Origin of the sequence: Micromonospora sp. WMMD975 (genome assembly GCF_029581215.1) — a bacterium.
In the GTDB taxonomy this organism is placed as follows: Bacteria; Actinomycetota; Actinomycetes; order Mycobacteriales; family Micromonosporaceae; genus Micromonospora.
Map to the genome: position 1 here is coordinate 2,365,052 of NZ_CP120739.1, position 226,151 is coordinate 2,591,202.

The 226,151-nt window shown below is 73.9% G+C and carries 221 protein-coding genes, 1 tRNA gene, 2 pseudogenes and 2 riboswitches (2 of these 226 running past the window's edge); of the genes and pseudogenes, 95 read left to right on the forward strand and 129 right to left on the reverse strand.

Going from position 1 to position 226,151, the window contains the following annotated elements; translation table 11 throughout:
- From O7613_RS10095 to O7613_RS10105, 3 genes are all read right to left on the reverse strand, one after another.
- A protein-coding gene (locus O7613_RS10095) for a hypothetical protein (RefSeq protein WP_281589358.1) crosses the window boundary here: on the reverse strand, positions 1-279 show its start. Its footprint begins 411 nt before the window's first position; the window shows 279 of its 690 coding nt (coding positions 1-279); it begins with the start codon at positions 277-279; its stop codon lies off the left edge, out of view.
- A 64-nt stretch (positions 280-343) separates the two neighbouring features.
- Entirely contained in the window at positions 344-802 is a 459-nt protein-coding gene (locus tag O7613_RS10100; RefSeq protein ID WP_281589356.1) for a peroxiredoxin, read from the reverse strand.
- A 45-nt stretch (positions 803-847) separates the two neighbouring features.
- Positions 848-1,681 carry a patatin-like phospholipase family protein gene (locus tag O7613_RS10105; protein WP_281589354.1) on the reverse strand — a complete coding sequence of 278 codons (834 nt, stop codon included), beginning with the start codon at positions 1,679-1,681 and terminating at the stop codon, positions 848-850.
- Between the two features lie 75 nt (positions 1,682-1,756).
- Between O7613_RS10105 and O7613_RS10110 the strand changes: the two genes are divergently transcribed.
- Complete coding sequence (locus tag O7613_RS10110; protein WP_282293465.1) at positions 1,757-2,485, forward strand: SDR family oxidoreductase; 729 nt, start codon at positions 1,757-1,759, stop codon at positions 2,483-2,485.
- 52 nt (positions 2,486-2,537) lie between these two features.
- On the opposite strand, the gene O7613_RS10115 is transcribed toward O7613_RS10110, so the two are convergent.
- Positions 2,538-2,663: a hypothetical protein gene (locus O7613_RS10115; RefSeq protein WP_281589350.1), complete on the reverse strand. Its 126-nt coding sequence runs from the start codon at positions 2,661-2,663 to the stop codon at positions 2,538-2,540.
- Complete coding sequence (locus tag O7613_RS10120; protein ID WP_281589348.1) at positions 2,660-4,078, reverse strand: OFA family MFS transporter; 1,419 nt, start codon at positions 4,076-4,078, stop codon at positions 2,660-2,662. The genes O7613_RS10115 and O7613_RS10120 overlap by 4 nt, the downstream gene beginning before the upstream one ends.
- A 178-nt stretch (positions 4,079-4,256) precedes the next feature.
- On the opposite strand from O7613_RS10120, the gene pdxY reads away from it, so the two are divergent.
- From pdxY to O7613_RS10145, 5 genes are all read left to right on the forward strand, one after another.
- Positions 4,257-5,108: a pyridoxal kinase PdxY gene (pdxY, locus tag O7613_RS10125; protein ID WP_281589346.1), complete on the forward strand. Its 852-nt coding sequence runs from the start codon at positions 4,257-4,259 to the stop codon at positions 5,106-5,108.
- Positions 5,109-5,159: 51 nt separating this feature from the next.
- Positions 5,160-5,606, forward strand: a complete 447-nt coding sequence (locus tag O7613_RS10130; protein WP_281589344.1) for a helix-turn-helix transcriptional regulator — start codon at positions 5,160-5,162, stop codon at positions 5,604-5,606.
- A gap of 10 nt (positions 5,607-5,616) precedes the next feature.
- Positions 5,617-6,030, forward strand: a complete 414-nt coding sequence (locus O7613_RS10135) for a VOC family protein (protein ID WP_281589343.1) — start codon at positions 5,617-5,619, stop codon at positions 6,028-6,030.
- Between the two features lie 23 nt (positions 6,031-6,053).
- Positions 6,054-8,414, forward strand: coding sequence for an excinuclease ABC subunit UvrA (locus O7613_RS10140; protein ID WP_282293468.1), 2,361 nt, complete (start codon positions 6,054-6,056; stop codon positions 8,412-8,414).
- A 489-nt stretch (positions 8,415-8,903) separates the two neighbouring features.
- Positions 8,904-9,902, forward strand: coding sequence for a tyrosine-type recombinase/integrase (locus O7613_RS10145; RefSeq protein ID WP_282293470.1), 999 nt, complete (start codon positions 8,904-8,906; stop codon positions 9,900-9,902).
- 12 nt (positions 9,903-9,914) lie between these two features.
- Here the strand turns inward: O7613_RS10145 and O7613_RS10150 are convergent, their stop codons facing one another.
- Positions 9,915-11,033, reverse strand: a complete 1,119-nt coding sequence (locus O7613_RS10150) for an FAD-dependent monooxygenase (RefSeq protein WP_282293472.1) — start codon at positions 11,031-11,033, stop codon at positions 9,915-9,917.
- Between the two features lie 130 nt (positions 11,034-11,163).
- On the opposite strand from O7613_RS10150, the gene O7613_RS10155 reads away from it, so the two are divergent.
- The 4 genes from O7613_RS10155 to O7613_RS10170 all read left to right on the forward strand — a co-directional run bounded on the left by O7613_RS10155 (position 11,164) and on the right by O7613_RS10170 (position 14,976).
- On the forward strand, positions 11,164-12,138 hold the full coding sequence (locus O7613_RS10155) for a GntR family transcriptional regulator (protein WP_282293473.1): 975 nt from the start codon (positions 11,164-11,166) through the stop codon (positions 12,136-12,138).
- Between the two features lie 95 nt (positions 12,139-12,233).
- Complete coding sequence (locus O7613_RS10160) at positions 12,234-12,875, forward strand: HAD-IA family hydrolase (RefSeq protein WP_281589331.1); 642 nt, start codon at positions 12,234-12,236, stop codon at positions 12,873-12,875.
- A 69-nt stretch (positions 12,876-12,944) separates the two neighbouring features.
- Positions 12,945-13,976: a hypothetical protein gene (locus O7613_RS10165; RefSeq protein WP_282293476.1), complete on the forward strand. Its 1,032-nt coding sequence runs from the start codon at positions 12,945-12,947 to the stop codon at positions 13,974-13,976.
- Positions 13,977-14,064: 88 nt separating this feature from the next.
- On the forward strand, positions 14,065-14,976 hold the full coding sequence (locus O7613_RS10170; protein ID WP_282293478.1) for a tetrahydrofolate dehydrogenase/cyclohydrolase catalytic domain-containing protein: 912 nt from the start codon (positions 14,065-14,067) through the stop codon (positions 14,974-14,976).
- 6 nt (positions 14,977-14,982) lie between these two features.
- Here the strand turns inward: O7613_RS10170 and O7613_RS10175 are convergent, their stop codons facing one another.
- On the reverse strand, positions 14,983-15,762 hold the full coding sequence (locus O7613_RS10175; protein ID WP_281589325.1) for an endonuclease/exonuclease/phosphatase family protein: 780 nt from the start codon (positions 15,760-15,762) through the stop codon (positions 14,983-14,985).
- Between the two features lie 175 nt (positions 15,763-15,937).
- Here O7613_RS10175 and O7613_RS10180 point away from each other — a divergent pair, with 175 nt between their 5' ends.
- Both O7613_RS10180 and O7613_RS10185 read left to right on the forward strand, forming a co-directional pair.
- Positions 15,938-16,711, forward strand: a complete 774-nt coding sequence (locus O7613_RS10180) for a TSUP family transporter (RefSeq protein WP_282293479.1) — start codon at positions 15,938-15,940, stop codon at positions 16,709-16,711.
- Complete coding sequence (locus tag O7613_RS10185) at positions 16,689-17,507, forward strand: GNAT family N-acetyltransferase (protein ID WP_281589324.1); 819 nt, start codon at positions 16,689-16,691, stop codon at positions 17,505-17,507. The genes O7613_RS10180 and O7613_RS10185 overlap by 23 nt, the downstream gene beginning before the upstream one ends.
- Here O7613_RS10185 and O7613_RS10190 read toward each other — a convergent pair.
- Positions 17,487-17,996, reverse strand: coding sequence for a peptide deformylase (locus tag O7613_RS10190; RefSeq protein WP_281589323.1), 510 nt, complete (start codon positions 17,994-17,996; stop codon positions 17,487-17,489). The genes O7613_RS10185 and O7613_RS10190 overlap by 21 nt on opposite strands.
- Positions 17,997-18,070: 74 nt before the next feature.
- On the opposite strand from O7613_RS10190, the gene pip reads away from it, so the two are divergent.
- Together pip and O7613_RS10200 are read left to right on the forward strand one after the other, a co-directional pair.
- Positions 18,071-19,018, forward strand: coding sequence for a prolyl aminopeptidase (gene pip, locus O7613_RS10195; protein WP_281589322.1), 948 nt, complete (start codon positions 18,071-18,073; stop codon positions 19,016-19,018).
- Positions 19,019-19,236: 218 nt separating this feature from the next.
- Positions 19,237-19,437, forward strand: a complete 201-nt coding sequence (locus O7613_RS10200; protein ID WP_013286363.1) for a DUF5999 family protein — start codon at positions 19,237-19,239, stop codon at positions 19,435-19,437.
- 94 nt (positions 19,438-19,531) lie between these two features.
- Here O7613_RS10200 and gcvP read toward each other — a convergent pair whose 3' ends face one another.
- The 17 genes from gcvP to O7613_RS10285 all read right to left on the reverse strand — a co-directional run bounded on the left by gcvP (position 19,532) and on the right by O7613_RS10285 (position 35,234).
- The gene (gene gcvP / locus O7613_RS10205) at positions 19,532-22,357 is read right to left on the reverse strand and encodes an aminomethyl-transferring glycine dehydrogenase (protein WP_282293481.1); all 2,826 of its coding nucleotides are present in this window, start codon (positions 22,355-22,357) and stop codon (positions 19,532-19,534) included.
- A gap of 74 nt (positions 22,358-22,431) precedes the next feature.
- A riboswitch (glycine riboswitch) is annotated at positions 22,432-22,522 on the reverse strand.
- 57 nt (positions 22,523-22,579) lie between these two features.
- A complete protein-coding gene (locus O7613_RS10210) occupies positions 22,580-23,413 on the reverse strand; it encodes an NAD-dependent protein deacetylase (RefSeq protein ID WP_282294519.1) in 834 nt (277 codons plus the stop codon).
- A 210-nt stretch (positions 23,414-23,623) separates the two neighbouring features.
- Positions 23,624-24,304, reverse strand: coding sequence for a cell division protein DivIVA (locus O7613_RS10215; RefSeq protein ID WP_281589319.1), 681 nt, complete (start codon positions 24,302-24,304; stop codon positions 23,624-23,626).
- Positions 24,301-25,461: a globin domain-containing protein gene (locus O7613_RS10220; RefSeq protein WP_281589317.1), complete on the reverse strand. Its 1,161-nt coding sequence runs from the start codon at positions 25,459-25,461 to the stop codon at positions 24,301-24,303. Before O7613_RS10220 ends, O7613_RS10215 begins: the two co-directional genes overlap by 4 nt.
- 2 nt (positions 25,462-25,463) lie before the next feature.
- Positions 25,464-25,853, reverse strand: coding sequence for a group 1 truncated hemoglobin (locus O7613_RS10225; protein WP_281589315.1), 390 nt, complete (start codon positions 25,851-25,853; stop codon positions 25,464-25,466).
- A gap of 416 nt (positions 25,854-26,269) precedes the next feature.
- Positions 26,270-26,857, reverse strand: coding sequence for a MerR family transcriptional regulator (locus O7613_RS10230; RefSeq protein ID WP_282293482.1), 588 nt, complete (start codon positions 26,855-26,857; stop codon positions 26,270-26,272).
- 204 nt (positions 26,858-27,061) lie between these two features.
- The gene (locus tag O7613_RS10235) at positions 27,062-27,526 is read right to left on the reverse strand and encodes a bifunctional nuclease family protein (protein ID WP_088647333.1); all 465 of its coding nucleotides are present in this window, start codon (positions 27,524-27,526) and stop codon (positions 27,062-27,064) included.
- A gap of 214 nt (positions 27,527-27,740) precedes the next feature.
- Positions 27,741-28,442, reverse strand: coding sequence for a MerR family transcriptional regulator (locus O7613_RS10240; protein WP_281589311.1), 702 nt, complete (start codon positions 28,440-28,442; stop codon positions 27,741-27,743).
- A gap of 50 nt (positions 28,443-28,492) precedes the next feature.
- Positions 28,493-28,945 (reverse strand): FHA domain-containing protein, encoded by a 453-nt coding sequence (locus O7613_RS10245; protein WP_007071101.1) that lies wholly within the window; start codon positions 28,943-28,945, stop codon positions 28,493-28,495.
- A 218-nt stretch (positions 28,946-29,163) separates the two neighbouring features.
- Positions 29,164-29,544 (reverse strand): glycine cleavage system protein GcvH, encoded by a 381-nt coding sequence (gcvH, locus tag O7613_RS10250; RefSeq protein WP_281589309.1) that lies wholly within the window; start codon positions 29,542-29,544, stop codon positions 29,164-29,166.
- A 54-nt stretch (positions 29,545-29,598) separates the two neighbouring features.
- Positions 29,599-30,549 carry a DUF881 domain-containing protein gene (locus tag O7613_RS10255; protein ID WP_282293486.1) on the reverse strand — a complete coding sequence of 317 codons (951 nt, stop codon included), beginning with the start codon at positions 30,547-30,549 and terminating at the stop codon, positions 29,599-29,601.
- A gap of 10 nt (positions 30,550-30,559) precedes the next feature.
- Positions 30,560-30,892 carry a small basic family protein gene (locus tag O7613_RS10260; protein WP_007071104.1) on the reverse strand — a complete coding sequence of 111 codons (333 nt, stop codon included), beginning with the start codon at positions 30,890-30,892 and terminating at the stop codon, positions 30,560-30,562.
- Positions 30,889-31,833: a DUF881 domain-containing protein gene (locus O7613_RS10265; RefSeq protein ID WP_282293487.1), complete on the reverse strand. Its 945-nt coding sequence runs from the start codon at positions 31,831-31,833 to the stop codon at positions 30,889-30,891. The genes O7613_RS10260 and O7613_RS10265 overlap by 4 nt, the downstream gene beginning before the upstream one ends.
- Positions 31,830-32,465 carry a CDP-alcohol phosphatidyltransferase family protein gene (locus O7613_RS10270; protein WP_282293489.1) on the reverse strand — a complete coding sequence of 212 codons (636 nt, stop codon included), beginning with the start codon at positions 32,463-32,465 and terminating at the stop codon, positions 31,830-31,832. Before O7613_RS10270 ends, O7613_RS10265 begins: the two co-directional genes overlap by 4 nt.
- 242 nt (positions 32,466-32,707) lie before the next feature.
- Positions 32,708-33,178, reverse strand: coding sequence for a MarR family transcriptional regulator (locus O7613_RS10275; RefSeq protein ID WP_281589302.1), 471 nt, complete (start codon positions 33,176-33,178; stop codon positions 32,708-32,710).
- A 46-nt stretch (positions 33,179-33,224) separates the two neighbouring features.
- Positions 33,225-34,412 (reverse strand): PP2C family protein-serine/threonine phosphatase, encoded by a 1,188-nt coding sequence (locus O7613_RS10280; protein WP_281589300.1) that lies wholly within the window; start codon positions 34,410-34,412, stop codon positions 33,225-33,227.
- A 75-nt stretch (positions 34,413-34,487) separates the two neighbouring features.
- Positions 34,488-35,234, reverse strand: coding sequence for an SAM-dependent methyltransferase (locus O7613_RS10285; protein WP_281589298.1), 747 nt, complete (start codon positions 35,232-35,234; stop codon positions 34,488-34,490).
- A gap of 154 nt (positions 35,235-35,388) precedes the next feature.
- Here O7613_RS10285 and O7613_RS10290 point away from each other — a divergent pair, with 154 nt between their 5' ends.
- From O7613_RS10290 to O7613_RS10300, 3 genes are all read left to right on the forward strand, one after another.
- A complete protein-coding gene (locus tag O7613_RS10290) occupies positions 35,389-36,270 on the forward strand; it encodes a universal stress protein (protein ID WP_281589296.1) in 882 nt (293 codons plus the stop codon).
- Between the two features lie 150 nt (positions 36,271-36,420).
- Positions 36,421-36,630, forward strand: a complete 210-nt coding sequence (locus tag O7613_RS10295; protein ID WP_281589295.1) for a phosphatidylethanolamine-binding protein — start codon at positions 36,421-36,423, stop codon at positions 36,628-36,630.
- Positions 36,627-37,088: a hypothetical protein gene (locus tag O7613_RS10300; RefSeq protein WP_281589293.1), complete on the forward strand. Its 462-nt coding sequence runs from the start codon at positions 36,627-36,629 to the stop codon at positions 37,086-37,088. The genes O7613_RS10295 and O7613_RS10300 overlap by 4 nt, the downstream gene beginning before the upstream one ends.
- A gap of 15 nt (positions 37,089-37,103) precedes the next feature.
- Here O7613_RS10300 and O7613_RS10305 read toward each other — a convergent pair whose 3' ends face one another.
- Positions 37,104-37,310 carry a hypothetical protein gene (locus tag O7613_RS10305; RefSeq protein WP_281589291.1) on the reverse strand — a complete coding sequence of 69 codons (207 nt, stop codon included), beginning with the start codon at positions 37,308-37,310 and terminating at the stop codon, positions 37,104-37,106.
- 128 nt (positions 37,311-37,438) lie between these two features.
- Here O7613_RS10305 and O7613_RS10310 point away from each other — a divergent pair, with 128 nt between their 5' ends.
- A complete protein-coding gene (locus O7613_RS10310; RefSeq protein ID WP_281589289.1) occupies positions 37,439-38,095 on the forward strand; it encodes a hypothetical protein in 657 nt (218 codons plus the stop codon).
- 9 nt (positions 38,096-38,104) lie between these two features.
- Here the strand turns inward: O7613_RS10310 and O7613_RS10315 are convergent, their stop codons facing one another.
- From O7613_RS10315 to fdh, 9 genes are all read right to left on the reverse strand, one after another.
- Positions 38,105-38,290: a hypothetical protein gene (locus tag O7613_RS10315; RefSeq protein ID WP_281590655.1), complete on the reverse strand. Its 186-nt coding sequence runs from the start codon at positions 38,288-38,290 to the stop codon at positions 38,105-38,107.
- Positions 38,291-38,357: 67 nt separating this feature from the next.
- Positions 38,358-38,555 carry a hypothetical protein gene (locus O7613_RS10320; protein ID WP_281589287.1) on the reverse strand — a complete coding sequence of 66 codons (198 nt, stop codon included), beginning with the start codon at positions 38,553-38,555 and terminating at the stop codon, positions 38,358-38,360.
- A gap of 45 nt (positions 38,556-38,600) precedes the next feature.
- Positions 38,601-39,380, reverse strand: coding sequence for a hypothetical protein (locus tag O7613_RS10325; RefSeq protein ID WP_282293492.1), 780 nt, complete (start codon positions 39,378-39,380; stop codon positions 38,601-38,603).
- 30 nt (positions 39,381-39,410) lie between these two features.
- Positions 39,411-41,174, reverse strand: coding sequence for a selenocysteine-specific translation elongation factor (gene selB, locus O7613_RS10330; RefSeq protein WP_282293493.1), 1,764 nt, complete (start codon positions 41,172-41,174; stop codon positions 39,411-39,413).
- A gap of 4 nt (positions 41,175-41,178) precedes the next feature.
- Positions 41,179-42,471 (reverse strand): L-seryl-tRNA(Sec) selenium transferase, encoded by a 1,293-nt coding sequence (selA, locus tag O7613_RS10335; protein WP_282293495.1) that lies wholly within the window; start codon positions 42,469-42,471, stop codon positions 41,179-41,181.
- Between the two features lie 23 nt (positions 42,472-42,494).
- A tRNA-Sec gene (locus tag O7613_RS10340) sits at positions 42,495-42,590 on the reverse strand.
- Between the two features lie 46 nt (positions 42,591-42,636).
- The gene (gene nrfD / locus O7613_RS10345) at positions 42,637-43,776 is read right to left on the reverse strand and encodes an NrfD/PsrC family molybdoenzyme membrane anchor subunit (protein WP_282293498.1); all 1,140 of its coding nucleotides are present in this window, start codon (positions 43,774-43,776) and stop codon (positions 42,637-42,639) included.
- Complete coding sequence (locus tag O7613_RS10350) at positions 43,773-44,819, reverse strand: 4Fe-4S dicluster domain-containing protein (protein ID WP_282293500.1); 1,047 nt, start codon at positions 44,817-44,819, stop codon at positions 43,773-43,775. Before O7613_RS10350 ends, nrfD begins: the two co-directional genes overlap by 4 nt.
- Complete coding sequence (fdh, locus tag O7613_RS10355) at positions 44,812-48,138, reverse strand: formate dehydrogenase (RefSeq protein ID WP_281589275.1); 3,327 nt, start codon at positions 48,136-48,138, stop codon at positions 44,812-44,814. Before fdh ends, O7613_RS10350 begins: the two co-directional genes overlap by 8 nt.
- 331 nt (positions 48,139-48,469) lie before the next feature.
- Between fdh and O7613_RS10360 the strand changes: the two genes are divergently transcribed.
- Together O7613_RS10360 and O7613_RS10365 are read left to right on the forward strand one after the other, a co-directional pair.
- Positions 48,470-48,796, forward strand: coding sequence for a hypothetical protein (locus tag O7613_RS10360; protein ID WP_281589274.1), 327 nt, complete (start codon positions 48,470-48,472; stop codon positions 48,794-48,796).
- Positions 48,793-49,443, forward strand: coding sequence for a nucleotidyl transferase AbiEii/AbiGii toxin family protein (locus tag O7613_RS10365; protein ID WP_281589272.1), 651 nt, complete (start codon positions 48,793-48,795; stop codon positions 49,441-49,443). The genes O7613_RS10360 and O7613_RS10365 overlap by 4 nt, the downstream gene beginning before the upstream one ends.
- A 10-nt stretch (positions 49,444-49,453) precedes the next feature.
- On the opposite strand, the gene O7613_RS10370 is transcribed toward O7613_RS10365, so the two are convergent.
- Positions 49,454-50,356, reverse strand: a complete 903-nt coding sequence (locus O7613_RS10370) for an SDR family oxidoreductase (protein ID WP_281589270.1) — start codon at positions 50,354-50,356, stop codon at positions 49,454-49,456.
- Between the two features lie 99 nt (positions 50,357-50,455).
- On the opposite strand from O7613_RS10370, the gene O7613_RS10375 reads away from it, so the two are divergent.
- Complete coding sequence (locus tag O7613_RS10375) at positions 50,456-52,255, forward strand: 5'-nucleotidase C-terminal domain-containing protein (protein WP_282293502.1); 1,800 nt, start codon at positions 50,456-50,458, stop codon at positions 52,253-52,255.
- A 212-nt stretch (positions 52,256-52,467) separates the two neighbouring features.
- On the opposite strand, the gene O7613_RS10380 is transcribed toward O7613_RS10375, so the two are convergent.
- A complete protein-coding gene (locus O7613_RS10380) occupies positions 52,468-52,653 on the reverse strand; it encodes a hypothetical protein (RefSeq protein ID WP_282293503.1) in 186 nt (61 codons plus the stop codon).
- A 185-nt stretch (positions 52,654-52,838) separates the two neighbouring features.
- On the opposite strand from O7613_RS10380, the gene O7613_RS10385 reads away from it, so the two are divergent.
- On the forward strand, positions 52,839-53,873 hold the full coding sequence (locus tag O7613_RS10385) for an NAD(P)-dependent alcohol dehydrogenase (RefSeq protein ID WP_281589266.1): 1,035 nt from the start codon (positions 52,839-52,841) through the stop codon (positions 53,871-53,873).
- Here O7613_RS10385 and O7613_RS10390 read toward each other — a convergent pair.
- Entirely contained in the window at positions 53,860-54,996 is a 1,137-nt protein-coding gene (locus tag O7613_RS10390; protein WP_282293505.1) for a geranylgeranyl reductase family protein, read from the reverse strand. The two genes, O7613_RS10385 and O7613_RS10390, sit on opposite strands and share 14 nt — an antisense overlap.
- A gap of 138 nt (positions 54,997-55,134) precedes the next feature.
- Here O7613_RS10390 and O7613_RS10395 point away from each other — a divergent pair, with 138 nt between their 5' ends.
- Together O7613_RS10395 and O7613_RS10400 are read left to right on the forward strand one after the other, a co-directional pair.
- Positions 55,135-55,371 carry a hypothetical protein gene (locus O7613_RS10395; protein WP_281589262.1) on the forward strand — a complete coding sequence of 79 codons (237 nt, stop codon included), beginning with the start codon at positions 55,135-55,137 and terminating at the stop codon, positions 55,369-55,371.
- Between the two features lie 71 nt (positions 55,372-55,442).
- Positions 55,443-56,924 carry an MFS transporter gene (locus O7613_RS10400; RefSeq protein WP_282293507.1) on the forward strand — a complete coding sequence of 494 codons (1,482 nt, stop codon included), beginning with the start codon at positions 55,443-55,445 and terminating at the stop codon, positions 56,922-56,924.
- Positions 56,925-56,981: 57 nt separating this feature from the next.
- On the opposite strand, the gene O7613_RS10405 is transcribed toward O7613_RS10400, so the two are convergent.
- From O7613_RS10405 to O7613_RS10425, 5 genes are all read right to left on the reverse strand, one after another.
- Positions 56,982-57,530: a hypothetical protein gene (locus tag O7613_RS10405; protein ID WP_282293509.1), complete on the reverse strand. Its 549-nt coding sequence runs from the start codon at positions 57,528-57,530 to the stop codon at positions 56,982-56,984.
- A 623-nt stretch (positions 57,531-58,153) separates the two neighbouring features.
- Positions 58,154-58,846, reverse strand: a complete 693-nt coding sequence (locus tag O7613_RS10410; RefSeq protein ID WP_281590281.1) for a hypothetical protein — start codon at positions 58,844-58,846, stop codon at positions 58,154-58,156.
- A gap of 242 nt (positions 58,847-59,088) precedes the next feature.
- Entirely contained in the window at positions 59,089-60,174 is a 1,086-nt protein-coding gene (locus tag O7613_RS10415; RefSeq protein WP_282293510.1) for a DUF3626 domain-containing protein, read from the reverse strand.
- Positions 60,175-60,404: 230 nt separating this feature from the next.
- Entirely contained in the window at positions 60,405-61,034 is a 630-nt protein-coding gene (locus O7613_RS10420) for an MBL fold metallo-hydrolase (RefSeq protein WP_282293511.1), read from the reverse strand.
- Complete coding sequence (locus O7613_RS10425) at positions 61,031-62,119, reverse strand: S-(hydroxymethyl)mycothiol dehydrogenase (RefSeq protein WP_282293512.1); 1,089 nt, start codon at positions 62,117-62,119, stop codon at positions 61,031-61,033. The genes O7613_RS10420 and O7613_RS10425 overlap by 4 nt, the downstream gene beginning before the upstream one ends.
- A gap of 307 nt (positions 62,120-62,426) precedes the next feature.
- Here O7613_RS10425 and O7613_RS10430 point away from each other — a divergent pair, with 307 nt between their 5' ends.
- A complete protein-coding gene (locus O7613_RS10430) occupies positions 62,427-62,843 on the forward strand; it encodes a hypothetical protein (RefSeq protein ID WP_281589251.1) in 417 nt (138 codons plus the stop codon).
- 13 nt (positions 62,844-62,856) lie between these two features.
- Here the strand turns inward: O7613_RS10430 and O7613_RS10435 are convergent, their stop codons facing one another.
- The 4 genes from O7613_RS10435 to O7613_RS10450 form a co-directional block, all read right to left on the reverse strand.
- Positions 62,857-64,200, reverse strand: a complete 1,344-nt coding sequence (locus tag O7613_RS10435; protein WP_282293515.1) for an MFS transporter — start codon at positions 64,198-64,200, stop codon at positions 62,857-62,859.
- 197 nt (positions 64,201-64,397) lie between these two features.
- Complete coding sequence (locus tag O7613_RS10440; protein ID WP_282293517.1) at positions 64,398-65,252, reverse strand: alpha/beta fold hydrolase; 855 nt, start codon at positions 65,250-65,252, stop codon at positions 64,398-64,400.
- Positions 65,249-66,121, reverse strand: a complete 873-nt coding sequence (locus O7613_RS10445) for an SDR family NAD(P)-dependent oxidoreductase (protein WP_282293518.1) — start codon at positions 66,119-66,121, stop codon at positions 65,249-65,251. The genes O7613_RS10440 and O7613_RS10445 overlap by 4 nt, the downstream gene beginning before the upstream one ends.
- A complete protein-coding gene (locus O7613_RS10450) occupies positions 66,114-67,607 on the reverse strand; it encodes an NAD(P)/FAD-dependent oxidoreductase (protein ID WP_282293521.1) in 1,494 nt (497 codons plus the stop codon). Before O7613_RS10450 ends, O7613_RS10445 begins: the two co-directional genes overlap by 8 nt.
- Before the next feature lie 114 nt (positions 67,608-67,721).
- Here O7613_RS10450 and O7613_RS10455 point away from each other — a divergent pair, with 114 nt between their 5' ends.
- Positions 67,722-68,435: a TetR/AcrR family transcriptional regulator gene (locus O7613_RS10455; protein ID WP_281589242.1), complete on the forward strand. Its 714-nt coding sequence runs from the start codon at positions 67,722-67,724 to the stop codon at positions 68,433-68,435.
- Here O7613_RS10455 and O7613_RS10460 read toward each other — a convergent pair.
- Positions 68,354-68,869 carry a hypothetical protein gene (locus O7613_RS10460; RefSeq protein ID WP_282293522.1) on the reverse strand — a complete coding sequence of 172 codons (516 nt, stop codon included), beginning with the start codon at positions 68,867-68,869 and terminating at the stop codon, positions 68,354-68,356. The genes O7613_RS10455 and O7613_RS10460 overlap by 82 nt on opposite strands.
- 44 nt (positions 68,870-68,913) lie before the next feature.
- Between O7613_RS10460 and O7613_RS10465 the strand changes: the two genes are divergently transcribed.
- The 4 genes from O7613_RS10465 to O7613_RS10480 all read left to right on the forward strand — a co-directional run bounded on the left by O7613_RS10465 (position 68,914) and on the right by O7613_RS10480 (position 71,653).
- Positions 68,914-69,894 (forward strand): WYL domain-containing protein, encoded by a 981-nt coding sequence (locus O7613_RS10465; protein ID WP_282293523.1) that lies wholly within the window; start codon positions 68,914-68,916, stop codon positions 69,892-69,894.
- Positions 69,895-70,009: 115 nt separating this feature from the next.
- Complete coding sequence (locus O7613_RS10470; protein ID WP_282293524.1) at positions 70,010-70,942, forward strand: pentapeptide repeat-containing protein; 933 nt, start codon at positions 70,010-70,012, stop codon at positions 70,940-70,942.
- A 177-nt stretch (positions 70,943-71,119) separates the two neighbouring features.
- Positions 71,120-71,356 (forward strand): preprotein translocase YidC, encoded by a 237-nt coding sequence (locus O7613_RS10475; RefSeq protein ID WP_282293526.1) that lies wholly within the window; start codon positions 71,120-71,122, stop codon positions 71,354-71,356.
- Between the two features lie 36 nt (positions 71,357-71,392).
- A complete protein-coding gene (locus tag O7613_RS10480) occupies positions 71,393-71,653 on the forward strand; it encodes a hypothetical protein (RefSeq protein WP_281589234.1) in 261 nt (86 codons plus the stop codon).
- Here O7613_RS10480 and rnhA read toward each other — a convergent pair.
- Positions 71,572-72,144, reverse strand: coding sequence for a ribonuclease HI (rnhA, locus tag O7613_RS10485; RefSeq protein ID WP_281589232.1), 573 nt, complete (start codon positions 72,142-72,144; stop codon positions 71,572-71,574). The two genes, O7613_RS10480 and rnhA, sit on opposite strands and share 82 nt — an antisense overlap.
- A 125-nt stretch (positions 72,145-72,269) precedes the next feature.
- Here rnhA and O7613_RS10490 point away from each other — a divergent pair, with 125 nt between their 5' ends.
- Positions 72,270-73,397 carry a serine hydrolase domain-containing protein gene (locus O7613_RS10490; RefSeq protein ID WP_282293529.1) on the forward strand — a complete coding sequence of 376 codons (1,128 nt, stop codon included), beginning with the start codon at positions 72,270-72,272 and terminating at the stop codon, positions 73,395-73,397.
- Here the strand turns inward: O7613_RS10490 and O7613_RS10495 are convergent.
- From O7613_RS10495 to O7613_RS10520, 7 genes are all read right to left on the reverse strand, one after another.
- Complete coding sequence (locus tag O7613_RS10495) at positions 73,371-74,576, reverse strand: lycopene cyclase family protein (protein WP_282293531.1); 1,206 nt, start codon at positions 74,574-74,576, stop codon at positions 73,371-73,373. The genes O7613_RS10490 and O7613_RS10495 overlap by 27 nt on opposite strands.
- Before the next feature lie 94 nt (positions 74,577-74,670).
- Positions 74,671-75,258, reverse strand: coding sequence for a hypothetical protein (locus tag O7613_RS30795; RefSeq protein ID WP_348775403.1), 588 nt, complete (start codon positions 75,256-75,258; stop codon positions 74,671-74,673).
- A gap of 15 nt (positions 75,259-75,273) precedes the next feature.
- Entirely contained in the window at positions 75,274-75,924 is a 651-nt protein-coding gene (locus tag O7613_RS30800; RefSeq protein ID WP_348775404.1) for an MFS transporter, read from the reverse strand.
- Positions 75,925-75,995: 71 nt separating this feature from the next.
- Positions 75,996-76,541, reverse strand: a complete 546-nt coding sequence (locus tag O7613_RS10505) for a hypothetical protein (RefSeq protein WP_281589225.1) — start codon at positions 76,539-76,541, stop codon at positions 75,996-75,998.
- Positions 76,542-76,642: 101 nt separating this feature from the next.
- A complete protein-coding gene (locus tag O7613_RS10510; RefSeq protein WP_282293534.1) occupies positions 76,643-77,779 on the reverse strand; it encodes a DUF6596 domain-containing protein in 1,137 nt (378 codons plus the stop codon).
- 9 nt (positions 77,780-77,788) lie between these two features.
- Positions 77,789-78,199, reverse strand: a complete 411-nt coding sequence (locus O7613_RS10515; RefSeq protein WP_281589222.1) for a YciI family protein — start codon at positions 78,197-78,199, stop codon at positions 77,789-77,791.
- 497 nt (positions 78,200-78,696) lie between these two features.
- A complete protein-coding gene (locus O7613_RS10520; RefSeq protein WP_281589220.1) occupies positions 78,697-79,113 on the reverse strand; it encodes a DUF6069 family protein in 417 nt (138 codons plus the stop codon).
- A gap of 175 nt (positions 79,114-79,288) precedes the next feature.
- Here O7613_RS10520 and O7613_RS10525 point away from each other — a divergent pair, with 175 nt between their 5' ends.
- The 5 genes from O7613_RS10525 (at position 79,289) to O7613_RS10545 (ending at position 82,998) form a co-directional block, all read left to right on the forward strand.
- Positions 79,289-80,386: a sensor histidine kinase gene (locus O7613_RS10525; RefSeq protein WP_282293537.1), complete on the forward strand. Its 1,098-nt coding sequence runs from the start codon at positions 79,289-79,291 to the stop codon at positions 80,384-80,386.
- Complete coding sequence (locus O7613_RS10530; protein WP_282293539.1) at positions 80,383-81,069, forward strand: response regulator transcription factor; 687 nt, start codon at positions 80,383-80,385, stop codon at positions 81,067-81,069. The genes O7613_RS10525 and O7613_RS10530 overlap by 4 nt, the downstream gene beginning before the upstream one ends.
- Positions 81,070-81,100: 31 nt before the next feature.
- Positions 81,101-81,580, forward strand: coding sequence for a hypothetical protein (locus O7613_RS10535; protein ID WP_282293540.1), 480 nt, complete (start codon positions 81,101-81,103; stop codon positions 81,578-81,580).
- A gap of 207 nt (positions 81,581-81,787) precedes the next feature.
- On the forward strand, positions 81,788-82,273 hold the full coding sequence (locus tag O7613_RS10540) for a hypothetical protein (protein ID WP_281589214.1): 486 nt from the start codon (positions 81,788-81,790) through the stop codon (positions 82,271-82,273).
- A 77-nt stretch (positions 82,274-82,350) separates the two neighbouring features.
- Positions 82,351-82,998, forward strand: coding sequence for a class F sortase (locus tag O7613_RS10545; RefSeq protein ID WP_281589212.1), 648 nt, complete (start codon positions 82,351-82,353; stop codon positions 82,996-82,998).
- Positions 82,999-83,084: 86 nt separating this feature from the next.
- Here O7613_RS10545 and O7613_RS10550 read toward each other — a convergent pair whose 3' ends face one another.
- Positions 83,085-84,086 (reverse strand): aminoglycoside phosphotransferase family protein, encoded by a 1,002-nt coding sequence (locus tag O7613_RS10550; RefSeq protein ID WP_282293541.1) that lies wholly within the window; start codon positions 84,084-84,086, stop codon positions 83,085-83,087.
- A gap of 134 nt (positions 84,087-84,220) precedes the next feature.
- Between O7613_RS10550 and O7613_RS10555 the strand changes: the two genes are divergently transcribed.
- Positions 84,221-84,610: a YchJ family metal-binding protein gene (locus O7613_RS10555; protein WP_281589208.1), complete on the forward strand. Its 390-nt coding sequence runs from the start codon at positions 84,221-84,223 to the stop codon at positions 84,608-84,610.
- A gap of 65 nt (positions 84,611-84,675) precedes the next feature.
- Here the strand turns inward: O7613_RS10555 and O7613_RS10560 are convergent, their stop codons facing one another.
- The 6 genes and pseudogenes from O7613_RS10560 to O7613_RS10585 form a co-directional block, all read right to left on the reverse strand.
- Complete coding sequence (locus tag O7613_RS10560; RefSeq protein ID WP_282293542.1) at positions 84,676-86,538, reverse strand: transketolase; 1,863 nt, start codon at positions 86,536-86,538, stop codon at positions 84,676-84,678.
- Positions 86,539-86,587: 49 nt separating this feature from the next.
- Positions 86,588-87,976 (reverse strand): MFS transporter, encoded by a 1,389-nt coding sequence (locus O7613_RS10565; protein ID WP_282293544.1) that lies wholly within the window; start codon positions 87,974-87,976, stop codon positions 86,588-86,590.
- Positions 87,977-88,804: 828 nt separating this feature from the next.
- Positions 88,805-89,527, reverse strand: a pseudogene (locus O7613_RS10570) (hypothetical protein); the annotation flags it as partial.
- 72 nt (positions 89,528-89,599) lie between these two features.
- Complete coding sequence (locus O7613_RS10575; protein WP_282293546.1) at positions 89,600-90,517, reverse strand: hypothetical protein; 918 nt, start codon at positions 90,515-90,517, stop codon at positions 89,600-89,602.
- Between the two features lie 53 nt (positions 90,518-90,570).
- The gene (locus tag O7613_RS10580; protein ID WP_282293548.1) at positions 90,571-92,199 is read right to left on the reverse strand and encodes a protein kinase; all 1,629 of its coding nucleotides are present in this window, start codon (positions 92,197-92,199) and stop codon (positions 90,571-90,573) included.
- Positions 92,200-92,533: 334 nt separating this feature from the next.
- A complete protein-coding gene (locus tag O7613_RS10585; protein ID WP_282293550.1) occupies positions 92,534-94,324 on the reverse strand; it encodes a hypothetical protein in 1,791 nt (596 codons plus the stop codon).
- Positions 94,325-94,489: 165 nt separating this feature from the next.
- Here O7613_RS10585 and O7613_RS10590 point away from each other — a divergent pair, with 165 nt between their 5' ends.
- From O7613_RS10590 to O7613_RS10615, 6 genes are all read left to right on the forward strand, one after another.
- Complete coding sequence (locus tag O7613_RS10590; protein WP_282293552.1) at positions 94,490-95,623, forward strand: N-acetylmuramoyl-L-alanine amidase; 1,134 nt, start codon at positions 94,490-94,492, stop codon at positions 95,621-95,623.
- Positions 95,624-95,867: 244 nt separating this feature from the next.
- Entirely contained in the window at positions 95,868-99,053 is a 3,186-nt protein-coding gene (locus O7613_RS10595; RefSeq protein WP_282293554.1) for a penicillin acylase family protein, read from the forward strand.
- Positions 99,054-99,218: 165 nt separating this feature from the next.
- Complete coding sequence (locus O7613_RS10600; protein ID WP_282293555.1) at positions 99,219-100,151, forward strand: hypothetical protein; 933 nt, start codon at positions 99,219-99,221, stop codon at positions 100,149-100,151.
- On the forward strand, positions 100,148-100,630 hold the full coding sequence (locus O7613_RS10605) for an ABA4-like family protein (RefSeq protein WP_282293556.1): 483 nt from the start codon (positions 100,148-100,150) through the stop codon (positions 100,628-100,630). The genes O7613_RS10600 and O7613_RS10605 overlap by 4 nt, the downstream gene beginning before the upstream one ends.
- Positions 100,631-100,639: 9 nt before the next feature.
- On the forward strand, positions 100,640-101,860 hold the full coding sequence (locus tag O7613_RS10610; RefSeq protein WP_281589186.1) for a histidine kinase: 1,221 nt from the start codon (positions 100,640-100,642) through the stop codon (positions 101,858-101,860).
- Positions 101,857-102,483 (forward strand): response regulator transcription factor, encoded by a 627-nt coding sequence (locus O7613_RS10615; RefSeq protein ID WP_281589185.1) that lies wholly within the window; start codon positions 101,857-101,859, stop codon positions 102,481-102,483. The genes O7613_RS10610 and O7613_RS10615 overlap by 4 nt, the downstream gene beginning before the upstream one ends.
- A gap of 16 nt (positions 102,484-102,499) precedes the next feature.
- On the opposite strand, the gene O7613_RS10620 is transcribed toward O7613_RS10615, so the two are convergent.
- Positions 102,500-103,252 (reverse strand): dienelactone hydrolase family protein, encoded by a 753-nt coding sequence (locus O7613_RS10620; protein WP_281589184.1) that lies wholly within the window; start codon positions 103,250-103,252, stop codon positions 102,500-102,502.
- Between the two features lie 252 nt (positions 103,253-103,504).
- On the opposite strand from O7613_RS10620, the gene O7613_RS10625 reads away from it, so the two are divergent.
- Both O7613_RS10625 and O7613_RS10630 read left to right on the forward strand, forming a co-directional pair.
- Complete coding sequence (locus O7613_RS10625) at positions 103,505-103,669, forward strand: hypothetical protein (protein ID WP_281589182.1); 165 nt, start codon at positions 103,505-103,507, stop codon at positions 103,667-103,669.
- Positions 103,666-103,926: a hypothetical protein gene (locus O7613_RS10630; RefSeq protein WP_281589180.1), complete on the forward strand. Its 261-nt coding sequence runs from the start codon at positions 103,666-103,668 to the stop codon at positions 103,924-103,926. The genes O7613_RS10625 and O7613_RS10630 overlap by 4 nt, the downstream gene beginning before the upstream one ends.
- 96 nt (positions 103,927-104,022) lie before the next feature.
- Here the strand turns inward: O7613_RS10630 and O7613_RS10635 are convergent, their stop codons facing one another.
- On the reverse strand, positions 104,023-104,616 hold the full coding sequence (locus tag O7613_RS10635) for a TetR family transcriptional regulator C-terminal domain-containing protein (RefSeq protein ID WP_281589178.1): 594 nt from the start codon (positions 104,614-104,616) through the stop codon (positions 104,023-104,025).
- A gap of 74 nt (positions 104,617-104,690) precedes the next feature.
- Between O7613_RS10635 and O7613_RS10640 the strand changes: the two genes are divergently transcribed.
- Positions 104,691-105,230 carry a hypothetical protein gene (locus tag O7613_RS10640; RefSeq protein WP_281589176.1) on the forward strand — a complete coding sequence of 180 codons (540 nt, stop codon included), beginning with the start codon at positions 104,691-104,693 and terminating at the stop codon, positions 105,228-105,230.
- A gap of 5 nt (positions 105,231-105,235) precedes the next feature.
- Here the strand turns inward: O7613_RS10640 and O7613_RS10645 are convergent.
- A pseudogene (locus O7613_RS10645) lies at positions 105,236-105,406 on the reverse strand (Sir2 family NAD-dependent protein deacetylase); the annotation flags it as partial.
- 43 nt (positions 105,407-105,449) lie between these two features.
- Positions 105,450-105,737 (reverse strand): DUF1905 domain-containing protein, encoded by a 288-nt coding sequence (locus O7613_RS10650; protein ID WP_281589174.1) that lies wholly within the window; start codon positions 105,735-105,737, stop codon positions 105,450-105,452.
- A 98-nt stretch (positions 105,738-105,835) separates the two neighbouring features.
- Here O7613_RS10650 and O7613_RS10655 point away from each other — a divergent pair, with 98 nt between their 5' ends.
- Entirely contained in the window at positions 105,836-107,119 is a 1,284-nt protein-coding gene (locus O7613_RS10655; RefSeq protein ID WP_282293557.1) for a histidine kinase, read from the forward strand.
- Entirely contained in the window at positions 107,107-107,775 is a 669-nt protein-coding gene (locus O7613_RS10660) for a response regulator transcription factor (protein ID WP_281589169.1), read from the forward strand. The genes O7613_RS10655 and O7613_RS10660 overlap by 13 nt, the downstream gene beginning before the upstream one ends.
- A gap of 4 nt (positions 107,776-107,779) precedes the next feature.
- Here O7613_RS10660 and O7613_RS10665 read toward each other — a convergent pair whose 3' ends face one another.
- Both O7613_RS10665 and O7613_RS10670 read right to left on the reverse strand, forming a co-directional pair.
- Positions 107,780-108,085: a DUF1330 domain-containing protein gene (locus O7613_RS10665; protein ID WP_281589168.1), complete on the reverse strand. Its 306-nt coding sequence runs from the start codon at positions 108,083-108,085 to the stop codon at positions 107,780-107,782.
- Between the two features lie 54 nt (positions 108,086-108,139).
- Positions 108,140-108,964 carry a S1 family peptidase gene (locus O7613_RS10670; RefSeq protein ID WP_282293558.1) on the reverse strand — a complete coding sequence of 275 codons (825 nt, stop codon included), beginning with the start codon at positions 108,962-108,964 and terminating at the stop codon, positions 108,140-108,142.
- Between the two features lie 428 nt (positions 108,965-109,392).
- On the opposite strand from O7613_RS10670, the gene O7613_RS10675 reads away from it, so the two are divergent.
- Positions 109,393-110,835 (forward strand): endo-1,4-beta-xylanase, encoded by a 1,443-nt coding sequence (locus O7613_RS10675; protein WP_282293559.1) that lies wholly within the window; start codon positions 109,393-109,395, stop codon positions 110,833-110,835.
- Positions 110,836-110,931: 96 nt separating this feature from the next.
- Here the strand turns inward: O7613_RS10675 and O7613_RS10680 are convergent, their stop codons facing one another.
- The gene (locus O7613_RS10680; protein WP_282293561.1) at positions 110,932-112,506 is read right to left on the reverse strand and encodes a Na+/H+ antiporter; all 1,575 of its coding nucleotides are present in this window, start codon (positions 112,504-112,506) and stop codon (positions 110,932-110,934) included.
- A 75-nt stretch (positions 112,507-112,581) separates the two neighbouring features.
- On the reverse strand, positions 112,582-113,202 hold the full coding sequence (locus tag O7613_RS10685; protein WP_281589161.1) for an L-threonylcarbamoyladenylate synthase: 621 nt from the start codon (positions 113,200-113,202) through the stop codon (positions 112,582-112,584).
- A 96-nt stretch (positions 113,203-113,298) separates the two neighbouring features.
- Here O7613_RS10685 and O7613_RS10690 point away from each other — a divergent pair, with 96 nt between their 5' ends.
- Both O7613_RS10690 and O7613_RS10695 read left to right on the forward strand, forming a co-directional pair.
- Complete coding sequence (locus O7613_RS10690) at positions 113,299-113,616, forward strand: hypothetical protein (RefSeq protein WP_282293563.1); 318 nt, start codon at positions 113,299-113,301, stop codon at positions 113,614-113,616.
- Positions 113,617-113,967: 351 nt separating this feature from the next.
- The gene (locus O7613_RS10695) at positions 113,968-116,961 is read left to right on the forward strand and encodes a glycosyl hydrolase (protein ID WP_282293565.1); all 2,994 of its coding nucleotides are present in this window, start codon (positions 113,968-113,970) and stop codon (positions 116,959-116,961) included.
- Positions 116,962-117,030: 69 nt separating this feature from the next.
- Here the strand turns inward: O7613_RS10695 and O7613_RS10700 are convergent, their stop codons facing one another.
- Complete coding sequence (locus tag O7613_RS10700; RefSeq protein WP_282293567.1) at positions 117,031-117,450, reverse strand: glutaredoxin domain-containing protein; 420 nt, start codon at positions 117,448-117,450, stop codon at positions 117,031-117,033.
- A 133-nt stretch (positions 117,451-117,583) separates the two neighbouring features.
- Positions 117,584-118,369: a nucleotidyltransferase domain-containing protein gene (locus tag O7613_RS10705; protein WP_282293569.1), complete on the reverse strand. Its 786-nt coding sequence runs from the start codon at positions 118,367-118,369 to the stop codon at positions 117,584-117,586.
- A gap of 132 nt (positions 118,370-118,501) precedes the next feature.
- Between O7613_RS10705 and O7613_RS10710 the strand changes: the two genes are divergently transcribed.
- Together O7613_RS10710 and O7613_RS10715 are read left to right on the forward strand one after the other, a co-directional pair.
- Entirely contained in the window at positions 118,502-120,808 is a 2,307-nt protein-coding gene (locus tag O7613_RS10710) for a transglycosylase domain-containing protein (protein WP_282293571.1), read from the forward strand.
- 355 nt (positions 120,809-121,163) lie between these two features.
- A complete protein-coding gene (locus O7613_RS10715; RefSeq protein WP_282293573.1) occupies positions 121,164-123,224 on the forward strand; it encodes a M4 family metallopeptidase in 2,061 nt (686 codons plus the stop codon).
- A 341-nt stretch (positions 123,225-123,565) separates the two neighbouring features.
- Here the strand turns inward: O7613_RS10715 and O7613_RS10720 are convergent, their stop codons facing one another.
- Complete coding sequence (locus tag O7613_RS10720; RefSeq protein WP_281589150.1) at positions 123,566-124,015, reverse strand: YbaB/EbfC family nucleoid-associated protein; 450 nt, start codon at positions 124,013-124,015, stop codon at positions 123,566-123,568.
- A gap of 234 nt (positions 124,016-124,249) precedes the next feature.
- Positions 124,250-124,915 carry a transglycosylase family protein gene (locus O7613_RS10725; protein ID WP_282293574.1) on the reverse strand — a complete coding sequence of 222 codons (666 nt, stop codon included), beginning with the start codon at positions 124,913-124,915 and terminating at the stop codon, positions 124,250-124,252.
- A riboswitch (cyclic di-AMP (ydaO/yuaA leader) is annotated at positions 124,914-125,058 on the reverse strand. Its footprint overlaps the gene before it by 2 nt.
- Positions 125,059-125,309: 251 nt before the next feature.
- Between O7613_RS10725 and O7613_RS10730 the strand changes: the two genes are divergently transcribed.
- A complete protein-coding gene (locus O7613_RS10730) occupies positions 125,310-126,872 on the forward strand; it encodes an LLM class flavin-dependent oxidoreductase (RefSeq protein WP_282293575.1) in 1,563 nt (520 codons plus the stop codon).
- Positions 126,873-127,017: 145 nt separating this feature from the next.
- Here the strand turns inward: O7613_RS10730 and htpG are convergent, their stop codons facing one another.
- Positions 127,018-128,910, reverse strand: a complete 1,893-nt coding sequence (htpG, locus tag O7613_RS10735; RefSeq protein ID WP_282293577.1) for a molecular chaperone HtpG — start codon at positions 128,908-128,910, stop codon at positions 127,018-127,020.
- A gap of 146 nt (positions 128,911-129,056) precedes the next feature.
- On the opposite strand from htpG, the gene O7613_RS10740 reads away from it, so the two are divergent.
- From O7613_RS10740 to O7613_RS10750, 3 genes are read left to right on the forward strand one after another with little or no spacing between them, the layout of a single operon-like run.
- Complete coding sequence (locus O7613_RS10740; protein ID WP_282293579.1) at positions 129,057-129,776, forward strand: GntR family transcriptional regulator; 720 nt, start codon at positions 129,057-129,059, stop codon at positions 129,774-129,776.
- Positions 129,773-130,600, forward strand: coding sequence for a sterol desaturase family protein (locus O7613_RS10745; RefSeq protein WP_281589145.1), 828 nt, complete (start codon positions 129,773-129,775; stop codon positions 130,598-130,600). Before O7613_RS10740 ends, O7613_RS10745 begins: the two co-directional genes overlap by 4 nt.
- Positions 130,597-131,232, forward strand: a complete 636-nt coding sequence (locus O7613_RS10750; protein WP_282293581.1) for a lysoplasmalogenase — start codon at positions 130,597-130,599, stop codon at positions 131,230-131,232. Before O7613_RS10745 ends, O7613_RS10750 begins: the two co-directional genes overlap by 4 nt.
- Positions 131,233-131,308: 76 nt before the next feature.
- Here the strand turns inward: O7613_RS10750 and O7613_RS10755 are convergent, their stop codons facing one another.
- Positions 131,309-132,394, reverse strand: a complete 1,086-nt coding sequence (locus tag O7613_RS10755; RefSeq protein WP_348775405.1) for an NAD(P)-dependent oxidoreductase — start codon at positions 132,392-132,394, stop codon at positions 131,309-131,311.
- On the opposite strand from O7613_RS10755, the gene smpB reads away from it, so the two are divergent.
- The 5 genes from smpB to O7613_RS10780 all read left to right on the forward strand — a co-directional run bounded on the left by smpB (position 132,346) and on the right by O7613_RS10780 (position 136,592).
- Positions 132,346-132,822 (forward strand): SsrA-binding protein SmpB, encoded by a 477-nt coding sequence (gene smpB, locus O7613_RS10760; RefSeq protein ID WP_282293583.1) that lies wholly within the window; start codon positions 132,346-132,348, stop codon positions 132,820-132,822. The genes O7613_RS10755 and smpB overlap by 49 nt on opposite strands.
- Positions 132,823-132,899: 77 nt before the next feature.
- Positions 132,900-133,337 carry a VOC family protein gene (locus tag O7613_RS10765; protein ID WP_282293584.1) on the forward strand — a complete coding sequence of 146 codons (438 nt, stop codon included), beginning with the start codon at positions 132,900-132,902 and terminating at the stop codon, positions 133,335-133,337.
- Between the two features lie 48 nt (positions 133,338-133,385).
- Entirely contained in the window at positions 133,386-133,961 is a 576-nt protein-coding gene (locus tag O7613_RS10770; RefSeq protein WP_282293586.1) for a helix-turn-helix domain-containing protein, read from the forward strand.
- Positions 133,958-135,238, forward strand: coding sequence for an MFS transporter (locus O7613_RS10775; RefSeq protein WP_282293588.1), 1,281 nt, complete (start codon positions 133,958-133,960; stop codon positions 135,236-135,238). Before O7613_RS10770 ends, O7613_RS10775 begins: the two co-directional genes overlap by 4 nt.
- Before the next feature lie 118 nt (positions 135,239-135,356).
- Positions 135,357-136,592 carry a family 16 glycosylhydrolase gene (locus O7613_RS10780; protein ID WP_282293590.1) on the forward strand — a complete coding sequence of 412 codons (1,236 nt, stop codon included), beginning with the start codon at positions 135,357-135,359 and terminating at the stop codon, positions 136,590-136,592.
- Between the two features lie 47 nt (positions 136,593-136,639).
- On the opposite strand, the gene O7613_RS10785 is transcribed toward O7613_RS10780, so the two are convergent.
- Entirely contained in the window at positions 136,640-136,867 is a 228-nt protein-coding gene (locus O7613_RS10785) for a flavin reductase (RefSeq protein WP_282293592.1), read from the reverse strand.
- Positions 136,864-137,211, reverse strand: a complete 348-nt coding sequence (locus O7613_RS10790; protein WP_282293594.1) for a hypothetical protein — start codon at positions 137,209-137,211, stop codon at positions 136,864-136,866. Before O7613_RS10790 ends, O7613_RS10785 begins: the two co-directional genes overlap by 4 nt.
- A gap of 123 nt (positions 137,212-137,334) precedes the next feature.
- Here O7613_RS10790 and O7613_RS10795 point away from each other — a divergent pair, with 123 nt between their 5' ends.
- Genes O7613_RS10795 through O7613_RS10805 form a run of 3 tightly spaced genes read left to right on the forward strand, consistent with a single transcriptional unit; the run spans position 137,335 to position 138,866 of the window.
- Positions 137,335-138,081: a helix-turn-helix transcriptional regulator gene (locus tag O7613_RS10795; protein ID WP_282294520.1), complete on the forward strand. Its 747-nt coding sequence runs from the start codon at positions 137,335-137,337 to the stop codon at positions 138,079-138,081.
- Positions 138,069-138,263: a DUF397 domain-containing protein gene (locus O7613_RS10800; protein ID WP_282293596.1), complete on the forward strand. Its 195-nt coding sequence runs from the start codon at positions 138,069-138,071 to the stop codon at positions 138,261-138,263. Before O7613_RS10795 ends, O7613_RS10800 begins: the two co-directional genes overlap by 13 nt.
- 6 nt (positions 138,264-138,269) lie before the next feature.
- On the forward strand, positions 138,270-138,866 hold the full coding sequence (locus tag O7613_RS10805; protein WP_281589122.1) for a GNAT family N-acetyltransferase: 597 nt from the start codon (positions 138,270-138,272) through the stop codon (positions 138,864-138,866).
- 254 nt (positions 138,867-139,120) lie between these two features.
- Here the strand turns inward: O7613_RS10805 and O7613_RS10810 are convergent, their stop codons facing one another.
- Positions 139,121-144,898: a TIR domain-containing protein gene (locus O7613_RS10810; RefSeq protein WP_282293598.1), complete on the reverse strand. Its 5,778-nt coding sequence runs from the start codon at positions 144,896-144,898 to the stop codon at positions 139,121-139,123.
- A gap of 108 nt (positions 144,899-145,006) precedes the next feature.
- On the opposite strand from O7613_RS10810, the gene O7613_RS10815 reads away from it, so the two are divergent.
- Positions 145,007-146,236 (forward strand): SLC13 family permease, encoded by a 1,230-nt coding sequence (locus O7613_RS10815; protein WP_282293599.1) that lies wholly within the window; start codon positions 145,007-145,009, stop codon positions 146,234-146,236.
- A gap of 37 nt (positions 146,237-146,273) precedes the next feature.
- On the opposite strand, the gene O7613_RS10820 is transcribed toward O7613_RS10815, so the two are convergent.
- Together O7613_RS10820 and O7613_RS10825 are read right to left on the reverse strand one after the other, a co-directional pair.
- Positions 146,274-146,702, reverse strand: a complete 429-nt coding sequence (locus O7613_RS10820; protein ID WP_281589116.1) for a hypothetical protein — start codon at positions 146,700-146,702, stop codon at positions 146,274-146,276.
- The gene (locus tag O7613_RS10825; RefSeq protein ID WP_282293600.1) at positions 146,695-148,017 is read right to left on the reverse strand and encodes a molybdopterin-dependent oxidoreductase; all 1,323 of its coding nucleotides are present in this window, start codon (positions 148,015-148,017) and stop codon (positions 146,695-146,697) included. Before O7613_RS10825 ends, O7613_RS10820 begins: the two co-directional genes overlap by 8 nt.
- Before the next feature lie 144 nt (positions 148,018-148,161).
- Between O7613_RS10825 and O7613_RS10830 the strand changes: the two genes are divergently transcribed.
- Entirely contained in the window at positions 148,162-149,232 is a 1,071-nt protein-coding gene (locus tag O7613_RS10830) for an NAD-dependent epimerase/dehydratase family protein (RefSeq protein WP_282293601.1), read from the forward strand.
- A 623-nt stretch (positions 149,233-149,855) separates the two neighbouring features.
- Here O7613_RS10830 and O7613_RS10835 read toward each other — a convergent pair.
- A complete protein-coding gene (locus O7613_RS10835) occupies positions 149,856-151,430 on the reverse strand; it encodes a hypothetical protein (protein ID WP_282293603.1) in 1,575 nt (524 codons plus the stop codon).
- 145 nt (positions 151,431-151,575) lie between these two features.
- On the opposite strand from O7613_RS10835, the gene O7613_RS10840 reads away from it, so the two are divergent.
- From O7613_RS10840 to O7613_RS10855, 4 genes are all read left to right on the forward strand, one after another.
- A complete protein-coding gene (locus tag O7613_RS10840; protein ID WP_282293604.1) occupies positions 151,576-152,250 on the forward strand; it encodes a glycosyltransferase family 2 protein in 675 nt (224 codons plus the stop codon).
- A complete protein-coding gene (locus O7613_RS10845; RefSeq protein WP_282293606.1) occupies positions 152,247-152,933 on the forward strand; it encodes a DUF2064 domain-containing protein in 687 nt (228 codons plus the stop codon). Before O7613_RS10840 ends, O7613_RS10845 begins: the two co-directional genes overlap by 4 nt.
- Positions 152,934-153,043: 110 nt before the next feature.
- On the forward strand, positions 153,044-153,643 hold the full coding sequence (locus O7613_RS10850; protein WP_348775414.1) for a methyltransferase domain-containing protein: 600 nt from the start codon (positions 153,044-153,046) through the stop codon (positions 153,641-153,643).
- 109 nt (positions 153,644-153,752) lie between these two features.
- Complete coding sequence (locus O7613_RS10855) at positions 153,753-154,646, forward strand: GNAT family N-acetyltransferase (RefSeq protein ID WP_282293610.1); 894 nt, start codon at positions 153,753-153,755, stop codon at positions 154,644-154,646.
- 31 nt (positions 154,647-154,677) lie between these two features.
- Here O7613_RS10855 and sigJ read toward each other — a convergent pair whose 3' ends face one another.
- Positions 154,678-155,556 (reverse strand): RNA polymerase sigma factor SigJ, encoded by an 879-nt coding sequence (gene sigJ / locus O7613_RS10860; RefSeq protein WP_282293612.1) that lies wholly within the window; start codon positions 155,554-155,556, stop codon positions 154,678-154,680.
- A 135-nt stretch (positions 155,557-155,691) separates the two neighbouring features.
- Between sigJ and O7613_RS10865 the strand changes: the two genes are divergently transcribed.
- Positions 155,692-156,492, forward strand: a complete 801-nt coding sequence (locus tag O7613_RS10865) for an NAD(P)H-binding protein (protein ID WP_282293613.1) — start codon at positions 155,692-155,694, stop codon at positions 156,490-156,492.
- Here O7613_RS10865 and O7613_RS10870 read toward each other — a convergent pair.
- The 5 genes from O7613_RS10870 to O7613_RS10890 form a co-directional block, all read right to left on the reverse strand.
- The gene (locus O7613_RS10870) at positions 156,467-157,369 is read right to left on the reverse strand and encodes an inositol monophosphatase family protein (protein ID WP_281589098.1); all 903 of its coding nucleotides are present in this window, start codon (positions 157,367-157,369) and stop codon (positions 156,467-156,469) included. The genes O7613_RS10865 and O7613_RS10870 overlap by 26 nt on opposite strands.
- A 15-nt stretch (positions 157,370-157,384) precedes the next feature.
- Positions 157,385-158,038: a hypothetical protein gene (locus O7613_RS10875; RefSeq protein ID WP_281589097.1), complete on the reverse strand. Its 654-nt coding sequence runs from the start codon at positions 158,036-158,038 to the stop codon at positions 157,385-157,387.
- Complete coding sequence (locus tag O7613_RS10880; RefSeq protein ID WP_281589096.1) at positions 158,035-159,045, reverse strand: hypothetical protein; 1,011 nt, start codon at positions 159,043-159,045, stop codon at positions 158,035-158,037. The genes O7613_RS10875 and O7613_RS10880 overlap by 4 nt, the downstream gene beginning before the upstream one ends.
- A gap of 54 nt (positions 159,046-159,099) precedes the next feature.
- Positions 159,100-159,876, reverse strand: coding sequence for a class I SAM-dependent methyltransferase (locus O7613_RS10885; protein ID WP_282293614.1), 777 nt, complete (start codon positions 159,874-159,876; stop codon positions 159,100-159,102).
- Between the two features lie 141 nt (positions 159,877-160,017).
- Positions 160,018-161,010 carry an LpqB family beta-propeller domain-containing protein gene (locus O7613_RS10890; protein WP_282293615.1) on the reverse strand — a complete coding sequence of 331 codons (993 nt, stop codon included), beginning with the start codon at positions 161,008-161,010 and terminating at the stop codon, positions 160,018-160,020.
- Between the two features lie 138 nt (positions 161,011-161,148).
- Here O7613_RS10890 and O7613_RS10895 point away from each other — a divergent pair, with 138 nt between their 5' ends.
- The 3 genes from O7613_RS10895 (at position 161,149) to O7613_RS10905 (ending at position 162,498) form a co-directional block, all read left to right on the forward strand.
- Positions 161,149-161,742 carry an HD domain-containing protein gene (locus O7613_RS10895; RefSeq protein ID WP_282293616.1) on the forward strand — a complete coding sequence of 198 codons (594 nt, stop codon included), beginning with the start codon at positions 161,149-161,151 and terminating at the stop codon, positions 161,740-161,742.
- 79 nt (positions 161,743-161,821) lie between these two features.
- Positions 161,822-162,277 (forward strand): DUF2975 domain-containing protein, encoded by a 456-nt coding sequence (locus O7613_RS10900; protein WP_282293617.1) that lies wholly within the window; start codon positions 161,822-161,824, stop codon positions 162,275-162,277.
- Positions 162,277-162,498 carry a helix-turn-helix transcriptional regulator gene (locus tag O7613_RS10905; RefSeq protein WP_282293619.1) on the forward strand — a complete coding sequence of 74 codons (222 nt, stop codon included), beginning with the start codon at positions 162,277-162,279 and terminating at the stop codon, positions 162,496-162,498. The genes O7613_RS10900 and O7613_RS10905 overlap by 1 nt, the downstream gene beginning before the upstream one ends.
- Positions 162,499-162,527: 29 nt before the next feature.
- Here the strand turns inward: O7613_RS10905 and O7613_RS10910 are convergent, their stop codons facing one another.
- Complete coding sequence (locus O7613_RS10910) at positions 162,528-163,727, reverse strand: RtcB family protein (RefSeq protein ID WP_282293621.1); 1,200 nt, start codon at positions 163,725-163,727, stop codon at positions 162,528-162,530.
- A gap of 87 nt (positions 163,728-163,814) precedes the next feature.
- Here O7613_RS10910 and O7613_RS10915 point away from each other — a divergent pair, with 87 nt between their 5' ends.
- The 4 genes from O7613_RS10915 (at position 163,815) to O7613_RS10930 (ending at position 167,155) form a co-directional block, all read left to right on the forward strand.
- Complete coding sequence (locus O7613_RS10915) at positions 163,815-164,102, forward strand: hypothetical protein (RefSeq protein WP_282293622.1); 288 nt, start codon at positions 163,815-163,817, stop codon at positions 164,100-164,102.
- A 416-nt stretch (positions 164,103-164,518) separates the two neighbouring features.
- Positions 164,519-165,634, forward strand: a complete 1,116-nt coding sequence (locus O7613_RS10920) for a helix-turn-helix transcriptional regulator (RefSeq protein ID WP_282293623.1) — start codon at positions 164,519-164,521, stop codon at positions 165,632-165,634.
- A 164-nt stretch (positions 165,635-165,798) separates the two neighbouring features.
- Entirely contained in the window at positions 165,799-165,966 is a 168-nt protein-coding gene (locus O7613_RS10925; protein ID WP_282293625.1) for a hypothetical protein, read from the forward strand.
- The gene (locus O7613_RS10930) at positions 165,953-167,155 is read left to right on the forward strand and encodes a helix-turn-helix transcriptional regulator (protein WP_282293627.1); all 1,203 of its coding nucleotides are present in this window, start codon (positions 165,953-165,955) and stop codon (positions 167,153-167,155) included. The genes O7613_RS10925 and O7613_RS10930 overlap by 14 nt, the downstream gene beginning before the upstream one ends.
- Positions 167,156-167,208: 53 nt before the next feature.
- Here the strand turns inward: O7613_RS10930 and O7613_RS10935 are convergent, their stop codons facing one another.
- On the reverse strand, positions 167,209-167,601 hold the full coding sequence (locus tag O7613_RS10935; protein ID WP_282293628.1) for a hypothetical protein: 393 nt from the start codon (positions 167,599-167,601) through the stop codon (positions 167,209-167,211).
- 154 nt (positions 167,602-167,755) lie between these two features.
- Here O7613_RS10935 and O7613_RS10940 point away from each other — a divergent pair, with 154 nt between their 5' ends.
- Entirely contained in the window at positions 167,756-168,526 is a 771-nt protein-coding gene (locus tag O7613_RS10940; RefSeq protein WP_282293630.1) for an alpha/beta hydrolase family protein, read from the forward strand.
- A 24-nt stretch (positions 168,527-168,550) separates the two neighbouring features.
- Here the strand turns inward: O7613_RS10940 and O7613_RS10945 are convergent, their stop codons facing one another.
- The 4 genes from O7613_RS10945 to O7613_RS10960 form a co-directional block, all read right to left on the reverse strand.
- Entirely contained in the window at positions 168,551-169,588 is a 1,038-nt protein-coding gene (locus O7613_RS10945) for a zinc-dependent alcohol dehydrogenase family protein (protein ID WP_282293632.1), read from the reverse strand.
- Positions 169,589-169,751: 163 nt separating this feature from the next.
- Positions 169,752-170,258, reverse strand: a complete 507-nt coding sequence (locus tag O7613_RS10950; RefSeq protein ID WP_282293634.1) for a DinB family protein — start codon at positions 170,256-170,258, stop codon at positions 169,752-169,754.
- Between the two features lie 101 nt (positions 170,259-170,359).
- The gene (locus O7613_RS10955; RefSeq protein ID WP_282293635.1) at positions 170,360-171,166 is read right to left on the reverse strand and encodes a M15 family metallopeptidase; all 807 of its coding nucleotides are present in this window, start codon (positions 171,164-171,166) and stop codon (positions 170,360-170,362) included.
- Positions 171,167-171,236: 70 nt separating this feature from the next.
- Positions 171,237-172,202, reverse strand: a complete 966-nt coding sequence (locus O7613_RS10960; protein WP_281590275.1) for an acetylxylan esterase — start codon at positions 172,200-172,202, stop codon at positions 171,237-171,239.
- Between the two features lie 192 nt (positions 172,203-172,394).
- Between O7613_RS10960 and O7613_RS10965 the strand changes: the two genes are divergently transcribed.
- Positions 172,395-173,420 carry a substrate-binding domain-containing protein gene (locus tag O7613_RS10965; protein WP_281589064.1) on the forward strand — a complete coding sequence of 342 codons (1,026 nt, stop codon included), beginning with the start codon at positions 172,395-172,397 and terminating at the stop codon, positions 173,418-173,420.
- 15 nt (positions 173,421-173,435) lie between these two features.
- Here the strand turns inward: O7613_RS10965 and O7613_RS10970 are convergent, their stop codons facing one another.
- From O7613_RS10970 to O7613_RS11005, 8 genes are all read right to left on the reverse strand, one after another.
- Positions 173,436-174,725 carry a serine hydrolase gene (locus tag O7613_RS10970; protein ID WP_282293638.1) on the reverse strand — a complete coding sequence of 430 codons (1,290 nt, stop codon included), beginning with the start codon at positions 174,723-174,725 and terminating at the stop codon, positions 173,436-173,438.
- A gap of 97 nt (positions 174,726-174,822) precedes the next feature.
- Entirely contained in the window at positions 174,823-175,545 is a 723-nt protein-coding gene (locus O7613_RS10975) for a polysaccharide deacetylase family protein (RefSeq protein ID WP_282293640.1), read from the reverse strand.
- Positions 175,542-176,891 carry a glycosyltransferase gene (locus O7613_RS10980; protein WP_282293641.1) on the reverse strand — a complete coding sequence of 450 codons (1,350 nt, stop codon included), beginning with the start codon at positions 176,889-176,891 and terminating at the stop codon, positions 175,542-175,544. Before O7613_RS10980 ends, O7613_RS10975 begins: the two co-directional genes overlap by 4 nt.
- Positions 176,892-177,018: 127 nt before the next feature.
- Complete coding sequence (locus O7613_RS10985) at positions 177,019-178,314, reverse strand: serine hydrolase (protein ID WP_282293644.1); 1,296 nt, start codon at positions 178,312-178,314, stop codon at positions 177,019-177,021.
- 103 nt (positions 178,315-178,417) lie between these two features.
- Entirely contained in the window at positions 178,418-178,837 is a 420-nt protein-coding gene (locus O7613_RS10990; protein ID WP_281589057.1) for a protein phosphatase, read from the reverse strand.
- Positions 178,838-178,938: 101 nt separating this feature from the next.
- The gene (locus tag O7613_RS10995) at positions 178,939-179,562 is read right to left on the reverse strand and encodes a hypothetical protein (protein WP_282293646.1); all 624 of its coding nucleotides are present in this window, start codon (positions 179,560-179,562) and stop codon (positions 178,939-178,941) included.
- Positions 179,563-179,575: 13 nt separating this feature from the next.
- Entirely contained in the window at positions 179,576-181,348 is a 1,773-nt protein-coding gene (locus O7613_RS11000; protein WP_282293648.1) for a DUF4012 domain-containing protein, read from the reverse strand.
- A 134-nt stretch (positions 181,349-181,482) separates the two neighbouring features.
- A complete protein-coding gene (locus O7613_RS11005; RefSeq protein ID WP_282293651.1) occupies positions 181,483-182,709 on the reverse strand; it encodes a glycosyltransferase family 4 protein in 1,227 nt (408 codons plus the stop codon).
- A 144-nt stretch (positions 182,710-182,853) separates the two neighbouring features.
- On the opposite strand from O7613_RS11005, the gene O7613_RS11010 reads away from it, so the two are divergent.
- A complete protein-coding gene (locus O7613_RS11010) occupies positions 182,854-183,399 on the forward strand; it encodes a low molecular weight phosphatase family protein (protein WP_282293652.1) in 546 nt (181 codons plus the stop codon).
- Here O7613_RS11010 and O7613_RS11015 read toward each other — a convergent pair.
- A complete protein-coding gene (locus tag O7613_RS11015) occupies positions 183,380-184,828 on the reverse strand; it encodes a polysaccharide biosynthesis tyrosine autokinase (protein ID WP_282293653.1) in 1,449 nt (482 codons plus the stop codon). The genes O7613_RS11010 and O7613_RS11015 overlap by 20 nt on opposite strands.
- A 186-nt stretch (positions 184,829-185,014) precedes the next feature.
- On the opposite strand from O7613_RS11015, the gene O7613_RS11020 reads away from it, so the two are divergent.
- Positions 185,015-186,868 (forward strand): polysaccharide biosynthesis protein, encoded by a 1,854-nt coding sequence (locus O7613_RS11020; protein WP_282293655.1) that lies wholly within the window; start codon positions 185,015-185,017, stop codon positions 186,866-186,868.
- A 155-nt stretch (positions 186,869-187,023) separates the two neighbouring features.
- The gene (nhaA, locus tag O7613_RS11025; protein ID WP_282293656.1) at positions 187,024-188,325 is read left to right on the forward strand and encodes a Na+/H+ antiporter NhaA; all 1,302 of its coding nucleotides are present in this window, start codon (positions 187,024-187,026) and stop codon (positions 188,323-188,325) included.
- Positions 188,326-188,388: 63 nt separating this feature from the next.
- Here nhaA and O7613_RS11030 read toward each other — a convergent pair whose 3' ends face one another.
- The 8 genes from O7613_RS11030 to O7613_RS11065 form a co-directional block, all read right to left on the reverse strand.
- Entirely contained in the window at positions 188,389-188,589 is a 201-nt protein-coding gene (locus O7613_RS11030) for a hypothetical protein (protein ID WP_281589044.1), read from the reverse strand.
- Positions 188,590-188,672: 83 nt separating this feature from the next.
- The gene (locus O7613_RS11035; RefSeq protein WP_281590273.1) at positions 188,673-189,260 is read right to left on the reverse strand and encodes a TMEM165/GDT1 family protein; all 588 of its coding nucleotides are present in this window, start codon (positions 189,258-189,260) and stop codon (positions 188,673-188,675) included.
- A 227-nt stretch (positions 189,261-189,487) separates the two neighbouring features.
- A complete protein-coding gene (egtD, locus tag O7613_RS11040) occupies positions 189,488-190,453 on the reverse strand; it encodes an L-histidine N(alpha)-methyltransferase (RefSeq protein WP_281589043.1) in 966 nt (321 codons plus the stop codon).
- Positions 190,453-191,235, reverse strand: coding sequence for an ergothioneine biosynthesis protein EgtC (gene egtC / locus O7613_RS11045; RefSeq protein ID WP_282293658.1), 783 nt, complete (start codon positions 191,233-191,235; stop codon positions 190,453-190,455). Before egtC ends, egtD begins: the two co-directional genes overlap by 1 nt.
- A 9-nt stretch (positions 191,236-191,244) precedes the next feature.
- A complete protein-coding gene (egtB, locus tag O7613_RS11050; protein WP_281589039.1) occupies positions 191,245-192,573 on the reverse strand; it encodes an ergothioneine biosynthesis protein EgtB in 1,329 nt (442 codons plus the stop codon).
- Complete coding sequence (egtA, locus tag O7613_RS11055) at positions 192,570-193,805, reverse strand: ergothioneine biosynthesis glutamate--cysteine ligase EgtA (RefSeq protein ID WP_282293659.1); 1,236 nt, start codon at positions 193,803-193,805, stop codon at positions 192,570-192,572. Before egtA ends, egtB begins: the two co-directional genes overlap by 4 nt.
- A gap of 130 nt (positions 193,806-193,935) precedes the next feature.
- On the reverse strand, positions 193,936-194,787 hold the full coding sequence (locus tag O7613_RS11060; RefSeq protein WP_282293660.1) for a hypothetical protein: 852 nt from the start codon (positions 194,785-194,787) through the stop codon (positions 193,936-193,938).
- Positions 194,788-194,803: 16 nt separating this feature from the next.
- The gene (locus O7613_RS11065) at positions 194,804-195,427 is read right to left on the reverse strand and encodes an RNA polymerase sigma factor (protein WP_281589034.1); all 624 of its coding nucleotides are present in this window, start codon (positions 195,425-195,427) and stop codon (positions 194,804-194,806) included.
- Positions 195,428-195,940: 513 nt separating this feature from the next.
- Here O7613_RS11065 and O7613_RS11070 point away from each other — a divergent pair.
- Positions 195,941-197,341, forward strand: a complete 1,401-nt coding sequence (locus tag O7613_RS11070) for a serine/threonine-protein kinase (protein ID WP_282293662.1) — start codon at positions 195,941-195,943, stop codon at positions 197,339-197,341.
- Between the two features lie 16 nt (positions 197,342-197,357).
- Here the strand turns inward: O7613_RS11070 and O7613_RS11075 are convergent, their stop codons facing one another.
- The 3 genes from O7613_RS11075 to O7613_RS11085 are packed head-to-tail and all read right to left on the reverse strand — an operon-like array spanning position 197,358 to position 199,966.
- Positions 197,358-198,023, reverse strand: a complete 666-nt coding sequence (locus O7613_RS11075) for a response regulator transcription factor (RefSeq protein ID WP_281589030.1) — start codon at positions 198,021-198,023, stop codon at positions 197,358-197,360.
- Positions 198,020-199,243 (reverse strand): sensor histidine kinase, encoded by a 1,224-nt coding sequence (locus O7613_RS11080; protein ID WP_282293664.1) that lies wholly within the window; start codon positions 199,241-199,243, stop codon positions 198,020-198,022. Before O7613_RS11080 ends, O7613_RS11075 begins: the two co-directional genes overlap by 4 nt.
- A gap of 18 nt (positions 199,244-199,261) precedes the next feature.
- Positions 199,262-199,966: a DUF305 domain-containing protein gene (locus O7613_RS11085; protein WP_282293665.1), complete on the reverse strand. Its 705-nt coding sequence runs from the start codon at positions 199,964-199,966 to the stop codon at positions 199,262-199,264.
- Between the two features lie 138 nt (positions 199,967-200,104).
- Here O7613_RS11085 and O7613_RS11090 point away from each other — a divergent pair, with 138 nt between their 5' ends.
- A complete protein-coding gene (locus O7613_RS11090) occupies positions 200,105-201,556 on the forward strand; it encodes a hypothetical protein (protein ID WP_282293666.1) in 1,452 nt (483 codons plus the stop codon).
- Positions 201,557-201,663: 107 nt separating this feature from the next.
- Positions 201,664-202,260: an HD domain-containing protein gene (locus O7613_RS11095; RefSeq protein ID WP_282293667.1), complete on the forward strand. Its 597-nt coding sequence runs from the start codon at positions 201,664-201,666 to the stop codon at positions 202,258-202,260.
- A gap of 34 nt (positions 202,261-202,294) precedes the next feature.
- Here the strand turns inward: O7613_RS11095 and O7613_RS11100 are convergent, their stop codons facing one another.
- The 4 genes from O7613_RS11100 to O7613_RS11115 all read right to left on the reverse strand — a co-directional run bounded on the left by O7613_RS11100 (position 202,295) and on the right by O7613_RS11115 (position 206,704).
- Positions 202,295-203,287, reverse strand: a complete 993-nt coding sequence (locus O7613_RS11100; RefSeq protein ID WP_282293668.1) for a linear amide C-N hydrolase — start codon at positions 203,285-203,287, stop codon at positions 202,295-202,297.
- Positions 203,288-203,443: 156 nt separating this feature from the next.
- Entirely contained in the window at positions 203,444-205,054 is a 1,611-nt protein-coding gene (locus tag O7613_RS11105; protein ID WP_282293669.1) for an asparagine synthase-related protein, read from the reverse strand.
- A 4-nt stretch (positions 205,055-205,058) separates the two neighbouring features.
- The gene (locus O7613_RS11110) at positions 205,059-206,018 is read right to left on the reverse strand and encodes a hypothetical protein (RefSeq protein WP_282293670.1); all 960 of its coding nucleotides are present in this window, start codon (positions 206,016-206,018) and stop codon (positions 205,059-205,061) included.
- Positions 206,019-206,170: 152 nt separating this feature from the next.
- Positions 206,171-206,704 carry a 2'-5' RNA ligase family protein gene (locus O7613_RS11115; RefSeq protein WP_281589018.1) on the reverse strand — a complete coding sequence of 178 codons (534 nt, stop codon included), beginning with the start codon at positions 206,702-206,704 and terminating at the stop codon, positions 206,171-206,173.
- A gap of 145 nt (positions 206,705-206,849) precedes the next feature.
- Between O7613_RS11115 and O7613_RS11120 the strand changes: the two genes are divergently transcribed.
- Positions 206,850-208,568 carry a DEAD/DEAH box helicase gene (locus O7613_RS11120; protein WP_281589016.1) on the forward strand — a complete coding sequence of 573 codons (1,719 nt, stop codon included), beginning with the start codon at positions 206,850-206,852 and terminating at the stop codon, positions 208,566-208,568.
- Positions 208,569-208,627: 59 nt separating this feature from the next.
- Here O7613_RS11120 and lon read toward each other — a convergent pair whose 3' ends face one another.
- On the reverse strand, positions 208,628-210,949 hold the full coding sequence (gene lon, locus O7613_RS11125; protein ID WP_281589014.1) for an endopeptidase La: 2,322 nt from the start codon (positions 210,947-210,949) through the stop codon (positions 208,628-208,630).
- A 241-nt stretch (positions 210,950-211,190) separates the two neighbouring features.
- On the opposite strand from lon, the gene O7613_RS11130 reads away from it, so the two are divergent.
- On the forward strand, positions 211,191-211,538 hold the full coding sequence (locus tag O7613_RS11130) for an Lsr2 family protein (protein ID WP_281589012.1): 348 nt from the start codon (positions 211,191-211,193) through the stop codon (positions 211,536-211,538).
- Between the two features lie 246 nt (positions 211,539-211,784).
- Here the strand turns inward: O7613_RS11130 and O7613_RS11135 are convergent, their stop codons facing one another.
- Together O7613_RS11135 and O7613_RS11140 are read right to left on the reverse strand one after the other, a co-directional pair.
- On the reverse strand, positions 211,785-213,047 hold the full coding sequence (locus O7613_RS11135) for a hypothetical protein (protein ID WP_282293674.1): 1,263 nt from the start codon (positions 213,045-213,047) through the stop codon (positions 211,785-211,787).
- Between the two features lie 245 nt (positions 213,048-213,292).
- Positions 213,293-214,159 carry a DUF2726 domain-containing protein gene (locus tag O7613_RS11140; protein ID WP_282293676.1) on the reverse strand — a complete coding sequence of 289 codons (867 nt, stop codon included), beginning with the start codon at positions 214,157-214,159 and terminating at the stop codon, positions 213,293-213,295.
- Positions 214,160-214,298: 139 nt separating this feature from the next.
- On the opposite strand from O7613_RS11140, the gene O7613_RS11145 reads away from it, so the two are divergent.
- The 4 genes from O7613_RS11145 to O7613_RS11160 all read left to right on the forward strand — a co-directional run bounded on the left by O7613_RS11145 (position 214,299) and on the right by O7613_RS11160 (position 217,349).
- A complete protein-coding gene (locus O7613_RS11145; RefSeq protein WP_282293678.1) occupies positions 214,299-215,381 on the forward strand; it encodes a DICT sensory domain-containing protein in 1,083 nt (360 codons plus the stop codon).
- A gap of 6 nt (positions 215,382-215,387) precedes the next feature.
- On the forward strand, positions 215,388-216,104 hold the full coding sequence (locus tag O7613_RS11150) for a helical backbone metal receptor (protein ID WP_282293679.1): 717 nt from the start codon (positions 215,388-215,390) through the stop codon (positions 216,102-216,104).
- Between the two features lie 163 nt (positions 216,105-216,267).
- On the forward strand, positions 216,268-216,825 hold the full coding sequence (locus tag O7613_RS11155) for a DoxX family protein (protein ID WP_281589001.1): 558 nt from the start codon (positions 216,268-216,270) through the stop codon (positions 216,823-216,825).
- A 155-nt stretch (positions 216,826-216,980) separates the two neighbouring features.
- Complete coding sequence (locus O7613_RS11160) at positions 216,981-217,349, forward strand: FKBP-type peptidyl-prolyl cis-trans isomerase (RefSeq protein WP_281589000.1); 369 nt, start codon at positions 216,981-216,983, stop codon at positions 217,347-217,349.
- 54 nt (positions 217,350-217,403) lie between these two features.
- Here the strand turns inward: O7613_RS11160 and O7613_RS11165 are convergent, their stop codons facing one another.
- The 5 genes from O7613_RS11165 to pdhA form a co-directional block, all read right to left on the reverse strand.
- A complete protein-coding gene (locus tag O7613_RS11165) occupies positions 217,404-217,763 on the reverse strand; it encodes an anti-sigma factor antagonist (RefSeq protein ID WP_282293683.1) in 360 nt (119 codons plus the stop codon).
- Between the two features lie 169 nt (positions 217,764-217,932).
- Entirely contained in the window at positions 217,933-219,204 is a 1,272-nt protein-coding gene (locus O7613_RS11170; protein WP_281588998.1) for an Ig-like domain-containing protein, read from the reverse strand.
- Between the two features lie 361 nt (positions 219,205-219,565).
- Positions 219,566-221,035 carry a dihydrolipoamide acetyltransferase family protein gene (locus O7613_RS11175; RefSeq protein ID WP_282294521.1) on the reverse strand — a complete coding sequence of 490 codons (1,470 nt, stop codon included), beginning with the start codon at positions 221,033-221,035 and terminating at the stop codon, positions 219,566-219,568.
- Between the two features lie 110 nt (positions 221,036-221,145).
- On the reverse strand, positions 221,146-222,150 hold the full coding sequence (locus tag O7613_RS11180; protein WP_281588996.1) for an alpha-ketoacid dehydrogenase subunit beta: 1,005 nt from the start codon (positions 222,148-222,150) through the stop codon (positions 221,146-221,148).
- The gene (gene pdhA, locus O7613_RS11185) at positions 222,150-223,322 is read right to left on the reverse strand and encodes a pyruvate dehydrogenase (acetyl-transferring) E1 component subunit alpha (RefSeq protein ID WP_282293685.1); all 1,173 of its coding nucleotides are present in this window, start codon (positions 223,320-223,322) and stop codon (positions 222,150-222,152) included. The genes O7613_RS11180 and pdhA overlap by 1 nt, the downstream gene beginning before the upstream one ends.
- Positions 223,323-223,428: 106 nt before the next feature.
- On the opposite strand from pdhA, the gene O7613_RS11190 reads away from it, so the two are divergent.
- Complete coding sequence (locus O7613_RS11190; protein ID WP_281588992.1) at positions 223,429-223,935, forward strand: Lrp/AsnC family transcriptional regulator; 507 nt, start codon at positions 223,429-223,431, stop codon at positions 223,933-223,935.
- A 4-nt stretch (positions 223,936-223,939) separates the two neighbouring features.
- On the opposite strand, the gene O7613_RS11195 is transcribed toward O7613_RS11190, so the two are convergent.
- Positions 223,940-224,923: a DNA primase small subunit domain-containing protein gene (locus O7613_RS11195; RefSeq protein ID WP_282293689.1), complete on the reverse strand. Its 984-nt coding sequence runs from the start codon at positions 224,921-224,923 to the stop codon at positions 223,940-223,942.
- Between the two features lie 35 nt (positions 224,924-224,958).
- Positions 224,959-225,288: a hypothetical protein gene (locus O7613_RS11200; protein ID WP_281588988.1), complete on the reverse strand. Its 330-nt coding sequence runs from the start codon at positions 225,286-225,288 to the stop codon at positions 224,959-224,961.
- A gap of 163 nt (positions 225,289-225,451) precedes the next feature.
- Between O7613_RS11200 and O7613_RS11205 the strand changes: the two genes are divergently transcribed.
- Positions 225,452-226,151, forward strand: the 5' portion of a protein-coding gene (locus O7613_RS11205) for a histidine phosphatase family protein (protein ID WP_281588987.1). Its footprint extends 32 nt past the window's final position; the window shows 700 of its 732 coding nt (coding positions 1-700); it begins with the start codon at positions 225,452-225,454; its stop codon lies beyond the right edge, outside the window.

Genomic DNA, 226,151 nt, shown 5'->3' on the forward strand with positions numbered 1-226,151 from the left:
CTGCTCCGGCTCCGGTTTCGCCTCGACGGCGGCGGGCCGCCGCCCGGCGCCCTTGGGCGCGACCGCCACGTCGGCGGGGGAGAAGGGCAACTCGTCGCGGCCGAACCGCACCACCACGAACTCCTCCGACACCGCCGGGTCGGTCAACTCCACCACCTGCCCGAGCTGCCCGGCCATCTGACCGGCCGCCTCGGTGAACACCACCCGTGGCTTGCGGCCCGCCGCCAACGACTCGCGGATCTGCTGTACCTCGTCAGTGGACAAACCCTGGACCGCCATCACGCCCTCTTCCGTACACCTGTGTGACGCACCTTGATACCAGCCGGCTGCGACAACACGAAGATCAGCCCCCGAGCGCGCGCAATGCCGCGTCGGCGTGCTCGTTCATGCTCATCTCGCTGTGCACCACGGCCAGCACCCGCCGGTCCGCGCCGATCACGAACGTCATCCGCCGGGTGCTCAACGCACCCAACGGCAACCGCCGCCGCACCCCGAACGCCGCCGCCACCGCCCCGTCGACGTCGGACAGCAGCGGATAGTCGAACCCGTGCCGGGCGGCGAACTCCGCCTGCCGATCCACCGGATCCCGGCTGATCCCGACCCGGGACGCGCCCAACGCCGCGAACTCCGCAGCCAGGTCCCGGAAGTGACAGCTCTCCGCCGTGCAGCCCCGGGTCATCGCCGCCGGGTAGAAGAACACCACCGCCGGCCCGGCGGCCAGGAACTCCGACAGCCGCCGCGGCGTGCCCGTCTGATCCGGCAGCGTGAAGTCCTCGACCAGGTCACCGACACTGACACCCACCGCGTACCTCCCACGCCTCGCCGCCGACCCGGTGAGCCTAGGCGATCACGCCCAGACCGCCGCCACCTCATCGGCCACGGTCGCGGCCTGCGCGAACCCGGCCCGCGCCGACGCCGCCCGCCGCGTCGGGTCCAGCACGTTACGACCGATCGCCGCGCGCGCCGCCCGGTCCGGCGCCACCACCGCCACCCGCGCCCCCGCCGACCGCAACGCCGACACCTGCGCCGCCAGCCGCGGCATCGGCCCGACCGCGGCGCTCGTCGGCGCCAACACCACCACCTGAGCAGCCCCGGCGGCCAGGTCCGCGTTCACCGGCGACCGCACCCCGCCGTCGACGTAACGCCGGCCGTCGACAGTCACCGGCGGCCACACCCCGGGCACCGCGCAACTCGCCCCGACCGCGTCGACGAGCGACACCCCGCTGTCGGCGTCGAAGACCACGAACCCACCCGAGGCCGCGTCGACGGCGGTGACCAGCAGCCGCCGCGCCGGCCACTCCCGCGCCGGCAGCCGCGCCGCGATCACCGCCCGCCGGGACTCCTCCGACGGGGTACGCGCCGCCAACGCCAACGCGCCCACCCGCGCCCGGGCCCGCGCCGCGTCCCGACCCCGCGCCCCGGCCCACGCCCACCGGGCCAGCACCCCCAGACCGAGCCGGGCCGGCACCTCGTCGCGCGGCGGACGCAGCTGCGCCGCGTACCACTCGGACAGCGGCACCCCGGAACAGACCTGCGCACCGACCACCGAACCGGCCGACGTGCCCACCACCAGGTCCGCCTCGTCCAGCGGCACCCCCCGCTCAGCCAGCCCGGCCAGCAACCCCAGCTCCCAGGCGACCCCGGTCACCCCGCCGCCGCCCAGCACCAACGCCCGCCCCATGTGACCGTCCTCTCCGTCCCCGGTGGTCCCGCCCACGGTAACGTCGCCCCCACCACCAGGGCAGAGGAGAACGCATTGACCTCCGTCACCATCATCACCGGGGGTGGGCGCGGCATCGGCGCGGCCACCGCGCGCCGACTCGCCGCCGACGGACACGACCTGATCATCGGCTACCGCGCCGACCACGACACCGCCGCGACGGTCGCCGCCGACGTGCGCGCCACCGGGCGCCGCGCCGTCACCGTCGCCGCCGACACCCGCGACCCCGACCAGGTACGCCGGCTGTTCGCCGCCGCCGACCAACTCGGCCCGCTCACCGGCCTGGTCAACAACGCCGGCGTCACCAGCCCGATCGGCCCCTTCACCGACCTGCGCGCCGACGACCTGCGCGAGGTCGTCGACGTCAACCTCGTCGGCTACATCCTCTGCGCCCAGCAGGCCGCCAGCCGGATGACAGGCGGCGGCGCGATCGTCAACGTCTCCTCCGCCGCGGCCACCCTCGGCAGCCCCGGCGAGTACATCCACTACGCCGCCGTGAAGGCCGCCACCGACACCCTCACCGTCGGCCTGGCCAAGGAACTCGCGCCGCGCGGCATCCGGGTCAACGCGGTCGCCCCCGGCATCATCCGCACCGACATCCACGCCCGCTCCGGCGCACCGGACCGCCCGGACACCGCCGCCGGCCGCATCCCGCTGGGCCGCGCCGGTGAGCCCGACGAGGTGGCCGGCGCGATCGCCCACCTGCTCGGCCCCGACGCCACCTACACGACAGGCGCGGTCCTGCGGGTCGCCGGCGGTCTGTAGCAACGACGCGGCGGCCCGGGGGAGACCCCGGACCGCCGCTGCCCGCCCACCGTCACCCGGTGAACAGCTTCGCCGCCGTCATCAGCGTCTGGATCACGCCGTAACCCAGCAACACGGCCACCAACAGCCACGACACCACCAGGCGGACCTGCTGCCCGCCACCGGTCCGCCCGTTCACGATCCGCTCCTCTCCGCCGCCACCGGCTGCCCAGGCGCCATCTCGTCCCGGCCCGACGCCGGCTCGTGGAACCGCTGCGGCACCGGCCGGATCAGCAGGTTCGCCACCAGCCCTACCGCCAGCACCCCGACCATCGTGAACAACGCCGGCCGGTACGCCGACGCGGTCAACGAACCCGGCTCGCCCTGCGCGTCGAGGAACGCGTTGACGATCAGCGGCCCGGCCACGCCCGCCGCCGACCACGCGGTCAGCAGCCGACCGTGGATCGCGCCCACCTCGAACGTGCCGAACAGGTCCCGCAGGTACGCCGGCGCGGTCGCGAACCCACCGCCGTAGAACGACAGGATCACGCAGGCCAACAGCACGAACAATGCCGTCGCCGTCTGCCCGACCAGCGCCAGCGCCAGGTACAGCGCCAAGCCCACACCCAGGTACACCACGTAGATCGGCTTCCGGCCGATCACATCCGACGTCGACGACCAGACGAACCGGCCCGCCATGTTGAACAACGACAGCAGCCCCACGAACCCGCCGGCCGCCGCCACCGACACCGAGGAGGTGCCACCGTCGCGGAAGAAGTCCTGGATCATCGGGCTGGCCTGCTCCAGGATGCCGATGCCCGCGGTCACGTTGCAGAACAGCACCACCCACAGCAGCCAGAACGACCGGGTCTTCACCGCGTTGGCCGCCGACACGTTCGCGGTGGTCACCATCGGCTTCTTCGCCACCGTCGACGGGTCGAACCCGGCCGGACGCCAGTCCGCCGCCGGCACCCGCACGTTGAAGACGCCGAACATCATGATCGCGAAGTAGCCGACACCGAGCGTGACGAACAACCACACCAGCGCCGAACCGGACGCCGTCGACCCGCTGACGGACGGGTCGTAGCCCGAGTCGAACAACGACAGCAACTGCCGGGACAGGGGAGAGGCCACCATCGCCCCACCACCGAACCCCATGATCGCCAAGCCGGTCGCCAGGCCCGGCCGGTCCGGGAACCACTTGATCAACGTGGAGACGGGGGAGATGTACCCGATTCCCAGGCCGATACCGCCCAGCACGCCGTACCCCAGATACAGCAGCCACAGCTGCGAGGTCGCGATGCCCAGCGCGCCGACCAGGAACCCGGCCGCCCAGAAACACGCCGAGACGAACATCGCCTTACGCGGCCCGTTCGCCTCCACCCACGTCCCGGCCACCGCCGCCGACAGACCCAACATCACGATCGCGATGCTGAAGATCACCCCGATCGCCGTCTGCCCGGTGTCGAAGTGCGCGATCAGGGAATTCTTGTACACGCTCGTCGCGTAGACCTGCCCGATGCAGAGATGGATCGCCAGCGCCGCCGGCGGGATCAGCCACCGGCTGTACCCGGCCGGCGCAATGGTGCGCCGACGATCAAAAGCGGAAAGCATCCTTGCTCCCTCCGTCCAGATGGCGAGAACCCCTCGCTTCATGCCCCCACCGCATGCGCAGCCCAAACCCACCCCGCGCCCGACGGTCGAAACCCTGAGCCGAGCGGCCGACGCTACCCCCGCCCGCCACCGGACGACCACCGAGCGTGACCATCGGCCGGGATGCGACGATGGGCCGGTGAAGATCCTGTCCATCCAGTCGTCCGTCGCCTACGGCCACGTCGGCAACTCCGCCGCCGTGTTCCCCCTGCAACGCCTGCGCCACGAGGTCTGGCCGGTCCTGACCGTGCACTTCTCCAACCACACCGGCTACGGCGCCTGGCGCGGCCCCCTGCTCGCCCCCACCGACGTCGCCGAGGTCATCGCCGGCATCGCCGACCGCGGCGTGCTCGGCACCGCCGACGCCGTGCTCTCCGGCTACCAGGGCGACCCCGCCGTCGGCGCGGTGATCCTCGACACCGTCGCCCAGGTCAAGGCCGCCAACCCGGCCGCGCTCTACTGCTGCGACCCGGTCATGGGCGACGTCGGCCGCGGCATGTTCGTCCGCCCCGGCATCCCCGAATACCTGCGCGACACCGTCGTCCCGCGCGCCGACATCGTCACCCCCAACCAGTTCGAGCTGGAATTCCTCGCCGGCCGCCGCACCGACACCCTCGACGACCTGCTCACCGCCGTCGACACCGTCCGCGCCACCGGCCCCGAACACGTCCTGGTCACCAGCGTCCTGCACGGCGACCTGCCCGCCGGCCACCTGGAGGTCGTCGCCGTCTGCGCCGACGGCGCCTGGGCCGTCACCACCCCGCTGCTGCCGATCAACCCCAACGGCGGCGGCGACGTGACCGCCGCCCTCTACCTGGCCCACCTCGCCACCACCGGCTCACCCGCGACCGCGCTGGAACACACCACCAACTCGATCTTCGCGGTGCTCGAGGCGACCCTCGCCGCCGGCACCCGCGAACTCCAACTCGTCGCCGCCCAGGACGCCATCGCCGACCCGCCCACCCGGTTCACCGCCCGCCGGCTGCGCTGACCCCACCCCGGCCCTCCGCGCCAGTCGCACCCCACCTGGGAAGATGTCCCCGTGCAGGACCACGACCCGGCGTTCGCCCAACGCCTGCGCGACCTCACCCGGCTGCGCCGCGTCCGCGACCGCATCGACCGCGAGTACGCGCAACCCCTCGACGTCGAAGCCCTCGCCCGCGGCGAACACATGTCCGCCGGCCACCTCAGCCGCCAGTTCCGCCAGACCTACGGCGAATCCCCGTACGCGTACCTCATGACCCGCCGCATCGAACGCGCCATGGCCCTGCTGCGCCGCGGCGACCTCACCGTCACCGAGGTCTGCTTCGCCGTCGGCTGCCAGTCCCTGGGCACCTTCAGCACCCGCTTCACCGAACTCGTCGGCGAACCACCCAGCGCCTACCGCGCCCGCCACGCACCCGCCACCGCCGAACCACCGGCGTGCCTCACCAAACAGGCCACCCGACCGATCAGGAATCGAGAAGCCCGGACCGACCGCCCCCACTAGCGTGACCACCATGACCATCACGATCCACTACGCCTTCCTCCCGCACACCGACGCCGACGCCGCCATCGCCTTCTACCGCGACACCCTCGGCTTCGACCTCCGCAACGACGTCGGCCACGGCGACACCATGCGCTGGCTCACCGTCGGCCCACCCGAACAACCCGAAACCGGCATCGTCCTGCACCCACCGGCCGTCGACCCCGGCATCACCGACGACGAACGCCGCACCATCCACGAACTCATCGCCAAGGGCAGCTACGGCGCGCTCACCCTCGCCACCGACGACCTCGACGCCCTGTTCGACCGCCTCCAGGCCGCCGGCGCCGACGTCGTCCAGGAACCCACCGAACAGCCCTACGGCGTCCGCGACTGCGCCTTCCGCGACCCCACCGGCAACCTCATCCGCATCAACCAGCGACGCTGAAGCCACCACCGGACGGAGACCCCATGACCACGGCCCACGCCGACAGCCACGACATGATCCGCGTCCACGGCGCCCGCGAGAACAACCTGCGCGACGTCGACGTCGAACTACCCAAACGCCGCCTCACCGTGTTCACCGGCGTCTCCGGCTCCGGCAAGAGCTCCCTGGTCTTCGGCACCATCGCCGCCGAGTCCCAACGACTCATCAACGAGACCTACAGCGCGTTCGTCCAGGGCTTCATGCCCACCCTGTCCCGACCCGACGTCGACCTCCTCGACGGCCTCACCACAGCGATCATCGTCGACCAGGAACGCATGGGCGCCGACCCCCGCTCCACCGTCGGCACCGCCACCGACGCCAACGCCATGCTCCGGATCCTGTTCAGCCGCCTCGGCCAACCCCACATCGGCCCACCCAACGCCTACTCGTTCAACGTCCCGTCCGTCCGCGCCACCGGCGCCATCACCGTCGAACGCGGCGCCGGCAGAACCCAGGCCAAGAAGGCCACCTTCACCCGCCTCGGCGGCATGTGCCCCCGCTGCGAGGGCCGCGGCGCCGTCAACGACATCGACCTCACCGTCCTCTACGACGCCGACCGCAGCATCAACGACGGCGCCATCACCATCCCCGGCTACAGCATGGACGGCTGGTACGGCCGCATCTTCCGCGGCAGCGGCATGTTCGACCCCGACAAGCCCATCCGCGACTACACGAAACGGGAACTGCACGACCTCCTGCACAAGGAACCCACCAAGATCAAGGTCGAGGGCATCAACGTCACCTACACCGGCCTGATCCCCGCCATGCAGAAGTCGATGCTCAGCAAGGACGTCGACGCCATGCAACCCCACATCCGCGCCTTCGTCGAACGCGCCGTCACGTTCACCACCTGCCCCGACTGCGACGGCACCCGCCTGAGCCCCGAAGCCCGCTCCTCGAAGATCAACGGCATCAGCATCGCCGACGCCTGCGCCATGCAGATCAGCGACCTCGCCACCTGGGTACGCGACCTGACCGAACCCTCCGTCGCCCCGCTGCTCACCGCGCTGGGGGACACCCTCGACTCCTTCGTCGAGATCGGCCTCGGCTACCTCAGCCTCGACCGCCCCGCCGGCACCCTCTCCGGCGGCGAGGCCCAACGCACCAAGATGATCCGCCACCTCGGCTCGTCCCTGACCGACGTCACCTACGTCTTCGACGAACCCACCATCGGGCTGCACCCGCACGACATCGCCCGGATGAACAACCTCCTGCTGCGCCTGCGCGACAAGGGCAACACGGTCCTGGTCGTCGAACACAAACCGGAAACCATCGCCATCGCCGACCACGTCGTCGACCTCGGCCCCGGCGCCGGCGCCGACGGCGGCGCCATCTGCTACGAGGGCACCGTCGCCGGCCTGCGCGCCAGCGACACCACCACCGGCCGCCACCTCGACGACCGCGCCACCCTCAAGGACACCCCGCGCACACCCACCGGCACCCTGCCCATCCGCGGCGCCCGCACCCACAACCTGCGCGACGTCGACGTCGACATCCCCCTCGGCGTCCTCGTCGTCGTCACCGGCGTCGCCGGCTCCGGCAAGAGCTCCCTCATCCACGGCTCCCTGGCCGGCCGCGACGACGTGGTAAGCGTCGACCAGACCCCCATCCGTGGCTCCCGACGCAGCAACCCCGCCACCTACACCGGCCTGCTCGACCCCATCCGCAAAGCCTTCGCCAAAGCCAACGGCGTCAAACCCGCCCTGTTCAGCGCCAACTCCGAGGGCGCCTGCCCCACCTGCAACGGCGCCGGCGTCATCTACACCGACCTGGCCATGATGGCCGGTGTCGCCAGCACCTGCGAGGACTGCGAGGGCAAACGCTTCCAAGCCGCCGTGCTCGACTACCACCTCGGCGGCCGCGACATCAGCGAGGTCCTCGCCATGTCGGTGAACGAGGCGGAGAAGTTCTTCGGCGCCGGCGACGCCCGCACCCCGGCCGCCCACACCGTCCTCGACCGGCTCGCCGACGTCGGCCTCGGCTACCTCACGCTCGGTCAACCCCTCACCACGCTCTCCGGAGGGGAGCGGCAGCGACTCAAGCTCGCCACCCGGATGGGGGACAAGGGCGGTGTCCACGTCCTCGACGAGCCCACCACCGGCCTGCACCTGGCCGACGTCGCCCACCTGCTCAGCCTGCTCGACCGGCTGGTCGACGCCGGCAAGTCCGTCATCGTCATCGAGCACCACCAGGCGGTCATGGCGCACGCCGACTGGATCATCGACCTCGGCCCGGGCGCGGGGCACGACGGCGGCCGGATCGTCTTCGAGGGCACCCCGGCCGACCTCGTGGCGGCCCGGTCCACGCTCACCGGCGAGCACCTCGCCGCCTACGTCGGGGCCTGACCCCGGCGGCGGACGCGGGACGGTGGTGTCCGGCACCTTCCACCGTTCCGCACCGGTTCGATAATCTACATTATGTCAAGTAAACCGGATGGGGGCCTCCCCGAACCTCACTCCCGCCACCGGATCGGCCAACCCCCGCGCCCGCTCCTCGTACAGTCCCCGTGCGAGTGTCACGAGCGCCTGCCGCCACGCGTCGACCGGGTCGCGGAACACCGCGCGCGCCACGCCGACGCACCACGTCCACGCCGGCACCAGATCGCACGTCGTCGTCGAGGCGAAACGTCCGGTTGTCCCACCCCTGCCGGGGCCACGGCGTCGACCGGCAGGTGCGCCCAGTGCGGGAACTGCGCGGCGACAAGGGTGCGGACGAGCGTTTCGCCGATCTCCACCCATGGGGCCCGGTCCGCGGTGTGCGGCTAGCGTTTTTCGGCCGCTCTCCCCCGGAGCGCCGGCCTGGCGGGAACGCGAAATTCATGCATAATATCCCTTATGCATGACAAACCGGACGAAACGGTAGGGGCGCTGATCGAGGAGTTCCTGACCGCTCGGGCCACCCGCAAGCCCTCCCCGCACACTTTGGCGGCGTACCGGCGGGACCTGAACGCGGTGGTGGCGCTGGTCGCGGCGGACGGTGACGACCGCACTCCCCTCCCCCTCGGCCGGCTGCCCGTCGGCGCCCTCTCCGCCCGGGTGATGCGCGCGGCGTTCGCCCGCTTCGCCGCTCCCCGCGCCGCCGCCTCCGTCCACCGCGCCTGGTCCACCTGGAACAGCTTCTTCACGTTCCTGGTGGCCGAGGGGGTCGTGCCCGGCAATCCGATGCCGGCGGTGGGGCGCCCGCGCACGCCGCTCCCCCGGCCCAAGCCGCTGCGCGGCGAGGACACCCCGGAGGAGCTGCTGGCGGCGGTGGCGCGCGCGGACGGCCGGCAGCGTGACCCGTGGCCGGAGCGGGACCTGGCGGTGCTGGCGCTGGCGCTGTGCGCCGGGTTGCGGCTGTCGGAGCTGCTGGCGCTGCGTGTGTCGTCGGTGGTCGGGCGCGGCGGCGAGCGACGCGTCGACGTGGCGGGCAAGGGCGGGCGGCCGCGGACGGTGCCGATCGAGGTGGGCGTGGACCGGGTGCTGGCCGGTTACCTGGAGAGCCGGCGGGTGCGTTTCGGTGGGCGCAGCGTGCGGCCGGACGGGCCGTTGCTGGTGGACCGGGCGGGTGAGCCGTTGCGTCGGGGCGGTCTGCAGTATCTGGTGGAGTCGTGTTACCGGCGGGCGGGCATCGGTGACCGGGTGCCCCGGGGGGCGCGGTTGCACGCGTTGCGGCACACGTTCGCGACGCGGTTGGCGGAGGACGGGGCGGGCGCGGCGGAGATCATGCGGTTGCTGGGACACGCGTCGTTGGCGTCGTCGCAGACGTACATCGAGGTGACGGCGGGTCAGCAGCGGGCGGCGGCGGCAGCGAACCGCACGAATCGGGTGTTTTTCGGGTTGCCGGGCTTCTGAGGTGTGGGCTCGTCATCGGGTCCGCGCGTCGAGGTCGATGGCCGACTTGGCCAGTTCGGTGGACTCCTCGGAGGGCGGACCGCCGGGATTCTCCGTGGCGAGTGCCTGGTTGAGCGTTACGAACCGGCGCATCCGTTGTTCGTAGCGATCGAGCGCGGCGCGGTGGTCGTCGGTGGCGTCGGCCAGGGAGTCGGCGAGCACGTACGCGCCCACCAGCGCCAGGCTGGTGCCTTGTCCCGACAGGGGCGAGGGGCAGTAGCCGGCGTCGCCGAGCAGCGTGACCCTGCCGGTGGACCAGCGGTCCATGTGGATCTGGGCCATGGCGTCGAAGTAGAAGTCAGGGGCCTGCCACATGGCGGCGAGTAGTCGTGGGGTTTCCCAGCCGACGCCGGCGAGTCTTTCCTCGATCAGTGCGCGTTGGGCGTTGACGTCGTGGCGGTCGTAGTCGAGCGGACCCGACTCGAAGCCGAGGTTGACTCGGATCTCGGTGTTGTCACGTGCCGAGTAGATGCCGTAGCCGACGTCCGGCGCGCGGAGCCAGACCTGCCAGCGGTCCAGGTCGAGGAAGTTGGGGGCGGTGAACACGCCGACGTATGCGTGGAGGTGGCGCACGTGGGGCTGCTCCGGCCCGAAGGCGAGCCGCCGCACCGTGGAGTGCAGACCGTCCGCGCCGACGACCAGGTCGAATGTTTCGGGCGGGGCGTGGTCGAAAGTCACTCGGATGCCGTCCCGGTGTTGTTCGAGTGCGGTCACGGAGTCACCGAACAGGTAGCGGGTGTGTGGTCGGGTCGCCTTGATGAGCATGTCGGTGAGGTCTTCCCGGAGCACCTCGATGTCGTCGCTGTCGAGTCGGCCGCTGCTGAGTGCCATCTCGGTTGAGCGCATGATCTCGGTGCCGTGGGCGTCGAGCATCGACATTCCGCGCATCTGGGTGCGGGCGCGGCGTAGTGGTTCGGTCAGTCCCATTCGGTTGATCACCTGGAGCGCCACCCCACGCACGTCCACCGCGTGGCCACCGGCTCGTGGCGCGGGCGCCTGCTCTACCACTGTCGGGGTGATGTCGTGGTGGCGCAGCCAGTACGCCAGGGCCGGTCCGGCGACGCCGGCGCCGGAGATCAGCACGGTCTTCACGGGGTCCTCCTTGTGCTTCGTACGCTGTACGCGTCATCAACGTACGATGTACATAGTTGAATTTAAAAGGGATGCGGGCGATGCTGCATTAGCGCAGGAGCGCTCGTGTATCAGCACAGAGGGTGCTCCAGTGACCGTTGAGCCGCCGTACCTGCATATCGCCGCGGAGCTACGCCGACGCATCGCCGCGCGGGAGCTGCGGCCCGGTGATCGACTTCCTTCGATTCGGGCGCTTGCCGCCGGGTGGGGAGTCGCGCCGGGCACTGCGGCGAAGGCGTTGAACGAGTTGCGTCAGGCTGGTCTGGTCCGCGCTCAACCGCGGGTGGGTTCGATCGTGGCGCCGCCGGCTGCCCGTGCAGGATCGCGCACGGCGCCGCGAGCGCGGCCGGCGTCGACGGGAACGGCCGCGATGCCGGAGGTCGAGTTGAGCCGCGACCGCGTCGTACGCGCCGCCATGGCGATAGCGGATGCCCAGGGGCTTGAGGCCGTGTCGATGCGGGCCGTCGCCGCGCGGTTGGGGGTGGCCACCATGTCGCTGTATCGGCACGTCGCGGGTAAGGACGAACTGGTGCTGCTGATGGCGGACGTGGCGTACGGGGAGGGTGAGTATCCGGCGGTGCCGCCTGACGGTTGGCGCGCCAGGCTGGAGTTCGGCGCTCGCCTGCTGTGGGGTCTGCACCGCCGCCATCCGTGGCTCGCTCACCTGGGTCCACTGGCCAGGCCCCTGCCACTACCCAACCTGTTGCGTCATGGCGAGTGGATCATCGGCGCGTTGGCCGATCTGGGCCTGTCCGCGGATCGTGTTCTTGACCTGCAGATTCTGTTGTTCAGCCACGGTCAGGGCCTCGCCGTTCACCTGGAGCGTGAGGCCCGTGCGCGAGCGGAGACCGGCTTGTCGGATGAGCAGTGGGGTGACGCGCAGGCTGCGGACATGCACGCGTTGGCCTACTCCGGACGGTATCCGAACCTCGCCCAGATGATGGACGGACTCGTCGGCGGCTACGACTTCGATCTCGACGCGCTGTTCGCCCTGGGTCTGCAGGCGTTGCTCGACGGGTTCGAGCGCCTCGTCGGGGCGCGGCAGGACGGGGGCGAGGCGGCCTGAGTCGGTGACCGGGTGCCGCGGGGCGCAGCGAACCGCACGAACCGGACGCTGTGGGGGTTGTCCGGCTCGTAGTCCGGTCGCCTAGCCTCGACACCGTGGTTCACGCGCGGATCCCGCTGGCCGGGTTGGTCTTCGACATGGACGGCACCCTGATCGAGTCGCACGCGGCGGTGCCGGCGGCGTACCGGGCGGCGGTTGTCGCCGGCGGTGGTCGCCCGCCCAGCGACGAGGAGGTCATCGCCGGTTATCCGCTGGGTGCTCCGGAGCACCTGCTCGCCGCGTTGCTCCGTCGTCCCGCCACCCGGGTGGATCTCGACCGCTACCACGACGAGTTGGCGAGGGCGGCGGACCGGGTCACGGTGTACGACGGGGTGGCGGATCTGTTGGCGGAGGTCGGGCGGCGGTTGCCGGTGGGGGTGTTCACCGGCGCCAGCGCGCGGGCGGCGCGGATCCTGCTGGATCGGACCGGCCTGGCCGCGCACGTGCGGGTGATCGTCGGGGGCGACCAGGTGGCTCGGCCGAAGCCGGATCCGGAGGGTGTCCTGCTGGCGTGCCGGCGTCTGGGTGTCGAGCCGGCGCGGGTGGCCTATGTGGGTGACTCGCCGCTGGATCTGGGGGCGGCCCGCGCGGCGGGTGCGTTGTCGGTCGCGGCGGCCTGGGGGCACCTGTACGACCCGGGTGTGGCGGCTGATCTGGTCGCGGGGCGGCCTGGTGACCTGGTGGCGCTCGTGCGGTGACCCGGTCGGTGGCGCGTGCGGCTCCGGCGTGTCGGCCCGGGTGGTGTGGGGGCTGGCAGGATCGGCCGGATGCGGGTGGGTGCGGCGCGGGCGGTGGCGGTCGGGTGGGTGCGGGAGCGGATGCGGGTTGACTCGTCGGTCGAGGGGGCGTTGTTCAGCGGGTCGACGGTGGGTCTGCCGGATGACGCGGTGGTGCCGCCGTGGTCGGACGTGGACGTGTTGCTGGTGCGGGACTCCCCCGGTGTGAAGGTGGGCAAGTTCGTCCATCGTGGGGTGTTGTTGGAAATCAGCACCGTGACGTGGGCGGAGGTGGGTGGCCCGGAGGACGTGTTGGGGTCGTGGGTGTTCGCGCCGATGTTCCGTACCGATTCGGTGATCGCGGATCCGTCGGGGCGGTTGGCGGCGGTGCGGCGGCGGGTGGCGGCCGGGTTCGCGGATCCGGTGTGGGTGCGACGGCGGTGCGCGGGCGTGCGGCGGCGGATCGAGGGCGGGCTGCGGGTGCTGGACGCCGGGGCGCCGTTGGCCGATCAGGTGTTGGCGTGGGTGTTCCCGACGTCGGTGCTGGCGGTGTGGCCGTTGGTGGCGGGGTTGGCGGATCCGACGGTGCGGCGGCGGTATGTGCGGGCGTCGGAGGTGTTGGCGGGTCACGGGTTCGGTGGGCGGTATCCGGAGTTGTTGGCGACGCTCGACGGCGGCGGGGTGGACGCGGGGCGGGTGCGGGCGCATCTGGCCGGGTTGGCGGTGGTGTTCGACGAGGTGGCGCGGCTGCCGCGGGACGGGTTCGCGTTCGGGGCCGATCTGGGCGCGGCGGGGCGGGCGGTGGTGTTCGACGGTGGCGCGGAGTTGGTGGCGGCGGGGCGGCACCGGGAGGCGATGTTCTGGGTGGTGGTGACGTACGCGCGGTGCCTGTCGGTGGTGTCGGCGGTGGCGCCGGAGCGGGAGGGGGTGGCGCGGCCGGGGTTGGAGGCGGTGTTGGCGGATCTGGGGGTGGCGTCGGCGGCGGATCGGCGGCGGCGGGCGGACGCGGTGTTGGCGTCGTTGCCGGCGTGGCAGTCGGTGATGGATGCGGTGGCGCGGCGGGCTGTGGCAGGCTGGGGGTGACGCGACTGGCGGCACGGGGATGGGTGGAAACCATCGGGGAGCTCGTCGTGGGGGTCGACCGCCTGGGCCTCCGCGGGCGAGGTGTCGCGTGCCTTCTTCTTCGGGTTCGGCGGTCCAGGGTTCGGCGGGTCAGGGTGCGACGGCGCGGCTGTTGCCGGGTGGGCCGGTGGCGGAGCGGGTGTTGACCGATGTTGCCGCGTCGGTGGCGCGGTTGCGCGCGGCCGGGGTGACGCCGGCGTTGGCGACGGTGTTGGTGGGTGACGACGACGCGAGCGCGGGTTACATCCGGATCAAGCAGCGTCAGGCGGCGGAGTTGGGGTTCGCGTCGCCGCACGTGCATCTGCCGGCGGCGGCGTCGCAGGCGGATCTGCACGCGGTGGTGGCGGATTTCAACGCCGACTCCGATGTGCACGGGGTGTTGGTGCAGCATCCGATTCCGGTGGGTCTGGACTACGACCGGGCTCTTGCCGAGGTGGATCCGGACAAGGACGTGGACGGGATGCATCCGGTGAACATGGGCCGGTTGGCGTTGGGGTTGCCGGGTCCGTTGCCGTGTACGCCAGCGGGGATCGAGGCGTTGTTGGCGTTCCATCAGGTGCCGGTGGCGGGCCGGGAGGTGGTGATCCTGGGTCGGGGCGCGACGTTGGGTCGGCCGTTGGCGTTGTTGTTGGCGCAGAAGCGGCCGACGGCGAACGCGGCGGTGACGGTGGTGCACACGGGGGTGGCGGACTGGCCGCGGTATACGCGCCGGGCGGAGATTCTGGTGGCGGCGGCGGGGGTGCCGGGGATCGTGCGGCCGGAGCATGTGCGGCCGGGTGCGGTGGTGGTCGGTGGTGGGGTGCGGTATGAGGGGCGGCGGTTGCTGCCGGACGTGGACGAGTCGTGCGCGCGGGTGGCGGGGGCGATCACGCCGCGGGTCGGTGGGGTGGGTCCGACGACGGTGGCGATGTTGTTCCGTAACGCGGTGGAGGCGGCGCGGCGGCAGTCCGGGGTGGGGTGAACGGTTTCAGCCGAGGTCGACCACGAGGGGTCGGTGGTCGGAGATGGTGGACAGTGGGGTGCCGACGGCGGTGACGGGTGGGAGCCGGTCGAGGTGGTGCCGGTCGGCGAGGGCGTGGTCGAGTTGGACGCGGGGTTGCCCGGCCGGGTAGGTGGGGCGTCGGGCGAGGGGTCGCCAGCGGGTGAGGGTGGCGGCGGGGCCGGCGGGGAGGTTGAGGTCGCCGAGCAGGATCCGGGGTGCGGGCAGGGCGCGCAGGGCGCGTACGACGCGGCGTAGTTGCCAGATGTTCCAGCCGGGGACGAAGGACAGGTGGGTGGCGGCGACGGTGATCCGGCCGTGGGGGGTGTCGAGGACGGCGGCGAGGACGACGCGGGGTTCGTCGCGGAGCAGGAGGAGTCCGCCGCCGGGTCCGGGCGCGTAGATGGGTGAGCGTACGGGTGCCGGTGGTAGGCGGGTGACGTGCCAGGTGCGGACGGGGTGGCGGCTGATGAGGCCGACGCCGTAGAGGGGTTCGCCGTGTCCGTCGTCGTCGTGGGTGAGGGGGCGGAACTGTTCGCCGGGGGTGCCGACGACGGCGGCGGCGAAGCGGTGGTGGTCGGCGTGCAGGGCGCGGGCGGCGATGGCGGTGAGGTCGTGGTTGCCGCTGCGGGTCTGGTCGCGGTCGACTTCCTGGAGGGCGAGGATGTCGGCGTCGAGGGCGGTGACGGCGGCGGTGAGCCGGTCGGGGTCGACGAGCCCGTCGGTGAGGGATCGGCCGTGCAGCAGGTTGAAGGTGGCCAGGCGCACCTGCACACCCTACGTCGGGGGTGGCAGGCTGGCCGGGTGCTGAAGCTGTTGTGCTGTTCGGTGGTGGTGTTTGTGGCGGTGGCGTCGGTGGGGGTGTGGTTGCGGCGGCGTCGGGGTCGGTGAGGCTGGCCACAGGGGTTCTCGCCGCTGGTGGCGGGGTGGGCAGAATCGCGGCGTGGATCCGTGGGCGTTGACGACGTTGCTGGCTGCGGCTGCCGTGGCGGGGTGGGTGGACGCGGTGGTGGGTGGCGGCGGGCTGTTGTTGTTGCCGGCGTTGTTGGTGGCGGCGCCGGGGGTGCCGGTGGCGACGGCGTTGGGGACGAACAAGTTGGCGGCGATCTTCGGGACGTCGACGGCGGCGGTGACGTATGCCCGGCGGACGACGGTGGACTGGGTGGTGGCGGGTCCGGCGGCGGGGTTGGCGGTGCTGTCGGCGGGGTTGGGTGCGGCGTTGGCGGGTGTGGTGCCGGCGGGGGCGTACCGGCCGGTGGTGTTGGTGGTGTTGGTGTCGGTGGCGGTGTTCGTGGTGCTGCGCCCGCGGCTGGGTGTGGTGGCGCAGCCGGCGCGGCGGACGCCGGCGCGGGTGGCGGTGGCGGTCGGGGTGGCCGGGGTGGCGGTGGCGTTGTACGACGGGTTGATCGGTCCGGGTACGGGGACGTTTCTGGTGGTGGGGTTCACGGCGGTGGTGGGCGCGGATTTCCTGCACGGTTCGGCGATGGCGAAGGTGGTCAACGCGGGGACGAACCTGGGCGCGTTGGTGGTGTTCGGGGTGACCGGGCACGTGTGGTGGCTGCTCGGGGCGGCGATGGCGGTGTGCAACGTCGCCGGGGCGGTGGTGGGGGCGCGGATGGCGGTGCGCCGCGGGTCGGGGTTCGTGCGCGTGGTGCTGTTGGTGGTGGTCGTGGCGTTGGTGGCGAAGGTGGGTCATGACCAGTGGGTGGCGGGTTGAGGTGGCGGTGCGCGCGGAGCACGACCGGGTGGTGCTGGCGGGTCTGTTGGGTGGGGATCCGGTGTTGCACGCCTACCAGTTGGGTGATCTGGACGACTTCTTCTGGCCGTACACGTCGTGGTTTCGTCGGGGTGAGCAGGTGGTGTTGCTGTATCACGGGGTGACGCCGCCGACGGTGTTGGCGTTCGCGGCGCCGGCGGGGCGCGCGGGGATGGCGGCGTTGTTGGCGGAGGTGGCGCCGGTGTTGCCGGCCCGGTCGTACGCGCACCTGTCCCCCGGGCTGGTGGGGGCCCTGTCCGGGTCGTTCCGGTGTGAGTCGGGTGGGCGGCATCTTCGGATGGCGTTGACGGATCCGGGCCGGTTGGCGGGGGTGGCGTCGGCGGGTGAGGTGTTGGGCGCGGCGGACCTGCCGGCGTTGCGCCGGTTGTACGGGCGGGCGTATCCGGGCAACTGGTTCGACGCGCGGATGGTGGAGACCGGCCAGTACGTGGGGGTGCGCGACGGCGGTGAGCTGGTCGCGGTGGCGGGGGTGCACGTGTGGTCGCCGGTGTACGGGGTGGCGGCGGTGGGCAACGTGGCGACGGATCCGCGGTGGCGGGGTCGGGGGTTGGGCGCGGCGGTGGTGGCGGCGGCGTGTGCGCGGCTGCGGGAGAGCGTCGCGCACGTGGTGTTGAACGTGAGCGCGGGTAACGCGGCGGCGGTGCGGTTGTACGAGCGGGTGGGGTTCACCCGGGTCGCCGACTATGAGGAGTTCACGTTGACGGCCCGGTCGGGGTTATCGGCTGCGGCTGGGTGAGTCGAACCGGCCGGCGCGGATGTCCCGCAGGGCGCGGCGGCGGGTGTCGCCGCGCAGGGTGTCGACGTAGAGCCGGCCGTGCAGGTGGTCGGTTTCGTGTTGCAGGATGCGGGCGAGGAAGCCGCTGCCGGTGATGGTGAGCGGTTCGCCGTGCTGGTCGTGGCCGTGGGCGGTGGCGTGCATGGCGCGGGGGGTCGGGAAGTAGAGCCCGGGGATGGACAGGCAGCCCTCGTCGTCGTCCTGGAGTTCGTCGGACAGCTCCAGGGTGGGGTTGACGAGGTGGCCGGTGTGGCCGTCGGCGTGCCAGGCGAACACCTGGGTGTTGACGCCGATCTGGGGTGCGGCGACGGCGGCGCGTCCGGGCGCGCCGAGAGTCGTGTCGATCAGGTCCTGCACGAGGGCGCGCAGTTCGGCGTCGAAGGTGGTGACCGGTTCGCTGGGGGTGCGCAGGACGGGGTCGCCGATGATCCGGATCGGGCGCATAGTCATGTCCGGAAGGCTAGTCGTTACTTACCGGCCGGTGGCGCCCACCCGCCGGTCCGATGTCGTGGGAGGGCCCGCCGATGTATCCACCGATCGAGCCGTACGCGGAGGGTTTCCTGGACGTCGGGGACGGTCAGCGGGTGCGGTGGGAAACCTGCGGCAACCCCGACGGCCGGCCGGCGCTCGTGGTGCATGGCGGGCCCGGTTCCGGGGCGGGGGCGTCGTGGCGGCAGTTGTTCGACCCGGCCGTCTACCGGATCGTGTTGTTCGACCAGCGTGGCTGCGGCGGCAGCACCCCGTCGGCGGCGGATCCGGCCACCGACCTGTCGGTGAACACCACGGCGCACCTGCTGGCGGACATGGAGGCGCTGCGCGCGCACCTGGGTGTGGACCGGTGGTTGTTGTGCGGCGCGTCGTGGGGGTCGACGCTGTCGTTGGCGTACGCCCAGGCCCACCCGCAGCGGGTGACCGCGCTGGTGCTGTTCAGCGTGGTCGCCACCACCGCCCGGGAGGTCGAGTGGGTGACCCGGGACATGGGTCGGGTGTTCCCCGAGCAGTGGGCGCGGTTCCGCGACGGGGTGCCGGTGGCCGACCGGGACGGTGACCTGGCCGCCGCGTACGCGCGGCTGGTCAACGACCCGGATCCGGTGGTGCGGGACCGGGCGGCGCGGGACTGGTGCGCGTGGGAGGACGTGCACGTGTCGCTCGCCGGTGGGGACGCGCCGAGCCTGCGCTACGCCGACCCGGTGTTCCGGTTCGGCTTCACCCGGCTGGTCACCCACTACTTCGCCCACGCCGGGTTCCTGCCCGACGGGCAGTTGCTGCGCGACGCGACCCGTCTCGCCGGGATCCCCGGGGTGCTGGTGCAGGGTCGGTTGGACGTCAGCGGTCCGCCCGACATCGCCTGGGAGTTGACCCGGCGGTGGCCCGACGCCCGGCTGGAGATCGTCGAGGCGGGGGGTCACGGCAGCGGTCACGGCATCGGCGAGCGGGTGGTCGCCGCCCTGGACGCGCTCGCCGCCGCCTGAACGCGTCGGCCCCGGAGGCGGCGCGGCGGCACGCCCGGCGCATCGACCGGTACCTGTGGGAGCGCTTCCACGACGTCTGGGCGGTTCCGGATCATCCGTTCAGCCGAATCTACGTGAACAAGCCGCAACCTTGCTCGATGCCGCGCGGTTTCACTTGGTACTGTGCGTCACTGGTCATGTGAACCATGACACAGTGCCCCCACAGTCCGGAGAACCCGATGTGTCAGCACCAGCCCACCTGCCCCTCCGCCGACGCGACCGACCGCGAAGCCGCCCGCGTCCTCGCCTGCTTCCCTGAGCAGGGCTGGAGCCTGCTCTGCAACGGCGTCATCGTCTTCGAGGACACCGGTGAGCTGCTCCCCGACGGGCGGACCATCGCCCCGCACCGGGGACCGGCCCGCCACGCCCTCGTCGCCTGAGCGATCACGCAGCGTCGCATTGCGTACGCGCCGGCGGTGACCGTCGGCGCGCCGGCCGGGGCGGAGATCCACCACCGCCCCGGCGTGACCCCGCTCAGCCCTCCTCGAACGCCTCCGGCGCCGGGCAGGAGCAGACCAGGTTCCGGTCGCCGTACGCGCCGTCGACCCGCCGCACCGGCGGCCAGTACTTCCCCGCCCGGTCCACGCCGCCCGGGTAGGCGCCCACCGACCGCGGGTACGGGTACGGCCACTGGTCGCCGGACACCATCGCCGCGGTGTGCGGCGCGTTCGCCAGGGGGTTGTCGCCGGCCGGCCACCGCCCCGACGCCACCTCGTCGATCTCCCCACGGATGGCGATCATCGCGTCGCAGAACCGGTCCAACTCGGCCAGGTCCTCACTCTCGGTGGGCTCCACCATCAGCGTCCCCGCCACCGGGAACGACATCGTCGGGGCGTGGAAACCGTAGTCGATCAGCCGCTTCGCCACGTCGTCGACGCTCACCCCGCTCGCCCGGGTCAGCGGACGCAGGTCCAGGATGCACTCGTGCGCCACCAGGCCCTTGTTCCCGGCGTACAGCACCGGGAAGTGCGGGCGCAGCCGCGCCGCCACGTAGTTCGCGGCCAGCACCGCCACCCCGGTGGCCCGCACCAGACCCGGCGCGCCCATCATCCGCAGGTACGCCCACGGGATCGGCAGGATCCCCGCCGACCCGTACCGGGACGCGGAGATCGCCGGCCGGCCGTCGGTGCGCGCGCCGAGCGGGTCGCCGGGCAGGAACGGCGCCAGGTGCGCGCGTACCGCCACCGGCCCCACACCCGGGCCGCCGCCGCCGTGCGGAATGCAGAACGTCTTGTGCAGGTTCAGGTGCGACACGTCCGCCCCGAACATCCCCGGCCTGGCGAACCCGACCAGGGCGTTGAGGTTCGCCCCGTCGACGTACACCTGACCGCCGGCGTCGTGGACCTTCGCGCACAGCTGCGCGATGCCCGTCTCGTACACCCCGTGCGTCGACGGGTACGTCACCATGATCGCCGCGAGGGCGTCCCGATGCTTGTCGATCTTCGCGTCGAGGTCGACCAGATCGACGTTGCCGTCGGCGTCGCAACCGACCACGACCACCCGCATCCCGGCCATCACCGCCGACGCGGCGTTGGTGCCGTGCGCCGACGACGGGATCAGGCACACGTCGCGGTCCCCGTCGCCGCGGTCCCGGTGGTAGGCGCGGATCGCCAGCAGCCCGGCCAGCTCACCCTGCGACCCGGCGTTGGGTTGCACGCTCACCGCGTCGTAGCCGGTCACCTCCGCCAGCCAACCCTCCAACTGGGCGATCAACTCCCGGTAGCCGGCGGTCTGCTCCTGCGGCGCGAACGGGTGCAGGTGCGCGAACTCCGCCCAGCTGATCGGTTCCATCTCGCTGGTGGCGTTGAGTTTCATCGTGCACGACCCCAACGGGATCATCCCGCGGTCCAGCGCGTAGTCGAAGTCGGCCAACCGGCGCAGGTACCGCAGCATCGCCGTCTCCGAGTGGTGGGCGCCGAACACCGGATGGGTGAGGAAATCCGACGTGCGCGCCAGGCCGTCCGGCAACGCCGCGTCCACGTCGCCGTCGACGCCGTCGACGCCGAACGCCGCCCACACCGCCGCCACGTGCGCCGCCGTGGTCGTCTCGTCGCAGGACACCCCGACCCGGTCGGCGTCGACCAGCCGCAGGTTCACGCCCCGGGCCGCCGCCGCGGCCACCACCCGCGCGGCCCGGCCCGGCACCGTCGCGGTGACCGTGTCGAAGAACGCCACGTCCGCCACCTCGACGCCACCGGCGCGCAGCCCGGCCGCGAGCCGCGCCGCCACCGCATGGGTACGCCGGGCGATCGCCCGCAGCCCGTCCGGCCCGTGGTACACCGCGTACATGCCGGCCATCACCGCCAGGAGCACCTGCGCGGTGCAGATGTTGCTCGTCGCCTTCTCCCGCCGGATGTGCTGCTCCCGGGTCTGCAACGCCAGCCGGTACGCGGGATCACCGGCGGCGTCGCGGGACACCCCGACCAGGCGGCCGGGCAGCATCCGCTCCAGGCCGGCGCGCACCGCCAGGTAGCCGGCGTGCGGCCCACCGAAGCCCATCGGCACCCCGAAACGCTGGGTGGTGCCGGCGGCGATGTCCGCGCCGATCTCACCGGGCGGACGCAGCAGCGTCAACGCCAACAGGTCCGCCGCGACCGTGACCAGCGCCCCGGCGGTGTGCGCGGCGGCGACCAGCGGCGCGTGGTCACGGACCGCGCCGGACGCCCCCGGGTACTGCAGGTGCAGGCCGAAGAACTCCGCCGGCAACCCGTCGACGTCCACGTCGACGACCCGCACCTCGATGCCGAGCGGCTCGGCGCGGCCGGCGAGCACGGCGATGGTCTGCGGCAGCGCGTCGGCGTCCACCACGTACACCGGGCTTGTGCTCTTCGACGCCCGCCGGGCGAGGGTCATCGCCTCCGCCGCGGCCGTGCCCTCGTCGAGCATCGACGCGTTCGCGGTGGCCAGTCCGGTCAGGTCGGTGACCATGGTCTGGAAGTTCAGCAGCGCCTCCAGCCGACCCTGGCTGATCTCCGGCTGGTACGGCGTGTACGCGGTGTACCAGGCCGGGTTCTCCAGCACGTTACGGCGGATCACCGCCGGGGTGTGCGTGCCGTGGTAACCCAGGCCGATCATGGACACGGCGACGGTGTTCCGCGCGGCCAGGGCGCGCAGCTCCGCGACCGCCTCCCGCTCGGTCGCTGGTTCCGGCAGGTCCAGGGCGCCGTGCCAGCGGATCACCTCGGGGATCGCGGCGTCCATCAACTCGTCGACGGAGCTGTAACCGACGGCCTCCAACATCCGGCGCTCCGCGGCCGGGTCGGGGCCGATGTGCCGGTCGGCGAACTGCTCAACGGTCATGCGCGGCGCTCCTTGCGAGGGGCGAGGTCGACGGGTCGGCCTCCCCCTGAGTCGCGCTGACGCGCTCCACAGCGCCTGCCCACGTGGTCCTTTTGCCTGAGAGGTTCCGGGGAGAATCTGCCCCTTCGGCGCCGCCTGATCGACGGTCTCTCCCACGTGGGTGGTACCGGCAACCCCCACGCTACCAGCGGCCGTGTTTCCCGCTCATGTCCCGGTGGTTGATCACACCGAGGCGCCCGCCGGCGCGGCCAGGGCGGCGGCGAGCCCGGTCAGGGTGGCGCCCAGCGGGGCGTCCAACCGCACCGTGGCGTACCCGTCGCCGCGGGTGGCGCCCTGGTTGACGATCCCCACCGGGATGCCGTGCTTCGCCGCCCGCACCACGAACCGCCGCCCCGACATGACCGTCAACGACGACCCGAGCACCAGCAGCGACAGGGACCCCTCGACGAGCGCGAAACAGTCCGCCACCCGCGGCGCCGGCACCGTCTCGCCGAAGAACACCACGTCCGGTTTCAGCATCCCGGAGCCGCACACCCCGCAGTCGACCGTGCGGAACCCGGACACCGCCTCGTCGGGCAGCTCCACGTCACCGTCGGGGTTGACGTGCGCCACCCGCGCGTCGAACCCCGGATTCGCCTCGGTCAGCCGCCGGTGCAGCTCGTCGCGGCCGGTCGCGTTGCCGCAGTCCAGGCACGTCACCTCGTCGAGGCGGCCGTGCAACTCGATAACGCCGGTGGCGCCGGCGGCGGTGTGCAGCCCGTCGACGTTCTGGGTGATGATCCCGCCGAGCAGCCCGGCGCGTTGCAGCCGGACCACCGCCCGGTGCCCCTCGTTCGGCGCGGCCCGGGCGATGGTGCGCCACCCCAGGTGACTGCGCGCCCAGTAACGCCGCCGGGCGTCCGGATCCCGGGTGAACGCCTGATACGTCATCGGGGTGTGCCGGCGGGCCGCGCCGCTCGGCCCCCGATAGTCCGGAATGCCCGACTCGGTGGACAGGCCGGCGCCGCTGAGCACCACCACACCCCCCGCCGCCACCAGCGACGTCAACGCCTCCATCGCATCACTCACCCACCCATGTTCCCTCGCCCCCGCGCCCACTGCCCCCACCCGCCCCCGCCACGCTTGCGGTGATCATGAGGTTGGCGGTGCGACACGCCGCGGCGGACCGCCGCCAACCTCATGATCGGCGTCGCCGACGCGCTCGCCACCTGACCGGCGAACAAGGAGGGACCCCTCGGCGACGCCGAGGGGTCCCTCCTCACCCGCTCAACGCTGGTGACGCGGCAACGCCGGCTGCGGCTCCGCGCCGACCGGCGGCACCTCCCGGGCGATACGCTCCATCGTCCGCGCCAACTGCTCACTGCCGTCGTCGAGATGCCGGGCCGCCGCCCGCATGTGCGACATCATCATCTCCCCGAAAATCCGCAACGCCTCCCGCGTGGCCACCGCGTCGTCGACGTTCCCCCCGGCGTTGCTGCGGTACTCCACCACCGCCCGCTCGGCCTCCCGCTTCGCCTCCTCCGCCGCCGCCCGCATGTAACTCTCGTACTGCGCCCGCGCGTACTCGGCGACCCGGCGGGCATAGTCGTGCGCCTGCGCGATGATCTGCTCCGCCTCCCGCTGCGCCGCCGACAACAGGTTCACCTCCTTCGCCGCCGGCATCACCGGCTTGTCGGCGCTCGGAATCACCCCGTGCCGATGCAACTCCAGATGGTCGTTGAGCCGCTCGTTCTCCGCCCGCAGATTCGCCACCTGCGCGGCCAACAAATCCAACTCGTCAGCCACCTGCATCCGGAACCGGTCCACATCGGTCTGCTCGTACCCGCGGCGCGTGAACGCCGCCGCCCCGAACTCCCACCGCCGCACCCGGTCCGACGTCAACCGCACCTGCACCGGACCCGACACGTGCTGCGCGTCGTCATAACTGCTGATCGGAGTCGCACTCACCGGATACCTCCGTCAGGGATGGTCGCCGTACGCCACGTCGGCCCGTACCAATGCTTGCCGTAACCCTCGTGATGCACCTGACCCGGCGCGTAACCCGCCCCGGTCAACGCCGCCACCGACTGGCTCACCATCTCGTCGGACCCACACACGTACACGTGCCTCGACCGCCAGTCCCCCTCGGCCAACACCCGGTCGACGACCGGCGTCACCTCACCCGGCCGCCGCGGATCCCCACCCGACACGTACGACACCCGCAACCACGGATGCTGCGCGGCCAACTTGTCGATCGCCTCGCTGTCGTAGAACTCCGTCCGCGACCGGGCCCCCACATACAGGTCCACCCGCCGCCCCGAACCCTCCGCCGCGACCTGCTCCACCAACGCCTTCACCGGCGCCCAACCCGTCCCACCGGCCAGCAGCAGCAGATCCGACGACCCCGCCGACCACAACGCCAACCCGTCCCCCACCGGCGCCGCCAGGTGAATCTGATCCCCCTCCGCGCACCCGTACACCAGCCGCGACGACACCGCCCCACCCGGCGCCGCCCGCACATGCAACTCCACCGTGCCGTCCGCCCGCGGCGCGTTCGCCGGCGAGTAGTACCGCCACGACCGCACCGCCGGATGCGACACCCCGATCGACTGACCCGCGGTGAACGGCAACAGATACTGCGGCCGCACCGTCAACACCGCCACGTCGAACGTGCGCCGCTCGTGGACCAGCACCTCCCCCACCCACCACGGCGGGGAATGCGCCTCCGCCGCCTGCGCCGCCTCCGTCATCACCCGCGCGACCAGCCCGTACGCCGCCACCCAGTCCGCGGCCAACTCGTCGGTCCACGCCGCGCCGCTGAAATGCCGCAACGTCGCCACCAGCGCCTCACCCACCGCCGGGTAGTGCTCCGCCCGCACCGCGTACTTACGGTGGTCCGCGCCGAGCTGCCGCAGGAACCCGACCAGCAGATCCACCTGGTCCACGTGCGACACGATGTGCCCCAACGCCGACACCAGACGGTCCCGCTGCCCGGCCATGTCCGTGCCGAACATCTGCCGGGTCTCCGGATGCGCCAGGAACAACGTCGAATAGAAGTAGAGCGGCACCTGGTCGCCGTGCCCGGCCACCAGCGCCCAGCTCTGCTTGAGCCGCGCCGCGTCCACGCTCAGGCGTTCCCCGCCGACACGACCTGATCGCGCACCTGACCGAGCACGCCCCGCACGTCGTCGATCACGTCACCCGGCACACCCAACTGCGCCAACGTCGCCGTCAGGTGCTCACCGACCTTCGCGTAGTGGTCCGCCGGAATGTGCAACGGCTGATGCGCCTCGGCCAACCCCCGACCCGCGTACTCGTTCGGACCGCCCAACACCACCGCCAGCATCAACGCCAGATGCCGCCGCTGCTCGACCATGTCCACCCCGGTGAAATAGCCGGCCAGGTCCGGGTCCGCCAACACCCGGTCGTAGAACACCTCCACCGCGGCCTTCACCGCCGCCGCGCCGCCGATGCGCTCGTAGTGGGACACCGGGGTCGTCTCGTCCGTCACCGTCATGCTCGGTCCTTCCGCGAGGGGCCCGCGGCAGCGCCGCGGCAGGGGACGTCGCCAGCGACACGACATCACGCGCCGTGACGTCGGCATGCCGGCGACCGTCAGGGACCATAGCGTGCCCGCCGCCACCCTTCACGCCCACCCGGTCGGAATCCCGACAACCGTCGACCACGGACAGTCAACGCTGTAACCCGATTCGCTCGATACGACCCAAACATGTCGCCCGGCCGGGATCCCGACCGTCTCTTTCGGACACCGCACCGACACCCACCGCGACCTGCACACACCGCCGACCACCCCACACCCGGCCGACCCCGGCCGCCGAACCCGCACCCCCGAACACACACCGTCACCAAACGACGAATCGCGCCGGACCGAAAAGGCCACGACGCGATCCCGTACACGAGACACCGAAACGATCACCCGGCCCGGCGCCGCGCCCGCCGCGCCGCCAACTCGTCCCCCACCGAATCGACCTCAGGCTCCGCCGCCACGACATCCCGCTCCGGCCCACCCGCCGGCTCCGCCGGCAGATGCGACAACGAACCCTGAATCTCCTTGAACGCGCCACCGATCGCGATGCCGAACACCCCCTGGCCGCCCTGCAACAGGTCGACCACCTCCTCCGGCGACCGGCACTCGTACACCGTCGTCCCATCGGAGATCAACGTGATGCCCGCCAGATCATCCACCCCACGCGACCGCAACGCCTCAATCGCCCGACGGATGTTCTGCAACGACACCCCGGCATCCAACAACCGCTTCACGACCTTCAACACCACCAGGTCGCGGAACGAATACAACCGGGACGTCCCCGAACCCGACGCATCCCGCACACTCGGCACCACCAACGCCGTCCGCGCCCAGTAGTCCAACTGCCGGTAACTGATGCCCACCGCCGAACACGCGGTCACACCCCGGTAGCCCACCTCACCGTCAGCGAACGACCCAGGCCCCACACCCGCCTGCTGCTCCGAACTCGGACCAGGATCTCGCGGCTCGTGCATCCGGACCAACCTCCCCGCCCGTGCGGCGCCACGTCCCCGTACGGGCACCCCTCGACACGGCAACCCTAACGCCGAGGAGACGACAACACCGGCAGGAGACACCCGACACGCCGCGCTACCAACCCACAACAGCACACACGGCGGCCAGCCGTCACCACCGTGACAACCACCGCCGCGCCACCCCGACCACCCGGCCGGACCCACTCAACCCGCGAAATCCTCCGGACGCACCTGCTCCAGGAACTCCCGGAACTTCTCCACCTCGTCCTCCTGCTCGTCCGGAATCACGATCCCTGCCTCGCTGAGGACCTGCTCCGCACAACGAATCGGCGCACCCACCCGCAACGCCAACGCGATCGAATCACTCGGCCGCGCCGACACCCGCACCCCGTCACCGAGCAACAGATCCGCGTAGAAGACGTTCTCCTTCAACTCGGTGATCTCCACCGCCCGCAACGGCGCCTGCAACGCCGCCAACACATCCCGCAGAAGATCATGCGTCAACGGCCGCGCCGGCTTGACCCCCTGCTGCTCATAGGCGATGGCCGTCGCCTCGACCGCGCCGATCCAGATCGGCAGATAGCGGTCCCCCTCGACCTCCCGCAGCAGGACGATCGGCTGGTTGCTGGGCAACTCCACCCGAACTCCGACCACGCTCAGCTCGCGCACCGCCGCCTCCGTGTCGTCGTCACCATCGCACCGCGCCTTCCCCTGCACGGTACACGGACACAGGACACGCAAGTCCCACGCGCTACGTGCACCACGCCTCGACAGACGGGCATACCCCGGCAAGCCTACGACACGCCCACGCCGCCCGAACGTCGCGCGCCCACCCACCACGAAGGGCCGGGCACCCCACGGCACCCGGCCCCCCACCAACACCTCACCGACCCAACGTCGACCGCAACCCCACCCGCACCAACGCCGCATGCAGCTGCTGCGACAACGCCATCAACTCCCGCGCCGTCTCCGCCGCCCGCGCCCGCGCCGCCGGATCACTCTGCCGCACCAACGGCGCCACCAACTGCGCGAACAAACCCACCTCACGATCCGCCGCCGACCGGTACGCCCGCAGATGCCGCGGCTGGAACCCGTACGCCGCCAACCCCGCCACCGCACCCGCGATGATCAACGCATCCGCGTCATACCACCCCGGCGGATCCGACACCACCACACCGAGCCGCTCCAACTCGACAAGCGTCGACTCGTCGAGCCCGCTGCGCGACAACAACTCCGACCGACCCAGCCGCACCTCAACCGACTCGACCGGCTCCACCGACTCCCGACCCGGCACCTCACCACCCGGACCGACCGCCACCAGATTCGGCCGCGCCCGACCCGACGGCGCCCCGTCGGCATCCCACTGCGCCAACTGCTCCCGGATCACCCGCAACGGCAGATACTGATCCCGCTGCGCGGTCAACACGAACCGCAACCGCGCCACGTCATCCCAGCCGTACTTCCGGTAACCCGACGGCGTCCGCTGCGGCTCCACCAGGCCCTCGGCCTCCAGGAACCGCAACTTCGAGATCGTCACGTCCGGAAACTCCGCCCGCAACCGCGCCAACACCTCGCCGATACTCATCAGCGCAGGCGCACGCCCCGCCCCGGACGGCGTCGAAGCCGCAGGCTCGTTCACCCCCGGCCGGCCTCCTCCTCCGGGCGCGGACCGGCGATGAACACCACCCGGAACTTGCCGATCTGCACCTCGTCACCATTGCTCAACGTGGCCGCCTCGACCCGCTCCCGGTTCACATACGTGCCGTTCAGGCTGCCCACGTCCCGCACCGTGAACGTGCCACCGTCCCGGTGGAACTCCGCGTGCCGCCGCGACACCGTCACGTCGTCGAGGAAAATGTCACTGTCCGGGTGCCGCCCACTCGTCGTCACATCGTGGTCCAACAGGAACCGGGCACCCGCATTCGGGCCCCGGCGAACCACGAGCAACGCCATTCCCGGCGGCAACGAACCGGACATGCGGCTCGGCACCACATCGGTGTCCGGCCCCTCCAGCACTTCGTCGAGCGAACCGAGATTGAGCGTCGAAGTGACGTCGAGCGGGGGGAACTCGTCGTCTGGGCGCGTCATGGGACCACCTCACGGATCTGTTCGGTCGGCGTCGAGGAAATGGCGGGTCTGGCCGCCGGGCAAACACACACCCGGCGGCTGGCTCCCCATGCCCGGGAAGGCGCATTCCGCAACGCTCAAACTATTGGTTCTCGGTCGACTGGGCGAGCCTAGCCAGCGCCGAAATGCAGGGCAACCGGACGCGCGGAACCAACCCCGCCGCCCGGCACGACACGACCTCAGCTCTCGGTGAGCCCGCGGTACGCGTCAGCGGTCAACAGACCATCGACCGCAGCCGGATCATCCGGAGTGATCTCCACCAACCAACCCGCACCGTACGGATCCGTGTTGATCACCTCCGGGGTGTCGGTCAACGCCTCGTTGCGCGCCGACACCGTGCCGCCCAACGGCGCGTAGATCTCCGACACACTCTTCGTCGACTCGATCTCCCCCAGCGACTCACCCGCCGCCACCACCGCACCGGAGTCCGGCAACTGCACGAACACGATGTCACCCAGGGCGTCCTGCGCGAAGTGCGTGATACCGACGCGGACGACACCACCGTCACCACCGACGACCCACTCGTGCTCGGCGGTGTACCGCAGATCCTCAGGAATCACCAACTGCGTCCTTCGTCATCGGCGCACCGGGCGAACCGGCGCGGCCGCGACCGGTCAGGAAACCGGCCGGGCGTGGTCCAGCTTGATCGGCGCGTGCAGCTGCGAAACCTCCACAACCTCACGATCCTCGGACGTCACGTTACCGCCGGCCTCCCGCACCGCGGAGACCACCCCGCCCGGAATGTTCAAGGCCGTACGCATCGTCGCCGGATCACCGATCACCAGGAGCGAGTACGGGCCACCCAACCGCCGCCCGTCCACCAGCAGGCCACCACCCGACGCTTCCACGAAATACGTCGACGCGATGATCCGCACCGCGGTGCCGTCCGCACCCTGGATCTGCATCGCCTCCGCGCCCGCACCCCGCAACTCCTGCACCGCGTCCAGGATCCGCGTCGACGACATCGCCTTGTCCGGCCCCGAGAACCGCACCTCCAGACCCGGCCCCACCGCCGGCAGGGTCCCCGCCAGAATGCCCAACTCGTCCGCCCGCCGCGTCGCCTCCTCCAGCGCCGCCTGCCGACCCTGCTCACCCGAACGCAACTGCCGCTGGCTCTCCTCCAACGCCTCGATGTCCTGCCGCAGCCGCCGCTCCCGCGCGTCCAGGTCCGACGAGATCCGGACCAGGTCCTCCTCCCGCGTCGCCGCGAGCGTCGGATCCGTCGACGTCGTCTTCAACTGCACCACCAGGGTGAAACCCAGCAACGCCAGCAGCACCGCGATCATCGCGCCCGCCGACGTCAACCGCCGCGCCCCGGACACCCGCTCCGGCCGCGCCCGCGCCCCCGGCTCCTCCGCCGGCGCCGGCACGTCCTCCCGTTCCGCCGGCTCGACCGGCGCCACCGGCTCGGCAGGTTCCACCGGCTCGACCGGCGCCAACGGGCTCAACTCGTCCGGATCCGGCGCATCCGGACGAGGATCCGGCTCACCAGCCGGACCCGACGGCCGCCCCGGCTCCGCCGGCTTCGGCCACCCCGTGCCCGTCTCCCTGTGCTCCTCGCTCATCGCCACCAACCTACGCCCGGAACAGGTGCCGACGGATCGCCGCCACATTTCCGAAGATGCGCACCCCGAGCACGACCACCACACCAGTGGACAACTGACCACCCACGCCCAACTGGTCACCCAGATACACGATCAGGCCCGCCACCAGCACATTCGAGATGAACGACACCACGAACTGCTTGTCGTCGAAGATCCGGTCCAGCTTCGCCCGCACCCCACCGAACACCGCGTCCAACGCGGCCACCACCGCGATCGGCAGATACGGCTGCAACGCCGCCGGCACCGTGGGGTCCAGATACACCCCGAGCACCACACCAGCGAGCAACGCCAGCACCGCGATCATCGGCCACCTCCCGAAGGGCTGGAAGAAACACCCGAGCCGGACGACCCAGGACTGGACGAACCCGCGACACCCGAACCCGACGGACGCGGACTCGCCGACGGCTCGGCGTAGCGTAGCTGTGGCTCCGGAGCCGCCGGGAGCGAGAGGTCGTCGACCTCCTTCACCCCGAACGACAACCCCGTCGTCCGCGCCACCTCCCGCATCAACCCCGCCGCCCGGCCGTCGTCGAACTTGCCCCGCATCGACCCCGGCCCGATCGCCTGCACCTCGTACGGACTCGTCACCGGCCGGTAGTCCACCAGGATCGCCTCACCGGCCTGCCGGATCGTCGACGTCGCGGTCAACCGCTGCCCGTTGATCGACACCGCCTCCGCGCCCGCCGCCCACAGACCGTTCGCCACCTTCTGCAGGTCGGAGTACAACACGTGCGACGGACCGGCCTCCGCCCCCGTCACCGCGTCGGTGTCCCGCGGCGCGTCGGCCAACCGCACCACCACACCGTCCCCACGCACCCGACCCAGGCCCGTGCCGGCCTCAAGCGTGCGCAACCGGGACGCCTGCGAACCGCTCAACGCCGCGTCCCGCTGCCGGCCGACCTCCTCGCGCAACTGCTCCGCCCGCGCGGTCAACCGGTCCGTCTCCGCCTCCCGCTGCTTGATCGCGGCGATCAGACCGGCCCGCGCGGTCGCCCGACTCGGCTCCTCCGCCACCGTCTCCCGGTAAGCCACCGCGAACAGGAACCCGATCACCGCCAGCACCACCAGGCTCACCGGACGGCCCAGCACCTCCCGCATCCGCGACACCGGACCCACCGCCCGGCGGGCCGACGCGTCGGCGTAACCCGGATCCAGCGGATTGCGGAACAGCTCGGTCAGGAAGTCCGGCGCGTACACCCGCGCCGACGGGTCCCGTTCCCCGTCCCGGGGCGACGCCGCCGTCACGCCGTGACCCCCGCGCGTCGTGCCCGCATCGCCAGGACCAGGCGGCGCGCCTGCACCACGTACATCGCGCCGGCCACCCAGTAGAGAACGAGGCCCCACCAGCCCAGACCCCAGCCGATCGCGCCGGCCGCGGTGGCCACGCCCGGCGCGGCGTCGGCCAACAGCAGGATCGGGAACGCCGCCAGCAGCAGGAACGTCGCCGTCTTGCCCATGTAGTGCACCGGGGGCGGGCCGTAGCCGTAGCGGCGCAGCACCCCCAACGAGCCGAGCAGCAGCAGCTCACGGGCCAGCAGCGCCGCGGTGAACTGCCACGGCACCACCTCACGGGCGGTGAACGCCAACAACGTGGCCAGGATGTACAGCCGGTCGGCCAGCGGGTCCAGCAGCTCGCCCAACCGGCTCACCTGCCGCAGGCGCCGTGCGATCCAGCCGTCGACCCAGTCGCTGGTGCCGCCCAGGGCCAGCACCACGACGGCGACCACGTCGGCCCGGGCCACGAGGAAGAGATAGAGGAACAGCGGCACGCCGAGGAGCCGGACGAAGCTGATCAGGTTGGGCAACGTGAGGACGCGGTCCGTCGAGACCGTCGCCGCATCCCCCGGTTGCTCCGCCGGAGCCGGCCGATGCGACACCCCAACCCCCCTCCGCAGCACGGTCCGGCAGCCGAACGAGCGGCCGCCGGAGGAACGTGCGCGTTGTCGGCCGGTCGGATGCCGGCGCCCTCCCCGATGCGGCCCACCATCGAACGGATCGTGGGCCGGCCAGTTGCGCTGCCACTATATCGGGCTGCCGGCTAGCTCTCAGTGTCGTGACGGTGTCGGCCGTCACCACCGCTAAGGCATCCTAGGACATTAGTGGAGGCGAGCGCGCCGGATCAGGCCGTGCGGGCGGTCGAGTCGGAGCCGGCCTGCGGCGTCGCCATCGCGGCCGCCTGGCCGAACGCCAACAGCGCCAGCAGCAGGTCGTGCTGCACCCGGTGGGGCATCCGGTCGAGCACCGCCTGCACCGCCCGGTGCCGCCGCTCCTGCAACTCCCGCAGCAGCGACTCGGCCGCGTTCGTGGGGATGAGCCGCACCTCGCGCCGGTCCCGCGGGTCGGCCGCCCGGCGCAGCAGGCCCACCGCCTCCAGCCGGTCACAGAGCCGGCTGGCCGACGACGGAACCACGTCCAGCAACTCGGCCAGCCGGTTCACGTTGGTGTCGGGATGCGACACGATCAGCGACAGCACCCGCAGCTGGGTGGGCGAGACGCTCACCGTGTGCCGCGACGTGGCCGAGTCGAGCACACCGATGAGCGCCTCGGCAGCCGCCTCGACGGCCGCGGCAAGATTCGGAGGTCGCTCCACCCGCTGTCCCCTGCGATCGTCTCGCTCGTGTTCGCCCCGCCGCTGGTCACCGCCGCGTGACGTCACCCGACCGGCTGGAACCGCGCCAGTCCAGACAGACGACTACCGCGTCGTCGCGAAGATCCGCGTCGGCATGGTACGCGTGCAGTTCGCGCATCACCGTACCAACTGCCTCGGCGGCCGGCTGCAGCCGAGTGGACCGCATGGCCCGCGCCATCGCCCGCGCCCCGTAGGGCTCCTGCTCATCCGGCTCGGCCGCGTACACCCCGTCGCTGACCACGAAGAGCCGGTCCCCCGGCTCCAGGCCGAACTCCTGCACCGCATACCGCGTCTCGGCGAACATGCCGAGCGGCAGCTGCTGCTCCAGGCTGACCGGGGTGACCCGGCCGCCGCGCAGCCGCAGCACGCGAGGGGAACCCGCGTCCACCGCCCGCACCACGCCCCGCCGACCGTCCAGCTCCAACAGCAGCGTGGCCACGTGCCGGCTCCCCCGGTGCTGGTAGAAGATGGTGTCGGAGGCCAGCTCGGCCTGCTCCACCAGGCTGCCGCCGGAGCGGCGCGCGTTGCGCATCGCGTTCACCGTCACCGCGGTGAGCAGCGACGCGGACAGTCCGTTGCCGGCGCCGTTGAGCACCGTCAGCGTGAGCCGGTCGCTGTCGACGGACCAGTCGAAGTGGTCGCCGCCCACCGTGTACGCCGGCTCGAGCTGCCCGGCGAGCAGCACGTCGCCGTGCTCGACGCTGCGCCCGGGCAACAGGTCCCACTGCATCTCCGCGGCCATGCTGAGCCGCTCCCGCCGGCGCACCCGACGGTAGCGGTCGGTCTCCCGGTCGGCCGCGCGGATGGCCACCGCCAGGTCACCCGCGGCCTCCCGGGCCGCCGCCACCGTCGCCGCGTCCGGGACGCCGGGAAACTCCACGAGCAGCACGCCGAGCCGCTCCCCCCATACCGACAGCGGCAGGTGGGCCAGGCAACGGCCGTCGTCCGCGGTGTCCAACACCGGCTGCTGGCTGCTGAAGCAGCGCTGCGCCACGCCGTGCGAGCGGAGCGGGCCGCCGTCGGCGCGCTCCTGGTCCCGCACCGGCCACAACCCGCTGGACCGGTAGTCGGCGACGAACACCTCCGACCGCGCGGCGCCGAGCGTCTGGCGGAGCACCGCGTCCGCGGCCTCCGGCAACTGGTCGGGTGGCGCCGTGCGCAGGGCACGCGACACCGCTCCGGACGCCTCCGGCATGTGCTCATCCTCCGAGAATGACGATTGCTACAGGACAAGCATCATACGGAGGCCACCGACACCGACGTCGTCGGCTCAGCCGGTCGGACGCCGGGCCAGCCCGCCGTGGAACGCGTCCGGCACCGGCTCCGGCTCGCCCACCGGCCGCCACCGGGCCACCGGCACGAGGCCCTCGCCCGTCGGCTGCCAGCGACCGAGCAGCGGCGCGAACTCCCCGGGGGAGCGCATCCGGAACGCCGGGCCCATCATCGCCAGCGCCCGCGGGTGCCCGGCCAACTCCTCGCCGTCGAAGTCGATCGCCAGCCAACTGCCCGGCGCCACCGCCTCGTAGAGCTCGTCGAGCGTCCGGACGAGCGTGTCGTCGTCCAGGAAGGCGGCCAGCCCGAGGAAGACCACCCCGACCGGTCTCCGCCCCCAGCCCGGCACGAAGCGGTGCAGCAGGGCCGGATCGAGCGTACCGATGTCGGTGGCGTCGCCGTAGCCGTAGCCGGCGCGGTCGCTGCCGGCCAGCAGGCGCTGGCCGAGCCGGACCGTCTCCGGGTCGACGTCGGTGTAGAGGACGGTGGCGTCCGGCGCCGCCTCGTGGACGTTGCCCCGGGTCGGCACGCCGGCGCCGAAGACCAGGAACGCGTCCACCCCTTCGGCGGCGATCGCCCCCACCGCCCGGCCGAGGAAGGCACGCAACGAACGGAAGATCGCGGCGCACGGCCCGTACGCCGCCTCGAACGCGGCGGCCGCGGCGACATCCACCGGACGGTGGTGCTGCCCGCCGAGCCAGTGGTCGATCATGCGGGCGGTGCTCGGTCGGTCCGGTTCGGCCATCGATGAGGATCCCTCCCCTGGGCGCTTGTCGCCAGCGTACCGACCGGCCGACTCCCGCGGTATCGCCGCGAAGGGGGCGCGCCGGCCGCGATACTGGCCGCGGGTCGAAGCCGCCGGCGCGTGCCCGCCCCGGCCCGCGACGAGGAGGTACGGGGTGAACTCGGCGAACGGCGCGGCGGTGGTGGTCGGCGTGGACGGCTCGGAGTCGGCGGCTCGGGCGGTGCGCCTGGCCGCCCGGGAGGCCGCCCGGCGGAACCGCCCGCTACGGGTGGTGCACGGATTCATCTGGCCGCTGCTGCGCGTGCCGGTGACCGCGCCCGACCAGGCGCCGCCCGGCGCCGGCCTGCGCCACCAGGCCGAGCAACTGGTCGGCGACGCGGTCGCGACCGCCGAGGCGCAGTGTCCCGGGCTGCGGGTCACCGGCGAGATCATCGACGGGGAGGCCGCCGCCGTGCTGCTCGGCGAGTCGCCCGCCGCCGCCCTCGTGGTGCTCGGCGACCGGGGGCTCGGCGGATTCGCCGCGCTCGTGGTCGGCTCCGTCGCGGTGCAGGTCGCCTCGTACGCCGACTGTCCGGTGCTGGTCGCCCGCGGGACGGCCCGCGACGCCGGTCCGGTGGTGGTCGGCGTGGACGGGTCGCCGCGCTCCCGGGCCGCGGTCGAGTTCGCCGCCGCGACCGCGTCCACGCGCGGCGCCCGGTTGCACGCGCTGCACGCCTACACCCACCCGGCCTCCGCGGGCCCCGGGGACATGCAGCCCCTGGTGTACGAGGAGGGGCGGCTGCGCGGCGAGGAGGACGAGGTGCTCGTCGGGTCGCTGGCCGGGATCGAGGAGCGCTGGCCGGACGTGCCGGTGACCCGCGAGGTGGTGCACGCCCGGCCGGTCGGCGCGCTCACCGCGGCCTCCCGCGCGGCCCAGCTGGTCGTGGTCGGCCGGGAGGGTCGCGGCGAGCTGAGCGGGTTGCTGCTCGGCTCGGTGAGCCAGGGGCTGCTGCACCACGCCGACTGCCCGGTCGCGGTGGTCCGCGCGCCCGACTGAGCGGCCCCGAGCGGACGGTTCGCGCGCCCGACTGAGCGGCCCAGGGCGGACGGTCCGCGCGCCCGGGTGAGTGGCCCAGGGCGGACGGTTGGCGCTGCCCGGGGCGGGTAGACGGGGCGGACAGCCGGAAGCGACCGCGAGGAGGCAGCGATGCCAGGACCACGGCCGGGCAGCAACGCGTACGACAAGCAGCGGGCGCGGTTGCGCGACCGCGTGGAGCAGTCCGGGCGGGCCGCCGACCAGGAGGCGAACGAGGTGGCGAACCGGATCCTCCAGGACGACCGGGGTCAGCGGGGCGTGGCCCGGGGTGACCGGACCTACGGGCCCAAGGGCGAACGCGAACCGGGCGACCCGAAGTGAGGGCGGCGCCCCTCGTCGACGGCGCCATCGCGGGCGCCGTCGGCAGCGCCGCGCTCAACGTCGTCAGCTACCTCGACATGACGCTGCGCGCCCGCCCGGCCAGCACCACCCCGGAGACGACCGCCGGCCGCCTCGCCGACGTGGCGCACGTCGACCTCGGACCGGGCGAGGAGGCGGCGAACCGCCGTGCCGGCCTCGGCCCGATGCTCGGATACGTCACCGGCGTCGCCGCCGGCGCCGCGTTCGGCCTGCTCGCCGCCCGCCGCCGGATGCCGCTGCCGGTGGCGGTGACGCTGCTCGGCGGCGGGGTGATGGCCACCTCCGACAGCTCGATGACGGTGCTCGGCGTGACCGACCCGCGCACCTGGCGCCGGGTCGACTGGCTCTCCGACCTGGTGCCGCACCTGGCGTACGGGTTGGTGGCCGCAGCCACCTGGCGGCGGCTGCGGCCCGGTTAGCGGTCGCGCGTCCGGTCAGCGGTCGCTGTCGTCCTCGGCCACCGGCTCGCCGGCCGGGCCGTACGGCGACACCTGTCCCTTCGGCACCGGCCGGCCGGCGTCGCCGCGGGACGTGCCGGCGCCGCGCGAGCGGTCGCCGCCCCCGGCGGCGGCCTTGCGGCTGTCCTGGCTGGTCGCGCCCAGGTCGCTGCGGCGCAGTTCCTCCTGCTGCGGCTTGACCACAGGTCTCTCCTTCCCGGTGGGGACGCGCGGTGCTCGGCCGCGCGCCTGAGCCGGTTACCCGCCGCCGCCGGGCGCATTCCGGCAGTGGCGCGGGGTCTGGGCCGGCCCCGGACGGGTATCCCGGTGCCATGCCGGACGATCGGAACGTGGCGCGGGCCCTGCTGGACCGGCAGTCCCGCACGTACGCGGAGGAGGCCGGGATCACGCTCGCGGACCGGCCCGGCCCGCTCTACCAACTGCTGGTGCTGACGACGCTGTTGAGCACCCGGATCCGGGCGTCGGTGGCGGTGGCCGCGGCCCGGGAGCTGTTCACCGCGGGCTGGCGTACCCCGCAGGAGATGGAGGCGGCGAGCTGGCAGGACCGGGTCGACGCGCTGGGGCGGGGTCACTACCGGCGCTACGACGAGCGGACCGCCACCATGCTCGGCACCGGCGCCCGGCTCTGCCTGGACCGGTGGCACGGCGACCTGCGCCGGCTGCACCGGGAGGCCGGCGCGGACCGGTCGGTGCTGCGCCGGCGGCTCACCGAGTTCCCCGGGATCGGCCCGACCGGTGCAGACATCTTCCTGCGCGAGGTCCAGGCGGTCTGGCCGGACGTGCGCCCGTACGCCGACCGGCGGACCCTGGCCGGGGCGCGGCGGCTGGGTCTGCCGGCGAACCCGGGCAGCCTGGTCGGGCTGGTCGGGGAGGCCGACTTCGGGCGGCTGGCCTCGGCGCTGGTGCGGGTGGCGCTCGGCGAGGAGTCGGCCGGCGAGGTGAGCCGCACCGCGGCGGCGGGCCGCTGAGCCGCCGGGCTACTTCGCCGGGCCGGGTCGGGTCAGGTGCCAGGCCAGCAACGAGGCGAGCAGGGCGAGCAGCACCACCCCGCCGGAGATGCCGCCACCCTCGCCGCCGCCGGCCCGGTGGCCGGTGGCGCCGAAGTAGATCACCGCCAGGCCGGCGAGCACGGTCACGAACGTCCGCATTCCTCGGTCCCTCACGCCCCGGACGGTACGTCCGGCGGCGGCGCCGGTGGCCCGTTTCGCCCCGGTCGTCCCCCGGACGGGTTCAGTCCGTCTCCAGGTCGTCGAGGGAGACGGCGTGGGTCATCAGCCAGCGGGCCAGCGCGGCCATCCCGAACAGCCACAGCGGCGCCGACTCGGTGGTGCCGTTCGTGGCGAAGATGGCGAACCGCAGGTCCGGCGCCCGGTACGCCTCGATCCGCCACTTGTGGTTCTTGTCCCGCCAGACCGCGGAAGGGTCCATGGCGTCACGGTAGGTGACCGGGGCGGGCCGTCGGCGGCGGTTGGCTCAGCCGCCCGGCACGACGTAGCGGCCGAGCACCATGCCCGCCACCGCCAGCACGAGGGAAATCGCGATGCCGCCGAGGATGAACCACCCGAGCCCGCTCCAGCCCGAGCGGCGCGGCCGGGTGGCCGGTACGTCCGCGCGCCATCGTTCCCGCCAGGTCCAGGCGAGCACGCCGAGGCCGAGCGGCAGCAGCCCGACCCAGAACCAGTACCAGCGGGTGCCGACCACGGGAGGCGGCCCGGCGACGAGCATGAGCAGCCAACCGACGCCGATCACCAGGGCCAGCGTCGCGGCGGCGTTGGCGAGCGCGTCCGCCAGGGTGTCCCCGCCGTGGGTGACGGCGTCCCGGGCCCGCGGATCGGCAAGCGGATCGGCGAACGGATCCGGTCCCGGCCACGTCGCGGCGTCCGGTTCCGGGCTCGCCTCCGGACCCGGGCCGACGCCCGTAATGTCGCCCTCGGTCGGGGTCCGCGCCGGCAGGTAGGTGTAACGGAACTGGCCGTCGGGGCGGGTCCAGACGACCGTCGAGCCGCCCGGCGCGTAACGGGGCTCGGGGCGCCGGCCCCAGGGCCCGCCGGTCTCCCACCCGTCTACGCGGGTGATCGTCAGCACCCGGCCGGCCGCGAGGTCACGCGCCAGGTCGCTCTGGTCCGCGGCGCGCGGCGCGGACCACCAGGCGAGCGCCGCCCAGACCAGCCAACAGGTCAGCACAGCCGCCGGCAGCGCCCGACGGCGCAGCCATGCCCCGTCGAGCCGGACGGTGCGGAGCCTGTCGATCATGCCGACACCATGCCATCCGGACGCAACAGGTCAGCCGGGCGGGCGGACCACCTCGCGGGCGTCTCCGGGCAGCCGGCGGGTGGCCCCGCGGCGGTCCAGCAGCTCCAGCAGCGGCACCGCCACCCGGCGGGTGGTGTCGAGGGCCTGCCGGGCGGCGCTGAGCGTGAACGGCTGCGGCAGCCCGGCGAGGACCCGCACCGCGTGCTCCGGGGCGCCCGGCAGCAGCACCACGTTCTCGGCCAGCCTCAGCAGCTCGCCGGCCCGCACCGCGGCGCCGATCTCCCGGGGGCCCAGGCCGAGGTCGGCGAGGTGGTACGCCTCGGGGGCCTGGAACGGCCGGTCGCCGTACTCGGCGCGGACCGCCGCCACGGCCCGGGCCACCGGTTCGGGCAGCGTCCCGGCGGGCGCGGCGGTGACCAGGCCGGCGTGCAGTCGCAGCGGCGGGCGTAGCAGCGCCGTCACCAGCGACCGGTCCGGCAGGCCGAGGCGGTGACGCAGTACGTCGACCGGCACGCCGGCGGCGAGCGGCTGCTCGGCGGCGTACCGGGTGACCTCCGCGGTGAGCCGCCGGCCCAGGTCCCGCCAGTGGTCGGGGTCGGCCAGCCAGTCCCCGGCCACCGGGGTCGCGGTCGGCGGCACACCCATCCGGGTGAGCTGCCCGGCCCGGACCAGCCGCCGGCGGCGCAGTTCGCCGGCCGGGTCGGGGCGCCCGTCGAGGCCGGCCAGGACGGTGGCGCGGGCCGCCGCCGCGCCCCGCCGGCGCAGCGGCGGCGGGTCCACGTCCAGCACGGTGATCCCGCCGGCGACGTGGCGTCGGCCCGGGTCGCGCAGCAGCGCCCGGTCGCCGATGAGCAGCGGCAGCGGGCGGGCCAGGCGTAGCCGTACCGTGTCCGGGCCCAGCGGCCGGACGTGGGCGGGCACCGCCGCGGAGCCGACGTGCAGCGTGAGGGCGGCCGGCAGGTCGGCGGCCGGGTCGCCGGCCAGGCGCACGTCGACCAGGTCGGTGCGGCCGAAGCGGCCGGGGCTCAGCAGGGCGTCGCCGCGCCCGACCCGGTCGCGGGGCAGGCTGCGCAGGTTGACCGCCACCCGGGCCACCGCGTCGACCCCGGGGTGGGCGACGCCGAGCGAGTGCAGGCCGCGGACCCGCACCGGCTCCCCGGTGGCGGCGAGTTCGAGTTCGTCGCCGACGCGCAGCCGGCCGCCGCCGAGGGTGCCGGTGACCACGGTGCCGCTGCCGCGCACGGTGAACGCCCGGTCCACCCAGAGCCGCACCGGGGCGTCCCGGTCCGGGTCGGGCAGCCGGGCGACCAGGCGGTCCAGGGCGGCGCGCAACTCGGGCAGGCCGGCGCCGGTGACCGCGGAGACCGGCACCGCCTCCACCTCGCCGAGCGACGTCGCGGCGATCTCCGCGCGGGCCCGCGCCGCCGCCGGCCCCGGGTCGGCGAGGTCCGCGCGGGTCACCGCCAGCAGCCCGTACGACACCCCGAGCGCGTCGAGCGCGGCCAGGTGTTCGGCGGACTGCGGCATCCAGCCCTCGTCGGCGCCGACGACGACGAGCGCGGCCGGGACGGGGCCGACCCCGGCCAGCATGTTCGGCACGAACCGTTCGTGCCCGGGCACGTCGACGAAGGCGAGGGTGCCGCCGGAGGGCAGCGTGGTCCAGGCGAAGCCGAGGTCGATGGTCATGCCCCGGCGGCGTTCCTCCGCCCACCGGTCCGGCTCCATCCCGGTCAGCGCGCGGACGAGAGTGGACTTGCCGTGGTCGACGTGCCCGGCGGTGGCGACGACCCACACCGGCTCAGCCCGCCACGCGCAGGATCGCGGCGCGGACACGGTCGTCGGCGGTGTCGGGCACGGCGCGCAGGTCCAGCAGGAGCCGGCCGTGCAGCACCCGGCCGAGGATCGCCGGGTCGCCGGTGCGCAGCGGCAGCGCGTACCGCTCGGGCAGGCTCAGCGCCCACGAGTCCAGCTCCACGCCGGGCGCGCCGCCGCCGCCGACGACCGCCGCCGCCGGCACCACCTCGGCTTTGCAGCCGTCGACGCCGAGCAGGTCACGCAGGTGTTCGGTGCGGGCGCGCAGCCGGCCCGGGTCGGCGTGCAGCGCCGCACCGGTCGGGGTGGCCGGCGCGTGCAGGGTGGCGGCGAGCGCGGCCAGGGTGAGCTTGTCCACCCGCAGCGCCCGCGCGAGGGGGTGCCGGCGCAGCCGGTCAACCAGGTCGGCGGCGCCGAGCAGCAGGCCGGCCTGCGGGCCGCCGAGCAGCTTGTCGCCGCTGGCGGTGACCAGGTGTGCGCCGGCGCGCAGCGTGGTCGCCGCGTCCGGCTCGTCGGGCAGCAGCGGGTCCGGGGCGAGCAGCCCGGAGCCGATGTCGGCGACCACCGGCACGCCGAGCGTGGCCAGCTCACCGACCGGCACGGCCGAGGTGAAGCCGGTGACCAGGAAGTTCGACGGGTGCACCTTGAGCACGAAGCCGGTGTCCGGGCCGATCGCGGCGGCGTAGTCGGCCCGGCTGGTGCGGTTGGTGGTGCCCACCTCGCGCAGCCGGGCGCCGGTGCTGGCCAGCAGGTCGGGCAGGCGGAACCCGTCGCCGATCTCGACCAGCTCGCCGCGGCTGACCACGATCTCCCGGCCGGCGGCGAGCGCGGTGGCGGCCAGCACCAGCGCGGCGGCGCCGTTGTTGACCACGTGCACGGCGGGCGCGTCGGGCACGGCCGCGGCGAGCGCGTCCAGCGTGTCCCGGCCGCGCCTCGCCCGCCGGCCGGTGGCCAGGTCGAGTTCCACGTCGGTGTGCCCGGCGGCGGCGACGAGCGCGTCCACGGCGGCCGGCGCGAGGGGCGCGCGGCCGAGGTTGGTGTGCAGCACGACGCCCGTCGCGTTCAGGACCGGCCGTGGGGTGCGCCCGGTCAGCCCGGCCAGCGCCGCGTCGCGTACCCCCTCGGGGGTGAGCTCGCCGCGGCGGGCCCGCTGCTGGGCCGCGACGATCGCGGCCTTGACCCGGTCGCGGCCGAACGTGCCGGCGGCAGCCGCCAGCGCCGGGTCGGCGAGCAGCGCGTCGGTGCGCGGCACCCGCCGACGCGGGTCCGCCTCACGCATCGACGCTCCCCCTCGGACGGTTGTGGCGGAGACGGACGGGAATCGAACCCGCCTGGCCCGGGTCCCGGACCACACCGGTTTTGAAGACCGGGAGGGGCACCAGCCGCCTGAACGCCTCCACGCAGCAGTCAACCACAGCGGCCCACCGGCCGCCGGGCGAGGTGCTCAGGCCGCCCGGTCGGCGCGTTCCCGCTGCGGGACGACCGTGTACTTCGGGTCCCGGGCCGAGGCGACGCCGCCGTGGAAGATCCCGAAGCGGGTGCAGACGGACGCGGCGAGCAGCGCGCCGCCGGAGACCGCGGAGACCAGCCGGCTGCGGCGGCCGAGCCACGCGCCGGCCACCCCGGCAGCGGTGAGCGCCCGCCCGGCGCGCAGCAGCTTTCCCGCGGTGCCCTCCGCGTAGGGCTCGCTGAGCAGGCCGAGCCGGTTCTCCACCCGGTGCGCGCCCCACAGCTCCAGCGCCGCGCCGGCCACCGCGAGCCGCCGCGCCGGCCCGGTCTGGCCGGCGGGCGCGGCCAGCAACCCGACGCCGGCGCCGCTGGCGAGCGCGCTGCCCGCGAAGATGACAGGCAGTTCCGGGTACGCCTCGTGCCACGACGGCACCGCCGTGTCGGCAAGCAGCACCCCGGTGTACGTGGCGAGCGCCGGCGCGGTGACGGCGGCGACCAGCCCGGCGGCGTGCCCGGTCGGGGGCAGCAGCCGGCGGGCCAGCCCGGGCACGCCGCGTTCGGGCAGCCGGTGCGCCGCCTCGGCGACCGCGGCCAGCCCGGCGGCCGGGCCGAACGCGGTGAGCACCCAGGTGCCCACCGACATCGGCGAGGTCACCTTCGCCACCCGCAGCATGTGGTGGAAGCGGCTCGGCCGGCCCAGGTCGTGGACCAGGAAGAACGCGCTGGCGCCCACCGCGGCGAGGGAGGCGACCCGGCCGGCGCGGCGCAGCGCCGGCCGTCCGGTGAGCTGCCCGCCGGCGGCCAGCAGTGAGGAACCGGCGGCGAGCCCGCCGGTGAACAGGTACGCGGGGATGTCCCACTTCCAGACCGGCGGTTTGAGGACCGGCCGGCCGTAGTAGGAGGTGAACTCCGCCGGCGGCACGGTGAGCTGCTCGCCGCCCCTGCCGCCGCGGCGACGCCGGGGGGCGGTGTCGCGGGCGGGGTGTGGGGCCAGCCCGGCGTCGCGGGCGCCGGCGTCGGTGCGGCCGACGCCCGGGCCGGTGGCCCGGCTGCCGCTCTCCGGGGTCACGCCGTCGGCGGCGAGGCGGTCGCGGAAGCGACGGAACAGGGCACCCACCTGGCGGTCCGGGCTCACGACGACCCTCCGACGAACGCGGCGACGGTCGCCGCCGCCATGGCCAGCGCGGCCAGCCCGGCCCGCTTCCACATCTTCGGCAGGTCCCGGGTGGTGACCACCGGGTCCGGCGGCAGCCCGTACACCTCCGGCTCGTCCAGCAGCAGGAAGAACGCGCCGTCGCCGCCGACGCCGTCGGTCGGGTCGTGGCCGTAGAGGCGGGCCTCCGGCACGCCGCGCTCGTGCAACGTGGCGACCCGCTGCGCGGCCCGCTCCCGCAACTCGTCGAGCGGGCCGTACTGGATCGACTCGGTGGGGCACGCCTGCGCGCAGGCCGGGGTCATGCCGGCGCCCAGCCGGTCGTAGCAGAGCGTGCACTTCCACGCCCGGCCGTCGTCCTCACGCTTGTCGATCACGCCGTAGGGGCAGGCGGAGATGCAGTAGCCGCAGCCGTTGCAGATGTCCTCCTGCACCACCACCGTGCCGAACTCGGTGCGGAACAGCGAACCGGTCGGGCACACGTCCAGGCAGGCGGCGTGCGTGCAGTGCTTGCACACGTCGGACATCATCAGCCAGCGGAAGTCGGTGCGGCTCTCCGCGCCGGTGCCCCGCCCCGGCGGCTGCGCGCCGGGCATGCCGAGGAACTCCGGGCCGGCGGACATGCGCGCCGCCGCTTCCGGGCGTCCGGACGGCAGGCCGGGGTCCGTGCCGGTGTCCGGTGCCGCGGCGGCGCCGACCGACGCGGACGTCGGACCGCTGGACGCCGCGCCGGTCGGGTCGCCGGCGAACGGCGGCGTGCGGTCCCCCGCCGGGCGGGGCTGCTCGATGAACGCGACGTGCCGCCACGAGTTCGCAGTCAACGCGCCGGTGTTGTCGTAGGACATGCCGAGCAGGTCGAAGCCCGAGTCGGGGACGCCGTTCCACTCCTTGCAGGCCACCTCGCACGCCTTGCAGCCGATGCAGACGCTGGTGTCGGTGAAGAACCCCATCCGCGGCGGCGCGGACACCCAGCCCGCGTCGGGGGCCGGGTCGAGCGGTCCGTACAGGCTGTTGGCGTCAGGCATGACCGTCTCCGTCGCGCGCCGCGGCCTCGGGCGTCTGCTCGTCGGTGCTGCCGGCCGCGTTCTCCCCGCCCAGCACGTCGGTGGTCACGATCGGCACTTTACGGTCCGGGGCCATGCCGGCCCGTCGCTGGTAGTCGCCGACCAGGTCGAGCAGCGCCGGCCCGGTGGGCCGCCGGCCGGACCGGATGTCACAGGTGCCGATCTTGCTTTCCTGGATGAGCACGTTCGGGTCCAGGGTGATGCCGAACAGGTCGTTCGCCGAGTCCCCGGTGACCAGCCCCTCACGGCCGAAGTGGTAGGGCAACCAGACCTGGTGGATGATCCGGCCGTCCACCCGCAGCGGGGTGAGCCGGTCGGTGACCAGCACCCGCGCCTCGATCACCGCCCGCCCGCTGATCAGGTGCGCCCAGCCGAGATGCGCCAACCCCACCTCGGCGGCCAACTCCGGGGACACCTCGACGAACATCTCCGGTTGCAGCTCGGCCAGGCGCGACACGGTACGGCTCATCCCGCCGGCCGTGTGGTGCTCGGTCAGCCGGCTGACCGTGAACACGTACGGGAAGACCTCGCTGTGCGGCTCCGGCGGGCTCGGGTTGATCCGGTTCACCGGGTGCTCGTAGATCTTCCGGGTCGGGTTGGCCTGCTGCCCGTACAGCGGGTTGCGCATCGGCGACTCGGCCGGCTCGTAGTGCGTCGGCAGCGGGCCGTCGAGCACGCCGGTCGGCGCGTACAGCCACGCCTTGCCGTCGCCCTGCATGACGAACGGGTCGTCACCGGCGAGCGCCGCCGGCCCGGAGGCGTCGGCCGGCGGCCGGTACGTCGGCGGCTTCGTCTTCTCGAAGTCCGGCACGTCGTAGCCGGTCCACTCGCCGGCGTCCGGGTCCCACCAGACGTACTTCTTGCGGTCGCTCCACGGCCGGCCCTCCGGGTCGGCGGAGGCGCGGTTGTAGAGCGTGCGCCGGTTCGCCGGCCACGCCCACCCCCACTCGGCGGCCACCCAGTCCTGCTCGTGCCGGGACCTGCGGCGGGCCGCCTGGTTCACCCCGTCGGCGTAGACGCCGGAGTAGATCCAGCAGCCGACGGCGGTGGAGCCGTCGGCTTTCGCCTCGGCGAATGCGTTGAGCGGGCGGCCGGTGGCCACGTCGAAGCCGTTGATCTCCTTCAGCACCGCCTCGGCGCTCGGCTCGGCGTGCGCGCCGTGCGTCGGGTAGTCCCAGGTCAGGTCCAGCAGCGCCCGGTCGCGGGGTTTGCTGGAGGCGGCCAGCTTCTCCCGCAGCACCCGGCCCAGGTGGTAGAAGAACCACAGCTCGGAGCGGGCGTCGCCCGGCGGGTCGACGGCCTTCTCCCGCCACTGCAGCAGCCGCTGGGTCTGGGTGAAGGTGCCCTCCTTCTCCACGTGCGAGGCCGCCGGCAGGAAGAACACCTCGGTCCGGCACTCCTGCGGCACGATCTCCCCGGTGGCGATCTCCGGGCTGTTCTTCCAGAACGTGGCGCTCTCGATCAGGAACAGGTCGCGCACGACCAGCCAGTCCAGGTTGGCCATGCCCAGGCGCTGGGCCCGGCCGTGCGCCGAGCCGACCGCCGGGTTCTGGCCGAGCAGGAAGTAACCCTTGATCCCGCCGTCGATCATGTTGAGGACCTGCTGGTAGGTCCCGTGGTCGCCGGTCATCCGGGGCAGCCAGCCGTAACCGAAGTCGTTCTCCGGCGTCGCCGCGTCCCCCCAGTACGCCTTGAGCAGGCTCGCCGCGAACGCCCGCGAGTTGCCCCAGAAGCCCTTCTGGCCGGGGTGCCGGATGCTGTCCACCCACTTGTCGAACGTCGGGTGGTCGGCGTGGTGCGGCATCGGCAGGTAGCCGGGCAGCAGGTTGAACAGCGTCGGGATGTCGGTGGAGCCCTGGATGCTGGCGTGCCCGCGCAGCGCCAGGATGCCGCCGCCCGGCCGGCCCATGTTGCCAAGCAGCGTCTGGATGATCGCCCCGGTGCGGATGTACTGCACGCCGACGCTGTGCTGCGTCCACCCCACCGAGTAGACGAGCGCGCCGGTGCGCTCCCGGCCGGAGTTCTCGGTCCAGGCACGGGCCAGTTCCAGGAACTTGTCCTCCGGGATGCCGCAGACCCGGGCCACCATCTCCGGGGTGTAGCGGGCGAAGTGCCGCTTGAGGATCTGGTAGACGCAGCGCGGGTGCTGCAACGTCTCGTCCCGCCGGGCCCGCGCCGGCACCGGCTCGCCGTGCGACTCGTGCTCCAGCCCGGACGCCGAGTCACGCTCCTTGCCGGTCCCCCGGATCGTGGTGCTGCCCTCGTGGCCCTCGTACTGCCAGCTGGCGTGGTCGTAGGAGCCGGTCTCCGGGTGGTAGCCGGAGAACAGGCCGTCCAGGTCCTCAGTGTCGGCGAACTGCTCGCTGACGATGGTGGCCGCGTTCGTGTAGGCCAGCACGTACTCCCGGAAGTCCAGCTCGTTGTCCAGGATGTAGCGCACCACGCCGCCGAGCAGCGCGATGTCCGTGCCCGCCCGGATCGGCAGGTAGGTGTCGGCGAGCGCGCTGGTGCGGGTGAACCGCGGGTCGACGTGGAAGACCTTCGCGCCGCGCCGCTTCGCCTCCATCACCCACTGGAAGCCCACCGGGTGGGCCTCGGCCATGTTGGAGCCCTGGATGACGATGACGTCAGCGTTGGCGAGGTCCTGCTGGAAGTCCGTCGCGCCGCCGCGACCGAAGCTGGTCCCCAGACCGGGGACGGTGGCGGAGTGTCAAATGCGGGCCTGGTTCTCGATCTGGAGCGCCCCCATCGCCGTGAACAGCTTCTTGATGAGGTAGTTCTCCTCGTTGTCGAGGGTCGCCCCACCGAGGCTGGAGATGCCGAGCGTCCGGTTCAGCGGGCGTCCGGCGTCGTCGACGTCCTCCCAGGTCTCGTCGCGGGCGGCGAGAACCCGGTCGGCGATCATGTCGAGCGCGACGTCGAGGTCCAGGTCCTCCCACTCGGTCGCGTACGGCCGGCGGTATCGGACCTTCGTCTGCCGCAGCGGGCTGGTCACCAGGCTCTTGCTCGCCGAACCCTTCGGGCAGAGCCGGCCACGGGAGATCGGGCTGTCCGGGTCACCCTCGATCTGGGTGACCCGACCGTCCTTGTGGAAGACGCGCTGCCCGCAGCCGACCGCGCAGTACGGGCAGACCGACCGGGCCATGCCGTCGGCGGTCTCGGTGCGGGCGGTCAGCTCGGCGGAGCGTGCCGACTGCGCGGCGGCCCCGCGCCCCAGCGGGTCGGTGCCGGTGAGTTGCCGGTAGACCGGCCAACCCTGGATGAACGTCTTCAACCCCACCCGCGCACCCCCTCCACGCTGAGATCGGCGGACACTGAGCACACTAGGCCAGCCGAACCGGGCTCGCGAGTCGAGTGGAAAACAGCGCCGCCCCGGCCTGGTGACCGGGGCGGCGCTGGGCGTCGGTGTGCAGGTCGCCTCTCGGCGAGTGGCGCGACGCGGCTCCAGCCGAACGGTATTCCGCGAAGGCAATTTAGGTGAGGCCCGGGGACACTGGTCACACCGACGCTCTGCACAACGGTACCGGGCGGTCGGTTCTTCCGCCGGGCCGTCGTGACGCCGGTCACCGACTTCCGCGCTCGCCACGCCGGGCAGGGGTTACCCTGATGCCATGTCGGCCACCGCCAGCGCGTACCTCGCCCGACCCGGGCGTCCCGCGGTGGTGGCGCGCACCCTGGCCGAGCTGACCGGCCCCACCGCCGGCATCGTCGAGCTGCCGGTGCGCCTGATGTGGTGCGGCGAACGCGCCTTCGACCTCGCCGACCCGGACGAACTGCTCTGGATGTACGAGAACGTGCTGCGCGAGACCAGCCGGATGGACGACCTGCGGGAGCTGATCCACGCCGGCACGCTGCGCCGGGTGTGGCCGCTGCTCAACCTGCCCCGGGGCGTACGCCTGGCCTGGGAGGCCCGGCACCGGAGCCTGCGCGCCGCGTGACGCATCCGCACGACTTCTACCGGGAGGTGGCCCGGGTGGCGCTGGCCGCCGCCGGCCCGCACCGGTTCGTGCTCGGCGGCGGCGTGGCCTGGGCGGCGCACGGCCTGGTCACCCGCCCCACCGAGGACGTCGACCTGTTCGCCGACGTCGAGGGCGCCGCCGCCGCGGCGGCCGCCGACGTGCGCGCCGCGCTGGAACGGGCCGGCTACCGGGTGGACGAGGCCGACCCGGACGGGTTGGGCGAGGTGTTCGACGGCTTCGACCGGGACCTGCGTGACTTCGTGGTCAGCCGCGGCGACCGCCGGATCCGCCTCAGCCTGGCCCGGCTCGACCGCCACCGCAGCCCGGTGGTGATGGACTTCGGCCCGGTGATGGACGTGCGGGACCTGATCGCCAACAAGACCGCCGCGCTCGTCAACCGGCGGGAGGTACGCGACTACATCGACGTGGCCGCCGCGCTGGACCGGTACGCGGTGACCGAGCTGCTGGCGTTGGCCCGCCAGGTCGATCCGGCGCTGGAGGACGCCGACGTGCGCGCCGCCGGCCGCTACCTCGACGGCCTCGCCGACCGCCGGTTCACCCGCTACGGGCTGGACCCGGCGCGGATCGCCGAGGTGCGCCGCCGGATGGCCGCCTGGCCCCGCTGACCCGTCCGGGTCACTTCGTCAGCCGGCCGCCGGTGACCCCGAGGATCTCCCCGGTGACGTAGCTGGACTCCTGGGAGGCGAAGAAGACGTACGCCGGGGCCAGCTCGGCCGGCTGGCCGGGGCGGCCCAGCGGCACGTCGGTGCCGAACTGCTCGACCTTCTCCGCCGGCATGGTGGCCGGGATCAGCGGGGTCCAGACCGGGCCGGGCGCGACCGCGTTCACCCGGATGCCCCGGTCGGCCAGGTTCAACGCCAGCGCCTTGGTGAAGGTGGCGATGGCCGCCTTGGTGGTGGCGTAGTCCAGGAGCTGCGGCGACGGGTCGAACGCCTGGATCGACGACGTGTTGATGATCGCCGAGCCCTCCTTCAGGTGCGGCACCGCGAACCTGCTGAGCCAGAACATGGCGTACACGTTGGTCTTGAAGACCCGGTCGAACTGCTCGGTGCTGATGTCGTCGATGCCGTTGTCCTGCGACATCTGGTAGGCCGCGTTGTTGACCAGGACGTCGATGCCGCCCAGGTCGGCGACCGCGCGGTCGATCAGCTCGCGGCAGTTGGCCTCCTCGCGCAGGTCGGTGCGGACGGCCAGGCCCCGGCGGCCGGCCTGCTCGACCAGGTCGACCGTCTCGCGGGCGTCCGCCTCCTCCTCTTCGCCCAGGTAGGACACCAGGACGTCGGCGCCCTCCCGGGCGAAGGCGATGGCCACGGCCCGGCCGATGCCGGAGTCGCCGCCGGTGATGACCGCCCGCTTGCCGCTGAGCCGGTCGGCGCCCCGGTAGGACTCCTCGCCGTGGTCCGGCTTCGAGCCCATCTCCTGCTCCGTGCCGGGGGTCGACTGCCGCTGCGCCGACCGGCCCGGCTGCTGGCCGTACTGCTCGGTCGGGTCCTGCCGGGTGTACTGGTCCTCGCTCATGCCTGCGCCCCTACCCCGAGGCGCGCCCGAAAAACGCCTGATGGTCTATCGTGCGCAACGGCGCCCACGAGGCGCGTACCCCCATGGAAAGGCACCGCATTGACCTCCTCCTCCGGCGCCTCCCGGCGCCAGGTGCTTGCCGTCGCCGCCGCCGCGGCGACCGCTCCCCTGCTCGCCGCCGCGCCCGCCGAGGCGAAGCCGAAGCCGCCGAAGCAGCCGAAGACCTGGGACCTGACCGTCCTCGGCACGTCGGACACCCACGGCAACGTCCACAACTGGGACTACTACCGGGATTCCGAGTACGACGACAGCGCGCACAACGACGTCGGCGTCGCGAAGCTCGCCACCCTGGTCAACCAGATCCGGGCCGAGCGCAGAGGCAGAGCGACGCTGGTCCTGGACGCCGGCGACACCATCCAGGGCACGCCGCTCGCGACCTACTACGCCAAGCAGGAGCCGATCACCAGCACCGGTGAGACGCACCCGATGGCCAACGCGATGAACGTGTTGAGGTACGACGCGGTCACGCTCGGCAACCACGAGTTCAACTACGGCCTGCCGCTGCTGGCCACCTGGATCAAGCAGCTCGGCTTCCCGGCCCTGGCCGCCAACGCGCTCAACGCGAAGACCGGCAAGCCGGCCTTCCTCCCGTACGTGATCAAGCAGGTCCGACTCGGCGGGCACGGCGCACCGAAGCTGCGGGTGGGCATCCTCGGCCTGACCAACCCCGGCGTGGCCATCTGGGACCGGGCGAACGTCGAAGGCCGCCTGGTCTTCGCCGACATGGTCGCCACCGCCGCGAAGTGGGTGCCGGAGATGCGCCGGCGCGGCGCCGACGTGGTCATCATCTCCGCGCACGGCGGCGACAGCGGCACCTCCAGCTACGGCCCGGAGCTGCCGAACGAGAACCCGACCGCGCTGATCGCCGAGCAGGTGCCGGGCATCGACGCGATCCTGTTCGGCCACGCCCACAACGAGGTGCCGCAGAAGTTCGTCACCAACGCCAAGACCGGCCGGGCGGTGCTCACCTCCGAGCCGTCCAAGTGGGGGCAGCGGCTGACCCGGATGGACTTCACGCTGACCCGGGACAAGGGCTGCTGGAAGGTGGTCGGCTCGTCGGCCACCACGCTGAACACCAACACCGTGGTCGAGGATCCGGCGGTGCTCGCGGCCGTCCGGGGCCAGCACGCCAAGACCGTCGACTACGTCAACAAGGTCGTCGCCCAGTCCAGCGTGGAGCTGTCCGCCGCCGAGTCGCGCTACAAGGACACCCCGATCCTGGACTTCATCAACCACGTCCAGACCGAGGTGGTCACCGAGGCCCTGGCCGGCGGCGCGTACGCGGGCCTGCCGGTGCTGTCCATCGCCGCGCCGTTCAGCCGCACCGCCGTGTTCCCACAGGGCGACGTGCGGATCCGCGACGTGGCCGGCCTCTACGTGTACGACAACACGCTGGAAGCCGTCGTGCTGACCGGCGCCGAGGTGAAGGCGTACCTGGAGTACTCGGCGAAGTACTTCACCACCGTCGCGGTCGGCGCCCCGGTCGACGTGGCGACCATCAACGACCCGACCGTGCCGGACTACAACTACGACGTGTTCTCCGGCGTCGACTACGACATCGACATCTCCAAGCCGGTCGGTCAGCGGATCACCCGCCTGACGCTGGCCGGCACCGACACCCCGGTCGCGGCGGACGCGCAGTTCGTGGTGGCGGTGAACAACTACCGGCGCAGCGGCGGCGGCAACTTCCCCGGGATCGTGAAGACCCAGGTCTACAACGCGCAGCAGGAGATCCGCCAGCTCCTGATCGACTGGGCGCAGGCCGAGGGCGTCATCGACCCGGCCGACTTCTTCGTGCCGAACTGGAAGCTGGTCCGCGAGGGCGTACCGGTCTTCTGACCCGCCCCAGCCCGGTTGATCATGAAGTTGGCGGTGCTCCCGGTCCGTTTTGTCACCGCCAACTTCATGATCGACGCGACCGAGTGGAGATCTTGGAAAGAGAGGGCCCCTGGAGGGGCCGGGAGCTTCCAAGATCTGTGGCGAGATCAGGGATGGCCTGCGCGCCAAGATCAAGGCGGCCCTGTCACGGATGGAACGGCATTGGCTGAGGGTCAGCCGCCGGCGCGCAGGTGCCACTCCGACTCGCCGCCGGTCGGGTCCGGCCGGTCCGGGCGGCTGTCCGTCTCGGTGGACTCCGCGCGCTCCTCGGGGCGTACCCGCGGTGGCAACTCGCCGAAGCGGACATGCCGCAGGAACGCGTACTCCTCGTCGGTGAACGACTCGACCGGCTCGCTCATGCCCGCATTGTGCGCCACGCGCGCGAGGACAGCCATCCTGCGCTCGGTGGAACGGTATGGACGTCAAGACCGACCGAAGACGGCCACCGTGCTCCACTCGCGGGCCGGATGGAGCGGCGCATCAACGGCGGCGGCACGGGTATGCCGGCGCGACGACTGCGGGCGACGAGGTGGGAGGCGACGCGATGCGCGCGGTACGGATGACCGCCCCCGGGGTGCTGGAGCTGACCGAGACGCCCACTCCGGAGGCCGGCCCCGGTGAGGTGCTGCTGCGGGTCGGCGCGGTCGGCGCCTGCCACTCGGACCTGCACATCCTCGACGCGGAGGCGGGGATGTTCCCCACCCCGATGACGCTCGGCCACGAGATCGCCGGCACGGTGGAGACCGCCGGACCCGGCGTGGACGGCTGGTCGTCCGGGGACCGGGCCGCGGTCTACGGGATCATCGGCTGCGGCCGGTGCCGGGCCTGCCTGCGCGGCGAGGAGAACCGCTGCCGGGTCGTCCCGGTCGGCGGCATCGGCCTCAGCCGTGACGGCGGGCTCGCCGAGCACGTGGTGGTGCCGGCGTCCCGGCTGCTGCACGTGGGTGACATGGACCTGACCCAGGCCGCCCCGCTGACCGACGCCGGGCTCACCCCGTACCACGCGGTGGAGCTGGCCCGGCCCCGGCTGCGGCCCGGCACCACCTGCGTGGTCATCGGCATCGGCGGGCTGGGGCACATGGCGGTGCAGATCCTGGTGGCCACCACCGCGGTGCGGATCGTCGCGGTGGACACCAGCGTCGCGGCGCTGGACCTGGCCGGCCGCCTCGGCGCGCACCACGTGGTGCAGGCCGGCCCGGACGCCGTGGCGACGATCCGTGAGCTGGTCGGGCCGCCGCCGGACGGCGCGGACGTGGTGCTCGACTTCGTCGGCGCGCAACCCACCCTGGACACCGCCCGGCAGGTCGTCGCGACCGGCGGTCAGCTCCTGCTGGTCGGACTGGCCGGTGGGACGCTGCCGGTCCGGCCGGTCGCCGACGAGCCGCCCCCGGTGCCGCTGGAGACCGGCGTGGTGGTGCCGTTCTGGGGCACCCGGGCCGAACTCCAGGAGGTGATCGCATTGGGCCGGGCCGGGCGGCTGCACGCCGACGTGCGGACGTTCCCGCTGGCCGAGGCGCCCGAGGCGTACGAGGCGCTGCGCCGGGGCGACATCCACGGGCGGGCGGTCATCGTGCCCTGACCGGGGGCAGCCGGTCGACGAGCGCCAACCCGGCCCGCACCGGCCGCCGGTGCAGGGCCTCGGCGAAGCTGGCCTTCCCCTGGCAGAACCGGACGAACATCCGCCAGCCGGGCGGGCTGGCCAGGACGGCGTGGAACACGTCCGGCCGCCGTTCGAAGACGTCCAACAGCCGGTGCCCGGCCCGCATCTCCGGCGTCAGCCGCGCCTCGACCTCGCGACCGTAGGCGTCGAGATCCCCGCCGGCGACCGCCGCGCCGGCCAGCCGGCCGGAGCGCAGCGCGTAGCTGATCCCCTCCCGGCTCCACGGCTCCAGCAGGCCGGCCGCGTCGCCGGCGACGAGCACCCGGCCGTGGCGCAGCGGGGAGTCCTCGGCCCGGCAGCGGGTGAGGTGGCCGGAGTCGTGCTCCGGGTCGATCCCGGCCAGCCCCAGCCGGGCCACGAAGTCCCGCAGGTAGGCCCGGGTCCGCTCACCCTCGCCGCGGGTGGCGATGACACCCACGGTGAGCCGGTCGCCCTTCGGGAAGACCCAGGCGTACGAGCCGGGGACCGGCCCCCAGTCGATGAGCACCCGACCCCGCCACCGGTCCCGTTCGGCGGCGGACACCGGCAGCTCCAGTTCCAGCCCCAGGTCGACCTGGCGGAAACGCACCCCCACGTGGCGGGCGGTCACGCCGGAGGAGCCGTCGGCGCCCACCACGGTCCGGGCGCGTACCACCTCGCCGTCGGCCAGCCGCAGGCGTACCCCGTCGGGGTCCTGCTCCACCGCGCGGACCGCGACGCCCTCGCGGACCTGCGCACCGGCGGCGACCGCGGCGGCGCGCAGCCGGTCGTCCAGCTCCTCCCGGCGGATCATGGTCACCAGCGGCGTGCCGTTGCGGCGGGTGAACGCCCGCCGCCCGTCGCGGGTGAACGTGACCCGGTCGGTGCGGTCCTGGGCCGGCACCTCGATCAGGTCGCCGACCTCGGCGAGCGAGGTGCCGATCAGGCCGCCGCCGCAGGTCTTGTACCGGGGATGGGTGGCCCGCTCGACCACGAGCGTGCGCACGCCGGCCCGGGCCGCGGCGTGCGCGGCGGAGAGTCCGGCGGGCCCACCACCGACCACCACGAGGTCCCAGATGATCACGCGTGCAGCCTAGGGCACCGGTACGTCGCCACGCCCGCGACGACCCTCGTTCGGGTGGGCATCATCGCCGTCCGCCCGGGTAACCGCCGGTCGCCGGCCGTCCGCGGGTCGGGCGGCCCACCGGCGAGGAGGGAAGCCATGCCTCAGGTCCAGCTGTCCGCGGCCGAGGAACGGGTGTACCAGGCGGTCACCGCCCTGGAGGTACGGGGACACGTCCCCTACCCGGACCTGATCGCCGAGGAGACCGGGATGACCGAGGAAGAGGTGCACGAGCCGTTGCACTCGCTCACCGAGCGGGGGCTGCTGCACCGGGAGGACTCGCCGATGTCGGGCCTGGACTTCGGGCCCCGTTGGTGTGCGCGTCAGACGGCCTGATCATGTCGTTTGCCCCTCCGGGGTCCGGGTAGCGATCGGGGATGCGTGATCGACGGTCTGTGGACGGCACGATGAGCGGCAACCGGTCGCCGGAGGCCGGGTACGACAACCGGCGCCGCTGGCAGGCGCTGAGCGTCGGCCTGGTCGCGGCGTTCATGACGCTGCTCGACGTCAGCATCGTCAACGTCGCCGTACCGTCGATCGACCGGGCGCTCGACGCCACCCCGAGCGACCTGCAGTGGGTGCTGTCCGGGTACGCGTTGACGTTCGGCCTGGTGCTGGTGCCGGCCGGACGGTTGGGCGACGCGCGCGGCCGGCGGACCGCGTTCGTGGTCGGGGTGGGCCTGTTCACGCTCACCAGCGCGCTGGCCGGCCTGGCCACCTCGTCGACCTGGCTGATCATCGCCCGACTCGTCCAGGGCGCCGCCGCAGGCATCGTGAACCCACAGGTCAGCGGCATGATCCAGCAACTCTTCCGGGGCGCGGACCGGGGTCGCGCCTTCGGCCTGCTCGGCGCCACCATCGGCATCTCCACCGCGGTCGGACCGCTGCTGGGCGGGCTGCTCATCCAACTCGGCGGCGAGGAGCACGGCTGGCGGTGGGTGTTCTTCGTGAACATCCCGGTCGGCATCGTGGCGATGGTGCTCGGCTGGCGGCTGGTGCCGGGCCGCCCCGAAGGGCAGCCCCACCGGCACCGGCTCGACCCGGTGGGCGTGCTGCTGCTCGGCACCGGGGTCACCGTGATCCTGCTGCCGCTGGTGCAGCGGGAGCAGTGGCAGGGTTCGGCCAAGTGGCTGCTGATCCCGCTGGGCCTGCTGCTGCTGGCCGGCTTCGCGTTCTGGGAACGCCGGTTCGCCCGGCAGGCCACACCCCTGTTCGACCTGCGGCTGTTCGGGCTGCGCTCGTACGTCCTCGGTTCCCTGATCGGGCTGATCTACTTCGCCGGGTTCACCGCCATCTTCTTCATCTTCACCCTCTACCTCCAGATCGGCCTGGGCTACAGCGCGCTGGTGGCCGGCGTGGCGATCACCCCGTTCGCGCTCGGCTCGGCGCTCGCGTCCGCGCTCGGCGGCCGGGTCGTCACCCGGTACGGTCGGCCACTGGTCGCGGTCGGACTGCTCGCCGTGGTGGTCGGGCTGGTCGCGACCGACCTGGTGCTGACCGGTGGGTCGCACCAGAACGTGCCGTTGCGGACCGCGCTGCCGCTGCTCGTCGCCGGGCTGGGCAGCGGCCTGGTGATCGCCCCCAACCAGACGCTCACGCTCTCCGAGGTGCCGGTGCCGATGGCCGGCAGCGGCGCCGGCATGCTCCAGACCGGGCAGCGGATCGGCACCGCCGCCGGCATCGCGGCGGTCGGCGCGCTGTTCTTCTCGACGCTGGCGCAGAATCAAAACGACTGGGGGCTGGCGTTCCGGCACTCGCTGCTGCTGGCCGCCGGAATCATCGTGCTGGCCCTGGCCGTCGCCGTAACCGACATCGTCGCCGGCCACCGCTCCGCACGCAAGGCGGGGGCCCCCGTTAACGCCTCCGGTAGAGGAAGGGGCCCCGCTTAACACAAGCGGTAGCACGAGAGCCGGCACCCTGGGCGGGTGCCGGCTCTCGGGTATCCGTTACTTGTTCCAGTGCTGGGTGACGAGGTCGGTGGCCTGGTTCTCCCACTGGGCGTAGGCATCCGGGTAGGCGCTCACCTGGACGGTCTGCGCGGCCTCGGTCAGCGGCATGTCCTGCCAGCCGTCGACCTGCTTCAGGCCCTTGAGGAACGCCAGCGTCGAGTATTCGGGGTCGGTGATCTGCTCCGGCGTGCCCCAGCCGGAGGAGGGGCGCTGCTGGAACAGTCCGAGGGAGTCGTGGTCGTTGGTGTCGCCCAGGTGGCCCAGGTTCTCCAGCTTCGACTCCTGCAAGCTGGTGGCGATGGAGATGACCGCCGCCCGCTCGGGCAGGCCCGCCTTCTTCGTCGCGGCGATGATCGCCTTGACGTTGGCGGTCTGCTCGCCGTTCAGGTCGATCGTCGACTGCTTGCCCTCGGCCTGGACGGTGGCCGTCACGGGCTTGCCGGTGTGGGGGGTGTCGGCGTGAGCGGCGATCGGACCGGCGAACACACCACCGGTGAACGCCAGACCAGCGATACCCAGGACACTCTTACGCAGAATCGTGTTCATCAGGGGGCTCCATTCCGGGGGTCGACACACACACCGCACGGGGGAAGGCTGGGCGGCGTGTGCGCAAGCACCGTCAGGCGCTCACAAGCAGGGGGATCCGGCGTGGTCCGCGGGCAGGGCCGCACCGCGGGGCCGGGAGGATGTGTAACGACCGGCTGCCCACCGTCATTCCCGGGGGCGGGGTCGGCCGCGCGGCATGGGCGCGCCGGCCTTCCTCGGTCGTTCACCGTGTTACAACGCCCCCACCCCCGCGACGATTCCGCCGCCAGAGTGCCACCCACCACCCCCGAACCCGACACCCCACCCACCCGCACACGAAGACACCCACACCGTTCCACCCGCGCTCCGTGCAGGCGACGACTGGAACGGTGTGGGTGTCTCCGGGCGTCCCAGACATCCACGCCGTTCCACCCGCGCTTTCGCCGGGCCATGAGTGGAACGTCGTGGGTGTATCAGCGCTCCGCGCCGGGACTGGGACAGCGACAGGTGTATCAGCCCATAGGGCACACCGGCCTGAATGTCCCGCACATACCAAATGTCCCGGCTCGGGGCGGGCACGCCCGACCGGGGAAAGCCGACCGGCCGGCCCCGGTAGCGGGGCCGGCCGGTCGGGGGTGACGGTGTCACCAGAGTTGCTGCACGATGTCCGCCGCCTGCTCCTCCCACTGCGCGTACGCGTACGGGTAGGCGGACACCTGGACCGTCTGCGCCGCGCTGGTCAGCGGCAGGTCCCGCCAGCCACCGATGTTCTTCAGCGCGCCGAAGAACGCCTTGCTGGCGTACTCCGGATCGGTGATCTGCTCGGACGTGCCCCAACCGGACGACGGACGCTGCTGGAACAGGCCCTCCGAGTCGTGGTCGTTGTAGCTGCCGAGGTGACCCAGGTTGTACAGCTTCGACTCCTGGAGTGAGGTGGCGACGCCGATGACGGCGCCCCGCTCCCCCACGCCGGTGTCCTTGGCCGCCTCGACGATGGCCTTGGCGTTCTCGACCTGCGCGTCGTCGAGCGGGATGCGCGACTGGGCGCCCTCGACGCCGTGCGGCATGAGCGTGTCCCGGCTCGGCCGGTCGGCCTTGGTCGGCACCTTGTCGCTGCCGGTGGTCAGGCCGGACTTCGCCACCTCGGTGCCGGACTTCCTACCGGTGGCCAGGTCGATGGCGGCCACGGCGCCGGCGTGCGGTCCGCTTGTCACCGGGGCGGCGACGGCGGTGGGGCCGTAGGCGAGCCCGCCCAGGGCGGTCACGCCGGCGACGGTGAGTACGGCCCGACGGTTGCGGGTGATGCCGCTGGTTTTCTCGGCGGCGGTCTTCGCGATGGCGGGGAGCCATCGAGCGACGTGCTGCTTCACGATGGTTGCCCTTTCGATCGTTACGACGCGCTCCGGGGTGAGCGCCCCTCGGGGGTCGACCGGCGGCACGGGTTTGGATGCCGACGGTACGGGGGACTCAACCAGCCCGGCGTGTCGGTCATTCCGGTTATGTCGGTCTAGGCGCGAGCTGCGGTCCAGGTCACCCGCAGCAACGGACACCGGGCGCGTCACTCCGACAGAAGGGACGATCAGGTCGGACCGCCGAACCGCACCAGGACGTGCCAGAGTTGCTTGAGGTGTTGCCAGGTCAACTCGGCCGGCCCGCGGTCGGCCCAGCGCTGCGGCTCGCGGGCCAGGGAGGCGGCGGCGCGGCCGATCAACGCCGCGTGCAGCGGCTCCCCCGGCCGGCCGAACTCGGCGTGCACGCGGGCGGCCAGCGGCGGGATGTCCGGTCCGCGGAAATCGGCGTCGACGCCGTCGACGGGCAGCTCGAACCCGGCGTGCCAGCGCAACTCGAAGCCGTGCCGGCCAGCGATCCCGACGAGGCGGCGTCCCACGTCGGTGTCGCGGAACGACGGGTCGACCACCACCGCCACGACGTCGCGGGCGAGGCGGACCTCACCGTGCACCTGTGCCTCGATGTAGTCGTCGAGCGCGCGGCCGGCCCGCTCCGATGCGCGCTCCCGGCGCGACAGCAGCGTCCGCAGCAGGGTGCCGGTGTCCATCTCGGACACGCCCAGGCTGACGCCGGTGTCGGCGGTGGAGGTGAGCAGCGCGGCGAGAACCGGCTCGAAGGCGGTGGCGGTGCCGACCTCGGTCGGCCGGAGGTGGCTGTCGCCGAAGGTGAACGTCGTCCGGGCCAGGACCTCCGGGCGCAGCCGCAGGTGGCAGGAGCCGAACCGGGGGCAGGCGCCGTCGGGATGGTCGAGCAGATTCAGGCCGCCGTACTTCGGACGCTCCGCGGGTAGCACACCCGGACGCTGGTACGCGCCGCCGAACATCGCCTCCTCCCAGACGTCCCGGTCCCCGCCGGGATACGCGGTCAGTCCGCCGTTGCCGATGCCGGTTTCGAACTGGCTGCGGTAGACACCCTCGGCGTCGAGCGCCTCGACCACGGTACGGCCGTCGCGCAGCAGCCGGTCGGGGTGGAAGTTGACGGTCAGCCGGCCGTACCCGGTCACCGCCGCGACGACCTCCTCGCCCCGGACGACGGCGCCGGCGTCGGCGAGGTGTGCCGCGATCACGGCGAGCGCGGCCGGGCGGTCCCGCAGCGCGACGTCGCGCACGTGCCGCAGGGCGGCGGACTGGGCGGCGGTCAGGGTCGTCGCGGGCACGCGGCCGAGTATCGCCGGGCCGGGCGCGGGCGGGCCAGGGAATTCCTTCGGGTACGCCGCGGGCGGGGGCGAGCCGACCGTCCCTTCGTTACGGTGCGGCACCGGTCCGGATGCCGCACCTGCCCGGCGGACGATCACCGGTGCTCCGGACGACGGCCGCCCGGCCCGGCGGCGCTACCGGGCCGGGCCGGTGGCACTGTCGGACCGGGCCAGTAGCACCGCCGGACGGTTCAGTAACCCCGGGCGATCCACTCGTCGAGGTGCGGCGCCTCCGCGCCGACGCTGGTGTCGTCGCCGTGCCCGGTGTGCACCACGGTCTCCGGCGGCAGAGTGAGCAACCGGGCGCGGATCGACTCGACGATGGTGTCGAAGTCGCTCCAGGAGCGGCCGGTCGCGCCGGGACCGCCGGCGAAGAGCGTGTCGCCGGTGAAGACCGCGGTCAACTCCGGGGCGTGGAGGCTGCACGCGCCCGGGCTGTGGCCGGGCGTGTGCAGGACCCGCAGCGTGGTGCCGGCGACGGTGACGGTCTGCCCGTCGACGAGGTCGCCGTCCGGCGGCGTGTCCGGGTGGACCTGATCCCACAGCACCCGGTCCGCCGGGTGCAGCAGCACCGGCGCGCCGGTCGCCCGGGCCAGCTCGGGAGCGACCCGGACGTGGTCGTCGTGGGCGTGGGTGGCCAGAATCGCGAGTACGCGACGGTCGCCGACGACCGCGCGGATGGCGGCCACGTCGTGCGGCGCGTCGACGACGACGCACTCGTCGTCGTCGCCGATCACCCAGACGTTGTTGTCCACGTCGAACGTCTGCCCGTCAAGCGAGAACGTGCCGGACGTGACGGTGTGGTCGACGCGGGCGGTCACGGGAAGACCACCACCGACCGCAGCACGTCGCCGTGGTGCATCCGGGTGAACGCCTCCTCGACCTGGTCGAGGGCGATCTCCTCGGAGACGAACGCGTCCAGGTCGAGGCGACCCTGCCGGTAGAGCTCGGTGAGCATCGGGAAGTCGCGGCTGGGCAGGCAGTCGCCGTACCAGCTGGACTTGAGCGCGCCGCCGCGGCCGAACACGTCGAGCAGCGGCAGGTCGACGGTCATCTCCGGGGTCGGCACGCCGACCAGGACGACCGTGCCGGCGAGGTCCCGCGCGTAGAACGCCTGCGTCCAGGTCTCCGGGCGACCCACCGCGTCGATCACCACGTCGGCCCCGAACCCGCCGGTGGCCGCGCGGATCGCCTCGACCGGATCGTCCTCGGAGGCGTTGACGGTGTGGGTGGCGCCGAACTTCCGCGCCCAGTCGAGCTTGCGGGAGTCGGTGTCCACCGCGACGATCGTGGTCGCGCCGGCCAGGACCGCGCCGGCCACCGCGGCGTCACCGACACCGCCGCAGCCGATCACCGCGACGGAGTCGCCCCGGGTCACGTTCCCGGTGTTCATGGCCGCGCCGAGGCCGGCCATCACGCCGCAGCCGAGCAACCCGACGGCGGCGGGCCGGGCGGACGGGTCCACCTTGGTGCACTGCCCGGCGTGCACGAGCGTCTTCTCCGCGAACGCGCCGATACCCAGCGCGGGGGCCAACTCGGTGCCGTCGGTGAGGGTCATCTTCTGCGCCGCGTTGTGGGTGGCGAAGCAGTACCAGGGCCGGCCGCGCCGGCAGGCCCGGCACTGCCCGCACACGGCCCGCCAGTTGAGCACCACGAAGTCGCCGGGGGCCACGTCGGTCACGCCGTCGCCCACCTGCTCGACGACGCCCGCGGCCTCGTGGCCGAGCAGGAACGGATAGTCGTCGTTGATGCCGCCCTCGCGGTAGTGCAGGTCGGTGTGGCAGACGCCGCAGGACTGGACGCGTACCACCGCCTCGCCCGGCCCCGGGTCGGGCACCACGATCGTGGTCACCTCCACGGGTGCGCCCTTGCGCCGCGACAGGACTCCCCGGACTTCCTGACTCACTCTGCCTCCTCTTTCGTTCGCGACTGCGGGGCTCGCAGAACCGGCTCGCTCCTCGCGCTCACCGTGCCTCCTTCGTTCGCGACTGCGGGGCTCGCAGAACCGGCTCGCTCCTCGCGCTCACCGTGCCTCCTTCGTTCGCGACTGCGGGGCTCGCAGAACCGGCTCGCTCCTCGCGCTCACCGGCTGCTGGTCCCCCGCCGAACCTACCGCCGATCATCGCCGGTGGCCCGGTGGCACCGGGCGGATTGTCCCGGTCGACGCCGGGTATCCGCCAGTGCCGGTTCTCCGACGTCGAACGGGAGTGATCATGAGGTTGACGCATGCGCCGCTGCGGGTGGCCATCGGGGCGTACATCCTGAACTCCGGGCTGTCCAAGCGGACGCTTGAGGGCGAGGCCGCCGCCGGGGTGCACGGCATGGCCGCCGGGGCGATCCCGCAGTTGGGGCAGGTCCCGCCGGACCGGTTCGCGGTGCTGCTCTCCCGCGGCGAGATGGCCCTCGGCGCGGCGCTGCTCGCCCCGTTCGTCCCGTCGCTGCTCGCCGGCGCCGCGCTCACCGCGTTCGGCGCCGGGCTGGTGCAGCTCTACCTGAAGACGCCGGGCATGCGGGAGGGCACCAGCCTGCGGCCGAGCCAGGCGGGCATCGGCCTGGCCAAGGACGTGTGGCTGGTCGGCGCGGGCGTGACCCTGATGCTGGACTCGCTCACCCACCGGCGGCGCCGCTGACCGGGCCGCGTCCTCAGGCGGGCACCGCCACCGGCGCCCGCTCGGTGGCCAACCGACGCCGGGCCGCGTTGCGGTAACGCAGCACCTGCACCGCGCCGAACGCCCAGAGCAGATACTGCACCGCGAACGCCAGGCGGAACGCGGACAGCGGCGGGGCGGCCCGCCCGGCCGGGGTGGCCAGGTCGAGCACCACGCCCACGGCCAGGATGAGCACGATCGAGGCGGCGAACCCACCGACGTTGACGATGCCGGTGGCACTGCCGATGCGGTGCACCGGGTTGAACGTCCGGGCGTAGTCGAAGCCGATCACCGCGCCGGGGCCGTTGACCGCGAGCACCACCACCAGGGCCACCATCAACCCGTGCGGGGCGCGGCCCGGCCAGGACAGCACCACCGCCCAGACCGCGGCGGTGGCGGCGGTGATGGCGAAGACCACCACCGAACGGTGGTACGGGTGCCGGGCGCACAGGTGCGCGACCACCGGACCGCACGCCAGCGTCACCACCGTCATCAGGGTCAGCAGCCCGGCCGCGGCGGTGGGTGAGTAACCCTGCCCCTGCACCAGGAACGGGTAACCCCACAGCAGCGCGAACACCGAGCCGGAGAACTGGGTGACGAAGTGCGTCCACAGGCCCAGCCGGGTGCCGGGCTGCGCCCACGCGTCGGCGAGCTGCCGACGCACGGTCGCGAACCCGGGGGCGAGCGCGGTGACGTGCCCGGCGTGCGGGGTGTCCCGCACCACGGCGAGGACCAGCAGCAGCACCGTGACACCGAGCGCCGCCGCGGTCAGGAACGCCGGGGTCCAGCCCGCGTGGTGCAGCAGCGCCACCAGGGGTACGGCGCCGAGCACCGCCCCGAGCTGACCGATGGTGCCGGTGAGCTGCACCAGCAACGGGTTGCGCCGGCCGGGGAACCAGAACGCCACGATCCGCAGCACGCTGATGAACGTCATCGCGTCGCCGAGGCCGACGAGCACCCGGGCGACGACGGCGAGGCGCACGTCGACGGCGACCGCGAACACGAGCTGCCCGGCCACCATGAGCGCGCCGCCGGCCAGCAGCAGCCGGCGCGAACCGTACCGGTCCAGCAGCACCCCGACCGGGATCTGCATGGCCGCGTAGACGGCGAGCTGGGCGACGGAGAAGGTGGCAAGCGCGGACGCGTTGATACCGAAGCGGTCCGTCGCGTCCACCCCGGTCACGCCGAGCGAGCCGCGGTGGAACACGGCGGCCACGTACGCGGTGACGGCCACCGCGTAGACCAGGCCGGCGGGTCGGCGGCCGACACTCACCGTGGCGTCCCGAGCCTGGTGGCGGCGGTGTTGAGGCGCCACCGCCTCGCGCCACGCCTGCCTCATGCATCCATGGTGCGCGCCCGTCCCCCGCCCCCCATCCCCCGCCCCCACACCGTGGCGCAGACCACCCACCCCACCCACCTCACCCACCCCGCGCCACGGCGGCGCGATCATGAAGTTGGCGGCGACAGATCGGACACCCGACGCCGTCAAGTTCATGATCAACCTGGCGGGGTGGGCCGGTGGGGTGGTGGGGTGGGTCAGAGGGCTGGGCGGGCGGACCAGAGGTCGCGCAGCAGCGCCTCCACCTCGATGGTCCGCTCGATCTGCGGCATGTGGCCGGTGTCGCGGAACAGGTGGGCCCGTGCCCCGGGCAGCCGGGTCCGCGCGTACGCCAGGTGCGCGGCGGGCAGGATCAGGTCGCGGTCGCCCCAGACCAGCAGCGTGGGCAGGTCCAGCGCGGCCACCGCGTCGAGCAGCTCGGCGCGCCAGCGCGGGCGCACCCCACGCCAGGTGCCGAGGTGGCGGACGAGTTCCCGGATCACCCGGGCGGCGTGCGGCTGCCGGGCCACGGCCAGCGCGGTGGCGACCCGCTCGTCGGTGACGTACGCCGGGTCGAAGAAGATGGCCCGCTCGGTGCGGCGGGCGATGGCCGGGTGCGGGCGCAGCAGCAGCCGGGCCAGCGGGCGCACCGCGAGCAGCCGCAGCGCCACGGTCACCTCCCGCCCGAAGCCGGCGCTGTCGAGCAGCGCCAGGTCCGCCACCCGGTGCGGGGCGTCGGCGGCGACGCGCATGGCCACCGCCCCGCCGAGGGAGTTGCCGACCAGGTGGGCCGGGCCGGTGACCCCGGCGGCGTCGAGGAACCCGGCGACCGCGCCGGCCAGCGCGGGCAGCGTGTGCGGCCCGTCGAGCGGCGCGGAGCCGCCGTGGCCGGGCAGGTCCACGGCGAGCACGCGGTGGTCCTGGGCCAACGCGGCGTGCAGCGCGGTGAAGTCGTCGAGGGTACGGCCGATGCCGTGCAGCAGCACCACCGGTGGCCCGTCGCCGGTGATCCGGCAGCGCATCCGCCGTCCGCCCACGGTGCGCTCGTCGACCGCCGGCAGGGCGACGGTCACGCCGACCGACCGGGCCCCGGGGCGGCACGGGACACCGGCGTACGCGGCGGGCGCATGCCCAGGGCCAGCACCCGGCCGTAGCCGGCGGGGGCGATCCGGGCGAGCAGGTCGGGCAGCTTCGCCGACCAGCCGATCAGCACCCGGCCGCGACGACGCTGCGCGCCGCGCAGGATCGTCTCGGCGGCGGTCGCCGGGTCGATCGTGAGCAGCTTCTCGAACTGTCGGAGGCCCACCTCGTACTCCTGGATCGGGACGCCGCTGCCGACCCGCGCGCGGGCCGCGATCCGGGTGCGGATGCCGCCCGGGTGCACCGAGGTGACGCCGATCCCGTCGTCGACCAGCTCGTGCCGCAGCGCCTCGGTGAATCCGCGTACGGCGAACTTGCTCGCCGCGTAGGCGGCCTGCCCGGCGGGGGCGATGAGGCCGAAGAGGCTGGAGACGTTCACCAGGTGGGCGCCCGGCTCGGCCTTGAGCGCCGGCAGCAGCGCGTGGGTCAGCCGCACCACCGCCCGGAAGTTGATCTCGATGACCCAGAGGAACTCGTCCAGCGTGACCTGGTCGAACCGGCCGCCGAGCGCGACGCCGGCGTTGTTGACGAGCAGCCGGATCCGGGGATGGGCGCGGTGGATCTCGGCGGCGACCCGGTCGGTGGCGTCGGCGTCGGCGAGGTCGACCAGGTGCGTCTCGACCCGCCGGTCCGGGTGCGCGGCCCGGATCGCCGCCACCACGGCGGCCAGCCCGTCGGCGTCGCGGTCGAGCAGGACCAGGTCGGCGCCGCGTCGGGCCAGGCCGTGCGCGAGCGCCGCGCCGATGCCGCTCGCGGCGCCGGTGAGCACCGCCGTGCCGCCGGAGAAGTCCAGGTCACGCATGGTTGCCTCCAGAGTGGGCGGCGGTGGCTGGCACGCCGGACCGGGCGAACCGGACGCCGTCGGTGAGCGGCCCGTGCCGCATCAGGCGTACGTCCCGGGGGTAGTTCTGGTGCAGCCGCCACGGCGCGCGCGGCCCCTGCTTGGGCAGGTGGTCGACGGAGCGCAGCACGTACCCGGACCGCAGGTCGATGATCGGGGCCAGGTCGTCGGTGTCCGGGGCGAGAGGGGTGACGATCTGCTGGCCGGTGTCGTCGAGGTGGCGCAGCAGCCGGCAGACGTAGGTGGCGACCAGGTCCGCCTTCAGCGTCCAGGACGCGTTCGTGTAGCCGATCGTCATGGCGAAGTTCGGCACGCCGGAGAGCATCATGCCCTTGTAGGCCACGGTGGCGGCGAGGTCGACGTCGACGCCGTCGACGGCGAGCGTCATGCCGCCGAGCGCGAGCAGGTTGAGGCCGGTGGCGGTGACCACGATGTCGGCCGGCAGCTCCGCGCCGGAGGCGAGCCGGATGCCGTACGCGGTGAACGTGTCGATGGTGTCGGTCACCACCGACGCGCGGCCGTCGGCCAGGGCGGTGAACAGGTCCCCGTCGGGCACCACGCACAGCCGCTGGTCCCACGGGTCGTAGCGGGGCGAGAAGTGCCGGTCCACGTCGTACCCGGCCGGGAGCCGACCCTTCGCGGCCCGGCGCAGGTACCGCTTCACCAGCCCGGGCGCGCGCCGGCTGAGCTGGAAGTTGGCCACCCCGAGCAGCACGTTCTTCCACCTGGTGACGGCATAGGCGGCCGTGGGGGGCAGCCACCGCCGGGCGGCGTCGGCGAACCTGTCGCGTGAGGGCAGCGAGATGACGTACGTCGGTGAGCGCTGGAGCATGGTGACGTGGGCGGCCCGCTCGGCCATGGCGGGGACCAGGGTGACCGCGGTAGCGCCGCTGCCGATCACCACCACCCGCCGGCCGGTGAAGTCGAGCCGCTGCGGCCAGTGCTGCGGGTGCACGAGGGTGCCGGCGTACCGCTCGACGCCGGGCAGGCGCGGGGTGTAGCCCTCGTCGTAGCGGTAGTAGCCGGAGTTGGCGAACAGGAACCCGCAGGTGAGCGTCGTGTCCTCGCCGGTGTCGTCGCGGTGGGCGTGCACGGTCCAGCGGGCGGTCGCGCTGTCCCACTCGGCGCGTACCACCCGGTGGTGGAAGCGGATGTGCCGCTCGACGTCGTACTCCCGGGCGGTCTGCCGGACGTAGCGGCGGATCGACTCGCCGTCGGCGATCGCCTTCGGGTCGGTCCACGGCTTGAACGAGTAGCCGAGGGTGTACATGTCGGAGTCGGAGCGGACGCCGGGGTAGCGGAACAGGTCCCAGGTCCCGCCGATCGCGCCGCGGGCCTCCAGCACCGCGTAGGTCTTGCCGGGGCACTCGCGACCCAGGTGGACGGCGGCGCCGACGCCGGAAAGGCCGGCGCCGACGATGAGGACGTCGACGTGGTCGGGGGCCATCGCTTCTCCCGTTCTGCCCGCGGTGGACCGGACACTAGCCACCGCTCCCGAAACCAGTCAACACCCTGTCGAGTGGAATCGACAGGGTGTTGACCGGGTGTAGCATCGGCCGACATGAGCCCCGCCCGTACGCCGACCGGCGCCGCGCCGACGCGCGGGCGGCGGGCCGGCCGCTCCACCGGCGACGACCGGGAGGTCGCGATCCTGGCCACCGCCGAGCGCCTGCTGCGGGAGCGACCGTTCGGCGACATCTCCATCGACGACCTGGCCCGGGGCGCGGGCATCTCCCGGCCCACCTTCTATTTCTACTTCCCCGCCAAGGACGCGGTGCTGCTCACCCTGCTCGACCGGGTCACCGAGGAGGCCGACGCCGCCGCCGGCGACGTGCTGGACCGGCTCGCCGAGGACCCGCGCGCCAGGTGGCGGGAGTTGATCGCCCGGTTCCACGCGATCTTCGGCGCCCACCGGGACGTGGTGCTGGCGTGCGCCCAGGTGCGCGGCACCAACGCCGAGGTGCGGCGGCTCTGGGCCGAGGTCCTGGAACGCTGGGTACGCGCGGTGCAGGCCGCCGTCGAGGTGGAACGCGCCCGCGGCGCGGCCCCGGACGGGCTGCCCGCCCGGGACCTCGCCATCGCGCTCAACTCGATGAACGAGCGGGTCTGGTACGCGACGTTCGCCGGGGACGGCCCGGCGGTGGCCGAGCGGGACGTGGTCGACGTGCTGCTCGACGTCTGGTTGACCGCGATCTACCGCACCACCACGCCACCGGCCACGCCGCCCGGGCGCGCTCGGCCCACCGGCCCCTCGGCGCGCACGTCGGCCAGGTAGCCGGCCAGGTCGGGCGCCTCGGGCGCGAGCACGTGCTGGATCCACGCGAGCCGCTCGTGCTCCAGCACGCCAAGCTCCCAGACACACCCCACCCCGGGCCGGTCCAGGTCGACGAAGTGCGCCGGGTCGTCGTCCGGGCAGGCCAGCGCCGGTTGCCCGGCGATCCCGATCCGGCACTCGACGACGTTGTCGAAGAACCAGCTGTACGCCAACAGGTACGCCCCGGTGTCCGCGCCCCGGTGCAGCACCACCCAGCTCGCCGGCGGGGTGCCGCCGTCCGGGGCGGGCAGCAGCGACGGCAGGTACGCGGACGCGGCGGCGACCACCTCCGGTTCGAGGCGACGCCGCGGCTGGTCGATGTGGTAGCGCTTGACGTGCCGGCCGGCGACCTCGACGGTCCCGGGCACGGTCAGCTCCTTGTCGTGGAAGGCCATGCCGGGGACCGTAGGGCCGCTCCCCTGACAGCTAGTGTCAGCGGATGCGGGCCAGTCGACTCCTGTCCATCCTGCTGCTCCTCCAGGCGCACGGCCGGCTCACCGCCGCCGACCTGGCCGCCCGCCTGGAGGTGTCGGCACGCACGATCTACCGGGACGTCGAGGCGCTGCACACCGCAGGCATCCCGCTGTACGGCGAGGCCGGACACGCCGGCGGCTACCGGCTTGTCGACGGCTGGCGTACCCGCCTGACCGGGCTGACCGGGGAGGAGGCCGACCGGCTGCTCTTCGCCGGGCTACCCGGGCCGGCCGCCGAGCTGGGCTACCAGTCGGTCGTGGCGGCCGTGCAGCTCAAGCTGCGCGCCGCGCTCCCCGCCCCGCTGGCCGACCGGGCCGCTCGGCTGGAGCAGCGCTTCCACCTGGACACGCCGGGCTGGTACTCCGACGGCGACCCGTCACCGCACCTGGCCGAGGCGGCCGAGGCGGTGTGGCGGGAACATCGGGTCCGGGTCCGCTACCGCGGTTGGCGCGGCGAGGTGACCCGGGTGCTGGAGCCGTACGGGCTGGTGCTCAAGGGTGGCCGCTGGTACGTGGTCGCGGCCCGGCCGGACCGCGCCGAGCCGGCCACCTACCGGGTCAACCAGATCCTCGACCTCACCCCGCTCGACGAACCGTTCGACCGGCCGGAGTTCGACCTGCCGGCGTGGTGGCGGGCGCACGTGGTCGCGTTCCGGGCCGGGCTGCACCGGGACGAGGCCACCGTCCGGCTCTCCCCGGGCGGGCGGGCGCGGCTGCGGGAGATCGGCAGCGACGTGGTGGTCGCCGCCGCCGAGGCGTCCGCCGGCCCGCCCGACGCGGCGGGTTGGGTGCGGGCCGTCATCCCCATCGAGTCGCTCACCCACGCGCACGGCGACCTGCTGCGGCTCGGCGCCGACGTGGAGGTCCTCTCTCCCGCCGCGCTGCGCACCCGGCTGGCCGACACCGCCGCCGCCCTGGCCGCCCTCTACCAGCGGAAGCGGCCCTGACACCCGCCCCGCCGATCATGAGGTTGCCGGCGACAATTCGAACGGCGGGCGCCGCCAACTTCATGATCGCGGGGCGGGTGGGGTGCGGGTGGTGGGCCAGCGGAGAATGGACCGGATGTCGGAGGGGCGGCGGATGACCGGTGAGCGCGAGGGGTGGGAGTTGCGGGCGGACTGCGCGCGCTGCGCGGGGGTCTGCTGCGTCGCGCCGGCGTTCGCCGCCTCGGCCGACTTCGCCATCGACAAGCCGGCCGGGCGGCCCTGCCCGAACCTGCGCCCCGACTCCCGCTGCGGCATCCATTCGGAGCTGCGGCAACGCGGCTTCCCCGGGTGCACCGTGTTCGACTGCTTCGGTGCCGGCCAGCACCTCACCCAGGGCACCTTCGCCGGCCGCGACTGGCGCACGGACCCGGCGACCGCACGGCGGATGTTCGACACGTTCGCCGTGCTGCGACCGCTGCACGAGCTGCTCTGGTATCTGACCGAGGCGGTGCGGCTCACCCCGCCCGGTCCGCTGCGCGACGACCTGGCCGCCGCGCGGGACGAGACCGGCCGGCTCACCGACGGCACTCCGGAGGAACTGCTCGCGGTCGACGCCGACGCGCACCGGGACCGGGTCAACCGACTGCTGTCGAGCGCCGGCGAGCAGGCCCGCGCCGGTCGGGCCGGGCCGGACCGCCGGGGCGCCGTGCTGATCGGCGTGGACCTGCGCCGCGCCGCGCTGGCCGGGGCGAACCTGCGCGGCGCCACCCTGATCGGGGCGGACCTGCGCGGGGTTCGGCTCGGCGCCGCCGACCTGACCGGGGCCGATCTGCGCGGCGCGGACCTGCGCGGCGCCGATCTCGGCGAGTGCCTGTTCACGCACCAGTCCCAGCTCGACGCCGCCCGCGGCGACCACCGCACCGTCCTACCGCCCGGCCTGCGCCGCCCCGCGCACTGGTTCCTGACGCTAACCCCGTCCCGCCCCCCAACCCCCACCGCGCCCCCCACCGCACCTCGCCCACCCCGCCACCGCCCGGCCCACCATCCCCGCCCGCGCCATCCCCGTTGATCAAGGAGTTCGCGTCTCGACAACGCGGCCTCTCGACGTGAACCCCTTGATCACCGCTGGGGCGGGGGACGGCGGGTGGGTGAGGTAGGCGGGCGGCGGGGCGGGGTGGGTGGGGTTTTGGTGGGGGTGGGGTGGGTAGGCGGCGGGAACAGTCGAGGTGGGACGGGGGCGGGACCGGTGGGATATCGGGCACGTGACGGTGCGGAACCCGTCGACCCGGCGCACGCCGAGGACGCGGCCGGACAGGCCCGGCTGGTGCAGGTGCCGGCGGACACCGAGGTGCCGGCCGCTGAGCCGGACGCGCCCGCACCGGACGAGGTGACCGAGGACGACGGGTCGGGTATGGCCGGCGGGGCGTCCGGCAGCAGTTCGGGCGGCTCGTCGATGCCGACGCACCCGGACGCGGCCCGCTGAACGTTTGCCGTCACCGGATGCGGGCAGGAGTGCGACATGACCAGTGAAGAGTCCTTCGGCCGCGCGGCCGGCGACGAACCGGACGGCGCCACCGCCTACGAGGCGTCCCTGCGCCCGCCGGGCGAATCCCTGCACACCACTGACGACAGCGGCGACGACTTCGCCGACCTGCCGGCCGAGGACCGGCGCTCGGCGCGGGACACCAGCCGGGCCGGCTACGACGTGGACGCCGTCTCCGGCGCCGCCGACCCGGCCGACGGGCCGGAGGAGATCGAGGAGGGCCGCCCGCTGCGGTGAGCCGCCGGCGTGCGCGGGGTGGCCGGTGAACCGCCGCCCCGCGACTCGCTCATCCCCCGGTTGGCGAGCGCGTCGGCGCGTTCGTTCTCCGGATGTCCGTTGTGGCCCTTCACCCACAGCCAGGTGACGTCGTGCCGGGCGCAGGCGGCCTCCAACCGCTGCCACAGGTCGGCGTTCTTCACCGGCTGCTTCGCGGCGGTGACCCAGCCGTTGCGCTTCCACCCGTTCAACCACCCGGTGATGCCGTTACGCACGTAGGTGCTGTCGGTGTGCAGCCGCACGGTCACCGGGCGGGTCAGGCTCTCCAACGCCTCGATCGCGGCGGTCAGCTCCATCCGGTTGTTCGTGGTGGAGGCCGCCTCGCCACCGCACAGCTCCCGCTCGTGCCCGCCCCAGCGCAACACCGCGCCCCAGCCACCGGGCCCGGGATTGCCGCTGCATGCGCCGTCGGTCCAGATCTCCACGACCCGGCCGGTCTCCGCCTCCGCCATGCCGGCAACCTACCGGGTGCGCCGCCCGACCCTCGACGGCGTACCGTCTCACGGCTCCGGCGGAGGGACGTCGACGACGAAAAACCGGGCGACGCCGACGCGGCGCTCTGGCAGGCTCCCTGACCGTGGACGACCGATGGGACGGCCTGCGGGCCGAAGTGCGCGCGACGATCGACGACCTGGTGACCTCCGGGCGGGAGGCCGGCGTGCAGGTCGCCGCCTACCTCGACGGCGCGCCGATCGTCGAGGAACAGGCCGGCCTCGCCGACACCGACGCCGGCCGGCCGATGACCGCCAACACGCCGGTGCACGCGGTCTCCACCGGCAAGGGCCTCACCGCGACCGTGGTGCACGTGCTGGCCGAGCAGGGCCGCCTCGACTACGACGTTCCGCTGGCGCGGGTGTGGCCGGAGTTCGCCCGCAACGGCAAGGACGGCATCACGCTGCGGCACGTGCTCACCTACACCGCCGGCCTGCCCGCCCTGCCCGCCGACATCACCCCCGCCGACTTCACCGACTGGCAGCGCATGTGCGATCTGCTCGCCGACGCGAAGCCGTTGTGGGCGCCCGGCGAACGGCTGGCCTACCACGCCTGGACGTGGGGCTGGCTGGTCGGCGAGGTGGTCCGCCGGGTCACCGGCAGGTCGATCTCCCGGGTCCTCGCCGAGGAGGTGGCCGGGCCGCTCGCCGTCGACCGGGAGCTGTTCCTCGCCGTACCCGAGGCGGAGCTGCCCCGGCTGGCCCGGCTGGAGGACGCCGGCCTGTCCGCGATGATGACCTGGGCCGGCGCCAACCTGCCGCACTTCGACGCGGTGGCCCCGCCCGCGGTCCGGCCGGACGCGACGATCGGCGGCAACCCGGACGTGCTCCGCGCCGAGGTGCCGTCGGTCGGCACGATGAGCGCCCGCGCGGTGGCCCGGATGTACGCGGCGCTGCTCGGCCCGGTCGACGGGGTCCGACTGATCTCCCCCGAACGGCTGCGCGCCGTGTCCGCGCCCGCGGTGCGCGCGCAGGAGTGGGTGTTCGGGCAGGAGAGCACGTTCGGGCTCGGGTACGCGGTCGACGACGACGGGTCGTTCGGCACCGCCGGCAGCGGCGGCAGCCTCGCGTTCGCGTACCCGGAACTGGGGTTGACGGTGGCGGCGGTGCGCAACCGGCTCGGCGCGGGCGACGGCGACCCGATGGAGCGGCTGCGGGCGCTGGTGCGCGACCGGGTCGCCGCGACCCTAGGCGGGGCGCAGCCGGGCGCGTAGCCGGCCGGCGGCGTCCCCGAGGACCGCGCCGGTCATCGGCAGCAACGGGCTGGACCGCATCACCGCCAGGTCCTCGACCGGGCTGGTGACGCCGTCGAGGAAGCGCAGCACCCGCTCCGGCGGGTTGCGGTCGAACAGCCGCTCGAAGAACTCCACCCCGGCCACGTGCCCCCGGTCCAGGGCCCGCAACGCCACCGCGTCCATCCACAGGTGCCGACCCGGGTACGCGGGCGCGGGCACCGGCGGGCGACCCGCCGCCACGGCCCGGCCCACCTGGTCGGCCTGGCGCAGCATGGCGGAGAACGTGAACCCGGTGGACGGCCGGGTCGCCCCACCGGCGGTGCCCAAACGCACCACCCGAGGGCTCGGGCGGGCCACGAACGGGCCGTCGGTCATCGGGATCACCCCGTTCTCCACCTCCCGCACCCGCAGCGCGCCCAGGTCCAGACCGAGCAGCCCGGCGTAGCCGCGCAGCGCCGCGTCGTAGCCGGCGTCGTCGAGCACCGCCGGCCCGAACTCGGTGTACTCCACGAGCGCGAACCGGTCGTCGACCGGCAGCACGTACCCGAAGGACACCCCGCGCTCCGGCTGCGGGGTGCGGAAATCCATCAACACCGCCCGGCCCGGGTCGAACGTCGGCTTCTCGGCCGCCAACCACCACCCCCGGAAGTGCTGCAACCAGGTCGTACGCCCCGGCCGCGCGGGCGGGCGGGGCCGGGAGTCGAGCACCCAACCGGCCCGCACCAACACCCCACCGGCGGGGTCGTGCACGGTCACCCGAGCACCGTCGTCGCGTACCTCCCCCGCCGCCGCGCCGATCCGCACCGCGTCCAGCCGCCGTTCCGCCTCGGCAGCCCGGTCGTAGACCGGGGCGGAACGCAGCATGGCGTACCGCAGCGGGTCCAACGGCAGGACGCGGCGGCCCGCCGCCGTCACCACCTCCACCCGCGACCAGCTCGCGCTCAGCAGCGGATCGAGGTCGCCGCCGGGGGTGCCCCAGAACGCCCAGGTGCGGTCCTGGCCGCGCTTGCGGACCGGATCCACCACGGCCACCCGCACGCCGCGCACCCGATGCCGGTCCAGGGCGGCCAGGACCAGGGAGGCGGCGCCACCGCCGCCGACCAGCGCGAGGTCGACGTCGACCGGGGAGGAAGCGGGCACCCACCCACGCTGCCACACCCGCGGGACGATTCAAGGAGGGGGCCCCGGTTAACGCCTGCGGTAGAGGAAGGGCCCCCGCTTAACAAACCGGTGGGCAGTTCGCGCGCGGGGGCTATCCGGTGGCCAGCTCGCGGACCTCCGCGACGGCCGGCTCGGCGTACGCGGCGGCCACCGTGGCCCGGTCGAAGACCCGCCACGTCGCGGCGATCACCGCGACCGCCACCACGAAGCCCACCCAGTACGGGGCGGTGATGCCGTACCGGGCCGCCACCACGCCGCCGAGCAACGCGCCGACGCAGTTGCCGCCGGCCGCGACGAACAACGTCGTGCTGCCCACCCGACCCAGCATCGCCGGCGGGGTGAGCCGCTGCCGCAGCGAGTTGGCCACGATGTTCCACAACGCGCCGTGCACCCCGAACGCGAACAACGCGAACCCGACCACCGCCGCGCTGCGCGACGCGGCCAACGCCAGGTGCAAGCCGGCCTCGACAAGCAGGCCCACCCGCACCGTCCAGGTCGCGGTGAAGGCGGCGATCAACCGGTCACCGACGACCGAGCCGAGCAGCCCACCCACCGCCAGGCAGGTGAACAACGCGCCGTAGCCGACCGAACCGAGGCCCAGACGCTCGGTCGCGAGCAGCACCAGCACCGCGATCGCCGCGGTCAGCGTGACGTTGAGCAGCCCGATCAGCACGGCCATGGTACGCAGCAGCCGCTACGACAGCAGCCACCGGAAGCCCTCGGCGATCTCCGCCCGCGCCGAGCGCGGCCCGGTCCTCGCCCCCTCCCCGCGATACGTGCCGGCGAGCAGACCGACGAGCACGGCGCTGAGCGCGTACGTGCCGGCGTTGAGCGCGAACGGCGCCGCCGCCGCGAGCACGAACAGGAACCCGCCGAGCGGGCCGGCGACCATGTTCTGCGTCACCTGGGCGCCGCCGCTCAGCCAGCCGTTTGCCCGTTCCAGCCGGGACCGGGGCACCACCGCCGGCAGCACCGCCTGGGCGGCGACGCGGAACACCACCTCACCGGTGTTGACCACGAACAGCACCAGGTAGAGAAGCACGATCCCGGCCCGGTCGGCGAGCATCGCCGCGGCCAGCGCGGCCAGCGCGACGACCCGCACCCAGTCGATGAGCACCATCAGCCGACGCCGGTCCACCCGGTCCGCCAGCACCCCGCCGGGCAGCGCGAACAGCAGCCACGGCAACCACGACACCGCCGCGCCGGCGGACACCACGAGCGGGTCGTCGGTACGCGACGCCACGTACAGCGGGGCGGCCACCGTGGCCGTGCCGCTGCCGAGCGCGGACAGCGTGCTCGCGGTCCACAGGCGGGCGAAGCGCCCCCCGAGTCGTTCCCCCGTCACGACGGGGCAAGCTACCAGCGACAGCGCCGCCCGCCGAGCAATTTACGGAGGCCCCGCACACGCCACTCCGCTCAGTCGGGCTCGCCAGGGAGGGGAATCGGCAGCGCGACCGGGGCCGCCGGGCCGACCGCCGTGACCGAGTGCGCAGGTGCCGGCCGGTCCGCCACCGGTCGCCGCGAGTGCAGCCGCCCCCGGCCGGCCGAACCGTTGCGGCGGGACACCTCGACCGTCACCATCCGGATCGGCGCGGGTGGCGCGGCGAACCCGGGTACGCCCCAGCGCAGCCAGATCGGGATCCGTCCGGCCCCGGCCTCAGCCAGCAGCTTCTCCACGGTCCGTCGACGGTCGGTGTGGTCGACCTCGACGACGACGGGTGGACCGTCCGGCCGGGCGCAGGCGACGTCGAGCACCGACTGCCGCCCGGACAACGGCGGCGGCAACGGCAGCACGCTCGCCGCCCGGCGGTAGACCCGCCAACCCTCATCTGTCGCCCACTCGACCACGGCGTCAACGAGCCGGGCGGTCACCTGGTCGGTGGCCAGATCCTCGAAGGTCAGCCGGTCGAGTCGGCGCGCGAGGGACACGGCCACCCGCTCGCCGTGCGGCCCCAGATCCATGCCCGCAGGCTAGCGTGTGGCGAGGCGCGCCATCGGAGCCCACCGTCGAGGACCCCACCGGCCACCGCCGACGGTTCAGCTCGACGCCCGCCGTACCCGGCTCACCGGGTGTTCAGGCGGGCGGCCTGGCGGGTCAGGTGGTCCCGCTCGGCGATGCTGGTGGCCTTGCGGGCCGCGTCGGCGTAGAGCCGGGCCGCCGTCGGCCGGTCGCCGTCGCGTTCGTGCAGGTACGCCGCCACCGCCGCGTACCGGGGCAGCGTCTCGTCCAGCTCGGCGAGCGCCGCCAGCCCGGCCCGTGCGCCGTCCGCCTCGCCGACCGCGACCGCGCGGTTGAGCCGGACGACCGGGTTGTCGGTGAGGCGGACCAACTCGTCGTACCACTCGACGATCTGCACCCAGTCGGTCTCCGCGGCGGTGGGCGCGTCGGCGTGCAGGGCGGCGACGGCGGCCTGCGCCTGGAACTCCCCCAGCCGGTCCTGGGCCAGCGCCCCCTGCAGGATCTCCACGCCCTCGGCGATGAGACCCGTGTCCCACCGGCGGCGGTCCTGCTCGGCGAGCGGCACCAGACCGCCGCCGGGGCCGATGCGGCTGGCCCGGCGCGCGTGGTGCAGCAGCATGAGGGCGAGCAGCCCGGCCACCTCGGGATGGTCGATGGCGGCGGCGAGCTGCCGGGTGAGCCGGATCGACTCGGCCGCGAGGTCGACGTCGCCGGAATAGCCCTCGTTGAAGACCAGGTAGAGCACGCGCACAACGGTCGCGACGTCGCCGGGCTGGTCGAACCGTACGCCGGTGACGGTGCGCTTGGCCCGACTGATCCGCTGCGCCATGGTCGCCTCGGGCACCAGGTACGCCCGGGCGATCTGGCGGGTGGTGAGCCCGCCGACGGCGCGCAGGGTGAGCGCGACCGCCGACGACGGTGTCAGCGCCGGATGCGCGCAGAGGAAGTAGAGCCGCAGCGTGTCGTCCGCCCCGGACACCGGCCCGGGCGCCGGCTCCTCGTCGACGGTCTCCTCACGCCGGCGCCGGGCGGCGTCGGCGCGCGCCATGTCGAGGAACCGGCGCCAGGCGACGGTGACAAGCCACGCCTTCGGCTCGCGCGGCGGGTCGGCCGGCCACACGCGGAGCGCCTCGACAAGCGCGTCCTGCACGGCGTCCTCGGCCGCCGCGAAGTCAGCTCCGCGGCGGACGAGGACACCGAGAACGCTCGGCGTGAGGCTGCGCAGCATCACGTCGTCCATCGGATCAGGTCACTCCGTGATGGTGGGCGGCTCGGTCAGGAACGGGCGCAGCTCCAGCCACTCGTGGATCGGCCGGCCGCCCTGCCCCGGCGCGGCGGACAGCTCCGCGGCCAGTTCGAGGGCACGCTCGTAGCTGTCCACGTCGATCACCATCCAGCCGGCGATGAGGTCCTTCGTCTCGGCGAACGGGCCGTCGGTGACCGGCGGGCGCCCCTCCCCGTCGTAGCGGACGAAGGTGCCCTCCGGGGAGAGTGCCTGACCGTCGACGAACTCGCCGGAGGACTCCAGGCGGGCCGCGAAGTCGTTCATGTACTGCACGTGCGCCGTGACCTCCTCCGGCGTCCACCGGTCCAGCATCGGCATGTCGATGACCGGCTTCGGGCCGCCACGGTAGTGCTTCAGCAGCAGGTACTTCGCCATGATGCTTCTCCTCGATGCGGGTGCGACTCATTCTGGCCGCGTTCGGACCGGGGACGGAGCCGGCCCCGGGTTCTCGACATCCCGAGCAGAAAAATTCGTAGCCGAGTCCCGACAGCTGCCGAGGGAGGTGCGGCACCGCCCCTAAAGCGTCCTAGGAGGCTAGCCGTATCGCCTCGGCGGTGGTTGCTGGCTTGATATCACCGGACGACGTTGGTCACCCAGCGCAATGATTGCCGAGCGTGATGGCACGGCCCGGGACGGACTGATGCCCCCCGTGCCTTTGCTCTGCAGCCATCCGCGCAGCAGGTGGTTGAGCTGCTCAGACGCACGGTCCGCCACCGGCGGGGGTGGACCGGTTCGGTGACGTTCCGTGCCTGCTGCGCGGATGGCTGCAGAGCAAAGGCGGGAGCGAACCACACCCGGGCCCGCGCGAATGTCACGCACCGTGACAAACCGGAGCCGCCCACCCCCGTCGCGGGCGGTCCCGGCCCGGCCGGTCAGCGCGCGGCGGTACGCCGCAGGCCGGGCACCAGCACCGCGCCGGCGAGCAGGTGCAGGATCACGAGCGTCACCGTGGCCGCCCGGCCCACTCCCCCGGTCAGCGGCCCGACCAGGGACAGCAGCAACACCAGCGCCGCGACCACGCTCCAGACGGTCCGCGCCCGGCCGGTGAACCGCTCCAGCAGGGCCAGCAGCGCCCAGCCGGCCAACCCGGCGAGCACCGTGCTGACCGCCACCGCCACCGGCGTCACCCGCTGCTCGGCGCCGCCGCCGCGGGCGGTCAGCTCCACCCCGGCGAGCGGCACCGCGACGGCCCAGCCCAGCAGCGTGGCGGCGGTGGCGGCGAGCACCGTGAACAGCCGGTCGCGGCGGCGGGACGGACGGACGGTGGCGCTCGGGATCGTGGTTTCCATCGGTGCGTACCTCCGGTGCGGCGAAATCGACTGCGGACGACGCTAGGGCCGGCGGGGCGTCACGCGGATCGCGCCGCGGGCCGGTTCCCGGCTCCGTCCCGGGAACCACGGGCGCGCCGGATGTCCGTCTCGCGGCCGATGAGGTCAGGTGGGTCGGCGGCCTAGCATCCGGGACATGAAGTGTCTGTCCCGGACCCGGTTCCTGCTGCTGCTCGACGGCGGCATCGCCGCGGCCTGTCTCGGCGTGTCGCTGCTCGTGCTGCTGACCTCGGACGTCGGCCCGGCCACGCCGGGCGGGACCGCCGCCGCGGTCGGCCTAGCGGTGCTGCAGGCCAGCTGCCTGCTCTGGATCCGGCGCCGACCCGGGTACGCGCTCGCGGTGGCCGCGCTGGCCGGCGTCGGCCTGGAGGCGCTCTGCCCGACGCTGGGCTGGCTCGGTCTGGTGGCCGCGCCGCTGTCCTACGTCGCCCGGCTCCGACCGCCGCGGTTCTCGCTCGTCGCGCTCGCGGTGCTGGTGGCGCCCACGCCGTGGAAGCTGGTCAGCGGCGGCTGGCGGGACATGCTGCTCGCGGTGACCGCGCTCGGCCTCAGCTGGTCGATCGGCGAGCTGCTCCGCGCCCAGGCGCAGCGGCGCTGCGAGTGGGAGCGGCAGGTACGCGCCACCGAGCGGGAGCGCATCTCCCGCGAGCTGCACGACGTGGTCGCCCACCACGTGGCGGTGATCGCCGTGCAGGCCGTCGCCGCCGAGGACGTCTTCGACAGGCACCCGGCGCAGGCCCGTGCCGCGCTCGGGTCGATCAACACGGCTGCCCGGTCGGCGCTTACCGAGCTGCGGGCGATGCTGCACGCGCTGACCGCCGACGACGGGTCGGACCCGGACGGGCCGCAGCCGGGGCTGGCGCAGCTCGACGCGCTCGTCGACGCCGTCCGCGCGGTGGGGCTGCCGGTGACGTTACGCCGGGAGGGCGACGGCGAGGCGCTGCCCGGCGGGGTGCAGCTCTCCGCGTACCGGATCGTGCAGGAATCGCTTACCAACGCGCTGCGGCACGGGCACGCGACCCGCGCCGACGTCAACGTCCGCTACGGCGACGGGATGCTGCGGCTGGAGGTGGTCAATGACGGCTCGGCGCCGGCCCGCCGACCCGGCGGGCGCGGCATCGTCGGCATGCGGGAACGGGCCCGGCTGCTCGGCGGCACGCTCGACGCCGACCCGCTGCCGGCCGGCGGTTTCCGGGTACGCGCGCAGCTCCCGGTGCGGGCGGCGGTCCGGTGAGCGCGAGGAGTGAGTGCGTACGGGTGGTGGTCGCCGACGACCAGGAGCTGATCCGCGCCGGGCTGCGGATGGTCCTCGACGCCCGGCCCGACCTGACCGTGGTCGGGGAGGCGGCGGACGGCGTCGAGGCGGTCGCGGTGGCGACGCGTACCCGGCCCGACGTGGTGCTGATGGACGTGCGGATGCCGCGGCGGGACGGCATCGCCGCGACCCGGGACCTGGTGGCCGCCGGCAATCCCGCCCGGATCGTCATGCTCACCACGTTCGACGTCGACGAGCACGTCTACGCCGCGCTGCGCGCTGGGGCGAGCGCCTTCCTGCTCAAGGACACCCGCCCGGCCGACCTCGCCGAGGCGGTGCGGGTGGTGGCCGGGGGTGAGGCGCTGCTGGCGCCGACCGTGACGCGACGGCTGCTGGACCGGTTCGCCGACCGGCTGCCCGGCCCGGCACCCGCCGCCGACCGGGCGCTCGCGGCGTTGACCGCCCGGGAGCGGGAGGTGCTCACCCTCACCGCGCGGGCGCTGTCCAATGCGGAGATCGCCGCCCGGCTGCACCTGAGCACCGCAACCGTGAAGACCCACGTCTCCGCGATTCTCACCAAGCTGGGGCTGCGGGACCGCATCCAGGCGGTGGTCCTCGCGTACGACACCGGGCTGGTACGGCCGGAGCCGCCGTCCGGCTGAGCCGCTCAAACCACGATCACGGGGGTACGACATGACTGATCTGACGCTGCGCCGCACGGGCCGCCGACTGTGGACGCTGACGGCGGGGACCTCGCCGCGCGGGACGCTGCACGCCGACCGTGGCCTGGTCCGCGCCGACGCGACCACGTCCGAGGGCGCCTGGTCGTTACGCGCCCAGGGCCGACGCCGGCTGCGGATCACCGCCGGGCCGGCGGACGCGCCGCTGCTCGAACTGGAGCCGCCGTCGGCCCGGTGGGCCGGTGTGGACACCCCGGCCGGGTGGCGGACGACGCGCGGGTTCCGGCGGTACGAGGGTGTGCTGACCCGGCCCGGGGGGACCGTCACCGCGCGCACGTCGGGCCGGCCGGGCGCCCCGGTCGACGTCGAGGTGACCGGGCGGCATCCGGACCTCGTCGTCCTCGCCGTCTGCTTCGCGCTGTTGAGCCGGCGAAGCCGGGACCGCCGGATCGCCCTGTGGTCGGCGGCGCTCAGCCCGCACGGGTCGTCCTGACGCCTGTCCGGTCTCATCCTCGATGTGCCGACATGTCCGTCGGCCGGTGGCGAGAGGGGTAACACCGGACGGCAACGAAGATTTCTCAATTACCCCCAGTGACTGTCGCAACCCTCCTAGTGTTGGCCACACCGGTGCTAGTCACGGAGTTGGCCACCCGAACGACGTCCCACGCAGACAGCGGACGAAAAGTGAGGGAAGACGCGGATGAAGGCACAGTCAATTCTCGGCACGGCGGCGGTCGGCGTGGGCCTCGGCGCACTGCTGCTGCCGGCCGCCGCGCTGGCGGACACCAGGGTCTCACCGGCCACCACGCCGGTCGGCGGCACGGTCGTGCTCACCACCACGTGCAACCCGAAGGCCGGTGACGCGATCTTCCGGGTCACCGGGCCGGACCGCGACCAGAACGTCAGGTCCACCACGGCCGCCGCCGGCGGCGGCCTGAGCGCCGAACTCTTCACCGCCGGGTTCACGCTCGGCACGTACACGGTGGCCGCGACCTGCGGCGACGGCAGCGACGGCGGCAGCGCCACGTTCACCGTCACCCCGATCGGCGGCGCGCAGGCCGGCACCGGCGGCCGGGACGGCGACACCGGCGTGCTGGTCGCGGGCGGCGCGCTGGCCGCCGGCGCGCTCGGCGGCGGAGCGTACGTCCTGATCCGCCGCCGGCGGCGCGCGGGCGCCACCGCCTGAACGGCACGCCGAGCGGGTCGCCCGCGCCGGTCCACCCGGCGCGGGCCCCCGCGTCCACGTCGGAGGGAGCCGGATCCGTGTCCTCGTCCCACCGGCGCCGGGGCGGGCCGTCGCGGGCCCGCACGGCCGCCGTGGTCACCGCCGTCACCCTCGCCGGCGCCGCCGGCGCCGGGCTGGTCTCGGCCGGTCTCGGCAGCACCTCGGCGTCGCCGCCGCAACCCGGGTCCTCCGCCGCGCCGGCCACCGAACGCCCCGGCGCCGACGGCCCGACGCTCCCCCGTTCGACGCCCGCCCGGGTCGTCATTCCCCGCATCGGCGTGGACGCCGAGATCGTGCCGGTCGCCACCGACGACGGCGCGCTTGAGGTGCCGCCGCTGGAGCGCCCCGAGGTGGCCGGCTGGTACCGCCCCGGCCCTGCGCCCGGCCAGGCCGGCAACGCGGTGCTGGTCGGGCACGTCGACACGCAACGCGGCCCGGCGGTCTTCTTCGACCTCGGCCGGCTGCGCCCCGGCGACACCGTCCGGGTGGTCCGCGCCGACGGCCGGACCGCGGCGTTCACCGTGGACGGCGTCGGGACGTACCCGAAGGACCGTTTCCCCACCGAGCGGGTGTACGGCGGCGGCGCGGCGGCCCGGCTGCGCCTGATCACCTGCGGCGGGCGGTTCAACCCGCGCACCGGCAGCTATCCCGACAACATCGTGGTCTTCGCCACCGCCACCCGCTGACGCTGCTCCCGGCGACGCCCGCGATCACCCCGCGCCGGCCGCTCCTACTCCGATGCCGTCCCGTGAGCGGCCGGCCCGGACGCTTCTCAGCCGGCGAGGTCGGCCAGCTCGGCGTCGAGCAACTCGGCCTGCAGCGCCACCCGACCCGGGTCCGTCTCCGCGGTGATCGCGCGGCTGGGCATCTCCACGGTCATCAGCAGATAGAGATACAGCCGGTAGAGGCCGAGCCGCCGCCGCACCCCGGCGTCCCACGGAAACGGCGCCACCGTCCGGTACGCCCGCACCAGCGGGTCGTCCGGCTCGTCCTCCGCCCGGCGGAACAGCAGCGGCGAGACCAGATCGAGCAGCGGGTCACCCCACAGGTACCGCTCGCCGTCGACCAGGCCGCTGAGCCGTGGCGTGCCGTCCGGCCCCTCGACGGCAAGCACGTTGCCGGCCCAGCCGTCGAAGTGCAGCAGCGCCGGGCGGCGTACCCGATCGAGGACGGCGGCGTGCCGGGCGACCAACTCCCGGATCCGGGACGCCGGCGCGGGCAACGGCACCGCCCAGTCCGCCGCGTCGGCGAGCAGGTCGTCCACCATCGCGGTGTACGCCTCCCGCCAGGTGGGCGCGGCGGCGCGCCCACCGTCGTAGCCGTACCGGTCGCCGGTGACGGCGTGCAGCGCGGCCAGCGCCAGGCCGAACTCGGCCCGCAACGCCGCGACGTCCGCCCCGGCGAGGGTCAGGTCCCACAAGGTACGACCGGGCAGCCGCTCGGTGAGCAGCCAGTCGCCCAGCTCACGGTGCCGGCCGTGGTGCAGCAGCGCCGGCGACGGGACGGTGGGCGCGCGGACGGCCACCAGCCGCAGGTAGCGCGCCTCTGCCCCGATCATGTCGCGCTCGTAACGCAGCAGCGGCACGTGCGGCGGCGGACCGACCTTGAGCACCACGTCACGCCCGTCGGCGAGGCGAACCCACCACACCGCGGCGAACCCGCCGCCGGTCAGTGGGCCGCAGTCGGCCACGTCGACGGCCGGCCCCAGCGAGGCGGCGACGTAGTGGCGCACCGCCTCCGGGTCCAGGTCGCGCCGGGTCGGGCTGCCGCTCATGATCCTCGAAGACTAGTGCGCCCCGCCGAGCCCCGCTGCCCCGCTGGGGTGTAAGGCGGGGGCCCTTCTTAACGCATTCGGTATAGGCGGGGCCCCTTCTTAACGCCTTCCGGGCGGAAGGCGAGAATCGCGGCATGGCGAAGCGGACAACGGCCTGCCCCTGCGGCTCGGCGCGACCGTACGAGGACTGCTGCGCCCCGGTGCACCAAGGCACGGCGACGGCGGCGACCGCGGCGGCGTTGATGCGTTCCCGGTTCAGCGCGTTCGCGCTCGGCGACGCCGGCTACCTGCTGCGGAGCTGGCACTCGCGGACCCGGCCGGAGCGCCTTGAGCTGGACCGGGGTACCCGGTGGATCCGGCTGGAGGTGCTGGAGACCGGGCAGGGCGGCCTGTTCGACAGCACCGGCACGGTCCGCTTCCGGGCGCACTACCGCGAGGGCGGTCGGCCCGGCGTGCTGGCCGAGCACAGCCGCTTCGCCCGGGAGGACGGCCGCTGGGTCTACCTCGACGCGCTGCTGGAGTGAGCAGTGGTGTTAAGCGGGGGCCCCGCCTATACCGAATGCGTTAAGCGGGGCCCCCGCCTTGCACCTCAGGCGAGGGTGCGCGCCGCGGCGACGACGGCGTGCACGCCGATGCCGGCGCGGTCGAGTTGCTGGGTGGGGGTGCCGGAGCCGGGCAGCCCGCGTACCGCCAGGTGCCGCACGCGCACCGGTTCGGCCAGGTCGGCCAGCGCCTCCAGCACGGCCGAGCCGAGGCCGCCCTCGGGGTAGTGGTCCTCGACCACCACGAGCCGGCCGCCGGTGTCCCGGACCGCCGCCAGCAGGCGCTCCCGGTCGACCGGCTTGATCGAGTAGAGGTCGACGACCCGGGCGTCGATGCCCTCCCGGGTCAGCTCGTCGGCGGCGGCCAGGCAGACGTGCACGGTGACGCCGGTGCCGAGCAGCACCACGTCGCCGCCGTCGCGCACCACCCGGCTGCCGCCGATCGGGAACTCCTCGCCGTTGTCGTACAGCACCTGGTACGCGCCGCGGGTGGTGCGCAGGTAGGCCACGCCCGAACGGTCGGGCATCTGGGCGACGAGCGCCGCGCAGGAGACCGCGTCGGCCGGGCAGAGCACCGTGGAGCCGGGCACGGCGCGTACCGCGGCGATGTCCTCCAGCCCCATCTGCGACGGGCCGTCCGGGCCGATCTCCACCCCGGCGTGCGAGCCGACCAGGGCGATGTCGGCGCGGGAGACGCCGGCCATCCGGATGAAGTCGTAGGCCCGGGACCAGAACGCGGCGAACGTCGCCGCGAACGGCCGCCGGCCCCGGACCGCCAGGCCCACGGCGGCGGCGACGAGCTGCTGCTCGGCGATGTACATCTGGAAGAACCGGTCCGGGTACGCGGCGGCGAAGCGGTCGGCCCGGGTGGAGTCGCCGACCTCGCCGTCGAGGGCGACCACGTCGGGTCGGGCGGCGCCGAGGGCGCGCAGCGCGTCCCCGTACGCGTCCCGGGTGGCGACCTTCGCGCCGCGCTCGTACCGGGGCAGGTCCGGCTGGCCGTGTTCGGCGGGGGTGGCGCGCGGCGCGGCGTGCGGTCTCGGCGCGGCGACGCGGATCCGCCGTGGCCCGCCGAGCGCCCGTACCGCCCGGTCGGCCAGCTCGGGGTCGAGCGGCTTGCCGTGCCAGGACGGGTCGTTCTCGACCTCGGACACGCCCTTGCCCTTGACCGTGCGGGCCAGCACCACGGTCGGCCCGGCGCCGTCGCGGGCCTGCCCGTACGCCTCGTCGATCGCGCCGAGGTCGTGCCCGTCGACGACGATCGCCCGACAGCCGAACGCCTCGACCCGCCGCCGGTAGGTGTCCAGGTCCCATTCCAGCTCGGTCGGTCCGCGCTGGCCGAAGCGGTTGACGTCGACGATCGCGGTGAGGTGGCGCAGTCCGTAGTGGCCGGCCTTGTCCAGCGCCTCCCAGATCGATCCCTCGGCCATCTCGCTGTCACCGCAGAGCACCCAGACGTGGGCGCGCGACCGGTCCAGGTACTGGGCGGCGATCGCCACCCCCACCCCGACCGGCAGGCCCTGCCCGAGCGAGCCGGTGGCGACGTCCACCCAGGGCAGGACCGGGGTGGGGTGGCCCTGCAGGCGCGAGTCGGCGCGGCGGTACGTCTCCAGCAGTTCCTGCTCGCTGATCGCGCCGACGGCCCGGAACACCGCGTAGAGCAGCGGCGAGGCGTGGCCCTTGGAGAAGATCAGGTGATCGTTGCCGGGGTTGCCCGGGTAGGACCAGTCGTAGCGTAGGTGCCGGGCGACGAGCACGGCGAGCAGGTCGGCGGCGGACAGGCTCGAGGTGGGGTGCCCGGATCCGGCCATGGTGCTGCACCGGATCGCGTCCACCCGCAACTGGGCTGCCAGCTCCGCCAGCCCGGTCAGGTCCTCGTCGCGCAGGGTGCGCTGTGCTTGCAGGGTCACCGGACCCACCGTAGCGGCATGCTCGCTTCTGGTTACTTCTTCCCCTGATTCACCGCCCGATCGGGGGGTACAGCCAGAGCGCCACCAGCAGGTACGGCAGCACGGCCACCGCGAACGCGACCGGGTTGCCGACCGCGCCGGCGAGCAGCCCGTACGCGCCGTAGAAAACCACCGTGGTCAGGTCCGTGGCCATCCCGGCCAGCGACGTGACCGTGGCCCGGGCGTCGCCGCTGATCCGGGCCTGCAACCGCACGTCGGCGAGCACGGTGGCGAGTTGGAAAGCGGCGAACGCGACCGCCAGCAGCAGGAACCCGGCGGGATGGCGCAGCAGCGCGCCGGCCGCCGTCGCCGTCGCCGCGAGGACCAGCAGGCCGGCGTACCCCCGGTCGGAAAGCCGCTCGCCCAGCGGGGCGAGCAGTCCACCCGCGGTCATCCCGCCCCACAGCAGCAGGAGCAGCAGTGGCACGGTCGTCTCAGCGACACCGGTGTCGCTGGCCAGCAGCCCGGTGTACTCGTCGAGCCCACCCCAGATCGTGGCCACGGCGGCGACCAGCAGCACGGCGGCCCGGACGGCGCGGTGGGCGCGTACCTCGGCCAGTCCGCCGCGCACGCGGTCCCGCCAGCCGGGCTCGCCGGGCGGCTGCTCCCCCGTGGCGCCGCCGGACGGCGGCGGCGCGGCCGACCCGCCGGCCGGCACGGCCTCACCAGACGGGGGCCTGACGTCCGGCACGGCCTCGCCAGAGGCGGGCCGAACGAGAGCCGGCACGGCCCCACCGGACGAGGGCCGAACGAGAGCCGGCACGGCCCCGTCCGGCGCCGGCCCGGTGGCGGCGGGCACCGGCGCGGGCGTGGCGGTGGGCCGGCGTTCCGGGAGGCGGGCCGCGACGGCGGCGGCGAGCAGGCAGGTCAGTACGCTCGCGGCGCCGACCGCGAGGTAGCCACCGAACGCGAATACCGGCCCGGCGAGCAGCCCCGAGCCGACCGCGCCGAGCACCTCGGCGGTGCGGGCGCGGCCGATCAGCCGGGCGTACCTTTCGGCCCCGCCGAGGTGGTCCAGCTCGGTGTAGACGAGCGCCTCCAGCGCGCCGGAGCGCAACGCGCCGCCGGCACCCCAGAGCAGGAACCCGACGGCGAACGCGGGGTAGGACGGCAGCAGCACCCAGAGCGCGAAGCCGGCGGCCGTGAGCAGCGGCGCGAGGCGGAGCAGCAGCCGCCGGGACAGCGCGTCGGCCCACGCCCCCGAGGGCACCTCCAGCAGGATGCCGGCGGCCGACCAGAGGACGAACAGCGAGGAGATCTGCCCGACCGACAGCCCGGTGTCGGCGAACAGCAGCACGTAGAGCGGGTAGAGCAGGACGAGGTCGGTGAGGAACGCGTAGCCGTAGAGGGTCGCCGCCAGTCGGCGGGTCGCGGGCACGCGGGCAGGAGCGACGAGCATGGGCCTTCCCACGGGTCGGAGCGGACACCGGTCGGAGTGCACGGTGTCCGCGGCGGCCCGCGGGCTCGTCGTTCAGGTGGGCGTCACCATCGCCAGGTCATACCGACGATCCTAACCGGACCGCGCCCTTGACGGCAGGCTCGGTCAGGCGGGCCGACGCCGTCGGGCATCCTGCTGATCATGAAGTTGGCCGCTGCGAGAGCGCTCCCCGCCGCCGCCAACTCCATGATCGACGCCCTCCCTCCGGCTACGGCTGGCCGTCGGGCGACGTCTCGCGCGATCAAGGACTTGCGTCGGAGCCGAGTCTTTCGATGACGCATTCTTTTTGATCACTTGGGGCGGGACCCGATTGGATCCCGCCCCGGTGGTTCGTGCGCCGTCGGCTCAGCGGCGGAACTTCTCCGCGTCCGCCTGCGGGATGACCATCGTCGTCTCGCTCTCCGCGGCCGGCTCGGCCGTCGACTGACGCGGCGTGGCCGGCGCGGTGCCGGCGGCCGGCTGAGCGCCCTGAGCCGGCTGGGTGCTTTGAGTCGGCTGGGTGCTTTGAGTCGGCTGGGTGCTTTGAGTCGGCTGGGTGCGCTCGGAGTCGGCGAGCGACGGGATGACCTGGGTGGTCTCGCCAGCGGCCGCCACCGCCGGGTCGCCGCCGACCTGCGTCGGCGTCGTCTGCGCCGGCACCTGCTGCGCCGGCACCGGCTGGGTCGGCTCGGCGGAGCCCGCGTACACCGGAACCGGCTGGGTGCGGTCCGCCTCGGCGTCCCGCGTCACCTGCGGGGTCGGCTCGGCGTCCCGGGTCACCGGCTGCGTCAGCTCGGCCTCGCGGTCCGCGGCGAGCCGGGCCTCCAGGTCACGCCGGCCGGCCTGGTAGGCGCGGGCGTGGGTGGCGATGGCCCGGGACTCCTCCTCGGCCCGGCTCAGCCAGCTCTCCCAGCGGCTCTGCATCGGCCGGACCAGGCCGCCGCCGACACCCACCACCAGGATGCCGCCGACGGTGGCCAGCACCGCGATCAGCACCGGCGTGGTCACCGCGGTGGCGACGCCGATCTGGTTGAGCGCGGCGATGACGCCGAGGCCGAGGATGAACACCGAGGCGAGGTTTGCGAGCACCCGGCCGTAGGAGAGACCGCCGAGGGCGCTGGAGATGATGTCCTTCACCGCGCGGGCGATGGCGGCGGCCACCACCACGATGACGATCGCGACGAACGCCTTGGGCAGCCAGGCGACCACGCCGGCGATCAGGTCCGAGATCGGGTTGGGCCCCCAGATGCCGAACGCGAGCTGGAGCGTCACCAGCAGCACCCCGTAGTAGGCGAGCTTGGCGACGATGTCGCTGGCGTCGTACTTCGAGCGCGCCAGCGCGGTCTTGATCCCGCCACGTTCCACGGCCCGGTCGAAGTGCAACCGCTCCAGGATCCTGTCGACCAGCTTCAGCACCGCCTTGGCGATCAGCCAGCCGGCGACCAGGATCGCGACGAACGCGACCGCCTTGGGCAGGAAGAGCATTACCGAACGAAACGCGTCGCCCACCGCGTCGCTGAAGTTGTCTCTCATCTAAGGGCCTCCACGCACGGGGTCAGGGGTAGTTCCGGGTGGGCCTACCCTGGGCGGCGCGCAGGGAAACGCTCAACCGCCGGGGCAGCGGTAGCTGACGCGCGTGCCGGCCTGCACCGGCGACGGTTCGACGATGTTGACGGTGGCCGTCCCGGTGGTCGCGCCGACCCCGCTGAACGTCCACTTGAGGGTGAGCATGGTGGTCCGCTGCCCGCTGCCGACCCGTTCGGAGAGCAGCGCGCCGGGCGGCGCGTCCGAGCGGAACCACTGGTAGCGGATGGTCCCGGCCCGCCCGTTCGTGCGGACCGTGGCGACCACATCGACGGTCACGTCGCAGGCCACCCCGGCCGGCCGGGGCACCGCCACCGAGACCTGCTCGATCTCCAGCGGCCGCAGCCGCTGCCACAGGTAGAGCCCCACCACCACCAGCAGCGCCGCGGTGAGCACTGTGGACAGCACCGAGACGAACCGGCGCCAGACCGGACGCGGCGGGCGGGCCGGCGGCGCGACCGGCCAGGCCGGGGCCGGCGGCGGCGTCGCCGGCACGCCCGGGCCGAAGCGCAGCTCACCGCCGGGCGCGGGCCCGAACCCGCCGTTCACCGCCTGCGCCGTCGGTTCCCGGTACGCCCCGACGGTCGCCCCCGGCACGGTCGGTCCGGCGCCCGTCGACCGGTACGCGACGGTCGGCTGCCCGCCGGGCTGCCCCGGTGGGCCCAGATGCGCTGTCGGCTCCGTAGCGCCAGCGCGTGACGGCTTGTTCTTCTCCGCGCCGACCGGGCCGGTCAGGTGCCCGGTCGTGGCGGCTCCGGCGGTCGGGCGCGCGAGGTGCACGGTCGGCTCCGACGCGCGGCCGGCGGTCAGGGGCGCGGTGGCCTCGGCGTCGACCGAGGGCCGGGGCGGGACAAGGTGGACGGTGGGCTCGTCCCGGGGCGGGTCGGTGGGCAGGGCATGGGTGGGCAGGGCCTCGGTGGGCTCCTCCGGCCGGGTCACGCCGGCCGTCCCCGGTCCGGGCTGCGGTGTTGGGCAGCGGGCACGTCGTACTCCTAGCCGGGGGTGCAGTAGTGGTAGAGCGTCACGTACACCGGTTTCGCCGAGGTGGCCGTGTTGCCGGCGGCGTCGACGGCGGTGACCTGGATCGGGATGCGACTGCTCTGCTTCGGTGCGGCCAGCGGACCGAGCGTGCCGGTGAACACGCCGCGCCCGGCGGCGGCCATCCGGACCGTCCCGGTGGCGCCCTGGAGGGTGTAGCGGAACGTGACCCTCAGGGCGGCCGGAGAGTCGCGGTCGTCGGTGACGGTGGCGGTGACGGTGCTGCTCTGGACGCCGAACGGGCAGCCCTTCGGTTCGAGCTCGCCGGGGTCGGCGCCGACGCCGCCGACGACCGGCGCGGTGACGTCCCGCGGGGGCGGCGGCGCGCTGCTGCGCGACGGGGTGGGAGTCGGCGCGCTGGTGCGTACCGGGGGTCGGGTCGGCGCCCAGGTCGCGTCCGGCGTGGTCGCCGGCGGGGTGGGCAGAGCGGACGGGGTGGGGGTGGCAGCCGGGGACGCGGCACCCGTCGGGGCCGGTGTGGCCGGGTCGGTGGAGGCGGAACCGGCCGGCGTCGGGCCGCCGGGCGCATCGGCGGCGACCGGGGTCTCGCGGGCGGCGTAGCTGTAGCCGGCGCCGCCGACCAGCACGGCGGCGACCAGGGCGCCGGCCGCCAGCACTACCCGCTTGCGTCCCCGCCGGAACAGGCCGCCCCGGCCGGCGGTGGTGCCGAGCGCGGTGCTGGCCAGCGCGGTCGCGCCCTCCGCCCGTTCGGGAAACGGCCACAGCGCGGCGAGCAGGGCGGCCCGTTGGGCCAGCTCGCGCAGCCCGCGCTCCTCCCACTCCGGGCCGTATCCGGCGCCGGCCACCCGGTCCAGCAGGTCCAGGAAGACCTGAGCCGGTTGCGGCCGGTCGTCGGGGCGTTTGGCCATGCCGTGCCGCAGCAGCTCGTGCACCTCGGCGGGCGCCGGGTCGGTGGGGATCGGCGCGGTGGCGTGCTGGTCGCGCAGGAAGAGCAGACCCGGACCCGGGTACGGGGGCTGCCCGGTGAGGCACTCGAAGAACGTGGCGGTGGCGGCGTAGATGTCGCAGGCCGGGCTGGCGGGAGCGCCGGTCCACTGCTCCGGGGCCATGTAGCGGGGCGTGCCGGAGACGGTGGTGTCCGAGCCCTGGCCGATCGGCATGGCGATGCCGAAGTCGGCGAGCTTGCTCGATCCGGCGCCGGTGACGAGCACGTTCTCCGGCTTGTAGTCGCGGTGCACCACCCCGTGGGCGTGCGCGGCGGCGAGCCCGGCGAGCGAGCCCTTCAGCACGCACAACGCCGCCTCGGGTGTGGTCGGGCCGTGCGCGCGCAGCATCTGCCGCAGCGAGACGCCGTCGACCAACTCCATCACGATGGCCGCGCCGTGCGACGACTCCACATACTCGTAGAGCCGGCTGACGTGCGGGTCGTCGACCTCACCGAGCAGCCGGGCCTCGTCCCGGAAGGCGGCGCGGAAGGAGGAGTCGGCGCCGAGGTCGCGGACCAGGTACTTGATCGCAACCGGGGTGCCGGTGACGTCGTGGGTGGCGAGCACGACACTGCCCGACGCCCCCGAGCCGAGCGTACGAACCGGCGTGTAGCCGGACAGCTGCCAGCCGCTCATGCCACGAACCCCACAGCGCTCCCGGGGCGGATGTCGGTGGCCGCCTCGCTGGTCATTCTGGTCCCGTCGACGCTGCCGTCCATCGGCGCAACGGACGCTTCCGCACGCCGGACGGCGATCCCGGGCCGGGGACGTCGCCCGATCCCGGTGCCGGGCGGCGGATGGTCGGTAACGGACACGCCGTCACTGGTAGCAGACGCCGGCAAGCGTCAGCCGGTCGGCCGTTCCCAGTCGGCGGCGCGGCCCGGCGCCACCTTCCGCTGCGTCTCCTCGCGCCGGCGCACCAGCAGCATCCCGGCCGGGAACGTGACCGGCGGGCGGGGCGCGGGGGCGGTCAGAAGGCGCGGAACGGGAGGACGCCCTCAGGCGGGGACCGGCGCAGCAGCCACAGCGGGTTGCTCGCGGCAACGATGCTGCCGTCACGATCGCGGATCTGGGTGCGTACGTAAGCGCCGGCGCCCACCCGCACCGGCAGGTCGTGCCAGCCCTGGCGCAACTGCCGCCACGGCACGTGTCCGGTCCGGATCGCCGGGTTCGGGTCCGCGGCGCCGGCCATGTCGACCTCTCCGGTGACCACCTCCAGGGTGGCCCCGGCCGGCAGGTCGGTGGCGCGCAGCCGGACGGTGGCGGTGTCGTCGGTGACGGCGGGTTGTGCGCCCATGGCACTGTGGCCACCGAGTTCCAGGTCCAGCGCGCCCCGGTAGCGGGCCAGGTCGGCGAAGTACGCCTGCCCGGCGCGGAGCGCGGCGAGCAGGTCGTCGCGGTCGGTCGAGGCGGCCCAGACGGAGGTGACGTACCGGTCCCGGCCGGCCCGCCAGTCGGTGCCGTCGTGGTCGTCGGTCACCCCCACCGAGGTCAGCGGGAGGGCGTTGCGGGCCGCCACGTCGTACGCCCAGAGGTGGTCCTCGACAGGCGTCCGTCCGATCTCGATCAGGTCGACGCCGAGCGCGCGCCGGGTGACCAACAGCCGGGCCAGCGCGTCGCGCCGCTCGACGTCGAGCGGATGGTTCCAGCAGACCACGCCGCCGTGGGCGTGCAGGAACTCGACCATCCGTTCGGTGGCGTCGACGTCGTTGTCCCGGTACGGCGGGGACGGGAAGCGCGGCAGGGTGCCGTCTCCGCCGAACCAGTTGAGGTGCCGCACCATCGACACCTCGTACGCCCGGTGGTGGGTGACGCCCGGGTACGCCCCGGCGTAGCCGCGCAGCACCTCGGCGCGCATCTCCTCGCCGGCCTGCCCGGCCCGCCGGGCCCGGTCGAAGACCAGCCGGTCGACCAGGTACGCGCCCCGCGCGCCGCCGGTCACGGTCACGCCGAGGCGCAGCCCGCGCAGCGAGTTGTCGCCGGCCACCACGTCGGGCCAGAGCCGCCGGACGTCGGCGAGCAGCGCGAACGTGTGCCGCCGCCAGGCGCCGGCCGGGGCGGGGAGGTCGACGGTGCCGCGCCGGCCGTCGACGGTGTGCCGGACGGTGTCGGCCGCGCCGAGACGGTAGCGCAGCACGAGTTGGCCGGCGGGGCGGTCGGGTCCGGCCGGGTGGTGGGACAACGCGATCTCGACGGTGAGCGTGGCGTGCGGGCCGGTCGCCTCGGGTCGCACGTCGAGGTGCAGCGTGGTGTCGGAGATGTTCCCGGTGTGCGTCCAGTTCCAGGCTTTGCCCGCGTACCAGTGGGTGCCGGCGCCGGCGGCGGTGAGGCGCAGCGCGCGGCCGGGGCCGTCGGGCGCGTCCGGCGCGGCCACGAAGTCGGCGGCCGAGTCGCTGAGCCGCCCCTCGGTGGTCGGGCGCCAGGTCCAGGCCAGACCGCCCTCCAGTTCCTCCGGGCCGTCGAAGTGCACGACGCGGCGGTGGTCGTGGGCGGCGACCCGGAAGTCGTGGTCGGTCCACCAGAGCACGTCGACGGCGTTGCGCCGGGCCTGGTCGAGGTGGGCGGCGTAGCTGGCGACGCCCTCGCTGAACGAGGCGTGCAGGTGCATGGCCATGCTGATCGGCCGACGCGCGCGTGCCGCCGGCGGCGGGCGGTCGCGGGTGGCGGCCAGCCCGAGCGGTACGCCGACCCCGGCGACCGCCAGCCCGCCGGCCGCGGCCAGCACGCTACGCCGGTCCAGTCGCGCCCGACCGCCCCTCATGCCCGCTCCCCTCCCCCCGCGCGGCACCAGCGTACGGCTGGATCGGCGGGTGCGGTATTTGTCCTCTGGCGCTCGCGGGGGCGATGGCAATATTCTTCGGCTCGCGTGCCGAAACTGGAGTTCCTTTACATCGCCCGGCCTCGGTCGGGCCATCGAGGAGATGCCATGCACTTCGATCATTCCGAGCTGGACCGCCGTACGCTGCTACGGGCCGGACTCGGCGCCGCCGCGGTCGCCGTCGTCGGGAGCGAGCTCGCGCTGCCGGCCGCCGCGCAGGCCGCCCCGGGCGCGGACCTGGACTGGATCATCGGCTGCGACGGGTGGGCCGCCCGTCCGCCGTCCGGTCCGCTGTCGGTCAGCGCCACCCCGACCAACAAGATCATCGTGCACCACATGGCGTTCCCCAACGTCACCGACTACTCGAAGGAGCACGCCGAGCAGCTCGCCCGCGACTGCCAGGACCTGCACATGGACGGCAACGGCTGGTCGGACACCGGGCAGCACTTCACGGTGAGCCGGGGCGGTCACGTCCTGGAGGGACGGCACGGCAGCCTGGAGCGGCTGCGGGCCGGCGACCGGCAGATGATCGCCGCGCACTGCCCGGGCGAGAACGGCCGGGCCATCGGCATCGAGAACGAGGGCACCTACGTCACCGAGACGCCGCCGGAGGAGCTGCTCGACGGCCTCACCCGGCTGTGCGTCGCGATCTGCCGGCAGTACGGGCTGCACGCGCACGATATCTTCGGCCACTGGGACTTTCGCGAGACCCAGTGCCCGGGGGCGATGTTCTACCGCGAGTTCCCGGCGCTGCGGCGGGCGGTGTTCCGCACGCTCGGCACCCGCCTGGGCGACGTGCCGGCGCGGCGCTGGCCGGACATCTGGCGCTTCGTCGGCGGCCCGACGGTCCGGGTGGCGCAGTACCTGCTCACGTTCCGCGGCTACGCGGTGCCGGTCACCGGCGTCTTCGACGCGACCACCGTCGCGGCGGTGCAGGACTGGCAGGCCCGCAACGGCATCCCGGTCGACGTCGACGCCACCCTGACGGCGCCGACGTGGGAGACCCTCGCACCGGAGCTCAGCCAGCGCGACAGCGGCGTCCCGGTGACCGCCGCGCAGTTCATGCTCGCGTCCAAGGGCTACGCCGAGGTCACCCCGAGCGGCGAGTACGACCACGCGACCCGCAGCGCGGTGAAGGACCTGCAACGCCTGCACGGGCTGCCGCCGACCGGCAAGGTCAGCACCACCACGTGGTGCGCGCTGGTCGGGGGTGTGGTGCGCCAGTCGTTCCGCAGGCGCTGACGGTGGGGGTGGCGACGGGGCCACCCCCGGCGTCACGTCCACGGGCGGCGGGGCGGGCGAAACGTCGGCATTGGCGGGTGGTGAACGACGGCTATCCGGGGCGACGGTCCGCCGCCGATCATTGCCCGGAGATAGATATGAGTCATTCTCACCTCCGGGTGGAACGCCCGGGCGCGGAGGGCGAGACGTCGGCACGGCAGCCGGGCGCACCGAAGGCCCGACTCCGCGTCCCCGGAGGATCGCCATGCCCCGTCCCCCACTCCGCGCCCGGCTCGCGGCACTCACCGCCGCCGCCCTGACCGCGAGCGTCCTGACCGTCACCCCGCCGTCACCGGCGCTCGCGGCCACCACGTTCGCCGCCAACGACTACTGCCTCGGCCAGTGCGCCGACATCCTGCCCCCGGGCCAGAACGGCAACGCCACGCTCGTCGCCATCCTGGCCCACCAGGCGCTCGGCACCCGTCCGGCGCACTCCAGCGACCAGCTCGACGAGTACGCGAACCTGGTCTACAACTACGCCGGGCTGACCGACGAGCAGATCGCCCAGTTCTACAACGACTCCTCGTTCGGCGTCCCCGCCGGGCAGGTCGAGAGCACCGTCTCGCCGCGCTCCGACGTCACCATCGTGCGGGACAAGGCCACCGGCGTACCGCACGTCACCGGCACCACCCGTGGCGGCACCATGTTCGGCGCCGGCTACGCCGGGGCGCAGGACCGCCTCTGGGTGATGGACCTGCTGCGGCACGTCGGGCGCGGCAACGTCAGCTCGTTCGCCGGCGGCGCCCCCGGCAACCGGGAGCTGGAGCAGAGCGTCTGGGCCAACTCGCCCTACACCGAGGCGGACCTGCAGGCCCAGGTGGACGCGCTGCGCACCCGGGGCGCCCGGGGCCAGCAGCTCTACACCGACGTCGTCGACTACATCGCCGGCATCAACGCCTACATCGACAAGTCCATCGCCGACGACAACTACCCCGGTGAGTACGTGCTCGCCGGCGCCGGCAAGCCGAAGCACTTCACCATGACCGACCTGATCGCCACCGCCGGCGTGATCGGCGGCCTGTTCGGCGGGGGCGGGGGCAGCGAGATCCAGTCCGCGCTGGTGCGGGTGGCCGCCCGAGCCAAGTACGGTGCCACCGAGGGCGACCGGGTGTGGGCGGCGTTCCGCTCCCAGAACGACCCGGAGACCGTGCTCACCCTGCACGACGGGCAGAGCTTCCCGTACGGGGCGACGCCGCCCGGCGCGACGAGCGTGGTGCTCCCCGACGCCGGCACCGTGACCGCCGAGCCCCTCGCCTACGACAAGCGCGGCGGAGCCACCGCCCGCACCGGCGCCAGCACCACCACCAAGGACCTGCTCGGCGGGCTGTCCAACCTGCGCAAACACGGCATGTCCAACGCCGTGGTGGTCTCCGGCCGGCACACCACCACCGGCAACCCGGTCGCCGTGTTCGGGCCGCAGACCGGCTACTTCGCCCCGCAACTGCTCATGCTCCAGGAGTTGCAGGGGCCGGGGATCAGCGCGCGCGGCGCCGCGTTCGCCGGGCTCAACCTCTACGTGCTGCTCGGCCGCGGCCAGGACTACGCGTGGAGCGCCACCTCGGCCTCCCAGGACCTGACCGACACGTACGCGGTGCCGCTGTGCACCACCGACGGCAGCGCGCCGACGCTGGGCAGCAACCGCTACCTCTACCACGGCCAGTGCGTCGCGATGGAGGCGCTGGAGCAGCGCAACTCCTGGTCGCCGACGCTCGCCGACTCCACCCCGGCCGGCTCGTACACGCTGCGCGCGCTGCGCACGAAGTACGGCCTGGTCTCCCACCGGGGGCTGGTGAACGGGCAACCGACTGCGTTCACCAAGCTGCGGTCCACCTACCGGCACGAGGCCGACTCGGCGATCGGCTTCCAGGCGTTCAACGACCCGGCGGCGATGGGCAGCGCAGCGGCGTTCCAGGCGTCCGCGGCAAGCGTCGGGTACGCGTTCAACTGGTTCTACGTCAACTCGACCGAGGCGGCGTACTTCAACTCCGGCGCGAACCCGGTCCGGTCGTCGGTCACCGACCCGAACCTGCCGGCGAAGGCCGAGCCGGCCTACGAGTGGGCCGGCTGGAACCCGGACACCAACGACGCCAGCTACACCCCGGCGTCGGCGCACCCGCAGTCGGTGAACCAGGACTACTACGTCAGTTGGAACAACAAGCAGGCGCGGGACTTCGGGGCGGCCGACGGCAACTTCAGCTTCGGCTCCGTACACCGGGGTCAGTTGCTCGACGGGCCGGTGCGCGCGGCGATCGCCCAGCGCAAGCTGGGCCGGGCAGACGTCGTCAAGATCATGGCGGACGCGGCGGTGACCGACCTGCGCGGCCAGCAGGTCCTTCCCGACCTGCTGCGGGTGCTGGACAGCGCGCCGGTCACCGACCCGGCGCTCGCCGACGCGGTCGGCAAGCTGCGCGCCTGGCAGCAGGCCGGCACCCGGCGGGTGGAGACCTCGCCCGGGTCCAAGGTCTACCAGCACGCCGACGCCATCCGGATCTTCGACGCCTGGTGGCCGCTGCTGGCCTCGGCGGAGTTCCGCCCCGGGCTCGGCCCCGACCTGTACGCCGCGCTGGTCGACGCCATCGAGGTGAACGAGGCGCCGTCGGGCGGGCAGAACGGCGGTCGCGACGGCGCGGTCAGTTGGGCGCTCCAGGGTCAGGCGCACAAGGGCTCGTCGTTCCAGCATGGCTGGTGGGGCTACGTCGACAAGGACGTGCGCGCCGTGCTCGGCGACCCGGTGGCCGGCGGGCTCGGGCGCGCGTACTGCGGCAACGGCGACCTCGGCGCCTGCCGCACGGCGCTGCTCGGTGCGCTCGGCCAGGCCGCCGCCGCGCCGGCCAGCACGGTCTACCCGGGCGACAAGTCCTGCTCCGCCGGTGACCAGTGGTGCGCCGACTCGATCGCCCAGTCCGGCCTCGGCGGCATCACCCACCCGCTGATCGCCTGGCAGAACCGCCCCACCTACCAGCAGGTCGTCTCATTCCCGGCCCGCCGGGGCGACGACGTCACCAACCTGGCCCAGGGACGCCCGGCGAGCGCGTCGAGCACCCAGTTCCTGACCGGCTACACGCCGGACAAGGCGGTCGACGGCAGCCTGTCCAGCCGGTGGGCCAGCAGCTACAACGACAACCAGTGGCTGCGGGTCGATCTCGGCGCGGCCCGCACCGTGGGCCGGGCGGTGCTGCGCTGGGAGTCCGCGTACGCCACGTCGTACCGGATCGAGGTCTCCGGCGACGGCAGCTCCTGGACGCCGGTGTTCGCCACCACCACCGGCAACGGCGGCGTCGACAACGCCACCTTCGCTCCGGTCACCGCCCGCTACGTGCGGGTGTACGGGGTCAAGCGGGCCACCTCGTACGGCTTCTCACTCTACGAGTTCGAGGTCTACGGACGGTGACACCGGCGGTCGGCCGGCGGGGAGCCACCCGCCGGCCGGTCGCCGTCCCGGCGGGCCGGGAGCGTCCCCTCCTCCCCGGGTAGGAGACGCCCGTCGGACCGGTGGCCGCGACCGCGGCTCCCGGTCGGGCGCGCACGGCCGGGCCGGTCACGAGCATCTACAGGCATGACAACCGTGTGGAACCGGGCGGCCGGATGGCACCGCCCCCTGATGCTCCTCGTGTCCGCGATGGCGGTGCTCACCGTCGTCGCCGCGGTCGGCGTCGTCGCCGACCCCCGGGTGCTCACCGGCGCGCCCGCCTGGCTCAAACCGTTGAAGTTCGCGCTCTCGTTCGTGCTCTACGGCGTCACCCTGGCCTGGATGCTCTCGCTGCTGCCGAGGCGCAGCCGGCTCGCCGAACGGGCCGCCACCGTGATCGTGGCCGTGGCGGTGGTGGAGATGGTGGCCATCGTCGTCCAGGTGGTCCGCGGCACCACAAGCCACTTCAACGGCACCACCACGTTGAACGCGGCGCTGTTCGACGTCATGGGCGCGGCGATCATGGTGCTCTTCCTGGCCCAGGCCGTGCTCGCGGTCGCGCTGCTGCGGCGGCCCACGCCGGACCGGGCCGGCGGGTACGCGGTCCGGCTCGGCCTCGGGGTGTCGCTGCTCGGCATGCTCGTCGCGGTCCCGATGGTGATGCAACGTCCGGCCGGCGCGCCGGCCGGGATCAACGGGGCGCACAGCGTCGGCGTGCCGGACGGCGGCCCGGGCCTGCCGCTGGTCGGCTGGAGCACCACCGGCGGCGACCTGCGCGTCGGGCACTTCGTCGGGCTGCACGCGTTGCAGGCGTTGCCCCTGCTGGCGATCCTGCTCGACCGCTTCGTCGGCGCCCGGCTGGACGCGCTGACCCGGGCCCGGCTGGTGCTCGTCGGCGGCGTCGCGTACGCCGCGCTCACACTGCTGCTCACCTGGCAGGCGTTGCGCGGGCAGCCGCTGTCGCGCCCGGACGGGCTCACCCTGACCGTGGCGGCGGCGCTGGCGCTCACCACCGCGGCGGCCACCGGGCTGGTCCTGGCCCGCCGGTCCCGGCGTACCCCGGTGGTGCTGGTCGGATGAGCGGCACGCTGTTCGGCCTGACGTTCGCCCTCGCCGCGCCGTTCTGGGCGCTGATGATCCTGGCGCCCCGCTGGTCGTGGACCGCGCGGGTGGTCGGCTCGCCGCTGATCGTGGCGCCGGTCCTGCTTGTCTACGCGCTCCTGGTGCTGCCGGCGCTCGGCGCGGTGCTGCCGGTGGTCACCGCGCCCACGCTCGACGGTCTGCGGGACCTGCTCGGCACCGCCGACGGCGCGGCGGCGGCCTGGGCCCACATGATCGGCTTCGACCTGTTCGTCGGGCGGTGGATCTGGTCCGACGCCCGGGAGCGGGGCATCCCGGCCCTGCTCACCGCGCCGGTGCTGGTGCTCACCATCCTGCTGGGCCCGCTCGGCCTGGCCGTCCACCTCGCGCTCCGGGCCGGGTGGCGGCGGACGGCCGGCGGCGGGACTCGGCGGGACGGCGGGACCGACGCGGTGGCCCCGGCCGCGCCGGTTGCCTAGGCTGGCGCGGTGAGCTGGGTGGGGCGGCTGTTCGACGCGCGCGACACGCTCGCGCGGATGCTGCTGCTCGACCTCAGCGGCGTCGGCTACCTGGTCGTCGGCGTGCACGGCCGGCCCGGGCCCACCGCGACGCAGTGGGCGTTCGCGCTCGCCGCGTTCGCGGTGGCTCTGCTGTGCCACCGCCGGCCGCTGCTGAACCTGCTGCTCCAGTGCGCCCTGCTGGTGGCGGCCCTACCGCTCGTCGACGACTCGCTGATCAACCAGGTCGGCGCGAGCTGGGCGCTGCTGGAGCTGACCATGCGGGCCACCCGGCCCCGGACGTTCTGGCTGGCGGCCGGGCTGCTGGCCGCGATCGACGTGAGCGACCTGGTCGGCGACCCGGTCCGGAAGGTGCTCACCGGCGTGTTCGGGCTCGCCGTCACCGTCGGCCTGCCGGTGCTGCTCGGCCTGGTCGTCCGGACCACCCGGGAGTTGGGCCGGCAGGCCGAGGAACGGGCGGCGGCGGAGCAGCGGCGGCGGGAGTCGGAGAGCCGGGCCGCGCGCGCCGACGAGCGCAGCGCCATCGCCCGCGAGTTGCACGACGTGCTCGCCCACCACGTCGCGTCGATGGTGCTGCGGGTCGGGGTGGCCCGGCACGTGCTGCCCGACCTCGATCCCCGGGTCGGTGCGGTCTTCGACGACGTGCACGGCACCGGCACGGCGGCGCTGGCCGACCTGCGCCGGCTGGTCGCGGTCCTCCGCCAGCCGGACGGCGTACGCGACGACGCCGCGCTGACCGCGATCGAGCCGTCGGCGCTGCCGGCGGCGCTCGGCGCGACGGTGGACCGGGCCCGGCAGGCCGGGATCACCGTGGAGGCCGACGTGGACCCGGCGGTCGGCACGCTTGACGCGGTACGCGGCCAGGCGGTGCTGCGGCTGACCCAGGAGGCGTTGACGAACGTGGCGAAACACGCGGGCGCGGCGGCCCGGGCCCGGTTGACCGTGTCCGTGGTGGACGGCGCGGTACACTGGGCGGTCGCGGACGACGGGCGGGGCGCGGCGCCGGCCGTGGTGCCCGCCGGCGGCGGGCACGGCATCGTCGGGATGCGGGAGCGGGTCGAGGTGCTCGGTGGCCGGCTGGAGGCCGGTCCGACCGGCGACGGCTGGCGGGTGCGGACGGTGCTGCCGGCGGGGAACGGGGCGGACCGGCCCGCTCCCCGGTCCGGCCCGGCCGCGCCGGAGCCGGCGTGATCCGCGTGCTGCTGGTCGACGACCAGCACCTCATCCGGGCCGGGCTGCGGATGCTCTGCGACGCCCAACCCGACCTGGAGGTCGTCGGCGAGGCCGACAACGGCCGCGACGCGGTCGCCCTGGCCGCCCGGCTGCGGCCGGACGTGGTGGTGATGGACCTGCGGATGCCCGGGGTGGACGGGATCACCGCGACCAGCCGGATCCTCGCCGACCGGCCGGCCACCCGGGTCATGGTGCTCACCACGTTCGGCGACGACGACCACCTCTATCCGGCCCTGACCGCCGGCGCCTGCGGCTTCCTGCTCAAGGACGCGCCCCCGGCCGAGCTGCTCGACGGCATCCGCCGGGCCGCCACCGGGGACAGCCCGTTCAGCCCGGAGGTGCTGCGCCGGCTGGTCCAGCGGGCGGTGCACGCCCGGGCCGGCGCGCCCCGGCGGGCCGCCGAGTTGACCGCCCGCGAGCGGGACGTGCTCGACCTGGTCGCCGAGGGGCTGTCCAACACCGAGATCGGCGACCGGCTGCACATCGGCGTGACCACGGTGAAGACCCACATCACCAGCCTGATGGCCAAGACCGGCAGCCCCAACCGGGTACGCCTGGCGTTGTGGGCCCGCGGCGGCTGAGGCGGCAGGTGCCGGGTCAGCCCCGGAAGGTGCGGTCGAGCAGATCGAACAGCGCGGCCCAGTGCCGCTCGGTGGCCCGCTCGTCGTACATCGGGGTGTCCGCCTGGGTGTAGCCGTGGCGGGCGCCCGCATACACCTCGGAGCGGTAGGTGACGCCGGCGGCGTCGAGCGCCTTCTCCAGGACGGCGATCTGGTCGGCGGTCATCGACCCGTCCTGGTCGGCGTGGCCGAAGTAGAGCTCGCCGGTCACCGCGCCGACGCCCCGGTGCGGGCTGTCCGGCGCGTCGGTCACCACGTGCCCGGCGTGGAAGGCGGCCACCGCGGCGATCCGGTCCGGAAGGGCCTCGATCGCCCGCAACGCGTTGGTGCCGCCCATGCAGTAGCCGGTGATCGCGGCCGGACCTGGCGCGACACCCGGCTGGGCGGCCAGGAAGTCGAGGTAGGCAGCGGTGTCCCGGGCCACCGCGTCCGGCGTCAGCGCGGCCATCATCGGCCCGACCCGCCCGAACAGTTCGGCGCGCCGGCTCTCGTCGGCCAGGGCGGACATGTCGACCGGCTGGGTGGGACCGGCACGGTGGAACAGGTTGGGCGCCAGCACGACGTACCCGCGGTCGGCGATCGTCGCGGCCATCTCGGCCAGCCGGGGCCGCAGCCCGAACGCGTCCATGAACAGCAGGACGCCCGGGAACGGGCCGCCGGAGTCCGGCCGGGCCAGGTAGGCGTCCGCCGTCCCGTCGGGGGTGGGTACGTCCACGATCGTCGGCTGCACTCTCCGGACCTCCTCGCTGCGGGTTTCCGCGACGCACGCTACTCCCGGCCGCACCGGGCGGCACCTCGGGCCTTCCGGCCCGGCCGCCCCTGGGGCATCCGTGGTCGATGGGAGGGGTACGACCGATGCCCGCCCTCGGTGACCTGCGCGGCGAGGATCGGCCCCTGAGCCACGCCGTCGCGCGCGGCGGGCGGTCCGTTTGCCCGGCCCGAGCGCGGGAATCCCGCTGGCCCGGCAGAGGGAGGCGGCGAGATGGACCAGGACCAGTTCATCGGCGCGGTGGCCACGCGCTGCGGGGTGTCCGCGGAGCAGGCCGCCATGGTCACCCGGGGCACGCTGGCCCTGCGGATCGACGGCGGGGAGGCGCGCGACCTGGTCGACCGGAGCGCGCCGACCGGACGGCGGGCGGCGCGATGAGCGAAGACGCGCTGCGCCGCCCGCCGGAGGCCGACGCGCAGGAACAGCGGCAGGACGAGACGGTCGTCGGCCCGACCGAGCGGGTGGCGGACGCCGTGCCCGAGGCGGCCGACGCGGACCTGGCCGAGCAGGGCGTGCTGCGCCCGCCGAGCGACCGCGCCGGCTTGGGCGAGTCGGTCCGCGACGACCTGACCCCGGCCGACGCGGTGGAGCAGAACCAGGAGATCCCGCTGCCCGACGAGGAACACTGGATCTGACCGGTCAGCAGGGTCCCCTGTTCCCGAAGCGGCCACCGCCCGCCCGGGCATGCGCGTCCAGGTTGCCCTCGATGGTCCGGCGCAGCGCGTCGAGGATCACCTTGTCGTCGGGCTCGGGCCGGCGAGCTGGTCGAGGTGCGCGGCGAGCAGGTCACGCAGCCGTTGCGGTGGCATCCGGTCGGGGTGCAGCAGCGCGTGCAGGGTGAGGCCGTCGAGCAGGGCGTGCAGGCGGGCGGACGCGGCGTCGTCGGCCGGTTGTTCGCCGGTGAGCCGGGCCACGGCGATCTCGGCGGCGCGGCGGATGCCGTCGTCGGCCTCGGCCATCCGTTCCCGGGCCGCCGGGTCGACCTGGGCCCGGGCGGCGAGCAGCAGCCACACCTCGGCCTCCCGGACACGTTGCCGGTCCAACGGCAGCAACTCCTCCAGCATCCGCTGGACGACGTCGCGGGCGGCGCCGGTCCGGTATTGGGCGGTGAGCCGCTCGGCCGCCTTGACCATCACGTGTTCCATCGCGAAGACCAGCAGCTCGGTCTGGGTGGCGAAGTAGTGCCGCAGGGCACTGGGCGACCAGCCGGCCTCGGCGGCGACGCTGCGCACCGTGGCCGCGCCGACTCCCTCGCGGTAGACCACCCGCCACATCGCCTCGGCCAGCTCCGCGCGGCGGGCGTCGTGGTCGACGATCTTGGGCACGGAGCCCTCCCGGGGCTGGTGGACGGCGATTGCTAGGGTTGTTATCGCACAGCGTACTAAAACGGGGAGGTCGAATGCTCATCGGAGTCATCGTCGCGTGCGAGGTGGCGTTCTGGCTGTTCCTGGCCGCCGGGCTGATCGCCAGGTATCCGCTGCGCCGGCCCCGCCTCGGCGCCGCGCTGCTGCTCGCCGTGCCCGCCGTCGACCTCGTCCTGCTGGCCGCCACGATCATCGACCTGCGCCGCGGCGGCACCGCCACGTTCGCCCACGGCCTCGCCGCCGCCTACCTCGGCTTCTCGGTCGCGTTCGGGCACAGCATGGTGCGCTGGGCCGACGAGCGGTTCGCGCACCGCTTCGCCGGCGGACCGCCGCCGCGCCGCGCGCCGCGCTACGGATGGGCCCGGGCCCGGCACGAGTGGCGGGAATGGGGCAAGGGCATGCTCGGCTGGGCGGTCGCCTGCGCGGTGCTGCTCGGCGGCATCGCCCTGGTCGGCGACGCGGAGCGGACCGAGGAGCTGTGGGCGTGGACCGCCCGGCTCACCCTGGCCATGGCGGCCTGGCTGGTGTTCTGGCCGGTGGCCTACACCGTCTTCCCCAAGCGGGCGCCGCGGTAGCTGAGGCTCGCCGGGTGGGCGCAGGCCGAACAGCGGGGCGCGAACAGGCTGCCGTGCAGCCGCACCACGGAGGCGACACCACCCCGCTCGTGCAGGTCGTCGACGTTCTGCGTGTTCACGACGGGGCCGGGAAGGCGGGCCTGGATCGCGGCCACCGCCCGGTGTCCCGGGTTCGGCTCGCGGCGAGCAGTCGGCCCGCCTGGGCCAGGTCGCCGGCGGTCACACGTCCACCGTCAGCCGGACGTCCACCAGGTCGCCCAGCTCGATCCCCTCCGCCCGGCGCGCCGCGACCCGCAGTGGCACCACGTAGCGCCCGTCCTTCGGCCACAGCGACGTGCGCCAGTCGGTGCCGCCGATCCGGACGCCCACCGGGATCATGCCCCAGCCGTAGGTGACCGACGCGGCGGCGGCCTCCAGCGCCGCGCACTGCTCGTCGGGCACGGTGACGAAGTGGTAGGGCGCCGGCCCCCGCCAGAACCACACCTCGCCGCTGAACGCCAGTTCCACCCGTTCAGGATAGGCACGTCCGGGGTAGGGCCAGGCCCACCCCGATGCGGGGCCTGGACGGCTGGGCCGGCCGGCTGCCGGCTGGCTAGCGTCGGGCCATGACTCAGCCGTCGCACCTGGCCGGGGCGTTGCGCCACCGCCGGTACCCGCTCACCGCCTGGCCCTGGCGCGCCCTGGCGTACGCCGCGAGCACGCTCCCGGTCGTTGGCGTCCTGGCGGTCGCGTGGTCCGTGGTCGCCGCGCCGCTGCTGCTGGTGGCGAGCGCGCTGCGGCGGGGCCGGCCGGTCGACGTGCCGGTGCTGGCCGCGCTCGCCGTGCTGGCGCTGGCCGCGCTCGCGGTGGCCCCGCTGGCGAGCGCGCCGGTGGCCGCTCTCGAGCGGTGGCGGCTCCGCCTGGTCGACGACCGACCGCTGGCCGGCCCGCTCCGGCGCGGGCCGGCCGCCCGATGGGCCAGCGCCGCCGCCTGGCGGGAGGTCGCGTACGCCGCCTGGCTGGCCACCGCGGTGCCGCTGGCCTACGGGACGTTCGGCCTGCTCGTGCTGCTCGACGTCACGCTGGTCGCCGGGCCCTGGCTGACCGGCGGCGGGGAACGGATCGTGTTGATCTGGGCCACGGTCGACTCGCCGGCCGGAGCGGTCCCGTACGCCGTCGCCGGCGTGCTCGCCGCGCCTGCCCTGGTCTACCTGGCCGGCCTGCTGGTCGTCGGGCAGGCGACGGTCGCCCGGTGGCTGCTCGACGGCGCGCCCGACGCCGTGGCGCTGCGCGAGGTGACCCGTTCCCGGGCCCGCCTGATGGGCGCGTACGAGGCGGAGCGCCGCCGCATCGAGCGGGACGTGCACGACGGGGCTCAGCCACGCCTGACCAGCCTCAGCCTCCAGCTCGGGCTGGCCCGCCTGGACGTGCCGGACGGGTCGCCGGCCGCGGGGCCGCTGGACGCGGCGCACGAGCAGGCCAAGGAGCTGATGGTGACGCTGCGCGGCATCGTTCAGGGCATCCGCCCGCGACAGCTCACCGAGCTGGGCCTGGCCGGCGCGGTCGGTGACCTGGCCGGCCGATCGGTGGTCCCGGTCACCGTGCACGCGGACCTGCCCCGCCCGGTGCCGGAGCTGGTCGAGGCCACCGCCTGGTACGTGGTCTCCGAGGCGCTGGGAAACGTGGCGCGGCACGCGCACGCGAGGCACGCGGTGGTGCGGTTGACCCGGACCGACCGCCGGCTGGTGGTGGAGGTCGAGGACGACGGCCGGGGCGGCGCCGACCCGGCCCGGGGCACCGGCCTGACCGGGCTCGCCGACCGGGTGGGCGCGGTGGACGGCAGGTTGCTGCTGGCCAGCCCGCCCGGCGGGCCTACCCTCGTGCGGGTGGAGCTGCCGTGCCGTCCGTGACCCGGGTCGTCCTCGCCGAGGACGAGGTCCTGCTCCGGGAGGGCCTGGTCGGCCTGCTGACCCGGTTCGGCTTCGCGGTGGCCGCCGCGGTCGGTTCCGCCCCGGCGCTCGTGGCGGCTGTCCGCACGCACCGACCCGACCTGCTGGTGACCGACATCCGGATGCCGCCGGAGCATCGGGACGACGGCCTGCGCGCGGCGGTCGCGCTGCGCGCGGAACGGCCGGACCTCGCCGTGGTCGTGCTCAGCCAGCACGTGCAGAGCGGGTACGCGGCGGCGCTGCTGGACAGCGGCGACGGCCGGCGGGTCGGGTACCTGCTGAAGGACCGGGTCGCCGACGTCGCCGAGTTCGCCGACACGCTGCGCCGGGTGACCGCCGGCGGCACGGCCGTCGACCCGGACGTGGTGCGGCACCTGCTGCGCCGCCCGCGCGACCCGCTCGACGCGCTGTCCCGCCGCGAGCGGGAGGTGCTGGGCCTGGTCGCCGAGGGGCACTCCAACGGCGCGATCGCGGGCCGGCTGCACGTCACCGAGGCGGCGGTAGGGAAGCACGTCGGCAACATCCTGGCCAAGCTGGACCTGCCGCCGGACGACGACACCAACCGCCGGGTGCTGGCCGTGCTCGCCTACCTGCGCGCCGGTGGCCGAGCGCGGTGAGCGGTCAGGCCGGCCAGGCGTGGCCGATGCCGTCGAGCAGCAGGACCACCCCCTCGGTCGCCGCCTCCCGGTCCCGGGAGATCTCCCGGTATTCCGGCGAGGTGGACCAGCGCTCGAAGTCCTCCCGGCGGTCGAAGGACACCAGGACCACCTTGTCGTGCGGCCAGTCGCCCTCCACCACCCGGGGGGCGGGGTCGGCGACGAGCAGCCGGCCGCCGTGCCGGGCCAGCACCGGCAGGAAGGCGGCGACGTACGTGTCGTAGCGCGCCCGGTCGTGAACGGTGAGCTGCGCGAGGGCGTAGACGGTCACCGCGTCAGGCTAGCGAGCCGCCGGCGTCCGTGGCCTCCGCCCTCGGGCCGGCGGTCACGGGATGCTCAGGCCGTACGCGGCGAGGATCTGCAGGATCGGCTGGTAGTAGCTGGTGCCGCCGCTGGCGCAGGTGCCGCTGCCACCGGAGAGGATCCCGAGGACCGTGCCGGTGGCGGCCACGTAGAGCGGCCCGCCGCTGTCCCCCGGCTCGGCGCAGATGTTGGTGCGGATCAGGCCGGTGACGCGGCCCTCGGCGTAGTTGACGGTCTGGTTCAAGCCGGTGACCACCCCGCACCGCACGCCCGTGGTGGCGCCGCTGCGGCAGACCGCCTGCCCGACGTAGGCGCTGCCGGCGCCGGAGATCGTCACCTGGCCGGGGTAGGTGTACACCGCGCTGGGGTGCGCGACCGTGCCGGTGTAGCGGACCAGCCCGTAGTCGTTGCCGGGGAAGCTGCTGCCGGTACGGCTGCCCAGCACGCTGGTGCGGGCGCTGTCGGCGTACCAGGTGGCGCCGAGGTTCGTGCAGTGCCCGGCGGTGACGAAGTACCAGGTGCTGCCGCTGCGCGCGTTGACGCCGAGCGAGCACCGCCCACCGCCGCCGTAGATCGCCTGGCCGCCGGCGATGAGCGTGCGCAGCCGGCCCGGCTCGTGCCGCAGAACCGCGCCGGAGCGGGTGGCGGCCCGGCGCAGCGCGGCCAGCTCCGATCCGCGTACCGTGTCGTCGACGGTGACGGTCAGGCGGCCGGTGGCCGGGTCGTGCCCCCAGGCGGTGCCGGCGGTGCGCAGCTCGGTGAGTGGGGCGGCGCCGGCCCGGGCCGCGGCGGGGGTGGCCGCGAGCAGGGCGGCGAGGACGAGGACGACGAGCGACGGTCGGCGCATCCGGAGAACCTCTTCCATCGTTTGGTGTCGATGTAAAGACAGGATCGCGCCCCGGGCCCCCGCGCTCAAGCGCCGACGCCGTCCGGTCGCGGACAGCGGACCGGGCGACCCGGGCCCGCCCGGTCTCGTGCCTCCGAAACTTCCGGGCCCGACGCACCGGGCCCGGCACCGCCCGCCGACCGCCTCCGGCCGGCGCGTTCGACGCCTCGACCGCCGCGCCCCACCGGGGAATCGACATATCGAGAGCGTTAAGTTTTCGGAACGGTTCCGGTAGGCTCGGGGCACAGATTCACGTCGATCAACCCACGGTGCCGGGGAGTCGTCTCCCCGCCCGGCGCGGCCTCCGGGCGGCCGCGCCCGAGCCGACACCGTGACGGGCGGTGGTCGACGTGGACGATCCTATTCACCAGGCTAGGAGAGGTTCTCAGATGGACAAGGTGCTCGCCCGCGACAGCGGGAGCGGGACAGCCCGGTCACGCCCGCGTGCCGCGGTGGTATCAGCGCTGGCCGGGGCCGCGGCGGTCGCCGCGACGGTCGCGGTCGCGACAAGCGCCAGCGCCGGCACGACGCTCGGCGCCTCGGCGGCGGAACAGGGCCGCTACTTCGGCACCGCGGTGGCCGCGAACAAGCTGTCGGACGGCACGTACGTCGGCATCCTGAACCGCGAGTTCAACATGGTCACGCCCGAGAACGAGATGAAGTGGGACGCCACCGAGCCGTCCCAGAACCAGTTCAACTACAGCAGCTCCGACCGGATCGTCGCGCACGCCCAGGCCAACGGCATGCGGGTCCGCGGGCACGCGCTGGCCTGGCACCAGCAGCAGCCCGGCTGGGCGCAGAACATGTCGGGCACCGCGCTGCGCAACGCCATGATCAACCACATCACGCAGGTCGCCACCCACTTCAAGGGCAAGATCTACTCCTGGGACGTGGTGAACGAGGCGTTCGACGACGGCAACGGCGGCCGGCGCGACTCGAACCTCCAGCGCACCGGCAACGACTGGATCGAGGTCGCCTTCCGCACCGCCCGCGCCGCCGACCCGGGCGCCAAGCTCTGCTACAACGACTACAACACCGACAACTGGAGCTGGGCCAAGACGCAGGGCGTCTACAACATGGTCAAGGACTTCAAGGCCCGGGGGGTGCCGATCGACTGCGTCGGCTTCCAGTCGCACTTCAACAGCGGCTCGCCGTACCCGGGCAACTACCGCACGACCCTGCAGAGCTTCGCCGACCTCGGCGTCGACGTGCAGATCACCGAGCTGGACATCGAGGGCTCGGGCAGCAGCCAGGCCACCGCGTACGGCAACGTGGTGAAGGACTGCCTGGCCGTGGCGCGCTGCAACGGCATCACGGTCTGGGGCATCCGGGACAGCGACTCCTGGCGGGCCAGCGGGACGCCGCTGCTCTTCGACGGCAACGGCAACAAGAAGGCCGCGTACACGTCGACGCTCAATGCGCTGAACGCCGGCGGCACCCCGCCGCCGACCAGCACCCCGCCCACGAGCACGCCGCCGACCAGCGCACCCCCCACCACCACGCCGCCCACCTCGGAGCCGCCGTCGACGCCCCCGACGGCCGGCGCCTGCACCGCGACGCTCTCCACCAACCAGTGGCCGGGCGGCTTCGTCACCAACGTGCGGGTCACCGCCGGCGGCAGCCCGCTCAACGGCTGGTCGGTGTCGCTGACGGTGCCCTCCGGCTCGTCGGTCACCAACGCGTGGAGCGCGCAGACCAGCGGCTCCACCGGTCTGGTGACGTTCCGTAACGTCGACTACAACCGTCAGGTCGCCGCCGGTGGCAGCACCGAGTTCGGCTTCCAGGGCACCGGCACCGCCCCGTCCGGCACCGTGAGCTGCACGGCCGGCTGATCTAACTCACGCCCTGTTTCACGGAAAGAGTGGCTATCCGGCGCCGGATAGCCACTCTTTCCGTGAACTGGCGCGCAGGGCACGGGGGTCACGGGGTCAGTCCTCGGTCTCGGGGCCCAGCAGGCGGATCTCCTCGATGTCCGTGGCCGCCTGGAGTTCCCGCAGCACCGCGTCGTCGATCTGGTTGCTGTTGCGCAGCCGGGTGACCTCCCGACGCTTGCGGTCCAGCATCGCCAGCTGCAACCGGCGGGACAGCTCCCGCTCCCGCTCCGCCTCCTCGCTGCGCGGGTCGCGGACGTCCGCCAGGTGGTCCTGGTAGCCGGCGCGGAGCCGGTCCACCGTGTCCGGCGCGACGCCCAGGTCGGCGGCGACCCCCGGCAACGCCTCCAGCACCACCTCGGTGGCCCGGATCCGCGCCCGGCGCACCTCGTCGTCGCGTTGCCGGTCGCCGGTCAGGCCGGCCCAGCCGACGACGGCCGGCAGCGTGGTGCCCTGCACCACCATGATCAGCACGATCACCACCACGGTGACGAAGATGATCAGATCCCGCTCGTACACCCGGGTGCCGTCGTGCATGGTCACCGGCACGGCGAGCGCGGCGGCGAGCGAGACCGCGCCCCGGAAACCGGCCCAGCCGGCGGCGGTACGCATCCGCGCGTCGAAATGCGACGACCGCCGCGACTCCCGCCGGTCGACGCCCTGCAACACCGACACCGCCAGGTGCACCCACCCAAGCCGGGTGGCGACCACCACGAGCGCGACGAGCGCGGCGATGCCGAACGACGCCGCCGGCGAGTGGCTGGTGATGTTACGCAGCGAGCCGGGCACCTGCATGCCGAGCAGCACGAACAGACTGCCGTTGATCATGAAGGTGGACAGGTCCCAGAACGCGTACGCGGTGAGCCGCGACCGGGCCCGGATCACCCGCGGTCCCGCGTACGACACCAGCAGCCCGGAGACGACGACCGCGAGCACCCCGCTGGCGTGCACCGCGTCGGCGAGCAGGAACGCGACGAACGGGGTGAGGATGCTCAGCCCGCCCTCGCGCATCGGGTCGTCGACGTGCTTGCGGATCAGGATCACCAGCCCGCCGACGAGCAGCCCGGCGAGCACCCCACCCAACGACTTGCCGACGAACTGGCCGGCGAGCGCGAACGGACCGGGCACCTTCCCACCCGCGATCACACCGGCCGCCACCGCGAAGAGCACAAGCGCCGTACCGTCGTTGACCAGGCTCTCCGCGCGCAACGTGGTGAGGATGCCACGCGGCATCCGCTTGGCCAGGCCGGCGACGGCGGCGGCGTCGGTGGGCGCCAGGACCGCGCCGAGCACCCAGGCGGCGTGCGGTTCCACACCGAGGGCCAGGGTCACGTACGCGACCGCGACCATCGTGATGATCACCAGCGCGACGGCCAGCAGCACGATCACCGCGAGGTTGGCGCGGATCTCGCGGAGGCTGGTCACCAGGCTCTCCCGGTAGAGGATCGCCGGGAGGAACAGCACCAGCACCACCTCGGGTTCGAGGACCACGTTCTCGAACGGTGGCAGCAGGCCGAGCAGCGCGCCCATGGCGATGAGCAGCACCGGCGGCGCGACGCTGTACCGGCCGCCGATGGTGGTGCCGACGACCACGGTGACGCCGAGCACCGAGATCAGCACGAGTGCGTTCACGCCGTACCCCCGTCACGGTCCGCCGGATCCACCGTGCCGCACCCGACGGCCCGGTGGGGCGGAACGGGCCGATCCCTACTCGAAGCGGGAGGGGTCGCCGACACCGCGGCGCAGGATCTCCGGTTCCGGGCCGGACAGGTCGACCACGGTGGTGGGTTCGAGACCGCAGTCCCCGGCGTCGACCACGGCGTCGACCTGGTGGTCGAGCCGTTCCTTGATCTCCCAGCCCTGGGTCATCGGCTCCGGCTCACCCGGGAGCAGCAGGGTGCTCGAGAGCAGCGGCTCGCCCAACTCGGCAAGCAGCGCCTGGGTCACGGTGTGTTTCGGCACCCGTGCGCCGACCACCCGGCGCCGCGGGTCCTGGAGCCGGCGGGGCACCTCCGAGGTGGCCGGCAACAGGAACGTGTAGCTGCCCGGGATCACGGCCTTGACCTGCCGGAAGACCGCGTTGCTGAGCTTGACGAACTGGCCGAGCTGGGCGAAGTCGGCGCACACGAGCGTGAACGGGTGCCGCTGGTCGAGCCGCCGGATCTCCCGCATCCGCTCCACGCCGTCGCGGTTGCCGAGCCGGCAGCCGAGGGCATAGCACGAGTCGGTCGGGTAGACGATCACCCCGTCCGCCCGTAACAGGTCCACCACCTGCCGGATCACCCGCGGTTGGGGATTGTCCGGATGCAGGTCGTAATACCTCGCCACGCCGGCCAGCCTATGCCCGCTCCCGATCATCCGCAGGTTTGCCCGGGGCCGGTTCCGGAAACAGGTGGGGGCCGTTCACCACAGGGGGGATCGACCATGTCCGGAGTCAACACCGAGCGTGCCGAGGACCGTCCGGCGGAGGTGACCGACCCACTGCTGTGGGACCTGTCCGCCGCGGTCGCCGACGCGCACCAGCCCGACGCGACGCGGAGGTGCGCCAGCCCGAGCTGCGCCGGGGCGGCCTGGCCGTGCGCCGCCTGGGACACCGCCCAGGTCGGGCTGGGCGCCGCCCGCACGCCCGGCGCCACCGCCGCCTCGGGGCCGCGCACCGAGGTACGGCCCGCCGCCGATGGCGATCGTCCGGACGTCGCCCCGGCGGCGACGACCGACGACCGGCTCGCCACCGCCGCCTGACCCGATCGGCTGACCGAGTCCACCCACGGTCACTATCGGCCACGGGTGGAACGCGGTAGACGTGTCAGGTCCCGTTTGACGTCCCTAGCGCTCCACCGATGGTCACGGTCGGCCGCGGGTGGAACGCTAGGGACGTCTCAGCCCCGGTTGATCTCCATCGTGCTTCCACCACCGTCGGCGCCGGGACGGACGCGCGCCGGGAGGCAACCTCCACACGACCCAGAGAGCGCTCTCTTGGGCAACAAAACATTGACGAGCGCGTAACCGGAACCTAATCTCGCTTCTCAAGAGAGCGCTCTCTCGACTGTCGGATCACCATCCGAACACCACCTTCTCCTGAAGGGGACCTCCATGACACTCCCCCTGTGGGACGTCTCCCCCGCGACCCCCGTCCCGTCCCCCGCCCGCCGACGCCGTCAGCGGGCGACCGCCCTCGCCGCCGCATCCGTACTCGCCGCCGGCCTCCTCGGCGTCGTGGTCACCGGTGGTGGCACCGCCACCGCCGGCACCGTCGGCGCGGGCAGCTACACCGAGACGCTGCCGCCCGGCGCCGCGTTGCCCAAGGGCTGCGGCGCCGTCAGCACCAACCCAAGGATCTTCGCCACCTCGGACGCGCCGGCCGGCGCGATCCCCACGAACGACTGGTGGTCCTCGCTGATCTGGAAGCGCAACAACTGCGGGACCAGCGAGAACCTCCAGGCCCACCCGCTGGCGTTCCACGCCGAGAACAACGGGCTCGGGCTGTCCTACACCACCACGCCGGCGATCAGCGGCACCGCCACCGGAGTCGGCGAATACCACTACCCGTACACGGAGGACGTCCGGGTCGGGGTGGCCGGGCTGTCCGCGCCGGTGGTCAAGGCCGCCGACTGGACGGACTGGACGGTCACCGCCGACTGGAGCGACGGCAACCGGAGCATGCGGGCCACCATCGGCCACGGGCTGCCGTTCAGCTACTACACCGTCAGCGGTGGCGGGGCCGCGCAGCTCACCGCCGCCGCGACGCCCACCGTGTGGCGCAACTCCGGCGCCACCATCGGCTTCACGGTCCACGGCCACGACTACGTCGCGTACGCGCCGACCGGCGCGACCTGGACCGTCGACGGCGCGGGCATCAGTTCGACGCTTGCCGGCAAGGGCTACTTCTCGGTCGCCGTGCTGCCCGGCGGCGCGGACAAGGCCGCCCTGGCCGACACCTACGGCAGGTACGCCCACGCGCACGTCACCGGCACCCGGATGAGCTACGCGTACGACCCGGCGGCCGGCACGGTGCGCACCACCTACGCGTTCACCACCACGCCCCGGGAGGGAACCGAGTCCAAGACGGTGGTGGCGCTCTACCCGCACCAGTGGCGCAGCCTCACCGGCGCCACCCCGATCACCCCGACGTACGTCTCGGCGCGCGGTGCCATGCGGGTGCTCGCCGGCGTACCGTCGTTCACCACCTCGATGCGTTTCACCGGCGTGCTGCCGGAGGTGCCGGCCGTCGGTGACGCCACCGGCGCGGACCTGAACACCGTCACCGGCTACCTGAACGCCGAGCTGGCCAACCCGGAGGGGGTCAGCGGCACCGACACCTACTGGGCCGGCAAGGGGCTCGGCCGGGCCGCCCGGATCGCCGAGATCGCCGACCAGCTCGGGCTCACCGCCGTGCGAGACAAGGCCGTCACGGCCATGAAGGCCCGGCTCACCAACTGGCTCACCGCCGGCTCCGGCGAGACCGGCCAACTCTTCTACTACGACCGCAACTGGGGCACGCTCATCGGCTACCCCGCCTCGTACGGCTCCGACGAGGATCTCAACGACCACCACTTCCACTACGGCTACTTCGTCGCCGCGGCGGCCACGGTGGCCAAGTTCGACCCCGGCTGGGCCGACGACACCCGCTACGGCGGCATGGTCGACCTGCTCATCCGCGACGCCAACAACTACGACCGCGCCGACGAGCGCTTCCCCTACCTGCGGGACTTCGACATCTACGCCGGTCACGACTGGGCCTCCGGCCTGGCGCCGTTCTTCGCCGGCAACAACCAGGAGTCGTCCTCCGAGGGGATGAACTTCGCCAACGCGCTGATCCAGTGGGGCCAGGCCACCGGCGACACCGCCGTCCGCGACGCCGGCGTCTACCTGTGGACCACCCAGTCCGCGGCCATCTCGGAATACTGGTTCGACGTGCACGACGAGAACTTCCCGGCCACCTTCGGGCACAAGACCGTCGGCATGGTGTGGGGCGACGGCGGGTCGTACTCGACCTGGTTCTCCGCGGCCCCCGAGATGATCCAGGGCATCAACATGCTGCCGATCACCGGCGGTCACCTCTACCTGGGCGAATATCCCGACTACGTCAAGGCCAACTACGCCGAGCTGGTCGCCAACAAGGGCGGCCCGCCGACGGTGTGGCAGGACATCCTCTGGGAGTTCCTGGCCCTCGGCGACGGCGACCAGGCGTTGCGCAACTTCCGGGCCAACAGCGGCTTCACGAGCGAGGAGGGCGAGAGCAAGGCGCACACGTTCCACTGGATCCGGAACCTCGCCGCCCTCGGCACGGTGGACACCTCGGTCACCGCCAACCACCCGCTGGCCAAGGTGTTCCGCAAGGGCACCGCGCGCACGTACGTGGCGTCGAACATCACCGCCGCGCCGCTGACCGTCACGTTCTCCGACGGCACCACGCTCGCCGTGCCCGCCGGGAAGACCGCCACCGCCGGGGCGTACACCTGGAGCGGTGGTAGCGCGACCGGCGGCGTGGCGGTGCCGACCGGTCCCCCGCCGACCTCGACGCCGACCCCGACCCCGACCACGCCCAGCCCGACGCCGACCACGGCGAGCCCGACGCCGACCAGCCCGAGCCCCGACCCGAGCACCCCGGCGCCGCTGAACCCGACCCGCTACCTGCGTTCCGGCGGGGAGCTGGGCGCCACCGCCGGCCCGGCCGGCACGGTCACGGTGACCGCCGCCAACGGCAACCACGACGGCACGCCGACCAACCCGCAGGTGTTCACCGCCACCGGGCTGACCGGTACGTACACCGGCGGGAACACCGCCTTCGACCTGGGCGTCGACGCGGGTGTCGTGGTCGGCAACGGCGTCCAGGCCCGGGTGTCGTACGACCTGACCGGCGACGGCAGCTTCGACCGGGTGGAGACCTACCGGTACTTCGCCACCGACCCGATCGTCGGGATGGAACGCTACCGGCAGACCCAGGGCCTGGCCTCGGCCACCGGCACGCTCGGCGACCTGGCCGGCGGCACGGTGAAGGTCGAGCTGTGGAACGCCATCGGCAACGCCGCCACCACGGTCGGCACCGGCGACGGCTCCACCGTCACCCTGCCGTACACCGGGTGACCGGTGCCCGGCGCCCCGGACCGGGGCGCCGGGCTCACGGCCGGCGAACGGCGGCGGCCGGTGACCGGGTCAGGCCGGGAGCCGGTCGCGCACCCACGCCGGGTCGGGGTTCACCACCGCGCCCTCCGGCAGCACCACGGTCGGCACGGTCTCGTCGCCGCCGGTGACCGCCCGGACCGCCGCCGCGGCCTCCGGGTCCCGCCAGATGTCCACCCAGTACGCCCGCCCGGCGCGCCGGCCCAGTCGCAGCCGCAACCGGAGGCAGTAGGTGCAGCCCGGCCGCCAGTAGATGACCGGCCGGCCGTTCTCGGCGCTGCGCCGCCGCGCCTGGGCCGCGGTCAGCGACCGGGGGAACGCGAGCGGCGAGAAGAGCACCCCCAGCACCGCGAAGGGCAGGAAAGCCAGAGCGAACGACGCCGGACCCGACTGGCCGACCCCCGTCACCACGCCCGCGATCAGCATCAGGCCGGCGAACCACCAACTGCGCACGCGTCACCTCCCCCACCACCCTAGCCGGGCCGACTCCACAAGCCCGTTGATCATGAGGTTGGCTGCCTCCGCCGTCCGAATTGTCACCGCCAACTTCATGATCACCGGCGTGCCTCACCGTGCTCGGGGTGGCCTACGACGGGGCCGAACCGGCGGCGGTGAGCCGGGCCAGCACCCGCCGCTGGAACGCGCGGGCCGCCGGTCCGGAGGGTGGCGGGCCACCCCGGCGGGCGGCGATCGCGCGGTGGATCAGCGCGGCGTCCGGGTCGTCGACGGCCACCCGCCGCCCGGCGTCGGCCTTGGCCAACCAGACGCCGTCGCGGGAGCGCACCAGCGCACGGCAGGCCCCCAGCACCGCGTCCTCGGCGCCCGGCGCCGGTTCGTCGCCGGGCGGTGTGGGCAGCGCCAGCCACCAGCGCAGCGCGTCCACGAGCAGCGCCCGCAGCGCGGCCGGCGGCGGGTCGGCGAAGGCGTCGGCGGCGCTCGGGCCGAGCAGCGTCAGGCCGGACTGGCGCAGGATGCTGCGGTCCAGCGCGTACCAGAACCGCCCGTCGGCGGCAGGCCGGTCGGCCGGGTCGTAGGTGGCCCGGAACGGCATGGTCGCGCCGGTGTTCAGCTCGACCTCGAAGCCCGGCTCGGGGAGGCCGGCGGCGGCCACGTCCCGCCGGTAGACGACCAGTTCCAGGCCGCGTGCCGGGCAGGGCAGCGACTCGTGCCGCAGCCGGTCCACGAGCGACCGCTTCGCCACGCCGGCCGGCGGACCGGCGACCAGCAGCGCCACGTCCACGTCGCTGCGCCCGGGCTGGTACGCGCCCAGCCCGACCGAACCGGCCGCGTACGCGCCGACCAGGTCCGCGCCGAGCACGTCCCGGGCGCGTCGGACCAGGTCGGCGAGGTAGTCACGGACGTCGTCCCGCATGCCCGCATCCTGCCCGGCGGGCGCCGGGCCCGTCCGCCCGGGTCGGCGCGCCGCATGCCGGTGACGTCGATGCCGGTCGGTTAGCCTGCGAGCCGGGCATGGACGATTCGGCCGAGCAGTCGGAGGCATCGCGTGCGGCACAGCGGAGAGATCGGCGCGGTCCCGGCGCGACCGCGACGCCGGGGCCGGCGCCTGCTCGTCATCCTGGCGGTCGTCGCGCTGCTGGCCGGGGCCGGGCTGGTGGCCGGCGGATACTACTTCGACAGCGTGCCGACCCCCACCGACCTGAAGCTGCCCGAGTCGACCACGGTCTACTACGCCGACGGTCGCACCCCGATGGCGAAGCTCGGGGCGCAGAACCGCACCATCGTCCCGTACGAGGCGATGAACGACTCGGCGAAGCAGGCCATCGTGGCGGCCGAGGACCGGACCTTCTGGACCAACCGCGGCATCGACGTCAAGGGCGTGCTGCGGGCGGCGTGGGCGAACGTCAGCGGCGGGCAGCGGCAGGGCGCGTCGACGCTCACCCAGCAGTACGCGCGGGTCGCCGCGGACCTGCGCGGTGTCACCTACTCGCGCAAGCTGCGCGAGGCGGTCATCGCCTGGAAGCTCGACGACAAGTACAGCAAGGAGGAGATCCTCGGCTTCTATCTGAACACGGTCCCGTTCGGCCGGGGCGCGTACGGGATCGAGGCAGCCGCGCAGACCTTCTTCGGCAAGACCGTACGCCGGGACGCTCCCACGTCGCAGCAGCTCACCCCGGCCGAGGCGATGGTGCTCTGCGCGATGGTGAAGCAGCCGGAGGCGGACCCGGCCGACCCGCAGGGCGCCCCCGGTTACGATCCGCGCCGCAACGCCCTCGCGAAGCAGAACTCGATCGACCGCTGGAACTACATCCGCGACGGCATGGTGAAGCTCGGCTACCTCACCCCGGGGCAGGCGGCGGATCTGGCGTACCCGGACACGGTGCGGCCGATCGACCGCGACGCCGGCCGCTCCGACCTGGACCGGCCGACCGGGCTGGTGGTCAACCACGTGCTGGCGGAGCTGCGCGGCGCCGAGCCGTTCCGCGGCAAGCCGGACGAGGTGATCCGCGACGGCGGCTACCGGATCGTCACCACGATCGACAAGCGGGTGCAGGACGCGGCCGAGGCGGCGGCGGACATCCGCCGGGACAGCGCGCCGGCGGCGGTCCGCGGCCAGCCGAAGAACTGGCAGGCGGCGCTGGTCGCGGTGGAGCCGGGCACCGGCCGGGTGCTCGGCTACTACGGCGGCGACCGCGGCTCCGGCGCCGACTACGCCGGCTGGTACACCGACGAGCAGGGCCAGGCGCGCGGTTTCGGCCAGCATCCGCCGGGGTCCTCCTTCAAGGTGTACGACCTGGCCGCCGCCGTGCGCGACGACATCTCGGTGAAGCAGCGGTTCGACTCCCCGGACACCAAGGAGTTCCCCGCGTCCGGGCGCACCCGGGGCAGCGCGGCCGGGCCGATCCGCAACGCCGAGCACGCGCCCTGCCAGCCGGACTGCGCGCTCTGGGAGGCCACGGTCGCCTCGCTGAACGTCACCTACTTCGAGCTGACCGAGAAGCTCGGCACCGCGAAGGTGATCGAGATGGCCCGCCAGGCGGGCGTGGAGTCGATGTGGGAGACCGTCCGGGGCAATCCGCGACCGCAGCGGGTCGACCTGCGCGACGACCCCGCCGACGGGTTGGCGGAGCATTTCTCCACCGAGGTGGGCATCGGGCAGTACGGCATCACCGTGCAGGACCACGCCAACGGGATGGCCACGTTCGCGGCCGGCGGCAGGCGGGCCGACGCGCACTTCGTCCGGTCGGTGACCAAGGGTGACGACACGGTGTGGACGGAACGGCTCCGGCAGACCGATCTCGACCTCGACGCCGAGGCGGTGAACCAGCTCGACTGGACGTTGCGCCGGGTGCGGGCGGCCCGGCTGGACAACGGCTGGGACTCCGCCGGCAAGACCGGCACCTGGCAGGCCGGGCAGAGCACCACGAAGAACGTGCACACCTGGATGGTCGGGTGGACCGGCGCGCTCGCCTCGGCGGTCTGGTTGGGCACCACCGACGGCAAGCCGTTGCGGACCAGTGGCGGCAGCTACGAGGTGTACGGCTCGACCGGGGCCGCGCCGATCTGGCGGCAGTTCATGACCCGGGCCACCGAGGCGATGAAGCTCGACCCGGACCGCTACCGCTTCCACGACCCGGCCTTCCCCCGCGACGCTCCGGAGCCGACCCGCCCGGCGCCGACGCCGCGCACGGTGGCACCGAGCCGGTCGGCCGCACCGACGCCGAGCGCCACGCCGTCGAGCCCGACCCCGAGCGCGAGTCCGAGCGGGACGCCCCTCCCGGGGCCGACCGGTTCTCCCTCGCTGCCGCCGGTGCCGACCGGGCTGCCGACGCGGACCCGAGGGCCGCGCTGAATCTATGTGCGCCATCGGCGAACAGCGGCATTGCACGCAGGTCGGACACCCGCCGGGCGGTCGCCGACAATGTTCCCCCTGATCAGGGGCTATTGAAGATCATGGCTTCCTGAATTCGCCGTGCCGGCGGGATGTCCGACGGCTGTCGGTTGCCCAGGTCACCCATTGCTCCCGGATCCAGCGGCGTGTGATCGTGCTCTCCGAGCCGCCAACCCCCGGCGGCCCGGACGGTCGATCCGTCGACCCGGAGCCACGCCGGCAGCTCCGGAGACCGACCGTCACCTGCCTCGCACCATCGCGCCGCCCGACCCCACCGGGCTCCGTGCGGCGCGCCTCAGAACAGGAGCGAACCCTCTTGAAGCTCTCACCTCGCCTCGCCGCGCTCACCGGCGCGGCTGCCGCCGGCGTGCTCGCCGCCGGCACCGCCGCGGCGGTGCAGGCCGCGCCGCCCGGGCCCGCCGCACCCAGCCTCGCCCAGGCCCGCGCCACGGCCGCCGAGTCGGCCCGCACGCTCGTCGCGAACCGTCCCGCCTACCTCCAGGCCGGTTCCGACGACGCGTTCGTGCAGAAGCCCGTCATCTCCTCCGAGGGCACCCAGTACGTGCCCTACGAGCGCACCTTCAAGGGCCTGCCGGTGGTCGGTGGCGACTTCGTGCTCGCGACCGACTCCGCCGGCAACCTGAAGTACGCCTCCGTCGCGCAGCAGCGCCCCATCGGCGCCCTCGCCACCACCCCCAAGCTGACCTCGGCCGCCGCCGTCAAGACGGCACGTGCCCAGCTCAAGACCGTCAGCGCGGTCGAGGGCAGCACGCTCGTCGTCTACACGCTCGGCGCCAAGCCGGCGCTGGCCTGGGAGACCACGGTGCGCGGCACCGGCGCCGACGGGCCGAGTCGACTCACCGTCGACGTCGACGCCCACACCGGCGCCGTCCTGGGCACCCTGGAGCACGTCGTGAACGGCACCGGCACCGGCGCCTGGAACGGGCCGAGCCCGCTCACCCTGAACACCACCAAGTCGGGCAGCACCTACACCATGAAGGACCCGAGCGTCACCAACCTCAGCTGCCAGGACGCCGCGAACAACAGCACGTTCAGCGGCACCGACGACGCCTGGGGCAACGGCACCGCCACCAACAAGGAGACCGGCTGCGTCGACGCGCTGTTCAGCGCGCAGACCGAGCACAAGATGCTCAGCCAGTGGCTGGGCCGCAACGGCGCCGACGGCAACGGCGGCTACTGGCCGATCCGGGTCGGCCTGAACGACCAGAACGCCTACTACGACGGTTCCCAGGTCCAGATCGGCAAGAACACCGCCGGCCAGTGGATCGGCTCGCTCGACGTGGTGGCCCACGAGATCGGCCACGGCATCGACGACCACACCCCGGGCGGTATCTCCCGCGGCGGCACCCAGGAGTTCGTGGCGGACACGTTCGGCGCGGCCACCGAGTGGTTCGCCAACGAGCCGTCCAGCTACGACGCGCCGGACTTCCTGGTCGGCGAAAAGATCAACCTGGTCGGCTCCGGCCCGATCCGCAACATGTACAACCCGTCGGCGCTGGGCGACCCGAACTGCTACTCCAGCAGCGTGCCCTCCGGCGAGGTGCACGCCTCCGCCGGACCAGGCAACCACTGGTTCTACCTGCTGGCCAACGGCAACAGCCCGACCAACGGGCAGCCCAGCAGCTCGACCTGCAACGGCGGCAGCGTGACCGGCCTGGGCATCCAGAAGGCCATCAAGATCATGTATAACGCGATGCTGCTGAAGACCTCGTCCTCGTCGTACCTGAAGTACCGCACCTGGACGCTGCAGGCGGCGAAGAACCTCTACCCGAGCGGCTGCACCGAGTTCAACACGGTCAAGGCCGCCTGGGACGCGGTGAGCGTGCCGGCGCAGTCGGGCGACCCGACCTGCTCCGGCGGCGGCACGCCGTCCCCGACCGCCACCACCACCCCGCCGTCGGGCGGCTGCTCCGGCAACAAGCTCGCCAACCCCGGCTTCGAGTCGGGCAGCGCGAACTGGGCCGCCTCGTCCGGCGTCATCACCACCGACAGCGGCCAGGCCTCCCACAGCGGCTCGTACAAGGCGTGGCTCGACGGCTACGGCTCCTCGCACACCGACACGCTCAGCCAGTCGGTGACCATCCCGTCCGGGTGCCGGGCGACGCTGAGCTTCTGGCTGCACATCGACAGCGCGGAGTCGACCAGCACCACCGCCTACGACAAGCTGACCGTCAAGGCCGGCAGCACCACGCTCGCCACCTACTCCAACCTGAACAAGGCCACCGGCTACGTGCAGCGGTCCTTCGACGTTTCGTCGCTGGCCGGCACCACGGCGACCATCTCGTTCAGCGGCGTGGAGGACGCCTCGCTCCAGACGTCCTTCGTCGTCGACGACACCGCGGTCACGCTGAGCTGACCGCGACGCGGAACGGCCGGTCGTCGTCCTCCTCGACGGCCGGCCGTTCCGTATCCCCGGCTCCCGGCTCCCGGCTCCCGGCTCCCGGCTCCCGGCTCCCGGCTCCCGGCTCCCGGCTCCCGGCTCCCGGCTCCCGGCTTCGAGATCTTGGTACGAAACGGCCCCTATGGGGGCACTTTCCTACCAAGATCTCTGCCGTTCCCGCTATTCGGAAGGTCAATCCCAGTAAGCAGGCCAGGGAAGGCGCGTTCGCCGACGCCGGCGCTTTGCCGGAGCACCGGGCGAGCAGTCGGACGCGGCGCGGCCGGTGCCGCATGGGCCGGCCGGGTGGACGGACCTGGTCAGGCGGGGCGGGCGGCGCGGGACGCGACGGCGCGGTCTCGCCGGATGCGCGCGGCCACCTCGTGCATCGCGCGGCTGAACAGCTCCGCCTGGTCGGGCAGGCCGCCGAGCCGGGCGGCGAGCGCGTCGGTGTCCGCCCGGGCCGAGGCGCTGACCTGCGCGTCCAACTCGGTCAGCGCGGCGTTGACGGCGACGACGAGGTGTCCGCAGAGGACGTCAAGCGGCTCGTCGGCCAGCGCCGGGTCGACGGCGACGGAGTCCAACCGGCCACCCTGGACGGCGACCGCGCGCACCCGGCCGCCGGCCGCCGTGCCCTCGGCCCGGAGCAGCTCGCCCGGCTCGCCGTCGGCGTGCACGGTGGCCCGGGACCGCATCGCGGCCAGCGCCTGCTGGGTGCGGGTCAGCAGCTCGTCGAGGCTCGCGGCGGCCGAGAACGCATCGTTGGTCATATCCGCGCTTTCTTCACGTCCTAGCCAAGCCTCGTGACCATAGCAACCGTCGACGTCGGAACCTCGTCACCCGCCGCACCGGACCGGCCGCCGACGCCGCACGCAGGACGTACGCCGGCCGTTCCCGGCGTGTCGCGCGACGGCGAACGCCCGGCCGGATGGCCCGGCCGGGCGTTCGCATCGCTCGTGGGGCGCGACGCGGTCCCCAGGATCGCGACGCGACACGACTCAGGATCAGCGCAGGCGCAGCCGCTGACCCGGGAAGATCAGGCCGGGGTCCGCGCCGACCACGGCCCGGTTATCCGCGTACAGCGCACGCCAGCCCCCGTCGACGTGCTGGGTCGCGGCGATCTCGGAGAGGGTGTCCCCGGGCCGCACCAGGTAGGTGCCCGCGACCGGCGCGCTGCTGGAGCGCTTCGGCGCGGACGCCTTCTTCGGCGCCGACGCCCTCTGCGAGGAGGTGGCCTTCTTCGCGGACGTGGTCGAGCCGGACTCCTTGGCGGCGTACGTCTTCGTCGACCCGCCCTTCTTGCCGCAGACCGGCCAGGCGCCGATGCCCTGCCCGCGCAGGACCTTCTCGGCGACGGCGATCTGCTCGGAGCGGCTAGCCAGGTCGGCCCGGTCGGCGTACTTCTGGCCGCCGTAGCCGTTCCAGGTGCTCCGGGAGAACTGGAGCCCGCCGTAGTAGCCGTTGCCGGTGTTGATGTGCCAGTTGCCGCCCGACTCGCACTGCGCGACGGCGTCCCAGTTCACGCTCGCGGCGCTGGCCGGCGCGGCCGGCCCGAGCAGTGCCGCGGCGCCGGTGGCGGCGCCGGCGACGATCGCGCCGACAGCGGTCCGGCGGGCCGTGGCGCGGTGGGCCACGCTCCGGCGGTGCCGGGCTGAGTATGCAGTTGACATGTGGATTCCTCCACGCCGACGAGGTGAGCTGTCGGGTTCGGGCCGAGGAGCCCGGCCGCCGGTGGCGGCTTCACCCCGAGGTGACGTGCACCGTGGAACCTGTGGGTCCCCCGCTCCCGCCCGAGTTTCGGTTCCGCCGGGCCGGCGGCGGGATTAGGCGTTACCGGCCCGTGGTGTCCGCGTCTGCGAACGGAACCGACGCTAGGGACGAATATCCGCGATTGCCCACTTCTTGTGACGTTCTTCACCCAGCCGGGCGATCGGGCCAGGCGAGCGCGGTGGGGGCGGAATCGGTCGCGCCGCAACGGGATCGGTGCCGGGTACACGGCCGTCCGGCCCGACGACGGAGCTACCGTGGGCGGGACCGGGCAAGATCACGCGAGGAGCGGGGCGGATGACCGAACACGGACACGAGCTGACCTTCGGCGGCTTCCTCACCCCCGCCGCCGGGCACCCCGAACAGGTGGTGGCGCTGGCGACCCTCTGCGAGCAGGCCGGGCTGGACCTGGTCACGTTCCAGGACCACCCGTACCAGCCCGGCTTCCTGGACACGTGGACGCTGATGTCGTACGTGGCCGCCGCCACCGACCGGATCGGCCTGGCCGGCAACGTGCTCAACCTGCCGCTGCGTCAGCCGGTGGTGCTGGCCCGCAGCGTCGCCAGCCTGGACCTGCTCACCGGTGGCCGGATCGAACTCGGGCTGGGCGCGGGCGCGTTCTGGGACGCCATCGAGGCGACCGGCGGCCGGCGGCTCTCCCCCGGCGCGGCGGTCGACGCGCTCGACGAGGCGATCACCGTGATCCGCGAGGTCTGGGACACCGGCCGGCGCGGCATGATCCGGGTGGCCGGCGAGCACTACCGCGTGGTCGGCGCGAAACGCGGGCCGGCCCCGGCGCACCCGGTGGGCATCTGGGTCGGCGCGTACAAGCCGCGCATGCTGCGGCTGGTGGGGCGCGCCGCAGACGGCTGGCTGCCGTCGCTGGCGTACCTGCCGAAAGGGCCGGACGACCTGCCGGCGCTCAACACGCTCGTCGACGACGGCGCGCGGGCCGCAGGCCGGGACCCGGGCGCGATCCGCCGGATGCTCAACGTCACCGGCACGTTCGCCCGCTCGTCCACCGGCTTCCTCGCCGGCCCGCCGGAACAGTGGGTGGAGGAGCTGGCCGGGCTGACGCTGGAACACGGCATCACCACCTTCATCCTCGGCAGCGACGAGCCGCGCGCGATCCAACTCTTCGCCCAGGAGGTGGCGCCGGCCGTCCGGGAGCTGGTCGCCGCCGAGCGCACCACGCCGGGCAGCGGCGCCCGCGCGGTCGCCGAGGAGCAGGCCGCCACCGGCTTCCCGACCGCGCTCGCGGTCACCCCCACCCCGGATCCGGGGGTACGCCTGAGCGCGCGCCGCCTCTGGGACGAGGCGGACCGGCCGAGCGCCCCACCGGCGCCGGCCGGACACGTCTACCCGGCCCGTGCGCAGGCCGCCGGGCAGCACCTGGTGGACGTGCACGACCACCTGCGCCAGGAGCTGGCCCAGGTGCGTGACCTGCTGGCACAGGTCAAGCGTGGCACGGTCTCGCCGGGCGGGGCGCGGGCCGCGTTGAACGAGATGACGATGCGGCAGAACAACTGGACGCTCGGCGCGTACTGCGCCGCGTACTGCACGGTGGTGACCCAGCACCACGGCCTGGAGGACGCCTCGATCTTCCCGCACCTGCGCCGCTCCGACGCGGGCCTGGCACCGGTGCTGGACCGCCTCGAGGAGGAACACGTGGTGATCCACGGGGTGGTGGAGAGCGTCGACCGGGCGTTGGTGGAGCTGATCGGCTCGCCCGGCGACTTCACCGCGTTGCAGGAGGCGGTGGACCTGCTCACCGACACGCTGCTGTCGCACCTGTCGTACGAGGAGCACCAGATCGTCGAGCCGCTGGCCCGCCACGGCTTCTTCCCCGGCCAGCTATGAAGGCGGGGGCCCCGCTTAACGCCTGCGGTATAGGAAGGGGCCCCGCTTAACAGTTCTGATCCACCTCCCCCGGCTCGCCCGGCAGAGGTGTTAACCGGGGCCCCTTCCTATCGCGTAGGCGATAAAAAGGGGCCCTTCCTTGCACCTACAGGTTGCGGGCGAGACGGTCGGCGAGGACGCGGGTGAAGCGGGCCGGGTCGGTCAGCTCGCCGCCCTCGGCCAGCAGCGCCATGCCGTACAGCAGCTCGGCGGTCTCGGTCAGCGCGGCGCTGTCGCCGCCCTCGCCGTGGGCCTTGCGCAGCCCGGTGACGAGCGGGTGGGTCGGGTTCAGCTCCAGGATCCGCTTGACCCGCGGCACCTCCTGCCCCATCGCCCGGTACATCTTCTCCAGCGTCGGCGTCATGTCGTGCGCGTCGCCCACCACGCAGGCCGGTGACGTGGTCAGCCGGGTGGACAGGCGGACCTCCTTGACGCTGTCGGCGAGCGCGCCGCCGAGGAAGGTGAGCAGGTCGGCGTACTCCTGCCGTTCGGCCTCGGCCTTCTCCTTCTCCTCCTCGGTCTCCAGGTCGACCTGGCCCTTGGCCACCGAGCGCAGCGTCTTGCCGTCGTACGCGCCGACCCGCTCGACCCACACCTCGTCCACCGGGTCGGTGAGGATCAGCACCTCGTAGCCCTTGGCCCGGAACGCCTCCAGGTGCGGCGAGTTCTCGATGGTGGCCCGGTTGTCGCCGGTGGCGTAGTAGATCTCGGTCTGCCCGTCCTTCATCCGCTCGACGTAGTCGCGCAGCGTGGTCGGCTCGGCCGGGTCGTGGGTGGAGGCGGCGCGGACCAGGTCCAGCAGCGCGTCGGTGTTGTCCGGATCCTCCAGCAGACCTTCCTTGACCACCGGCCCGAACTCGGTCCAGAACGTGCGGTACGACTCGGCCGACATGTCCTTGAGCGTGCCGAGCACCTTCTTGACCAGCCGCCGGCGCACCGCGCGGATCTGCCGGTCCTGCTGGAGGATCTCCCGGGAGATGTTCAGCGACAGGTCGTGCGCGTCCACCACGCCCTTGACGAAGCGCAGGTAGTTGGGGATCAGCGCCTCGCAGTCGTCCATGATGAACACGCGCTTGACGTAGAGCTGCACGCCGCGGCGGCCCTGCGGGGAGAACAGGTCGAGCGGGGCGTGCGAGGGCAGGAAGAGCAGCGCCTCGTACTCGAAGGTGCCCTCGCCGCGCATGTGGATGGTTTCGAGGGGGTCGGCCCAGTCGTGCGCGACGTGCCGGTAGAACTCCTTGTACTCGGCCTCGTCGACCTCGTCCCGCGAGCGCGCCCAGAGCGCCTTCATCGAGTTGAGCGTCTGCTCCTCGCGGGTGGTCTCGCCGTCCTCGCCGGGCTTCTCCACGGTCATTCGGATCGGCCAGGAGATGAAGTCGGAGTAGCGCTTGACGATCTCCCGGATCGTCCACTCGGCGGTGTAGTCGTGCAGGTTGTCCTCGGCGTCGACGGGCTTGAGGTGCAGGGTGACCGAGGTGCCCTGCGGCGCGTCCCCGACCTCCTCGATCGAGTAGGTGCCTTCGCCGCTGGACTCCCACCGGGTGGCGGTGGTCTGCCCGGCGCGGCGGGTCAGCAGGGTCACCTTGTCGGCGACCATGAAGGTGGCGTAGAAGCCGACGCCGAACTGGCCGATCAGCTCCTGGGACGCGGTGGCGTCCTGCGACTCGCGGAGCTTGCGCAGCAGTTCGGCGGTGCCGGACTTGGCGATGGTGCCGATCAGCGCGACGACCTCGTCGCGGGACATGCCGATGCCGTTGTCCCGGACGGTGAGCGTGCGGGCGTCCCGGTCGACGTCGAGGGAGATGTGCAGGTCGGACGTGTCGGCCGACAGCTCCTTGTCGACGAGCGACTCCAGCCGCAGCTTGTCCAGCGCGTCGGACGCGTTGGAGATCAGTTCACGCAGGAAGACGTCCTTGTTCGAGTAGATCGAGTGCACCATCAGCTGCAACAGCTGACGTGCCTCGGCTTGGAACTCCAACGTCTCGACCCGGTCGCTCACACCGGCTCCCTTCCTCTCGTGGCGGGCCTACGGCGGAAAGGATACGAGGGGTGACGGCGACGGCACGCACCGGCCGGCGTACCCATGCGACGAACACTGGTACAACCAGTTGACGGGTTGATGTGTTCGGGGCCACACTGCTGGCCATGGACTTCGTCCCCGCGCCCCGCGCCTCGGTCTCCGACCACGTCTTCGGCCAACTCCGCGACGCGATCGTCGCCGGTCGCCACCGGCCGGACGAGACGCTGCCCGGCGAGCGCGAGCTGGCCGCCGCGTTCGCGGTCAACCGGCACGCGGTCCGGGAGGCGCTGCGCCGGTTGCAACAGCTCGGCCTGGTCCGGGTCAGTCAGGGCGGCGCCACCCGGGTGCTCGACTGGCGGGTGCACGCCGGGCTCGACCTGGCGCTGGCGCTGGCGCGCTCCGGCGACGTACTCCCGGTCGAGACGCTGGTCCGCGACATGCTGGAGATGCGGGCCTGCGTCGGGACCGACGCGGCCCGGCTCTGCGCCGAGCGCGGCGACGCGGCGACCGGCGCCGCGCTGGTCCGGGCCGCCGAGGAGTACGGCGCGCTCGCGCCGGACCTGGACCGGATGGCCGAAGCGAACATCCGCATCTGGCGGCTGGTGGTGCGCGGCAGCGGCAACACCGCCTACCAGCTCGCCTTCAACAGCCTGGTGGCCGGCACGTTCGCGGTCGGCGACGTGCCCCCGGACGCCCGCACCGCCGAACTGCTCGACGTGGCCGGCCACCGCAGCCTCGCCGCCGCGATCGCCTCCGGCCAGGGCGCGGCGGCGGCCCGGCAGGCCCGGACGTTGCTGACCGCCCCGGTCACCACCCCCACCCCCGGAAGGGAAGCGCGCGCATGATCCCCGCTGTGCTGTACGCCGTCCCGGCGTTCCTGCTGCTGATCGTCATCGAGGCGGCCTCCTACCGCTTCCTGCCCGACGACGACGAGCGCGGCTACGAGCTGCGTGACACCGCCACCAGCCTGTCCATGGGGCTGGGCAGCCAGCTCGTCGGCGTGCCGTGGAAACTGCTCACGGTCGGGCTCTACGCGGCGCTGTGGACGGTTGCGCCGGTGCACCTCTCCCCCGGCGACTGGTGGACCTGGGCGATCGTCTTCTTCGCCGACGACCTGGCCTACTACTGGTTCCACCGGTCGCACCACGAGGTGCGCGTGCTCTGGGCGAGCCACGTGGTGCACCACTCCAGCGTCCACTACAACCTGTCCACCGCGCTGCGGCAGAGCTGGACGCCGATGACCTCGCTGCCGTTCTGGCTGCCGCTGGCGCTGCTCGGCATTCCGCCGTGGATGATCTTCCTTCAGCAGTCGATCAGCCTGCTCTACCAGTTCTTCCTGCACACCGAGCGGGTGGGCCGGCTACCCCGGCCGATCGAGTGGATCTTCAACACGCCGTCGCACCACCGGGTGCACCACGGCTCGAACACCGAATACCTGGACCGCAACTACGGCGGCATCCTGATCGTCTGGGACCGGGTGTTCGGCAGCTTCGCGCCGGAGCGGGCCGCGGCGCGCTACGGGCTGACGAAGAACATCCAGACCTACAACCCGCTGCGGGTGGCCACCCACGAATTCGCCGCGATCTTCTCCGACGTACGCCGGGCCACCTGCTGGCGGCACCGACTCGGCTACCTGCTGGGCCGCCCCGGCTGGCAGCCGGTCCGGTGAGGCGCTCCTGGCTCACCCTGTTCGGCGTCATCGCCGCGGTCGAGCTGGTCGGCGTCGCGCTCGACTCGACAGTGCTCCAGTGGCTGGCCAAGCCGCTGCTGGCGCCGGTGCTGCTGGCGTACCTCATCGCGCACCGACGCCGGCTGGACGCGGTGGCCGCCGGCCTGGTCGCGGCCACCGCCGGCGACGTGGCCCTGCTCGTGCCGGGACGGGCCGCGTTCCTGCTCGGGATGGGGTTCTTCCTGATCGCGCAGCTCGCGTTCCTCACCGGTTTCCTGCGTCGGGGGCGACCGGCGGCCGTGGCGTGGGGCGGCTACCTGCTCGCCTGGGCCGCCGGGAACGCGCTGCTGTGGGGCGCGCTGGGGCCGTTACGGCTGCCGGTGCTCGGCTACAGCCTGGCGCTGTGCCTGATGGCCGCCGCTGCGACCGGCGTGTCGGCGCGGGTCGCCGCCGGCGGCGCGTGCTTCCTCGTCTCCGACCTGCTCATCGGCGTGGGCGCGGCCGGCACGGAGCTGCCCGGCGCGGGTCTGCTGGTGATGGGCACCTACGGTGCGGCGCTGCTGCTGATCGTCACCGGCTGGGTGGCCGACCGCGTCGGCGCGGACCGGGAGCCGGAGGCGGTGCCCGCCTGACCGGCGGGGGCGGCGGTGCGCGGCGCCGCCCGCGCGTCGGCGGGTCCCGGTCCGGCCACCGCCGGAAGCCGGGTGGTCAGCGGGCCGCGCCGGGCCCCAGCAGCCGGGTGACCACGGTCAGGTCGTCGCCGCCGAGCCCCCGGCCCACCGCGTCGCGCCACTCGGCGGCAAGCGCCTCGGCGGCCGGGAAGCTGCCCGTCGGCGCCTCGCGCAGCGCCAGCTCGACGTCCTTGAGCGCCAGCGTGAGCGAGTATTGCGGGCCGTGCTCGTCGCGGGCGACCCGCGCCAGCTTCTCCGCCGCCCACGGCGAGACGAGCGGGCTGCCGTCGAACGCCTGCCGCACGGTGTCGCGGTCCAGGCCGAGCGTGTCGGCGAGCGCCATCGCGGCGGCGACGCCCTCGTTGACGAACGCGAGCAGCAGGTTGTTGACGAGTTTGAGCCGCGAACCGGCGCCGGCCGGGCCCAGCCAGAGCGTCCGCTGCCCGACCGCGTCGAAGACCGGGGCGACCCGGTCGCGGACCTGCTCGGGGCCGGACGCGAGGACGGTCAGCTTCCCCTGCTCGGCCGGGCCCCGGCTGCCGGCCACCGGCGCGTCCACGAACGTGACGTCGGGTCGCTCGGCGGCGACCAGCTCGACCAGGCGCTGCGTCTCGGCGACGCCGACGGTGCTCATCTGCGCCCACACCGCGCCGTCCGGCAGGGCGGCGAGCATGCCCTGGTCGACCGCGACGGCACGGACCGCGCCCGCGTCGGTCACCATGGTCACCGCCACGTCGGCCCGGCGGACCGCCTCGGCCGGATCGGCGGCGACCTCGGCGCCGTGGTCCCGGAGCGCGCGGGCCCGGTCGGTACGCCGGTTCCACACCACCGTGTCCAGTCCGGCCCGGATCAGGTTCGCCGCCATCGGCGTACCCATGCCGCCGAGCCCGAGCACCGCCACCCGTGTCATCCGCCGCTCCCCTCCGTCACCGTCCGAACCGCCACCCCCACTCCCTACCCAACTCCCCGTCACCGCACCCGCGCGCTCATTCCCGGAAACAGTGGCCACGCCGGCCCGGACCGGCACTCTCTCCGGGAATTCGGGGGTCCGGGGGGCGCGGGTATCGTGCGGGGGTGGCCAGGGAGAACGGGCGCAAGCTGATCGCCTCGAACAAGAAGGCACGGCACGACTACGACGTCCTCAAGACCTACGAGACGGGCATCGTGCTGGCCGGCACCGAGGTGAAGTCGCTGCGCGAGGGGCGGGTGTCGCTCGTCGACGCGTTCGCCCAGGAACGCGACGGCGAGATCTGGCTCTACGGGCTGCACATCGCCGAGTACGGCTTCGGCACCTGGACCAACCACGCGCCCCGGCGCACCCGCAAGCTGCTGCTGCACCGGGTGGAGATCGCCCGGATCCTGGTGAGGCTGCGCGACGGCGGGGTCACGCTGGTGCCGCTGTCGATGTATTTCGCCGACGGCTGGGCCAAGGTGGAGTTGGGCCTGGCCCGGGGCCGCCGCTCGTACGACAAGCGCCAGGCGCTCGCCGAGCGGGACGCCAAGCGGGAGATCGCCCGGGAGATGGGCCGCCGGCTCAAGGGGCGGGCCTGACCTTCCCGCGGGTCGCGGACAGCGCCTGACCGCTGTCTGGGGCAGGCTGGCCGGGACCCGACCGAAGGAGAGCCGAGATGGCCCGCGACGTGCAATTCACCTTCGACTGCGCCGACCCGGCCACGCTGGCGGCGTTCTGGGCCGAGGCCCTCGGCTACCAGGTCCAGGGCCCACCCGAGGGCTTCGACTCGTGGGAGCAGGCGCTCACCGCGTTTGGCGTACCGGTGGAGCGGCACAACGACGCCTCGGCCGTGGTCGACCCCGAGGGCGCCGGACCACGGCTGTTCTTCCAGCGGGTGCCCGAGCCGAAGCGGGACAAGAACCGGGTGCACCTCGACGTACGGGCCGCGCCCGGGCTGACCGGCGACGCCCGGATGGCGGCGCTGGAGGCGGCGGCCGACCGGCTCGTCGCGCGCGGCGCCACCCGCGTCGGACGCCACGAGCCCGCTCCCCCGCTCGACGCCGGTCACCTGGTGCTGGCCGATCCGGAGGGCAACGAGTTCTGCCTCGACTGACGCACAAGGAGCCTTGTACTTCCCTTCTTGTCGGTCTAGCCTGGCGGCATGGCGGACGAGCCGAACCACGTGCACCTGACCGACCCCCGTGCCATGCGGGCGTTGGCCCACCCCACCCGGTTGCGGCTGCTGGGCGAGCTGCGGCTGCGCGGCCCGCAGACGGTGGGGATGCTGAGTGAGCGCGTCGGCGAGGCGGTCGGCTCGGTGAGCTGGCACATCGGCAAGCTGGCCGAGCACGGCTTCGTGGCCGAGGCCCCCGACCTGGCCCGCAACCGCCGGGAGCGGTGGTGGCGGGCGGCGCACGCCACCACCGACTGGGATCCGGTCGAGCTGCTCGACGACCCGGAGCGGCAACTCGCCGGCAGTCTGCTGCGGCGGGCCGCGATGGAGCGCTACGTGGCCCGCTACCAGGCCTATCTGGAGTCCGAGGCGAGCCTCGACCTGGCCTGGGTGCGTGGCACCACGAGCAGCGACACGGTGCTGCACCTGACCCCCGACGAGTTGGGTGAGTTGCGCGACGAGCTGTCCGAGCTGGGTCGGCGTTGGCACCGGCGCGGGGCGCCCGGCCGGCCCGGCGCGGAGATGGTCACGCTGATCTGGCAGGCATACCTGGGGCCGCAGTGACCCGCGACCGCCGGCCGTTGGCCGGGCTGCTGATCGGGCACGCCGTCTCGCTGACCGGCAACGTGCTGACGCTCATCGCGTTGCCGCTCTACGTGCTGGCCGAGACCGGTTCACCGGCGGCCACCGGGCTGGCCGGCGCGTTCGCCACCGCGCCGGTGGTGCTGGGTGGCGCGTTCGGCGGCGTGCTCGTCGACCGGATCGGCTACCGCCGGTCGAGCGTGCTTGCCGACGTGGTCTCCGGCGTGACCGTCGCCGCCGTGCCGGTGCTGCACGCCACGGTCGGCCTGCCGTTCCCGGCGTTGCTGGCGCTGGTCTTCGTCAGCGGGCTGCTGGACACCCCGGGGCAGACCGCCCGCACCGCGCTGCTGCCGGAGGCGGCGGCCGTGGCCGGGGTGCCGATCGAACGGGCGATCGGTTGGGCGGAGGCCACCTCGCGCGGCGCCCGGATGATCGGCGCGCCGGTGGCCGGCCTGCTTGTCGGCCTGCTCGGCGCGCTGCCGGTGCTGGCCGTGGACGCGGCGACGTTCGCCGTCTCGGCGCTTGCGGTGACGCTGCTGGTGCCACGCGGCCTGCGCCCGTCCACCGAGGACGACGAGGCGGAGGCCGGCGGCTACTGGCGTCAGTTCGCCGCCGGGCTGCGCTTCCTGGTCCGGGAGCCGCTGTTGCGCGCCATGGTGCTGCTGGTCCTGGTCACGAACCTCTTCGACGCGGCCAAGAGCAACGTGCTCCTGCCGGTCGTCGCCAACCGCGATCTGGGCGGACCGGCCGCGTTCGGCCTGCTTGTCGGCGTCATGGGCGGCGGCGCGCTCGTCGGCTCGCTGGTGTTCAGCGCGATCGGGCACCGGCTGCCCCGCCGGGCCACGTTCGTCACCGCGTACGCGGTGTGCGGCGCGCCGCCGCTGTGGGCGCTGGCCGCCGCGCCGCCGCTGCCGGTGGTGGTCGCGGTCGTCGCGGTGGCCGGGTTGGCCGCCGGCGCGCTCAACCCGCTGATGGGCGCGGTGGAACTGGAACGGGTGCCGGCCGGGATGCGGGCCCGGGTTTACGGGGTGATCGGCGCGGGCGCCTGGGCCGCCATGCCCGTGGGCGCGCTCGGTGCCGGGCTGGCCGCCGACCGGTTCGGCACCACGTCCACGCTCGTCACCATCGGCGCCTGCTACCTGCTGGTGGTGCTCACGCCGCTGCTGGGCGGTCCGTGGCGAACGATGCGCCGGCCGAAGCCACCGCCGCAGGTGCGTCAGCCCGAACCGGAACGGGATCGGCGGGAAGCGGTCTCTTGACAGTGGACGACTTCGTTCATACCTTCATCGAAGACTATCTTTGAAGTTTGTTTACCGTTCCGGCGCGGGGCCGGCCGACCGGACGGTGAGCGACCCCCACCACCGCAGGAGGCACCCCGTGCGCAGCATCCGTAGCGTCGCCGCCCTGGCGATGGCGGCGGTCGGCCTCACGGCCGCCCTCACCGCCGTCCCGAGCACCCCAGCGGTGGCCGCCCCCGGCGCGGTCACCTGGTCCGACGACTTCAACGGCCCGGCCGGCGCCGCCCCCGACGCGAGCAAGTGGCGTTACGACATCGGCGGCGGCGGTTGGGGCAACAACGAGTTGCAGTACTACACCAACAGCACCCGCAACGCCGCGCTCGACGGCAACGGCAACCTGGTCATCACCGCCCGCAAGGAAAACCCGTCCGGCTACTCCTGCTGGTACGGAAGCTGCCAGTACACGTCGGCCCGGCTGCTCACCAACGGCACGTTCGCCCAGGCGTACGGCCGGTTCGAGGCCCGCATCAAGATCCCGCGCGGGCAGGGGCTGTGGCCGGCGTTCTGGATGCTCGGCAACGACATCGGCAGCAACCCGTGGCCCAACAGCGGCGAGATCGACATCATGGAGAACGTCGGCTACGCGCCGTCCACGGTGTGGGGCACGCTGCACGGTCCCGGCTACTCCGGCGGCAACGGCATCGGCGCGTCCACCTCGCTGCCGAACGGCCAGGCGCTCGCCGACGCGTTCCACACGTTCGCCGTCGACTGGGCCCCGGACTCGATCACCTGGTATCTCGACGGTGTGGCGTACTCCCGCAAGACGCCGGCCGACGCGGGCGGTAACCGCTGGGTCTTCGACCACCCGTTCTTCATGATCATGAACGTCGCGGTCGGCGGCAACTGGCCCGGCTCGCCGGACGGCGCCACCACGTTCCCGCAGACCATGACCATCGACTACGTCCGGGTGCAGGCTTGGGACAACGGCGGCGGGGGCACCGGCGGTCAGATCGTCGGGTACGGCAACAAGTGCGTCGACGTGGCCAGCGCCGCCACCGCCAACGGCACCGCCGTGCAACTCTGGACCTGCAACGGCACCGCCGCGCAGCGTTGGACCTGGAACGCGGACGGCTCGGTGCGCGCGCTCGGCAAGTGCCTCGACGTGGCCTCCGGGTCGACCGCCAACGGCGCCAAGGTGCAGCTCTACGACTGCAACGGCACCGGCGCGCAGAAGTGGGTGTTCAGCGCCGCGGGCGACATCGTCAACCCGCAGGCCAACAAGTGCCTGGACGCCACCGGGAACAGTTCGGCCGACGGCACCCGGTTGCAGATCTGGGAGTGCGGCGGCACCGCCAACCAGAAGTGGCGGCGCTGACCGCTTCGGTGAGCCGGGGCGGGCGGCGCTCACCGCCCACCCCGGCGTCACGCCCCGCCGACGAAACGCCGGTAGCGGTCCGCACCGTCCGGCGCGGGCCGGTCCGCCTCGGCCTCGACATACAGCGTGGCCAGGTGGATCAACAGCGCGGGCCGGGCCTCCCGGTAGGCGGCCAGCAGCCGCAGCTTCGCCGCCGAGCAGGGCCAGGCGATGCCGCAGGCCCGGCACCGCCACGTCGGCCGCGACGGGACGTGCTCCCGGCGACCCCGGCTCATCGCAACCGCCGCGCGACCGCCCGCGCCTCCTCGTCGTTCAACGACAGGAACCACAGGAACCGCCGGACGATCTCCGGCGGCTGTGGTCCGCCGGGACGGCCGCGCAGGTCGTGGATCGCCCGCCGGGTCAACGGGACGAACTCCGGCAACAACTCCGCCCGCCGCGCAGCGTCGGACGGCGCGGACGTCCACGCCGGACACGGCCAGTCCGCACCGCAGTCGTCGCAGACCCAGGCCGGTGCCGCCGTCGAGTGCAGCGCGCTCATCGCCGACACCGTCCACGATTCGTCCGGCTCCCCGGTCGGTACGTCCGGCCGCTCACCGCGCGCCTGCTCCTCCGGCATCAAGCGTCCCTCTCCGTCGCTCCGACACGTCGTTCACCAGAACCCTGCCGAGCGTTGCGGGGCAGTCACACTGCGTTGCAGGATGGCATCGGGATGGCCGGGATGTTCGAGGAGGACACAGGGATGAACCGAGCCGTGGTGGCCGCGATGTCCGAGGCGGGGCACACCGCCGAGAGCCTGGCCGAGCGGGTCGGTGTCGACCCGAAGACCGCGGCCCGATGGGCGAGTCAGGGGCGGATTCCGCAGACCCGGCACCGCGCCCAGGTCGCCGAGCTGCTCGGGAAGGACGCCGCCGAGTTGTGGCCGGACGCGCTCAAGCGCCGGGAGCCAGCCTGGTTCCGCCCGTGGGCCGACATCGAACGCGAAGCGACGGCACTGCGCTGGTACGAGTCGGCCGTCCTACCCGGTCTCCTGCAAACACCCGAGTACGCCCTCGCGGTCCTCCGGAGTGGACCACTGTTCGCAGACGCGGACACCCTTCTGGAGTCGCGGTTACGCCGCCAGTCGGCAGTCCTCGACCGGCCGCGCCCGCCGCTGATGGTCTTCGTTGTCGACGAGGCAGCGCTACGCCGGGGCGATCCCGAGATCATGCACCCTCAGTTGGACCACCTCATCGAAATCGCCGGACGTCAGCACGTGATGGTGCACGTCCTTCCCCTCCGAGCCGGGCTCCACCCCGGTCAGGCCGGCCCGTTCATCATCGCCACCACCCCTGACGGTGAGGAAATCGGCCACCTCGACGACCAGGCGGCCGGACGGATCCAGAATGATGTTGCGGCTCTTTGGGCGGTCTGGGATACCGTGAGGTCCGTTTCGCTGCCGCGGGACCAGACCATCGACTTCCTGAGAGCACGATCATGGATGAGCTGATCGGTGCGCGCTGGCGCACCAGCACTCGGAGCAGTTCCAACGGAGGCGCCTGCGTCGAGGTGGCCGAGAACCTGGCCGCTGTGGTCGGTGTTCGAGACTCGAAGGATCCCGGCGGTCCGGTCCTCGTCTTCGCGCCGCCGGCATGGCGGGCGTTCGTCGCCCACCTGGCGCACCGGCGCTGACTTCCGATGAGCGGGATCGCGCCGGAGCCCATCCCCACCGACCGGCTGCTCCTGCTGCCGCTCGGCGTCGCGCACGCCGAGGAGATGGCCGCCGTGCTCGCCGACCCGGCGCTGCACACCTTCATCGGCGGCGGCCCGGCCGATCCGGCGTCGTTGCGGGCCCGCTACGAACGACTGGTCGCCGGCTCCCCCGATCCGGCGGAGTCGTGGTGCAACTGGGTCGTCCAGCTCCGCGACGACGGCCGGCTGGCCGGCACCGTCCAGGCCACCGTCACCGAACCTGAGGCTCCGACCCGGCACGCCGCCACGGGGAGCGCGCGGGCGGTCGGGCACCGGCACCTCGACGACGCGGATCCGGTCGACGACGGGCCGGTCGCCGAGATCGCCTGGGTGGTGGGCACACCCTGGCAGGGGCGTGGCATCGCCACCGAGGCCGCACGCGGGATGGTCGGCTGGTTGGGGCGGCGCGGTGTGCGTACCCTCGTGGCCCACATCCATCCCGACCACCGCGCGTCGGCGGCGGTGGCCACGGCCTGCGGCCTGGCCCCCACGGACGTGTGGCACGACGGCGAGGTCCGGTGGGCCGGCCCCGCCACCCGCTGAATCCACGCCGTTCTCTGAGTGGAGTTGTCGAGGGGTTGATGAGGTGGCGCGTTCGGGCCGCTTCCCGGCTCGGTGGGCGAGCTGGCCGGATCCGGGTGGGAGCAGGCGGGGGCGCGAGGAGCGGCGATCATGAAGTTGACGGCATCAACGGAGATTGACACCGCCGTCAACCTCATGATCGCGGCGTTGGAGGCGGGGTAGGCACGGACAGCATGGCACCACAAGTCCAAGATCGACGAAAACCCGCGGCAGGGTCAGAAGGGGGCGTCGACGGGTAGGCGGCGGACGTGGGTGAGATAAGGATCCAGCTCGCCGACCTCGAAGCGGCAGGTGCCGATGACGTGCCAGAACTGGCCGCCCGGGTCGCCGTCCAGCTTGTACCGGCCGTCGGGACTGACCGCCGCCCAACCGTCCGGCAGGCCGATGAGCGTGGTCCGCAACTGGGCGTGCTCCGGGTCCGCCACGTCCCACAGCCGGACCGTCCCGTCGTCGCCGGCGCTGGCGAGCAGGCTGCTGTCCGGGCTGAAGTGCACCGACCAGACTCGCCGGGTGTGCGCGGCCAGGGTGCCGTGCAGCCGCCCGGTGCCCGGATCCCACAGCCGGATCACCAGGTCGTCCCCGGCGGTGGCGAGCAGGTTGCCGTCCGGGCTGAACGCGCACGACCAGAGCCGCCCGACGTGCGCGGTGAGCACGGTGCGTCGCTCGCCGGTGGACACGTCCCAGATCACCGCCGTGCCGTCGTTGCCGGCGCTCGCCAGCAGCGTGCCCTCGGCGTTGAAGCCGACCGAGTAGACCCGGTCGGTGTGGTGTTCCAGGGTCAGCCGGCAGGTGGCGGTGGCCGCGTCCCACAGTCGTACCGTCCGGTCGTCGCCGCCGGTCGCGATGGTCTCGCCGTCGGGGCTGAACGCCACCGTGCGCACCCGCCCCCCGTGCGGGGTGAGCGTGGCGAAATGCCGGCCGGTGCGGCGGTACCACAGGCGTACGGTGTCGTCGTCGTTCGCGGTCGCGAGCGCGTCGCCGTCCGGGCTGAACGCGACCGCCCAGACGTGATCGGTGTCCACGTTGAGTTCCCGCTCGTCGGCGCCGGTGTCGGTGTTCCACAGGTGCACGCCGCCGTCGCCGCTGGGCGTGGCCACCATCGGCTCGTCCGGGCAGAAGACCACCGAGAGCAGGCGGTCGGCCGGGGTGGCGAGCCGCCGCAGCAGGCGGCCGGTGCGCGGCTCCCAGAGCCGGATCAGGCCGTCGTTGCCGCAGGCCGCCAGCACCTCCCCGTCGTCGCGGAAGGAGAGCGCGGTGACCCGCCGCCCGTGCCCGCGCAGCGTCTGCTGGAGCTGCCCGGTGCGCACGTCCCACAGCCGGGTGGTGCCGTCGTTGCTGCTGGTCGCCACCTGCGCCTGGTCCGGCCGCCACACCACCGGCCAGACCGAGCCCCGGTGCCGGGTCAGCTCGTGCCGCACCTGACCGTCGTCGGTGTCCCAGAGCTGGATCGCGCCGTCGCTCGCGGAGGTGGCGAGCAGGCTGCCGTCGCCGTTGAACCGGACGCTGTAGATGGCGCCGCGCTGCCGGCCGAGCACCCGCACCGGGCGGCCGGTCTCCGTCTCCCACAGCCGCAGCGCGCCGTGCGTGTCGCCGGTGGCCATCAGCGTGCCGTCCGGGTGGATGTCGAGGGCGTACACGTCGGCCTCGTGGCCGCGGGGCTGGCGCAGCAGCTCGCCGTCGGTGGCCCGGCGGATCCAGACCCGCCCGTGCTGCCCGACGGCGGCCAGCAGCCGGCCGTCCGGTGAGTGCACCACCCGGTAGACCACCTCCGGCTCGCGCACCTCGAACGCCAGCCGGCCGGTGTGGACGTCCCAGCCGCGGACCGTGCCGGCGCTGTCCGCCACCACGACCCGCCGGCCGTCCGGGCTGAACGAGGTCCCCCAGATCGGCGCCGCGTGCCCCCGCCACGTGTGGCGCAGCCGTGCGGTGCGGGTGTCGTAGAGCCGGACCACGCCGGCCGCGTCACCCACCACCAGCCGGCCCCGGCGCCCGTCGGTGAGCAGCGGCCACACCCAGCCGGTGAAGACGTCCTCGATGACGTGCCGCACGTCGCCGTGGTCGGCGTCCCACAACCGTACGGTGAGGTCCGCCGCGCCGGTGACGAGCTGGTGCGAGGCGGCGTCGTAGCGGACCGCGTAGACCCGGGACCGGTGGCCCTGGAGGGTACGCACCGCCAGCCCGGTGGCCGTGTCGCAGAGCAGCACGCCACCGTCGTCGTTGCCGACCGCCAGCACCGCGCCGTCCGGGCTGTAGGCGACCGGCACCGGCAGCCGTCCCACCTCGAAGCCGTACCCGACTCCCACCGCGGGCGGGGCCAGGCCCGGCGTCACCGGCCGGCCCGGCGCGACGACCGCGCCGCGCAGCTCCGGGGCCCGCAGCAACCCCGGGTCGGCGTTGACGTCGATCAACGCCGTCCGGTGCCAGCTGCTGCCGGCTGTCCGCGCCCCGCGCAGGTCGGCCCGGAACAGCCGGGCGCCGGCCAGGTCCGCGTCGCGCAGGTCCGCCCCGGCGAGGCGGGCCTGGTCGAGCCGCGCGCCCCGCAGCCGGGCGTGTTCCAGCCGGGCCTCGGTCAGGTTCGTGGCCACCAGCCGGGCGTCGGTCAGGTCGGCGCCGGTCAGGTCGGCCCCGGCCAGCTCCCGGTGGGACAGGTCCTCGCCGCGCAGCACCGCGCCGCGCAGGTCGGCCCGGTCGGGCAGGCGCAGCCGGGCGCTGAGCCGCATCGCGTTGGCGCGCAGCGTCTCGCCGGCCGACTCGTCGCCGAGCACGCGGGCCGTCCACGCGGTGCAGCGGGCCGGGTCGGCGAGGTCGCCGAGGAACTCCACGGCCAGCGCGGACAGCGACCGCACCGCCAGCGCGGTCGGCTCCTCCCCCCGGTTGAGCTGGTTCGCGACGCCGTCGGCGACCAGCCACTCCATCACCGAGGTGTGGATGAACCCGAACAGCCCGTCGTCGGTGCGGACCAGCAGGCTGCCGGCGCCCACCGCGTGGGCGGCCTGCGGCCCGGACAGCCGGGACTCGGCCCGCCCGGCGAGCTGGCCGGTGGCCTCGGTCAGCTCGGCCAGCCGCAGGTAGGACTCGCCGCTCTCCCAGAGCTGGAACGCCAGCCGGCTCACCGCCTGCCACAGCTCGGGCCGCCGCAAATTCACCGGCGCGCCCGGGATGCCCTGGGTACGCCGTTCCTCGAAGTCCAGCCAGGCGGCCAGGATCTCCCGGTAGAGCGTGGCGGCGCTGAACGTGCCGCCGGCCCCGGCCACCGCGGCCAGCCGCCCCTCGTCCAGGTTGGCGATGAACCCGAGCATGCGCGGGTTGCGGGAGAGCCCGAGCAGGTCGTTCACGCCGGCGAGCAGGCTCATCCGATCCCGGGCCGCCGTCTCGTCGCCGCCGTAGCGGTTACGCAGGAACGACTCGATCTGGCCCGGGGTGAAGTCCTCCACCGAGAGCACGCGGCGGTGCGGCAGCAGGCCGACCCGCTCGCCCAACGCGGTCAGCACCTGCGAGTTGGTCTTGAAGTGCTGGGTGCGGCTGCTCACCACGATCTTCGCGGCGCCCTCGGCCGCCTGGAGCAGTGTCTCCAGGTGGTCGGCCGCCCGGTCGTAGGTCACCCGGGCCACCAGCTCGTCGAACCCGTCGAAGAGCAGCACGATGCGACCCTGGCGCAGCATGTAGCGGAACGCCTTCAGGTCGATCACCTGCTCGCCGTGGTTGGCCAGGTGCGCGGCGACCAGGCCGTCGACGGAGTGCGCCTTGTCCAGCGCACGCAGCTCGACCAGGATCGGGATCAGGTCCGGCGCGGCGGTGGGCAGCCGGCGGGCCACCTCGCGCAACGCGAACGTCTTGCCCCGGCCGAAGTCGCCGAGCACGAGCACGAACCGGCCGTCCGGCGCGGAGACCGTCTCCAGCAGCTCGTCCACCACGTCCTCGCGGACCCGCTGGTCGGCGCCGACCAGGTGGCGGTAGCGCTGCGGCACGTACTGGCCCGGCGGGTAGAGCCGGTCGGCCTGGAGCCGGGCGGTCTGCGCGGCGACGTAGTCGCGCAGGTCGAGCAGGCCCTGGAACTCGGTCAGGTGCAGCACCCGGACGCCGCGCCGCTGTGCCTCCTCGGCCAGCCCGCGCGGCACCCGGTCGCCGTCGTAGACAAGCTCCGAGGGAATGTCCGGGTCGGTGGCGTGCACCCGGCGGGCGAACCGGTCCACGTCGGCCGGCGCGGGCGTGCCCACGTGCGCGCCGACCCGCTGCTGCCGGACCACGCCGTCGGAGCGGTAGCTGACGTACAGGTGCGGCGGGTCGGCGTCGACCCGGCGCACCAGCACCCGGTCGTAGCGGGCCTCGCACACCTCGGCGAGACGGTCGAGCAGCCGCTCCACCGGGGTCGCCGCCGCCACCGCCGGGGCGGCCTCGCCCTGGGTGGGGCCCTCCCCGGTGGCCGGACGCCGCGGGTCGGGCACCTGGGCCGGGCCGGACGCGCCGAACGTCGCCTCGGCCCGGGGCCAGCCCACCGCGGTCGACTCGCCGGCGTCCCGGCGGTCGTCGCGGCCGAGCACCCAGCGCGTCATCCCGTCCGCGCCGAGCCGCAGCACCTGGGCCCGGCCGTCGCGCGGGGCGGCGACGAGCGGCACCACCGGGTCGGCCCGCCCGGTCGGCGCGGCGTCGGAGAGCAGCAGGTTGAGCATCGGGCCGACCAGCCGGTTGACCGAGCCGCGGTCGCGCAGCGACACCCGGTCCGGCGGGACCTCGTCGGCGTACGGGCTGCGGGGGCCGGGGGCGTGCGCCATCGCGCCCAGCCGCAGCCAGCCGGACTGCTGGTAGTGCCGCAGCCGCTGGGCGAACCAGGCGGACTGCGCCTCGCCGAGGAAGCCGTACCGGTCCTCCTCGCGGTGGGTGATGGCGATGGTGGAGTTCAACCCGGCCACCACCACCCGCAGGTCGGGCACCGCGAACAGCGTCCAGGGCTGCTCGCTGTCGAAAATCCGGTCGTCGAGGCCCTGGTAGAGGTCGTCGAAGAGCCGCGCGTAGTGCCGCCACTTGGGCCAGTAGGGCGGCTGCGGGTCGACGTCGTCGGCCTCGCAGGTGGCGAAGTAGGCCCGGGACGCGGCCATCGTCACGTCGCGCGGGCCGGGCACCACGACCAGCCGGTGCGGCTCCAGGCCGAGCAGCACCCGCAGCCCGGTGAGGAAGCTCAGCGCGTCGGAGAACTCGCGTGCGCTGCCCGACTCGGTCAGATTGCCGGCCACCACCAGCAGGTCCGGCCGGGGCACCCCGTCGTTCATCAGCAGCGTCAGGTCGCCCATCAGGTGTTCCTGAACCTCGCCGGGGGTGACCGGGGCGCCCGGCGAGATGACGCCACGGCCGAACCGCGGGCCGCCCACCTGGAGCACGGTGATGGTGTCGCGGGCGGTCGGCGGCGCCGCCGCGGCCGGCGGGAACGGCGGCGGGTTGATCGGGGTACGCCGTGGCCGGCGCTGCGCGGGCGCACCGGCGACGGGCCCGGCGAGCACGCCGGCGGGATCGTCGAGGTGGCGCGGGAACATCGGCTGGCGCATCGGTTTGGCCCGGCCGTCGAGCGCCTCCCGGATCCGGTCCAGCACCCGGGCGCGGGCACGCGCAGGGTCGTCCACCCCGACCAGGTCGACGTAGGTGATGGTGGCGAGCAGGCCGTCGATCGGGCAGTCCTCCACCCGCACCGTGACCAGCTTGTTGCCGGTGCCGTCCGGGTCGGCGCGCAGCGCCGCCTGCCACTCCAGCTTGCCGTACGTCGAGTGCAGGTAGCGTTCGGACAGCACCGCCACCACCACCTCGGCCTCGCGGACCCCACGGTCCATGAAGTCGATGAAGTTGGTGCCGGCGACGAAGTCCCACGCCTGGAGCAGGGTGCGGTAGCCCGCCTCCTCGAACTCCCAGGCCAGCCACGTCGCCCAGCGCTCGTCGGCGGGCGAGTAGCTGATGAAGAAGTCGATCGGGCGGTCGGACCGGGTGGGGTGCGCGCCTACAGCCACGTGGTCATTATGACCACCGACGGTCAACGGATCGACACCCACGGCAGCTCGGACCGGGGGTCGCGTCGGGTCGGACCTCCGACACCTGATGTGCGAGGATCGTCGTTCGTGGAGACCGTCGGCGACCCGCCGTCCGCCGCGCCGGACCGGCCCCGTCGGCAACTGCACCCGTTGGACTGGATCGCGATCGGGCTGGCCGTGGCCGGCGTGCTCTGCGTCCTCACCGGCCTGCTGCCGCGCGCGGACGCCGAGGCCACGATGCGCCGGATCGGCCCCATCCTGATCTTCCTCGGCACGGTGGTGGTGCTGGCCGAGTTGACCGCGATCGCGGGCGTCTTCGACGCGCTCGCCGCCCGGGTGGCGATCACCGCGCGGGGCAGCTTCCGGGCGCTGTTCTGGCTCTGCGTCGTCGTCGCGTCGGTGACCACCATCGCGCTCAACCTGGACACCACTGCGGTGCTGCTCACGCCGGTGATGATCGCCCTGGCCCGGACGCTCAACGTGCCGCCGACGCCGCTGGCCATGACCACGGTGTGGCTGGCCAACACGGCGAGCCTGCTGCTGCCGGTGTCCAACCTGACGAACATCCTGGCCAGCAACCGGATCGGCCTGGACCCGCTGCCGTGGGCGGCGCGGATGTGGTGGCCGCAGGTGGTCGCCATCGCCGTCACCATGCTGCTGCTGTGGTGGTGGTACTGGCGGCCGGCGCGCGCCGACGCCGACCCGTTCGTCCCGCCGCCGCCCTACCAGCCGCCGGACCGGGTGGTCTTCCGCACCGCGCTCGTCGCCTGCCTGCTCTTCGTCGCCGGAGTGCTGGCCGGCGTGGAGATCGGCGTCGCCTCCGGGGTGGCCGCCGCGATCCTGGTCGCCGGTTTCGCGGTGCGGGCCCGGCACCGGCTGCGCCCGGCGCTGGTGCCGTGGCGGCTGCTGGTGTTCGTGACCGGGCTGTTCCTGGTGGTGCAGACCATCGGGCGACACGGCCTGGACCATGTGATGGGCGTGCTGATCGGCACCGACCCGGGTGCGGAGGGCGCGCTGCGGGCGGGCGCCGTCGGCGCGCTGTTCAGCAACGCGGTGAACAACCTGCCCGCGTACCTGGCCGGTGAGGCGGTGATCGCCGCCGACCGGCACACCCAACTGCTGGCGCTGCTCGTCGGCACGAACGTCGGCCCGCTGGCCACGCCGTGGGCGTCGCTGGCCACGCTGATCTGGTACGAGCGGTGCCGGGCCGCCGGCGTGGCGGTGCCGCTGGGCCGGTTCGTGGCGACGAGCGCCGCGCTCGCCGCCCTCGCCACCGCCGGCACGGTGCTCGCCCTGCTGGTCGGCCCGGGCGCCTGACCGCCGCCCCGGGAAGCGCCCGCACGGCCGGCGCGCGTCAGCGCCGGCGCGGGCGGCGGATGGCGTAGTGCGCCGCGCTCGCGGCGAACAGCACGGCGGTGACCGCCAGCCAGCGGCCGAGCAGGGGCCGGGGCGACAGGCCGGTGGCCGCCGCGTACGTGCCGTCGCCGAGGCCCAGCACGGTCGGCAGGTAGACCCCGAACAGCAGCGCCGACAGGTACGCCGGCACCCGGACGTGGTTGCGCAACGACGGGCCGGCGCGACGCAGCGCCCGGTCGAGGGCCGCGTACAACGGGAAGAGCACCAGGTCGTGGGCGATGACCGCGCCGAGGAACCAGAGCAGCATCCGGCCGGCGGTCGGCTCGCCGGCCAGCCGCAGCGCGATCCACCCGGTCACCGCGAAGCAGCCCACCAGGAGCAGCAGGTGCCAGGCCGCCGCGCCGTACGCCCGCCGGAACTCAGCCATCGAACACGATCTCCTCCACCCACTTGGTGCAGTGCACGCCCGGCAGCGCGGGCACCACGACCCGCGCCGGGAAGCCGTGGTCGGGGCTCAGGTCCACGCCGTTGACCCGCAGCGCGAGCAGCGCGTCCGGGTCGGACACCTGGCCGCCGTGCAGGGTGGCCCGGCTGAACAGCCCGCCGCGCTCCAGTGACCGGACCCGCGCCGCGCCGGCCCCGGCGGCGTCGACGAGCGCGGCGAGGTCGCGCAGGCGTACCCCGGTCCAGGTCTGCGACGTCGACCAGCCCTCCACGCAGGCGATCGGCAGCGTGGCGGTGTGCTGCGGCAGCGCGAGCAGCCCGGCCCGGTCCAGCGTGACCGTGCGGGCGCCGGCGCGCAGCGCCAGCCGCCAGCCCGGCCCGACCCGGTCGGCCGTGACGCCGGCCGCGGCGGCGGTGCGGTTGACCGGGAAGCCGGTCGGCCCGTCGTCGGCCCGCCGGCCCCGGGGCAGCAGCAACGCGGTACGCCGCAGCGCGTCCACGCTCTGCCCCACGGTCAGCGCGGCCAGCAGCAACGCGCCGCCGCCGGCGAGCGCCAGCACCCCCCGGCGGCTCATCGTCGCCGGCCCGGGGTCGCGGGCCACCAGGCCGTCCGGATCCGCCGGCTCGGGCCGGGTCCGTGCCACCGGGGTACGCGCGAAGCCCGGCCCGCGCAGCGCGGTCACCATCCGGGGCAGCTTGATCGCCACGTGGACCACGAGCGCCACCGTGAAGACCCACGCGCCGTACCAGTGCGCGGTGTAGAAGTCGAAGCCGAACAGGTACGCATACTGGACGTTGAGCAGACCGGTCGCGCTCTGGAACAGGATGCCGCCGACCAGCAGCAGCAACGACAGCCGCTCCAGCACCTGCGCCGCCGAGCGGGCCGGCGGCCACGCGAACAGTTTCGGCACCACCGACCAGAGCTTCGCCAGCACCACCGGCACCAGCACGATGCCGAGCGTCACGTGCAGCCCCTGGGTGACCCGGAACAGCCAGGCCGGGCGCGTCGGCCAGTCGAACACCGGCGGGTGCAGCCAGCCCACGTCCCGGGGGAACGCCTGGTCGAAGCGGGGACCGTAGGCGATCCAGTCGAGCAGCCCGGTGACCACCACCAACGGCAAGGTGGCCAGAAGCACGGCGCCCAGCACGGAGGTCAGCCACGGCCCGCGTACCGGGCTGCGCCAGGCCCGCCCGACCGCGTCGACACCAGGCGGACGGCTCCGGTCCAGGGCGCGCCAGAACCGGGCCGGCGCGGCGTACCCCGGCTCGTCCGGGGGTGGGGCGTCGGTGGTGGTCACGGGATGGGACGCTAGACCGCGACGGCGGCCGGCGACGGCGTTTGCCGCATTACCGAAGCCTTACCGCCGCCGACCCTTACGGACCGCTGACGTCCGGCGTGAACCGGCCTCCGACCCGGCCCGGGTGCCCTAGCGTGGGCCGGTATGCGGGTACTGGTCACCGGCGCGGCCGGGTTCATCGGATCGCAGATCGCCGACCTGCTGGCGGCCGAGGGCCACGAGCCGGTCTGCGTGGACGCCCTGCTGCCGCAGGCGCACGGCGGGACGCTGCCGGAGTGGTCCCGGCGGCACGACCCGGTGGTCGGCGACGTGCGCGACGCCGCGCTGCTCGACCGGCTGCTGTCCGGCGTGGACGCGGTCTGCCACCAGGCGGCCATGGTCGGGCACGGACTCGACCCGTCCGACGCGCCCGACTACGCCGCACACAACGACCTCGGCACCGCGGTGCTGCTGGCCGCCATGCACTCCGCCGGGGTACGCCGGCTGGTCCTGGCGAGTTCGATGGTGGTCTACGGCGAGGGCCGCTACACCTGCGCCCGGCACGGCGTGGTCCGGCCCGCCCCGCGCCGCGCCGCCGACCTGGCCGCCGGCCGGTACGACCCGACCTGCCCCGACTGCGGCGGCACGCTCGCCCCGGCGCTGGTGCCCGAGGACGCGCCGCTGGAGCCGCGCAGCACGTACGCGGCAAGCAAACTCGCGCAGGAGCACTACGCCGCGGCGTGGGCCCGGCAGACCGGCGGCGGGGTGTGGGCGCTGCGCTACCACAACGTCTACGGCCCCCGGATGCCCCGCGACACCCCGTACGCCGGGGTGGCCTCGCTGTTCCGTTCCGCGCTTGCTGCCGGCCGGGCCCCGACGGTGCTGGAGGACGGCCGGCAGCGCCGGGACTTCGTGCACGTCACGGACGTGGCGCGGGCGAACCTGCTGGCGCTGACCGCCCCGCCGCCCGAGGGCCTGGTGCCGGTGAACGTCTGCTCCGGCGAGCCGCACACCGTCGGCGACCTGGCGACGGCGCTGGCCCGGGCGATGGACGGCCCGGAGCCGGTGGTCGCCGGCGGCGCGCGGGCGGCCGACGTCCGGCACGTGGTGGCCGATCCGGCGCGTGCCCGGGAGCTGCTCGGCTACACCGCGCGGGTCACCTTCACCGAGGGCGTGACCGCCTTCGCGACCGATCCCCTCCGCTCCCCCGCCACCGTCTCCCCTCAACCCGCCTGACACCCCTCGGCGCCGCTCGGCGCCGGGCTGGGCGGTGGCCCGCAGGGCACGTCAACCGGCGGTTGCCCTGCTCTCGAATGGCGGGCGGGCCCAGGTTCCCACCTGCGCGACGCCGTGGCGTGACGCAGTTAGCCGGGATTGCCGGGTGGCCGGATGGCCGGGATTGCCGGGTGGCCGGGTGGCCGGATTGCCGGGTGGCCGGGTGGCCGGGTGGCCGGGTGGCCGGGTGGCCGGGTGGCCGGGTGGCCGGGTGGCCGGGTGGCCGGGTGGCCGGGTGGCCGGACGCCAGCTCGGCGAGGTGGCGGTATCCGGCCGGCGGGGATGCCACCACTTCACCGAACCGGTGTCGATCATCGACCGAAAGTTGCCACGCGCTCTCCTCCCGCCCCAAATCCAACCGAAGGGGCCCGACGTCGATCATGAGGTTGGCGGCATCAGCCGAGATCAACAGAGCCGTCAACCTCATGATCGCGGCATCGGAGGCGGGATGCCGCCCACTCGCACCGCGATCTTGGACTTGTGGCACCTCCGATAACGGGCGTAGCCGGCATTCACTGACGCCACAACTCCATGATCGACGAATCATGCTCGTGCCCGGTCGGCGGGACACATGCCTCGGGTGGTCAGGAGACTGTGAGGAGCAGGTGGTTGACGAGCAGGGCGGTCAGTGCCTGGGCGGCCAGCCACCAGCGGCGGGCCGGCGGGGGCAGGTGCGCGACGGCGACGAGCAACCAGACCACGAACGGGAGCCAGATCCGCTCCACTTCGGCCTTGCTCATTCCCGACAGGTCGGCGGCGGCCACCACCAGCGCGGCGGCGGCCGGTAGCAGCACCGTCGGCCCGAGCCCGACAAATCGTCGCGCCCGGAGGGCCCGGGCCGGCCAGCCGACCGATGACGGCACGTCGCCCGTGGAGCCCTGGAAGCGACTGCCAGCCGGCCCAGCCTCCACAGCGCCCGACCTCACCAACCCGGCGGCATCAGGCCCGACGACGGCATGCCCGACGACGGCGTGCCCGACGACTCCCTGCCCGACGGCTGCGTGCCCGACGACTCCGGGACCGCCAACGGCGTGCCAGGTGGCTCGGGCGGCGACGGCGGTGCGGCGCAGCGCCGGCCCGAGCACCGGGCCGGCGGAGAGCAGCAGCGCGGCCAGGTTCGCCCAGACCCAGTAGGCGTACGGGCGGTCGGCCGCCCAACCCTGGTAGTAGCGCTCGACGACCCGCTCGTACCCCTCCCACCAGCGGAAACCGCCGAGCACGAAAAGCGCCGTGACCGCCGCGACACCGGCAACGGCGGCGAGCAGGGCTTCCCGGCGGCGGTCCGGCCGCAGCGCCAGCACGGTCACCGCCAGCACGCCGACCAGCACGAACCCGTACGACAGGTGCAGCGCGAAGCCGAGCAGCAGCCCGCCGGCCAGCGCGGCGAGCGGCCCGCGTACCGCCAGCAGGGCCAGCCCGGCGGCGACCACGCCGGTGAACACCGCGTCGGCGGAGGCGCCCAGCCACACCGCCCCGGGCAGCAGCACCAGGAACGGCAGCACCGCCCGGGCCGCGTCGGCGGCGCCCAGCGCGCGCAGCGTGGCCGGTACGGTGACCGCGACCGTCGCGCCGACAAGCACGCAGCAGAGCGCGGCGGCGGCGCCGCCCCCGAGCCCGACCCGGTCGAGCCAGACGAAGACCAGCAGCGCGCCGGGCGGGTGCCCGGCGGTGTGGGTGGACCAGGAGTCGGGCTGGAAGTCGAGGATCCGGTCGGTGAACCCGGCCAGCATCCGGGGGATGTCGGTCACCCCGGGCACCTCGTGCAGGTATTCCGCCTGCGGCGTCAACCGCCGGGCCAGCCCCACGGTCCACCCGTCCACCAGGGCCAGCGCCAGCGTCCAGGCCACCGCCGCCAGCCAGCCGGCGGCCAGCAGCGGCCCCCATCGGGCGGTACGCGCCCACCGCAGCCCCGGCCCGAGCACGGCCAGCACGACGAGCGCCGCGAGCGGCGTACCCCAGCCGAGGTGTGGCCGCCAGGTGGCGTACAGCGGCGCGGTGTCGGCGTGCAGGCCGACGCCGCGCCGGTTGAGCACCAGCCCGACCACGACGGCGGCGGCGAGCAGCGCCACCTCGACGGCGACCGCGGCCAGGTCGCCCCGGTGCGGGGGGCCGGTGCGGTCCGGGGCGGGGGCGCGGCGCAGCGTGGGTGCGGATCTCATGACGACCGCACGGTACGGCCCGCCGGCGCCGGCCGGGACGGCAATCGCCGGCCCGTCACGAGATGGTAAGAAATACCTGGTCGGTAAGGGTTCCGTAAGCACGATCGGGGCTCAACCGGGCGGCTGCCGGCCTAGCGTCGGCGGCATGCGGACACAGATCGACGTGGTGCTGCCGTGCCTGGACGAGGCCGCCGCCCTTCCCGGGGTGTTGACCGCGCTGCCGCCGGGCTACCGGGCCATCGTGGTGGACAACGGCTCCCGGGACGGCTCGCCGGAGGTGGCGGCCCGGCTCGGCGCGCGGGTGGTACGCGAACCCCGGCGCGGCTACGGCGCGGCCGTGCACACCGGGTTGACGCACGCCGAGACCGAGCTGGTGTGCGTGCTGGACGCGGACGGCTCGTTCGACCCGGGTGAGCTGCCGGCGCTCGTCGCCCCGGTGGCCGCCGGCACGGCCGACCTGGCGGTGGGCCGCCGCCGGCCGGTGTCCACCGGGGCCTGGCCGTGGCACGCGCGGGCCGGCACCGCGCTCGTCGCCGCGCTGCTGCGGCAACGTGGGGTGCCGCTGCGCGACCTCAGCCCGATCCGGGTCGCCCGGCGCAAGGCGCTGCTCGGGCTCGGGGTCACCGACCGGGCGTTCGGCTATCCCCTGGAGCTGATGATCCGGGCCGCGGCGGCGGGCTGGCGGATCCACGAGCGGGACGTACGGTACGCCCCGCGCGCCGCCGGCACGAAGTCCAAGGTGTCCGGCTCGGTACGCGGCACGGTGCGGGCCACCCGCGACTTCCTCGCGGTGCTGCGCAGTGTGGAGGGTCCCCGGTGACCGTGCTGCTGGTGGTGGCGAAGGCCCCGGTGCCGGGCGCGGTGAAGACCCGGCTCTGCCCGCCGGCCACGCCGACGCAGGCGGCCCGGATCGCCGCCGCCGCGCTGCGTGACACGGTGGCCGCGGTGGCCGCCACCGAGGGCGTGGTGCCGGTGCTGGCGCTGGCCGGGCGCCTCGCCGACGGCGAGGACGGTCCCGGCCTGGCCGCCGCCGTCACGGGCTGGCCGGTGCTGGCGCAGCGGGGCGACGGCCTGGCCGACCGGCTGGCGTACGCGCACGCCGACGTGGCCGACTCCTACCCGGGGCGGCCGGTGGTGCAGATCGGCATGGACACGCCGCAGGTGACGCCGGCACGGCTCGCTGACGCCGTACACCGGTTGTCGGTGCCCGGCGTGGACGCGGTGCTCGGCCCGGCCGCGGACGGTGGTTGGTGGGGGCTGGGCCTGCGCGACCCACAGCGGGCGGCGGCGCTGCGCGGCGTACCGATGTCCACCGCCGCCACCTGCCGGCTCACCTGGGCGGCGCTTGTCGGCGCCGGCCTGCGGGTCGACGCGCTGCCCACGCTGCGCGACGTGGACGACTGGGCCGACGCGCTGGCGGTGGCCCGGTCCACGCCCGGCGGCCGGTTCGCCCGCGCGGTGGCCGCGGCACGGCCGGCGGTGCTTGCCGGCGGTGCCCGGTGAGCGCGAGGAGTGAGCCGGGGTTGCGAGCCCCGCAGTCGCGAACGCAGACCGGCCCCGCGAGCGCGAGGAGCGAGCCGGGCTTGCGAGCCCCGGACGGCTTCGGTGGTGCGCTGCGGTGGCGGACCGGTGTGCACTGGCTGGTGCACGCCGACGGGGTCCGCCGGCGGCTGCCGGTGGAGCGGTGGCACGGCCCGGCGGAGGCGGCCACCGTCGCGGTGGTGGCCCGCTGCCACGGCCCGACGCTGGACCTGGGTTGCGGGCCGGGACGGGTCGCGGCGGCGTTGACCCGGGCCGGCGTCACCACGGTCGGGGTGGACGTCTGTGCGCGGGCGGTGGCGTTGACCCGGGCCCGGGGCGCGGTCGCGGTGCGGGCCGACCTGTTCGGGCCGCTGCCCGCGGAGGGCCGGTGGCGGCACGTGGTGCTGCTGGACGGCAACATCGGCATCGGCGGCGACCCGGCCCGGTTGCTGCGCCGGTGCCGGGAGTTGCTGCGCCCGGACGGCGCGGTGCTTGTGGAGTTGGAGCCGCCCGGCAGCGGCGCCTGGCAGGGCGAGGCGCACGTGGTGTCCGGCCGGCGGCGGGGGCCAAGCTTCGGCTGGGCGCGGCTGGACACCCGGGCGGTGCACGGACCGGCCGCCGCGGCCGGCCTGGCCGTGCGGGACCTGCACAAGGCGGGCGGCCGTTGGTTCGCCGAGCTGGCCGCCGCCTGAGCCAGCGGCGCCGGCCGGGCGGGAGCCGGCCTCGGACGGACGGCAACTGACACCGGCCGGGCGGAAAAACGGCTACGGCCGGGCAGCGGCCAGCAACTAACGTGCCCGCATGACCGCCACCCTGCATTTCCACGCCGACCCCGGTGAGTTCCTGGACGCCGCCGGCAACCACCTGGCCGCCGACCCGGTGCTCAACACCGTGGTCGCCTCCGTCGCGCACCGGATGGCGGCCCGCAGGGCCGACGGCATCGCACTGCCGGAGGACGACTGGTGGCTGGTGGTCCGGGACGCCTCCGGCGCGGTGGTGGGCGCGGGGATGCGGACCGCGCCGTTCCCGCCGCGCCCGCCGTTCCTGCTGCCGATGCCGGCGGAGGCGGCGGTCGCGCTGGCCCGGACCTGGCACGAGCGCGGCGAGAAGGTGTCGGCGGTCAACGGCGCGCTGCCGGCGGCCCGTGACTGCGCCGCCGAGGTGGCGCGTCTGGGCGGCGGCCGGGTCGAGGTCGCCCAGCACACCCGGCTGCACGAACTGGACACACTCGTGCCGCCGACGCCGGCGCCGGGCGCGCTGGCGGTGGCCGGCGCGGACGACGTGGACCTGGTCACCGCCTGGTTCGACGCGTTCATGGCCGATGCCGACGAGCAGGCGGGACGCCCGCGCGGCGCCAGCGCCCACGCCACACCCGAGCGGGGCGAGTTGCTGCGTTGGATCCGCAGCGGCCGGATCTGCTTCTGGACCGACGGGGCGGGCCGTCCGGTGCATCTCACCGCCGCGAACGCGCCGGCGTTCGGCGTCGCCCGGGTGGGCCCGGTCTACACGCCGCCGGAGCACCGTGGGCGCGGGTGGGCCGGCAACGCGGTCGCCGAGGTCAGTCGCCGGCTGCGCGCCGAGGGCGTCCGGGTGTGCCTCTTCACCGACCAGGCGAACCCGGCCTCGAACCGGCTCTACGCCCGGCTGGGCTTCCGGCCGGTGGTGGACATGGCCAACCTGGTCGTCGTGCCCTGACCGGGCGACGGAACAGCCCGAGGCGGAGGGCTCAGTCGGTGCGGCCGAGCACGGCCAGCCGGTGCGGGTCGGCGATCACGTCCACCGCGGCGATCCGCCCGCCGGTGACCGTGAACGCCATCACCGACAGCGGCCGGCCGCCGGCGCTGACGAGCACCCCGGCGGCGCCGTTGACGAGCACCGGCCGGGCGAACGGGAAGAGCCGGCCGAACGTGGTGGCCTGCGCGGCCACCTCACGCGCGCCGGTGAGCACGGTCGTGTGCCGGGCGCGGGCGGTCCCGCCGTCGGACCGCAGCACCACGTCCGGGTGCAGCACCTCGATCAGCGCGTCGAAGTCGCCGTCGCGGGCGGCGGTCAGGAAGGCGTCCACCACCGCCCGCTGGCGGGCCAGGTCCGGGTCGGGCGTGGGCGCCTGCCCGCGTACCCGGCGGCGGGCCCGGCTGGCGAGCTGCCGGGCCGCCGCCGGTGAGCGGTCGACGAGCGGGCCGATCTCGTCGAACGGCACCCCGAACATGTCGTGCAGCACGAACGCGAGCCGCTCGGTGGGGTTGAGCGTGTCCAGCACCACCAGCAGCGCGAGGCCCACCGAGTCGGCGAGCACCGCGGCGTGCGCGGGGTCCACGTCCGGCGTCGGCGTCTCGACCACCGGGTCGGGCAGGCGTACGTCGAGCGGGTCCTCCCGGCGGGCGGCGCGCGACCGCAGCGTGTTCAGGCTGACCCGGGCCACCACCGTGGTCAGCCAGGCGTCCAGGTTGTCGACCGCGTCGGCGTCGGTGCGGGCCAGCCGCAGCCAGGTCTCCTGCACGGCGTCCTCGGCCTCGGTCAGTGAGCCGAGCAGCCGGTAGGCCACCGCGCGCAGGCGGGGGCGCTCCCGCTCGAACCGTTCCACCAGCCAGGTGTCGCCGTCCATCGCCGCCTCCTCGTGCTCACCGTTCCCGACCCGCGGCGCCCCCGCCGTGTGACGACTGGTGACCCGGATCACATCGGTCACACAGCCGGGGCGCCGGGGGTCGACCGGGTACGGCAACCGATCCCGGAGGACGACATGAACGCACCCATTCTGGTCACCGGCGGCACCGGTACGCTCGGCCGGCACGTCGTGCCGCTGCTGCGGGCGGCCGGCCACCCGGTCCGCGTGCTCAGCCGACGCGGCGGCCCGCCGGGTGACGGTGTCACCCACGTGACCGCCGACCTGACCACCGGTTCGGAGCTGGAACCCGCGCTGCACGGTGTGGCCACCGTGCTGCACCTGGCCGGCGGCGCGAAGGGCGACGACCGGGCCGCCGCGAACCTGGTCCACGCCGCGCGGCGGGCCGGGGTGACGCACCTGGCGCACATCTCGGTGACCGGCGTCGACCGGGTGCCGCTGGCCTGGCTGCGCGCCAAGCTCGACGCCGAGCGGGCCGTCGTCGACTCCGGCCTGCCGTGGACGGTGCTGCGGGCCGCGCAGGTCCACGACCTGGTGCTGACCATGCTGACCGCGATGGCGAAGCTGCCGGTGGTGCCGGTCCCCGGCGGCCTGCGGCTGCAACCCGTCGACGCCGCCGAGGTAGCCGCGCGGCTGGTGGCACTGACGCTCGGCGCGCCGGCCGGGCTGGCGCCCGACCTGGCCGGGCCGGCCACGCTCGGCCTCGACGACCTGCTGGCCGGCTATCTGGCTGCCACCGGGCGGCGCCGGCTGCGGCTGCCGGTGCGCCTGCCCGGCAGGGCCGGACGGGCCTACCGCGACGGGGCGAACCTGGCCCGGCCGGGCGCGACCCGGGGCGTACGGACCTGGGACGACTTCCTGGCCGAGCGGCTGCCCCGGCCGGGCGGTCAGCTCACCAGCCGACCGAGCCGAGACTGACCGGGGTGAGGCGGCGCACCTGCGGTTCGATCCACTGCGCCGCGGTGACCAGCTTGACCAGCCGGTCGATCGTCTCCGGCGGGCCGGCCACGAAACTGCGCCGGTCCGCCGGGGTGCCGTACCTGTCGTCGAACGTGCCGCCGTCGAGCGCGCGCACGGCCATCCCGGCCTCGGCGGCCAGCAACATCCCGGCCGGCAGGTCGACCGCTTCGGGGTGGTAGCCGACGATGCCGTCGATGTCGCCCCGGGCCAGCATCACCCAGGACAGCAGCGGCGCCCACAGTTGCAGCACCCGGCGGGCGGTGCTGTCGAGGACGACCTTCAACGCCCGGGCGGTGCTGTCGTCCCGGCGTACCCCGTGCCCCTGGGTCCAGGCCAGCACCGGCGCGGCCGGCACCTCCCGGCGCGCGGCGCGCAGCGGTCGGCCCACCGCGTCGGCACCGTGCACGAACGCGCCCCGGCCACGCACCGCGGACCAGGTCCGGCCGGCGACCGGGTCGTGCACCACGCCGAGCACCGGTGAACCGTCCCGGCACAGGGCGATGCCCACCACGTAGGCCGGAAGCCCGATCGCCACGTTGTTGGTGCCGTCGAGCGGGTCCACGAGCCACGCCCAGGCGGTGTCCGGCGCGTACTCGCCACCCTCCTCGGCGATCACCCCGTGTGCCGGCCAGCGGGCCCGGATCCGGTCGACGATCAGCCGCTCGGCGGCCAGGTCGAGGTCGGTGACCAGGTCACCGGAGTCGTCCTTGGCCCGGGCGTGCACCTCCCCGCGCAGGCCCCCGCGCAGCAACCGGCCGGCCGCCCGGGCCGCCTGCACCGCGAACCGGTGCGCGTCGCGCAGGTCGGGTCCGCCTCTGTTCGGCTCCACGTCCATGGCTCCTCCAGCCAGTCAGCCCCGTGCCACAAGTCGCGCGATCTGCCGCGCCATCCGCGCGGTCTCCGCCGCGTCGCAGCGGTCCCGGCGTACGCGGTGGCTGCGCCCGTCCACCGCGCCGAGGCTCAGGTCGCACGCGCCGGGGGTGGTCCGGCCGAGCGCCACGGTCACCGCCGGCGCGCCGGGGGTGACCTCGGAGGTGTGGAACCCGCCGGCGCGCAGCGCGTACGAGGCGCCGGTCGTGTGCGTCTCCACGGTCGCGGTCATGGCGGTGACCAGCCGGTCGGTGGCCGCCACCTCGTCCACCTCGCCGAGGCTGTGCACCTCGTAGACGCGCCAGGACGGGTCGGCGGGCGCGTCGGTGACGTCGATCAGCTCGTTGCGGACCGAGCCGTGCAGCACGTGGCTGAGCAGGTCCCAGCTGTGCGAGTGCACGGCCGAGGTGGTGGGGCGCACCGGCGGCGGCTCGGCCGGCCAGGCGTGCACGCAGATCCCGTCCGGGCCGTCGCGCTCCACCGGCAGGCAGGTGAAACCGAGCGGGTGCCGGACCGCGCGCAGCGGCCGTCGCCCGTCGGCGACGTCGCCGAGCACCTCAAGCACCCAGCCGCGCAGCAACTCCGGCCGGGTGCCCCGGTCGATCTCCCGTGCCAGTTCGGCGTAGCTGGTCATGCGTACGGGTTCCTCGCCTGGAGGGCCTTGCGCACGACGTCGGCCACCTCCCGGTCGCCGAACGACCGGGGCAGCGTCAGCCCGAGCGCGGTGAACAGCCGGCGGACCTGCTCGACCGACGGCTCGTCGTCGAGCCTGACCTGGCCGGCCGACTCGACCGGCACCCGCCGGCTCTGCCGGCGGCTGTAGTCCAGCTCGATGTTGAACCGGTTGTAGTAGACCTCACCGCGGTCGATCCGCAGCGCCGGCGTCTGCGGGTTCTCCTGGGTGATGACCACGCAGGAGGACGAGAGGTCGTAGCGGAACGTGGTCATCTGGGCGGAGAGCCGGATGTCGACCGTGAGCAGGCCGGACCGTTGCAGGTGCCAGCAGGCGGCGAGCACCGTCGCGTACGACTCCTTGCGGGTGCGGTCGACCGTCCACGGCTCGACCGGTTTCGCCGACTCGCCCGACTCCAGGCTGCGCCGGAACCGCGCGTACCGCTCGCAGACCTCCTCGTCGGTCGGGTCGATGATCTCGACGGCGAGGGTGAGGGTGGCGTTGCGGCGGCGGGCGTGCTTCACGCACTCCGGCAGCGTGACCGCGCGGAGGTAGGTGCCGGTGCCGCCCTTGAAGTCCCACCTGTCGGTGTGCTGACGTGCCTCGTCGAGCGCCTGGCCGACCTCGCTGCCGTGCAGCACGCGCACCATCGACGAGCTGTGGATCGCCTCCCGGGCCCGGCTCAGGGTGCCCTCCGGGCCGGTCAGCTCCCGCATCGACGGCGCCAGGGCGGTGAGCCGCTCCCGGGTGTCCACGATGACCTGACGGACCTCCTGCTCGGCGGTGCGACGGCGCAGCCGGTCACGCAGCACCGCCTGCGCGAGCAGGGCGAGGACCAGCAGGATGGCGCTGTTGACCACGTCCTGGCCGACCGTGTTGGTCAGGCCGAGGACGGCCACCGTGACCGCCAGCACCAGACCGATGAACGCGTCGAGACTGCTGACGACCCAACCGAGCAGGCGCGCCATGACATCCCCCGGTCCACGACAGAGCCTCCATGATAGCCCTTTGTCAATGCGTAATCACGCGCTGTTTCCGGGCGGTGGCGGCGCGGCACGCCGCCGGGCCGCGCAGATCAGCGATCCGCCGAGCCCGGGGGCCACCCGGGCCAGCCACCGCGAGGAGACCCACCGCCCGCCCGGCAGCCGCCAGCCGACCTCGTTGGAGCGCATCGCCAGCGGGGTGAACCCGGCCCGACGCAAGGCCCGACGCAGCAGCGACGCGGTGAACGGGCGGATGTGCAGCCACAGGTAGGGGTGCAGCGGGTCGACCTGGCGCGGTGCCCGCCCGGCGAGGAACGCCAACCGGTCCTGCGCCGGGGCCAGGTTCGGCGTGGTGAGCACCAGCAGGCCGTCCGGGGCCAGCACCCGGTGACACTCCCGCAGCAGCGCCAGCGGGTCGTAGACGTGCTCGATCAGCTCACCGGCGAGCAACCCGGCGAAGCTGCCCGCCCGGAACGGCAGCCCGCGGGTGGCGTCCAGGCAGACCGGCAGCGCCGGGCCGCCGGCCGCCCGCCGGGCCGTGCCCAGCGCCGTCTCGGCCATGTCGGCGAGCACGAGCGGGCCGGACAGCGCGGCCGGGTCGAGCATGGCGCGCGGCCCGCAGCCCAACTCCAGCACCGGCCCGCCGCCGGTCACCCCGTCGGCCACCAACCGGGCCGCGACGCCCCGGCGCACCCGGTGGTACGGGTCGTCGACGTACCCGTCGACCTGCGCGCCGTCGTGGTAGCTGCGGTGGTTGGCGTGCCGGCCGTGCGCCTGCGCGCGGTGCGCGGACGCCCCGGTCGGCGGCTCGGCCATCACACCTCCCACGGCGGTCGCCGGCCCCGTTGGCGGCGTCCGCCCCAAGCCTCGCACCATCACCGCCGCTGGCGTGCACACCACCCCGGGAGCACGCCGACGCGGCGGCCGGTCGTCCGGCCGCCGCGTCGATGGGGTACGTCAGATCGCCCGCGCCCAGTCCAGCCGGGAGCTGTCGTCGTACTCGTCGCCGGGGACCCACCACGGCTCGCCGAAGCCGCTGGTGGAGACGATGATGTTGCCGCCGTCGGGGTACTCGTTCTCCGGCGGGATGGACAGCGCGGCGCAGTAACGCCCGTCCGGGGAGAACACCGGCGACAGGTAGAACCGCGGTTCGTCGGTGAGCTGCTTCAGGCCGGTGCCGCCGAGCCGCACCGACGCCAGCGACTGGTTGTTGACCGGCAGGTCGGGATACCAGCGGGTGGTGCAGAACACCACGCGCTGGGAGTCGGGGGTGAACACCGGGCTGTTGATCCGCTCCCCCGCCTGCGGCGCGTAGAGCCGCCGCACGGTGCCGGTCGCCACCTCCAGCACCCGCAGCTGCAGGCCCTCGGACCGGCTGCGCCACTGCATGACGATCATCGAGCCGTCGCGGGACCAGTCCGGGTCCCGCATGGAGTGCCCCTGCACCAGCACGCGGGTGGCGCCGGTGGCCACGTCCACGGCGATCAGCGTGTCCTCCTGCGCCCCGGTGACCAGGGCGATCTCCTTCCCGTCCGGCGACCAGGTCGGGGCGCCGTAGTGCACACCGAACGGGTCGGCGAGCAGCGTGCGCCGCTGCCCGGTGACCCGGTCGTACACCGCGACGTACGGCTCCAGCGTGCCGTCGCCGGAGCGGGCGGTGTTCACCCAGGCCACGTACCGGCCGTCGGGTGACGCCTTGGCGTTGTCGCCGTCGTCGAGCAACCCCCGCGGGGTGGTGCGGCCCGGGTCGACCTGGAGCACGCCCCAGCCGACGCTCACCAGCCACGGCCCGTTGACGCCCGCGGCGGCGGACGTGGCGGCGGTCGTGGCGGCGGTCGTGGCGGCGGAGGCGGACGTGGCGGCGACGAGTCCGCCGGCCAGCCCGGTCGCGGCGGCGGCGCCGGTCAGTGTGGCGGCGCGCAGCAGCGTACGACGATTCATTCCGGTCATGCGGTCTCCCCCGTGATAGGTGTCGCTTCACCCTCCTGACCGGACGATCGCGGCGGGATCGGATGAGTGGACCGTTCACCGTCGGCCACTCGGTCACCACAGGTGGTGAGCCGCACGCCGCCGGGTACCCTCGCCCCGGTGACCTTAGACGCGCTGCACCGGGCCCTGACCGAGCCGGGTGACCCGCCGCTGCTCCCGCTGCCCGGCGTGGCCGTCGAGCTGCTGGCCGCCCTGGACGCGCCGCCCCGGCTCGGCGCGCACCTGCGGCTGGTGCACGACGTCGCCTGGCACCTCACCGCCGCGTTCGCCGAGCGCTTCGGGGCGGTGCCGTTCGACCGGCAGGCGGTGCTGTTCGGCGCCGCCGTGCACGACCTCGGCAAGGTCGAGCATCCGGCCGAGCTGACCGGCCCCGGCTCGGCGCACGAGGAGGCCGGCTACCAGTTGCTGCTGCGCTTCGGCGTACCCGAGGAGCGGGCCCGTTTCGCCGCCACCCACGCCGCCTGGCACGCCCCCGGCGTGCAGTTGGAGGACCTGCTGGTCAGCCTCGCCGACAAGGTGTGGAAGGGCCGCCGGGTCACCGATTTGGAGCAGCTCGTGGTGGACCGGCTCGCCGGCATCACCGGGCAGGAGCCGTGGCAGACGTTCCTGGACCTCGACGACGTGCTCGCCGAACTGGCCGCCGGCGCCGACCACCGGCTGGCCTTCCAGGCCGAACACCCGGTGTACGGCTGAGTGCGCCTCAACCGAACCGATTGACTTTCGATAGGTTACGAGCGATAGTCGATATATGGTGACTACTGAGCGCGCGGTAATGGCACTCCGCGCCTTCCTCGTCCTGCTGTTCGGCATCCTGCTGCTGTTCCAGACCATGTCGCTGCCCGGGCAGTTCGCGTACATGGCCCGGGAGAACCCGGACGACGTGTACCTGCGCTGGCCCGCCACCGCGATCACGGTGTTCTGGGTGCTCTGCGTCCAGGTGGTGATCGTGTGCACCTGGCAGTTGCTCACCCTGGTCAAGCGGGACCGCATCTTCACCGAGGCGTCCCTGGCCTGGGTCGACGGCATCGTCTGGGCCGTCGCCGCCGCCTGGGTGACGCTCGTCGGCGTCTTCCTCTGGGTCGGCTTCAACGCGAACGACCCCGGCCTGCCGCTGCTGCTCTTCCTGCTCACCACCGGGGTCACCGTGCTCGGCCTGCTGATGGTCGTGATGCGCGCGCTGCTGCGGCAGGCCACCACGCTGCGCACCGACATGGAAGCGGTGATCTGATGCCCATCGTCGTGCGCATCGACGTCGAGCTGGCCAAGCGCAAGATGAGCGTCGGTGAGTTCGCCGAACGCGTCGGGCTCACCCCGGCAAACGTCGCCGTGTTGAAGAACGGCCGCGCCAAGGCCGTTCGATTCAGCACCCTGGAGGCCATGTGCCGGGTCCTCGACTGCCAACCGGGCGACCTGCTCGAATGGGTCGACGAGGAGGAAGAGGAACGGTAGGGCCGGCGCCCGGAGACGCCGGCCCTGCCTCAGCCCTTCACGCAGACCACCTGCTTGAGGTGGACGACCACCTCGACCAGGTCCTCCTGCTGGGCCATCACCTCGGTGATGTCCTTGTAGGCGCCGGGGATCTCGTCGACCACCCCGGCGTCCTTGCGGCACTCCACGCCGGCCGTCTGCACGGCCAGGTCAGCGGTGCTGTACGTCCGCTTCGCCTGCCCCCGCGACATCCGCCGCCCCGCGCCGTGCGACGCCGAGCAGTACGCGTCGACGTTCCCCCGCCCCCGCACGATGTACGAGCCGGTGCCCATCGAGCCCGGGATGATGCCCAGGTCGCCCGCGCCGGCCCGGATCGCGCCCTTCCGGGTCACCAGCACGTCCACCCCGTCATAGCGCTCCTCGGCCACGTAGTTGTGGTGGCACGAGATCGCCTCGTCGTAGCCGACCTGCGGGAACGCCTCCCGGACCACCTGGCCGAGCACGGCCAGCATGACCGCCCGGTTGCGCCGCGCGTACTCCTGCGCCCACCACAGGTCCCGCCGGTAGGCGTCCATCTCCGGCGTGCCGGCGAGGAACACCGCGAGATCACGGTCGGGCAGGTCGGTGTTGTGCGGCAGCCCGCGGGCCACCGCCATGTGCCGCTCGGCCAGCTCCTTGCCGATGTTGCGGGAGCCGGAGTGCAGCATCAACCAGACCCGACCGTCGTCCGGGCCACCCTGTTCGAGGCAGACCTCGATGAAGTGGTTGCCGCCGCCGAGCGTGCCGAGCTGCCGCTGCGCCCGCGTCTGGAGCTGCGCCACCCTCCGGTCGAGCGTGCCGAACCGCCGCCAGAAGTCGTCCCAGCCGGCCTGCTCCAGCCCGCGTACCCGGCGCGGGTCGACCGCGTCGTCGCGCATCGCGAAGCCCACCGGGATGGCGGCCTCGATCGCCGACCGCAGCGGCCCGAGGTCGTCGGGCAGGTCGGCGGCGGTGAGCGAGGTACGCACCGCGGACATGCCGCAACCGATGTCGACGCCCACCGCGGCCGGCGACACGGCCTGCCGCATGGCGATGACCGAGCCGACGGTCGCGCCCTTGCCGAAGTGCACGTCCGGCATCACCGCGACGCCCTGCACCCAGGGCAGCGCGCCGATGTTGCGCAGCTGCCGGGCCGCCTGCGCCTCGATCGCGTACGGGTCGGTCCAGACCCGGACCGGCGCCCGGGTACCGGCCAGCGGGGTGAAACCCATCGTCATCTCCTTGCTCGCGGGGCAGGCTTGTCAATGCGTCTATGTGTCTGTCAGGCCCGGGCGTCGGATCGAGCAGGAGGAGCCCGCATGCCCGCACTTCGTCGGATCGCCGCAGCCACGGTGCTGGCCGGGGCGGTGTCCGCAAGCATCCTGGTCGGTGGCCCGGCCCAGGCCGCCGAAACCAGGTCCTACGTGGGTCTCGGGTTGAACAACAACTACTTCACCGCGCTCTACTACGCCACGAACGACGCGTGGGCCCAGGCCAGCGCGGACGGATTCGATCCGGCCACGCAGTGCAGCCCCGGCGGGAACTTCGCGACGCAGCCGTGGCCGGGCCTCTACCAGGTGCGGGCGCTCGTCAACTGCACCCGGTGACCGTGGATCGGACGCCGCGGCTTCGAACCTACGCGGTCGTTCGTCCGCCCGCCGATGGAAGCAACTCCCGGACGTCGTAGCGCCACGATCGGTCTCGGCGACGGCCGGCACCCGGTGTGGAGAGCAGGGCACCGGCGCGCGGCGCGGGCCGCTCGGCTCGGGTGCGATTCTGCTGCGACACGGTGGGCTCCCCCGGGTGGATCGGGCTGACGTTGCCCGATCACGGTACGGGCGCCGCAACGGAGACAGCAACGCGATATTCCCCAGCCCTGATCGCACCACGAAGCAGCGCGAGTTGCTCTCCGTACGCGTGGTGACACCTGCGGAAGCCGGATCGGGTGTACCGTCCGAAGTGGTAGCCCGACATCGGTCCAGCGGGCGTGCGCCCGCATCCGTGGAGATGAGGATCGCCGGTCATGCCACCCGTCATCGATGGTCGGTTCGGTGCCGAGCTGCGTCGGCTCCGCACGGCGGCGGGCCTCTCGCTGCGACAACTCGCCCCGCTCGTTCTGTCCAGCCGGGGGCACCTGCACGACTTGGAGACAGGGCGACGCCAGCCGACCGTCGACCTGGCCGGCCGTCTCGACGCGACGCTCGACACCAACGGCCTTCTGTCGAGCATGCTGCGTCCGGCACCTCCACCGGCCGATCCGGAAAGGTGGGCCTACGTCACCCGCCATCCTCGCCGGATCGATGCCGCCACGCTGCACGCGTTGGTCGATTCGCTCGCCGCACACCGCCGGCTCGAAGACAACCTGGGCGCCACGTCGCTGCTGCCGACGGTTCGCGCCCAACTGGACATGGTGAGCACGCTGGTGGCCGAGACCGCCGGCGCGCTCCGGTCGCAGGTCGTCGACGTCGCCGCGCAGTGGGCCCAGTTCGGCGGCTGGTTGTACGCCGCGAGCGACAGAGGCCGTCTCGCCGGCCGGTGGTACGGCGTCGCGCTGGAGTGGGGCACGGAAGCCGGAAACCCGGACATGACCGCCACCGTCCTGAGCATGCGTGGGCATCTGGCCTGGTCGGAACGCCGCGCGGAGGCGATGATCGACCTGTCCGCCGCAGCGGCCCGACAATCCGCGAGTCCCGGCGTACGGGCCATCGCGACGCAGCAGCAAGCCCGTGGTCACGCCCTCATCGGCGACACGAGCGCCGTCACGGATCTGCTCGACAGAGCCGTCGAACTGAGCCAGACGGCCAGCCAGGCACCCGACCGTGAACCGCCGTGGATCTACTTCCACTCGTCCGCCTATCTGGCCATGCAGCGTGGTCTCGCCTACCGGCTCCTCGGCTGGAATGCGGACGCGATCGAACACTTGCGGCGCGGGCTGACCGGGCTGCCGGCGGAGTCGTGCGGCGCGGCGTGGACCGGCCCCTACCTCCTGCGTCTCGCAGCGGCGCTCGCGGACACCGGCGACGTGGACGAGGCGTTCGCCATCTATGAACGGGCCGAGAGCCTCGGACGGGTCACCCGCACGACCGCCCTCGTCGATCAGGCTGAGGCCGCCGTCCGCGCATTGTCCGCACGTCGGTAGCGGACGCGTTGGTTCTCGACCGTCGTCGCTCAATCGCTGGATGCTGACCTCATGGCCGGCTTGTCGGAAGAGCGCCACTTCCACCACAAACCGTGTCCATCGTCGAGGGTGACGGTGACGGTCCTTCACGAACCCGCCGACACCCTCCAACAACGGAGGTGGGTATGCGTAAGCGTGGTGACAAGCCGACGGTGAGCCGGAGCGAGCAGATTCAGGAGGCCGAGCGGGAGGCGGCGCGACAACGGCTCCTCGCTCAGGCCGAGGCGGACCGGATACCGGTCGAGGAGACGACCACCGCGGTGCCCGACCGGCGGCGTCGTGACCAGCGGTGAGGTGCCGGTCGGCCGGCGGGTCGCACAGTGGCGGGTCCGGCGTCGGATGACCCAGCAGATGCTCGCCGACCGGCTGGGCAAGTCGAAGAGCTGGGTCGACAAGGTCGAGCGTGGTGTGCGTAGCCTCGATCGGTTCTCCGTCATCCAGGACGTGGCCAGGGTGCTGCGGGTGGAACCGGCGACGCTTGTGGGTCGGGAGTCGCGGCCGGCGGGCAGCGTCGACGTCGAGGGCGTGGACGGCCTGCGGGCCGCGCTGGCGCGCTACGACCTGCCGCCGGCCGCGACCGGATCCGCGGCGCCGACGCCCGACCTGGGCCGGCGGGTGGAGCACGCGTGGTCGGCGTACCAGCACGCACGTCATGCGCAGGTGATGCGGCTGGTGCCCGACCTGCTCGACGCCGCGCGACGCGCGCACGCCGCCGGTGGCGGGCACGGCACGACCGGTCTGCTGGTGCGGGTCTACCGGATCACGGCGTCGGTGCTGGTGAAGCTGGGCGAGCCGGACGTGGCGTGGCTGGCGGCCGACCGGGCCGTGGCGGTGGCCGCCGGTGACCCGGGATGGACCGCGGTCGCGGCGGTGCCGCTGGGCCAGGCGCTACGGGCCACGGGGCGCGGGCGGTTGGCGACGATGGTGACGATCGCCGCCGCGAACCGGATCGCCGCGGCGCACGACCGGTCGTCGGCGGGGCCGACGCTCGGCGGGACACTCTGGGTCGAGGCGGCTCTCGCGGCAGCGTCCTGCGGCGACGCGCACAGCGCCGCGGAGTGGCTCGGGCTGGCCGCCGAGATCGCCGGGCGGGTCGACGACCGCCACGACCTGCACCTCGGTGGGTTCGGGCCGGCGACCGTGCAGGTGGCGCACGTGGCGGCGGCGGTCGAACTCGGTGACGGCGGCGAGGCGGTCGCCCGGCACGAGGCGGTCATCGGGACGGACGGCTGGCGGCGGTTGCCCGTCGAGCACCGGGCCGCGCACCTGGTCGACGCCGCGCGGGCGTACCTCCAGATCGGTGACCTGCTCCGGGCGGGCCGCACCCTGACCGAGGCCGACCGGATCGCGCCGGAGGAGGTCCGGATGCGACCGCTGGCGCGTACCGTGATCGGCGAGGTGGCGCGCGGCGGCCCGGCACCGGCCGGCGTGTCGCACCTGACGACGGCGATCGGCCTCACCCGGCGGGCCGGTCAGGCGTGACCGGCGCCGGCTGCGTGCGTGGTCGCCCGGGCGACCACGGACGCTCCGCGTCCCTAGCCGGCCTGGGCGACCGGGTGGCGCTTCATCTGCTCCATGAACGGGAACCGCGCGGTGAGCTCGGCGACCGTGGCGCCGGCCCGCCAGGCGTCGGCCACCTGCGCGACCTGGAGCAGGTCGGTGGCGTCGCCGCGGGCCTGGACCTCGCCGTCGATCCGCAGGTCGATCATGAAGTAGCGGGCCTGGGCGCCGAGGCTGACGCAGACCACCCCCCGGCCGGAGGTCAACTCGGCGCAGGTGAACCGGCTGCGGCCCTGCTCGGGAGCGCTGACCTGGCCGACGTCGAGCCGGTGCGCGGTCGCGGTCCGCGCGAGCGCGGGGGCCAGGCCGCCGGGCTCGACCAGATCCGGGTAGAGGCGCACACCCAGTGCCGCCGAGACGTCGCTCATGCCTGACTCCCACTTCCTCGTGACAGAGACCAGCAGCGCGCAGGTTACGAACACGTTTCCGGCACGCAAGGCCATCCTGACCCGCCGGGACGGCCCGCGGCAATAGGAACGGTGCATCCGGCCTCCATCGGGACCGGGGGTACGCTGCCGGCTCATGGCCCGGATCCGCTGTGACTTCTTCTCCCAGGCGCTCGGCATGGGCACCTCGATGACCGTGCTGCTGCCCGACCGCGGCACGGCCGGGATCGGCATGGCCGGGGCTGTCGGTGACGGCGAACCGCCGGTGCTCTACCTGCTGCACGGCCTGACCGACGACGACACGGCGTGGACCCGGCGCTCGTCGATCGAACGCTACGTCGCCCCGCTCGGCCTGGCCGTGGTGATGCCGCAGGTGCAGCGGAGCTTCTACCGCGACGAGGAGCACGGCAACAGATACTGGACGTTCCTCAGCGAGGAACTGCCCGAGGTGTGCCGGTCGTTCTTCCGCCTGTCGACCCGCCGGGAGGACACGTTCGTCGCCGGTCTGTCGATGGGCGGCTACGGCGCGATGAAGTGGGCGCTGCGCCACCCCGACCGGTTCGCCGCGGCGGCCAGCCTCTCCGGCGCGCTCGACGTGGTGCGTCGACGTCACCACCCGACCAGCCCGCTCGACCCGGCGGTCTGGCACACCGTCTGGGGCGACCGCACCCCGCCCGACGAGGACGACACCGTGGCGCTGCTGGAACGGGCCGGCGACGACCTGCCGGCGCTCTACGTCGCGTGCGGCACCGAGGACTTCCTCCACGACGACAACGTCCTGTTCGTCGACACCGCGCGGCGGCTCGGTCGGCCGGTCACCGTCGACTTCGGTCCGGGCGACCACGACTGGGCGTACTGGGACGCGCGTATCGCCGACGTGTTGGCCTGGCTGCCGCTGCGGGTGTAAGGCGGGGGCCCCGCTTAACACCCCTCAACGGGTGAGCGCCACCTTGAGCGCGCCGGTCTCGGCCGGCCGGGCGAACACGTCGTACGCCTCGATGATCCGGTCCAGCGTGTACCGGTGGGTCACCATGTGCGCGGTGTCGAGCTGACCGGCGACCAGCATGTCCAGCAGCTTCGGCGTGGTGCGGGTGTCCACCAGGCCGGTGGTGATGGTGACGTCGCGGATCCAGAGCCGCTCCAGGTGCAGTGTCGCCGGGGCGCCGTGCACGCCGACGTTGGCAACCCGGCCGCCGGGGCGGACCAGCGTGGCGCACAGCTCGAAGGTGGCAGGCACGCCGACCGCCTCGATCGCCACGTCCGCGCCGAGCCCGCCGGTGACCGAGCGGACCGCTTCGAGCGGGTCGTCGTCGGCGAGCACGGTCAGGTCGGCGCCGAACCGCTTCGCCGCGTCGAGCCGGCTCTGCGCCTTGTCCACGGCGACCACGTGGGTCGGCGAGAAGAGCCGCGCGGTCTGGATCGCGGCCAGGCCGATCGGGCCGGCGCCGACCACCACCACGGTGTCGCCGGGGCGCACCCCGCCGTTGAGCACGCCGACCTCGTACGCGGTGGGCAGGATGTCGGCCAGCAGCACGGCCGCCTCGTCGGAGATGCTCTCCGGCAGACGGTACGAGGACAGGTCGGCGAACGGGATCCGGGCGTACTCGGCCTGCACGCCGTCGACGGTGTGCCCGAGAATCCATCCGCCGCCGCCGAGGCACTGCCCGTACACGCCGTCCCGGCAGTAACGGCACACGCCGCACGCGGAGATGCAGGAGGCGAGGACCCGATCGCCCGGGACGAGGTTGGCGACCCCGTCACCGACCGCCACGACCGTGCCGACCGCCTCGTGGCCGAGCACCCGGCCCGGCTGGACCTCGGGCACGTCCCCGCCGAGGATGTGCAGATCGGTCCCGCAGATGGTGGCCGCGTCGACCCGGACAATCGCGTCCCGGGGGCCGGCGATGGTGGGATCCGCGATCTCGGACCAGGACTTCTCGCCCGGACCGCCGTACACGAGAGCCTTCATGGCTCCTCCTCACGCCGTTTGTCAACCCCCACGCTTCTCGCCGGAGCGGGCGGGTGGCAGGGCCGGAGGACCCGGCGCGCGGGACCTCGGTCCCACGCGTCCATGATCGACATGTTAAAAAGGGGCCCCTCCTCTACCGCAGGCGTTAACCGGGGCCCCCGCCTTACACCCCGACGGTGCCGTCGAGGGCCTCGCGGAGGAGGTCGGCGTGGCCGTTGTGCCGGGCGTACTCGTGCAGCATGTGCACCATCACCAGGCGCAGCGAGACGTCCTCGCCCCAGCGGGCCTGGTGGCCGGTCACGTCGAGCGACTCGGCCGCCCGCTCGATCCGCCGGGCGTGCTCGACCTCCCGTCGCCACGCCTCGAACGCCTCCGCGCGGTCGGCGTCGGCCGCGTCGTACGCGGCCTGGAAGTCACCGGTGTCGGACCAGACCAGCGGGATGTCCTCGGCGTTGATGACGCGCCGGAACCAGGTGCGTTCCACCTCCGCCATGTGCCGGACCAGGCCGAGCAGGGACAGCGTCGACGGCGGCGAGGACTGCCGGCGCAACTGCTCGTCGGTCAGGCCCTCGCACTTGAGGGCCAGCGTGGCCCGGTGGAAGTCGAGGAACGCGCGCAGCGTCTCCCGCTCGCCGGCCAGCAGCGGCGGGCCGATCCGTTCGGTCTCCACAGGCATCCTTCCGCGCGGGTGTCGGTCACCGGGCGCCCGACACCCGCGCGGGGTGGCGGTCACCTGCCGTCCGACCGGTGTGGATCATGAGGTTACCCCCGTCACCGCAACGACGAGCGGGCCACTGGGAAGTCGAACCAGGTGTCCGGGTACGGCTCGTCCACGTACCGGTAGTGCCACCACTCGCGCGGGTAGTTCTCGAACCCCTCCCCGGTCATCAACTCCCGGAGCAGCTCGCGGTTCGCGCGGGCGGCGCCGATGACCCGTACGTCGGCGGTGTGCGCCCGGGGATCGAAGCAGTCGAAGCCGGTGCCCATGTCGACCGAGTCGTCGGCGAAACGGTCGCCGGCCGGGGCGGTGCAGGGCCGCAGGGGCTGGCCGGGGGTGTAGTCGGGCTGCCCGGGGGTGGGCACCGGGACGAGCGTCAGGTCGAGCGTGCTGGCCCGGCTGTGCGCCGTGGGCGCGCCGAGGTAGCCGTCGGCGAAGAGCCGGTCCTTCGGCAGGTCGGGATAGAACTCCGCCTTCATCTGCTGCTCGTCGGGGCGCTTCGCCCAGGCGACGAACTCGTCCACCGCCCGCTGTGGGCGGTAGCAGTCGTACACCTTAAGGCTGCGGTCCCGGGCGAGCGCGGCGGCCTGCACCCGGTGCAGCGCCTCGGCGGCCCGACGGGTGAGCAGGCAGAGCGGCTCCGGGTAGCCGTCGATCGGCCGACCGACGAAGTTGTGCGCGGTGGCGTACCTGATGTCGGTGCGGATGCTCGGGTCGACGGTGGCCAGGTCGACGACGTCCGCCGGGGCGCGGGGGCCGGTCGGGGTCGGCGTGGGCGCCGGTCGCGGCGCCGGCCGCTGGCAGGCGGCGGCGAGGGCCGCGACCACCACGACCAGGACCGCTGCCGTACGTCCGCGCACCCTGCCGTGTCTACCACGGGGTGAGGCGGGGGCCCTTGTTAACAGACGTCTGTTAACAAGGGCCCCCGCCTTACACCTCCAGCGTCGCGCGGAGGAAGTCGACCGCGGCGGCGTCGTCGTCGATGCCGCCGGCCTCGTGGCCGTTGAACCGCCACACCGTCAGGTCCTTCTCCCCGCGATAGTCGTGGTAGGCGGCGTAGACCGTGGACGGCGGGACGATCTCGTCCATCAACGCGACGGAGAATCGGGCCGGCACGGCGGCGCGCCGGGCGAAGGCGACGCCGTCGACGTAGGAGAGCGTGCGCAGGACCTGTTCCTCCCGGTCCCGGTGCACCGCCAGGTAGTCCCGGATCTCCCGGAACGGGGCCGCGTCGGTGATCGTCACGGCGCGCGGGATGTCGCAGAGGAACGGCACGTGCACCACCGCCGCCCGTACCTGCGTCGCCAGCGCGGCGGCGGCGAGCGCGGCGGCGCCACCCTGGCTGTGGCCGAGCACGGCGACCCGGGCCGGGTCGACGGCCGGCAGCTCGCGGACGGCGTCGACGGCCCGGACGGCGTCGGTGAGGAAACGCCGGTAGTAGTAGCGGCGCGGTTCCTCCACGCCCCGGGTGGCCATCCCGGGGGCTTGCGGCCCGGCCGCCGCGATGTCGGGCGTGTCGCCGCGGCTCCATCCCGAGCCCTGGCCACGGGTGTCCATCTGGAGGTGGGCGAAACCGGCGGCCGACCAGAGCAGGTTCTCCAGCGGGTGGCCGCGTCCGCCGCCGTAGCCCACGTACTGCACGACGGTCGGCAGCGGCTCGGACGCGCCGCGGGGCACCCGTAGCCAGGCCCGGACCGGCTGGCCGGCGAACCCGGGGAACGTCACGTCGAAGACGTCCACCCCGGTCAGCGGGGTGGACAGCGGGGTCGCCGCCACCGGGTCGCCGCAGGAGCGCGCCTCGGCCAGCGTCTCGGCCCAGAAGTCGTCGAAGTCCGGCGGTTCTTGCAGGTCGCTGCGGTGCTGGCGGAGTTCCGCCTCGGACAGGTCGGTGAACACGCCTGGAGGTTCCTCGTCGGTCGGCGGCGGCACGTCGACGCGGGGCGGTCGACGCATTTCCGGAAGGTTTCCGCAACTTGTGCGAACGCTAGGACCGGGTCGATCTGTCGTCAAGCCCTCGCCGTACGGCAAGATGTCGGTGGGGCGGGACGGCTTTCCGGTCGGTTCCGGCTGCCGGCGAAGGGAACACGGGTGAGCGGGGACGACGAGCGCAGGGTGACCATCACCGCGATCGCACGGGAGGCGGGCGTCTCCGTGCCTACCGTGTCGCGGGTCCTCAACGGGCGGTCCGACGTCGCCCCGGACACCCGGGAACGGGTCGAGGAGCTGCTGCGGCACCACGGCTACCGGCGTCGGGGCAGCCGCACGGTGCGCCGGGCGGACCTGGTCGACCTCGTCTTCAACGACCTGGACAGCCCCTGGGCGGTGGAGATCATCCGTGGGGTGGAGGACGTCGGCCATGCCGCCGGGGTCGGTGTGGTCGTCTCGGCCGTCCACCGCGAGTCCAGCTCGACCCGGCAGTGGCTGCACAACCTGCGCGCCCGCGCCTCCGACGGCGTGATCGTGGTGACCTCGCACCTGAGTCCGGCGGTGCAGGCGCAACTGCGCCGGCTCAACGTGCCGGTGGTGGTGGTCGACCCGGACGCCGGGGTGGCCGGGACGGACGTGCCGGCGATCGGCGCCACCAACTGGACCGGCGGCCTGTCCGCCACCGAGCACCTGCTGAAGCTGGGGCACCAGCGGATCGGCTTCGTCGCCGGCCCGCCGCACCTGCTGTGCAGCCGGGCCCGGCTGGACGGCTACCGGGCCGCGCTGGCCGCCGCCGGCGTGCCGGCCGACGACCGGCTGGTCCACCCCGGCGACTTCTACCACGCCGCCGGCTACACGGCCGGCAGCGCGCTGCTCGACCTCGACGACCCGCCCACCGCCATCTTCGCGGCAAGCGACCAGATGGCGTTCGGGGTCTACGAGGCGGTACGCCGGCGCGGCCTGCGGGTCGCGGACGACGTCTCCGTGGTCGGCTTCGACGACCTGCCGGAGGCCCGGTGGGCCTCGCCGCCGCTGACCACGGTGCGCCAGCCGCTCGTGGAGATGGGGCGGCTCGCCGCCCGTACCGTGTTGCGCCTGGCGCAGGGCGAGGAGATCGAGTCGCCTCGGATCGAGTTGGCCACCGAGTTGGTGGTGCGGGACAGCACCGCGGGCCCGACCGGCGGCTAGCCCGGACCGGGCGTTTCAGTCACCTTCCGGAATTTTCGCCCCCCGCAGGACGGTGCCTGTCGACGCCACCGCCGCGGCGTGCCGGCGACGGCGTGCCAACAGCACCACTCCCCCGGCCACCAGCACCGCGCCCACCGCGATCGACAGGCCCGTGCCCGGGCGCTTGGCGGGGGCCGCCGCGCCGCCACCCAGGTCGGCGTGCCCGGCCAGGGCCGACGCCGCCCCGGCCGGGGGCGCCGCGGACCGGTCCAGCTCACCGGGCTCCACCAGCCGCCCGACCGCCGCGTCCCGGGGCAGCCCGAACCCCCAGTCCAGCAGCGCCGCGCCCTGCTGCCACCCGCGTTGGGTGGGGATCTCCGCGCCGAGCAGCGTCACCACCAGCCGGCGCCCACCGCGCTCTGCCGCGCCGACGTACGTGTGCCGGGCCACGTCCGTGAAGCCGGTCTTGCCGCCGATCGCGCCCGGGTAGTGGTCCAGCAGCATGTTGTCGTTCTGGATCTGGAAGGCCCGCTCCCGCAGCGCCGGCTGGGCGGGCACCTGCGCGGTGCGGGTGGCGGTGTAGCGGCGGAACGCCGGATCGGCGAAGCACGCGCGGGCGATCAACGCCAGGTCGTACGCGCTTGTGAACTGCCCGGGACCGTCCAGGCCGGACGGGGTGACCGCGCGCGTCTGCCGGGCGCCGAGCCGGTGGGCCTCGGCGTTCATCGCCCGGATCCCCCCGGCCAGCCCGTCCGGGCCGCCGCCGAGCCGGGCCAGCGCGTTGGCCGCCTCGTTGCCCGACTTCAGCAGCAGGCCCAGCCAGATCGTCTCGATCCGGTAGTGCCCGCCCTCGGCCAGCCCGACCGCGGAGCTGCCCGGCTCGATCGCCAGGTCCCCGGCGGTCATGGTGACCTCCCGGTTCGGGTCCAGCCGGGGCAGCATGGTGGCGGCCAGCAGCAGCTTCTGCACGCTGGCCGGGGCCGCGTACTCGTGCGGGCCACAGCCGCCGAGCACCGCACCGGTGTCCAGGTCCGCCACCAGCCACGAGGTCGCGGTCACCGGCGGCGGCGCGGTCGCCACCGGCGGGACGACGAGACCGGCGGTGTCCAGCGCGGCGCCGCCGACCGATCGGGCGGCCGGATCGGGCGACGGCGGGGCCTGCGGCGGGCGGGTCGCCGGGGCCGGCACGTTCGGGCACGGCGGCGCCCCGCCGGGCAGCCGGCGGGCCGGCGCGGCGGAACGCGCCGCCACGGCGGGCGTCACCGGCGTCGACAGGGGCAGGAGCAGGACGGCGGCCAGCGCCACGGACGGTCCCCAGGTCCTCATGACCCGCACGCTAGCCACGCCGACCCGAACGGGTCGCCGGCTCAGGGATTCGCGTCCCGACCGCGGTGTCGCGGGGTACGATGCCCCACTCCCCTGGTCAGCGCGCGACGAGCCGGTGGGTGGCGAGCGGCCCGACGCGCCACCCGCGCCGGCGGCACTCCGCGAGCAGGCCGGGCAGGGCGGCGAGCGCGGCCCGCCAGGCGCCCGGAGCGGCGGCGCAGGAGGAGTCGTGCAGCAGGACCGTGCCGCCGCCGTGCAGCCCGGCCAGCACGCGGCGCGAGACGGTGTCGGCGGTCGCCGTAGCGGTCCAGTCCCGCCCCCAGCAGCTCCACAGCACCGGACGCAGACGCAGCCGGCGGGCGGCCACCAGCGTCGCGCCGGTGAGTACCCCGTACGGCGGGCGCAGGAACGCCGGCGGCCGGCCGGTCACGTCGGCGACCAGGTCGTACGCCCGGGTCAGGTCACGGACGGTGCCGATCGGCCCGCGCCGCAGCAGATTGTCGTGCCCCCACCCGTGCAGGGCCACCTCGTGGCCGGCGGCGACCAGCCGGCGGCCCAGGTCCGGCCGGCGGCGCAGCATCACGCCGAGCACGAAGAACGTGGCCCGGACGCGGTGCTCCGCGAGCATGTCCAGGAAGTACGGCGTCGACTCCGGGTCCGGGCCGTCGTCGAAGGTCAGCGCGACCCGGTCGGGCGATCCGAGGCCGTGCAGGCCGGGCAGCAGCCGCCGGCGCAGGGCCGGCAGCGCGGTCACCGCCGGCGCCGCCTGGACCACCGGCAGCGCCACCGCCGCGGCCCGGGCGAGGGTGGCGGCCCTCACCGCAGGCCGCCCGAGGACTGGAGCAGCGCGGCGACGACGGCCACCGCGTCACCGACCGGGTCGAGCAACGGCCGTCGCCCCCGGTCGGCCGGTCCGGCGGGGGCGGCCGACCGGGCGGCCTCGGCGACCAACCCCGCCGGATCCTCGGGCGTCGCGCCGCCGCGCGCTCCCGCCGGATCCTCGGGCCTCGCGCCGCCGCGCGCTCCCGCCGGATCCTCGGGCCTCGCGCCGCCGCGCGCTCCCGCCGGATCCTCGGGCCTCGCGCCGCCGCGCGCTCCCGCCGGATCCTCGGGCCTCGCGCCGCCGCGCGCCCCCGCCGGATCCTCGGGCCTCGCGCCGCCGCGCGTCGGGGCGGGCCGGCCGGCGCCGACCACCGCCGCGAGCACCGGTCCGAGCTGTTCGGGCGTGCTGGCCCAGCGCGTGAGGCCGGAGCGGGCCAGGATCGCGGCGTTCGCCCGGCCGTGCCCGGGAATGGGACGGTAGGTAACCACCGGTACGCCGGCCGCGAGCGCCTCCTGGCAGGTGAGCCCGCCGGCGTTCTCCACCACCACGTCGACGGCCCGCATCAGCGACGGCATGTCGTCCACCCACCCCAGCACGTGTCGACCGGCGCCGCTCAGGCGCCGGCGCAGCGCCCGGTTCCGTCCGCAGACCACCACCGGCCGGACCCCGGTCGATTCGACCTCCGCGGTCGTGGCCGCCACCTCGCCGGCGCCCCACGAGCCGGCCACGATCAGGGCGAACACGCCGTCCGCCGGCAGGCCGAAGCGCTGTCGGGCCTGCCACCGGTCGAGGCCGCCCGCGCCGGCGAACGCCCTCGACACCAACGGGTGGACCACCGCGACGTCACCCCCGCAGTCGTGTCGCAGCTCGGCGTGGCGCACCGTGCAGTACACGTCGACTCCCGGTGCGAGCCAGGTCGGATGCACCACCAGATCGGTCACGTAGGTGAGGACCGGGACGCCGAGCCACCCGCGACGCCGCAGCGGCCCGAGGATCTGGTTGGCGAACGGGTAGGTGGTCACCACCGCCCTCGTGTCCGGGGGGATGCGGCGGCGGATCCGGGCCCGGAACGGGCGTGTCAGCAATCGGATGGCCCGCACCGAGGTACGGGACCGGCTGGTGAGCCGGAAGAGCAGGTGGTAGCCCCAGGGGAACCTGTTCAGCACCCCCCGGTAGGTTTCGCGCACCGCGCGGTGCACCGGGGCGGGCAGGAGGTGGAGGAGGTTCAGCCGGTCCACCTCGAAGCCCCGGCCGCGCAGCCGCTCCGCCAGCTCGTCGGCGGCCCGGTCGTGTCCGGCGCCGATGTCCGCGGAGACCACCACGATGCGTCCCGGGTGCGCCATGCGCGGCGCATACCCACCCCGGGGGCGTCCACGCGGGCGGGCCCCGGTCGGTGACCGGACCGTGCGCCGGACCCAGGGCCGGTCAGGCGCGGCCACGGCCCGGACCGTGCGCCGGGCCGAGGGCCGGTCAGGCGCGGCGACGGCCGGGCCGGCGGGACCGGCCCCGCCGGGCGGCGAGCACCGCCACCACGCCGCCGACGGCGAGGGCCAGGAGCCCGGCGGCGGGCACGATGAGTTGCCAGTCCCCGTCGGCCATCCGGCGCAGCGCGGTCCCGGCCGGGCCCCGCCACGGCTCGGTCCTGGGGTGGGGGGTGGCGGCGGCCGGGGCGGCCTTCTCCGCCGGCCCCGGCGTCGCGGCCTCCAGCTCGCCCGGTGCGACGAGCCGGCCGACGGAGGCGTCCCGGGGCAGCCCGAACCCCCAGTCGAGCAGCTGCGCGCCCTGCTGCCAGCCGCGTACCGGCCGGGCCTCGGCGCCGAGCAGCGTGACCACCAGCCGCCGGCCGCCACGCTGGGCGGCGCCGACGTAGCTGTGCCGGGCCAGCTCGGTGAAACCGGTCTTGCCGCCGAGCGCCCCCGCATAGCGGTAGATCAACTGGTTCTCGTTCTGGATCTGGAACCCGCCCTTCTTCAGCGCCGGCTGGGCCGGGATCTGGGTCCGCTCGGTCAACGCGTAGCGGCCGAACGTCGGGTCGGCGAAACAGGCCCGGGCGATCAGTGCCAGGTCGTACGCGCTGGTGAACTGCCCCGGACCGTCCAGCCCGGAGGGGGTGACGGCCCGGGTCTGCAACGCGCCCAGCCGACGGGCCTCGGCGTTCATCTCGGCCACCCCGGCCCGGGCGCTGCCGGCGCCCAGCCGGGCCAGCATGTTCGCCGCGTCGTTGCCGGACTGGAGCAGCAGGCCCAACCAGAGCGTCTCGACCGGGTAGCGCCCGCCGACCAGCAGCCCCACGGCCGAGCTGCCCGGTTCGATGTCCAGGTCGGCGCGGGTGGCGACGGCCACCTGCTTCGGGTCGAGCCGACCCAGCATGGTGGCGGCCAGCAGCAGTTTCTGCGTGCTCGCCGGCGTGCCGTACGCGTGCGGGCCGCATCCACCGAGCACGGCGCCGCTGTCCAGGTCGGCGACCAGCCAACTGGTGGCGGTGACCGCCGGCGGCGCCGGACTGCCCGGCGGGGTGACCAGGCCCGGCCCGGCCAGTGCCGCACCGCCCACGACCTGCTGCTCCGGCACCGACGCCGGCGGGATGGGGCGCGGTGGTCGGGACACCTTCGGGGCGGGTAGGCGCGGGCAGGGGGCCGTGGCCGCGGGGGCCGCACCCGCCGGAGCAGGCGCCGCACTCGCCGCCGGAGCGGGCGCAGCCGGAGCGGGCGCCGCGGCGACGAGCAGGGTGACGGCGGGGACGGCGGCCAGGACCCGAGCTCTCACGAAGAGGCACCTTACCGAGCGCGGCCTCCGGGCCGGCGCGCCTCACCGGGCCGGTGACGCTGCGCCGACACGCCGGCCCCGCGCCGTGGCCGGGCGAGCGGCGTCAGCGGACCCCGCGCAGCCACCACCGCTGCCACGGCGTCTCCACCGCACGCGGATGGTAGTGGGCGCGCACCCACGCCACCGCCCGGCCGGGGTCGAGCCCGTCCAGGACGGCCAGGGCGGCGAGCGCGGTGCCGGTCCGCCCGACGCCGCCGCGGCAGGCCGCCTCGACCCGCTGGCCCGCGTACGCGCGCCGCCACGCCTCGCGCAGCGCGTCGAGGGCGTCGGCCCGTTCCAGCGGCACCCAGAAGTCGGGCCAGCGGATCCGCCGGGCCGGCCAGGCCGGGTCGGGTGCGGGTGCCAGCACCAGCGCGAAGTCGGCGGGCGAGGCCGGTGCGGCGATCCGACGCCCCCGCACGGTGGCGCCGCCGGGCAGCGTGAGCAGACCGGTCGGGTCCGTCCACGGTGTCGTCGTGTCCACCTCGCCATTCTGGCGCGTACCCCGGACACGCGGGTGCCCGCCGGACCTTCGTCCGGCGGGCACCTCACGGCTCGCCCGGGGTTCGCCCCGGGGCGCCTCGGTCAGCCGAGGCGGCGGCGACGCCAGGCCAGCGAGCCCAGCAGCAGCACCGCGCCGGCCGCGGCCAGGCCGCCACCGAGCTTCAGCGGCGTACCGATGTCGCCGCCCGTGACGGGCAGGTGGTGCGGCGGACGCGGCTTGTGGGTCGGCCGGACCGGAAGGACCGTGCCGGTCGTGCTGGCGGTCCGGCCCGTCGTCTGACCGGTGGCGGTGAAGGTGTAGCGACCGACGCGGGTCGGCCGGTACGTGACGCGGAAGCTGCCGTTCGCGTCGGCCTGCACGGTGAAGTGCGTCGGCGCCGGCTGCGGCGCGGCACGGTCCGGCGTGTACGCCACCGCGGCCATCGCCACCGTGCTGCCGTCGCTGCGTCGCGCGGTCCCCTCGGCCGGCGCGGCGGCCGGCAGTCCGGTGATGGCGACGTCGATCGACACCGTCTCGTTCGGCCCGAAGCCCGTGCCGACCAGGGTGAAGGTCTCACCGAGGAAGATGGTCGGGTCGACCAGGGTCAGTGACGGCTGTGCGGGCGGGTAGACCGGTGGCTGCGGCTGTGCCGCCCCGGCCGCGGTCGGCGCAGCCGCGACGGCCAGGCCCACCGTGAGCGCCATGATGATGCGGGATAGCCGCATGATGGTTTCCCTCCTACTGTTCACATCTAGGTGCGTTGACTATCTGGGTGGTCCACGGGGTGACGGTGGGAGTGAGCACCAGCTCGGCCGTGCCCGAGCCGTTCTGGCCGGTGAGCAGCGTGACGTCGAGCGTCCGGGTCTGCCCCGGCCCCACCTCCACGTTCGCGAGCGCGACCTGGCGGCGGCCGTCGGTTCCGCTGCCCATCGCGATGTCCTTGCCGTCCAGCCGGCCGGTCAGGATCGCGCCTCCGCTCGGCGTGTGTACCGAGACGAAGGTCCGGGCGGTGTACTTGTCGCCGGACAGGGCGAGGCCCGTGACCGACGTGGTCAGGCCCGACCGCGGGGCGGTGGAGCGCACCGTGACCCGCAACCGCTGTTCGCGGCGTCCGTCCGGCTGGCATTCGCCGACCGTCAGGGTGGCCGAGAACCTGAGGTAGTAGCCGAGCTTCGCGCCGCTGCCGTCGTTGAGGAACACGCCGACCGTCGGCACCGTGTCCTTCTCCGGAAGCTGTCCGGCCAGCCGGCTGCCGGCCAGTACGCGCTGCTCCTCGGATCGGACACTCCAGAACAATATCCGACGTTCGCGTATGGAGCGGTCAATAACGGATAAAAGCCCTTTTGGGTCGACCGATCTGGTGAACAACGCGTCGAACACGCCCGAGGTCGCCCGCGCGTAGAAGTCGTCCTGCCCGCGTACGTCCAGGTCCCGGTACGAGTCGCTGAGCAACGTCCGCACGGCGGTGTTGCCGGACAGCTCCGGCCCGTCCGGGACGGACACCGGGCCGATGGCGCCGAGCAGGTACGACAGCATCACCGGGTCCACCGCCATGACGCCGTCCACCGTGGTCCCGGTGCGGCGGCGCACCATCTCGCGGTAGAGCGCGGCGGCGGTCGGGAAGTCCGGGCTGAGGTTGACGTCCGCCGGGAACATTCCCGGCAGGTCGGACCAGAGCCGACGCATCTCCGGAGACACATCGAGCGGCGGATCGAAGGACTTGAGGTCCATCGCGGAGCCCTGCCCGGCCAGCTTGACGCGGCCGTCGTCGGCCTGCAGCACGGCGTACGCGCCGAACATGCCACCGGTGGCGCGCAGCTCGGCCGGATTCTGCGACACGATCAGATAGCTGCGCGGACCGTCGGCGCCCAGCAGCGGCGGCAGCAACCGCACGGCGCGGTCCGCCGCCGAGGTCAGGTCCCCCAACCGGTCCAGCTCCTCGCGCAGGGCGGCGACCGCGTCCCGCACCTGGGCGACCAGGCCACCGGTCGGCACCGACCGCAGGCGGTCCGACGTCCGTCGGACCGCCTGGTCAGCCGCGGACACCTCGGCCGAGACGGAGCGCAGGCGAGCCAGGTCGAGTCGTCCCCGCTTCGGCAGGAACGACGTGAGGTCGACCCGGAGCAGCGTGGGAAAGGCGAGCCGGGCCAGGTCGTCCACCGACACCGAGATCTGGCGCACCGCGGTCAGGTCGTCCCCGGCGTACGGGGTCCGCTGGCCGAGCCCCCAGAGCACGCCGCCGGTCGCCCCGCGGGCCGCGGTGGCCTGCTCCTGCAACGCGGACAGGGTCCGCTGCGCCCGCGCCACGTCGCCGACCCGCACCTGGGCACTGAGGTCCTTGGCCAGCCCGGCCGCGTTCACCAGGTGAGCGCGGGCCTGCCAGCCCCGGAACGTGACCCAGCCGCCCGCGCTCAGCAGCACCGAGGCGACGACGAGCCCGACGAGCAGGGCCCGGCGGACCCGCGCCCGACGGCGTCGCCGGGCGCGTCCCCGCCCTCGTCGGCGAGGCAAGACACCGGATTGCGTCACACCACTCTCCCCACACGCGAATCGGGCGTTGAGCACGTTTGACTGCTTTGTAGCAGGAAAAAGAGGGCGTTTGTCGGTTTTTAGGTGATGAGTCAACTAGACGGTTTCCGCGAGTTTTATTCGTTCCGTCCCGGTCGGACGGCGACCTCGCGCAGGAGGCCCTCGATCCGCTCGACGCCGGCCCGCAGCGACATCTGTCGCAGGTAGGCATCCCGGCCCCGGCGGCCCATGTCAGCCCGGGCGGCCGGCGGGATCGCGGCGGCCAGCCAGAACCGGTCGGCGAGCGCGGTCCAGTCCCCGGGCGGGCAGGACAACCCGGCGCGGGCCCGCTCCACCAGCTCCGCCGTGTCGCCGCCGGCCGAGACGACCACCGGGGCGGCGCAGGAGAGCGCGGCCTGCAACTTGCCCGGCACGGTGCCACGCAACTCCGGCAGGTCGCGCTGCATGACCAACTGGTAGTCCGCAGCCGCGTACAGCTGCGGCATGTCCGCCGCCGAGCGCCGCTCGACGAACCGGACGTTGTCGGCGCCGAGTTCGGTGGCGAGCCCCCGCACCCGCCCTTCCTCGCTGCCCGAGCCGACCAGGACCAGGTCCGTCCGGTCACCGAGCGCCGCCGCCGCGCGCACGGCGGTCTCCAGGCCCTGCCGTACGCCGATGGTGCCGGCGTGCATCACCACGCACCTGCCGTCCCGGCGGACCAGCCGCCGGGCCACCGGGCCGGGTTCGGCGGGGCGGAACAGGCGCTCGTCGGTCCAGTTGAGCACCGTGCGCACCCGGTCCGGCCGGGCCCCGCCGGCGAGCACCAGGTCCCGCATCGACGGCGCGCTGACCGCGACCACGCCCGCCTCCCGGTACAGCCGGCACAGACCGGCGTCCAACCGCCGCGTCCACCCGCCCGGTCCGCCGGGCCGGGCCGGGTCCTCCTCCGTCCACACGTCCTGCACGTGCAGCACCGTCGGCACCCGGCCCAGCAGCCGGAGCAGTCCGGCCGCGGCGAAGGTCACCGCGGGGAGCTGGAAGACGTACAGCGCGTCGAGGTCTCGCAGGTAGCGCCGGCCGGCGAGCGCCGCGCTGCCGGCGAAGGAGAGCCAGCCGGCCGCACGCGCCCCGGGTGAGGCGTCGCCACCGGCGTACCGGGGCACCCGGCGGACGCTCAGCCGCTCGCTGTGCGTCTGGTGCTGCCACCGCTGCCGCCAGCCCGGGTAGACCTGGCCTCCGGGATAGTCCGGAAAGCCGGTCAGCACCCGCACCTCGTGACCACGGGCGGCCAGTTCCTCGGCGAGACTGCCCGGGATGAACGCCGGTTCCGGCGGGAAGTGGTAGGACAGGATACCGATTCTCATGCTCACGCCCCCGGCGCGGCCCGCCGGGCCGTCGGCGTCCGCGCCGCGTACGATGCCGGCATCCCCTCTCCGACCGGCTGCGACCGCCGGCCGTCCGCCGTCGCGGCGCCGTTGCCGGCCGCCGCGCCGACCAGAGGGGTACGAATGCGCGACGGGTTGCTCTTCGTGTGCCAGGCCAACATGTGCCGGTCGCCGATGGCCGAGTTCATCGCCCGCCGGTTGCTCGCCGACCTCCCGGTGGTGGCCGCCAGCGCCGGCACCGACGCGGTCGACGGCGGCGGCATGCACCCGTACGCCGTCGAGGTGACCGGCGCGGACGTCACCGGTTTCCGCACCCGCCGGTTACGTCCGGAGCACCTGACCGGTGCCGCGCTGGTGCTGACCGCGACCCGGCGGCAGCGTTCGGCCTGCACCGCGCTGGCGCCGGCCGCGCTGGGCCGCACGTTCACGCTGCGCCAGTTCGCCCGGCTCGCCGCCGCGGCGGCGCCCGCCCGCGCGGACGGGGACACCCCGCTGCGGGCGGCCGTGGCCGCGGCCGTCCGCGCCCGGGGGCGGCTGCAACCTGCCGCCCCCGGCGCGGACGACCTGCGGGACCCGATCGGAGGGTCGCCGGCCGACTTCAGGCGCTGCGCCGAGGAGATCGAACGGTCGATCCGGCCCGTGCTCGCGCTCATCGCGACAGCCGGGTGAGTTCCTGCGTCCGGTCGCCCCTGGGCTCCTGCGCATCCCGCCGGGTCGCCCCGGCCCGGTCGGTCGGCACCGGCGGCGCGGGCACGACCACCTTGTACGTCTCGTACTGGTAGGCGTCCGCCTTGCCCACCTTGGACATGTTGAGCACACAGCCGAGCAGGCGCACCGACACCGAGCTGAGCGCCCGGGCCGCCGAGGCCACCTGGCTGCGCGAGGTCCGCCCCTGCTGGGTGACGAGGAGCGCGCCGTCGGCCTGCACCGCCACCACCACGCCGTCGGTGACCGCCAACAGCGGCGCGGTGTCGATGATCACGATGTCCGCGGACTCGCGCAGCGCCACCAGCAGGTCCGCCATCGCCTTGGACCCGAGCAGTTCGCTGGGGTTCGGCGGGGTCGCGCCGCTGGGCAGCACCAGCAGGGACTTCTCGCCCCACCGCTGCACCACGTCGGCGACCTGGACGTCGCCGACGAGCACGTCGGTGAGGCCGACCCCGCCGTCGAGCCCGAGATAGTCGGCGGCCTTGGGGCGGCGCAGGTCGGCGTCGATGAGCAGGACCCGCCAGCCCGCCTCGGCCAGGGCGATGGCCGTGTTGCAGGCCATGGTGGTCTTCCCCTCGCCCTGGAGCGCGCTGGTGACCGCGATGACTCGGGCCGGCTCGTGCACGTCCACGAAACGCAGGTTGGTCCGCAGCTTGCGGACCGCCTCCGCGCGGGCCGAGGTGGCCGCGTCGCCGACGATGAGCGGCGCCGACCGCGCGGACGTCTCGTACGGGATCTCACCCAGCAGCGGGCTGCCGGTCACCCGCTGGAGCGCGGCGGCGTCCCGCATCCGGACGTCGGCCAGGCCGCGCAGCACCGCCAGGGCGGCGCCCGCCAGCAGGCCGAGCAGCCCGCCCAGGACCAGGTTGCGCACGGGCTGGGGCGAGACCGGGCTGGACGTCACCCGCGGACCGCTCACCACCTCGATCTTGATCGGTGACGGCTCGTTGTCCCCCGGGGTCTCCACCTTCTTGACCAGGTCGGTGAACTTGGCCGAGAGCGCCTCGGCGGTCTTGAGCGCCCGGTTCTGGTCGGTGTCGGTGACGGTGGCGGTGAGCAGCACCGTGTCCGGCTTGGTGGAAGTGGCGATCCGGCCGCGCACCTGGTCAGCGGTGAGCCCGAGCGGGGCGTCGGCGACCACGCTCTGCGCCAGCCGGTCACTGGTGAGCAGGTCGGCGTAGGACTTCACCCGCTGCTGGAGGAAGAGGCTGCCCTGGTAGGCGGCGGTGACGCCCTGGCTCGGCGTGTTGACGAAGAAGGTCACCGAGGCCTGGTAACGAGGCGTGGTGCGGACCGTCACCAGGGCGGCGGCACCCACGGTCAGCATCACCGTGACGAGCACGATCCACCAGTGGCGTCGGACCAGGCGCAGATAGCCGAAGACATCCATCAGGCTCCCCCTCGCGACACGCCGGTCTGCCGATGAAACTGCACGAAAGCCCCCTAAAAGCCCCAGTAGCCATGCCAGGATCGAATCACCCATTCACCACGTCAGGTGACCGGATGAATATAAACGACCAGACATGCACGGATGACGCAAATCCGCTTAATATGGATGGACTGCAGAGGGCAACCCATGGATCGTGAAGCCACCGCCGCCGAGGACGCCGTGCGACCCCACAGCCGAACCACCCACCGCGCCGCCAACCTCTCCCTGTTAACGCTCGATACGGCTGCGTGGTGCGGAGGATTTCTCGGCGCCGCCTGGACCCGGTACGAGTTCGAGCTGACCGGCGCCCGCAGCGCCCGCACCCTCGGCGTGGCGCTCGCCTGCGCCGCGCTCTACGCGCTCCTCGCCTTCCTGCGGTCCCGCCTGTACGGCCGCTACCCGATCGGCAGCGCCGGCGACGCCCGCGGACTGGCCGCCACCGTCGGGATCGCCGCCGTGGTCACGCTCGCCGCCGTGCTGCCCTGGGCGCAGCGGCCGGTCCCGGCGACCACGCCGCTTGTCGGCGGCGCCGTCGCGCTCGTCCTGATGGCGGCCGGCCGAGGACTGTGGCGGGCGCACGCCGACCGGCGCCACCCGACCCCGCGGCACGCCGAACGGTGCCTGGTCTACGGCGTCGACGCGGCAAGCGAACGCCTGGTCCGGGTGCTGCTGCACGACCCGGACAGCAACTACCGGCCGGTGGGCCTACTCGACGACGCCCCGGACAGCCGCGGCCTCCGGCTGGAAGGGCTCCGGGTGCTGGGCGGGCGGGAGCAGCTCGGTGCCGTGATCCGCGCCACCGGCGCCCGTACCGTCATCTTCTCGATGAGCGGCTCGGACCCGCGGCTCCTGCGCGACGTGCGGGCCGGCACGCTGGAGGCCGGGGCCGCGTTCAAGGTGCTGCCCCCGGTGCGCGAGCTGCTCGCCCGTCCGGTCGCCGCCACCGACGTACGCGACCTCCAGCTCACCGACCTGCTCGGCCGCGCCCACCGGGTGGCCGAGCTGACCGTCGAACGCGGCGGGCTGGCCGGACGGCGGGTGCTTGTCACCGGCGCGGGCGGCTCGATCGGCTCGGAGCTGTGCCGGCAGATCGCCAGGTGCGAGCCGGACGAGCTGATGATGCTCGACCGGGACGAGTCGGCGCTGCACGCGCTCCAGATGTCGCTGCACGGCCGGGCGCTGCTGGACGGCCCCGAACTGATCCTGGCCGACATCCGCGACGCCGAGGGCATCGCCCGGGTGATCGCCGACCGGCAGCCCGACGTGGTGTTCCACGCGGCGGCGCTGAAGCACCTGACCATGCTCCAGCGGCACCCCGGCGAGGCCGTCCAGACCAACATCCGGGGCACCCTCAACGTGCTGGAGGCATGCCGGGACGTCGCCGAGTTCGTCAACATCTCCACCGACAAGGCGGCCAACCCGACGAGCGTGCTCGGCTACACCAAGCGGATCACCGAACGGCTCACCGCCCACCAGGCGCAGCGGCTGGGCGGCACCTACCTCAGCGTGCGGTTCGGCAACGTGCTCAGCAGCCGCGGCTCGGTGCTCACCGCGTTCCAGGCGCAGATCCGCGCCGGCGTCCCGATCACCGTCACCCACCCGGACGTGACCCGCTACTTCATGACCGTGCAGGAGGCCGTGCACCTGGTCCTCCAGGCCGCAACGATCGGTCGCGGCGGCGAGGCGCTGGTGCTCGACATGGGTGAGCCGATCCGGATCGCCGACGTGGCACGACGGCTCGCCGCCGAGGCCGACCACCCGGTGGACATCGTCTACACCGGGCTGCGGCCGGGCGAGAAGCTGCACGAGCACCTCTTCGGCGCCGACGAGTCGGACACCCGCCCGCTGCACCCGCTGATCTCCCACGTCCCGGTGCCCCCGCTCGACCCGGAGGAGGTACGCGGGCTGGACCCGTACGCCGACCCGGACGAGCTGATCAAGCGGTTGGCGGTGTTCTGCGAAAGCGGCGCGTCCCTGCCGGCGTTGCCCGGGCAACGGTGAGCCGCCGGCCGGTGCCGCCGCGCCCGGATGATGAGAGGTGCGTCCCACCGGCTCCGCTCGCCGCCGCCGGGAGCAGCCGGTACGGTTGATCTCGGTGTGCCGGGAAGCCTGGTCGGCGTCCACGTCGTCGACCCCTGCTCCCGAACGGATGCCGCATGCCCGAGCACACCCCGCCCCCGATCCGCCTGCTGTCCCGCCGCTCCTGGCCGGAGGCCCGCTTCCTGGCCGACGTGCTGCGCACCGAGACGGTCGGCGGCGGGTTGCTGCTGCTCGGCGCGGTCCTCGGCCTGATCTGGGCCAACTCGCCGTGGCGCTCGGCGTACGCGGAACTGGGCCGCCTGGTGCCCTGGCCCGGCGGCGCGCCGCTGCACCTCGACCTCAGCCTCGGCACCTGGGCCGCCGACGGGCTGCTGGCGATCTTCTTCTTCGTGGTCGGCCTCGAACTCAAGCGCGAGTTCGTCGCCGGTGACCTCCGCGACCCCCGACGGGCCGCGTTGCCGGTGGTGGCCGCGCTCGGCGGCATGGTGGCACCGGCGCTGATCTACCTGGCGGTCACCGCGAGCGCCGGCGGCTCCGGACTACGCGGCTGGGCGATCCCCACCGCCACCGACATCGCCTTCGCGCTCGCCGTGCTCGCCGTCGTCAGCTCGCACCTGCCGCAGGGGCTACGGGCCTTCCTGCTCACCCTGGCGGTGGTCGACGACCTCTTCGCCATCACCGTCATCGCGGTGTTCTACACCGCCGACTTCCACCCCCTGCCGCTGCTCGGCGCGCTCCTGCCGATCGCCGTGTTCGCGCTGCTGGTGCAGCGGCGGCGCACCTGGTGGTGGGCGCTGATCCCGCTCGCGGTGACCGCCTGGGCGCTCGTGCACGCCTCCGGGGTGCACGCCACGGTCGCCGGCGTGCTGCTCGGCTTCACCGTGCCGGTGCTCCGCAACCGCCGGGGCGAGCCCGGGCTCGCCGAGCGGCTGGAGCACCGCTGGCGGCCGATCTCCGCCGGCCTCGCCGTACCGGTGTTCGCGTTCTTCGCCGCCGGCGTGACCCTCGTCGGCGTGGACCTGGGCGACGTCCTCACCAGCCCGGTGGTGCTCGCCGTGACCGCCGGGCTCGTGCTGGGCAAGGTCGTCGGCGTGTTCGGGTCGGCGTACCTGCTCGCCCGGTTCACCCGGGCCGAGCTGGACGACGAGATCACCTGGACGGACCTGCTCGGCTTGGCGCTGCTGGCCGGCATCGGCTTCACGGTGTCGTTGCTCATCGGCGAGCTGGCGTTCGGCGCGGGCAGCCCGGAGGAGGACGGCGTCAAGGTGGCGGTGCTGCTCGGCTCGCTGATCTCCGCCGTCCTGGCCGCGGCGGTGCTGATCCGCCGCAACCGGGTCTACCGGCGGATCAGTGAGCGGGAGAGCCGGGACGCCGACGGCGACGGCATCCCGGACGTCTACCAGGAGCGGCCGGCCTGACCTGCGCGACGCCGGCCGCCGTCCCCCGGGCTTCGGGGCACGACGGCCGGCGTCACGGGCGGTTCAGCGCCGCCCGGCGCGACGGGCCCCGTCGCCGTCCTCGGTCTCCTCCAACGCGTCGGTGACCGGCTCGGTCAGGTCGTCCCCCGGCACCGCGACCTGCTCGGCGCGGTCCTGCTCGTCCGCACGACCGCCGGCCGGCGGCTCCGGCGCCGTGGCGCCCCCGGCGAAGCCGTACTCGTTGGGCTCGTCATGCCTGCTCATGCGCGGAACCTCCCGGTCGTCCGATCTTCACATCACCACGGGTACTTACCCACCGAGGTCGTTCCCGATCATCCGAGCCGGAATCAGCTCAACTCCCGGATCGCCTCGAAGATCAGCCAGAGACCGCAGATGGCGAAGAGCACGGCCGCGCCGTAGCGGATGGCCCGCTCCGGCAGGTGCCGGCCGAGCATCCGGCCGACCAGGATCGCCAGCGCGTCCGCCGCGACCATGCCGAGCGTCGAGCCGAGCCAGGTGCCGAACCAGCCGTACTTGGTGGCGAGCGTGATGGTCGCGAGCATGGTCTTGTCGCCCAACTCGGCCAGGAAGAACGCGACACCGACCGCGACGATCGCCGACCTGGTGCTGCGTTCGGCCTTGCGCTTCTCCTCCTCGGTCAGCTTGTCGCCGCGGAGCGTCCAGGCGCCGAAGCCGAGGAACGCCAGGCCGGCGATGAGCGAGATCCAGCCCGTGGGCAGGGCCGCGTTGAGGCCGACCCCGATGGCCACCGAGGCCAGGTGGACGACGGCGGTGGCGACGGTGATGCCGATGAGCACCGGCACCGGGCGAAAGCGCGTGGCGAACGTCAGGGCCATGAGCTGGGACTTGTCCCCCAGCTCGGCGACGAAGATGACGCCGAAGCTGACCACCAGCGCGACGAGGAAACCCTCCATGTGAACCTTCCCGATCAAGCCGGGAGGAGAGACAGGGGTGCCCTCGACCCGGCTGCGACAGCCTGGTCGAAGGTCTCGCCCGCCCCGGTGACCGGGGCCGCGTGGCCGGGTGCGGAACGCACCAGTGTGTCGACCACGACATTGGGGGCTACTCCCCTTCGCGCCGGCCAGCCTAGCCGATCACCGTCGCCCGCGGTCGCCCGGTGTGGCCGGAACCACGGCCGCGGTCACTCGGCTCGGGCCAGGCTCACCCCGAACAGCCCGGCCGGGTCGGTCCAGAACGCCTGCCGCGCGAAGCCCGCCCCGGCCAGCTCCGCCGCGATCCCCGCCGGCCGGAACTTGGCCGACACCTCGGTGCGCAGCTCCTCACCCGCGGCGAACGCGACGTCGAGGTCGAGCACCCGGGCCCGGGTCGGGCGCTCGGCGCGCAGCCGCATCTCGATCCACTCCCGTGCCGGGTCCCAGACCGCCACGTGGCGGAACGCCGACAGGTCGAAATCCGCGCCCAACTCCCGGTTGATCACCCGCAGCACGTTGCGGTTGAACTCGGCGGTCACCCCGGCCGCGTCGTCGTAGGCGGGCACGATCACGCCCGGGTCCTTCACCAGGTCCGTGCCGATCAGCAGCCAGTCACCGGGCTCCAGCGCCGCGCGCGTCGCGGCCAGGAACCCGGCCCGCTCCCCCGGCAGCAGGTTGCCGATGGTGCCGCCGAGGAACGCCACCAGGCGCCGGCCGCCGGTGGGCAGCCGGTCCAGGTGCCGGGTGAAGTCACCCACGATCCCCCGCACCCGCAGCCCCGGGTACGCGACGGCGATCCGCTCGGTGGAGGAGCGCAACGCGCTGACCGAGACGTCGAGCGGCACGAACGTGCCCAGGTCGCCGTGGCGGGTGAACGCGTCCAGCAGCAGCCGGGTCTTGTCCGAGGAGCCCGACCCCAGCTCGATCAACGTCTTCGCACCGGTCATCGCCGCGACGTCGTCGGCGTGCGCCGCCAGCACCGCCCGCTCGGCCCGGGTCGGATAATATTCCGGCAGGCGGGTGATCTCCTCGAACAGCTCGCTGCCCCGGGCGTCGTAGAACCACTTCGGCGGCAGCCACTTCGGCGCCGCGGTCAGCCCGACCCGTACGTCCTCCCGCAACGCACGGTCGAGGTCCTGCTCCTCCAGGTGGATCTCCAACGGCTCCGCGTTCATCAGGCGTCCTCTCTGCTCCCGGTCGATACGGATGGCTCGGCGGCGGTCAACTCCCGGATGTCCAGCCCGGTCGCGGTGGCCAGCACCAGACGCCCGTCGGGCACCGCCCGCCAACCGGGGTCGTCGTCGAACGGTTCGGAGGCCAGCAGCACCGAACCCGGGCCGCGCCGCACCGACAGCCCGTGCCCGGCTACGCTGGCCGCCACCGTGGCCCCGTCGGTGAGCAGCAGGTTCAGCCGCGAGCCGGGCGCCGCCGCGGCCACCGCCGTGACCGTGTCGGCCACCGCCTCGCCGAGCCCCGCGCCGGCCCGCAGCCGGTGCCGCACCAACGCCCAGACCAACGCCGCGTCGGTCGGCACGTCCAGGGTGAGCAGGTCGCGTACGGGCAGGTCGGCGGCGAGCGGGACGAGGCTGTCCGGCCAGCCCCGGACCACGCCGTTGTGGCTGAACAACCAGCGCCCCTCCGCAAACGGCGCGGCGGCGGTCTCGTGCAGCGGCATGCCGACCGTCGCCGAGCGGACGGCGGCCAGCACCGCCCCGGCGGACGTGACCGCGGCCAACTCCGGCAACGTGGTGTCGCTCCACATCGGCTGGGCCCGCCGGTAGCGGACCGGGTCGGCGCCGTCCGGATACCAGCCGACGCCGAATCCGTCGGCGTTGATGGTGCCGCCGCCACGCATGTCGCGCGGCGCCCACGACTGCCGCAGCAGCCCGTACGGCGGGTCGTGCAGCAGGCTCCGCAGGGTGACCGGCGGGCCGAGGTACGCGAGGTGACGACACATCGGGGCGCGTCACTCCCCGGGATCGGCGTCGCGGGCGCAGCGGAAGCCGCTGAAGATCTGCCGCCGGATCGGGTAGTCCCAGTTGCGGAACGTGCCCCGGCAGGCCGACCGGTCGGTGCCGAACGAGCCGCCCCGCAGCACCCGGTGGTCGTCGCCGAAGAAGACCTCCGAGTATTCCCGGTAGGGGAACGCGGTGAAGCCGGGATGGCCGCGGAACGGGCTGGCGGTCCACTCCCAGACGTCGCCGACGAGCTGGTGCACACCGAGCGGTGAGGCGCCCCGCGGGTACGCGCCCACCGGCGCCGGCCACAGGTGCCGCTGCCCGAGGTTCGCGTGCGCGACGCCGGGGTCCTCGTCGCCCCACGGATAGCGGCGGGAACGGCCGGTCGCCGGGTCCCAGCGGGCCGCCTTCTCCCACTCCGCCTCGGTGGGCAGTCGCTTGCCGGCCCAGGCCGCGTACGCCTGCGCCTCGTACCAGCAGACGTGCACCACCGGCTCGTCGTCGCGCACCGCGGACCAGCGGCCGAACCGGCGGTAGGCCCAGTCGTCGCCGTCGCGCCGCCAGTGCAGCGGCGCGCTCAGGCCGGCCTCGACCCGGTGCCGCCAGCCGGCCTCGCTCCACAGGCGCGGCTCGTCGTAGCCACCGTCGGCGATGAACGCGCGGTAGTCGCCGTTCGTCACGGGCGTCGCGTCGATGCGGTACGCCGGCAGGTCGACGGTGTGCGCCGGACGCTCGTTGTCGAGCGCCCACGGATCGGTGGAGGTGCCCATGGTGAACGGCCCGGCCGGCACCAGCACCTCGCCGCCGACGCGCACCCGGGGCTCGGGCGGGGGCGGGGCGGGGAGCACCGGAGCCCCGGCGCGCAACTGGTGGGTGGCGAGCATGGTCTCGTCGTGCTGCTGCTCGTGCTGCACGATCATGCCGAACGCGAAGCCGTCCTCGACCAGTCTGCGGTCGGTGAAGCGGATCCCGTCCAGCAGGTCGTAGACCTTGTCCCGCACCGTGCGCACGTAGGCGCGGGCCTCCGCCGGGGGCAGCAGCGGCAGCGACGGCCGGTCCTTGCGGGGCTGTTTGAAGGCGTCGTAGAGGTCGTCGATGTCGCGACGCACCGGCTCCCGCCCGCCCACGTCGCGCACCAGCCACAGCTCCTCCTGGTTGCCGACGTGCGCCAGATCCCAGACCAGTGGTGACATCAGGGTCGAGTGCTGCCGGACCAGGTCGTCGTCGTCCACCGCGTCGGTCAGCGACGCGGTACGGGCGCGGGTGCGCTCCAGCTCGGCCGCGATCCGGGCGCGCAGCCGCTCGGCGTCGGCACCCGGCCGCTCGATGGTGGTCACCGGTGTCCCCTCTCCGCGGCGGCACGTCGCCGCCGGATCGCTCGGTGGGTCTGGTCGTGGCGGCCGGCCGGCAGGCCCAGCCCGGGCAGGGCGGCCAGCGCCAGGTCGAACAGGGTCGCCGCGGTGGTCGCCAGCGGACGGTCGGCCAGCCCGTGCCGGGCCGCCGCGTGCCAGCGGTCGGCGACCGGCGCGGCGGCGGCCAGCGCGTCGCGGGTGGTCGCCGGGTCGGCGAAGAGCGCGGCCAGCACCGCCACCGGCACGGTCCACTCCCGGCCCGGCTGGGCGTCCAGATAGCGCAGTTCCAGGTAGCCGCGCGGGCGGACCGGCGGGAACAGCGTGCTGACGTGGTATTCCAGGTCGTCGGTGGTGGGCGGGCGGGGCAGCGCCCCGGCCAGCCAGTCGGCGAAGGTCACGCCCGCCGGCGGGGTCCAGTCGGGGCCGTCGCCGCGGACGCAGAGCAGTGGCGCGGCGAGCGCGTAGCCAGCCCAGGCCGCCGCCGGGTCCGGGTCGGCCCGACCTGGCGACCACACCGGGCGGGTCCGCGCCGGCTCGATGGCCAGCCAGGCGGCCATCCGGGCGGACGCCCAACCGGTCCGCCGGCCCGCGTGCCGGTCGGCGGTGGCGAAGGCGGCCAGCAGCGGCGGGCCGACGGCGTGCGCGGCGGCCCACCGCTGCCCCACCTGGTCCGGCTCACCGGCGTCGAGACAGACCTGGAGCCCGGCCGTGCTGTACATCATCGTCCGGCCGGCCGGGCCGTGCCGGTCGAAGACGCCGCGCATGGCGCGGTAGCGGGGGGTTTCCACCACCGGTCGCGGCGGTCGCCACCGGTCCATCCCGGAGAGGCCCAGCACGAGGCCGGCGGTGTCGAGCAGGGCCCGCAGCTCGGCGAGATCGGCCTCGGTGGCCGCGAGGAGCGCGGCGACCGAGGGTCGCGGCGGGGTCGAGATCTCCACCTGCCCGCCGGGCTCCACGGTCACGGCGCTGCCGTGCCGGAGCTCGTCGCCCGGGCTGGTGGGGTCGAGGGTGACGGGGCAGTGCCGCCCCAACGCCTCACGCAGTCGCTCGCGGTCGACCGGACGGGTCGGGTCCGCGGCGTCGTGCACCGTCCACTCCAGTTCGACGCCGGTGAGCGTGGGTGGACCGGTCTTGAAGCAGATCCGGGCCAGGTGCCCGCGGGCCGCGGCCTCGTCCCCCAGGACGGTGCCCTGATCCAGCTCGGGCGACATCACCACGTGACGGCTCCTCTCCCGGAGACGGGACCGCACCGTCGGCCCGCGCGTCCCACCATCCTCTGTCTAGCAGAAGGATGTGACGCTCCCGGGAAGATGAATATTTGTCCGGAATCCCGTGCGGGACAGTGGCTCAGTCCTCGTCGCCGGGGCCGGGCCTGCCGTCGTCCTCGTCCGGCGTCTCCTTCGGCGACGGCCCCTTCGGCGTCGATTCCTTCTGCGCCGGTCCCGTCGGTGTCGGCGACATCGCCCGGCAGTAGCTCTCCACCCGGTCCGGACCACCGGCGGCGGCCACCAGGTCGGCGAAGCCGGGCTTGGTCAGGGCCTTGGCCCGTTGCCGCTCCGGCTTGGCCAGGTAGGCGCGGCACTGGCCGGCGAGCTTGCCGTCGACCGGCGGCGGTACGGACGGGGCACCAGTCGGCGCGGCGGAGACCGACGGCGCGGGCGACGGCACCGCGCCGGACGCCTCGCCGGGCGGGCCGCTGGGCGTCGGCCGCGACGGCCCGGCCTCGGAGGGCCCGGTGCCCGACGTAGCGGCGCCGGACGGGCCGACGCCGGTCGAGGTCGACACCGACGGGCTCACCGGCGGCTCCGGGCCAGGGTCCAGTCGGACGGCGGCGAACGCCACCCCGGCGACCGTGGTGGCGGCGAGCCCGGACAACGCGGCGGCGACCCGCAGGCGGCGACGCGGACGCGACGCCGCAACCGGGGCCGCCGGCGCCGCTCGGGCGGCCCGGAAGGCGGCGAGCGCCCGCTCCTCCCCGTCGAGTTCGTCGCCGGTGGCCGGGGCCGCCGCGGCGGCGAGCAGCCGGGCCAGCGCGTCGGTACCGGCCGACGGCGGCGTCGCGGCATGCGCGGCGTCGACTTCCGGCGGCGGCGCGGCGTGCGCGGCGTCGGCCACCGGGGGCGTCACGGCGTGCGCGGCGTCGAGGAGCCGGTCGGATTCGGACCGGTCGGCCGGCCCGCCGGGCCGGGGAGAGTTCATGCCGATTCCCCTCACGTCAGCCCTCCGCCGGCTCGGCCTCGGGCGCGTGCGGCGCCGGGCGGTCGGTGCGGGGACGGGGCGCGACCGCGCCCGGTGCGTTCTCCGGGCTGGCGCGCTCCAGCAGCGCGGCCAGCCGGCGCAGCCCGCGGTGCGCCGCCGTGCGCACCGCGCCGGCCCGCCGGCCCAACACCCGCCCGGCGGTCTCCGCGTCGAGGCCGATGACCGCGCGCAGCATCACCGCTTCGGCCTCGGCCGGCGGCAGCGTACGGATCAACGCCAGCGCGCTCGCGGTGCCGAGGGCCTCACCGGCCCGGTCGGCGGTGTCGGCATCCGCCGCCAGGTCGCTGAGGTCCTGCACCGGCACCGGCACCGTGGGACGACGTCGCTGCCGACGCAGGTGGTCCATGGCCCGGTTGCGGGCGATGGTGACCGACCAGGCGCGGAACTCACCGCCGGTGAACGACGGCAGGTCCCGGGAGATCTGCAGCCAGGTCTCCGAGGCCACGTCCTCGGCGTCGGCCCCCACGAGCGTGGTCAGGTAACGCAGCAGGGCCGGCTGGAGGGTGCGGTAGAGGAGGCGGAACGCCTCCTCGTCACCGGCCTGCGCCGCGGCGACGGCCTCGTTCAGCTCCACGCTCACGATCGGCGCCCGCGCGGGGCACGTGTGCGGGATCGGGCGTTCGCCGACGCGGGAGAGCACACCGCCATCCGCACCCTCGGCCCCCCGCTGAGCTGCTCGGCACCGGCACGGAAACCGGTGCGCACCTGGACACTGCCGCCGGCACGGCCGGGGCGGGTCATACCGTACCGGCGTCCCGAGGCGAGCGGGAGCCGGGCCAACGCTAGGAGGCAACGGCGGGGCCGACAAGGCACGGACGGGCGAAAAGAGGAGAGAAATGTCTACCGCCGGCCTCGGCGTGTCGATGTAACGAAGACCACCACCGGGTGCCGCCCCGTCGCGGAGAGCAGGCGAAAAGAACGGGCATCCGACGGGAGACCGGCATTTTCTGGCCGATCGTACCCGGTCGGTCACGGTCAGCGCACCGGCCGCACGGCCGCCGACCGTTCGGTTGACCGGTGCGGAGCCGGTCGCCGGCAGCGACGGGAGAGATCGCCGGAAATACTCCGGGACCGCTGTGGGTACGGTATGGGGATGCTCACCTCCGACGTCGTACTCAGCGGTCGGTACCGCCTGGATGACCGTGTCGCCACCGGCGGCATGGGCGACGTCTGGCGCGCGAAGGACCTGGTGCTCGGCCGTCAGGTGGCGGTGAAGGTGCTCCTGCCCGCGCTGGTCTCCGACCCCGACTTCATCGCCCGGTTCCGCTCCGAGGCGCGGATCATGGCCTCGCTGCGCCACCCCGGGGTGGTCCAGGTCTTCGACTGCGGCGAGGACGAGCTGCCCGACGGCAGCCGCGCCGACTACCTGGTCATGGAGTTCGTGGCCGGGGAGCCGCTGTCCCGGCGGATCGAGGAGGCCGGGCAGCTCGAGGTCGCCGAGACCATGTCGATCGTGGCCCAGACGGCGCAGGCGCTGCACGGGGCGCACGGCCGGGGCATCGTCCACCGCGACGTCAAGCCGAGCAACCTGCTCGTGCAGGAGGACGGCACCGTGGTCCTGGTCGACTTCGGGGTCGCCCGGTCCACGAACGTCACCAGCATCACCAGCGCCAACGCGGTTCCCGGCACCGCTCTCTACATGGCGCCCGAACAGGCCGCGGGGCGTCCGGTCTCGGGCGCCACCGACCTGTACGCGCTGGGCGCGGTGGCCTACTGCTGCCTGACCGGGAGCCCGCCGTTCACCGGCGACAACCCGCTCCAGGTCGCCGTGCGCCACCTCGACGACGAGCCGCCGGAGCTGCCGGCGGAGATTCCGGCGCCGGTCCGCGAGCTGGTGGCCCGCGCCCTGGCCAAGGACCCGGCGGACCGCTACCCGAGCGCCGCGGCGATGGCCGACGCGGCGCGGGCGGCCGGCGCCGGCTCGGCGACCGCGACGGTGCCGGCGGCGCTGCGTGGCGCGGCCGGTCCGGGGCGGACCCGCGACGAGCAGCCGGTGACACGGACGGCGGCCACCGTCGCCCGGCCGCGGCGCGGGGGCCGGCGCGGCGCGCTCGTGGGCGCGCTGGGCGCGGTGCTGGTGGCGGTGACCGCGCTGGGCGCGCTGCTGGCCGCCAGCAAGGACGCCAACGCGCCGGCCACCCAGATCGACTCCACCCGGCCCGCGGTCGCGCCGAGCAACTCGGTGGCGGACACCGCGGTCACCGACGGGCCGTCGAGCGACGACGACTACACCTACCGTCCGGCGGGTCCGGGCGGCCAGCCGTCGACCTCGACCTCCGTCTCGCCGAGCGCCTCGCCGAGCCCGTCCGACCAGCCGAGCCCGTCGAAGACGCCGTCGACGGCGCCGACCGCCCCGAGCAACCCGCCGACCACCAGCTCGGCGCCGTCCCCGACCAGCGCGCCGACCGAGACGACCACCACCACGACCGCTCCGGCCGGGGGCGACGGGGGCGACGGGGGCGGGGCCGACGGCCAGCCGGTCACCCGCCCCTGAGGCGTACGCCGGGGGGTCAGCCGCCCGGGGTGACCAGCCCGGTCTCGTAGGCCAGCACGACGGCTTGGACCCGGTCGCGGAGCTGGAGCTTGGCCAGGATCCGGCCGACGTGGGTCTTCACGGTCGCCTCGGCGACGTGTACCCGGGCGGCGATCTCGGCGTTCGAGAGCCCCTGCGCGACGAGCAGCAGCACCTCCCGCTCCCGCTCGGTCAGCCGGGCCAGCCGCGGGTCCTCCGCCGGGGCCGGGCCGAGCTGCCCGGCGAACCGGTCGAGCAGCCGCCGGGTGATCGGCGGGGCCACCACCGAGTCGCCCTCGGCCACCACCCGGATCGCGGCGAGCAGCTCCTCCGGCGGCACGTTCTTGAGCAGGAAGCCGCTCGCTCCGGCGCGCAGCGCGGCGAAGGCGTCGGCCTCGGTGTCGAACGTGGTGAGCACCAGCACCCGCGGCCGGGCGCCGGCCGGCCGGGCGCAGATCCGCCGGGTCGCCTCCACCCCGTCCATGGTGGGCATCCGCAGGTCCATCACCACCACGTCGGCGTCCACCCGGTCCAGCACCCGCAGCGCGTCCGCGCCGTCGATCGCCTCGCCGACCACCGTCAGGTCGGGTTGCGAGTCGAGCACCATCCGGAAGCCGGCGCGCACCAGCGCCTGGTCGTCGACGATCATCACCCGCACGGTCACGCCGCCGCGCTCCCTTCCTCGGCGCCGGCCGCGACGGGCAGCGGCAGCCGCACCTCGACCCGCCAACCGCCGGCAAGCGTGGGGCCGGCGGCGAGGCTGCCGTCGTACACCCCGACCCGCTCCCGCATGCCGACCAGGCCGTGCCCGCCGGACGGCGCCGGCCGGACCACCGGACGGCCGCGCCCGTCGTCGACGGCCCGGACCGCGACGGTGTCGGCGTCCCAGTCGAGCGTCAGCTCCACCGACGCGCCCACGCCGGCGTGCTTGAGCGCGTTGGTCAGGCTCTCCTGCACCACCCGGTAGACGGTCAGCTCCAGGCCGGGCGGCAGCGGCACCGGCGTGCCGGCGCCGGCGCAGTCGATCCGCAGCCCGGCGGCCCGGAACCGGTCGAGCAACGCGGGCAGCTCCACGAGCGCCGGGCGCCGGTGCGCCGGCTCGCCGGCGGGCTCGTCCGCCACCGCGGCCGGCTCCGGCCGGCTGGGTTCCCGGAGTACGCCGACCAGACGCCGCATGTCCTCCAGCGCCTGCCGGCCGGTGTCCGCCACCACCTTGGCCGCCTCCCGCGCGGTCGCCGGGTCCCGGTCGAGCGTGAACCGCACCCCGTCCGCCTGCACGATCATCACGGCCAGGCTGTGGGCGACCACGTCGTGCAGCTCGCGGGCGATGCGGGTGCGTTCCTCGGCGACCGCCGCCCGGGACTCCGCCTCCCGCTCCCGGTCCGCCGTCGCGGCGCGTTCCTCCAGGCTGAGCACGTAGAGGCGGCGGGTCCGCACGTTCAGCCCGACCAGCCACACCGCGCCGGTGATCAGGCCGTAGTAGAGCGCGCCCGCCCACCAGGGCGCCGGCCCGGGCCAGGAGAGCGCGGAGAGCAGCACGCCGATCGCGGCGCCGATCCCGGCCAGGATGCCGTCCCGCGCGCGGTCGGCGTACTTGACCACGCTGTAGAGGGCGATCAGCACGCCGATGTCGTAGCCCAGCGGACCCCAGCCGACGATCACCTGGAGCAGCGCCAGCGCGGCCACCGCGACGGCGACCGCGGACGGGTGGGTACGCCGGAACAGCAGCGCCGCCGCCATCGCCAACCCGACCGCGAGCGCCGGCCGGCCGCCCTGCTCGGCGAAGAGGCCGAGCACGGCGAAGAGGACGACCAGCCCGGAGACGGCGACGTCGAAGGCGACGCCGCGCAGCGGGCGGCCGAGGATCAGGCGGTCCACGGTCACCCAGCGTACGGGGTGGGCTCAGGGGGTGAGCAGGGCGCGCATCCGGCAGATCTCGGTGGTCTGCTCGACGGCCACCCCGTTGGCGAACTCCTGCATGGCCGGGTCGGCGCCGACCCTGAGCAGGTCGGTGGAGATCACCACGGCGCCCTGGTGGTGGGCGGTCATCATCCGCACGAAGAGCCGGTCGAACGCCGCGCCGTGGGCGCCGGCGAGCTGCCGCATCGACTCGGCGGACTGCATCCCGCGCATGGTGCCGTGGTCGTGGCCGGTGACCTCGGCGGGCAGGTCGCGGGTGCTGAGCCAGGCGCGCAGCACGCCGACCTCCGGGCCCTGGGCGGCGCGGATCCGGTCGGCGACGGCGCGGACCCGGGGGTCGGCGGCCCGGCCGGGGGCCAGCTTCGCCATCTCCAGGGCCTGCTCGTGGTGCGGGATCATCATCCGGACGTACCAGACGTCCAGGCTGTTCCACCGCGGGGACGCGGCGTCGCGGACCTGTCCGGCGGCGCGGGTGGCGGCCGGCTCCCCCGGTCGGCCGGGGACCAGCACCGGTGGCGCCGAGACGGCCGGGGCCGGGGCGGTGGTGGCCGGGGCGGTGGTGGACTGGCTCGGCCGGGCCGCCGCCGGAGCGGTGTCGTCGCAACCGGCGAGCGCCACGCCGCCGGTGGCCAGCAGCGCCACGAACGCTGTGACGGGGAGCCACACACGAGCCTGCCGGACGGTCATACGACCCTCCCTCCGGTCGAGGTGACAGCGATCCTATCCATAGCGGAAAGTTCCCCGATGTGACCGGCATCACATTGATGACGGTCACATGTCGGTAAGGTGTGGCGAATCATCATCCCCTTTCGAAGGGTGTTGCCGATGATCAACCTCCACATGTCCCGGACCCGGATCGTCAGCCTCGCCGCCGCCGGCCTGCTGCTGGCCGGCGTGGTCGCCGCGCCGCCGAGCAGCGCCCAGGAACTCCCCCGCGCCCAGGCCGCGCCGGCCACCGTGGACAGCGCCGTCCCCGGTGTCGACGAGATCTCCAGCAGCCCCAACCTGCGCCAGGTCGCGAACCTGCCGAAGCAGGGCCCGTTCGACACCACGTCCGCGCTCGGCACCGACATCGCCTTCCAGGGCCGGTACGCGTTCGTCGGCAACTACGAGGGATTCGTCATCTACGACGTGTCGCGGCCGAGCCGGCCGACGATCGTGGCGCAGGTGCTCTGCCCCGGCTCGCAGAACGACATTTCCGTCAGCGGCGACCTGCTGTTCCTGTCGACCGACTCGTCCCGCAGCGACGACTCCTGCGCCAGCACCTCCCAGCCCGCCTCGGTGAAGGAGTCCTGGGAAGGCATCAAGATCTTCGACATCCGCGACAAGCGCAACCCGCGCTACATCAAGTCGGTGGAGACGGCGTGCGGCTCGCACACCCACACGCTGGTGCCGGGCAAGAACCGGCGCGACGTCTACCTCTACGTCTCCTCCTACAGCCCTCGGGACGACTTCCCGGACTGCCAGCCGCCGCACGACTCCATCTCCATCGTCAAGGTGCCGGTGAAGAGCCCCACCTCGGCCGCGGTGATCGCCACCCCGAACCTCTTCCCGGACGGCGGCTACCCGGGCGTGCCGGGTGAGAAGTCCGCCACCACCGGATGCCACGACATCACCGCGTACCCGTCGAAGGACCTGGCCGCCGGCGCGTGCATGGGCGACGGGATCCTGTTGGACATCGCCGACCGGGAGGCGCCGCGAGTGATCGAACGGGTCACCGACACCGAGAACTTCGCGTTCTGGCACTCGGCCACGTTCAACAACTCCGGCACCAAGGTCGTCTTCACCGACGAGCTGGGCGGCGGCGGCGCGGCGACCTGCAACGAGGTGGTCGGGCCGAACCGCGGCGCGGACGCCATCTACGACATCACCGGCCGCGGAAACGCCCGCAAGCTGGCGTTCCGCAGCTACTACAAGATCCCTCGGGCCAACGCCGACACCGAGAACTGCGTGGCACACAACGGCTCGCTCATCCCGGTGCCCGGTCGCGACATCATGGTCCAGGCGTGGTACCAGGGCGGCATCTCGGTGTGGGACTTCACCGACTCCCGCAAGCCGAAGGAGATCGCCTACTGGGAGCGCGGGCCGCTGGACGACACCCAGTTGCGCACCGGCGGCTCGTGGTCGGCCTACTGGTACAACGGCCACATCTACTCCAGTGACATCCAGAAGGGCCTGGACGTGCTGGAGCTACGCGACCCGCGTACCTGGCTGGCCCAGTTCATCCGGGTGCCCGAGTTGAACGCCCAGACCCAGTCGGGTTACCTGAGCTGGTGACCCTCCCCCACCCCGGGCGCCGCAGTTTCACGGGAAGAGGGCCCATTCGCGGGCCGGAGGCCACTCTTTCCGGGAAACAGCGCGCTCCCGGGGTGGGAGGGGAGAGGGTGGCGGTGCCGACGGATGAATTGATCCGGGCGCTGCACGAGCGGGCAGCGCCCACGCCGGAGGCGTTCCATTTGGTCTGGACGCACTGCCGGATCGTGTGCGAGGTGGCCGAACACCTGCTCGCCCGGCACGGCGCGGGCCTGGACGCCGCCCTGGTACGGGCCGGCAGCCTGCTGCACGACATCGGCGTCTACCGCCTCTACGGCGCCGGCGGCCGGCTCGACCAGGAGAACTACGTCCGGCACGGCGTGCTGGGGCACGCGCTGCTGCGGGACGCGGGCCTGCCCGAGTCGCTCGGCCGCTTCTGCTCCCGGCACACCGGCGTGGGGATCAGCCGCGAGGACGTGCTCCGGCAGCGTCTCCCGCTTCCGGTCGCCGACTACACGCCGACCACCGGCGAGGAGCAACTGGTCATGTACGCGGACAAGTTCCACAGCAAGACCACGCCGCCCACGTTCGTCTCCGCCGCCTCCTACGCCGCCGCCGTGGGTCGCTTCGGAGCCGACAAGGTCGTCCGGTTCGCGGCGCTCGTCGAACGGTTCGGCGAGCCGGACCTGCGCGCGCTCGCCCGCGCCCACCGGCAGCCGATCGTCTGACCACCGCGCCGGACGACGGGTCGACCGGGCCGGGTCAGCTCATCGGCAGCCGGTAGTCCCGGGCGCCACCGCCCGCCGTGACCAGCCGCACCTCGCCGCCGCGCAGCCCGTACGTCACCGACCAGCGGGTGTGCGCCTGGCGGACGCCGTCGAGCAGCCGCAGCGCCCCCGGCGCGTCCAGCACGCCGCCGACCCGGTCCAACTCCTTCGCCAGCACCCCGTACCGGTGATCCCGCCGCAGGTCCCGGTCCGGCACGCCGGCGGCGGGCACGTTCGTCAACGCCTGCCAGGGACCCCGTCGCCGGTCCACCGTCAGCTTCCCGTCGACGAACTCCACCACGGCGGACGCCCCGGTGGCGTCGGCGAGCAGGTAGTGCAGCGGCGGCCCGCCGTCGAAGTCCAGGTTGTAGCGCTCGAACACGGTGACCGCCTCGTCCACCGTGGCGGCCGAGTCGAGCACCAGGCGCAGGATGCGTACCGATCCCACGGTGGGTCGACCGGACACCGGCTCGGCGCGCGCGCCGTCGTCGGCGGCCAGCCCGACCGCGAGGCCCCGCTCGTTCATCCCGTCGAAGGGCAGCAGCGGCGCGTCGAGCAACCGCCGGTCCCCGGCCGGGTCGGCGGTGACGCCCAGGTAGGAGATGTCCACCAGGGAGAGCGAGGCGTACCCGTCCGGTGGGTCGGTGCGCAGCACCAGCGCCGGGTTCGGCTCCCAGTCGAAGTTGCGGGCGAACAGCGGACGGTCGCGGTCACCGAGGGCGGCGAAGAGCGAGCAGCCGAACGGGCTCGGCGGATCGGCGCCGGCCACCCCGGCCGTCGGGTCGTAGTCGCCGACGTACGTCATCTCGTACAGCGGCAGGTCGTCGACCTTGCGCAGACTCGCAAGCGTGCGCTCCACCTGGCCGGGGTCCTGCCGGGAGGCGGTCGCCGTGCCGGCGGCGACCGGCGCGACCGGCGCGCGGCCCTCCCCGCACCCGGTGCCGACGAGCAGCAGCGCGAGCACGGTGGCGACGACGGTCCTCCGCATGCCCGCGACGTTAGAAGAGACGGCGGTCGCTGTCCATCGGGCGACCGGGGCCAGCGGTTCCACCGGCCGGGCCCCGGGCCGCCACCGTCGGGCCACCACCGGGCCGCCACCACCGGGCCGCCACCGTCGGGCCGCCGCAGTCGGGCCGGGCCCGGCTCAACCCGGCAGCGGCGCCTCGTCGCCGCCCCGGGTGCGACGCGGGTTGACCAGCCGACGGACCACCGGCGCGGCGTTCCACCGGGCCGCGCCGACCAGGTCCCGGGCGTGCTCCAGCACGGTGTAGTCGGGCCGGGCCAGGCCGTCGGCGATGGCCCGGTCCAGGTCGTTGCCGCAGCGGGTGAGCACGCTGTCGAAGTCCCGCCGGACCGGTTCCAGCAGGTCGTAGCCGAAGGAACGGTGCAACCGGGCGAAGAGCGGCTTGTAGAGCCGGGCCCGCTCGTGCAGCCCGGACGAGTACGACATCGGGTTCTTCGGCCGCCGCCGGACATAGTCGGGCAGCAGGTCGGCGAAGGCCCGGCGGACGATCCACTTCTCCTGCCCGCCGCGCAACTTCAGGTCCAGCGGCAGCCGCATGGCCAGCTCCACGACGTCGAGGTCGAGGAACGGCACCCGGGCCTCCACGCCGTGGCCCATGCTGGCCCGGTCCACCCGCTGCAACTCGGTCCGGCACAGGTTGCGGATCCGGTGCAGGAACAACCGGCGGGACCGCTCCGGCCCCACCTGGTGATACATCGGGTAGCCGCCGAACAGCTCGTCCGAGCCGTCGCCGGTGAGCACCACCTTGACACCCAGCTCGGCCAGTCGCCGGAAGATCGGCACCGAGACCACCGCGTTGATGATGTCGCCGTACTCGGTCAGCTCCGAGATCCGGATGGCCTCGCGCACGTCGGCCAGCCGGATGTCGCGCGGGCGCAGCTCGATCACCTCGTGCGCCACGCCGAGGTCGGCGGCGAGACGCTGCGCGTACGCCACGTCGGGGCTGCCCGGCGCGCCCACGGTCACCGCCACGCAGTCGGGGTGCCGCTCCCGGGCGTGCAGTAGCGCGAGCGTGCTGTCCAGGCCGCCGGAGAGCACCACGCCGACGGTGAGGTCGGTGTCCAGGCGGACCCGCATGGCGTCGGTGAGCGCGGCCCGGACGAGCAGGGCGGCCTCGTCCGGGTCGTCGACCACCGGTAGCCCGGCGCCGAGCGAGAGCAGGTCGACGTACGGGCGCAGCCGGACCGCGTCCGTCCCGGCCCAGCCGTGGTGGCCCGGCGGCACCTCGTTGATCGGGGCGCCGTGCCCCACCAGCGCCTTGACCTCGGAGGCGAGGTGCAGGCAGGCCGGGCCGCAGGACCAGTAGAGCGGCTTCACCCCGAGCGGGTCCCGGGCCAGGTACGCCCGGCCGCTGTCCCGTTCGACCACCACGAACGCGTACTCGCCGCGCAGCCGGCGCACCGCCTCCTCGCCCCACTGGCGGAACGCGGCCAGCACCACCTCGGTGTCGCCGGCGGTGCGGAAGTCGTGCCCGAGCCGGGTCAGCTCGACGCGCAGGTCGTGGTGGTTGAAGATCTCGCCGTTGAAGCAGAGCAGGTGCCGCTCGTCGGGCGGGACCCAGGGTTGCACGGCCCGGTCCCGGTCCACGATCCGCAGCCGACGCACGCCGGCGAGCAGGCCGTTCTCCTGCCGGGTCTCCGTCACCTCGCCACGCGGGGCGAGCGCGGCGAGCATCCGCCGGAAGGTGGCCGGGTCGGCCTCGGGGCCGATGCTCAGCGCGATCCCGCACACCGCCTCACACCCCCATCTCGGCCTCGTACGCCCGCCGGAACCTGCGCCGGGCACCGGGCGCGAGGCAGAGGTGCCAGGCCTGCCCCTCGTCGACCACGTTGATCTCACCGGCGTCCTGCCGGGCCAGCAGCAGCCCGGCGAGGGCCGCACGGGCGCCGAACCGCTCGAACCATTCCAGCTCCACGTCGGCGGCCCAGCCCAGGCAGTGTCCGCTGGGCACCATGGCGGCGTACCCCAGTCGGCGCAGCCGGTGCTGGTGCTCGGCGCTGCGGGCCAGGCTGGTCACCCAGAGCGGCGGCGTGCCGGGCCGGGTCGCCGCGGCGAACTCCCGGGCCAGGTCGTTGAGGAAGGCGATCACCTCGCGACGGGCCCGGGGGAAGAGCAGGCCGGCGGTACGCGGTGTGGCGTCAGGGCGTACCCGCCGCCCGAACGCCCGCAACCCGCGCCCCAGCACCGTGGCGGGCTGCTCCCGGTAGCGGAACTCGAGCAGCCCTCGGCGACGCAGCCATTCCAGGTCGACCAGGTCGACGGTGCCGCGCACCTGGTCGTCGGTGCGGAAGGTCGGGCTGTCCCGCCACCACAGCACGTCGACCCGGGACAGCAGGTAGATCCGGACCAGGGCGGTCAGGTCCTGCGCCGAGGTGCGGGAGTTGGGCCGGTAGCGGGCCATCTCCAGCAGCAGCGTCTCCCGGGCGCCGACCAGCCCCTGCGGGGTGGCGTCGAGCACCGCGGCGATGGCCGGCTCGCGGAGCCGTTGGTCGAGCAGCACCTGCCGGGCGCCGGCCGACGGCGCGTCCGTCAGCGCACCCACCTCGACCAGCAGTTCCGCCACCGCGGCCCGGTACGCGGCCAGGTCGGGGCCCGCGTCGGGGTGTGGGGCACCGGGCGGGAGCCGGCGGGCGTGGGTGGTGGACGCGACGGCGGAACCGGGTTGACGGCCGGGGCTTCGGCTGGGCACTCGCATGGTCTCCGTCCCCTCTCGGCAGGACACGGTGTAGTCAAACCTGCACACACGGTAATGAGTCCGGAGGGCGCCGCCGCCCGTAATGCCCGGATCTCCCCCGAACTGTGCCCGCTCAGCCGACGCCCCGGGTCGTCGGTCGCCCCACCCCCGGCTCAGCCGCCCGGCCGTGGGCAGGTGGCGACCAGCTCGCTCACCGTGCGGGTGTCGCCGTCGTAGCTGCGGGCCGCCACGAACTCGCCGGACGGCCGGTGCGCCCCGGCGACCGCCCGGGCCCGGCGCCGGTCCGCACCCCGGAAGCGCAACGCCAGGCTCAGATGCGGGACCCACCGGCCCGGCAGGTGCCACGGGTGCGCGCCGGTCGCCTCGGCCAGCACGTCCCAGACCGCCCCGTGCAGCGCGACCAGCTGCGGCGTGGGGTGGACCAACCAGACCAGCGGGGCGCTGCCGTCGAGGACCGTCAGCCGGTCCAGCCGCACCGGCAGCGGCAGCGCGGCGTCGCAGAGGTCGGCCAGGCGCTGCTCGGCGCCGGGCGGGAACACGTCGACCGCGGCGAGCGTCACATGCGGCCGGTTCGTCGGGTGCGTGTTGCGGGCCAGGCTGGGCAGCCCGGCGGCGGCGAGCCGGCTCCAGGCCGCCCGCACGGTCGCGTCCAGCTCCGGCGAGAGGAGCAGTTCCACCGTCCGCACCAGATCAGGCTAGTCCCCGGCGACGCGCCGCGACGTCCCGTGGGCCGGGTCCGCCGAGCCGCCGCCGGGAGCGGGCCGGGTGGCGTGGCGAACGTTTGCGCCGGTCGCCGCGACCCGCTTCGGGCGGTGATGAAAGGCTTGTCACATGAGCGCCGCACCGACCCCGACCGACACCGACACCCCCGCCGACGCCGAGGACGCCACCGCCTTCGCGGATCTCGGGCTGCGCACCGAGCTGCTGGGGGCGCTCGCCGCCCTGGGCTACGAAGAGCCGACCCCGATCCAGCGCGAGGCCATCCCGCCGCTGCTCGCCGGTCAGGACCTGCTGGGGCAGGCGGCGACGGGCACCGGCAAGACCGCCGCGTTCGCCCTGCCGCTGTTGCAGCGGATGCCGGCGGCACGGCCGGACGGTGACCCGGTGTCGCTGGTGCTGGTGCCGACGCGGGAGCTGGCCGTGCAGGTCTCCGAGGCGTTCCACCGCTACGGCAAGGACCTGGGCGCCCGGGTGCTGCCGATCTACGGCGGGCAGCCGATCGGACGGCAGTTGCGCGCCCTCGACCACGGGGTGGACGTGGTGGTGGCGACGCCGGGGCGGGCGCTCGACCACATCGCCCGGGGCACGCTGCGGCTGGGCTCGCTGGCGACCGTGGTGCTGGACGAGGCGGACGAGATGCTCGACATGGGCTTCGCCGAGGACATCGAGGCGATCCTGGAGCACGCCCCCGCCGGCCGGCAGACGGTGCTCTTCTCGGCCACCATGCCGGCCCGGATCGACGGGCTGGCCCGCCAGCACCTGAGCGAACCGGTGCGCATCCGGATCGAGCGCGAGCGACAGGTGGCCGGGGCGGCGCCGCGGGTGCGGCAGAGCGCGTACCTGGTGGCCCGGGCGCACAAACCGGCCGCGCTGGGCCGGGTGCTGGACGTCGAGTCCCCCACCGCGGCGATCGTGTTCTGCCGCAGCCGCGAGGAGGTGGACCGGCTCACCGAGACGATGAACGGCCGTGGCTACCGGGCCGAGGCGCTGCACGGCGGGATGAGCCAGGAGCAACGGGACCGGGTGATGGGTCGGCTGCGGGCCGGCACCGCGGACCTGCTCGTCGCCACCGACGTGGCGGCCCGGGGGCTGGACGTCGAGCAGCTCACCCACGTGGTGAACTACGACGTCCCGTCCGCGCCCGAGTCGTACGTGCACCGGATCGGCCGGGTCGGCCGGGCCGGCCGGGAGGGCGTGGCGATCACCCTCGCCGAGCCGCGCGAGCACCGGATGCTGAAGACGATCGAACGCGTGACCGGCCAACGGATCGTGGTCGACAAGATCCCGACGGTCGCCGACCTGCGGACCCGGCGGTTCGAGCTGACCCAGGCCGCGGTGCGCGAGTCGGTGCTCGAGGACGATCTGGAGCCGTTCCGGGCGATCGTCGAGTCGCTCACCGACGAGTTCGACCTGATGGAGGTGGCGCTCGCCGCGGTGCGGCTGGCGCACGAGGCCACCCTGCCCGGCACGGCCGACGAGGAGGAGGAGATCCCGCAGGTCGCGGTACGCCCGGTCCGGGAGGGACGGGCCGGGCCCGAGGGCCGGGACCGGCGGGGTGGCGTGCGGTCCCGCGCCGCCGGCACCACGCAGGTCTTCATCGGGCTGGGCCGACGGGCCGGGGTACGACCGCAGGACCTGGTCGGCGCGATCACCGGCGAGACCCGGATGAGCGGGCGGGACATCGGCTCGATCGAGATCGCGGACCGGTTCTCGCTCGTCGAGGTGCCGCAGACGATGGCCGACGAGGTGATCCAGGGACTGCGCGGGAGCACCATCAAGGGCCGCAAGGCGACCGTCCGGCGCGACCGCGACGGCACCGACCGCCGCTGACGTTGTTAAGCGGGGCCCCCGCCTATACCAAATGCGTTAAGCGGGGGCCCCGCCTTACCTCACACCGCGGCGAGCGGCTGGGCGTCCACCTCGGCGGGACGCAGCGCCAGGGCGAGCACGTCCGCGACGTCGGCGAGGGTGTGCACGGTCAGCGCCGCGCGGACCTCGGCCGGCAGGTCGTCCAGGTCCGGCTCGTTGCGCTTCGGGATGATCACCTCGGTCAGGCCGGCCCGGTGCGCGGCGAGCAGCTTCTGCTTCACGCCGCCGATCGGCAGGACCCGGCCGGAGAGGGTCACCTCGCCGGTCATCCCGAACTCGGGTCGGACCGGCCGACCGGTGACCAGGGACGCCAGCGCGGTCACCATGGTGATGCCGGCGCTCGGGCCGTCCTTGGGCACGGCGCCAGCCGGGAAGTGCACGTGGATCCGCCGCCCGGCCAGCGTGTTCGGGTCGATGCCGAGGCGCCGCCCGTTGGAGCGCAGGTAGGACAGGGCGATCTGCGCCGACTCCTTCATCACGTCGCCGAGCTGGCCGGTGAGGGTCAGCCCCGGCTCGCCGTCCATGCCGGTGGCCTCGATGAACAGCACGTCGCCCCCGGCACCGGTGACAGCCAGGCCGGTGGCCACCCCGGGCACCGCCGTCCGCTCGGCCGACTCCGGGGTGAACTTCGGTCGGCCCAGATACCGGACCAGGTTGTCGGCGTCGACGCGGACGGGTCCCGGGTCGGATGCCAGCCCCACGGTGACCTTGCGCAGGATCTTCGCCAGGGCCCGCTCCAACTGCCGGACCCCCGCCTCCCGGGTGTACTCGCCGGCGACCAGCGCCAGCGCCCCGTCGGCGACGGTCACCTCCTCGGCGGTCAGCCCGGCCCGCTCCCGCTGCCGGGGCAGCAGGTGGTCGCGGGCGATGGCCACCTTCTCGTCCTCGGTGTAGCCGTCGAGCGTCACCAGCTCCATCCGGTCCAGCAGCGGGCCGGGGATCGCCTCCACCACGTTTGCGGTGGCCAGGAAGAGCACGTCGGACAGGTCGAGGTCGACCTCGAGGTAGTGGTCGCGGAAGGTGTGGTTCTGCGCCGGGTCGAGCACCTCCAGCAGGGCCGCCGCCGGATCGCCGGAGTAGCCGGCGGCCAACTTGTCGACCTCGTCGAGGAGCACGACCGGGTTCATCGAGCCGGCCTCGCGCAGCGCCCGCACGATCCGGCCGGGCAGCGCGCCGACGTAGGTGCGCCGGTGGCCGCGGATCTCCGCCTCGTCGCGTACGCCGCCGAGGGAGACCCGGACGAAGTTCCGCCCGAGCGCCCGGGCGACCGACTCGCCGAGGCTGGTCTTACCGACGCCGGGCGGGCCCGCCAGGGCGAGCACCGCGCCGGAGCCGCGTCCACCGACCACGCCCAGGTTGCGCTCCGCGCGACGGTTGCGCACCGCGAGGTACTCCAGGATGCGTTCCTTCACGTCGGCCAGGCCGGCGTGGTCGGCGTCGAGCACCGCCCGCGCCGCGGCCAGGTCCGTGTGGTCCTCGGTACGCGTGGTCCACGGCATCTCCAGCACCGTGTCCAGCCAGGTACGGATCCAGCCCGCCTCGGGTGAGGCGTCGCTGGCCCGCTCCAGCTTGCCGACCTCGCGCATGGCCGCCTCGCGGACGTTGTCCGGCAGGTCGGCGGACTCGACCCGGGCCCGGTAGTCGGCGGAGCCGTCCGGCTCGTCCTCGCCGAGTTCCTTGCGGATCGCGGCGAGCTGCTGGCGGAGCAGGAACTCGCGTTGGGACTTCTCCAGCCCCTCGCGGACGTCGCTGTTGATCTGCTCGGTGACCTCCTGCTCGGCCAGGTGCTCCTTCACCCATCCGACCAGCAGTTCCAGCCGGGCGGTGACGTCCGGTGCGGCGAGCAGTTCGGTCTTCTGCGTCAGGCTGAGCCAGGGCGCGTAGCCGGCCGAGTCGGCCAGCTCGGAGAGGTCGGTCATCCGTTCCATCGCGTCGATGACCTGCCAGGCCCCGCGTTGCTGGAGCACCGAGGTGGTCAGCGCCCGGTACTCGCGGGCGAGTTCCCGCGCCCGGCCCGCCGGGGTGGGCTCGTCGAGCGGGGTCGCCTCGACCCAGAGGGCGGCGCCGGGGCCGGGCACGCCGGAGCCGATCCGGGCGCGGGCGAGGCCGCGGACCACTGCCGCCGGCTCACCGCTTGGTAGCCGGCCCACCTTCTCGATGGTGGCGACCACGCCGACCGAGCCGTACTCGCCGTCGATGCGGGGCACGGCCAGCAGTTCCTTGTCGCCGGTCGCGCGGGCCGCGTCGACCGCGGCCTGGGTGGTCGGGTCGAGGGTCACCGGGATGACCATCCCGGGCAGCAGGACGGCGTCGGTCAGGGGAAGTACCGGAAGAGTTGCCATCGAACACCTGCCATCACGTTGGTTGAGCGTGTCTGACTCAAGTAACAAAACGTGCCCCTTGTTCCAAGGTGTGACCCAAGCCACTTCCGGATCCCGACGGCGCCGCCACGGCCCGCGCCGGCCTTTTGCCGGCCACGATTTCGCGACCCGCCGAATGGAACGGGGCGGGTATTGTTGCGGAATTACCGCCAGGTAGGTCAAACTCTTAGCCACACCCCGCCCGACACAGGGAGTAATGGCGATGGCAAGGAAAGTAATCACCGTTCTGACCGACGACCTCGACGGCGGAAAGGCCGATCGGACCGTCGAGTTCAGCCTGGACGGCGTCGCATACACGATCGACGTCTCGGACGAGAACGCGGGCGTCCTGCGTAAGGCGCTGGATCCCTACATCAGCGCTGGCCGGCGCATTGGCCGCGGGCCGGTCGACGCCGGCCGCACACCCCGGCGCGCATCCCGGCCGAGCACCTCGGGAATGGATCGCGAGCAGAACCGCGCCATCCGGGAATGGGCCGCCAAGAACGGCCACGAGATTTCCGAGCGGGGGCGCATCCCGGTCTCGGTGGTGGAGGCGTACAAGAACCGCTGAGTCCTCCCGGTTCACCGTCGGGCACCCCGGGGTCACGCTGAGAAATCAGCGTGACCCCGGTCTGCTTTTCGCCACTGATTTTCATCCGGCAGGATCGTCACGGCACGAAATTTCTTCCGGCCCGACCCGACCGAGGCACGCCGCGGCCGGAAGGCTTTTCCCACCCACCCGGAGGATCGGGTCGCACGCGAAGCGGCCGGTGCCGCCCGGGGACGCCCCGGGCCGCACCGGCCGCCGGTGTCGAACTCAGTTGACCTGGATGCGCACCACGTCGATGGCGGGGGTCTGGTTGGCCCGCTCCATCATCGGAATGCGGTGCGAGCCGTCACCGGCCCAGACCGAGCACTGGGCCAGGCCCGAGTCCGGCAGGCCGGGGATCTGGATCAGCACGTCGTCCGGCTGGTTGCTGCCCTTGCCGTCCTCCGTGGCGACGAAGAACGCGGGCACGTCCTGCGGGTTCGGGGGCTGCCGGGTGCTGCCGAGCATCCGGCACGCGGTGTGGAAGTGGCCACGGACCAGGCCCTGGTCGTTGAGCAGCGAGCTCTCCACGTAGTAGCCACCCTGGCCGGCGGCGAGGAAGCGGTCCCGCACCAGGTTCTTCGTGGTGACCCGGAGCGTGAACGGCTGGTTGCGCTGGACCTGGTTCGGGAACTGGGTGATCAGCAGCGACGGGTTGCTCGCCGCGGCGCCGACCTCACCGAACGCGGTGCTCACGCACCGGTTGCCGTTCTGGAATCCGTCGTGCCCCTGGAGCTTGCTGTTGGCGCAGTCCTTGGCCAGCACGTCGAGGCCGTTGTTGCCGCCGTTGTTGTTGCCGCCGCCGTTGTTGCCGCCGCCGTTCTGGCCGCCGTTGTTGCCGCCGCCGTTGTTACCGCCACCGTTCTGGCCGCCGTTCTGCGCGTTGTCGGCGAGGGCACACGGAGCGAGCTTGTCCAGGCCCTGCGGACGCTGGCCGCCGCGCCCGATCGCCGTGGCGATCCGGTTCAGCGTCGCGGTCCGCTTGTCGGCGAGCGGACGGAGAATGGCGTTGTTGATGAAATCGCCGCCGTTGCGGCCCTCGGCCGCGAGCCGCCGGTTCGCCTCGGCGATCTGGGTGCCCAGCAGGGCCAGGTTGCGGTCCACCTCGGCGCGGGCCCGGCCGGGCACCTGCGGCAGCTTGCTCTTGACGTCCGGGCAGGCCACGGTCGGGGTGCCCGCACCAGCGCCGCCCGCCTTGGTCTGCTGGCACTCGGCCGCCGACATCTGGCCGTCACCCCAGTGGTTGCGGACCCAGCGGCCGTTCTGCCAGGTCCGGGTGGTGCTGCCCTGACCGCCCGGAGCGGTCGCCCCCGGGCTCGAGGCCACACAGGACGCCGAGGCGACACGGGTGGTCCTCCGCTGGTCCTGGGCGGACGAGATCTGGGTGACGGCGACAATGCCGCCGAAGACCGCGAGCGTGCCGACCACGGCCAGCATCCGCTTGCTCCGCGCGTTACCGGATGACCGGCGCGCCCGTGTGGACCTGCGCATCGAATTGCTCTCCTTCTCGATCCGGTAGCTGACTGGTGGTCCCGGTGGAAACTCGGGGTGGAACCACTGCGACATTGCGGTCGCGCGTCAATGGCCGACGATGCCCTTCCGCACCGTCTCCGCGCCGTCGGTGGCGCGGCGGAGGATCTGCGTCCATTCCCGCTTAGGTACGGAGTGCCGTCGGCGAAGGTTCAACCGGAGATCGGAAAAAAATTGCGTGACCGGTCGGTCACCGCAGTGGTGGATCAGTCGGCGCAGAGATGGGCGAAGGCGAAGCCGCCGTCGAAGGAGTCGCGCCGGTCGGCGAGACGCCGCACCTGTTCGCGGAGGTCGTCGCGGTCCACCAGGAACGCCGCGGCAGGATCCGCGGCGCGGAGCCGCTCCCCCAGCGCCACCGTGGCCAGGTCCTCGGCGAGCCGGCCCGGGTCCACCCCGCAGCCGAAGCCCCGGGCCGTCAACCGCACCCGCTCCAGCAGGCAGCGCCCGGGCCGCGCCTCGACCCAGCTCCACCCCTCCGCGGGGCCGTCGGTCCACCGCACGTGCAGACCACGCACGATCGGGTCGGCCAGCCGTCCGGCCACGTACGCCTCGACCGCGTCGGCCCGGGCCAGCGCGCCGAGGTCGTTGACCGGACCAGGGCGGCCGTCGGGCAGCCGGCCCACGATGTCCCGGAATCCGACCGCGTCCCCACCGTCCGGGTCGGTGCCCTCGGCGTAGGCGCGGGCGTCGAGCACGTACGCGACGAACCGGCGGACGTGCTCGCCCCCGCCCAGCGTCGACGACTCGACCCGCAGCAGCGGCAGGCCCACCGCGGCGCAGACCGCGTCGGTGAGCCGCTCGGCGCGGCGAGCGGGTGAACCGTCGGGCGCGGGCGGGCCGAACCGCACGGCGAAGCGCGGCAGCCGGGTGTCGGCGGCGCACACCACCAGGTCGAGCGCGGCCCGCCCGGCGGTGCTCCACTGGCTGCCGGTGACCCCGGGCGGACGAGCCTGCACCAACTCGGCGAGACGCCGGTCGGCGAAGCCGAGGTGACCGGCACGGGTGAGTCGCGGTGCCGCCTCGGGCGGGACCGGCCGCAGCCAGGAGGCGGTCACGCCGCCGGTGCTCGTCATCTCGCCACAGTCCGTCCGTCGCTCTCGTCGACGCCCGAGTCTAGGGCGTCGATCATGCGGGCTGCCTCGGCGGTACGGGGGAGAATCCGGGCCACCCTCGGGCGGTGCGCCGCCGGGTCCGACGATCTACGCTCTGCGGGTGCAGAGCGGACGGACCCCGGAGCGGTTCACCAAACGCAGTCTCGTGGCCGTGTCCCACGCCATCGAACGGGCGGCGCTGGCGGAGGCCGAGGACGGTCCACTCGTCGTGCTCGCGCTCTTCCAGCGGCTGCCGTACTTCGACCGGGAGCGGGAGGTCTACCGACGGATCGCCGGCCGGGCCACCGCCACCGTCGTCGGCATGGTCGGCGGTCCCCCACCCGACCTCCCCGACGGGGTGTGCGCGGTGGTGCTCGACGAGACGGAGGACCTGGCCCGGGAGTGGAGCGTGATGGCGCTGACCCCACGCTTCGGCGCCAGCCTGGTGGCGTACGACCGGGGTGAGGTCACGCCGGCCGCGACGCTGGAGACCGGCCGGCTCTTCGACGGTCGTTGGGGATTCCGCCGGGACGCCGCGTTGCACGAGGTGATCCGGCTGCGGGAGCGGCTCGCCGAGCGGCTGCCCGGTCCGGCCCGGGCGGCGCTGGACGAGGCGGTCGGCCGGGTGCGGGACATTCCGGCCGGCGCGGGCGAGTCGCGGGCCGACGCGGCGCTGCGGTTGCTGGTCCGGCGCGGCGACCGGGGCGCGCCACCGGTCGAGACGGCGGACGGGATGCTCGACGAGGCCGGTCTGCGTCGCTGGTCCGGTGCGGACGGGGTGACCGCCTCCGGCACCCTGCCGGTGGCGCTCGTGGGCCTGCGGGTGGCCGAACCGGCCGGCGCGCCGGAGCGTTTCGGGCGGCGCAGCGCCGCCCGGGAGAGTCAGGCCGTGCTCGCCGCGGTCACCAGCGTGCTGCGGCCGGTGGACCGGGCGGTCCGGGTCGCCGACAACGAGTTCCAGCTCGTGCTGCCGGCGCTCGGCGAACCGGAGGCGCTGGCCGTGGTGGGCCGGCTGCACGAGACCATCGGCGCGCTGGCCCGGGCGTTCCCGTTCGTCGCGTACACCGTGCACGCCGCCGTCGCGGTGACCACCCGGCGGCCGCTGCCGACGACGGACCTGCGGGCCGCGGTGGAGTGGGCGGTGCGCGAGGGTGTGCCGGTGGCGGGCCTGCCGCCGGAGCCCGCGCCGGTCGGGGCCCACTGACCGGCCGTGCGAGTGGTGTCGCTGGTGCCGTCGCTGACCGAGGCGGTCGCGGCGACGCGGCCGGAGGTGCTTGTCGGCGCGACCGACTGGTGCACGCACCCGGCCGGGCTGGACGTCCCCCGCGTCGGCGGCACGAAATATCCCGACCTGGACCGGGTGTTGGCGCTGGCGCCCGACCTGGTGCTGCTCAACGAGGAGGAGAACCGGCTGGCTGACGCGGAGGCGCTGCGTGCGGCCGGCGTGCCGGTCCGGGTCACCTTCCCGCGTACCGTGCCGGAGGCCATCGACCAGCTCGGTGAGCTGGCCGCCGCGCTCGGTGTCCCGGCCGAGCCGCCGTGGCTGCGCGCGGCCCGCCGGGCCTGGGCCGCGCCGCCCGAGCCGGGGCGGGTCCGGACCGCGGTGGTGCCGGTGTGGCGGCGCCCGTGGGTGGTGCTGGGTCGCGACACGTTCGCCGGGGACGTGCTGCGCCGGCTCGGGGTGGTCAACGGCTGGGCCGGCGATCCGGAGCGCTATCCCCGCCCGACGCTCGACGAGCTGCGGTCCCGGTCGCCGGAGCTGGTGGTGTTGCCGGACGAGCCGTACCGGTTCACCGCCGACGACGGGCCGGAGGCGTTCCCGCGGGTGCCCTCGGTGCTGGTCTCCGGCCGGCACCTGACCTGGTACGGCCCGTCGCTGGCGGAGGCGCCGGCGCTGCTCGCCGCCCAGCTCGCCGCCCCGGTCTGAGCCGGCCCGGTCCCGTCCGCGCCGGTCCCGTCCCGGGCCGACCGGACCGGGCCGGGACGGGACCAAGGACCCGGGCAGGAGGCACCGACGGCCCTGCTTCCGGCCGGCGCGCGACGGTGGAATGGAGATGCCACCGAAGCGCGGTGTCAGGTACAGAAGGGACGTGGACACCATGACCGCGACACGCGAGCGGACCCCCGCCATCACCACCGCTCCGGCGGCCGAGACCCCCCGGCAGAAGGCCACCCGGTACGTCTGGGCCGGGCTGCGCATCGCCCTGGGTTGGGTGTTCCTCTGGGCCTTCCTCGACAAGATGTTCGGTCTGGGGCACGAGACCCCGGCGAAGAACGCCTGGATCAACGGCGGCAGCCCGACCAAGGGTTTCCTCGGCTTCGGCGTGGCCGGCCCGTTCGAGGGCATCTACCACGACATCGCCGGCGCCGCCTGGGCGGACTGGCTGTTCATGCTCGGCCTGCTCGGCATCGGCGTGGCCCTGCTGCTCGGCATCGGCACCCGGATCGCCGCCGTCGCCGGCGGGCTGCTGCTGGTCCTGATGTGGACAGCCGTGCTGCCCCCGGAGAACAACCCCGTCATGGACGACCACCTCATCTACGCGGGACTCCTCGCCGGCCTGGCGCTTGTCGGCGCCGGCAACACCCTCGGGCTCGGTCGGGCCTGGGCGACGCTCCCCCTGGTCCAGCGCTTCCCCTGGCTGAGGTGAGAGCCGCTCGCCCGGGGTGGGCGTCGCCGACCGGCGACGCCCACCCCGTCGTGTGCCCCGGCGTCGGCGGCACGGCGGGTACCGGAGCGTATCGGTCGGTCACGATCGGGCAGGATCGACGGTGATTACCCCGTCAGCACCGAGGAGACCCGTTCATGGAGAAGCCCGAGGTTGGCCCGATCGAGGGCGCGCCGCCCGCCGATCTCGTCGTCGAGGACATCACGGTCGGCGACGGCCCGCAGGCCCAGGCCGGCCAGTTGGCCAGCGTGCACTACGTGGGCGTGGCCCACTCCACCGGCCGCGAGTTCGACGCCTCGTGGAACCGGGGCGAGACGTTCGAGTTCCCGCTCGGCGGCGGCCAGGTCATCGCCGGCTGGGACCAGGGCGTGATCGGCATGAAGGTGGGCGGCCGGCGCCGGCTCACCATCCCGCCGCACCTGGGCTACGGCGCCCAGGGCGCCGGCGGCGTCATCAAGCCGAACGAGACGCTCGTCTTCGTGGTGGACCTGCTCGGCGTGCGCTGAGCGCTCCCCCGGACCACCGGGCCGTCGGCGTCCTGCCGGCGGCCCGGCCGGCGTTCAGGCCGCCGCGCCGACAAGCAGCTCCGGACCGCGACCCGACTCGCGCACCGGGACGACCCGGTGCAGGCCGGTCACCCGCAACACCCGGGCCACGACCGGGTCGGGGTCGACAAGCACCAGCTCGCCGCCGCGGGCTCGCACCCGCAGGTGGGCGGCGGCCAACGCGCGCACCCCGGCGGCGGAGAGCAGGCGCACGCCGGACAGGTCGACCCGCAGCACCGGCCGCGCCGGGGCCGCCCACAGCGCGGCCCGGAACGCCGACACGGTGGCGATGTCGATCTCGCCGACCGGGCGCAGCTCGACCACGTGGTCGCGCACGTCCATCGCCACCGCGAACCGGTCGCCGCTGTCTCTCATACCGCCAAACCTACCCCCGCCCACCGACAGTTTCGGCTGCTCGCGGGCGGGGTTCCGGGTAGCACCCGGGTGTCGACCCGGAGCCGTCTCAGGGTCATCCCGCAGCCGCTCGCCCGCCTGCTGGGGCCGGTCCGCGTACGCGGACCGACCCCGGCCGTTCCTCCCCGGTTCAACCGCCGCTGTTGCTCCTGGTCGGGGTGGGCGCGGGCGACGAGCCCCCGGCCACCGCGCCCGGGTGCGGCGTCGCGCTCGGCGTCGGCTTCAGCCCCGCCGGTACGGGCAGCGCGCTGCCCTTGGCGAACTCGTCCCAGCTGACGTTCCAGGCGGTGAAGCCGTTGCCCTGCTGGAGCTTCACCTCGGTGCCCTTGACGGTCACCAGGTCGCCGACCTGGGTGACGCCCATCAGCCAGTCCGCGCCGGTGGCCGAGACGTTCGTGCAGCCGTGCGAGGTGTTGTTGTAGCCCTGCTCCCCCTCCGACCACGGTGCCGAGTGGATGAACTCGCCACCCCAGGTCAGCCGCTGGGCGTCGTCCACGTCGACCACGTAGCCGCCGTCCGGCTCGCCCCGCGTGTCGAACGTGGTGTGCTCGTGCTTCTCCATGATCACCATGGTGCCGCTGGAGCTCGGCGTGCTGGGCTTGCCCAGGCTGACCGGCAGCTTCCTGAGCACCTTGCCGTCCTGGTAGACAGTCATCTGCTTGGTGGTGTTGTCGATGTCCAGCGACACCCGCCGACCCACCCGGGCGGTCGCCACGTGGTCGACGTCGCCGACCGCCTCCTTGCCGATGGGCAGCCCCTCCAGCGCGCTGCGCACGCTGATCCTCGTGCCGGGCTTCCACTGGTCGGGGGCCCGGTACTCGGCCTGCTTGCCGTCGGACATCCACGACCAGGTGCCCGGCTGCGGCGGGTCGGTCTTCACGAACAACCGCCGCTGCACGTCCGCCCGCGCCTGTTCCGGAATCGGCGGGTCGAACCCGAGCACCACCGGCATCGCCGTCCCGTAGGTCTGTTTGTCCTGGAAATACAATTCGCTGGTGACGGCCGGTTTGGTGGATTTGGCCATCGTCGTGAACGTCGTCTTCCGGGTCGCGGTCTTCCCGGAATCGCCGGTCACGGTCACCTCCGCCGTGTACGTCCGGGAATTCGCCAGCGGACGGTCCGGCACCCACCCCGATCCGTCCTCGCGTGGCTGCGCCGGCACCGGGCGGCCCTTGTCGTCGGTCAGCTTCACGGCGGTCACCCTGCCGTTGCTGACCTTCGTGCCCACCTCCGCGCTGATCGGCACGTCACGAGCCCGGTCGGCAGGCGTCACCGTGACCGACGGCGGAGCCGCCTCGGCCTTCCGGACCACCGACTTCGGGCCGGCGGTGCACGCGCCGACCGCGAGCGGCGTGATCGCGACAGTCACCGCGAAAAGCGTCAGTCGCCGCCTCACAAACATATGTCGCCCCCCATTTCCGGAACCCCCTCGCCCACATTCTGTAGGCCCGGCGTCACCGAGTGGCACCTTCGGCGGAATTACTCGGAAACGGCTGCGAAGTATTGGGTGGGCGACGACCGGATCGGCATTACCCGGTCCGATCGTCCGGTTGCTCGGCGCGATCTTCCCGCTTTTCCGGAGCCTTGCTCCGCCGCACGGGCGATCAGGCGTAGCCGGCCACCAGCTCGGCGAGATGGCAGCGGCCACCGGCGACGGCGATGCCGCTGGCCGCGCGTCGCCCCACCTTCCCGGACTTAGATCTTGGTACGAAATGGCCCCTGGAGGGGCCATTTCGTACCAAGATCTGTTGTGGGGCGGGCGGTCAGACGTTCGCGATCAGCAGTGCGGGCCGTTCCACACAGTCGGCCACGTGACGCAGGAAGCCGCCGGCCACCCCGCCGTCGCAGACCCGGTGATCGAAGGTGAGGCTGAGCTGGGTCACCTTCCGGACGGCGAGCTGCCCGTCCACCACCCACGGCTTGTCCACGATCCGGCCGACGCCCAGCAGCGCCGCCTCGGGGTAGTTGATGATCGGCGTGGAGCCGTCCACCCCGAACACGCCGTAGTTGTTGAGCGTGAACGTCCCGCCGGTCAGCCGCGCCGGGGGCAGCGTACCGGCTCGGGCCGCCGCGGTGGTCTCGGCGAGCGCGGCGGCAAGTTCCCCGGTGGTGAGCCGCTGGGCATCGCGCAGCACCGGCACGACCAGCCCCCGGTCGGTCTGCGCGGCAATGCCCAGGTGCACCCCGGCGAACTGGACGATCCGCTGCCCCTCGGTGTCGACATGCGCGTTGAGCTGGGGATACTTCCGCAGACCGCTGAGGCAGATCCGGGCCAGCAGGGCTAGGACGCTCACCGGCGCGTCCGGGGTGGCGGCGTTGATCGCGGCCCGGGTCTCCAGCAACCCGGTGGCGTCCACGTCGACCCAGATGGTCACCTCGGGGATCTCCCGGCGGCTGCGGGAAAGCTTGTCGGCGATCACCCGGCGGATGCCGGTGAGCGGGATGACCACGTCGCCGTCGGCGGCCGGCGCCGACCCGGCATGCGCGACCGGCGCCGGCCCGACCCGCGTGGCCGACGTCGCCCCGCCGTGCGGGTCAGGCGCGTCCGGCACCGCCGCCAACCGGGCCGCCGAGGCGTCCGCGGCGGACTCCACGTCGGCTCGGCGGATCACGCCGCCCGGCCCGGTTCCGCGCAGCGACGCCAGGTCGACGCCCCGTTCCCTCGCCAGCCGCCGCACGATCGGCGAGATGACAAGCGGCGCGGCACCGTCCGACAGAGCGGTCTCCGTCGAAGGAACGGGCACCGCCGACGGACCGGCCGCCGCCGCCTGGACAGGTGCTCCCGACTGACCGGAGCCCGCCGCGGCGGGTGGGTCCGGCCGCGCCGAGGTGGCGGGTTCCGGGGCCACCGCCAGGCGGGGACGGCGTCGCCGCCGGCCCGGGCCGCCGTGCCCGGTGCCGTACCCGATCAGGACGTTGCCGGAACCGGCCCGCTCCTCCTCGCGGTAGGTGGCGTGCGGGTCCGGCGCGTCGCCGCCGTCGAGCGGGGCGATGGTGATCAGCGGCTGACCGACCGGACGGACCTCACCCTCCGCGCCGTGCAGGGCGACGACCCGACCGGGGTACGGGCAGGGCACGTCGACCACGGCCTTGGCGGTCTCCACCTCGACCACGCTCTGGTCCACGGTGACCACGTCGCCGACGGCGACCCGCCACTGCACGATCTCCGCCTCGCTCAACCCCTCACCCAGGTCCGGCAGGAGAAAGTCACGGGTTCCGACAGTGCTGGTCATGCCGTGCTGGCCGGGCATGCCCTCACGGCCCTCGCTGCGCTCGGTGCGTTCAGTCATGCCGCGCCGGTTGGGCATGCCCTCACGGCCCTCGCTGCGCTCGGTGCGTTCGGTCATGCCGCCACCCACCGGGGGTCGGGCTGGTCGTCCCACTGCAACCGGGCCACGGTGTCCAGCACCCGGTCCACCGAGGGCAGGTGGGTGTGCTCCAGCATCGGCGCGGGGTAGGGGATGTCCAGCCCGGACACCCGCAGCACCGGAGCGTGCAGGGCGTGGAAGCAACGCTCCTGGACGCGGGCGGCGATCTCGGCGCCGACACCGGCGAAGCCCTGCGCCTCCTGGATCACCACGCAGCGGCCCGTGCGCCGCACCGAGGCGGTCACGGTGGCGTCGTCGAACGGCACGATGCTGCGCACGTCGACCACCTCCAGGTCCCAGCCCTCCTCGCGGGCCGCCTCCGCCGCGGCCAGCGCCACCGGCACGGCCGGGCCGTACGCGACGAGCGTGGCGTCGGTGCCGGGGCGGCGCACCACCGCGGCGCCGATCGGCGCGGTGCGCGCCGGCAGGTCCGCCTCGGCGCTGGCGAAGTAGAGCTTCTTCGGCTCCAGGAACACCACCGGATCCGGGTCGTCGATCGCGGCCCGCAGCAGCGAGTACGCGTCGTCGACGGTGGCCGGGGTGACCACCTTCAGCCCGGGGGTGTGCGCGTAGTACGCCTCGGAGGAGTCGCAGTGGTGCTCCACGCCGCCGATGCCGCCGGCGTACGGCACCCGGATGACGATCGGCACGCTGAGCGCGCCCCGGGTGCGGTTGCGCAGCTTCGCCACGTGCGAGGCGATCTGCTCGAACGCCGGGTAGGCGAACGCGTCGAACTGCATCTCGACCACCGGCCGCAGCCCGGACATGGCCAGGCCGACCGCGAAGCCGACGATGCCGGCCTCGGCGAGCGGGGTGTCGAAGCAGCGCTTGTCGCCGAACCGGGCCTGCAACCCGTCGGTGATCCGGAAGACGCCGCCGAGTTGGCCGACGTCCTCGCCGAAGACGACCACCCGCTCGTCGTCGAGCATCGCGTCGGCGAGCGCGGCATTGAGCGCCTTCGCCATGGTCACGGTGGCCATCAGGCGTCCCCGTCCCCGTCGTCGGCTGCGGCCAGTTCGGCCCGGACCAGTTCGCGCTGCTCGACGAGCTGCGGCGTCGGCTCGGCGTAGACGTGGTCGAAGAGGCTCAGCGGGTCCACGGCCGGCTGTTCGTCCATCCGCCGGCGCAACGTCGCGGCGTACGCCTCGGCCTCCTCGGCGACGGCCGCGACCGCGGCGTCGTCGAGCACGCCCCGGGCCCGCAGGTACGCCTCCAGCCGGGCGATCGGGTCGCGGTCGCGCCACGCCTCGACCTCGTCGGCGTCGCGGTAGCGGGTCTGGTCGTCGGCGTTGGTGTGCGGCTCCATCCGGTAGGTGTGTGCCTCGATCAGGTAGGGGCCCTTGCCGGCGCGGGCGTGCGCGACCGCCCGGTCGAGCACCGCCAGCACGGCCACCGGGTCGTTGCCGTCGACCTGCTCGCTCGGCACGCCGTAGCCGACGCCCTTGTAGGCCAGGCTCGGCGCGGCGGTCTGCCGGGACAGCGGCACGCTGATCGCGTACTTGTTGTTCTGCACCAGGAAGACCACCGGCGCTTTGAACACGGCGGCGAAGTTGACGCCCTCGTGGAAGTCGCCCTCGCTCGTGGCGCCGTCGCCGATGAACGTGAGCGCCACGGTGTCCCGCCCCTGGTACGACTCGCCGTAGGCCAGGCCGGCGGCGTGCACGCACTGGGTGGCGAGCGGCGTGCACTGCGGCGCGGTGCGCGTGGCGGCCGGGTCGTACCCGCAGTGCCAGTCGCCGCGCAGCAGCGTGAGCACCTCGACCGGGTCCAGGCCGCGGGCGGTCAGCGCCATCGACTCCCGGTAGGTGGGGAAGACCCAGTCGGTGTCGCGCAGCGCGAGCACGCCGCCGACCTGGCACGCCTCCTGGCCCCGGGCGGACGGGTAGACGGCGAGCCGGCCCTGCTTGGTCAGCGCGGTGGCCTGGGTGTCGAAGCGGCGGCCGACGACCATCCGGCGGTACATCTCGCGCAGCGTCTCCACCGGCGGTTCGGGGTAGTCGTCGCGGGGCGGCAGCGGGGTGCCGTCGGGGTCGAGCAACCGGACCGGCGTGGACTGCGGGAGCAGGCCGGCGGACGGGTCTTCGGCGGCCGGGGTGGCCGGCCGGCGGGTGCGCGGGGATGCCCTGCGGACCGCCTGGGGTGTGGTCGTCACGGCGGGGGACCTCCTGGACGTGTGGTGGCCCTATGCTCCTGCTCAGGGATGATTGACTCAACATCCGCGATGAACGCGGGACGAATGGCACAGGAAGGTGAGCGGAGTGAGCCAGGAGACCGGCGCCACAGCGGGCACGGCGGGCGGGACGGGACGTTCGGCCGGACCGCTCGACGAGGTGGACCGGCAGATCCTGCGGGAACTGGTCGCCGACGCCCGGATCTCGATCCGGACGCTCGCCGAACGGGTGCACGTCTCGCGCACCAACGCGTACGCCCGGGTGGAGCGGTTGCTGCGCGACGGGGTGCTCACCGGTTTCACCGCCCGGGTCGCGCCGGAGCCGGCCGGGCTGGGCACGTCGGCGTACATCGCGCTGACCATCCAGCAGAACACCTGGCGGGAGGTCTCCGCCGAGCTGGCCCGGGTGCGCTACATCGAGCACGCGGCGCTGCTCAGCGGCGAGCACGACGTGCTGGCGCTGGTCCGCGCGCCGGACAACGCGACCCTGCGGGACGTGGTGCTGGACCGGGTGCAGAGCATCGCCGGGGTGCTGTCCACTCGCACCTGGCTGGTGTTCGAGGAGTTCGACGGCACGCTCAGCCCGTGGGCCTGACGCGCTACCGCTCCGGCGGCGGCTCCAAACCCTCGGAGTCGGCCAGCTCCAGCAGCGGCTCCAGGGAGTGGCGCCGCTCGTCCAGGCCGGCGTGCGGGTCGCCGCGTTCGGCGAACCGGGCCGGCATGCCCACCACGTCGAAGTCCTCCGGCCGGGCGTCGTCCAGCTCGGCCCAGTCCAGCGGCGCCGAGACCAACGCCGCCGGGGTGGGCCGGATCGAGTACGCCGAGGTCATGGTGTGGTCGCGGGCCATCTGGTTGTAGTCGACGAAGACCGGCCGGTCGCGCTGTTCCCGCCACCACGTGGTGGTGACCAGGTCCGGCCGCCGGCGTTGCATCTCCCGCCCGAGCGCCAGCACCGCCCGCCGGCACTCGCCGAAGCTCCACCGTGGCTCGATCGACACGTAGACGTGCAGGCCCCGGCCGCCGGTGGTCTTCGGGAACCCCACCAGGCCCAGCTCGGCCAGGAACGCCCGCACCTCGTGCGCCACCGGCACCACCCGGGCGAACTCCACCCCCGGCATCGGGTCGAGGTCGATGCGCAGCTGGTCGGGGTGCTCGACGTCGGCCTTCGACACCGGCCACGGGTGGAACCGCAGCGTGCCCAGGTTGGCCGCCCAGATCACCACGGCCAGCTCACTCGGGGCGACCTCGTCGGCGGTCCGGCCGCTGGGGAACGTGATGTGCGCGGTACGCACCCAGTCGGGCGCGCCCGCCGGCAGCCGCTTCTGGTAGAACGCGTCGCCCCGGTTGGTCTGCCGGGTGGCCACCTTGGCGCCCTCGAACACCCCGCGCGGCCAGCGCTCCAGCATCGTCGGCCGGTCCCGCAGCGCGCGCAGGACGCCGTCGCCGACGGCGAGGAAGTAGCGGACCACGTCCAGCTTCGTCAGCCCGCGCTCCGGGAAGTAGGGCTTGTCGGGGCTGGAGACGCGGACCAGCCGCTCCCCCACCCGGATCTCCTCGGCCGCCGCGGTCGCCACGCAGAACACGGTAGGGCACCGGTCGGCGTCACGCGGACATCTCCTCAGGAGACCAGCAGGATCCCGACCACGATCAGCGGGATCGACACGAACAGGAAGATGCCGACGCCGGTGAGCACCCGGCCACCGCCGCCGTCCTCCCGCTCCGGCGCCAGGCCGAACGTGGACCGGGCCGGCAGCATGCCGATCCGGCTCAACGTCAGGTCGCCGGTCATCCCGATCAGGCCGCCGACAAGCATGAACGCCACACCCACCCGGTGCACGAAGGCGCCCCCGCTGATCATGACCCAGATGGCCACCGCCACGGCGATCACCGTCACCGCGATCACGAAGAGCACAAGCGCCTCGCGCAGCCCCCGCACCACCGTCGACATGCCCACCTCCCCCCGAGCGGACCGGCTCCGCCCGGCGGACATTGTGCCGTGTCGATGCTGGCCCGCGCAGCCCCGAACCAGGGGAACCCGGCGACGAGAGGGCCGCGCACTCCCACCGGGCCGACGCGGTTACCGGGCGCGGGCCCCGGGTACCGGGAGCCGCATGGCGGAGATGGCATCGCTCTGGATCGTCCGGCACGGCGAGAGCACCGCGAACGTCGCGGCCACGGCAGCCGAGACGTCCGGCGCCGAGCTGATCGACCTCACCCACCGGGACGCGGACGTGCCGTTGTCGCCCACCGGCGAGGAGCAGGCCCGGGCGACCGGCCGCTGGCTGGCCGGGCTGCCCGCGGAACGCCGGCCGGACGTGGTGGTGGTGTCGCCGTACCTGCGCGCCGTGCGCACCGCCGAGCTGGCGCTGGCCGGCTCCGGCCTGCCGATGAGCCTGGACGAGCGGTTGCGCGACCGGGAGCTGGGCATCCTCGACGGGCTCACCGGGCACGGTGTGCGCACACGCCACCCGGAGGAGGCGCAGCGGCGGGCCTGGCTCGGCAAGTTCTACTACCGCCCGCCCGGCGGCGAGTCGTGGACCGACGTGGCGCTGCGGCTGCGGGCGCTCCTCGGCGACCTGCGCCGCGACCACGACGGCGGGCGGGTGCTGCTGTTCGGCCACGACGCGCTTGTCTTCCTGCTCCGTTATCTGGTGGAGGGGCTCACCGAGGCGGAGCTGATGGCTCTGACCCGTCAGCAGGTCATCGCCAACTGCTCGGTGACCGGCTGGCGCGCCGACGACGCCGGCCGGCTCGTCCCCGAACTGTTCAACGACGTCGCCCACCTGCACCAGCAGGGGGCGCGGCCCACCA

Bases quoted from the DNA above. Each gene is read 5' to 3' on its own strand.
- O7613_RS10105 (WP_281589354.1), bottom strand. From the start codon at position 1,681: ATGGGGCGGGCGTTGGTGCTGGGCGGCGGCGGGGTGACCGGGGTCGCC.
- O7613_RS10120 (WP_281589348.1), bottom strand. From the start codon at position 4,078: ATGCTTTCCGCTTTTGATCGTCGGCGCACCATTGCGCCGGCCGGGTAC.
- O7613_RS10135 (WP_281589343.1), top strand. From the start codon at position 5,617: ATGACCATCACGATCCACTACGCCTTCCTCCCGCACACCGACGCCGAC.
- O7613_RS10140 (WP_282293468.1), top strand. From the start codon at position 6,054: ATGACCACGGCCCACGCCGACAGCCACGACATGATCCGCGTCCACGGC.
- O7613_RS10145 (WP_282293470.1), top strand. From the start codon at position 8,904: ATGCATGACAAACCGGACGAAACGGTAGGGGCGCTGATCGAGGAGTTC.
- O7613_RS10165 (WP_282293476.1), top strand. From the start codon at position 12,945: ATGCGGGTGGGTGCGGCGCGGGCGGTGGCGGTCGGGTGGGTGCGGGAG.
- O7613_RS10185 (WP_281589324.1), top strand. From the start codon at position 16,689: ATGACCAGTGGGTGGCGGGTTGAGGTGGCGGTGCGCGCGGAGCACGAC.
- O7613_RS10190 (WP_281589323.1), bottom strand. From the start codon at position 17,996: ATGACTATGCGCCCGATCCGGATCATCGGCGACCCCGTCCTGCGCACC.
- pip (WP_281589322.1), top strand. From the start codon at position 18,071: ATGTATCCACCGATCGAGCCGTACGCGGAGGGTTTCCTGGACGTCGGG.
- O7613_RS10200 (WP_013286363.1), top strand. From the start codon at position 19,237: ATGTGTCAGCACCAGCCCACCTGCCCCTCCGCCGACGCGACCGACCGC.
- gcvP (WP_282293481.1), bottom strand. From the start codon at position 22,357: ATGACCGTTGAGCAGTTCGCCGACCGGCACATCGGCCCCGACCCGGCC.
- O7613_RS10210 (WP_282294519.1), bottom strand. From the start codon at position 23,413: ATGGAGGCGTTGACGTCGCTGGTGGCGGCGGGGGGTGTGGTGGTGCTC.
- O7613_RS10225 (WP_281589315.1), bottom strand. From the start codon at position 25,853: ATGACGGTGACGGACGAGACGACCCCGGTGTCCCACTACGAGCGCATC.
- O7613_RS10230 (WP_282293482.1), bottom strand. From the start codon at position 26,857: ATGCACGAGCCGCGAGATCCTGGTCCGAGTTCGGAGCAGCAGGCGGGT.
- O7613_RS10240 (WP_281589311.1), bottom strand. From the start codon at position 28,442: ATGAGTATCGGCGAGGTGTTGGCGCGGTTGCGGGCGGAGTTTCCGGAC.
- O7613_RS10245 (WP_007071101.1), bottom strand. From the start codon at position 28,945: ATGACGCGCCCAGACGACGAGTTCCCCCCGCTCGACGTCACTTCGACG.
- O7613_RS10255 (WP_282293486.1), bottom strand. From the start codon at position 30,549: ATGAGCGAGGAGCACAGGGAGACGGGCACGGGGTGGCCGAAGCCGGCG.
- O7613_RS10260 (WP_007071104.1), bottom strand. From the start codon at position 30,892: ATGATCGCGGTGCTGGCGTTGCTCGCTGGTGTGGTGCTCGGGGTGTAT.
- O7613_RS10280 (WP_281589300.1), bottom strand. From the start codon at position 34,412: ATGCCGGAGGCGTCCGGAGCGGTGTCGCGTGCCCTGCGCACGGCGCCA.
- O7613_RS10285 (WP_281589298.1), bottom strand. From the start codon at position 35,234: ATGGCCGAACCGGACCGACCGAGCACCGCCCGCATGATCGACCACTGG.
- O7613_RS10295 (WP_281589295.1), top strand. From the start codon at position 36,421: ATGCCAGGACCACGGCCGGGCAGCAACGCGTACGACAAGCAGCGGGCG.
- O7613_RS10310 (WP_281589289.1), top strand. From the start codon at position 37,439: ATGCCGGACGATCGGAACGTGGCGCGGGCCCTGCTGGACCGGCAGTCC.
- O7613_RS10320 (WP_281589287.1), bottom strand. From the start codon at position 38,555: ATGGACCCTTCCGCGGTCTGGCGGGACAAGAACCACAAGTGGCGGATC.
- O7613_RS10325 (WP_282293492.1), bottom strand. From the start codon at position 39,380: ATGATCGACAGGCTCCGCACCGTCCGGCTCGACGGGGCATGGCTGCGC.
- selA (WP_282293495.1), bottom strand. From the start codon at position 42,471: ATGCGTGAGGCGGACCCGCGTCGGCGGGTGCCGCGCACCGACGCGCTG.
- O7613_RS10350 (WP_282293500.1), bottom strand. From the start codon at position 44,819: ATGCCTGACGCCAACAGCCTGTACGGACCGCTCGACCCGGCCCCCGAC.
- O7613_RS10360 (WP_281589274.1), top strand. From the start codon at position 48,470: ATGTCGGCCACCGCCAGCGCGTACCTCGCCCGACCCGGGCGTCCCGCG.
- O7613_RS10370 (WP_281589270.1), bottom strand. From the start codon at position 50,356: ATGAGCGAGGACCAGTACACCCGGCAGGACCCGACCGAGCAGTACGGC.
- O7613_RS10380 (WP_282293503.1), bottom strand. From the start codon at position 52,653: ATGAGCGAGCCGGTCGAGTCGTTCACCGACGAGGAGTACGCGTTCCTG.
- O7613_RS10385 (WP_281589266.1), top strand. From the start codon at position 52,839: ATGCGCGCGGTACGGATGACCGCCCCCGGGGTGCTGGAGCTGACCGAG.
- O7613_RS10395 (WP_281589262.1), top strand. From the start codon at position 55,135: ATGCCTCAGGTCCAGCTGTCCGCGGCCGAGGAACGGGTGTACCAGGCG.
- O7613_RS10400 (WP_282293507.1), top strand. From the start codon at position 55,443: ATGAGCGGCAACCGGTCGCCGGAGGCCGGGTACGACAACCGGCGCCGC.
- O7613_RS10405 (WP_282293509.1), bottom strand. From the start codon at position 57,530: ATGAACACGATTCTGCGTAAGAGTGTCCTGGGTATCGCTGGTCTGGCG.
- O7613_RS10430 (WP_281589251.1), top strand. From the start codon at position 62,427: ATGAGGTTGACGCATGCGCCGCTGCGGGTGGCCATCGGGGCGTACATC.
- O7613_RS10435 (WP_282293515.1), bottom strand. From the start codon at position 64,200: ATGAGGCAGGCGTGGCGCGAGGCGGTGGCGCCTCAACACCGCCGCCAC.
- O7613_RS10445 (WP_282293518.1), bottom strand. From the start codon at position 66,121: ATGCGTGACCTGGACTTCTCCGGCGGCACGGCGGTGCTCACCGGCGCC.
- O7613_RS10450 (WP_282293521.1), bottom strand. From the start codon at position 67,607: ATGGCCCCCGACCACGTCGACGTCCTCATCGTCGGCGCCGGCCTTTCC.
- O7613_RS10455 (WP_281589242.1), top strand. From the start codon at position 67,722: ATGAGCCCCGCCCGTACGCCGACCGGCGCCGCGCCGACGCGCGGGCGG.
- O7613_RS10460 (WP_282293522.1), bottom strand. From the start codon at position 68,869: ATGGCCTTCCACGACAAGGAGCTGACCGTGCCCGGGACCGTCGAGGTC.
- O7613_RS10465 (WP_282293523.1), top strand. From the start codon at position 68,914: ATGCGGGCCAGTCGACTCCTGTCCATCCTGCTGCTCCTCCAGGCGCAC.
- O7613_RS10470 (WP_282293524.1), top strand. From the start codon at position 70,010: ATGTCGGAGGGGCGGCGGATGACCGGTGAGCGCGAGGGGTGGGAGTTG.
- O7613_RS10480 (WP_281589234.1), top strand. From the start codon at position 71,393: ATGACCAGTGAAGAGTCCTTCGGCCGCGCGGCCGGCGACGAACCGGAC.
- rnhA (WP_281589232.1), bottom strand. From the start codon at position 72,144: ATGGCGGAGGCGGAGACCGGCCGGGTCGTGGAGATCTGGACCGACGGC.
- O7613_RS30795 (WP_348775403.1), bottom strand. From the start codon at position 75,258: ATGGCCGTGCTGATCGGGCTGCTCAACGTCACGCTGACCGCGGCGATC.
- O7613_RS10505 (WP_281589225.1), bottom strand. From the start codon at position 76,541: ATGGATCTGGGGCCGCACGGCGAGCGGGTGGCCGTGTCCCTCGCGCGC.
- O7613_RS10510 (WP_282293534.1), bottom strand. From the start codon at position 77,779: ATGGACGACGTGATGCTGCGCAGCCTCACGCCGAGCGTTCTCGGTGTC.
- O7613_RS10515 (WP_281589222.1), bottom strand. From the start codon at position 78,199: ATGGCGAAGTACCTGCTGCTGAAGCACTACCGTGGCGGCCCGAAGCCG.
- O7613_RS10520 (WP_281589220.1), bottom strand. From the start codon at position 79,113: ATGGAAACCACGATCCCGAGCGCCACCGTCCGTCCGTCCCGCCGCCGC.
- O7613_RS10525 (WP_282293537.1), top strand. From the start codon at position 79,289: ATGAAGTGTCTGTCCCGGACCCGGTTCCTGCTGCTGCTCGACGGCGGC.
- O7613_RS10535 (WP_282293540.1), top strand. From the start codon at position 81,101: ATGACTGATCTGACGCTGCGCCGCACGGGCCGCCGACTGTGGACGCTG.
- O7613_RS10540 (WP_281589214.1), top strand. From the start codon at position 81,788: ATGAAGGCACAGTCAATTCTCGGCACGGCGGCGGTCGGCGTGGGCCTC.
- O7613_RS10550 (WP_282293541.1), bottom strand. From the start codon at position 84,086: ATGAGCGGCAGCCCGACCCGGCGCGACCTGGACCCGGAGGCGGTGCGC.
- O7613_RS10555 (WP_281589208.1), top strand. From the start codon at position 84,221: ATGGCGAAGCGGACAACGGCCTGCCCCTGCGGCTCGGCGCGACCGTAC.
- O7613_RS10565 (WP_282293544.1), bottom strand. From the start codon at position 87,976: ATGCTCGTCGCTCCTGCCCGCGTGCCCGCGACCCGCCGACTGGCGGCG.
- O7613_RS10580 (WP_282293548.1), bottom strand. From the start codon at position 92,199: ATGAGCGGCTGGCAGCTGTCCGGCTACACGCCGGTTCGTACGCTCGGC.
- O7613_RS10585 (WP_282293550.1), bottom strand. From the start codon at position 94,324: ATGAGGGGCGGTCGGGCGCGACTGGACCGGCGTAGCGTGCTGGCCGCG.
- O7613_RS10590 (WP_282293552.1), top strand. From the start codon at position 94,490: ATGCACTTCGATCATTCCGAGCTGGACCGCCGTACGCTGCTACGGGCC.
- O7613_RS10595 (WP_282293554.1), top strand. From the start codon at position 95,868: ATGCCCCGTCCCCCACTCCGCGCCCGGCTCGCGGCACTCACCGCCGCC.
- O7613_RS10600 (WP_282293555.1), top strand. From the start codon at position 99,219: ATGACAACCGTGTGGAACCGGGCGGCCGGATGGCACCGCCCCCTGATG.
- O7613_RS10605 (WP_282293556.1), top strand. From the start codon at position 100,148: ATGAGCGGCACGCTGTTCGGCCTGACGTTCGCCCTCGCCGCGCCGTTC.
- O7613_RS10625 (WP_281589182.1), top strand. From the start codon at position 103,505: ATGGACCAGGACCAGTTCATCGGCGCGGTGGCCACGCGCTGCGGGGTG.
- O7613_RS10630 (WP_281589180.1), top strand. From the start codon at position 103,666: ATGAGCGAAGACGCGCTGCGCCGCCCGCCGGAGGCCGACGCGCAGGAA.
- O7613_RS10640 (WP_281589176.1), top strand. From the start codon at position 104,691: ATGCTCATCGGAGTCATCGTCGCGTGCGAGGTGGCGTTCTGGCTGTTC.
- O7613_RS10655 (WP_282293557.1), top strand. From the start codon at position 105,836: ATGACTCAGCCGTCGCACCTGGCCGGGGCGTTGCGCCACCGCCGGTAC.
- O7613_RS10670 (WP_282293558.1), bottom strand. From the start codon at position 108,964: ATGCGCCGACCGTCGCTCGTCGTCCTCGTCCTCGCCGCCCTGCTCGCG.
- O7613_RS10675 (WP_282293559.1), top strand. From the start codon at position 109,393: ATGGACAAGGTGCTCGCCCGCGACAGCGGGAGCGGGACAGCCCGGTCA.
- O7613_RS10690 (WP_282293563.1), top strand. From the start codon at position 113,299: ATGTCCGGAGTCAACACCGAGCGTGCCGAGGACCGTCCGGCGGAGGTG.
- O7613_RS10695 (WP_282293565.1), top strand. From the start codon at position 113,968: ATGACACTCCCCCTGTGGGACGTCTCCCCCGCGACCCCCGTCCCGTCC.
- O7613_RS10705 (WP_282293569.1), bottom strand. From the start codon at position 118,369: ATGCGGGACGACGTCCGTGACTACCTCGCCGACCTGGTCCGACGCGCC.
- O7613_RS10720 (WP_281589150.1), bottom strand. From the start codon at position 124,015: ATGACCAACGATGCGTTCTCGGCCGCCGCGAGCCTCGACGAGCTGCTG.
- O7613_RS10725 (WP_282293574.1), bottom strand. From the start codon at position 124,915: ATGTCAACTGCATACTCAGCCCGGCACCGCCGGAGCGTGGCCCACCGC.
- O7613_RS10730 (WP_282293575.1), top strand. From the start codon at position 125,310: ATGACCGAACACGGACACGAGCTGACCTTCGGCGGCTTCCTCACCCCC.
- O7613_RS10740 (WP_282293579.1), top strand. From the start codon at position 129,057: ATGGACTTCGTCCCCGCGCCCCGCGCCTCGGTCTCCGACCACGTCTTC.
- O7613_RS10745 (WP_281589145.1), top strand. From the start codon at position 129,773: ATGATCCCCGCTGTGCTGTACGCCGTCCCGGCGTTCCTGCTGCTGATC.
- O7613_RS10765 (WP_282293584.1), top strand. From the start codon at position 132,900: ATGGCCCGCGACGTGCAATTCACCTTCGACTGCGCCGACCCGGCCACG.
- O7613_RS10770 (WP_282293586.1), top strand. From the start codon at position 133,386: ATGGCGGACGAGCCGAACCACGTGCACCTGACCGACCCCCGTGCCATG.
- O7613_RS10785 (WP_282293592.1), bottom strand. From the start codon at position 136,867: ATGAGCCGGGGTCGCCGGGAGCACGTCCCGTCGCGGCCGACGTGGCGG.
- O7613_RS10790 (WP_282293594.1), bottom strand. From the start codon at position 137,211: ATGCCGGAGGAGCAGGCGCGCGGTGAGCGGCCGGACGTACCGACCGGG.
- O7613_RS10795 (WP_282294520.1), top strand. From the start codon at position 137,335: ATGAACCGAGCCGTGGTGGCCGCGATGTCCGAGGCGGGGCACACCGCC.
- O7613_RS10800 (WP_282293596.1), top strand. From the start codon at position 138,069: ATGGATGAGCTGATCGGTGCGCGCTGGCGCACCAGCACTCGGAGCAGT.
- O7613_RS10805 (WP_281589122.1), top strand. From the start codon at position 138,270: ATGAGCGGGATCGCGCCGGAGCCCATCCCCACCGACCGGCTGCTCCTG.
- O7613_RS10820 (WP_281589116.1), bottom strand. From the start codon at position 146,702: ATGGCTGAGTTCCGGCGGGCGTACGGCGCGGCGGCCTGGCACCTGCTG.
- O7613_RS10830 (WP_282293601.1), top strand. From the start codon at position 148,162: ATGCGGGTACTGGTCACCGGCGCGGCCGGGTTCATCGGATCGCAGATC.
- O7613_RS10835 (WP_282293603.1), bottom strand. From the start codon at position 151,430: ATGAGATCCGCACCCACGCTGCGCCGCGCCCCCGCCCCGGACCGCACC.
- O7613_RS10840 (WP_282293604.1), top strand. From the start codon at position 151,576: ATGCGGACACAGATCGACGTGGTGCTGCCGTGCCTGGACGAGGCCGCC.
- O7613_RS10855 (WP_282293610.1), top strand. From the start codon at position 153,753: ATGACCGCCACCCTGCATTTCCACGCCGACCCCGGTGAGTTCCTGGAC.
- sigJ (WP_282293612.1), bottom strand. From the start codon at position 155,556: ATGGACGGCGACACCTGGCTGGTGGAACGGTTCGAGCGGGAGCGCCCC.
- O7613_RS10865 (WP_282293613.1), top strand. From the start codon at position 155,692: ATGAACGCACCCATTCTGGTCACCGGCGGCACCGGTACGCTCGGCCGG.
- O7613_RS10870 (WP_281589098.1), bottom strand. From the start codon at position 157,369: ATGGACGTGGAGCCGAACAGAGGCGGACCCGACCTGCGCGACGCGCAC.
- O7613_RS10875 (WP_281589097.1), bottom strand. From the start codon at position 158,038: ATGACCAGCTACGCCGAACTGGCACGGGAGATCGACCGGGGCACCCGG.
- O7613_RS10880 (WP_281589096.1), bottom strand. From the start codon at position 159,045: ATGGCGCGCCTGCTCGGTTGGGTCGTCAGCAGTCTCGACGCGTTCATC.
- O7613_RS10885 (WP_282293614.1), bottom strand. From the start codon at position 159,876: ATGGCCGAGCCGCCGACCGGGGCGTCCGCGCACCGCGCGCAGGCGCAC.
- O7613_RS10890 (WP_282293615.1), bottom strand. From the start codon at position 161,010: ATGACCGGAATGAATCGTCGTACGCTGCTGCGCGCCGCCACACTGACC.
- O7613_RS10900 (WP_282293617.1), top strand. From the start codon at position 161,822: ATGGCACTCCGCGCCTTCCTCGTCCTGCTGTTCGGCATCCTGCTGCTG.
- O7613_RS10905 (WP_282293619.1), top strand. From the start codon at position 162,277: ATGCCCATCGTCGTGCGCATCGACGTCGAGCTGGCCAAGCGCAAGATG.
- O7613_RS10910 (WP_282293621.1), bottom strand. From the start codon at position 163,727: ATGGGTTTCACCCCGCTGGCCGGTACCCGGGCGCCGGTCCGGGTCTGG.
- O7613_RS10915 (WP_282293622.1), top strand. From the start codon at position 163,815: ATGCCCGCACTTCGTCGGATCGCCGCAGCCACGGTGCTGGCCGGGGCG.
- O7613_RS10920 (WP_282293623.1), top strand. From the start codon at position 164,519: ATGCCACCCGTCATCGATGGTCGGTTCGGTGCCGAGCTGCGTCGGCTC.
- O7613_RS10925 (WP_282293625.1), top strand. From the start codon at position 165,799: ATGCGTAAGCGTGGTGACAAGCCGACGGTGAGCCGGAGCGAGCAGATT.
- O7613_RS10935 (WP_282293628.1), bottom strand. From the start codon at position 167,601: ATGAGCGACGTCTCGGCGGCACTGGGTGTGCGCCTCTACCCGGATCTG.
- O7613_RS10940 (WP_282293630.1), top strand. From the start codon at position 167,756: ATGGCCCGGATCCGCTGTGACTTCTTCTCCCAGGCGCTCGGCATGGGC.
- O7613_RS10945 (WP_282293632.1), bottom strand. From the start codon at position 169,588: ATGAAGGCTCTCGTGTACGGCGGTCCGGGCGAGAAGTCCTGGTCCGAG.
- O7613_RS10970 (WP_282293638.1), bottom strand. From the start codon at position 174,725: ATGAGGACCTGGGGACCGTCCGTGGCGCTGGCCGCCGTCCTGCTCCTG.
- O7613_RS10980 (WP_282293641.1), bottom strand. From the start codon at position 176,891: ATGGCGCACCCGGGACGCATCGTGGTGGTCTCCGCGGACATCGGCGCC.
- O7613_RS10995 (WP_282293646.1), bottom strand. From the start codon at position 179,562: ATGCGGCTATCCCGCATCATCATGGCGCTCACGGTGGGCCTGGCCGTC.
- O7613_RS11005 (WP_282293651.1), bottom strand. From the start codon at position 182,709: ATGAGAATCGGTATCCTGTCCTACCACTTCCCGCCGGAACCGGCGTTC.
- O7613_RS11010 (WP_282293652.1), top strand. From the start codon at position 182,854: ATGCGCGACGGGTTGCTCTTCGTGTGCCAGGCCAACATGTGCCGGTCG.
- O7613_RS11015 (WP_282293653.1), bottom strand. From the start codon at position 184,828: ATGGATGTCTTCGGCTATCTGCGCCTGGTCCGACGCCACTGGTGGATC.
- O7613_RS11020 (WP_282293655.1), top strand. From the start codon at position 185,015: ATGGATCGTGAAGCCACCGCCGCCGAGGACGCCGTGCGACCCCACAGC.
- nhaA (WP_282293656.1), top strand. From the start codon at position 187,024: ATGCCCGAGCACACCCCGCCCCCGATCCGCCTGCTGTCCCGCCGCTCC.
- O7613_RS11030 (WP_281589044.1), bottom strand. From the start codon at position 188,589: ATGAGCAGGCATGACGAGCCCAACGAGTACGGCTTCGCCGGGGGCGCC.
- O7613_RS11035 (WP_281590273.1), bottom strand. From the start codon at position 189,260: ATGGAGGGTTTCCTCGTCGCGCTGGTGGTCAGCTTCGGCGTCATCTTC.
- egtD (WP_281589043.1), bottom strand. From the start codon at position 190,453: ATGAACGCGGAGCCGTTGGAGATCCACCTGGAGGAGCAGGACCTCGAC.
- egtC (WP_282293658.1), bottom strand. From the start codon at position 191,235: ATGTGTCGTCACCTCGCGTACCTCGGCCCGCCGGTCACCCTGCGGAGC.
- O7613_RS11060 (WP_282293660.1), bottom strand. From the start codon at position 194,787: ATGAACTCTCCCCGGCCCGGCGGGCCGGCCGACCGGTCCGAATCCGAC.
- O7613_RS11070 (WP_282293662.1), top strand. From the start codon at position 195,941: ATGCTCACCTCCGACGTCGTACTCAGCGGTCGGTACCGCCTGGATGAC.
- O7613_RS11085 (WP_282293665.1), bottom strand. From the start codon at position 199,966: ATGACCGTCCGGCAGGCTCGTGTGTGGCTCCCCGTCACAGCGTTCGTG.
- O7613_RS11090 (WP_282293666.1), top strand. From the start codon at position 200,105: ATGATCAACCTCCACATGTCCCGGACCCGGATCGTCAGCCTCGCCGCC.
- O7613_RS11100 (WP_282293668.1), bottom strand. From the start codon at position 203,287: ATGCGGAGGACCGTCGTCGCCACCGTGCTCGCGCTGCTGCTCGTCGGC.
- O7613_RS11110 (WP_282293670.1), bottom strand. From the start codon at position 206,018: ATGCGAGTGCCCAGCCGAAGCCCCGGCCGTCAACCCGGTTCCGCCGTC.
- O7613_RS11120 (WP_281589016.1), top strand. From the start codon at position 206,850: ATGAGCGCCGCACCGACCCCGACCGACACCGACACCCCCGCCGACGCC.
- lon (WP_281589014.1), bottom strand. From the start codon at position 210,949: ATGGCAACTCTTCCGGTACTTCCCCTGACCGACGCCGTCCTGCTGCCC.
- O7613_RS11130 (WP_281589012.1), top strand. From the start codon at position 211,191: ATGGCAAGGAAAGTAATCACCGTTCTGACCGACGACCTCGACGGCGGA.
- O7613_RS11135 (WP_282293674.1), bottom strand. From the start codon at position 213,047: ATGCGCAGGTCCACACGGGCGCGCCGGTCATCCGGTAACGCGCGGAGC.
- O7613_RS11140 (WP_282293676.1), bottom strand. From the start codon at position 214,159: ATGACGAGCACCGGCGGCGTGACCGCCTCCTGGCTGCGGCCGGTCCCG.
- O7613_RS11160 (WP_281589000.1), top strand. From the start codon at position 216,981: ATGGAGAAGCCCGAGGTTGGCCCGATCGAGGGCGCGCCGCCCGCCGAT.
- O7613_RS11165 (WP_282293683.1), bottom strand. From the start codon at position 217,763: ATGAGAGACAGCGGCGACCGGTTCGCGGTGGCGATGGACGTGCGCGAC.
- O7613_RS11170 (WP_281588998.1), bottom strand. From the start codon at position 219,204: ATGTTTGTGAGGCGGCGACTGACGCTTTTCGCGGTGACTGTCGCGATC.
- O7613_RS11175 (WP_282294521.1), bottom strand. From the start codon at position 221,035: ATGACCAGCACTGTCGGAACCCGTGACTTTCTCCTGCCGGACCTGGGT.
- O7613_RS11180 (WP_281588996.1), bottom strand. From the start codon at position 222,150: ATGGCCACCGTGACCATGGCGAAGGCGCTCAATGCCGCGCTCGCCGAC.
- O7613_RS11200 (WP_281588988.1), bottom strand. From the start codon at position 225,288: ATGTCGACGGTGGTGCGGGGGCTGCGCGAGGCGCTTGTGCTCTTCGTG.